This window comes from Kribbella sp. CA-245084 (assembly GCF_050942355.1).
Classification (GTDB): domain Bacteria; phylum Actinomycetota; class Actinomycetes; order Propionibacteriales; family Kribbellaceae; genus Kribbella.
In genome coordinates, this window is the sequence record NZ_CP192053.1 from 6052885 (window position 1) to 6281389 (window position 228505).

A 228505-nucleotide genomic window follows, 5' to 3' on the forward strand; every position below is an offset into this window, starting at 1 on the left:
TTCTCTTTGACGCTCTCGACGATGGTGTAGATGGTCGGCACAAGTAGCAGTGTCAGCAGAGTGGAACTGATTAGCCCGCCGATGACCACGATCGCGAGTGGCCGGGAGATGAAGCCGCCTCCTCCGGTGAGACCGAGTGCCATGGGGATGAGGGCGCAGATGGTGGCGGACGCGGTCATCAGGATCGGGCGCAGCCGTCTCCTGCCACCTTCGAGTACGGCGTCGTGCACGCTCATGCCTTGTCGGCGGTACTGATTGATGAGATCCATCAGGACAATCGCGTTCGTAACGACGATGCCGATGAGCATCAGCATGCCGATCAGAGCGGGGACGCCCAGAGCAGTGTCGGTTGCGAGCAGCAACAGGAGTGCGCCGGTTGCCGCGAACGGAATGGAAACCAGCAGGATCAGGGGCTGGGCAAGGCTCCGGAACGTGGCAACCATGATCAAGAAGACGATCGCGATTGCGATCAGGAGAGCGATTCCCAGGTCACCGAACGAGCCCGACTGCTGGGCGCTGACCCCGCCGAGCGAGTAGGTCGCGCCGGCAGGAAGCTTCAGTGTTTCAAGGCGTGACTGCATGTCGCTGGTGACCGCGCCGACATTCTGGCTGGTGGCCGTGGCGTTCACGGTCACCGTGCGGGCGCCGTCGATCCGCTTGATTTGCACAGGACCGTCGACCCGGGTTACCTGGGCCACGGTGCCCAGCCGAACCGGGCCGGCAGGAGTCGGTAGCTGCAGTGCACGGATCTGGTCCAGGTCGGTCGGCGCTGGTGCCCCGTTGAGAACGATGACAGCGCGTTGCTGGCCGTCGACGGTGATCTGGCCTGCTCGGCTGCCTTGGAATGCCTGTGCGACGATTTGGCCGACCATGGCGTCGGTCAGCCCGTAGCGGCTCGCAGCTTCGCGGTTCAGGGTGGCCTGGATGCGTGGTGCGCTCTCGCTGAGGTCGCTGGTCACGTCTGCCGTGCCAGGGACGCTCGCGACCGCCCGGCGTACCTGATCGGCCGCGGCGGCGAGCGTTTGCTGGTCGCCGGCCTGCACGTTCACTTCCAGGCTGCTGGTATTGAACCCCCCGCCTCCGCCACCCGCCCCGACGGTGATCGTGCCGGCATCGGTGATTCCTTTGACACGTTCGCGGACCGCGGACTCCGCCGCGGTGGAGTCGGAGCCGTCTTTCAGCGTGATCGAGAACTCCGCGGTGGTCGCCTCGCCAGAAGCGCCACCGAAGCCGGCGAAGGCGCCACCGGATGATCCGATGGTGACTTGATACGACTCGACATCACTGACGGCGCCGAGCACTGTCTCGACCTTCTTGGCCGCTGCGTCGGTAGCCGACAAGCTGGTACCCGGGGGCAGCTCCTGGTGCACGCTCAGCGTGTTCTGCCCGGAGCTGTCGAGAAAGTTGGTTTCCAGCTTCGGCACCAATCCGAGTGTCCCGAGGAAGATGAGCACGGCCAGTGCAACGGTCAGTTTGCGTCGCCGGGTGACGAACCGCAGAGCTGGGAGATATACGCGTTGCAGGATGCTCCGCTGTTCTTTCTCGACGGCGACGCGATGCTGTTCGTCTGCATCGGCATCCACTGCGGTCGGTTTGAGGAACCAGTAGGCGAGAACGGGGATGACGGTCAGCGCCACGAGCCACGAGGCCAGCAAGGCCACGGCGACAGTGAGCGCGAACGAGGAAAACAGCTGCCCGACCAATCCCCCGACAAGGGCGATGGGCAGGAAGACGGCGACCGTTGTGAGAGTGGAGGCGGTGACTGCGCCTGCCACCTCCCGTACGCCATCGAGCACGGCGCGGTGTTTGTCCTCCCCGTAGCTGAGGTGTCGCTTGATGTTTTCCAGTACCACGATGGAGTCGTCGACGACCCGGCCGATGGCGATGGTCAGCGCACCGAGAGTCAGGATGTTCAGCGACTCGTCGCCCGCCCACAACGCGATCAATGCCACGAGGACCGACAGCGGGATGGATACCGCGGTAACCAGCGTCGAGCGGACCGACATCAAGAAGATCAGGATCACCAGGACCGCGAACGCGAGGCCGAGCAGTCCCTCGGTGGTCAGTCCGTCGACGGACTGCTCGATGAACGGAGCTTGGTCGAACACGACGGTGAGCGCGCCGCCGGCGCCGAGCGCAGTGGTCATCCCGGGCAGCTTGTCCTTGATCGCGTGCGAGACGTCGACAGCGGTTCCATTCGGTGCGAGCGTCACCGATACGCCGAGGCTGTCCTTGCCGTTCGTCCGGGTGATCGAGGTGGCTGGGGCCGGCACCTGCGTCACAGTCGCGACCGCGTCGAGCCGGACGGGGGCGCCCGAAGGCGACGTCAGAAAGAGGCCCTTCAGCTGATCCAGCGAGGTGATCGGACCGCCGACCTGGACGCTCAGAGTCTGGTTGCCGTCGGTGATGGACCCCGCGGGAATCGAGACCCCGTTAGCGCTCAAGGCGGTTGAGATTGCTGACGGCGTGAGACGCGCCGCCGCGAGTTTCGCGGGATCGGGCTTGATGGTGACATTCTCGTCGCGGGCTCCGGTCACGGCTGCGTCGCGCACCCCGTCGATACTCTTGAGCTCCGGCACCACGCTGCTTTCGAGGCGCTGCACAAGCTGACGCTGGTCGCCGTCCGCGCTCGCGGCGAGGATCACCGCCGGCAGTGCGTCGATGCTGCCCACGACGACCTCCGGCTCCACGTCGGCAGGCAACTGGGGGCGGACGCGGTTCAGTCCCTGCTGGATCTCGTTGACCGCGCCGTCGACGTCCGTGCCGTACTCGAACTGGATCTGCACCGAGGCAGACCCTTCGCGCGAAGTCGACGTCATGGTGGACAGCCCGCCGGTGCCCTGGATCACGCCCTCCAGCGGTTTCGTCACCTGTTCTTCAACGAGGTCGGGTGATGCTCCCGGATAGGAGGCGACGACAGTGGCCGCAGGAAACTCCAGGGAGGGAAAGAGCTCCTGTTTGAGGGAGGGGACTGCGATGGCGCCGAACACGATGACCACCAGCGCCGCGAGGGCGACCAGTGATCGGTTGGCGAGGCTCATCCTGGCCAGCCAGGTCATGGGTGACTCCGTGTCAGATAGGTAGCACGACACAAACAGTTTGCATCATGCGAACTATCTCCCCGGAGCCGGGGTGTTAACGTCCCTTGAGGGCCGGTGCGAGAGCATCGTCACGCACGCTCAGACAAGGAGATCGGGTGCAGCAGGACAAGGCGCAGCTGATCGATGAACTGGTCGAGTTCCAGCGCGGTTTCTCCCGGTTCACAGACAGCGGGCGGACACCCCCGGTACTCCGGTTGAACCTGACCATGCAACAGCTGAAGATTCTTTCGCTGCTGAACGCGCAGGACAGCCGCTCCAGCCAGGAACTCACCGCCGCACTCGGGGTGAGCCCGGCGACCACGAGTGGGATCATCGACCGCCTCGTCGCGCAGGGCATGGTGCGTCGGCGCGAAGACCCCGACGATCGGCGCGTCCGCCGGATCGAGCTCTCCGAACAGGGCCGCAAGTTGATGGACGATCTGGTGGAATCGAGCAGTGCCTACTTCCGGCAACTGCTGAGCGGGCTCGAGGTCGAGGAGCTTCGCGCGCTGGGGAAGATCCTGCGGAAGATGAGGCATCTGGCCCAGTCCATGGGTCCATCGACGCCCTGTGTCCAAGACCCCACCGGGAACGCCGCCGACTGAGCGCCCTGATGTGCAGGTCGCGCCGAAGAGGCTTACTCTTTCCGGGGCGACGGGTGCTGTAGGCGCAGCAAGGCGCGGTACATAGCCTGAGGGCTCGGCGCGGGTGGTAAGGCGGCGGCGCCCGGTGCGGCGAAGGCTTGGATCAGGTAGGCGACGAGCCGGCGCCACGCGTCTGGCGCGGCGCCGGTCGTGCAGCTGACCACGCCTGCGTTGGCCATCAGCATCATCACGAGGTCCTCCGGACTGAAGTCCGCGCGCAGCCGTCCGGCCGCTTTCGCGCGGTCTATCAGTTCGACGTAGTCGTGGTAGGCGCGGGCACGGTCGGCCTCGAGTCGTTTCGCCAGCGGGAAGGTCATGGTGAGCACGTTGGCGAACGCGCGGTCTTCGGCCTGCATGGCGCAGACCTGCTCGACGTAGCGGCAGAAACCGACCCACGGGTCAGGCTCGGCCAACGCTTCGGCGGCTGCGTCGGCGTAGCCGGCCATCTTGGCCTCGAAGGCGCCGGCGATCAGGTCGGCGCGGCTGGGAAATCGCCGGTAGAGCGTGGCGACCCCAACACCGGCATGACGCGCGACCTCCTCGATCGGAACATCCAGACCCCGTTCGGCGAACACCTCCCGCGCGGCCACGAGCAGGCGCTGCCGATTGCGTTCGGCGTCGGCACGCAATGCCTTTCCGCAGTCATCGCTCATGGTTCCATCCTAGGCAGGTATGTGGAGGAAGTCCTCCACATACCTGCTACGCTCGAGCTAAATGGACGAAGTCCTCCGTTTCATGTTGAGAGGTGTCGCTATGCGGGCTGTCGTGATCGATGATTTCGGGGCTCTGGCGGCTTTGGCTGACCTGCCGAAGCCGCAGCCGGAGACCGGGGAGGTGCTCGTCCGGGTCAGTGCGTCGTCAATCAACGGGTTTGACGTCGCGGTCGCCGGGAGCATGCTCCAAGGGATGATGGACCACCGTTTCCCGGTCGTGCTCGGCAAGGATTTCGCCGGTGTGGTCGAGGCAGTCGGCGACCAGGCATCGCGGTTCACCGTCGGCGACGAGGTCTTCGGTGTGGTGATGAAGCCTTACCTGGGCGACGGTGGCTTCGGTGAGTACCTCTGCGTTGAGGAGAACAACTGCGTCACCCGGCCGCCCGCGGGTCTGAGCGCGGCAACCGCGGGTGCACTCGGGCTGGCCGCGACGGCGGCGTTCAACGCGGTCGCGGCAGTCGCCCCGACCAAAGGCGAGACCGTGCTCGTTGCCGGGGCGACCGGCGGCGTCGGTGCTTACGCCGTGCAGATGCTGGCCGCGAGTGGTGCAGAGATCATCGCGACCGCCAAGCCGGGCGCCGAGACCGACTTCGTCCGCGATCTCGGCGCGGCACAGACCGTCGACTACACCGGCGACGTGGCCGCGCAGGTACGCCGGCTCGCCCCGGACGGTGTCAATGCCGTCTTGCACTTCGCCGGTGATGGGTCGGGGCTGGTGCCGCTGCTGGCCACCGGTGGCCGACTGGCCTCGACGCTCGGCTTCGGCCCTGACGCTGCGGCCCGCGCCGACATCGCGGTGACCGCGGTGATGGCCAACCCCGACGTCGAGACACTTGACCAGCTCGCTGCCGACACAGTCGCCGGCCGGCTGCGGGTGCCGGTCACCCGCTCCTACTCGCTGGCCGAGGTGCCGCAGGCGCTGACCGATTTCGCCGCCGGCAGCATCGGCAAGCTGGCCGTCACCTTCGACTGACCGTCTGACCCAAAGGAATCAGGTAACAGCATGTCCACCATCGCCATCGTCGGCGCAGGTCCCGGGTTGGGGCTGTCCATCGCCAAAACCTTCGGCCGCAACGGCTTCCAGGTCGCGCTCGTCTCGCGATCCCAGGAGAAGCTCGACCGGCTCACCTCCGAACTGAAGACGCTCGACATCGACGCCGCCGGCTTCGCCGCCGATCTGATGGATCGTCCGTCGCTCGTCGATGCCCTCGGCCGCATCAAGGACCGGTACGGCGACATCGACGTACTGGAGTACTCCCCCGCGCCGCACGACCCCGTCCCCGGTGTCACGATGGTCGACCCGCTGCAGGTCACCGTCGAGAACATGCAGCCACAGATCGACTTCTACCTCCACGGCGCCATCACGGCCGTACAGCAGGTGCTGCCCGCGATGATCGAACGCGGCTCGGGGACCCTGCTGTTCACCACCGGCGCGTCCTCGACTGGCCCGGTGCCGATGATGGGCAACGTCGGCCCCGCAGGCGCGGCCCTGCGGAACTGGGCACTCAACCTGAACCAGGTGCTCGCCGACAAGGGCGTGTACGTCGCTCATGTGCCGCTGTCGGTCTGGATCGGCCGCGGCGGCCCAGAATCCCAGCCGGACACGATCGCCCACCTCTACTGGGACCTCTACACCGAGCGCGACGAAGCCGAACACCTGTACTCAGTGCCCATGGCCACCTGACTCGCCGCGCTTGGCCCGTCGTCAACCGCGCGCCGGGCGGGGCGACGTTCCGAAGACGGCGATGTTCTCGTACAGCCCGGTCAGGTCCAGCGATTCAGCCGGACCCGGCCGGGCGCCGTTCTGTCCGGTCTGGTTGACGAGGCGATGGAGGCCTTCCATCTTCTCGTCGAGTTCGGTGGCCACCTCAGCCGCCTGGGTCAGCTCGGTCTGCAAGTTGGACGGCACCTCACCGCGGTACTTGTAGTAGATCTTGTGTTCCAGGCTGGCCCAGAAGTCCATCGCGATGGTACGGATCTGGATCTCGACCGGGAGCTTGTCGGTGCGCGTCGATCTGAACACCGGGATCGAGACGATGAGGTGGAGGCTGCGGTAACCGTTCGGCTTGGGCTGGGCGATGTAGTCGCGCTCCTCCAGGACCGTGATGTCCTCCTGGCTGACCAGCATGTCCCGGATCTTGGCGATGTCGGAGATGAAGCTGCAGATCACCCGGACGCCGGCGACGTCGAGCACGTTGTCGCGGATGCTGCCCAGATTCATCGCGTAGTTCTTACGCTGCACCTTCTCCAGCACGCTCTCCGGCGACTTCAGCCGCGAGTTGATGTGTTCGATCGGGTTGTACTCGTTCGCATTGTTGAAGTCCTCGCGCAGGATGTTGATCTTGGTGACAATCTCGTCCACCGCGAACTTGTAACCCAGCATGAAATCGGTGAACTGCCCACGCAGAACCCGAATGTCCTCGATGCTGACCGTTGGTGCTAGGCCGGGTAGTTCGCCGCCCGGTGCCTGCGAGCCCTCCCAGGATCTCATCCGCGGCTCACCGGCTCGTCGCCGTTGACTACCGCCAGGGCGACACGCAGTGCAGCGGCGCCCCGGTCGGCGCGGTCGGTCTCGACGACGTCCTCTGTGCCGGCGAGAGGGAACGCGCCGACGTGCAAGGCGAGCAGGGCGACCTGTGCACGGATCTCATCCTCGACGGCGGCATCCGGTTCGATCAGCAGGGCCCTGAGCCGGTGGAATCGCTCTCGCATCCCTGCGCCGGCGGCCAGATCCTTGATCGAGGTCTGGCTCTCCTGAAGAAAGCGGACGAGCCGCGGAGCCTCCTCGAATGTATCGGTCAGCATTTCGCTGTATCGCTCGAGCACCTCGCGCCGCCGCTCAGGCCCGGATGGCTGTGCCTGCCCGCACTCGATGATGCGGTCGACGCCCGCAATCAGCTCGTCGAGCAGGCTCGACAGGATGTCTTCCTTGGTCCGGTAGTGGTAGTAGACGGCGGCCTTCGTGACGCCGAGCCGTTCGGCGATCTCCCGCAAGGACGTCTGGCCGTAGCCACGCTCGGCGAACAACTCCAGCGCCACCGCCCGGATCTGCTGCCGGGTATCGGTACGCCGCTCATCGATGTGACTGACCATGAACCCACCTTACTTGCCAGCTGGCTAGTTGAAGATGCTAGCCTGTCGGCAAGTAAGTTTGCTTCTCGAATCGGTCGGCAGCGTTGGAGCGGGAGACGAGATGGACAAAGTGAGCGATCCAGCGGCGATCGAAGCGCCGCCGGCGAGCGCGCCCAGCAAGCGTGAGATCTACACCGTGATGAGCGGTCTGATGATCGCGATGTTGCTGGCGATGCTGGACAACCTGATCGTCGGTACGGCGATGCCGACGATCGTCGGCGAACTGGGCGGACTGGAGCACCTGTCCTGGGTGGTGACGGCCTACGCACTCACGACCGCCGTGACGACGCCGGTGTGGGCCAAGCTGGGCGATCTCTACGGCCGCAAGGGCGTGTTCATGGCCTCGATCGCCGTGTTCCTGCTGGGTTCGGCGCTGGCCGGCCTCTCACAGAACATGGTGGGACTGATCGGCTTCCGGGGCATTCAGGGAATCGGCGCGGGTGGCCTGATGGTCGGCGCGATGGCGATCATCGGCGATCTGGTGCCGCCTCGGGACCGCGGCCGCTACCAGGGGCTGATGGCCGCGGTGATGCCGCTGGCCTTCATCGGCGGCCCGCTGCTCGGCGGTTTCCTCACCGACAACCTGAGCTGGCGCTGGGCGTTCTACATCAACCTTCCGCTGGGGGCGCTGGCCCTGGTCGTCATCTGGTTCACGATGCACCTGCCGCGGTACCGGCGAGACGCCAAGGTCGACTGGCTGGGCGCAGGTCTGTTGGCCGTCGCGATCGCCGGGCTGACACTGCTGACGACCTGGGGCGGCAGCCAATATGCGTGGGGATCGTGGCAGATCATCGGTCTGGGCGTGCTCGCCGTGGTCGCGACCATCGCGTTCCTTCAGGTCGAGCGTCGCGTGGCCGAACCCATTCTCTCCCTGGGCCTGTTCCGCAGCCGCAACTTCACCGCTGCAACACTGATGACCTTCCTGACCGGGTTCGGGATGTTCGGTGCGGTGACCTATCTGCCGCAGTTCCAGCAATTCGTCCAAGGCGCGTCGGCGACCGGCAGTGGACTGCTCCTGCTGCCGCTGATGGCCGGCATGCTGGTGACCTCGGTGATCGGCGGCCAGTTCGTGTCACGCACCGGTCGCTACAAGGTTCCGATGGTCGTGGGCGCACTGCTGATGGCCGGTGGCCTGGGGCTGCTCTCGACAATGGGGTTGGGCACCACCCGGGTGACGACGTCGGCCTTCATGGTCCTGCTCGGAATCGGCATGGGTCTGATGATGCAGAACACGATGCTCGTGATGCAGAACAGCGTGGCCCAACGTGACCTCGGTGCCGCCAGTGGCGTCAACAACCTCTTCCGCACAATCGGCGGATCGCTCGGAGTCGCACTGCTCGGCGTCCTCTACACCCGCAACGTACAAGACGTGCTCGCCGAGCGACTCGGCGGCGATCAAGGCGCACAACTCACCCACGGCCAACTGACCCCGGCGATGCTCGGCGGCCTACCCGCCAACGTCCGCAACGCCTTCCAGGCAGCGGTCGCCGAAGGCATCACCAGCGCCTACCTCTGGGCCGCAGCCGTCGCCGTACTCGCCGTCGTCGCCGCACTGTTCATCCGCGAGGTCGCCCTCCGAGGCAGCATCACCGCACCGCCGGCGACAGCAGACGACTCGAACGCACAGCCATCAACCGAGCCCGGACGGAGTTGAACAGACGTGACTCTAGAACAGATTCCGATCATGACGATCGACGGCAAGGTGACAAACCTTGCTGAGTACGGCGGGACGGTCAAGCTCATCGTGAACGTGGCGTCACGGTGCGGTCTGGCCCCGCAGTACGAGAAGCTCGAACAGCTCCAGCGGACCTACGGCGACCGGGGATTCACCGTGCTCGGGTTCCCCAGTAACCAGTTCTTGCAGGAACTGCGCACAGAGGCCGCCATCAAGGAGTACTGCTCCACCACCTGGGGCGTGACCTTTCCCATGTTCGAGCGGATCAAGGTCAACGGGAAGTCCCGGCATCCCCTCTATGCCGAGCTGACCAAGACTCCCGACGCCGCCGGCAAAGCCGGGCGGGTGACGTGGAACTTCGAGAAGTTCCTGCTGACCCCACAAGGGCAGGTGCACCGCTTCCGCCCCAAAGTCCAGCCCGACGCACCCGAGATCCTCCAACTGATCGAGGCATCACTCCCGGCGAGCTGACCATTCGGCACCTGCGGTCCACGGTCGGTGCGCCGTGGACCGCAGGGGTGCTCCGATTGGGCTGGTCAGTGGTCGTAGGAGGCGCCATAGCGGATCCAGCTGGTGCCGCTTTGCGGTGCGTGGTTGATGTCGTTGTAGACATCGGTGTAGGACTTGACATCGACGCCGAGGTTGTAGTCGGCGCTGCCCTCCTTGTTGGTCAGCGTGACTGTTCCGTCGAGGTAGTAGAACTCGTTCTGCCAGATCATCGGTGTTCCGGCCGGCAGGGTGTCGTAGCCCGTGGACGGTCTGCCCATCCAGGTCTGGCCGGGTTCGGTCGTCGCGCTGGACGGCACCAGGTCGTCCATTCGATGACCGCCACCGGAGGCGACGTGGATGAGTGTTCCGGTCTGACCGGTCCAGGTCGGCATGACCAATTGACCGACCCGGTTGAAGTAGGCAACTTCCCAGCGGACTTGGAAGTATCCCTTGCCGCTGAGGGTGACCGACTGATTGGAGTAGAACAGCAGCCACTTCCCGCCGATACAGCCTGAGCACGGCGCGGACCAGTTTCCTCCGACTGCTGCGACCGGAGCACCGGCTGGTCGCTCGCGCAGTGCGACGGCGGCTTGTGCTGGTACTGCGAAGAGCCAGGCTGCTACAGCAGCCAGGCAGATGAAGGCGGACAGTCTCCTCATACGTCCGATGGCCATGGTGGTTCACTCCTTAGGAGTTAGGTGTGGTTCGGGGGTTCTTCGTGGCCTCCTAACAACGCTTGGGGTTGCTGGACGGCGAGTGCCGCCCAGGGGCGAAGGGTGCGGCCGTCGGGCCTGAACGTCTTTACTGCTACGACGCAGGTTGGTCGAATTGCAGCAGTTGGACCTCGGCGACGTTGGTGTTGCCACCGTGCTCGTCGAGGACCCGCAGCATCGGCACCGACTCGTGCTTCGGCAGCGTGAAGGTGTACCACTGCTGGTCGCTGGTCACGCCAGAGATAGTCAGGAACGTCTGCCAAGTGGCGCCGCCGTCGGTCGACCCCTGCAGGACCGTCCCGTTGGCCCGGTTCGCGTAGGTGCTGCGGGCGTGGACCCGGACGGCGTCGAACGAGAGTGAGGAGCCATCCGTCGGCACGACCGTCACCCAGCCGTTCGAGGTGGTGGTGTCGGTGGAGGTGGTGATGTCTCCGTCGAACATCCGCCACCCGTTGGCGGCCGTGGTGCCCGTGCCAGGCCACGCCGGAGTGGACGCGTCGACCCATGCCTGGGAGATGCCGGCGACCTTCACATGGGTGTTCCACAGCTGCAACGAGGATCCGTCGGTGGTCTGGAAGACCGTCGCGCCGATCCGGCCGTCGGTGGTCGTGTATTCGGCCGTGAACTGCAGGGCGCGGCCGTAGTCCACGTTCTCCGGCAGCACCGCCGTGGCGTGCCAGTGTTCGTTGTCGGTGTTGGTGACCGTCGCGGAGACACCCTCGATGCTGGCGTTCAGCGTGGCCAGCGGTTGCGTGGACGCCAGGTCGAGCGCCACTGTGTCACCGTTCACGGCCTGGCCGGCGACAGGGTTGTTCGATGAGAGGTGCACCGACGAGACGGCCTGGACCGTCTCGGCCCGGGTTCCGTGGATGCGAAATTCGCTGAAGGACGAGAGTCCTGGATACGCGGGGTCGTTCGGCACCCCTGGATCGTCGACCTGCACCTTGAAGAACCGGAACGACTGACCCTGCACCTCGGACCGGACCGGGATGGTCTCGATGGCGAAGTTCGAGGAAGTCGTGTCCGTCGTCTCCCGTGAGGTGAGCAGCGTCCACGTCTGGCCGTCGTTGGAGCCATAAACATTGGCGCCTTGGGAGCGGTTCGGGAAGTTGTAGCGGGCCTGGAGGCCGAAGGCCGTGGCCGAGACCCGGTAGCCGATGCCGAAGTCGATGGAGAAGGGTGCTCTGAGGTCTCCGGAGGTGGTGTTGTAGTCGCCATCGACCATGCTAGAGAGGCTGAGCGGGCTGAGGCTGGAGGTCACCAGGGACGGGTAGGCCAGACTGCCGTCGTCTGCCAGCACGGGGTTGAGAAGTTGCAGTGCGCGGATGGAAGCCTGAAGGGTGGCCAGTGAGGCGATGAAATCCGCGTCGCTCGCGGTGGGGATGGAGGCTTCCACCTGGTCAGCCACCTTGGTGAATGCTGCCAATGACGCAGTTGTGTACGTCTGCTTGCTGTCGTATCCGGTCAGCGCCTGCTGGTAGGCGCCCTGCCGGTCGCGCTCGGCGTGGACGGTGACTTCGAGTACCGTGTCGATGGTGCCATCGTCGGCGACGACGACGAACCGGTGGGTTCCGGACTGCTTCTTGGTCGGTGTCCAGGTGAAGGCACCGGTGGCCGGGTCGAGTTGTGCCCCGGCGGGCAGTCCCTCGGCGGTATAGCTGACGGTGTCCGCAGTGTTGGCGTCGGTTGCCGCGAAGGATGCGGTCAAGGGTTCATTGGCGACGCCGATGACGTCTGCGGTTTGCCCCTGCGGGAAGGCCGGCGGCGTGAATTGCTGGCCCACGGACGTGTTGACGTAGTCGACGTCGGCCGTCGCGCCCTTGGGGCCGGTCACCGTGTAGTACCCGATGTTGTCGCCCATGCGGTTTGGTTGCACGGCAGCGTTCGAGACGTCGTAGGTGACGTAGCGCCAGGCGCCGTGGGTGTTGGGCAGCGTCATGGTGTGGAAGGCCTGCGTGTGCTGGTCCTTGGCCACCGCCAGCCGTACGGACGAGGCATTCGTGCGGATCATCAGTCCGACCGGGCTGTACTTGGACTGGTCGGCATAGGCCAGGTCGTGCACGACGAGAGTGGTGCCCTTGGCGGAGGCGTGCATCTCGGCGTACGTCCTGCCTCCAGAGGTCCTCATGACCGTGCCGGACCCGAGGGTCACGCCACGTTGCTCGACCTGCACGTTGCCGTCTGCCGCGGTGGGAGGCGCCTGCCCTGCAAGCTGGTGCGGGAAGGACAGCCAGTACTCAGGTCCCGTGTCGACGGTGCTCCAGAAATTGTTCAGCGTCGTGCCCGTGTAGAACAGCGGGCCGGGCGCCTGTTCATGGGCCTTCGCCAGATATGGCGCCTCGGCCTCGACGTTCACGTGCTCGACGTACTTGTAGGTGTTGTAGATCTCGTTGATTTCGGTCAGGTAGAACATCCGGCCGCGGTAGGCCGGTGAGATGGCTCCCGGGCCTCCGCTGGTGTCGATCCAGGGCGTGTCATAACCGAGCATGTACTTCGCGAACGCGTTGGCGCCGGCCAGCAGCCGGTTGTCGCGGAAGCGGTACGGGTCGACCGCATTGGCCGCAGTGGACACCGTGCCGTGAACGGGATCCACTTTCGTGCCCTGCATGCTCACGATCCGGGCGAGCCCGGCCAGGCAGTCGACGTCGCCGCCGGAATGCGCCTGATCCCGGCCCATCTCCTGGTGCTGGACGAAGGAGTACCCGTACGGATTGAGGGGGTCGTTCTTCGAGATGAGCGGGAAGATCGCCGCGAGCGCGCCGTTCTGCTCCGGCTTGGTGGTGGTCGCGTTCACGGTGAACCACTCGACGCCCTCGTTGTACCGTGCGCGGTTGTCGGTGAAGATGTAGCCGGCCAGAGCACCGATCAGCGGATACGTGTGCTGGTTGTAGTAGTTGGTGTTCTTGTAGAGGAACACCTTGGTCATCGGGTCGATGAGATTCGTGGTGAGTTTGGCGGTGTCGGAGTCGTGCCAAGCGAGGTCGTAGTCGGTGTACCCGGCGTCGTAGCTGGTGTAGCGGAGGAGCTCGGCAGCCGACAGTAGCCGGTAGAGCGGGACACCGGAGTGGATCTGGGCGTCCGCGTAGTACGCGTACCGGGCCGGATCCATGTTGCTCCAGATCCGGATGATCTTCATCGCGTTGGCGCGGTAGATATTGTCGCCGGTCATGACGTAGTCAATGGCCTGGGCGTACGCACCCGCCGAGTCCGCAATGAGCTTCGACTCCGTCCCCTGCGACGTGAAGGACGGGTCCGACGGCTGGTCCAGCATCGGACTGGCGTTCCGCGACACCAGCGTCCTCGACGCGTACGCCGACGCGTTCATCGCGTCGAAGGAGCTCTTCCACGGTTCGACCCCTGCCCGCACCTCCTTCCTGGCGTTCACGAGATTGGCTGCCGTGACGCCGATCCCGGGGTGGATGAAGCCCGCGCTGCTGGTCGTGCCGTTGATGGCGACAAGTGTGTCGGTCATCAGCCCGCTGTCGCCACCTGGAGACGTTGCGGCGGAATCGGAGGCCTCGGCGGACGCGTTCGGCAGGGTGAGGAACGGGACGAGCATGGCTAGCAGGGCGGTGACAACTCCAGCCACCCTGCTTCTGTTTGGAGGCATGACTGTGCATCTCCTTGCGGTAGTGAGGCTTGGACAGCGGGTACGGCGCGTCAGTCGGAGCGCCGCTATTTGAAACTTCCCAGCGTGATTCCGGAGCGCCAGTAGCGCTGCAGGGAGATCATCAGGATCACCATCGGCAGCAGCGAGATGATCGAACCGACGACGACCATCCCGGTCAGGTCGGTGGAGCTGTCCGTCTTGACCCTGAGCCACGAGTAGAGGCCGAGCATGACGGTCCATCGGCTTTGGCTGCGCAAGAAGATCAGCGGTCCGAAGAAGTTGTTCCAGCTGGCGACGAAGCCCAGCAGGAAGATGGTGGCAGCTCCGGTCGACATCAGTCGGCAGCCGATCCGGAAGAAGATGCGGTACTCCCCCGCACCGTCGATCCGCGCGGCCTCGAGCAACTCGGGTGGGACGGCGCCTTCGGCGTACACCTTCGCGAGGTAGACGGAGAAGGAGTTGAAGCAGCCTGGCACGATGATCGCCCACGGAGTGTCTATCAGGTGGAGATCGCTGTAGAGGAGGAAGGAAGGAATGGTGAGCAGCGCGCCGGGCACGAGGAAGGAACCGATGATGCAGCCCATGAGGACGCCCCGGCCACGGAACTGGTACATCGCGAGCCCGTATCCGCAGGCGACGCAGATCATCGTCATGCCGGTGGTGCTGACCAGACCGTAGACGACGGTATTGCCCATCCAGCGCAGGAAGACGCCGTCCTGATAGGTGAACAGCTGGTGCAGGTTGTCGCCGAGGCTGAAGTGTGCGAACCACAGGCCGCTGGTGGTGTAAAGGTCACTCTGGTCCTTGGTGGCCGCGACGATCAGCCACCACACCGGGGCGAGGGCGTAGACGGTGAAAAAGGTTAGACCGGTCAGCAGTAGGACCTTCGTACGGCGACCGTGCCGGACGGCTCCGGGTCCGGTTTCCCGGCGGGGCGTCCGCGCCCGGACGTGGTCGCGCGGCTCGGCGGCGGTGGGCGGCGGTTGGAGTGTCGACGTCATACCGGGGCCCTGTTGGAGACCTTGTAGAAGACGGCCGAGACTGTGCCGACCACAGCTGCGAGGATGATGGACAGGGCGGCGGCGTAGTTGAACTCGCCCTGCTGGAAAGCCCAGTCGTAGATCGCCATGATCGGTGTGAAGCCGCGGGTCACGGTCTCCGGTGTCATGGTCCGGAACAGCATCGGGTCGCTGAAGATCTGCAGCGTGCCGATGATGCTGAGCACGGTGATCAGGACCAATGACCGACGGACCAGTGGGATCTTGATCGACCGGGCGATCCGCCATTCGGAGGCGCCGTCCACCCTGGCGCTGTCGAAGATCTCGCGAGGCACCGCCTGCAGTGCCGAGTAGACGATGAGCATGTTGAAGCCGATGCCGCTCCAGGCCAGCAGGTTTCCGATGGAGATCCAGATCATGCTGCCGCTGTAGAAGTCAGCGTTGATCCCGAAGAGGTGGAAGAAGGGGGTCAGTGGGCCCACGACCGGGCTGTAGAGGTAGATCCAGATCAGTACGGCGACGATGCCGGGAATCATGTAGGGAATGAGCAACGGCACCCGGAATCGTCCGGCCAGGCGACTCGAGAGCGTGTCCAGCAGCAGCGCCATCGCCAGGCTGAGCAGCATGATCGTCGGGATGGCGACCGCCGCGAAGAGGGCGACTCGCAGCATCGCGGCCCAGAACGCGGTGTCCTGGAAACCCCGGGTGAAGTTGGCAACGCCGCTGAACTTGGTCGTCGGCGCGCCGAGCCCGAGCCCTGAACTCTCCTTGCTGTAGAGGCTCTCGCGCAATGCGAGCACGATGGGAGCCAGAGTGAACAGGGCGAACCCGAGGAAGAAGGGGACGGTGAAGGACGCTCCCTTGAGCGCCATGACCTGCTTCCACGGCAGCCTCGGCGTCGCCGCATGCACGAGGGTGGTGACGGACGCCATGGCGTCAGCCCTCCACGTTGATGTGCTTGCTCTTCAGGTCGGCCACCGTCCACTCCTGCATGTGCTCCAGCGCCGCCTGCATGGTGGTCTTCTTGCTGACCACCTTCGCCCACTGGTCCTGGAGTTCGGCGAACATGCCGGTGTAGTCAGGACCTGCCACCCAGGTGTCCGTGCCACTCTTCGCGGCCTTCAGGATCACGCCGCTGGCCTCGGCTTTGTAGGTGCCGAAGAGCTTGTTCGGCAGTACTGAGTCGACCCACGGGGAAGGGTCCGGGATTGCGCCCGGCCAGGTGTACTGTCCGGTGTCCTGCTGATAGGAGGCGTTGATGGCGTCCTTGGAGGTGTTCAGCCAGACACCGGCCTCAACGGCCTCCTTCACATGCGCGCAGCCCTTGGGGACGATCAGGCCGCTGCCAGGGGCGTGCATAGGAGTGACGAACTGCGTGGCGCCGGTGAACTGCGGCAGATCAACCGCTTCCCAGTCGCCCAGCGACTTCTTGTACTGCAGTTCATAGGAAGCCAACTGCCAGGTCGAAGTGGGCAGCGAGACCATCTTGCCGGAGTCGAAGTAGCTGATCAGCGCGGGCTTGTCGGTGTAGGTCTGATGGGCCACGAGGTCGTCGTCGATGAGCTGCCGGACGACGGCGGCCGCCTTCAGGGACTCGGGCGACAGGAAATCGACCTTCCACTTGTCTCCGTCGATCCGGTACCAGGTGCCGCCGGCCTGCTGGACCAGGTTGATCAGCGTGCTCGGGTCTTCGCCGGCGAGGTTCATCACATAGATGCCGTGCTGCTTGAACACCTTGCCGGCCGCGATCATCTCGTCCCAGGTCTTGGGAACCGTGACTCCATACTTGTCGTACGCCTTGCGGTTGATGATCATGAACGCCGGCGTCGAGCCGCCGGGCACAGCGTAGTACTTGCCGCCGGCCTGCGCAGCGGGGAGCGCCGACTGGGCGAACAGGCCTTGCTTGATGTACGGATCCAGATCCGCGCTGATGTCGTCGACCAGTGCCTCGGCAGCGAGTGACGGCGCCTCACCGAAGTTCTGCACGAGGCAGGGAACGTTCTGCTGGGCGGCAACCGCGTTGCGCAGATTCTGTTGTGTGCCGGGATTGTCGGCCTGCTTGACGAACTTGAGTTGGACGTCGGTGTGGGTCGCGTTGAACTTCGTGACCACCGGGTCGACGGTTTTGGCTTCCCCCCAGCCCCAGAGCTCGACGGTGACCGGACCGCTCGCCTTGGCCGCCTTCGTGCCGTCCGAGCAACTACTGAGGACCGAGATCGACAGCAGCACAGCGGTCACGGAGGCCAGTGCGGCCTGTCTGCGGTTCATGGGACCCCTCCTTGGGGTGAGTAGTAGAAACGCTGTCCTCACAAGCGGGAACCTGGCCACCCGCCGTCGCGTCGGTCGTGACCAGCAGCACGCTCCACGGTGGAAGCTCCAGGCTGAGATCGAGTCGCCCGTCCGGATCGGTGCGGCACGTCCATCGCCGGGTTGCCATCGCTGCGATCCGTAACTCGTTCAATTGGGAGCGATCCGGTCGCGGGGGTGCACCGAGCCTGCGCCACGCCTCAAGTGCGTTGCCACTCACCGCATCGAGGAGATCGAGCTGCACTTCCACGCCCGCGGGCAGGTCAGTGACCTGCAACCGGAACGGTCGGGGAGTTCCCAGCGCGGCGGTGCGATCAGCTGTCTCGCGCCCGTCGAAGGAGGCCGGGACACTGCGTTGCTCCGCGCTCGGGTAGTGATAGGCAAGGACAGCGATACCTCCGCCCTCATGACGTGTCGCGATTGCGCCTGGCGTCCGAGCGACCTCCTCCGGCCCGAGCGCGTTCAGCATGCGGAAGGCATGGAACGTCGGTTTCACGACCCCGCTCAGGGTCACCATCCCGAAACCGCCGTGGAAGAGTTCTTCGCCGGCCCCCTCCTCCTCGAAGACATCGGTGAAGGTCCAGTAGGCGAGCGAGTCGACCTGGCCTGCCCCCTCGAGCACCGACCGTACGACGAACGTTGCCGCGGGCAACTGATCGTGCGCGTGATCCCGCGATGACGACGAACTGCTCCATTCGGTGAGATGGATCTCCGCGGCAGGAAAGGCACAGTCGTCGATCAATGCACGCAATCGCTGCAGATCACGAGGCGTCGCGTCCACGCCCCTGGTCTGCTGGGCCCCTTGCCCGTGTCGGTCCAATGCCCAGTCGGTCGGATACGGATGGCAGGAGACGAAGTCCACCGGCAACCCGTGCTCCTGCGCGTAACGCAGGAAGTCTTCGATCCAGACCGGCTGGAAGTCCATGGTGTCGAGCGAGGCCGCGCCGGCGATGGTGTGCTGGCTGATGTCCTCGGTCTCGCCTGCGAACCGGCGGTCCGGGACGAAGTTGGAGGTCGACGGTCCACCGATCCGGAGCAGCGGATCGACCTCCTTCACCGCTCGTGCAGTCGCGGCGTACAACGCGAAGTACTCGCTCTTCGTACCGCGGAAGAACGGCGCGAGATTCGGCTCGTTCCAGACCTCGAACAACCATTGGCGAACCTCTGCCGTGCCGTAGCGAGCGATCCAGTGCCGGCAGATCTCCGAAACAAGATCTGCCCAGCGCTCCAGATCGACCGGTGGCGATCCGTGCCCGCCCCACCAGAAGACTGTCTCCTTTTCCCGGGCCAGATCGCGTGGACTGAACCCGAACTCGACAAAAGGACGAACACCGCTGTCGAGCAACGCGTCGAATACGGAGTCGACATATTGGAATGTGTAGACCGGCGATCCGTCGGGTGCCGTGCGATAGACGAACATGTCGTCGTGGAACAGTCCATGAAAGCGCACATATTCGAATCCGCAGTGTTGGCGCACGAGTCGGAGATGCTGTTGCCAGTCGGCGCGTAACGCCTCGGCCGCCCTGCCCGCCCCGACGACCCGACGCCAGTACGGGTCCAGAACCCGCCCTGCCGCCCGCGCCTCAACCGTCAAGACAAGAGGCAATGCGTCATTGTTCGCGTGCTCATTCGACTGCTGTGTGAGTTCCTCTTGCGAGGCCCCAATCGTCATTCCGCGTCCTTCCACCGTCCGGCTCCGCACACACCCTCGTGAATGTGGATCGGCGACCAGCGCCGTGCGTAATAGTGGGTTTTCAGCGCCGAAACCTCAATGCAACAAGACCCGGATCCAGTAGCGAAAAGTTTCCGTCGTCACGAGGTCCGCCCGGGGTGTGCTCCGAGGCGGCGACGCGGGTGACGGGCCTATACTTCGACGGTGCCGAACGATCGGATCACCCACCCGACGTTGGCGGCGGTCGCCCGCCGGGCAGGGGTCTCGGTGCCAACTGTTTCGAAGGTGTTGCGGGCCCGGCCGGGTGTGTCGGCCGAGACGCGGGAGCGGGTCGGCACGGTCCTCGATCAACTCGGCTACCCACGGGGTGCGACGGGTGGACATCAGTCGAGCCTGCTGGGTGCAGCGCTGGTCGACGTCGTCGTGACGGAGATCGGCACGGGCTGGGCCTCACGATGGCTCACCGCACTTGATGAGGCCTGCAGGCCGCATGCGCTCTCGATGGTGGTCACGTCACTCGTCGGCCGCGCTCATCGGCTGTACCCGGAGCAGCAATGGCTCGCTCAGTTGGCACGGCGGGGCACGACGGGTGTGATCGGGGTGATGACCGAGTTCACCACGACCCAACTCGACTATTTCAGGGCCAACGGGCTGCCATGCGTGGTCATCGACGCACACCAGCAACCCACCGGCGTGGTCGGCTTGCGCGTCTCCAACTACGAGGCGGAACGCCGTGCGACCCAGCACCTGATCGATCTCGGCCATACGAAGATCGCACTCATCCTCGGATTGGCAACCTCAATCGAGTCAGATCAACGCCACGCGGGCTACCGGCACGCATTAGAGGAGGCGCAGCTCGCCTACGACCCGCTCCTGGTCGGCCATGGAAACTTCACCGGATCGGGTGGGTTGCAGGCCACTGCCGCTCTGATCAACTCCGGTGTCGAGTTCACGGCGATCGTCTACGCCTCGGACCGGATGGCCGTCGCCGGTATGGGCCTCCTGGCGCACCAGGGCTACCACATCCCTGACGACGTCTCCGTGATCGGCTTCGACGGCACGATCGAGTGTGAGCTGGCCAGTCCACCCCTGACGACACTCAGTCAGCCGGTCGAGGCGATGGCCCGGGCCGCGGTCAGCCACCTGACAGAGAGTCCGGAGGATGCCCCGGGGACGATCGAACTCATGGGCGAACTGCTGATCCGATCATCCACAGCACCTCCGCCGCCGGCACCCGTGCAACCCACCACGGGCCGGACGAGCTAGGTCCACCGACCTGGTCCAGCAGGCCACGCAGGCAATCACGATATGCCGCGGGTTGGTACGAACGCTTCTGAGTCGGTGCTGAGCTGTGCTAGATTCGAGCAGTTATTGGACACGCGTAGAAGCAAAGCTTCGCCAGTCGTTCGACAACGCCACCACGCGTAGCGGTGCGACGCTTTCCCGACCACAAGGAGCTGTATCCGCGTGAGTACCACCGCACTTGACGACATCCGCACTCTGATCATCATCGGCTCCGGCCCGGCGGGCTACACCGCAGCGGTCTACGCCGCCCGCGCGAACCTCGCCCCGCTGCTCTTCGAGGGTGCGGTCACTGCTGGCGGTGCGCTCATGAACACCACCGAAGTCGAGAACTTCCCCGGCTTCACGGAAGGAATCATGGGCCCGGAGTTGATGGGCAACCTGCGTGCGCAGGCCGAGCGATTCGGTGCCGAGATCATCACCGACGACGTCGAGTCGGTCTCGCTCGACGGCGAGGTCAAGGCGGTGGTCGACGCGGAGGGCAACATTTACCGCGCCCACACCGTCATCCTCGCGATGGGCTCTGCTTACCGTGAGCTGGGCCTGCCCGACGAGAAGCGGCTGTCCGGCCACGGCGTCTCGTGGTGTGCGACCTGTGACGGGTTCTTCTTCCGGGACCAGGACATCGCAGTGGTCGGCGGTGGGGACTCGGCGGTCGAGGAGGCCACCTTCCTCACCAAGTTCGCCCGGTCGGTGACGATCGTGCACCGCCGCGACGAGCTGCGCGCCTCGAAGATCATGGCGCAGCGGGCGATGGACAACCCCAAGATTTCGTTTGCCTGGAACTCCGAGGTCACCGAGATCCACGGCGATGCGAAGCTGACCGGCATCACGCTGCGCGACACGCGAACCGGCGACCTGAGCGAACTGCCGGTGACAGGGTTGTTCGTCGCGATCGGCCATGATCCGCGCAGCGAGTTGGTCAAGGCGGTCGTCGACCTCGACGACGAGGGATACGTCTTGGTCGCGGGGCGCACGACCCGCACCAACCTCCCCGGCGTCTTCGCCTCCGGCGACCTCGTTGACCACACCTACCGCCAGGCCATTACCGCGGCCGGCTCCGGCTGCGCCGCAGCGCTGGATGCCGAGCGCTTCCTCGCCAACGGCGGGCACGCCGGTGCCATCGATCCGGATGCCGCCCTCGTCGCCGAATCTCCCCTCACCCGCTGACTGCCACCACCGTAAGGAGCCCCAGATGGGAGCCATCAACGAGACCTCGGACGCCACTTTCGAGGCTGACGTGCTACAGAACGACAAGCCGGTCCTGGTGGACTTCTGGGCACCCTGGTGCGGCCCGTGTCTCGCCATCGCCCCAGTGCTCGAGGAGCTCGCCGTCGCGCATTCCGACACGATCGAAATCGTCAAGCTCAACGCCGACGAGAACTCCCAGGTGATCAGCCGCTACGGCATCACCGGACTCCCGACCCTCAATGTTTACATCGGCGGCGAGGTCGTCAAGACGCTGGTCGGCGCCATGTCGAAGCCCAAGCTCATGCACGAGCTGGCCGACTACCTCGACTGACCCTTCCCACATGGGGGCGTGCTCGATCTATTCATTCTCTCCAGGAGGAGACAGCCGTGGCCTACCTCTTCAGTTCCCGTGACCTCGCCACTGGGGCGGTCCGATGAAGCGGGCGGTCATGGTCATGTTCGACTCGCTCAACCGACGGATGCTCCCGCCGTACGGCGCCGAGCAGGTACATGCACCGAACTTCAGCAGACTGGCCGGCCACACGGCCACGTTCGACAACTGTTACGCAGGGAGTATGCCGTGCATGCCGGCCCGGCGAGAGCTGCACACCGGGCGGTACAACTTCCTGCACCGATCATGGGGACCGCTCGAACCGTTCGACGACTCGATGCCGGAACTCCTGCGGCAGAACGGCGTCTACACCCACCTGACCACCGATCACCAGCACTACTGGGAGGACGGCGGCGCGACCTACCACAACCGCTACTCGACGTACGAGTTCTTCCGCGGTCAGGAAGGCGATCGCTGGAAGGGACAGGTCCGCGACCCCGAGCCGCCCCCGAACCTGAACGGCAACCACTCGGCCAGCCGGCAGGACCTCGGCAACCACACCGCCAGCCGGCAGGACTGGATCAACCGGCAGTACATCACCGACGAGTCGCAGCACAGCCAGACGCTGACCTTCGACGCCGGCGTCGAGTTCATCCAGACGAACCGCGCGGAGGACAACTGGTTCGTGCAGATCGAGGCGTTCGACCCGCACGAGCCGTTCTTCAGTCCCGATCACTATCGACGGGCGCAGGGGGTGGATGTCGATGCGCCGCTGTTCGACTGGCCGTCGTACCGGCGGGTGACCGAGACGCCGGACGAGGTGGATCGGGCACGTCGTGAGTACCTCGCATTGCTGGCGATGTGCGATCGGTCGCTAGGCCGGGTCCTCGACCTGTTCGACGAGCACGGTTTGTGGGACGACACGATGCTGATCGTGTGCACGGACCATGGCTTCTTGCTCGGCGAACGCGATTGGTGGGGCAAGAGCGTACAGCCGTGGTTCGACGAGACGATCCATACACCGTTGTTCCTCTGGGATCCACGGCAACGCGTGGCCGGCGAGCGGCGAGATGCCTTGGTGCAGACGATCGACATCGCCCCGACGTTGCTGGAGTACTTCGAAGTCCCCGCTCCTGTTGACGTACAAGGTCTCAGCCTGAGCAATGTCCTGACTGGCGATCGGCTGCGCGAAGGCGCATTGTTCGGCGTACATGGCGGGCATGTGAATGTGACCGACGGCCGCTATGTCTACATGCGGGCCTGCGCCGACCAGACCAACAAGCCATTATTCGACTACACCTTGATGCCGACGCACATGCGGGGCCGATTCGAGCCCGAAGAACTCCGCAACGCTGAGCTGATCGACGGCTTTACTTTCACCAAGGGCACGCCCGTACTGCGGGTTCCGGCGCGCCCGATGGGGCATCCGTGGTGGCACGGGACTCTGCTCTTCGACCTGGCGAACGACCCGCACCAACAAAGTCCCCTGCTGGACGACGAACTCGAGCTGCAGCTGGCCAACCTCATGGTCGACCTGATGCGCGCCAACGATGCCCCGCCAGAGCAGTTCCAGCGGCTCGGCCTGCCGGCCGACGGTCCGGTCAAGCCCGACCAGTTGCTGATACGTCCTCAATGGGACCGAGCACAGCAGGCGTTACAACCCGCGACGCGCAGGGCCCATCTCCCGGTGGATGCACCGATCACCAGGCTGACGCTCACCGAAGTGCTGGCGGAGGAGCGGTATCGGCAGGCACTGCCTGACCACCTTGTTGCGGGGTTGGCCGACATGCAGCGGCTCAACCCGATCACGACTCTGCACGAGGTGCTCGCCGGACACCCCGGCGTCACCGCCGAAAGGATGCTCGAGATCAACGCCGCTCTCTCCGACAGCATCGCCTGACATTCCCCGGGGTTCCTGGAATCGGCTGTGCTCGATGATCACGGTCCGCTGTGCCAGATCCTTAACCTGGCCTGCTGATGATCCGTGGCGTCTGCGCCGGCAGTTCGGGGTGTCGTGGGGACATGGCGTCGTCACCGCTTGATCCCTTGATCTTCTTCGGGTTCCGCTCAACTCGAAGGCAAATGGCGGTGGCCGCGTGTCCACTGTGGCGCATGTCGCTGGTTCGTCCGTGACGGACACCCCACCCAAACTGGGTGATCACGCTCGCGATCTGGCGAGGTTCCGACAGCACTTCTATGCGTCATTGACCGCGCGGGCAGATGCGTTGTTCGAGTTGAGTGATGCCGTGCTGTGCGCCTGCGGCCCGGTGACGTCGCTGGTCGAGCTGCCCCTCATCGCCGAGCGTCACCCGCGGGCACGGCGACGCGCTCGCCTGCGACGGTCGAGCCGAGTGTGCTGCGGCGGAGCCTCACTACCGGCCTCCGCCCGAGACGCCGAGCCCAGGACGCGATCGCCGAGATCACTACCTCGCCTCACCGACTCGGCCCTGTCCGCGCCGGACGAGCACTTCGCGCGCAAGTGGGAAGCGCTCGGCCCGGACTGGACACGCGCCAAGCACCGCCGCGACGGCGGGCCGATCATGAAACTCGTCCGTTACGCCGACGACTTCGTGATCATGGTGGGCGGCCGACGCGAGCAGGCCGACGCGCTCTGGGACGAGGTGGCTGCGGTCCTCGCGCCGATGGGCCTGCGCCCGTCGGTGGCCAAGACCAGGGTCTGCCACATCGACGAGGGGTTCGACTTCCTGGGCTGGCACATCCAGCGCCAGGCCTGGCGGAGCCGAAGCGGGAAGCGGGCGGTCTACACCTAGCCGTCTAAGACGGCGCGCGGGCCTCAATCGTCGGAAAAATCCGAGACCTGACCCGTCGCAAGAATCATCGAACACGCGCAGACCTGCTGCGCCGGCTCAACCCGGTGCTGCGGGGCTGGTGCGCCTACTTCCGGCACTGCGTGTCCTCGCGGACACTCGGCTATATCGATCACTTCGCCTTCGGGCGGATCGTCGGCTGGCTCCGCAAACGACACGTCGGACTGAACATCCACACCCGGGTCCAGCGCTTCCTGCCCGATTGGCAGATCCGCGTCCGGAGATCGAGCTGTTCCGGCCAGCGACCACGGCGATCGTCCGTTATCGCTACCGGGGCACTCGCATCCCCGCACCATGGCGAACGCACCGATCTAGATCGCCGTTCCAGTGGCATCAGCACCTAGAGAGCCGGATGCGGTGGAAGTCGCACATCCAGTTCAGAGGGCGGGCCGCGGAAACCCACCAGCCGAAAGGCTGGCAGGGCGCCGCGGTCCGACCCCTACACCTACGTGCCAACGTGGTCGGGGATGGTCTACGTCGCCTTCGTGATCGACGCCTACTTGCACCGAACGACTGGCCGGCGCCGGTGCGCACCGGCGGTCGGATCAGTCGGCGACACCTACGACCACGCCATGGCCGAGCCGACGATCGGCTGTTCAAGACCGAGCTCATCAAGCCGCGGGGGCCGTGGCGGACCGTCGAGCAGGTCGCGATCGATCGCGGTGTGCGGTTGACGCTTGAGTTCGGCCGGCCGGTCGCCCATATCGCGGCGCCGGCAGGGTCGTGCGTAAGAAAGTCTGCCATGCCGAGATTCAGCCGATCGACGTCCGCCAACCACTCGCGCACGATGCCACCCGGTCGTCCTCTACGGCCGCAGCAGCGCTCGCTCAGAACAACGGCGGAGGCGTGTCGCCCAGGCCAGCTTCGACGTGCGCAACACAGCCGACAGCCGACCCGCCTGGCACGCCGCGAAACTGCCCCGCGACCCGGCGGCGGGAGACGTGACGAATAGGCGAGCCGCTACTGCTAGGCAGAGCGGGCGAGCCCGCCCGCTACTCCTTCCACTTGCTACTGCTTCCACTTGATGGAGCAGCCGACTGGGTCCGTCTCCGGTCGCGCTGGCTCGTCTCCCGCCAACACCGCGTCGAGCGCCTCACGCAGCCAGGCGGCGTTCTGCGAGGGGTCGTCGTAATCGGCGTCGGGCGCGCCGCGGTAGCGCACACGCAGCTCCGCGTCGAGGACGAAGACGTCGGGAGTTGTCTTCGCACCGAATGCGCGCGCAACCTCCTGCGTCCCGTCGTACAGATACGGCATCGGCCAATCCTCCGCAGCGACCCGCTCTTGCATGGCCTCGTAAGAGTCGCGCGGGTAGGCCTCGGCGTCGCTGGAACTGATCGCGAGCAGCCGCACGCCGCGGTCGGCGTAGTCACGCGCGACGTCCACGATCCGCTCGTGCCAGGCGAGCGCGTACGGACAGTGGTTGCAGGTGAACACGACCACCGTCACCAGCGCCGCGGAACCGTCCGCATTCGACCAGGTGGTGCCACTCGTGTCCGACAGCTCGAACTTCGGGGCCACATCTTTGACTGCCAGTGTCATTTCGTCTCCTCGGTACGCGCGGCCGCACGCCGCAGCGCCTCGCGTAGGTCTTCGGGATCGGGGGTCGGCGAGACTCTGCCGTCGCGGCGGCGGTACACGCGACAGGCCATCCGGGCCGGCGGCTCATCCACCGCCGGCGGCACTAGGTCAACGTCGTCGATCAGGATCGTCGGCGTGCCGACGAAGTGGGTGCGCCGAGCCTCGTCGTCGGTCCGGATCTCGCGCCTGCGCACCTTCGCAGCACCGAGTCCTGTCTCCTCCAGGGCCTTCCGCAACTCGCTCGCCGCCCGCTCGGTCGACGGGCAACCCTCCGCCCACAACAGATGGATCTCAGGAATGTGCGCGCACGCCGGCGCCTGCTTCTCCGAATCCGCGGATTCGGCATCCCAAGCGTCCGCCGCTTGTCTTGCCAGGTTGTCGTTCAGCTCTGCCGGGCCTGTCGGCTCTGCCTTGGACGGGGTACGCGCTCGGGGAACGGTCATCGTGGTCGCTGCCTCTCTAGCGAGTGGACGGGGCGTTGCCGAGTTTTCTTCTACGCTTGTAGTATCAACCCTTGCAACCGTAGCGATGCGCCCCCAGCCTTGTCCAGAGTTTTCTTCGACGCATGACCAAAAAACTTGCGTCGGCATCGGCACAGTGGCAGTCTCATGGCTGTGTTGATCGATACGAGAGTGTCCGAGGCAGCAGATCGCAGCGAGTTGCGTGACCTCGTGTACGCGTATGCGCAGTACGCAGACTCGCGTGACGCGGACCGGTTTGTGGAACTGTTCCTGCCTGACGGCGAACTGCGTTCAGCAGCGCTGGCAGTGAGAGCTGGGCGCGCCGCCATTAGAGCAGGTGTGACCTTTCTCCAAGATCCACCGCCGTTCGCCGCCACGTATCACCTCGTCGCGAACCATCGATGCGAGGTCGATGGTGACGCTGCGGTCGGAACCACTTACTGCATCGCCCATCATCTCTACGGCTTTGGCCCCAGGGAACTGCACGTTGCACACCTGATTTATGCGGACGAGTACCAGCGCACACGCAGCGGCTGGCGTTTCGCGTCCCGAACCATCACGCAGGTGTGGACCGAGATTCGCGATGCCGGGCAAACCTCGGCCAAGACGTTCCTTAAGGACCTCCGAGGCGCCGAAAACTGACAGAACACCGCGCTCCTGGGCGTATTCGACTCCATGCCCCGGCCCAAGACGCCCTACGCACCTTCCTACACAATCGCGCCCAGACGATCGCCGACTGCTACCGAAGCCCCTCGTGAACGAGCAGCTGGCCGCACACGCGAGATCTCGCCAACGAGTTCACCGCTCGGGATCGCGGGGCGGTACCGAGGCCAGTAGCACAGGCCCGGGCCAAGGATCGAGCGATGTCGAAACTCACCGACATTCGACGCCGACCCGACCAACATAGCCATGCATGCGGATCCCACGCCGCCACCCGCCACCTCGCCGCCTCGAGATCTACACGCCATCCTGTCCCTGAGTTTCAGCAGCCCACTATGCACGTCGCGGCTGTAGCCATCTAGGCCGACAAGACGCCTGCCCGGACCGGGGAGGCGCGGGGTCGGCGGCTGGCGGAAACCCTGGAGCGCTATGTGCCAGGGTCGACCATCCATGAGGCAATCGCTCAGCCCTCGCAGGAGTTGGGGTACGCAGCTGCTGCCGCTCCGCGAACGTGTCCAGAGCGGTTGAGCGGAAAGGGTCACCCCAGTGCGCTGGCCGGCCCAGTGGTTAGCGAGAGGGCATGGGCGTCATCTCCGGAATCGTGACGTGGGCCTCAGCGACGGGGGACCATGGCTAGCTGCTGGCGGCAACGGCGGCATCTGTGTCGCCCGCGGTGCGGCGACGCGGCTGCGAGAATGAGATCCTCAAGAGCGCTTCTGCGTCTGTCGCTCAGGGTGGAGCTCGACCGTCAACTCAAGTGATCGTGGCTTATATCGACACCTACTGGAACCCCTTCGGCGTCCAGCCGAACTGCGCCACGCGGTCCGAGCACGAAAGTACCGATCGCTCCGACCGGCTATTACGCCCCAGGGCTGGCCTGATCCCGCCGGCGGCGTTGCACGGGACGCCCTGGTCACGCGGCGGTGACGCAACTGGAGGTCTGAGGCGTGTACGGGCCCGGAATCCGTGGTCCGCCGCCACCCGGCCGGCCTGGAGGTCGGGCGTCACCAGGCCGGCCGTCCTTCTGAATAACCCTCATTCTTCAGATTGCTATGAATCACGGCAAGGATTGTTACACCTTCTGGGTTGCTAGCTCCATCGACGTTTCTGCATGCACCAACTTCTTCTCGTAAACCTTGAAGAAGGGATACCAGACAGCCATCAGTACCGGAATGAGCAGAAATGGGAAAATGAATGTTTGCCAGGACATTGCTTCAAGGAATGTCTTGAATCCAATCGGGATATTGCCGACGGACATCACATAGCGGGGGATCAAGAACCCGGATGCATACCCGAGCCACATAAGTAGTCCGACGATCAGGGTGCCGCCAACGAAGGGCACCGCCAAGATGGGATTATAGGAGACCGGCGCCCCCAAAATGGCCACTTCATTATGCTGGAACAGTGAAGGCACAATACTGGCTCGGCCTATCGCCACCAAACGCTTGCTCTTGCTCCTCAGGCACAGGATCGAAAAGCCAAGCGTATTTCCTGTTCCGCCGATCATTGCGTCGGCGTTGATCAGCATGATTGGTGAGAACACAGGCGGCATGCCCTTCGTCACCAACGTTGCATTCGCGGTTACAACCATCAGCGTAAGTGGATAGGTAATTGGATACAACACCTGACTTCCGTTGATTCCAAAGATCCAGAAGAAGCTCCTCAAGAACAGCATCAAGAATACACCTTGGATCGTATTTATCGACGATAGCGGTGCAGCCAACAGTTTCATCACTGCTTCCGGCAGCAGCAGCCCGAACTGCGTTTGCGTGAAGAGGCTGATGCCACCAAAAATGAGGACATTGAGCAGCATCGGGATAAGGGAACTGAACGCATCCCGCACCGGAGCTGAGACTACATCAGGCAGCCTGATATAGATCTTTCTGTCCATGCAGAATTTGGCAATGTCCACACTCAACAGGCCAATAAGAATCGCCGTGAATAACCCCGACGCTCCCAAACTCTCGGAGGACAGGGCTGACAAGTCGGTTCCATCCGCCAGCTTGTACGTTGTCATCGGAGCACAGACCAGCAAGAATGTGATGACAGAGATGATTCCGGAGGACAGCTCTGGCAGCTTGAATCTCTTGGCTAGCTCGTAGGCAATGGAAAATGCTGCTACCAATGCCAGCAATCCAATTGTCATGTTGTATGCAGTGGTCAACGTGTCCGCCTGCTTGCGGGAGAAGCCGTACCATCCCTCGAAGAGCGACCAGAACCCGCCAGAATCCAGCAACGTCTGATTCACCGGAGGGGTCTTGATAATCATGAAGATGGAGCCGACCAGCATCACTGCGATCGTAGCGCACATTCCGGCTTGAATTGCATTGATATGCTTGTTGTTTGCAATCGCATCAGCAGCAGGAGCTGCTCTTCTTGTCATTCTTTGGATAAAGTCTTCGCTAACCTCGGCCTCACTCATGCGTATCTCCCTGTTGGTAGATCATCATTTGCTAATCAATCGAATACGTGAGTAGCTCCGTCACCTGGCGGTCTCTGTCCAGAATTCGCAGGTTGAAGCCCCATGGCCGCGAGCTCAACTCCTTCCAAATATGCGGGATCTGCTGCGAGCACTTCACGAAAATTTCATTTCGTCCCTTGCTCAGCCGGACTCGAAAATTGGTCACGCGCGTATAGGTTTCGTCAGCGAGAGCGACGATGTCCCCATTAATCCAGACCTTCAGCCGATCATCGGCCATCAGCTGAACGTAACCGTCAATCGCCTCACTGGCGGTCACGACACAGGACGCATATGCAGTCTTATGACACAGTTCGTAGATATCTTCCGCCCCGATTGTCGGTCCGGTGGTCGGGAGCGGTACTGCAAACGGCTTCCGGAGGTTGACAAAGCCGGAATACCACAAGCTCTCATAGCGTTGGATCTCGACGCCAGCCTCTACTGTCTCCGGAGCGAGTCGCAACGCCTCCTCTGGGAGAAACACCTGGTGAAAACCGTCAATTCCCGCCCGATACGGTCCGGCAATCTTCCACCACGTCGCCCATCCGTTTCCGAGTGGTATCCGGAGGTTCGCAGGACTCGTGACCATCAGGGAACCGTTAGCCGAATGTGCCGCGCGAGGGTCAAACCGGAGCGGAATTTCCACTGATGTATCCGTCCGCCTGATCAGCTTCTCGCGATCCAGAATCCAACCGCTTGGTTCCGCAAATTCCAGCCCGGCGATGTCTGAATTCTCCAGGTTCCGCAAGGTAACGCTGCATCCGATCGGACTTGGCTCGAGATCTGCGAGGATCTGCTTGCGTGGAACCGGGCCGGTCGTCTGCTCCTCACCGGCGATTCCGACCGGCAGAGAGATTGTGGTCTCCTGGTCGTTGCCAACTTCACCTAGTACGAGAACAACTGCATTTTCACCATCAGGCTCAGCAGCAACAACCTCACCGTTCAGTAGCATTCCGGCGTCAACTGACAGCCCATGGAGAAATACTCGCAGACGGCGCGATCTACCCATCTGCTCGTAGCCGCCACAGCGCTTACCAATCTCCAGCGTACGACTGTCCTCACGATATTCGATGGTTGTCACTGCGAATTCGCCAGCTTCGTAGCCAAAGGTATGACCGTCGTCCTCGTACAGTTCGAACCGGCAGTCCTGACCGGGATATACGTGGATCTCAGTCTCCGCCGGCAAATCTCGAGTCCGGACCTCGGCGCCTGTGCGTGGAATAATCGAACCGCCGCGGACGAATACCGGAATTTTGTTTAACGGCGCATCTACAGTGTGATACTGCCCTCCGGTCAACGAGGCTCCGGTCTCAAGCTCGTACCACAGCCCTGCCGGCAGGTATACCTCCCGCTCCCGTTGCCCCTTTCGAGTGACCGGAGCAACCAGCAGGCTGTCACCGAACATGAACTGCCGATCATTCTCAACTGCCTCGACATCCTCTGGGTAAAGCAAAGCCATCGCCCGCATGATGGAGCATCCAGTCTCCGAAGCGATGCGGGCGTAGGTATAGATGTAAGGCATCAAGCTGTACCTGAGGCGGATCAGCGAGGTGATAATCGGCTGGTAGTACTCACTGAAGTTCCACGGCTCGTTGTCCCGCGATCCGTGCACACGCATAATCGGGCAGAACGTTCCCCATTGCAGCCAGCGGATAAACAACTCCGGGTCGTAGTAATCACCGCTGTCCTGACAGCCGCCTATGTCGGTGCACCACCAGGTCTGACCGGACAGACAGACCTGCTGTCCAATGACGACGTGCCGGTCCAGCACCTCGAACGTAGAATCGACATCGCCCGACCAGTTGCACACGCCGTACCGTTGGATTCCCGCGTAGAGCGAGCGTTGAACCATGAACAGACGTTCTTCGGAGTGGGATCGCTGCCCGTCGTACAGGGTTTTGGCCCAATTGAGGCCGTAAATGTTCTGCATCTTTTCCCTGCTGCCGGCATAGTGCGGGCTGCTGCCTTCAGGGTGATTTTCAAGCTCCGCCATGTCGGTCCAGTAACCACGGACGCCGGCGTCGTACAGCTTGCTGATCTTGTCCCACCACAGCTGCTTGCCCTGCGGATGAGAGAAATCGAACGCATGGGTGTAGCGCTCCGTCAGGATGAAATTGTATTTCTCGGGCGTGGCCCAATTGATGAGGCTTCCTGCTGCCGCAAATTCCTGATAGTTCAGTGACTCCTCATCAATATAGGGATGCTGCCCGGCGATCAGCTTGATCCCGAGCGCGTCCAGCACCCTGGCAGTCCCCCTGAGGTCGGGCCAACAAGAGGAATCAAACCGGAGATCGCCGAGCTTCTCATAGATCGTGATATCCAGCATCATTGCGGAACAGGGGATGTCCTGCTGCACGAACTGCTGGGCGCTGTACAGCAGTTCGTCCTGATTGATGTAGCCAAATTTGCTCTGTATATATCCCAGTGCCCACCGCGGCAGAATCGGCGGTGCGCCGGTCAGCAGGCGGTATCCGCCAATAACGTCCTCATACCGCGGTCCACAGATCAGGTAGAGGTCGAGCTCGTCATGATCGGTCAGGATCAAGGATTCGTCCGGTGAAACAGCCGGAGGTTCACGGTCTGCCCAGGGAGCCCTTGGTTTGACCCGAAAGGTCTTCGGGGTTGGCACATTGCCACCGACGAAGAAGCGGGTCGCCCATGAGGAGTTCATCAGTAGGCCGTACCCACGGCTGGAATACAGGAAGGGAACGCCCAAGCTGCCACAGCTTTCATGACCGTCCGTCTGGTTCCAGATCTCCCGTAACTTCCCCCGGATATTCAGGCTGCTGTTGTCGCCCTGACCTAGGCCGTAAATACGTTCCCCGTCCACCAGGTCGTACCGAAATGCCAGCCCGTGATCTTCTCTGCTGCCGAGCGAACCGCCCGTGGTGGCGAAGAGTAATTCTCCCTCCTTGTCGTGCACCTGCAGGCGCAGCGGGTCAAGGTCAACGGTCGCCCGGATGCCGGCACGTTCGATGGTGACGGCGGAGTCGCCGGGATCACATGCATCCCATTCAGGCGTGCCGTAGTTGATGACAACAAGCGTCTCAGTCTCGTCGAAGTTCCCCGACACATTACTGCGGATCCGCAACACACCGCTTTCGGGGAAGTTGAGGAGCGTATATATCTCCCCATTCGTGAGGAGCACGCTGCTGTCCGTAATTTGATAAGTCGGCATAGCCAAGACTTTCCTCGTTGATAGAGCGAATCCGTGGGTCGGACACTCGACGGGCCAGGTAGGCACGTCGGCGCTCGCGATTGGGCAACGCCCGGCGAAGGCGGCGTGTTCGGTCGTCAAGCCCTCGTGGTCGGTGCCTGGGCAGGGCTGACCGCCAACCGGACACCTGGTCCGCGGATTCCCCGCCTGGCGGCATCCGACCGCGTCCGCCCGTGGGGTATCCGGCTTGGAGGTACGGCACCAGAAGTGCGGCCCTCAGTGGATTCGACGCGGTACCTCGGTGCCAGCCGTCAGAGCCGAGCGAGGAATTGTTGTGTTCGGGCTTCAGCGGGATGGGACAGGATGCCGGCCGGATCGCCCTGCTCGACGATCCCTCCTTCGTCCATGAAGATGAGGCGATCGGCGACTTCGCGCGCGAACTCCATCTCGTGGGTAACGACAATCATGGTCATGCCGGCTGTAGCCAGATCACGCATGACTGTCAGCACGTCGCCGACGATCTCTGGGTCGAGGGCTGACGTGGGCTCGTCGAAGAGCATGAGCTTCGGGCGCATGGCGAGCGCTCTGGCAATGGCTACGCGCTGTTGTTGCCCGCCGGACAGTTGTCGTGGGTACTGATGTCCCTTCTCCGCCAATCCCACCTGGTCGAGGAGCTCGTGAGCCCGTTGCGTGGCAGACGCGCGCGACTCCTTGAGCACCAGCATCGGCGCCTCGATGAGGTTCTCCAGGACGGTCTTGTGAAGGAAGAGGTTGAACTGCTGGAACACCATGCCCATTGATGCTCGCTGACGAGCTAGGTCCTTGGCGGCCCGTTCGACTACTTTGCCGTGGTCCTCGCGGTAGCCGATCAGTTCGTCTTCGAGGTAGATGCGACCGGCGTCGAGGGTCTCGAGGTGGTTGATGCAGCGGAGCAGAGTGCTCTTTCCTGAGCCCGACGGCCCAATGATGCAGAGCACCTCGCCGAGCATCACGTCCAGGGACACGCCACGCAGAATCTGGACATTGCCGTACCACTTGTGGACGTCCTCGACGCGTAGTAGGGGCTGCTTGTTCATCGCAGGGATCCCGTCTTCTCGGCGACTGCGCTCGCTGCGTGAGTCGCGTACCAGCGTCGGACCTTCTGGAGCGGGGTGAGAGGCAGGGCCCTTAGCGCGCCCTTTGCGTAGTGCCGTTCGAGGTAATACTGGCCGATCGACAGCACCGTGGTGAGGATCAGGTACCAGATGCAGGCGACCATCAGCAGGGGGATCGTCTGGAACGTCTGTGCGTAGATGATTTGCACGGAATACAACAGCTCCGGCGTGGATATCACGCTGACCAGTGACGTCCCCTTGAGCATCCCGATGGCTTGGTTACCGGTGGGAGGGATGATGATCCGGACGGCCTGGGGCAGCACGATCCGTCGCATGGCCTGCCCCTTCGTCATGCCCAGCACGAGCGATGCCTCCATCTGACCGCCCTCGACCGAGGCGATGCCCGCCCGGACGATCTCGGACATGTAGGCACCCTCGTTGAGACCAAGCGCGAGAAGTGCAGCCGCTAGTGGAGTAACGATATGGTTGACGTCCCAGGAGACGAAGCTTGGGCCGAACGGTATCCCCAAGGAGAGGCGGGGGATGAATGACGACAGGTTGTACCAGAAGATGATCTGCACCAGCAGAGGCGTGCCGCGGAACAGCCAGACGAACGCCGATGCGCTCATCTTCAGGACCACGCTGGGCGACATGCGCATGAGCGCAAGCATGATCCCTAGAATCACTCCGATGACCATGGCGGCGATCGTCAGCTCGATCGTCTTGATCAGCCCGTCGATGACTTGCCGGCTCGTGAAGTAGTGAGCCACGACGTCCCAGTGCAGCGTCGGTGACGTCACGAGCAGGTGGAGGAACATCGCGCCCAGGACCACCGCGATAACGGCCACCACCACCCGTCCGGCAGTGCGTGCAGGGTGGGCGTTGGAGACCCAGGAACCTACACCTCCGGACGCCTTGCCGTCGCGCAGAGGCGATGATCCCGTTGACGCCTTGACATTGGACATGGCCATGGTTCCCTTGCCTAGCTGATAGACGGATTGATCACAGCTGCAGAGACCGCGTTCTCGGACAAGCCCCACTTCTTCAGGATCTCCGCGTACGTACCGTCCGCGATCAGCTTGTCGACCGCTGCCTTGACCGGCTTGGCCAAGCCACTGTCCTTGTTCAGACCGATGCCCTCGATGATCGGCTGGTAGTCCAGGGGCTGGCGTTCGAACTGGTCGCCGGTCTGCGAGATGAGGTACTGCAGCGCGTCGGCGTTGCTGGCGAATACCTGCACGCGGCCGTTGCTCACAGCCAGTTGCGCCGCAGCGTTGTTGGGGAAGGACTGCACCGTCGGCGCCGGCTTGCCTGCTGCCTCACACTTCGGGTCGACCGACTCAACGCTCTTGATGAAGGCGCTGCCCTCGATGGCGGCAACGGTGAGCCCGCAGATATCCGTTGCCGTCTTGATGCTGACAGTGCTCCCGCGCTTGCTGGCAAAGCCCGTGCCAACCTTGAAGACCCCGACGATGTCAATCTGCTGCAGCCGTTCCGGGGTCACGATGAGCGGACCGAAGCTGCCATCGAAGCGGCCGTTCTGGATGCCGGGAATGAAGGTGGAGAAGTCACCGGAGACCGTGGTGCTCATCTTGACACCCAGTACATCGGCGATCGCATTGCTCAGGTCCATCGCCCACCCGATCTCCTTGCCGTCCTTCTGGAAGGTTGCCGGCGGCGAGTTGTTGAAGACGATGTTCTTGATCTCGTCAGCGCTCTTGACGGCGGAGGGAAGCTGATCGGCGATGCTCTGGTCAAACTTCGCGCTCTGGACGCCGGCGCCGCTGGATGCGCCGCTGTCAGCAGCGCTGTCGTTCCCGGACGAGCTGCACGCCGCCGCGGCCAGCGCGATGGTACTCACGGCTGCCAGCATGCCGACGGATCGTCGGCAGGTGAGACGCCATCGATTCGTGCGTCTCGTCTGCCGTGTGGGGAGTGAGCGAGTGGACATGGTCTGCGCCTTTCCGGGTAGTGAGTGGACCGGGGCGTTGTCCGGGATGTGTGGAGCCTCCCTCGAGGGAGCGAGGCTGCTGGGTTGGCCAGTCCCGAACTGTCGCTTCGTGCGCAGGACGAGCTGACCGGTTTCAATCTCAGGTTCTCGATGGCTTTGGTGCTCGTGTTCCGCGATGCGGCCAGTCGCCGCCCTGGGCGGTCGAGAGCACTTCATCGGATTCAGTCGGTTGGGCACCGACGTCGTCTCGCACCGGGGTAGGCCCGGCGACAATGTGGTTGCGTAGAGTCCCGAGTCCCTCGACTTCGACTTCGACTGTGTCGCCGGGGTAGACGGTTCGAGAGTTGGCGGGAGTGCCGGACAGCAGCACGTCTCCTGGGAAAAGCGTGATCGTGCGGGCGATGTCGGCGACGAGGTAGTGCATGTTCCACTCCATCTCGTCGGTATTGGCGTCCTGCTTGATCTGACCGTTGACCGTCAGCCGGATGCGCTTGTTACGGAAGTCCCAGTCCTCGACCAGTCCGGGTCCGAGCGGGCAGAGGGTGTCCGAACCCTTGACGCGAAGCATCGAGCCCGCGTCGGTGTCCCGGAAGTCGTGCAGACCGTAGTCGTTGGCCACCGTGTAGCCGCGGATGTACCGCCCTGCATCTGCCGGCGAGACATTGCGGCAGGTTCGGCCGATGACGATCGCGATCTCGCCTTCGTAATTCAGCCACTTGCACCCCTCAGGACGCACGACTGCGCCGTTGTGGCTGTTCAACGACGATGTCGGTTTGTGGAAGTACGTCGGCGCTGCGGGCAGGCTGATGCCAAATTCGTCGACGCGGCTGCGATAGTTCAAGTGGACAGCAATGATCTTGGAGGGGACCACCGGCGGCAGGTGGTGTGCGTCGCTGATGGCGACCACGCGGCCGTCGCCGGCGACGAGGTCGTCCCCGGAGCGGACCACGTCTACCTGGGCGCCGTCCAGGAGGATCCGGCGGAACTCGGTCATGACCTGGTCACCTCGACGTCGCGCATCGACGGCTGCTCGGCGGAGAGTGGCCCAAGGTGGGTGCGCCGGGGCTGGGGAAACCCGTCGGCCGGTCGATCGAACCACAGATGGACCTGACCCGTGCCGATGGAATTCTCGTACTCGCCGAACTGCCGTGACGGGGCTGTGCAATCGCCTTCGCCAAGCGCCCCGATCATCATGAGGTAGTGCCCGAACCGCGCCTCGGGCCTGAAGCGGTAGAACTCCGGCATCGACTCGACGACTTTGGCGTGGTCTCCCTTGGCGAACCAGTTCAGTCGGTCCACGTCGGCTTGGTGAGCCGCCGGGGTGAAGATGTGCTCTACGCCGGCTGCCTCGTGGTCGCGCAGCTGGCGCAGCGGCCAGAACGTGTGACTCATCGCGCCGGAGGCAACCAGCAACACCTTGCGGTCGGACTCGGCGATGGCATCGCCGAGGGCCCGACCGAGCCGCAGATTATCCTCGGTGTCGGCGGTCTGGCAGACCCCGATGGAGATCCATCGCTTCTCGGGTAATCCCCGCCCGAGGTACTCCCACAGGTTGGTGGTGGCGTAGAAGATCGGCAGGTGGTCGTCCTCGATCGCGGTGATCCAGGTCCCGTGTTGATCTGCCTTGGAGGCGATCAGGTGGGCCAGATCGGGGTCGCCAACGAAGTCGTACGGTCGCTGCTTCATGCCGCGAGGGAGTTCCTCCGAGGTAAACAGTCCCGACCGCCGCTGTTGGGCGGTGACCACGAATTCCACTGTGGTCGCCCAGTGGGAGTCGAGCACGATCACGGTGTCGTAGTCCGCCGTGTCGAAGACCTCGTGGCGCAACTGTTGAAGGCCTGCCGGCAAGGTGGAGTCCTCACCGTGGTTCAGCTCGCGCCGGATCTTTTCCGGAAGGACGATCGTCGGGACGTGCGCGAGTAGACCCGCGCCCATGACTTCACCCATTACTTGCTCCCTTCTGCTCGGTGTTCCAACCGGTCGGCGAGAAGACGGTGTTCTTGATGTCGGAGTAGTAGTCGAAGGACCAAACACCGCCCTCGCGACCGATTCCCGAATGCCCGTTGCCCCCGAACGGTGCGCCGAGGTCGCGGACGAAGAAGCAATTGACCCAGACAGTTCCGGCGTTGAGCGCCGCCGATACGCGTTCCGCACGCTCGGGTGTGCCAGAGACGAGAGTGGCCGCCAGTCCGAACCGGGTCTCGTTGGCCATCTCGATCGCCTCCTGCTCGGTGCCGAAGGTCTGCACAGTCAGGACCGGCCCAAACACCTCTTCAATCACGATTTCGCTGTTGGGCGATACGTCGGTGAGGATTGTTGGGCGGAAGTAGAGGCCACCCAGGTCCGAGTTGGGGCCACCGCCGAGCAGCACCGTCGCGCCCTCGTCACGAGCGCGTTCGACGAATCCGCTGACGCGCTGGAAGTGCTGTCGAGACACCAGCGCAGACACGTCGGTGTTCTCGTCGCGCGGATCGCCTTGCCGAAGCTGGCGCGCCCGATCGACGACCGCGTCGATGAATCGGTGATAGAGCGTGTCCTGGACCAAAATGCGGAAGGCGCCGAGGCAGACCTGGCCTGCGTTGTCGAACTGCTCGACCGCCAGGGAGACCGCGAGCTCGAAGTCTGCGTCGTCGAAGATGACCAACGGGGACTTTCCGCCGAGTTCCAGGGAGAGGGGAACGATGTTCGGTGCGGCTGCAGCCGCGACCTTGCCAGCTGTTGGTACGGATCCGGTGAACGAGAGCCGGCGGATTCCATGGTGTCCTGCCAGTGCCGCTCCCGCCTCGGAGCCGAGGCCTTGGACGATATTCAGCACCCCGGGTGGCAGGCCGGCATCGGAAGTGATGTCAGCGAGCAGGGAGGCAGTGAGTGGAGCCCATTCCGGTGGCTTGAACACCACTGTGTTCCCCGACGCCAGAGCTGGCCCTATCCGCCAGGTCGCAAGCATCAGCGGCGCGTTCCAGGGAGTAATGACCGCTGTGACGCCGGATGGGTTGTAGGTGATTCGCTCGCGATGGCCGCGGACTTCTCGATCCGGGTGCGCCAGCGTTCGCAGCTGCTCGGCGAAGTAGCGGAAGTTCTGACCCACCCTCGGCATCACGCCGCGGCGATGCGAACGCAGCAGCGAGCCATTGTCGCGGGTCTCGACCCGCGACAGTTCCTCGGCGCGGGCATCGATCCCGTCTGCTACCCGCTCCAGCACCTGGGCTCGTTCGGCGGCGGACATGGCCTTCCATGTCGGGAAGGCCCGTTGCGCCGCGGCGACGGCGGCGTCGACCTCCGCCGAGCCGCCCGCCGAAATGTGACCCAGCACGGTCTCGTCGATAGGCGACAGGTCGGTGAAGGTCGTCCGCGAGGCCACGCGCTGTCCGTCGATCCAGTGCCTCGTGTCGACGAGCACGCCCTCGACCTCAACGGCGTCCTGGCCCAGTGTGGCGGCGGTGCTCATGGGGCCGTCACCTTGGCTCCGGCGAGGTTGTCGTGGAGCAGCTCTCCCCCATCCCAAACCACGCCCACCTGGCGGTAGTAGGCGCCGATGAGTTCCTGTGGCTGAAGCATCGTCAGCTCCTCCGTCGGTGAGTCGAAGAGGGTGAAAGTGTCGACACGGGCTTGCCACGGGGTTCCGCCTTCAGCCGATGCGGCGCCGGTCGAGATGATCTCGTCCAGTCGGTACGCCGCAGACTCGTCGATGGCGTTGACCTGCCGATGGTGCGCCATCTTGTGGCTGTTCACGAAGCCGTTTGTGGCCGACGGTCCGGTCAACGTGATACGGGCTTCGGCGAGTCTTCGATCTGCCGCCGCGAGCGAGGCGCCGAACCGGGCACCTACTTCGAGGCGAGGCGCCGGCCCGTAAGGGTGCGGCCGGGTCTGGTGGATCGAGCCGAGCTTCTTCGGATAGCCCTGGTGGATACCCCGGGCCACGGCGAAGTCGGTGTCGACCCAGATGAACACGCAGCGGCTGAACACCTGGCCCTTGAACTGGCAGCGAACCACGACGAAGGCTTCCTTGTACTGCCCGAGAACCGGGTCCAACAGCTGGGCCCCGTCGGCAGCCGTTGACTGCCAGTCCGCCCAGATGAAGGCAACGGCACCGGGGTCGTCGTCGGCTAGTTGCAGCGGGTCCGGCAGCAGATCCGCAACGCGTCGTGGATCGGTGCGGTATTCGATCGTGAGCAGGTCGCCGGAGTAGTGCCATGGCGGTGGCGGGAGCAGCGACGCTCGTCCGGTCGCCGTCTTCGGGTGATAGAAACCCTGGACTTTGGCCACGAGAACTCCTTTGCTGGCGCGGATCTGGGCGGCGTTGCCGCGGCCACTGCCGCTGTCGTGATCAGAGGTGGTACGCGTACTCGGTGAACTCCCAGTCAGTGACGAACCGGGAGAAACGCTCGAGCTCGTTGCGCTTGTAGGTCAGGAAGTTGTTCACGAACTTGGCACCCAACATGTCCCGGATCTCGGTGTCGGCCTCCAGCGCGCCGAGTGACGCTGCCAGGTCGGCCGGCAGCTTCTCGGCTTTGGTGGGGTCGTATCCATAGCCCCGAAGTGGACCCGGTGGGGTCAGGGCATCCCGGATACCGACGTACGCAGCGCTGAGCAGCCCGGCGATGGCCAGGTACGGATTCGCTGTGGCGTCTCCGAGCCGAAGCTCTAGCCTGGTCGCCCTTCCACGCTCGGGTGGAACGCGAACCATGGCGCTGCGGTTGTCCAGACCCCAGTCGACGAGCCACGGGGCGATGGTGTCCGGGCCGAATCGCTTGTAGGAGTTGATCGTGGGGTTGCTGACCGCGGTCAGCGCAGGGGCGTGGGCCAGGATTCCTGCGAGCGCGGACAGCGCCGTTTTGGACAACCCGTGCTCGGAGCCCGGCCCTCCGTCAAAGGCAGGTTCACCATCCTCGGACCAGGCCGAGAAGTGCAGGTGGAACCCTGATCCGCCCTCATCGTTGAACGGCTTGGCCATGAACGTGGCCAACTTGTCCTCCCGGCGGGCAAGCTCCTTGATGGCTGACTTGAAGCGGAACGCCCGATCGGCGGCATCGAGGGCGTCGGAGTGCCACAGGTTCAGTTCGAACTGACCGGAGGAGTACTCGTGATTGCCAGAGACTGCTTCGATGCCGTAGTCGCCCAGCAGACGCAGGGTCCGGAGGAGGAAGTTGTCCGGGTCGCCCTTCAACCCGGATACGTACACGTTGCCCGCCGCTTCGCCGTAGCGCCGCCATCCGGTCGGGGATGCGGGGTCGCGTTCGAGGACGTAGAACTCCAACTCGGGTCCCACCACCGGGCGGAGACCTAGCTCTGCGAAACGCTCGATGACTCGACGGAGCACCTGCCGAGGGCTGTCGCTGGCCGGCGATCCGTCCGGCTCGTAAAGGTCGGCGATGGAGTGCGCGACGCCCGGCTCCCATGGCACAGCCTGCAGCGTCGCGAGATCTGCCACGGCGACGACGTCGGGCAATCCGTCACCCCGCCCGCCGTCGATGTCGACGGTGTCCCCTTGCGGGGTCGTACCGAAGACCGATCGGCAAAACGCCAAACCACTTCCCAGGGTGCGCGGCAACTGGCTGACCAGTACATCGCGGCCACGCTCTGTGCCGAGGATGTCTGCGTAGCCAACCCGCACCACGTCGGTCCCCGCAGCGGCTAGCTGCGCAGCGGCGTCGCTCAAGGGACCATCCATGTCGACCTTCATGGACGTACCGCGGATGTGATCGGCACGCGGAGTGCAGCCACAGGGGAGCAGTTCACGCGATCCACCCGCCATCGATGAGTAGCGCAGCGCCGCTGGTGTAACTGGACTCGGAACTGGCCAGGAACAAGACGGACTTGGCAACCTCTTCATATGTCCCCTCGCGGCCGAGGGGTACGAGTTCGCCGGCCTTTACGCGACGAGCCGCTTTCTGTTCTTCGCTCATAGTGGCGCGGCGGTCGCTGGGAATCGCCTCGAGGAATCCCGGACAAATGGCGTTGGTGCGGATGCCTTGGCCGGTGAAGTCTCGGGCCAGCGACCGGGTGAGGGCAATGGTGGCGGCTTTGGAGATGCCATAGGCCCCTGCTCGTGCCGAAGCCCGCATCCCGGCCGATGACGCGGTGTTGACGATCGCACCGCCCCCGCCGGAGATCATTGCGGGGATAGCCTCCTTCGCGAACAGGTACGCGGACTTGACGTTGACATTGACGATCGCGTCCCACACCTCCTCGGTCGTCTCCACCAAGGTGGTCGCTTCCAGCGGGTCGATTCCAGCGTTGTTGAACAGGACGTCGAGACGGCCGAACTGCGACAGCGCGGTCCGCACGGCCTCCTGTGCGGTGGCTGCCCTCGACACGTCGCCAACCACGGGAACCACGTTCGCACCGGTGCCTGACAGTTCGGCCACGACGGTGCGCAGCGACTGCTCGGCCCGGTCCACCAGGACGAGGCTCGCGCCCTCGTTCGCGAATTGCCGGGCAGCGGCCAGACCCAGGCCGGATGCGGTACCGGTCGCGATCACGACGCGGTCGGCGAAACGAGTACTGCTCACGATGTCTTCTCCCTCATCGGTTGGGTAGTGCTCCGCATGTGGCTGTCGGAGGCTGTGTGCGACTCCTGGGGTGTTTCGTTGCCGACGTCGGGCGGTTCAGTGACGCTGATCCCAAGGCGCTCGCCGACGAGTAGACCGACCGTCAAAGCCGGACCCAGCGAAGCTCCGGATCCGGCGTAGCCGGGACCCATGAGCGCGGCGGCTGCCTCGCCGCAGGCAAAGAGGCCGGGGACGGACTTGTTGTCGACGTCCAGAACCGCGCCGGCCGGATCAGTCACCAGGCCACCTTTGGTGCCGTTCAGGCCCAGAGAGATCTCGATGGCGAAGTAGGGGGCCGTATCCAGGGTTCCCAGGCAGGGGTTGGGGCGGTGGGTGCCGTCTCCGTTGTAGGCGTCGTGGGCGTCTCCGCCTCGACCGAAGTCCGGATCCTCGCCGCGTAGCGCATGGTCTGCCATCGCAGCGACCGCGCCGATCAGGCCGGCCGGGTCGATCCCGACCTGCTCGGCAAGCGAACCGAGGTCCGGCGCCGATGCGAACCAGCCCGGTGCTGGCATGTCGGGCGCAACGCCCGCGACCGCGTACCGACTCTTGAACGCCGCGTCGAACACCAGCCATGCGCATTCGTTCGGGTACCGGTGCGTCGTCGGGTCAAAACGCAGAAATGCCTTGCCCAGATCGTTGTAGGAGCTCGCCTCGTCGACAAACCGGGCGCCGCTGGCGTTGACCAGTACGGAGCCTGGGTAGGCGAGCTCGCGCACGAGGTTGCGATGGACCGCCGGCACACCGTTCGGATCGGCAGGGACGGTAGTGGCTGCCGTCCACCAGGCCTCGCTCATCCCGGCCAGGTGAGCTCCGTGAGGGAGTGCCAGCCGGAAAGCATCTCCGAAGCTTCCGGCGACTGCGGTGGGCAGCATCTGGACCGGTGGAAGAAAGTCGCCTCGCAACGCGCTGTTCTCCGCGAATCCCCCGCTGGCGAGCACTACGGAGCCGGCCTCGAAGGCGTCCACTGATCCGTCGGAGACGCGAGCAACGACGCTGAACGTGTCATTCTCGGTCCGGGTGAGTGAGATGACGCGATGTCCGGCCAGGAGTGCAACTCCTCGCGCCAGCGCGGCGGCGACCAGCCCGGCCACCAGCCCGGCGCCCTGTGTCCGGATGTCACTGTTCCGCCGCGCCAACAACTCCTGGGGGTCCAGGCCGCGACGCGACTCGGTGCTGGTGAGGGGCCCGCGGGTCGATGACGTGCGCACCTGTCCGCGCAACTCACCCAAGGCTGCAGTGGAGACTGGCAGCGGTTCCAGGCTGCGGCCGGCCCGGGCCCCGGGCCAGTGGGGATGGTAATCGTGCCGGGAGATGGCCTGCAGCGGCATCCCCAGATCCTCGAGGTATTGGGCCAGTCGCGGTCCGTTGTCGAGGAACGCGCTCAGGTGCGCCTCACTGGCGGTGCCGAGGGTGTTTTGGCGCAAGTAGCACAGAGCATCCGCCCGGGAGTCGGGATAGCCGGCCCGGTGCATGACGGGGTTGTCGGGGATCCAGATCTGACCGCCGGAGAGAGCGGTGACGCCGCCGAACAGATCCGCGGCCTCGAGCAACATGACCTTGGCCCCACGGTCGGCCGCCGCACAGGCCGCGACAAGTCCCGCTCCGCCAGAGCCGACCACCACAACGTCGCACTGCCTGACCTTCGCGCTCATCTGCTCGCCTTCTGGAAGTAGTGGATGGGGCTTGACTGTCAGCCGGCGGCCGTGGCCAGCTCGTCGATCGCGGCATGCAGGAAGCCGATCCATTGCTCGCTCTCCGGCTTCATCAGCACACTGCGCAGGATCCGACCGTGATCCACATCGGCCGCAATGCGGTGGCCACGGGCAGCGAGGGCGTCCGCGGTCACGCTGTACGTCGCCACGAACACCGCTTCGTCCTTGGGCCTGGTCATGCCCGCGTCGAGCACGTGGGCTGACACACGATCAACCTCGGACAAGCTCGCGCGACGCGGCAGGTAGGTCACGATGTCCAGCTCCGGCGGCTGATAGAGGGCGAGGGTTGGCGAGTCGCCCAGCACCTGGGCCCAAGCCAGTGCGGCTCGCCGGCCCGGTCGCAGGACACGCCCCAGACCATCCGGCGTGAACGGCATCACCTGCGAAGTGAGCCAAAGCGCGGCCGCGGCCGCGCCCGACCGTGAGCACTCCAGGGAGATTTCGCCCAGGTGCAGTTCGTCGGAGGTGAAGTACGTGTACGGCGAGTCGTGGGTGTAGAAGCGAATGACCTGCGGGTCCTTGAAGAGCACCGCCCCGCAGCCGTAGGGCTGCAGCCCGTGCTTGTGCGGGTCGACAACCACCGAGTCGCAATCGGCGATCGCACGGAAGGGCGCCGCCTGAACCCCGTCGGGTGAGTCATCTGCGATGAGGCGGAAGAACCCCCCGTAGGCGGCATCGACGTGGATGCGAGCGCCGTACTCCCGGCACAACGGCACCGCCTCGTGAACCGGGTCCACGGCCCCCAGTCCGGTAGTGCCGGCAGTCAGCACGACCGTCCCGACGGTTCCGCTGCGCAGCAGCTCCTCGAGCGCCGCCAGATCCATCCGGCCGACCGCGTCGGCAGCCACAGCGTGCCCCTCGATACCGAGCACGTGGCACATGCGACCGTGTGTGTAGTGGGCGTCCGCACTGAAGGCGATCCCCTTGCCGGGATGGGATTCCCGGGCCACGAACAGAGCCTCGAGGTTCGCGATGGTCCCGCTGCTGGTCAGGTGACCCAGGAAGTCGGTTCCGTACCCGAACATCGCTGCGAGGTCGGCGACCACTTCCTTCTCCATCTTTGCCGTGGCCGGCCCGCCGTCGAGGGCGTGGTTGTTCGGGTTGATCAGCATCGTGGCGAGGTACCCGATCACCGACACGGGGTGCGGCGGCTTGAGCATCTGGCCGGCGTAGCGGGGATGGAAGAAGGGATAGTTCTCCTCCAGCCGACCGATCAGTGCGTGCAAGGCGTCGTTGAGCTCGTCCGCATCGACACTTGTCGCCGGGTGCGGCTCATAGGCACCGAACTGCGACATCCACCGCGAGATCCCGGCGACAACGAGAGCCAGATTGTCGTTCAGCTCGGCCGGGGCCGTCGGCTCTGCCGCAGACGGGGTACGCGCTCCGTGGACCGTCATCGTGATCGCTGCCTCTCTAGTGAGTGAGCGGGGTCGCTGCCGATTTTTCTTCTACGCTTGTAGTATCAATTCCGGAAACCGTAGCGCCACCCCCCAGCCTTGTCCAGAGTTTTCTTCGACGCATGACCAAAAACTCGCGATACACTCGGTCGGCAGGGCGCGCCCGTCGCGGCAGCAATGCCCCGCGCCGGCCCGGGTGGGAGCTGCGGTCCATAGCGTTAGGACCTTGCCGGATAGCCAAAGCACAAGCAGAAGAGGAGGCGGCACCGTGCCGAAACTTGTCGACCACGAGCAGCGCCGGGCCGAGATCGTCGATGCCACCCTGCGTCTCGTGGCACGGGACGGGTTGGGGGGCGCCACCATGCGTGCGATCGCCAAGGAACTCGGCGTGGCCAACGGGGCGGTCGGCCACTACTTCACAAATCAGGACGCGTTGCTGGCCGCCACCTACGAGGAGGTCTTCGCCCGAACCAATGCGCGCGCCGCCGAACGCGCTGCGGGTCGGCGCGGTCTCGACGCACTGCTTGCGACGCTGCGCGACCTGCTGCCGATGGAGGCGATGACCGTCGACGAGGCACGCATCGTCGTGTGCTTTTGGGGACGCATCACCACCGACGAACGCCTGCGCACGCTGCTGCCCAAGGAGCACGAAGCCTGGACCCGCAGTGTCCAGGAGATGCTCGAGCAAGCGATCGAAGACGGCGACCTGAGGGCAGAGGCGAAACCGGCCCCGCTTGCAGAGCTGCTCGTGACAACGGTGCATGCAATGCAGGTGCGAGTGGTGACTCTTCCTGACCGCACGCCTCCGTCGATGCAGCGTCTACTGGTCGAGCAGATCCTGGAGGCGTGGACCGATCCCGGACAGTCGCTTCGCGACAGATGGCCCGCCGACGTGGCTGCCCTTCACGACCCGGAGACCATGTCGCTCAATCGCTCGTTGCTTCACAGCTGAGCGCGCGCCTGCACTGCAGAAGGGGCCGTCAACTCGCCGGCTGCAGCGCGCGGCGGCTGGCTGCCACCAGTTGGGCAAAAATAGCCATCTGCGCTGGGTCAGTTGCCGCAGTGTCTTCTGGGTGCCACTGCACTCCGAGGAACCATGGCGCATCGGCTGCGACCATCTGGACGGCCTCCACGGTGCCGTCGGCTGACCGGGCGACCGCTCCCAGCCCATCACCCAACCGGTCCAGCGCCTGATGGTGATAGCAGCTGATCGAGAGCGTGCGGGCGCCGAGAGCGTCGGCCAGGGAGCACTCCGGTTCGAGGGCGAGCTTCGACACCACACGTCGGTGTGGGGTGTCCATGTGGGCAACCAAGGTGCCGCCCAGCGCGACGTTCACGATTTGCAGTCCCCGACAGATCGCGAGCACCGGTCGCCCGGTATGTAGCGCCCAACGTGCCAAGGCGAGATCGAAGCCGTCTTGCTCGGGATCCATGTCGTAGTGCTCGTCATGCTCGACGCCGCCGTACAGCGCCGGAGTGATGTCTCCGCCGCCGGGCAGAAGCACCCCGTCGGCGAAGTCGAAGCGATCGGCGACCTGTGCCTCGTCGACCATGCCGTCCCGTGCGTGAGGGTGCACCGTCACCGGCTCGCCTCCGGCGGCGAACACTGCGGTCGCCAACGCGCGGGCGGTGACCTCGGCGCGGAATCTGAGGGCTGAGGCGGACTCGGAGAAGCGAGCAGGGACGACGATCAGCGGTCGATCCCTCACAGCGCCAGCCAGGTGGTCTTCAGCTCCGTGTACTTCTCCAGCGCGTGAACAGACTTGTCGCGACCGTTGCCGCTCTGCTTGTAACCGCCGAAGGGAACGGTCATGTCGCCCTCCTCGTAACAGTTCACCCACACCGTCCCGGCCTGGAGTTGACGGGAGACCCTGTGGGCGGCGCCGACGTCGCGCGTCCACACGGCGGCCGCAAGGCCGTAGACCGAGTCATTGGCCATGCGCACGGCCTCGGCCTCGTCCTCGAAGGTGAGAACCGAGAGGACAGGGCCGAACACTTCATCGCGAGCGATGGCCATCTCAGGCTCGACCAGGTCCAGGACGGTGGGCTGAGAATAGAACCCGTCTTCGGAGCCGGGTGGCCTGCCTCCCCCGGTTCGCAACCGAGCACCTTCATCGACCGCGCGTGCGGTGTGTGCCTCGACCCGCTCCCGGTGAGCTGCGCTGACAAGGGGGCCGATCTGGGTCGCGGGATCCAGGGGATCACCGATGTGCATGGCCTCTGCGACCCGGACGACGCCATCTACGACCTCGTCTCGCACCGCACGGTGCACAAGGAGGCGCGAGGGTGCGGTGCACATCTCGCCCTGGTTGAAGAAGATGTTTCCAGCGGTGCCGGCGACTGCTGCCGGTAGGTCGGCGTCCGGCAGCACGATGCTCGGCGACTTTCCACCCAGCTCGAGCCAGACCCGTTTGAGGTTGGAGTCGGCGGAGTAGCGCAGGAACTCTCTGCCCACCTCCGTCGAACCGGTGAAGGCCACCGCGTCGACACCGGGATGCAGCGCCAGGGCGCGCGGCGTCGCCGAGCCTTGCCCCGTAACGATATTGAGCACGCCGTCCGGCACACCTGCCTCCAGCGCGAGCTCGGCGACCCGCAACGCCGACAGCGGTGACAGCTCCGACGGTCGCACGACGACGGTGCAGCCGACCGCCAGGGCGGGAGCCACCTTCCAGGCCAGCAGAGTCATGGGGAAGTTCCACGGCACGACTACGCCAACTACGCCGACCGGTTCGCGCGTGACGAGCGCGAGCGCCTCCCGGCCGACCTCGGGCACTTCGCCAGAAAGCTTGTCCGCCCATTCGGCGTACCACCGGTAGCAGGCGACGGTCGTCCGCATCTCGATCGAATACGCGTACTCGATCGGCTTACCCATCTCGAGCGAGACCAGCAAGGCCAGCTCGTCGCGGTGAGCCTCGACGACGTCCGCGAATCGGTGCAACACCAGCTTGCGCTCGGCCGGGGACATTCGGGACCAGGGTGAGTCGACGAAGGCAAGCCGGGCCGCCGCGACCGCCGCGTCGACGTCAACGGCGCTGCCGTCCGGTACGGCCGTCAGGGGACGCCCGTCCCGAGGCGACAGGACCTCCATCACACGTCCGTCCGCGGCGGTCACACAGCGACCATCGATCACCATCCGCCCAGGCGGGACCAACCGTTTCGCTCGGGCGCGCCACATCTCAGCTGTCTCTCCGGCTGCCATTTGTGGCCCTTCACTGGTAGCTGATCAGCATCACTTATTTTCTACGAATGTCCAATTTAGAGGTCGGCGGAAGCCTCGTCAAGCACCCCAGCGCAGCTCGGTGTATGAACGCTCGCAGTGACAATGACGAACGGCATCGGGAGCGGCGTCAGAGAGGTTGAGCACTCTCCAGTGAGAGACCGACGTACGTCGTCTCCAGGTATTCGTGGATACCCTCGAAGCCGCCCTCGCGGCCGAACCCCGAGGCCTTGACGCCGCCGAACGGCGCAGCCGGGTTGGACACGATCCCCGTATTCACCCCCACCATGCCGAACTCCAGCGCCTCGCTGATCCGCAGGGTGCGAGCGAGGTCCCGGGTATAGAGGTAGGCGGCCAGGCCGTACTCGGTGTCGTTGGCACGTGCGATCGCCTCGGTCTCGGTGCCGAACGTCGTGACCGGAGCGACCGGGCCGAAGATCTCGTCGCGCAGCAGCGGCGCGTCGCCGGGCACATCGATCAGGACGGTAGGAGCGTAGAAGTATCCGGCCTTGCCGACCACCTTGCCCCCACAGAGCAGCCGGGCACCCCGCCCGATCGCGTCCTCAACCAGTGCCGCGATATTGGTCTGCGCGGCAGCATCGATCAATGGGCCTACGGCAACGCCTTCGGCGGAGCCCCGGCCGACCGGCATACTCGACATCCGCTCGGACAACTGATCCGCGAAGGCGTCCGCGACAGACTCGTGCACGAGGAACCGGTTGGCCGCCGTGCAGGCCTGGCCCATGTTCCGCATCTTGGCCAGCAGCGCACCCTCGACCGCCGCGTCCAGATCAGCGTCCTCGAAGACGATGAACGGCGCGTTCCCGCCGAGCTCCATCGAGACCCGCAGAAGCTGGGTGGCCGACTGCTCCACGAGAAGTCGGCCCACCGGCGTGGACCCGGTGAAGGTGAGCTTGCGTGCGCGGGGGTCGCGGACGAGTGACTCCATCACCTCGCCGACACGGGTCGTCGTCAGAACATTGAGAACCCCGCGGGGCAGGCCAACCTCGCGCATCAGGTCTGCGAAGGCAAGCATTGTCAACGGTGTCTGCCTCGCCGGCTTGACGACCATGGTGCAGCCGGCGGCGACAGCGGGGCCGATCTTTCGGGTTCCCATCGCGAGCGGGAAGTTCCAGGGCGTGACCATCAGGGTCGGTCCGACGGGACGCTTCATGGTCAGCAGCCGGTTGTCGCCGCTGGGCGCCGCCATCCACCGGCCTGAGATGCGAACCGCCTCCTCGGCGAACCACCTGAGGAACTCGGCGGCATAGGCTACTTCGCCACGGGCCTCAGCGAGCGGCTTGCCCATCTCGAGGCTCATGAGCGTGGCAAAATGCTCAGTACGTTCGGTGAGCAGCTCGTAGGCCGCGCGGAGGAGTTCACTGCGTGAGCGCGGTGAGGTCGCTGCCCAGGCACCCTGGGCTGCGGCCGCAGCACCCAAGGCTGCGCCACCGTCGGCTACTGTCGCATCGGCCACCGTGGCGATGATTTCGCCAGTCGCGGGGTCGTCGACATCGAAGCGGGCGCCGTCTGCGGCGTCTCGCCACTGCCCGTCGATGAAGAGGCTGGCCGGTACCGACTGAACGGCCTCGATCTCGGATGTGTTGAGGGGCATGCGTGTCTCCTCGGAGTGGCGTGGCAGGGACTCAGGCGTTGGCGACGAAGGCCTGCTCGAGGATGTCGAGGCCCTCGCCCAGCAGCTCGTCGGAGATTGTCAGCGGCGGCAGGAAGCGCAGCACGTTGCCGAACGTGCCAGCGGTGAGGGTGACCAAACCTTGACTGTGGCAATGCCTGTTGACGGCAGCGGTGAGCTCCGGAGCCGGTGTCGTGTCCCCTCCCCCCAGCACGAGCTCGACGGCCACCATTGCGCCGCGGCCGCGGATCTCGCCGATAACGTCGAACTTCTCCGCGAGCCGGTGCAACCGCGCCTTGAAGAGCCCCTCGATCTCGCGGGCTCGGCCGCAGAGGTCGTCTGCCTCCATCGTCTCGATAGCGGCGAGTGCGGCCACGCACGCCACCGGGTTCCCACCGTAGGTCCCTCCCAGGCTGCCCGGGCTTACGACATCCATCACCTCGGCGCGTCCGGTCACCGCTGCGAGCGGAAGGCCGCCGGCCATGCCCTTCGCCGTGGTGATGAGGTCGGGCACCACGCCCTCGTGGTCACACGCGAACCAGTCTCCAGTGCGGCAGAAGCCGGTCTGGATCTCGTCAGCGATGAGCAGGATCCCGTGCTCGCGGCACCACTCGGCGACCTGACGAAGCCACCCCGCCGGCGGAACGATGAAGCCGCCCTCGCCCTGGATCGGCTCGATGATGACGGCCGCGACGTTCTGCTCGCCAACCTGAGCGCGGACCTGCGACGCGAACGCCTCGAACGCCTCCCCGGCAACGCGCTCCCGGTCACCGATCCAGCGGTAGGGGTAGGCCATCGGTGCGCGGTAGACCTCGCCGGCGAACGGTCCGAAGCCTTGCTTGTAGGGCATGTTCTTCGCGGTCAGCGCCATCGTGAGGTTGGTCCGGCCGTGGTAGGCATGGTCGAACGCGACGACGGCCGCGCGCCCCGTGAAGGCGCGGGCGAGCTTCACCGCGTTCTCAACCGCCTCGGCCCCGGAGTTGAACAGCGCCGATCGCTTCTCGTGGTCGCCGGGCGTGAGCAGCGCGAGCTTCTCACAGACTGCCACGTACTCCTCGTACGGCGTCACCATGAAGCAGGTGTGCGTGAAGTCCTCGACCTGGCGCTTCACCGCTTGGACGACGCGGGGGGCAGACGCGCCGACCGTCGTCACGGCGATCCCAGATCCGAAGTCGATGAGCTGGTTGCCGTCGACGTCGACGAGGATTCCACCGTCTGCCCGCTCAACGTAGACCGGCAGGCCGGTTCCCACCCCCGCAGAGACCGCAGCCAGCTTCCGCGCCTGCAACTCCTGTGAGCGCGGGCCCGGAATCACCGTGGCGAGGTGGCGGCGCTGCTCGACGCTCGTGGCCATGTCGGATCTCCTTCTCGGACGGGCAGATCAGGCGGTGTGCCAGTTGCTCACAGCCGAGCCTCGGCGAACGCGTACCATGCTGTCCAATACCTGTCCTGCACGTCATCCATGCCTGGGAGGCATGGCATGGAACTACGCACCCTGCGCTACTTCGCCGCCGTCGCAGCGGCGGGCTCGGTCACCGCGGCCGCCGCCGCGATACACATCACGCAACCGTCGCTATCGCGCCAAATGCGTCAGCTCGAACGCGACCTGGGCATCACCCTGTTTGCGCGTGAGGACGGCCGCCTGCGGCTCAGTGCTGCCGGCCGCGAGTTCCTGCCGGTGGCACAGACCCTCGTGGCCCAGGCCGACGCCGCGCTCGACACCGCCGCCGGCATCGCGGCTGGGAAGCTGCAGCGAATCACCATCGCCGCGCCGGGCACGACCTTGACGGACGTCGTCGCACCGTTCCTGGCGACGCTGGCCGAGGGAGATCCCATGCCCGCCGTCTGGGAGGAAGTACCGTCCTCGGTCTACGACGCGCTCTGGCGCGGCGCCGACGTCGCGGTGGGCACGACTCCCCCACCTCAGCAGCTCGCCGGCATGGCACTGGCCGACCTCCCGGTGTTCGCGTACGTTCCTGGCAACCATCCATGGACTCTTAGGCGCCGGGTTCCGTTGGAGGAACTGGTCGAGCAGCCGCTGCTGGTGCAGAGCCGAGACTTCCACCCCCGCCGTGCCCTCGACCAGGCCGTCGACCTCGCCAGACACGGCTACCGCTCCGTCCATGAGTTCGCGACTGCCGAGGTGGCCCAGGCCGTGGCGGCCTCGGGACGCGGCGTCGCCGTCGTCTCCGACGACCCGCGTTTCGGCCTCCACGGACTCGCAATCGACGGCCCAGCCGGCGCGGTGCACATCAGCCTCTACGCCGCGTGGGATCCGGCTCACCACGGCGCCGCCACCATCGCGAGTCTCGCGCAGCGGCTCCGAGACTTCTGCATCACCCGCTACGGAGCGCAGGTAACCCCACCGCCGCGTCGAGCCACCCAGCACCCCACCGCCAAAACTGCACAGCACACCCGAAAGCCTTGAAACGCGTCCTCAACAGCAGCCGGGTTTCGTTCCCATTGACGAGCAAGAGCGGGGCCGTGCAGTGCGCACGACCCCGCTCGTTTCCTGATTCAGTTGCCGGCCGGTTTCAAGCCTCCGATCGCTTGCCGAATGTCCTCCGCGATGGCATCCACCGCTACCTGGTTCGTCGTCGAGTCGATGCTTGCGACTTCTGCCAGCGCAGCCTGCAGTGCTGCCCAGGAGTCGGCGCTGTACTTCGTCTCGTCCAGCGAAGCTGCCTGCTTGACGAGCACATCCACGAGGGAACGGTCGACGACGGTCTTGTAGTACTCGACCTCCGCGACGCTTGACCACGAGCCGTTCACGCCCGCATACCGGAGGAATTTGTAGGCGGTTTGGGTCGCCGGGACGATGTCGTACCACTTGGCATCGGTGACACCGGTGAAGGTCCCGACTTCTGACCAGGTGGAGCCGTCATTCGAGCCGAGGATCGTCGCATTGTTCATGCGCGCGATGGTGTCGGGGCGTGCCGCTTGCGGGTACGCCCGTACCTTCGAGACGAGCACCGGCGCTGGAAACTCGGCGGTGATCCAACTGTTGTCCGGAGACGCTAGCGTGATCGAGGTGCCGGTCGACCCATCGAAGATGAGCTTTCCGACTTCGTTGATCGGGCGCCCCCCGTTTCCGAACTCCGGATGGGAGGTCGTTATCGTCGCATCACCCAACGTATCGAGCTTGACTTCATCCGACCGGGGCGCGAGCTGGCCGATCGCCGCGTACAGCTCCATGCGGAGCTGAGCGATATCTGCGTCCGGCTTCGAGGTTGCCGCTTCGATCCGGGCCAGTTCCTGCTGCAGAACGTAGAAGCTACCGCGGTCGTAATCGTCGGACTTCAGCGCCTTGGCGCGGACGATGATCTGGTCGAGGCTCTCACCAAATACCGGGCCCGAGCTCGGACCCACCTGTGTCGACCCGTCGACGAATCGCGACACCACCTTGTAGTACGCCTCAGCGGCCTGCATCGTGTCGGTCAGCGAGAGTGCGAAGCGGTTGTTCATGACCTTCGTCCAGCCTTGAGCGGAACGAGGATCAGTCTTCGCCACTTTGTCGTCCTCGGTGCGGTACACATCGAACGCGATCGCGGCAGTTGGCTTGTTCCATTGGACAGTCGCTTTGTCTGCGGACTGCGCGACGGTCGGCGTGACTGTACCCGCCGCGAGCGGCGTGATCGACACCTTCGTGAAGGTGCCGGCCTTCTGCGCGGTGACGCCGTAGTTCGCCGTATCGAGCATCGGGATCGCAGCAGACGCGACCCTCGTCCACGACTGACCGTCCTTCGATACGAGCGCCACGAACGACTGCGAATCCGCGTGGTGGATCAGTTGCACGTACGGGTAGTTCTTCACCGAATATCCATCGACGCTCTCGGTGAGCGGGCTGCGGGTGTAACCGCCGCCGGCATTGTCTCCCGGCTTGCCCGTTCCGATGTCCGCGCGAGTGTCGATAGATCGGGTAGCGAAAACAATCTGCCCGTTGGCGCCGGCTCCGAGATAGACGTAACGTCCCACCGGGTCAGTGCTGTCGCGGACGATGATGCCACCGTCATTCGAACCCAGCTGCGACAGATTCGCCGAGACTACGGCGTCACCCTGCACGAGGCGGGTCGTCATGTACGTCGAGTCAGGCTTGAACCGGTCCGGCAGCACGCTGTCGTCGCCGGCACCGAATCCGGTCCCGTTCGCGTCCTTGAGCGTTACGGTGCTGCCCGTGACGATGGCGCGACCGGATGATGCCGAGCCGATCAGATCGTCGCGCCACCCGCTGGAAGCCAGGGAACTCGTCCGTGATGCAGTCACCACCGCTTTCGAAGGCGATGACGAGTCCGAGGATCCCACCTGGTTGGTGGCGATCACCGAGTAGTACGACGTTCCGCGTGGTGCCGTCCTGTCCAGGAACGATGTTCCCCGCACGGATTGCGCGATGATCTGACCTTTGTCGTTCGGCTTGCTGGACCGGGTCACGATGTAGGAAGTCGCTCCGGCTGCATTTCGCCAGGTGAGCCCTACCGCGCCGTTGCCCGGCGTTGTCGCGACGACATCGACCCTGTTCGGGACGGATGGCTCGACGACGTCGGTGCCGAGGTTCAGGACGACCGCGGAGTACGCGGGGATACTGATCGAACCGTGGCTCACCTTCACCTGCTTGCCCGATACAAGATCGGCAACAGTGGATCCTGAGAAACCATCCGGCAGTTTCACTGTGTAGGCCCGCGCGTTCTTGTAGGCGGATCGTGTCGTGTTGACAGCGACGAAGTACTTCCCATAACGCGTGGTCGCAAGGTTGGGGTATCCGGAGTACGGGTTGTCTTCGTTCCAGTTGTCACGCGAAATCGTGCCTACCCCTGGCTGGTACGCGACCGGGGCGAGCTCGCCGGCGAGGCCGAACGGCCGGTCGTCGGCCGATTCATAGCGATCGAAGATCGCGGGGTCTTCCTTGGACGGCGCGCGCAACACGTAGCTCTGCGAGTCCAGAATGCCCTCCGTAGCTACCTGGGCGAACTGCTCGTAGTCTCCGTACTGAAGGTCCACATGTCCGACTCCGGTGAAACCACGGTTGCGTTCAGCCAGCGACCCGTAGAAATGCGTATCGCCATCGCGTCCGGAGACCAGGAGGTTGTCGATGTCCACCCAGGCGAACTGGGTGTTCTTGTAGGTGGTCCGATCGATGCCGAGCTTGGCGAGCTCCGCATCGGAGTACTGGGCCAGGTTCGTGTGAGGGAGCACAACGCCGGCGGCGACCTGCCCGAAGCGGGTGTAGCCGGCACGATTTGCAGTGATATACGAATACTCTTCGCCGAGTCGGAAGTCGTACTTGTTCTGCGTCAGCACCCATTGGTTGAAGGTGTTGAAGTACTGGTTGTCGACCAGCTGCTGCTGAGCGAAGCCGACAGCTTCCCGCGCGTAGCCCCAGTAGATCTTCCACTCCGGTCCCCCGTACAGCTCCGAGTTGTCGGCCATGTACTGCTCGAGGCCGGCGAACTTCAAAGCCACACCCTTCTGCGCCTCGGTGCCGTAGGCGACGCGACCTGGGTAGGCCGTGGTCCTGTCGTCGACCACGTTCTGCTCGAACATTGCCCGATCGCCATTCGCGTCCTCGCCGGGGTAGCGAGCTTCTCCACGCGCGTGAATGCTCTTCAGAGAGAGTTTGAGCAGCTGGGCATTCAGTTCCTCGTCGCCCGTGTGCCCGATCGTCTCCCAGAAGTAGTTCGCAATGTCGTTCGCCGCCTCACCGTAACCACCCACGTAGCCGTTCTCGCGGGTGAGTCCGGCCGCGGTGATTCCGGTGTAGTCAGTGCCATAGGGCTTCCGGCGGATCACGTTCCCCACCCTGTCGACCTTGCTCTTCGCCAGTCCCTTCATCACGACCTGGAGCGTGTCCGGGGTGTACGCGACGTTCTGGTCGTGCTGGAAGAGGCTGTGGTAAATGTCGAGGTCCTCGCCGTTGGGTCCGGACAGGACCTCCTCTCCGAGGAACGGCCTGACGCCGGTCGCCTCGAGCAGGATGTCCTGCGATCGGGCCTTTCCGGGGTAGAACTTCGAGCCGATGACTCTCAGCCCCTCGCTCGCGCGCCAGGCGCCTTCGTAGGTGTAGAGCATCTGGTTATAAATGTAGGAGAGCCGCGAACGCGAGAAGTCGTAGCTGGCCTTGAGGATGCGCTCCCAGGCCTGCCCGCGGGTCAGCTGACCGCCGTCCCAACCGACGCCTGCGATCGAGTTGTCGCCGTCGATGGTTCCTGTGGTGAAGGGCTGGGCGAGGAACTCCTTGAAGGCCTTCTCGCCGTAGATCTTGTCGTTCGAGATGTAGTTCTCAACGACGTAGAGCACCTCACCGAGGATCGAGTAGTACCCGCCCCAGTCGCTTTGGTGACCTCCGCTACCGAGGCTGCGGACGTTGCCGTAGTAGTCCTTGGTGTAGTTGTCGATCGACTTGAAGATCCGGTCGAGCGCGGCGCGCTTGTCGGCGTCGGTCTTCGCCGGCGACCAACTCGCGGCGAGAGACTGGGCGTAAAATCGCAACTCCTCGTTATAGCGTTCGATCGCCATCTTGCCACCGGCGGAGGCATCGGACTTTGCCGACAGGTCGTTGAAGAGCTTGACCTGACTGGCGACGTAACTGTCGATGTAGCCCTGCGCCTGCTGGTCGGTCACGGCAGGCGCAACCTCAGTCGACGGCTGGTAGGAGGTCCGATCCGATGCGTCCAGTGTCACGGTCGGCGACGTGTGGGTGAAGGCAGAGTAGATCGGCCGGGACGGCTGGTCCGCCGGCGCCGATGGATCGAGACCGCTGTACGTGCGCAGTGTCACCAGCACCGCGGATTGGCCTTGCGTCGAGGACAGGGGAAGCATGGCGGTGTTGAACAGGAACCGGTTCTTCAGCCCGCCAAGGGTTCCGATGTTGATCGACTCGTAGTCGCCGTTCTGGCGATACTCGACCTGCTCGTTGTTGATGAACACGACGGTCTTGTAGGCAGAGCTGTCCTCGCCCCACAGTTTGATCGACAGATAATTCTGCAGCGACGGGTCGACCTTCAGCAGGAACGTGAGGTCGCCGTCGTAGTTCTTTCGCGGCGTCAGCGGATTGCTCACTCGCGCGGATTGTCCGTTCGCGCCCGCTACGACGGATGTGTCAGGAGCGGTCAGGTTGTGAGCGGCTTCGGAGCTCGAATCACCGAAGTCGATGACATCCAGGACAGCGCTTGCTTGCGCGCCTGCGGCCCGGGCGACAGGCGGCACGAGGGGACCGAGCAGGGTGGCAGCGATGGCCAGCACGGCGGCCATCGACCACCAGGTGCGCCCAAGTCCCGTTCTTCTTAGTCTGTTTGGCGGCAGGCTCGGTACCGGGCCGAGTGGCTCGCTCGTGGTTCTCGATCGAATCATCGTGTTGTGCGCCTTTGCTGTGAGGGACGGCTCTCATCACGCTTAGGAGAGCGCTTGCCTGGGCAAGCTAGTTCTCACGGTTGACGCCGTCAAGGGTCAAGGCGCGTTACTCGTTCTGTCGAAATTCTTAGGCGCGCGCGGGGGTACTCTCGCGCACGACGGGGTAGCCGCTGAGGACAATCAGCTGTCGGGATGCCTTCGGCCGAGTCGCGAGTGTCAACGCCGCCTCGCCGACCTCGTCCCACGGCAAGTGGAGCGTCGTCAGTGCCGGATGCACATCACGCAGCATGGCGAGGTCATCGAAGCCCGAAATCGCGACAGCCTCAGGGATCGGCACGCCTGCCTCCCGGAACCGGGCCATCGCACCGATCGCGATCGCGTCGCTCGAGGCCAGGATGCAGTCAGTTCCGCTGGACCGGCGCAGGTATTCGCCGGCGGCGGCGTACCCGCCATCCCGCCCGAAGTCGCTGTGGAAGATCCATTCCGCTGACGGTGCGAGTTGATGCTCGGCAAGCTCGGCCGACATCCCGTGAGTGCGGTCCCGAGCGGTCAGTGCATCGCGCGGGCCGGCGAAGATCGCGAATCGGCGGTAGCCGAGCTCCATGGCACGACGGGCGATCTGCCGACCTCCAGCCACGTTGTCGATGGCGACAGTGTCGAAGGGGAGGCCCTCTTGGCTGATCGTCACCACCCGTCCGCCCTCTCGCTCGAATGCTTCGAGCTCAGCTACCAGACGATCGAAGTCTCGGTTCGAGACTGTCCGACTGCCGGCGATGATGATCGCCTGGGGTCGTTGTCCGCGGAGCGTTGAGACGATACGTGTCGCTTGGGCAGGGTTGTCGTTGAACGAGGCGAAGGTGACGAGCGCATCGACCCGCTCGGCTGCCCGGAAGACCCCGACGGCAATGGGCGAGAAGTAGTCGTCGGAGACCGCGTTGACGAGGAAAGCAATCGTCTCCGTGCGGCCGCGGGCTGTCGCTTGGGCGGCGGCATTGGCGATGTAGCCGAGCTGGGACGCGGCCGCGGCGACTCTACGGCGGGTCGGTTCCAAGACGACGCGTGAGCTTCCGTTCATCACCCGCGAGGCCGTAGAACGAGACACTCCCGCGGCGCGGGCCACGTCGTCCAGAGTGGCGGATCGCTGCGGCTCATCGATGCTCACGGTCTGGACTTCTCCTCACAGCGGGTTCCGCGCATAATAGCCGGTACGCTAGAAAGGAAAGCGCTTGCCTGCACGGTGGCACCGAACGTGCATCGCCTGGGCACGCGCGTTCCGGAACTGCACCATAATCGCAAGGGAGCACCATGCGCCGCCTCGGCTTTCACGGGACACGTCCGTCCGAGCGATGGGACACCGGGCTGATGGTGGGAACGGGAAGCATCGGAGCCTCCCTGTTCGAGTATGGCGATGGACACGCTGTGGCCCTCTCACATGAGCGGTTCTTCGTTCAGACCGGCCCGACAGTGCATCCGCCGATCCTTTCGACGGGCCTCGTCGAGGCGCGTTCCGAACTGGCAAGCGCTCCGCTCGACGATGCCGCCGCCGCGCGCATCGAATCAAGCATCTCCGCGGCGTGGGCACAAGCCGGCCACGACGGTTCGATGGTCAACACGGATCCGCTGCTGCCGATCGGATGGCTTGTCTGGTTGCCGGCAGGCAGCTCACTGCGGCGCACCTACGTACGGTCGGCAGACTGGCCGGCAAACTCCGCTCGGGTCGAATGGACCGACGACGAGGCGGTCCACACGGTGTCGATCCTTGCTGATCGCGAGCGACAGAAGGTCGAAGTCGACATTCGATCTGACGCACCGCTGTCCGGCACACTTGACCTGCGCGTGGCAGAAGACCCTCGACCCGGTGAGAACCTGAACGTCGCAGCCACAGACCGGGGAACGAGTACCCGGTCGCTCGCTACCGCATCCGATGGGCTGATCGAGTTGGACACCGCGTCGCGATTCAGACCGGACACCGGCGTGTATTCAGGACATGTCAGCGCGGTCGTCCGCCACGACGGCGGAAGCGTCGTTCCTGAGGGGAATCTGCTCCGGATCCTGGACGTCCGCGCACTTTCCGTCGACATATCTGTCACCGTTCAGACCGTCGACGGGGAGATCATCGGGGGCAGGGCAGCTGGTCGTCACAAGGAACTGGTCGAGCTGTCGACCCTCGATCTGGGATCGGGCGACGACAGGCCCGTCGAGGAGATCCTCGAGGATGCCGACAGCGACCAGAACCTCGTGGACCGCGCACGCATTGAGCTTGCCTATGCGGCCGGACGCAACGCGATCATCGCGTCAACCGGCGCCCTTCCGCCGACTCTTCAAGGCGTGTGGTCAGGGTCGTGGGCCCCAGCATGGTCTTCGGACTACACGATGAACGGCAACGTACAGAATGGGAGCATCGCCTCCGTCGCTGCCACCGGAGCGCCGGAACTCTTGCGCGCGTTCTTCGATTCCGTGGCCGAGCATGCAGCGGACTACGAAGAGAACGCACAGAGCCTGTTCAACGCACCTGGGTATCTCCTCCCTGCTCGCTACTCGACCCACGGTCTCGCGAATCACTTCAACAGCGCCTACCCCCACCAGTACTGGATGGGATCGGGCGGGTGGGTGTTGCGCTTCGCATGGGACTACTTCTCTCTGACGGCGGACGAGGACTTCCTCTCAGCATGGGCGTGGCCCTTCGCGCAGAAAGTCATGGAGTTCTACCAGGCCGTCGCACCGAAAGGTCGGGATGGGTCTCGGCACCTTGCGCCGGCCTACTCGCCCGAGAACTGGCCCGGCAACCAAGCCAGCGCGATAGCCGCGGATGCAACGGGCGACGTCGCGATGATCCGCGACGCAGCGATCCTCGGCGCTCGAATCGCTCGAATCCTCGGCCACCGCGGCGTCGCTGAGAGCTGGGAGCGCTTCGCGGCCGAATTGCCTGCGTATCGCGTCACACCGGAAGGGCTTCTCGCTGAGTGGATCGATCCTAGATTCGACGATCGCACGGGACACCGGCACTCCACCCACCTCTATGAGCTCTGGTACGAGCCGGAGCGTCTTCTCGATGATCCCCGTCTCGTAGAGGCTGCGCGCAAGGCGATTCGTGCGCGCATCGACTGGCGCGCGCACGACCCTACGGCCCCTCCCGGTCATATGGAGATGGCCTTCGGCTTGGTGCAACTTGGAGTCGCGGCAGCCGCGATCGGCGATGCTGACTCTGCACTCCAGTGCGTGCAATGGCTTGTGCGCCTTCACTGGAGGTCGAACATGATGCCCACGCACGACGCCGGGGTGATCTTCAACGTCGACGCGGGCGGCGGGCTGCCTGCAGTCGTTGTCGCCATGCTGATCAGATCGAACGGACACACGGTCACCTTGCTGCCCGCGCTGCCGGCAGCATGGCCCACGGGAGAGATCACCGGACTGAGACTGCGGGGCGGGTTGCGCGTCGAGCGGCTCGCTTGGTCGCCCGACGCCATCGAGCTGGATGTCGCCGCAGTTCCCGATTCGGCGGCGACGCGACTCTCGGACCGCATAGCCGTTCGATTGCCTTGGAATGCTGTTGCCGCCGGCGACGATCTGTCCAAAGCCACTTACGAAGTTGCCCTGGGCAATGGCCTGCGGCAGCTTCGGTTCCGGCGGAGCGTGACGAGTGCTACTTCTTCTCGACCGGCACAGGGCCCGTCGATGACCGCACGATGAGCTCGGTCGGCAACGTAATCGTCCCCGTCGACTCCTCAAGGTCAAGTGCGACCAAGCCAGCGCGCCTGCCGAGCTCGCGGAAGGGGGCTCGCACCGTCGTCAGGGGCGGCTCAAGATCCGCTACGAGCGGCATGTCGTCGAATCCGACAACGGACATGTCGGCTGGAACGCGGATGCCGCGATCGCGAAGACTTCGCAGCACCCCGACGGCCATGTTGTCCGTCTCGCACATCACAGCCGTTGCGTCGCCGCCCCCATCGAGGTATTCGGCCATGGCGTGCGCTGCCGACTCCGCCGAACCCGAGCAAGTCAGGGTGCGGGCCTCATCCTCGGCCCGATAGTCCTTCAACGCCAGCACATAGCCCTCCAAGCGCAGCGAATGCGTGGAGAACCCTGGCTGGGCGCCGACATACAGAATGCGTCGGTGTCCCAGCTCAAGGAGATGACGGACAGCGGTTCGCACTCCGCCGGTGTGGTCGTAGTTCACGCTCGGCGCACTGGGCACGATCGACTGGGCGGGCCCACCGACGATCACGAGTTTGCCTCCGACCGCCTCAACGTCTCGGGCATACTCTCGGACCCGCTCTGCGTACGCGGCGTCAGTGGGCATAGAACCGACGAGCAGGATTGCGGTTGCGCGCTGTTCGCGCAGCGTGTCAATGAGCTCGCGTTCCCGATCCGCCTCGCCGTGCGTTGTGCAGAGGACGAAGAAATCGCCGTTCGCCGTTGCAACACCCTCGGCGGCGGCCGCGAGTTCCGCGAATGTCGGTCCGACCATCTCTTGAACCAGAAACGCAACGAACCGTCGGCCGTGCCCCATCATCGAGCGGGCCAGGCCGTTCACGACATAGCCGAGTTCGGCGGCAGCGGCGAGCACAGCCTCGCGCGCGTGCGGGTTCACGCGGTCGTTGCCGGCGAAGACCCGTGAGACAGTCGCAGGCGAGACACCAGCTCGCTGGGCGACATCTCGAAGGTTGGCGCCGACCCGAGCAGGACCACGAGATCCGGCGGCTCGGGTCGGCGGAACGATGGGCTCAGGCATGTGCTGATGGTAAGTGAGAGTCGTCAGTGAGCCGCGGAGCTCCGATGTTGCCGGCCTCCGCGGAGCGAAGCGACCCGCTCCAATCCTCGGTGGCGTGGGCCAGCATGCAGGTTGCATCACACTTGCTCATGAAACTAGTATCACACGACTGGTCAGCCTGGTCGCGGCCGAGGGGGTTGAAGTGCGCGATCTGCACGGACTCGAAATTCGCAGGGTCTGAGCCCCGCCCTGCACATCTCCGAAAGGCGGAGTAGATGACGACACCGATCGAGCTGGCGGTCGACGCCGACGCGCCTGGCATGCCGCTTGCCCACTACTGGAGCAAGGTCGTCGGCGCCGGCCGGGCGAACGAAGGGCTTCGAGCGGACTGGCAGGAACAGCTCCGCGCCGCAGTGGCCGAGTGCGGATTCGAGTTCATTCGCTTTCACGGGCTCTTCCACGACGACATGTTCGTGTATCGGGAAGTCGATGGAGAGCCTCGGTTCAACTTCCAGTACCTCGACGCTCTGTTCGACCGCCTCCTGGACATCGGGGTGCGCCCCTTCATCGAGTTCGGCTTCAGCCCGGGCGTTCTGGCCCGAACCACGAAGACCGCCTTCTGGTGGGGTGCAAACGGTGCGCCACCCACGAACCTCGACAAGTGGGCGGCACTCGTCGAGCACACCGTTCGCCACTGGATCCACCGGTACGGGATCGATGAAGTGCGCGCCTGGTACTTCGAAGTCTGGAACGAGCCGAACCTCAAACCGTTCTTCGAAGGCACCAGGAGTGAGTATTTCGCGCTCTACGAGCGAACAGTGCGGGTCGTGAAGGCGATCGACAAGAATCTCCGCGTCGGCGGACCCGCTACCAGTAACTTCGTTCCCGACACACGCTTCGACGGTGAGACCGAAGACCTCTCGGTGCACACAGTCGCCGGCCCGGACGAACTCGCAGCGCTTGACTGGAAACCCGTCTGGATCACCGAGTTCCTCGACTTCTGCTCAGCGAACCAGCTGCCCGTCGACTTCGTGTCCGCCCACCCGTACCCGACCGACTGGGCGCTGGACGAACACGGCCAGGGACAGAAGCTCACCCGAGATCTGGAGGCGACCCCGAAGGACCTCAGGACGCTAGCGGCCCTCGTACGGTCGAGCGCCTACCCGGACGCCGAGATTCATCTCACCGAATGGAGCTCGTCGTCCTCTTCGCGCGACAACACCCATGACAGCGTTCCCGCGGCGACGTTCATCGTGCGGACGCTGCTGACGGCCGCCGGGCTCGTCGATTCGCTTGCCTACTGGACCTTCACCGATGTCTTCGAGGAGGAGGGCGCCGGTGACGAGCTCTTCCACGGCGGATTCGGGATGGTCACCTTGCCGGGAATCGTCAAACCCGCCTACCACGCCTTCCGTTTCCTCAACGCGCTCGGCGGCGAGCTGATCGGTCAGAGCGAGGGCGTCTGGGCAACCCGTGACAGCGCGACAGGACTGCTGACCGTGCTCGCCGCGCACTATCCGCCGGAGGAGATACGCTCGGTCCCCGCCTCGTTCGGAGGCCGCGACGGCGTCGATGCGCTCCTGCGCACCGGAACCACACGCGAGTTCAAGCTGACCTTCGCCGGGCTGCGCGCGAACAGCACCGTCGAGGTGGAAGTCCTCGACCCCTCCAACGGCAGCGCCGTGGACGCATGGCAGCGCCTAGGAGCGCCGGCCGAACCGACTCGACAGGAGCTCGAGGTCGTCGCACACGGTGCTCGAGCGACGTCGCGACGGATGGCCGCTGCGGACGCGCACGGTGGCGCAGTTGTCGAATTCGACCTGGAGCCGTGGAGTGTCGTGAAGGTGCGCGCGGCAAGCTGAGGCGCCGGCGATCGTGTCGGCGCGTGCCGCCTGTGGGTGTCCGCGTGCATCCCCGCTCACACCCGGTCAGCCTTTCAAGCCGCCCGCGAATCCCTTGATGATGTACCGCTGAAGAACGAAGTAGATCACCAAGATCGGCAGCACGCCGATGATGAGCCCGGCGAACACGAGTTGCCACCGCGACACGAACTGACCGAGGAACTGGTAGAGGGCCACAGGGATCGTCTGCTGGTCCGATCCGGACAAGTACAACAGAGGTGTGAAGAAATCGTTCCAGATGCCGATCGCATTCAGGATGATGACGGTTCCGGTGATCGGACGGGCCAGTGGGAAGACGACCGAGAAGAACACTCGCAGCGGCCGCGCACCGTCGATGGTTGCGGCTTCCTCGTACTCGAGCGGCATCGACCTCAGGAACGATGTATAGAGAAACACCGAGAACGGAACCATCAGTCCGGAGTAATAGACGACGAGGGCCCAGATCGTGTTCAGCATTCCCAGGTCGCGGAATGTCGTGTACAGCGGGAACGTCGCAAGCTGAAGCGGCAGAAGTAGTCCGGCCATGAAGAGCCCGAACGTGAGCTTGGACCAGGTGGCGGTCTTCCTGGCGAGCACATATCCGGCGGTCGCCGAGATCACGACGATGACGACGACCGAGATTGTGGTCAACGTCGCCGTATAGAGAATCGCCGGCCCTAGTCCAGCCTGGTTCCACGCGTTCGTGAAGTTCTCGAAGGTGGGGTTGAACGCAGGGACGAGTGGGTTTGCGAGATCTCCCTCCGGCTTGAAGGCGAGGTTGACCATGATGTAGATCGGGATCAGGAAGACGAGGCCGCACAGGATCATCACAGCTTCGCGGATGCCGGTCTTCCACGTGTAACGGTTCATCGGTTCTCCTGCTGTGCGAGGAGTCGGTACTGGATGGCGGAGACGATGGCGACACCGATCGTCAGGATGACTGCCAGGGCGATGCCGTAGGAGAACTGGCCATAGGAAAACGCGTTCTTGTAAATCGTCGACGCGATGGTGGCCGTTGAATTGCCCGGTCCGCCGTCGGTGAGAACAAGGATCTGATCGAACGTCTTGAGCCCGCCGATGATCGAGAGCATGAGGTTGACCGTGATCGCCGGAGCAAGGAGCGGGCGAACGATGCTGACGAACCGGCGCCAGACGCCGGCTCCGTCGACAGCTGCCGCCTCGTAGATCTCTTCGGGGATACCCTGCAGTCCCGCGAGGAAGATCACCATCGAATAGCCCGAGAACTGCCAGACGGTGCTGAAGATGACAGCCCCCTGTGCCGTCGTGGCGTCGCCCAGCCAGTCGTGCTGCAAGTTGCCGAGACCGACCGACGCAAGCGTTGTGTTCAACGGTCCGTCGGGAGCGAAGATGAACTTCCACACGAAGGCGGTGACGACCGAGGTGAGTACAGCCGGCGCGAAGAAGACGACTCGGAGCACGTTGCGTGACTTGATCAACGTATTGGCGCCGAGCGCCAGCGCAAGGCCGATGCCGTTCTGCAGGATCGTGATCGCGATCGCGAAGAGCAGGGTGTTGCCGATGCTCGAGAAGGCGGCCGGATCGGTGAAGATCTTCGCATAGTTGTCCAGGCCGACGAAGTTGATGACCGGTCGAACGCCGTTCCAATCGGTGAAGCTGTAGACGAAGCCGCGCGCCGACGGAACGATCGTTACGAACAGGTAGAAGACGAGTGCGGGCAGCAGGAACCACCACGACACCTTCAGTCCCGAGCGCGTCCGGACCTTCCGCTGTGGACTCGGTGCGTTCGCGGGTGGACTCACCTCATCGATGATCGCGGAGCCTCGCGCCTCGGAAATGCTCATGGTGTGTCTCTGCTTCTTCCTGGTCGTTGCCACGCGAGGGCCGGCTGAGCAGCCGACCCTCGCCTACTGAGGAGGTCGGAGCCGGCTGTCAGCTCTTGCCTTCGTCGTATGCACCCTGGAGCTGCGTGAGGAAGTCCTTCGTCGACAGCTTTCCGGCGAACACGTTCTGGAGTCCGGAGAGGAACAGTCCCTGGACCTTGGCGTTCGGCCATGCCAGGTTCGGGATGCCGCTGATTCGGTCTTCCTTCGGATACTGGAACATCGAGGAGTCGTCGACCTGCGGGTTCACTGGAGGCTCGCTGCCATCGAGCAGCACCGGGGTGGCGCCGACCTTGCCGGCGTACAGCTTGGTCTCGTTGGGCTGGACGATGAACTCGATGAACTTCTCGGCGAGAGTGGCGTTCTTGGCCTTCGCGTTGATAGCGAAGTTCGCGCCATAGCTGTACGGCACCCAGGTGTCCTTGGCGTTGTCCGTGGCGGGCACTGCCGAGTAGGACAGCTTCGCGTCAGGAACCGATGTCAAGATCGCAGGAACAACACTGACGGGCATGACCATGCCCGCGGCAGTACCCTTCGCGACCTGCTGGACGGCACCGTCGTAGCTGGTGCCGAGCGGCGACTTGCTGTAGCAGCCGTGGTCGAGCAGCTCCTTGGAGGTGTCGATCACCTTGGTCCAGTTCGAATCCTGGAAGGTGACCTTCTTGTCGGCCTGCTGCTTGTCAAAGTCGGGGTCCGCCGAGTACACGAGGGTGGACGCCAGGGTGTAGGGGACCATCTGGCCGACCCACGAGTCCTGCATGCCCATCGCGAGGGCGACCTTGCCCTTTGCCTTGGCAGCGTCACAGACGCTGAGGAGCTCGGGAAGCGTGGTCGGGCTCTTCGCGCCGATGGCAGCGAGTGTGTCCTCGTTCCACACGGCCCCGATCCCACCAGTGGTCAGGGCGACGCTGTAGACCTTGTCGTTGTAGAGGTTGCCGGACTTCTTCGGCTGCTTTGCTGCGTACGGCTCGTTCGACAGGTCCTTGACGTAGCCGTTCGCGGCCATGTCGAGGATGGATGCGGCGCCCCCACTTCCTCCGTTCACCCACAAAACGTCAGCAGCGGTGCCGGCCGACAGCTGGGTACCGAGCGTGGTCGCCGGGTCCTTGGCGTACGTCACGTCCACGGTGACACCGGGATTGGCCGTCTTGAAGTCGGCGACGACTGCCTCGATACCAGTCCGCTCCGAGGAGTTCCCGGCGATGGTCAGAGATTTGGACTCAGAGTCGGAGCCGGAGCCGCCTGAACAGGCGGACAGGGCCGCTGCGGCGACAAGTCCCACCGCAACCGCGCCGGCGTAGCGGGTAGTGAACTTCATTGTTTCTCCTTCGGACTGTTGGCCCTCGCCGATTCACGCCGATGGCATCGCCTGCAGGACCTTCGCGGCCCGACCCGGTTCCCACACATCCAGCAGTCGGCAAAACGGATACCCCACATCGCAAACGGCCAGATCGGCGACTAGGGGCTGCGGCGCTGAGGCGCATCGTCACAGATCGGCTCTCAGGAAAGACGAAGTGAGTTGCCGCCGCGGCCATCATCGTTGCTCGCATAGCGCCTCTGTCGTTGTCCCTGAGATCGTGATTTGCGCTGTGATACTAGTTTCACATGTGCGGTTTGGCAATAACCTGAACAAGGCCTGCAACTAGTTCCAAGCTCGGATGCCAGCGGAAGTGCATGCCTCCGACGTTGACTGCCTTCACCTGCAGTGCGCCGGGTGCACGCAGGTTCGCGCCCACAGCCGGTGCGGCTGCGGGCCCGAACGTCTTCACTGCTACGAGGGAGTTGGTCGAACTGCAGGACCGTCGCGTTCGCCCTGCCTGCGTAACCAGCCCGCCCGTGCATCCGCACAGCATCGAACGACAATGAGGAACCGTCGGTCGGCACGACCGTCAAACCAGCCGTTCGACGTGGTGGTGTCGGTAGCGATGTCGCCGTCGAACAGTTCGCTGCTCTCGAACACCGTCGCGACTACATGTCCGTCGACGGTCGTGTAGTCGGCCGTGAACCGCAGGGCGCGGCCATAGGCGACATTCTCCGGCAGCACCGCCGAGGCGTGCCAGTGCTCGTTGTCGGTGCTGATAACCGTCGCAAAGACCCCCTCGATGGTGACGTTCAGCATCGCCAAGGGTTGCGTGGACGTCAGATCGACCGCCACCGTGTCACCGTCGACAGCCTGGCCCGCAACAGGATCGTTCGATGAAAGATGCACCAACGACACGGCCCCGACTGCCTCCGCCCGGGTCTCCGACGACCCGCGTTTCGGGCTGCACAGACTCGCAATCGACGGCCCGGTCGGCGCGGTGCACATCACCCTCTACACCGCGCGGGATCCGGCTCACCAATTGACAAGCAAGCGCGAGGTGGACAACCTCTGACGAGGCCAGGCAATATTGCATTTGTCGGCAAACTTGCACCACTCTGCACGTTTGCCGTATGTTGATCCTATGAACACCGCTGTTGGTCTCCGTGAGCGCAAGAAGGCGGCCACTCGTACCGCCCTCGGCGCGGCGGCGATGCACCTGGCGGTCGAAGTGGGGGTGGAGCACGTGACCGCGGAGGCTATCGCCGTCGCCGCCAACGTCTCGACGCGCACCTTTCACAACTACTTCGCCAGCAAGGAGGAAGCGATCCTGTCGGCGTTCCGGGAGCAGTTCCGCAGCCTCACGGACCAGATCCGGACCATGCCTGCGGACGTGCCGATCTGGGACGTGCTGGAAGGCATCGCCGTGTCGATGATGAGCGGCGCCCCTGCTGACGTCGGCGAGAGACTGGCTCAGGTCAAGGTGATCGAAAGCCCGGCCCTCGTCGCGTTCCAGCTCGGCCTCTTCGACGAGCTGGAGCGGATGTCGGCCGAGGCGATCGCGGAGCGCACCGGCACCGATGTGGCCACCGATCTGTATCCACATCTGCTGGCCGCCGCTGGGGCCGCGGCGATGAAAGCGTCCATGACCCTGTGGGAGCGCCAGCAGACCGGGTCCGGTCCGGCTGCCCTGATCGCAGCGGCCTTCGCCCAGATCCGTGCGGGCATCCCAGCTCCGACCGAGTAGTACCCCGAACCCAGCGCAGTACCTCTGCCAGCCCGGCCTCGAGCCGGCCGGTCGATGCCTGCTGCCCTGAAACCTGACTTCCTGGAGCATTCTGATGGCTGACTTCCTCTACCGGCTCGGCCGGTTCTCCTTCCGCCGGCGTGGCTTGATCGCCTCCTTGTGGGTGGCAGTCCTGGTGCTGTTCGGCGTCGGCGCGGCCACCCTGTCCGGCCCGACATCGAACTCCTTCTCCATCCCCGGAACCCCGGCACAGAAGGCGATCGACCTACTCCAGGAGCGGTTCCCCCAGACCTCGGCCAACGGCGCGACCGCCCGGGTCGTGTTCGCCGCACCGGACGGGCAGTCCCTCGCCGATCCGACGTACAAGGCCGCCGTCCAACGGGTCGTCGGCACCCTCAAGGCCGCACCCCAGGTCGCCGGAGTCACCGACCCCTTCGTTGCCGGTGGCATCAACCCCGCCGGAACCGTCGGGTATGCCCAAGTCACCTACACCGTAACGGCGATCGACCTCACCACGGACGCCCGAGACGCGTTGAGCGCCGCGGTCGAGCCCGGACGGGCCGCCGGACTGACGGTGGAGATGGGCGGCGACGCCGTCCAGGCACCGGCAGAGCAGGGGCTCACCGAGGTCATCGGCGTCGCCGTCGCCGCAGTCGTCCTGCTCATCACCTTCGGATCGCTCATCGCGGCCGGCCTGCCGTTGCTCACCGCCATCCTCGGCATCGCGGTCGGCCTGGCCGGTATCACCGCAGCCACCGGCTTCGTCGACCTCAGCTCGGCGACCTCGACCCTGGCCCTGATGCTCGGCCTCGCGGTAGCCATCGACTACGCCCTGTTCATCGTCTCCCGCTACCGCCACGAACTCGCCGAGGGCAGAGACGGCGAGGAGGCTGCCGGTCGCGCGATCGGCACGGCTGGTTCCGCGGTGGTGTTCGCCGGCCTGACGGTCGTCATCGCCCTCACAGCACTCTCGGTGGTCGGCATCCCGATCCTCACCCAGATGGGCCTGGCCGCAGCATTCACCGTCGTCATCGCCGTACTCATCGCACTCACCCTGCTCCCCGCGCTGCTTGGCTTCGCCGGACGCCGGATCATGGGCGGACGCCGCCTCGGCAAGCGGGCAGCCAACGCCGACAGCAGCACGACAACAGCCGGCCTCCGCTGGGTCCGGTTCGTCACCCGACGCCCGGTCGCCGTCCTGCTGGCAGCCACCACCGCCCTCGTTGTGCTCGCCATCCCGGCCCTGGACCTTCGCCTCGGCCTGCCCGACGACAGCGTCGCCGCGCCGCAAACCACCCAACGCAAGGCCTACGACATGCTCAGCAAGGGCTTCGGCCCCGGCTTCAACGGCCCGCTCCTCGTCGTCGTCGACGCCGCAAAGAGCTCCGACCCACAAGCCGCAGCGAAACAGCTCACCGGCATGATTCACGGCCTGGACAACGTCGCCGCCGTCACGCCCCCGATGTTCAACCGGGCCGGCAACACCGCACTGCTCCAGGTCGTCCCGGCGACCGCACCGAGCAGTTCCGCGACCGAGAACCTCGTCACCGACATCCGCGCCCAGGACAGCCCACTACAGACCAAGACCGGCGCACACCTCGGCGTCACCGGACAGACAGCCATCAACATCGACATGTCCGCCAAAATGGGAGACGCGCTGCTGCCCTACCTCGCCGTGGTCGTCGGCCTCGCGTTCATCCTGCTGATGCTGGTGTTCCGCTCCGTCCTCGTGCCACTAAAGGCGACAGTCGGCTTCCTGCTGTCCGTCGCCGCGACCTTCGGAGCAGTCGTCGCGGTCTTCCAATGGGGCTGGCTGTCCGGCCTGTTCGGCGTCGAGCAAACCGCACCCATCGTCAGCATGCTGCCGATCTTCCTGATCGGCGTCGTCTTCGGCCTCGCGATGGACTACGAAATCTTCCTCGTCACCCGGATGCGCGAAGAACACGTCCACGGCGCCGCCCCCACCGACGCCGTCACCACCGGCTTCGGCCACGGCGCCCGCGTCGTGACCGCCGCCGCCACCATCATGATCAGCGTCTTCGCCGGCTTCATCCTGTCCCCCGAGTCCTTCATCAAGTCCATCGGACTCGCCCTGGCCGCCGCCATCTTGTTCGACGCCTTCATCGTCCGGATGACCATCGTGCCCGCCGTCATGACCCTTCTCGGCCGCCACGCCTGGTGGCTGCCCCGCTGGCTCGACAGAATCCTGCCAACAGTCGACATCGAAGGCGAGAAGCTGCGCAACCGCCTCGACACCGAACCCGCCGAACCACCCACACCCGCGCTCATCCGCTGACGACCTACAGAGCAACCAACCGCGTCCGTCGGGGACATATCGCCCCGACGGACGCGATCGCCCCTGCGCCAGGAGCTGGGCATTACCGGCGGCCCAGTGGCCAAAGAGCTACGCCGGCGGTTCGCCTAGCTAGCCCGGCTCCCCGCCGTCTTGTGAACTCGCGCAGATCCCGTCGTCGGGTCCATCGTCGGGCCGGACCTATCTGACCTCCCGGAATCACCTCACGCGTATCAATCAGTTCGCGGCACGAGAGGGTAGGGCTTCGGCTGGCTCACCATCAGTTCGGGAAGCAGAGCTACTCGCGCACCTGATTGCGCACCTTAATCAGCGCGAGAGGGATGGTGCCCGATGAGAACCTACGCGCAACAAGCAGTCGTCGACATCAAGCAACTACGCCCGTCCGTCCTCGACCGACACGAACTCCCTCAGGCTGCACGGCAGCTCAAAGGCGCGAACCCGGTCGAAATGCAGAGCCAGATCGAGCATGTACCCGGTGCTCAACTTCTGCTCCTGGTCATCGCCGCTGACAACCACGACCGCGGTGTCACTCATGCTGAACTTGCGCAACATTCGTGCCTGCGCGCTCGACAACCCGGTGCCACAGACCGGAACACCCGCCCATTGACCGCCCAGCTCCCCCACCGCGATCGCATCAACCGGACCATCAACGATCACTGGAGCCGCGCCGGCACGCAGAAGCTCCAACTGCTCCTCGATACCCACTAGGACGTTCGACGGCCGATGGATCGCCGTGTCCGGGGTCAACGAACGCGCCCGCCCGTCCGGCCCGATCCCCATGAACCCCACCGGCGACAACTTGTCGTTCCGAGCGATGAGCATGGGCTGATCTCGGTAGCGATCAGTCGCATCCCCGTCGGAGGTCCACGTCATCAACCCAGCCCGCACCATCGTCGCGTGGCTGAACCCCTCCGACCGCAGATGATCAACAAGATTCGACCAAGTGTCCGCGGCGACGTCGCCTCATGGCCACCTGCCAGTCCGCCAAGCGGGAAGTCCGCGACAGCTCGTCGTCGGTTCCCTCGGCAAGCGCGTCGCCGGGCCACCGAGGCTGCCGAGCTCGGAGACGCCCGGCTCGCACAGTGGCTCGAGCTCTCCAATCACGTTGACGAGATGCTCGTACAAGAGCCCACTGCGCGCCCTCGACCTCATCCGCCCGGCGGCCAAGGCAGCGATCGCGGCGCGAGCACCCATCCCCGCGATGATCGCCACCTCTGCACGAGCAGCCTCGACCGCTTCGACGTCATCCATGACGACCCAGGTACTCCCGTTCTGCGCCGCCAAAAGATCCGCACCAGCACCCAGCGCCGACGCGAGCAAGAACAGCGGCCCCTCCCCACGACCCGACCAATAGCTTGAATGACGTGCAACATCTCAACATCCAGACTGCAATCGGCATCAAGGAGGAGTCCCACGAGACGTCCCTCAGGTTGCGGCACGCTGAGGTGCGGCCAGAGGCGCGGCCTGGTTAAGAGACGACGCGAGGTCAGCGGAGACTCGCTCGCTTGGTAGCGGAGGTGTCGACTGACCTTCTTCCCTGGCAGACCGTAGCCCAGGGTCCGCCACCCGTAGAGCGCCCGCTTGGGCACGTTGAGATAGGCGGCGACCTGGTCGACGTCCCACAGAGGATCAGAATCAAGCGCCGACATCAGATCCCCAGCACGCTCTCGCATTCCGCCGTCGGCATGGCCTTCACGATCCGCCTTCACCAACCGTCACAGCTCGCGGATCGGTAGGCCGAATGTGCCCCGACCGTGCGACCGGTTGCGGCCTCGATCCTCGCCTGTAGTTCACGTGCTCGCCGCAGGGCGGCGACCGTCTCGCTGGCTCCCATCGCGTCGTCAACTCCTCAACGGTCACAGCGCCGGGCCGTCAATGTCCGGCGGGAGAAAGAGCGAGTCGAACGTCCTCGCTGGCACGCGCGGCAGCGGCGTTCGATCGGCCGTCATGTACTTGTCCGTCGAACTGATGAGCGGTCTGGATGCGTTGACGACTCGCACGTCGGTCGCCTTGATCACGCTTCCAGGATCATCCGCATCCACCTGAGCAGCTGATGAATCGCCGCTTGTCGTTGCCCCGTGTGCCGTTGGTGCTCGCCCCGACGCCTGCGGGCCATTCCCGCCCAGCCGCATGCCCGCGCATCGGTGGACAAATCCAGGTGGCGCCGTCTCTTGACAGGGGTGGTAGCACATGTCACCGTCAACGCAGGCTATATGCGATTGCACACAGGTAAAACGCATATAGCAACTACTGACTAAGACGCCCGAACCGGACAACCCGTACGCTCGCGTCTTCGCCGTCCAGTAGGTGTGACGACACGGATTGGGGCCGAACGATGAAGCTCGACGTCGTGGTGCTGGGATTACTTGGGCAGCGTCCCTTCAGCGGATACGAACTCGGTCGGTGGATGGAGCGTGAAGGTCGTTTCATCCGCAACCAGGTCCACCTGAGCCAGGTGTACCGACTTCTGGCCAAGCTCACCGATGAAGGTCTGATCGAGTTCACGGTCGTCGAGGCTTCCGGGCGCCCGGACTCCAAGGTCTACCGGCTCACCCCAGCCGGAGAGAAGACGCTCCGGGACTGGGCGGCCGGCCCGTACATCCCTTCCACCCGGCATCAGGACCCGGAATTCGGTATCCGGTTCATGCTCGGGGGCGCGGTCGACCCTGAATCGCTCGTCGGCGTCGTCCGCACTGAGCTTGAGGCGCGCCGCGAGCAAGTCCGCACCGGCCGGACGCGGGATCGACGGATCGGGCCCACCGATCCGATCGAGGGAGTCAATCCAGAGCTGTTCACATGGTTGAACGACCGTGGTCACGAGGTCGGCGCCCGATCCATCGACGTGTGGATCGAATGGCTCACCGAGATCCTCGCCGAGCTCGAGTTCGGTGAGACCTTCCAGGATCTCAAACGGTCACCGGGAAGCGCTGACCTGTAGCACTCGTACCCGACGCAGCCGATCGCCAGAGGCTGCCGGCTCTCCCAGGCGGCGCAAGCATCGAACCCGCCGGGCGTTTTCGCATCCTCCAATCAACCGCAAACTCACGCCGCGACCGCGCGCATCGCCGCTGCGGCATGCGCCGAAAGTGGGAATCGTCATGAAGTCTTTCACCTCGCTACACCTGCCCTGCCGGTACCGCACGCTGACGACCGCCGTTGTCGTCGCCGGCCTTCTGTTGAGCCAGGCAGCGTGCTCGGGCTCAGACTCGGGCTCGTCAACTCAAGGGGGGTCACTGATTGTCGGAGTCAATGCCGCGGTGACCAGGCTGAACCCGCAGCCGTTCGGTACCGAGACCGCGGCCTGGGTCCGCTCCGTTTACGAGCCGCTGGTCACCCTGCAGGACGGGAAGTTCGTCAACACTCTCGCCAAATCCACCGACCTGGCCGCGGACGGCAAGTCCCTGACGATCACCTTGCAACCCAACGTCACCTACTCCGATGGGACTCCCTTCAACGCCGCCGCGGTGCTTTGGAACATCAACTGGATGAAGAAACCGACAACCGGAGCCCAAGGGATCGCTCAGTGGGCCCAGGTGACTGCGTCCAAGGTCGACGACCTCACGGTCAAGCTCACCTTCCCCCGGCCGATGCCCTCCATCTACGGTCTCCTCGATGGCGCCGTGATGGTCAAGCCCGACGCGCCCGACAAGGGCATCGGCACCGGCCCGTTCATGGTCTCCAAGTTGACCGCAGGCACCTCGATCGCGCTGGTCGCCAACCCAAAGTACTGGGACAAGGCCAACGCCGCACGGCTGTCTTCGCTGACCTTCCAGAACTACCCTGACCCCTCGACTGCGGCGGTCGCACTGCAGTCGAACACGATCGGCATGACGAACCCGGCTGTGCAGCAGATCGCCGGACTGAAGGCGGCCGGAATGCAGAGTGTCAACCTGGCCGTGGGCGGCAACCAGGACATTCTGATCAACACGACCAAGAAGCCGCTGGACGACCCCCGAGTACGCCGAGCGCTGAGCCTGGCCTTTGACCGCGCCGGATTCACCAGCTCAATTCTTGGCGGCCTGGTCAAGCCGGCCTACTCGATCTTCCCGCCATCCTCACCTGCCTACAGCGACTCCGGGAACAGCGGAAAGCTGGACCTGGACACCGCCAGGAGCCTGCTTGCCCAGGCAGGCGTCAACAACCTCTCGATCAGCATCGACGCGCCAGCCGTGCTACCCGTTACCCAGTTCCTGCCGGTCTACAAACAAGACCTGGCCAAGGTCGGGGTCACACTGACGATTCATCAGATCGACACGGCCTCATGGTCGAAGGAAGCGTCCACCGGAAGCTTCCCCGAACTGTTGGCCCACGCCTACAACTTCGGAAACAGCGATCCAGCGCTGTTGTTCACCGCATTCCCGTTCCGCCCAGTCGGCAACGCCTCCCGCTACGACAACAAGGACTACCAGAGCATTGTGTCGGCGGCTGCCGTTGACCTGGATCCGAACGCCCGCATCTCCAAGTACCAGGCGATCGACCAGTTCGTCCAGCAGCAGGCGTTCATGTTCCCGGTCGCCCCGATTCCCTCGGTCCTCATGTACAGCCCGAAGTACACCGCGCCGAAGGCGCTCGGCGACGGGCTGATCACCTACAACAGTGTCTCCGCGAAGTGACCAGCTTCGGACCGCAGGCGAGCGAAGGTCGAGGACAGCTGATGATTCAGGACGCGGCGCTGCCGGCGCCCGGTTTCCCCACTGGCTCCGGTCCGCACGACCGGCCGATGGTGGAGGTCTCCGGCCTGTCTGTGGACATCAAGACCGAGAGCGGAACCTTCACCGCCATCAAGGACGTCGATCTGCACATCCAGCGCAACGAAGTGCTGGGCTTGGTCGGCGAGTCGGGCTCAGGCAAGAGCATCACCGCGAGCGCCCTGATGCGGATGCTGCCGACGGCCGCCTCGGTCACCGGCGGCAGCATCCGCTTCGACGAGCACGACATGCTGACGGTGTCGGAGCGGCACCTGTGCAGCATCCGCGGCTCCCGGATCGGAATGATCTTCCAGGACCCGCTCACCTCCCTCAACCCGGTGGTCACCATCGGAGCGCAACTTGTCGAGGCGATCCGCCTGCACGACAAGAGCGTCGGGAAGCAGCAGGCACTCGGCCGAAGTGAGGAGCTGCTCAAGACGGTCGGCATCCCTGCCGCCGGCCAGCGCTTGAGGTCCTACCCGCACGAACTCTCCGGAGGGATGCGCCAGCGGGTGATGATCGCCATGGCCATCAGCAACGACCCGGACCTGCTCATTGCTGACGAGCCCACCACGGCGCTGGACGTGACGACCCAGGCTCAGGTCCTGGATGCCTTGGCTCTGGCCAGGGAGACCACCCACTCGGCGTTGTTGTTGATCACCCACGATCTCGGGGTGATCGCCGATCACGCGGACCGAGTGGCGGTGATGTACAACGGCAGGATCGTCGAGACTGGAGACACGGCCGAGGTTCTCGGCTCCCCGCAGCACCCGTACACAGTAGGCCTGATGCGCTGCCGGCCGAGCCTGTCGGCTCGGATCAAGCTGGTGCCGATCCCTGGTTCGCCGCCCCGGCCCAACGAGGCCGACGTCGGCTGCGCGTTCGCCGCACGATGCGGCCGCTCGCAGGGCCGTAGCGAGTGCCGAACCACCGTCCCGCTGCTGAGCCATCGTCCCTCTCCTGCCGGCGAGCAGGTACCGGTCGATCATCTGGCGGCGTGCCATTTCGCGGACGAACTTCCACCGCCGCTGGAGGTAGTCCACGCGGCCGATCGGCCCGACACCAGCACGGTCGAACCCACACTGGTCGTTCGCGAACTGAGCAAGAACTTCCCGTTGCGCCGCAAAGGGTTGCGGAAACAACCAGGCGCAGTCCACGCCGCCAGCGGGGTCTCGCTAGACCTGACTCCTGGCCGCACCACAGCTCTGGTTGGCGAGTCGGGGTCCGGCAAGTCGACCACGGCTCGAGCCATACTGCGCCTGATCGAACCCACGACGGCGAGCATCGAATTCGCCGGTCAGGACGTCATGCGGTTCGGCCCAGGCCGGCTCAGGGACTTCCGCACCGACGCGACCATCGTCTTCCAGGATCCTTACTCTTCGTTGAATCCCCGCAAGACCATCCACGAAGCTATTGCGGAGCCGATGCGGATCCATGGCCTGCTCGGCAGAGGAGAGAAGGCCAAAGTTGGTGAGCTGCTCCAGGCCGTTGGGCTGCACCCGGAGTACGCCGCACGGTTTCCTCACGAGTTCTCCGGGGGACAGCGGCAACGCATCTGCATCGCCCGAGCCATTGGTGTCGAGCCGAAGGTGCTGGTCCTGGACGAGCCGGTCTCGGCACTCGACGTCTCGGTGCAGGCGCAGATTCTGACGCTGCTCGACACACTGCAGCGGGAACGGGCCATGGCCTACTTGCTCATCACTCATGATCTGGCCGTCGTACGCAACATCGCCGACGACGTGGCCATCATGTACCTGGGCAACATCGTGGAATACGGACCGGCGGACCAGATCTTCAACAGACCCGCACACCCCTACTCCAAGGTGCTCATGCAGGCCGTCCCCGGATGGCAGCCAGGCGCGAATGAGACCAGGGTGAGTTTGCAGGGCGACCCGCCCGACCCGGCGAATCCCCCGCCCGGATGCCCCTTCCATGACCGGTGCTTCAAAGCCCAGGACCTCTGCCGGCTGGAAAAGCCACCGCTGCAACTCTCCCCGGTCCCCTCGGACCGACGAAACTTCGCCTGCCATTTCCCCGAAGGGCTCTGACATGCGGTACGTACTGAAGCGTCTGCTGCAGGCGGTCCTGGTCATGTGGGGCGTGACAACCGTGCTCTTCATCATGTTGCACTCCGTGCCCGGAGGGCCCGAGACAGCGCTGGCAGGCCCCGACGCCACCCCTGAGATTCTCGCTGCGATCCGCCAGCAGTACGGCCTCAACGACTCGTTGATCGCTCAGTACGTCCACTGGCTCGGCCACATCCTCACCGGAAACCTCGGCAGCTCGGTGATCTACAACCTCCCCGTCGGCAAGCTGATTTCCCAGGCCCTGCAGCCCACCCTGCAGATCGTCATAGGGTCAATGATCATCGCCATCATCGCCGGCGTCTCCGTCGGGACTCTGGCCGCTGTCAAGGCCCGGAAGACCGCCGACGTCTTCATCGGCTACGCCACCGCAGGACTGCTGGGCATCCCGCACTTCTGGCTCGGCATCCTGCTGCTGATCCTCTTCTCGGTCAAACTGAAGTGGATCCCCACCGGCGGCTACGCCAGCATCCTCGACAACCCGGGGGCAGCCGTCGAGTCGATGATCCTGCCGGTCTTGGTTCTCGGTATCACCATCGGTGCCGTCATCGCCCGGTTCGTACGAGCCTCGCTGCTCGAGCAACTCGGCGCCGACTACGTGCGCACCGCCCGCGCCAAAGGTGCACCACGATGGGCTGTCATCGTCAAACATGCACTACGCAATGCCCTGATCCCAACCATGACCGTTGTCGGCATCCAGTTCGGCGTCCTACTCGGCGGCACCGTCATCATCGAGCAGGTCTTCGCACGCCCGGGCATGGGCCAGCTGGTCACCTCGGCCGTCGGCAACCGCGACTACAACGTGGTCCAAGGCGTGGTTCTGGTTCTGGTTGGCGCCTTTACCCTCATCAACCTGCTGGTCGACATGGCCTACGGCCTGGTCGACCCTCGGATTAGGCGGTAGCCATGTCCAACCCGATCCCCTCAGCGACACCGCCCCACCAGGACAAGCGGCCCCGCGCCCCGATCCAGGCCACCAAGTCTCCGATGCGGCGGGCGGCCCGTCGCTTCATCCGACAGCCCGCCGGACTGGTCGGCTCCGCCCTGCTGGGTCTCTACATCCTGGCCGCCATCTTCGCCCCACTGATCAGCCCCAAGGATCCCCTGGCCACCAACCCGTCCATCGCCCTGCATCCGCTCGGCGGCGGGTACCTGCTCGGGTCGGACCCCCTGGGCCGCGACGTCTTGTCCCGGATCATCTACGGCACCCGCCCCGCGCTGACCGTCGGCATCAGTGCTGTCCTGGTCGGGTTGGTCCTCGGCTGTCTGTCCGGCATGCTCGCCGGCTACCTCAAGGGCAGGGTGGGCGGCATCATCATGAGATTCTGGGACGGGGTGTTCGCCGTCCCAGCAATCCTGCTCGGCCTGACCCTGGCTGCCGCGTTCGGCAGCAGCGTTGCCATTGCCTCCATCGCTGTCGGCCTCGCATCGGCACCGGGCCTGGCCCGGGTCGCCTATGCAGCCGTCCTGGCCGAGCTCGAACGTGGCTACATCGAAGCCGCTCACGCCCAAGGACTGCGACCCGCCCGGATCTTCCTCAGACACCTGCTGCCGAACGCGCTGAGCCCGATGGTGGTCCAGCTTGCCCTTACCTTCAGCCTCGCGGTGCTGCTGGAATCGGCCTTCAGCTTCCTCGGCATCGGCCTCCAGCCGCCAGCACCATCCTGGGGTGCCATGCTGGCGGACAGCCGCAGCTACCTGTCGACCGGATGGTGGTACGGCGTCTTCCCGGGCCTGGCCATCACCGGGCTGGTCCTCGCTCTGAACTTCTGCGCGGACGCCGCCCGGGACGCGCTTGATCCTAGGACACCCTGACCGCCAGACCTCGTCGTCCCGGACCTGCGTCAGCCCCGGGACGAGCTCGATCACCACAGTCAGCGCGACGCGACGCAACCCCGTCGCACACGCAAGGAGTCTCGATGCGCGCCATCTACGTCCTGTTCGACACTCTGAACCGGCATTTCCTGCCGCCCTATGGCAACAACTGGGTCCACGCCCCGAACTTCGCCCGGCTGGCCCAGCGAACGGCCACCTTCGACACCTGCTACGGCGGCAGCATGCCCTGCATGCCGGCCCGCCGCGAGTTGCACACCGGCCGCTACAACTTCCTGCACCGCAGCTGGGGACCGCTGGAACCCCACGACGAGTCGATGCCGGAACTGCTCAAGCAGAGCGGCGTACACACCCATCTCGCTACTGACCACCAGCACTATTTCGAAGACGGCGGCGCGACTTACCACACGCGCTTCAACACCTGGGAGTTCTTCCGTGGCCAAGAAGGCGACAACTGGAAGGGGCACGTTGCCGAGCCCGACTACCCCGACGAGTTCGTCCCGATGCACAAGGCCGAGCACTGGAAACAGGATTGGGTCAACCGAGGCTACCTGGAGCAGGAAGAGAACCATCCTCAGACCCGGACCTTCGACGCCGGGCTGCACTTCATTTCAACCAACGTCAACCAGGACCGGTGGATGGTCCAGATCGAAGGTTTCGACCCGCACGAGCCCTTCTTCACCTACAAGCAGTACAAGGACCTCTACCCTGACGCCTACGACGGGCCTCACTTCGACTGGCCCAACTATTCCCAAGTGACCGAACGGCCCGAGGCCGTGGAGCACATCAGGTACCAGTACGCCGCGCTGCTGAGCATGTGCGACAACTCGCTGGGCCGGGTTCTGGACCTGATGGACGCCCACAACATGTGGGAGGACACGATGCTCATCGTCGGTACCGACCACGGGTTCTTCCTTGGCGAGAAGGGCTGGTGGGCCAAGAACGTCCAACCCTGGTACGAGGAAGTCATCCACCTTCCACTGTTCATCTGGGACCCACGAAGCCGGCAGCAAGGGGTACGCCGGTCAAGCCTGGTACAGACCATCGACATCGCCCCCACGCTGCTCGATTTCTTCGGACTCACCCCACCAGCCACCATGACCGGCCGAGCCCTTGGCGACACGATCGCTCACGACACCCCGGTCCACGATGCCGGGCTGTTCGGTATCCACGGCGGTCATGTGAGCGTCACCGACGGCCGGTACGTCTACATGCGGGCCAGCGCGACACCGGCCAACGGCCCATTACACGACTACACCCTGATGCCCACCCATATGGTGGGACGGTTCCGCACCGCGGAACTCGCGCGGGCCGAGCTGATGCGCGACCCCGCGATCTACGAGGGCTATCCCGTGCTCAAGGTCCCGGTCAACGCCAGGCTGAACACGCACGGATTCGGTTCCCTGTTGTTCGACCTACAGACTGACCCCCACCAGGACCGGCCCTTGGAGGACGACGAACTCGAGCAGAGGATGGCCCAGCTTCTGGTGGACACCATGCGCCGGCACGGCGCACCACCCGAGCAGTATCAGCGGCTGGGTCTGCCTGCGACCGGCGACGTCGCTCCGGAGCATCTGCTGATCCGCCGCCAATCCGGGCTGGCCGCCGAGGTCTCCCAACGCATCCCGGACCGGGACGAACTGCCGGCCGGACGGCTCAGCGCACTGACCCCACTGCGTCAACTCATTGCCGACACCGTCGGCCAGAGCATCGTCGACCAATACCTACCCGGCCTGGACACGACACCCATGTTCGGTTTCCTGGCCGGGATGTCGCCCTATGACCTGTCCGCTTTTGCCCCCGGCGTACTGAGTGCCAAGAACCTCTCAGCCATGGCTGACCAGCTGGCCGAAGTCTCCTGACAGACCAGGCCAACAAGTCAATACAGCCGCATGCCGTCCGGATTGGGATGCAGCGTGTCAATTTCAAACCCAGGATCGAGCCGCGGAGGCCCTCATGCTTCGTCCACAGGACACCATCACCCGAGAGCGTAGGTCGCTCAACGGCCTGTGGGCCTTTCGGCTGGACCCGCAGCGGATCGGCGTCCAGGAGCGCTGGTTCGCCGGCCGGCTCGACCAGGCCCGCGAGATGGCCGTCCCTGCGAGTTTCAACGATGTTGCCGCTGACCCGGCCGTACGCGACTACTGCGGCGACGTCTGGTACCAGACGCACGCCCGCATCCCCCGCGGCTGGGACGGTCAGCGCATCCTTCTGCACCTGGAGTCTGCCACCCATCGCGCTCGAGTATGGGTCGAGGACGTTGAGGTCGCCCAGCACGAAGGCGGCTACACACCGTTCGAGGCCGAGGTGGGTCTGCATGTAGCGCCCGGCCGGCAGATCCGGATCACGGTCCTGGTCGACAACACGCTCACGTTCCAGTCCATCCCACCCGGCATCATCGAGGACACCCCGGTTGGTAAGCGGCAGCGCTACTGGCACGACTTCTTCAACTACGCCGGCCTGCACCGCACCGTCTGGCTGCACTCGACTCCAACGTCGTACGTCGACGACATCACGGCGGTCACTGATCTGTCCGGCTCCACCGGTACCGTGACCTACGACGTCGTCGCCCACGCAGATCCGGGCCAGGAGGTAGCCGTCATCCTGCGGGATGCGGACGGTCAAGAGGTGGCTCGCGCTACAGGCGCCACGGGACGGCTCATCGTCCCCGAGGTGCACCCATGGGGCCCAGGCGACGGGTACCTCTACGACCTGGAGGTCACTCTGGTTGCGGACGATGAGACGGTCGACAGCTACCACCAGAGCCTCGGCATCCGCACCGTCCGCATCGACGGGGCCCGGTTCCTGATTAACGACCAGCCGTTCTACTTCACCGGTTTCGGCAAGCACGAAGACATCGCCGTGATCGGCAAGGGCCACAACGACGCCCATCTGGTGCACGATTTCGCCCTCCTGGACTGGATCGGTGCCAACTCCTTCCGAACCTCTCACTATCCCTACTCCGAGGACGTCCTTGACTACGCTGACCGTCACGGCATCGTCGTTATCGACGAGACCGCAGCCGTCGGCTTGAACATGGCCATCGGAGGAGGGGTCTTCGGCGGCCAGGGGTACCAGACCTACTCACCCGACACCGTCAACGCGGCGACTCAGCAGGTACACGCCCAAGCGATCCGGGAACTCATCACGCGAGACAAGAACCATCCCAGCGTCGCCATTTGGAGCATCGCCAACGAGCCGGAGTCCGACACCGCCGGCGCAGAGGACTACTTCCGTCCGCTGTTCGAGGTCGCGCGGGACGCCGACCCGACCCGCCCGGTCGGATTCGTCAACGTCATGCTCGCCCCGCACGGCCGATGCCGCGTCTCCGCATTCGCCGACGTGCTCATGCTCAACCGCTACTACGGGTGGTACGTGAACACCGGCGACCTGGCGGCAGCCGAACTCGCATGGACGCAGGAACTCCAGTCCTGGGCCGGCGACGGAAAGCCCATCATCATCACCGAGTACGGTGCCGACACCCTGGCCGGCCTCCACGCGATCGGCGACGAGCCCTGGACCGAGGAATACCAGGTCGCCTATCTGGAGATGAACCACCGGGTATTCGATCGGATCGACGCCGTCGTCGGTGAGCAGGTGTGGAACTTCGCTGACTTCGCCACGACGTCAGGCATCATGCGTGTCGGCGGCAACAAGAAGGGGGTCTTCACCCGAGACCGTAGGCCTAAGGCCGCCGCCTTCGCCCTGCGCCGACGGTGGCGCACACAGACCCAAGATGACCTCTGACCGGTGAGTTCCGGTGCGGCATATCCGGCCCAACGCTCGCACGCTCAGAAACACCAGGGCCTCCCCACACCTGTCGGAGATACCTAGCACGGACACGCACTCGCTACCCACGACGTTGGTGAGCGAGACCCCAGCCGACAGCCACTCACTCCAATCGGCGAGCAGGGCGACGGCCGCGCCCAGAGGTATGCGGTGGTGGTGCCGTCGGCCACTGTTTCCCGGAAGGCGTCGCGGACGTTGGCCGGGAGGCGATCCGCCGACCGTGCGGAACAGGTTGTTGACGCCACTGGCCGCACCGAGGTCACGCCGCCTTCGCCTGCCTGGCCGGAGCAAACCCGATATCCGCATCCCCTGCAAACACGATCCGACACCGGTTCAACAGGGGCGGCGATCGGCGCCTCAACCGCGCTCTGCACGTGGCAACCATCACCCGCATAACCAACCTGCCTGGGGCGGCCCAACGGGAAGATCTTCAGGTACAGCGGCACCCTCAACCTCCGCACGTTCCTGCCGATCCCGGGCACCCTCGACAACTTCTCCACGGCCCTGCACGAGCCACAGTTCGTCAAGCAGGTGCTCAACACGCTGCTGCTCGCGCTCGTCCAATCCAGTCTTACGGTCGTGCTTGCACTGCTGGCTGCGTTCCCACTCGCGCGTATGACGTTCCGCGGCCGGGGTGTGGTGTTCTACCTCCTGATCGCGACGATGTTCATCCCCTTCGAGGCGCTGGCGGTTCCGCTGTTCCTGATCGTCAAGGAGCTCGGCCAGCTCAATTCCTTCTGGGGTCTTCTCCTGCCGTGGGTGGCCGGTCCGGTCGCGACCTTCATCCTCAGGCAGGCGATGGCCGACATCCCGAGATCTCTCGACGAGGCCGTGATGGTCGACGGCGGTGGCATGCCGAGGATTCTGCGGCACGCGATCATCCCCAACGTCTGGCCGGCCATGGTGACCGTCTGGCTGACCACCTTCATCTACGTCTGGGACTCGTTCCTCTGGCCGCTGATCATCATGAGCGACCCACGCCGGCAGCTGGCTCAGGTCGGCATCGTCAACCTCATCAATCCCAACGAGATCGACTACGGCACGCTGTTCGCGATGTCGCTCATCGCTGCAGGTCCGGTGGTCGTGATCTTCCTGCTGCTCCAGCGCTTCTACCAGCAAGGCGTCACCGCCAGCGGCCTGAAGTAGCCGAGCGACAATACCTTCCAGGAGAAACCGATGCTTCTGATCATGGGCAACGCCGCACACACCGACTTGATCGCCCGGGCCGATCGCCGGCCGGCGCCCCACGAGGTCGGCTTGCTGGACGACGGGCCGCTGGCCGACCGCGGTCTGCTCACCGACGGCGGCTGGCTGCCCGGCGGATCGGCGCCGACCGTCGCACTGGTAGCAGCGGAGTCCGGCGCAGCAGTGCGGCTTTTGGCACCCGTTGCCCCGCACGAACGGACGCGTCACCGGAATCTCCCAGCTGCACCGGGCCGGTATCGACCTGTCCGCCTGTCCTGAGGTCGACGTCGTGAACCGATGCCTCCTGGTCGACTCCCCCGACGGCCGTCTGTGCTGGTCGAGTTCCGCGGCCGAGGTCGATCCACCGGACAGCGAGACCCTTCTGGAAGACGTCGACCTGGTCATCGTCTGTCCACAGTGGGGTCCCTGGCTCGAGCCGACGCTCAAGGCAGCGCTCGAGGCCGGCGTACCCATCGCGCTGGTCGGGGCCATCCCGCCCGCCGCGGCCCGTTTCCCGTGGACGTATGTGATCGTCGATCGGCGTCAGTACGACGACCGCCCGCTGTCCGCGCATCTGATCGCCGCCCTACGCACCTGGGTCGAAACCCACCTGGACCAACTCACCGCCTAGCACTTCGCAAACTCCACCACAGAACAACAGGGCACCTCTTTACACACCTCAATGGACAGAATCAACGGACAACAATGACAACCCGTACGACCACGCAGAGACCAGAATCCCCTACCTTCAAGGAATGTCACTCAACAACCACGAACTACGATCAGCTCGGGCCGGAAATCAGCGGATTCGGAGTTCGAGTTCCTTGGCGGGTCGCCCCGTAGGTGCAGAGTCTCTGCGCGCCGATTGTGTGACCTTCCTGGGTGATGCGCGCCATTGCCTATGGCTTCTTGGGTCAGTCTGACCGGCGCCGAAAGCTTCGGGCTCTCATGCGTTGACCAGATCGATGCTGTCCATCGACTGGGAGGCCGACACGTGGCGTTTGCGAAAGATTTGTGGACAAAGGCTGTCAAGCAGCCTGACGGGACGATCAAGCGGGAGCGCAACAGCCGCTGGGGGCGAGGCAAGAGGTGGCTTGCCGTGTGGCACGACCCGAACGGGGAGGAGAAGTCGCAGGCCTTCGACACCAAGGTCATGGCGGTACGACATGCGAACGCGATCGAGACAGACAGCGCTCGCGGCCAGTACGTCGATCCGAAAGCCGGCCAAGTTCGCTTCGCTGATCTCGCCGCGCGCTGGCTGGCGTCGCGGATCGTGGATCCGAACACGGCGATCAAGTACGAGTCCTCGCTGCGGCTCCATGTCAACCCGGTGTTCGGGCGCCGTCAGTTGGGCAGCATCAAACCGTCCGAGATCGCGACCTGGGTCGCCGACCTAGAGTCACGCTTCGGCCCCGGAACAGCACGCAACGCGTTCATTGTGCTGAACGGCCCGCTCGAACTCGCGGTCGACGACGAGGCGATCAAGCGCAACCCAGCCACTGCCGGATCAGTACGGATACCGATCCCACGCGTCAAGAAGGTCGCCGTCTGGGCCGACGAGGTCGTGCTCCGGATCGTCGAGGAGCACCCTGCGAGCTATCGTCCGATCCCGATCGTCGGCGCGGCGGCTGGACTGCGTCAGGGAGAGCTCTTCGGACTCGCGGAGGAGGACATCGACTTCGACGAGGAGGTCATCCACGTTCGCCGGCAGGTGAAGAAACTCGGCAAACACCTCATCTTCGCGCTGCCGAAGAACGACAAGGAGCGAACGGTGCCGATGTCCGAAGGAGCTGCCGAGGTCCTGCGAGCACACATCGGTGAAACCGAGCCACGGCCGCACACTCTGCCGTGGGAGCGCGTAGACGGGCCACCGCTGACAGTCAAGCTCCTCTTTCGGTGGCGAGACGACCTCGAGATCCACGCGCGCGGGTACGACGAGTACGTGTGGAAGCCTGCGCTCGCCCATGCCGGTGTGATCCCGATGCCGACCCGGAACGCCCGGCACGACCTCAAGTACGTCACGAATCGTGATGTCGGCATGCATGCCTTGCGCCACTACTACGCGAGCGTCTCCCTAGCTGACGGGGTCAACATCAAGGAGCTTGCCGAGTACCTCGGTCACACGGACCCTGGATTCACGCTACGCCTCTACACACACCTCCTGCCCTCGTCCCACGAGCGCTCCCGGAAAGCGATCGACAACAGGCTCAGCCCACTCTTCTCGATCGCAGCCGACGGAACAGACACGGAACTGGGCCTGCCTGGGCTGTAGCCAACGTCTCCGGGCTGGCGCCCGAGAACCTCGAAGCCAGGGCTCTGACCTGCGCAAACTCGTCCCAAGGCCGCATGTCCGGTCCATCAGGAAGTTCAAGTGGCGAAGTTGACGACGTTCTTGGCCAGCTTGCCACTCGGCTTCCCCGCACCCGCCATGGGTCGAGCGTACTGACCTCAGCCGGTCAGAGCGTATGCAGTTTGTCGAAGGGCGACATGACGCGCAGCAGCCTGCCGCCGCCGAGGTCGACCACCACAGCATGAGTGCCCTCGACCGCGCTGATGCGGCCGATGCCCTCCCTGTCGTGGGATACCCGGTCACCAGCCTCGAACGTCTTGACCGGGGCGGTGGTCCGGGGGGTGAAAGGACTCGTGGACAGGTGACGACGCGTCGTCGCGCGAGAAGGCTCCATCAGATCTCCAGTATGCGCTCAACTTCGTCACATCGCCCACTCCGCGCCAGAACTTGACGGTACGGGGCCACCGCTTCCAGATGTACGGACAAACGCATTTCGGCATCCCGGGTCGCGTCGGCATGCGGCGGTTCGCCCGGTCAGGCACCATGGACGCCGTGACCACCCCCAACCCGCGCCGTCCGATCCTGCCGGGCAACAAGTTGTTCGAGTCGCTGCCCGGTGCAGCGGATCCGGCGACCGTCACCGAGGCCGCGCACCGGACCGCCGAGCTGCTGGTCCGCGGCGTGCGCAAGTCCGAGGACGCCGAGGTGCACGCCCGGGTGGTCAAGCTCGCCGACGAGTACGGTCTCGATGAGCTGGCCGAGCTGTGGTCCGACTCCCCCGCCGACTCGTTGCCCGGTGCACTCTGGCGCCTCTACGTACTGCGCTCGTGGGTGCACTCGAACGCCGAAGAGGTGTCCCGCGAGTTCGCCACCGGCCGCGAGTACGCCGAGGTGCACGCCGCCGTCGCGGGCGTCGCCGAACCACCCGGTCCGGCCGAGGTCCGCGACATGGTCGACGCCGTACTGCGGGGTGTCGCGACCGGCGATTTCGCCACCACGCTGGACCGCGCGGCCGCCTTCGCGCGGATCGTCGCGACCGGGCGGGCGCACCTCGCGGACGACGGCCACGACCGGGTGCTGTCCGCGTCGAAACTGGTCGAGACCGCAGATCAGTTGCAGACCGCGGCACGCGCCGAACGCGCCGGACATTTGTGGTAGTTGCGTCCGGCGCGTTCGGATGTTATACGGTCTCGCGGCCCGAGATCCCAACAGGACAAGGGGTTTGGGCACCGGTTACACTGTTCGAGGTGTCGGGCCGGTGCAAGCCCCGGGTCCCAAATTAAGCCGCTACGAGCGGCCACGCGCCGTGAGGCGCTTCCCGGTCCGGCACCCTCTAACTCACCACCGGATAGAAGTGGTTGAGCGTCTGCGTCACCGACTTCCCGTGGGTGTCGGTCAGCTCGACCTTGAGCGTGACGAACGACGTCGCCTTCAGGTTGTTGACCAGCGCAATCGCCTTCGTGCCGAGGTTGATGGTCGGGACAGTGGTCCACGTCGCGCCGTCGTCGTACGACGCAGTAACCCGGGCCGACGCGAAGCGGCCGGCGCTGTACCACTGGCCCGATTCCGCGGTGATCGTGACCGGGAACGCCGGCACCCGCGGTGCACGGTCGTGCAGGTCGACGGGCAGGTCGTAGTCGGGGAACAGCAGCGGCAGCGGCTTACCCGCGTCCGTCGAGGAACTGCGCCACTGCCACCGCGTCTCGACCGTTGACGGTGACTCCCATTTGTAGTCGCCGCGCTGCCAGCGGATCAGGTTGTACTTCAGCTCGAGATCGGTCGCCGCGGCCGGCACGTCCCACACACCTTGGCCGTAGTACCCGTACTCCCCCAGCGAGACCCCGTTCGCAAACAGCTCGGTTCCGCCGAGGTCGAGGAAGCCCTGTGACGAGAAGTGACCCGGTTGCGTGTCCGCCCAGCTGGCGAAGTTGCTCCAGATCGTATTGCCGTCACGTGCGGCCGGTGCGTACTTCTGCCCGGTCGTCTGATCGGTCACCAGCCCCGGTCGCAGCCCGGCCTTGTACCAGCTCTCGCTGTGCCGGCTTCCCGCCTTGTACGCCGTCGCTGTCGACGTCATCAGCGTTGCGAACGGCCACGCCATCGAGTCCGCGTGCCCGACCATCTGCGACACCTTGGTGTCCTTGTCGGCCGTGACGAGGTGCTGTACGCGCGTCGGGGCTGCGACCGATCCGCGATCGCCGGTCGGGATCAGGTTGATGCTCCACGGTCGCCACACGTCGACGTACTCGGAGTAGGTGTAGTCCTTGCCTGGTGTGTAGTACGTCGCGTCGATCGTTGCCAGGTCGCGGTCGCGGACCCGATGCGTCGGCTTGCCCTTCACCTGCTGCTCATGCGTGAACGCCAGGCTGTAGAGGTACGGCGACTTCGCGCCGGCCGGCGATGCGTACTGCCAGCCTTCGACGACCTCGAACGTCCCGCGGCGTGCCTTTGACGTCGTACCGAGGTAGATCGACTTCACCGTGGTGCCGTAGCTGCGGCTCGACGACAGGATCCAGTTGTCGATGACCCGCCCGTAGGTCAGGCTGCCGGCCTTGCGCTGCGTCGGCCTGTCGGTTGTCACGGTCGCCTCAGCGGCGGTGCGGGCGTCGTACGTGATCGTGGTGTTCTTCGTGAGTGTGAGCTCGGGATCGCCGAGGAAAGCGTACGAGTCGACGAACCCGTCGGTGCCGTCGTGCGCGATCGTGGCGGCCAACGAGTAGGTGCCTGCTCGCAGGTGCAACGTCTGGTCCGCGCCGGCGAAACCGACCCGCTGTGCGGCGATGCTGTCGAGATCGAAGACGTCCAGCGAGGAGATCGACGTGGCCGGCTTCCCGTCGCGGTCGATCAGCTTGAACGTGACGTCGACGTACTGCGGTTCGAGGTAGAACCCGAGCGGGGTCACGACGGTCTCGCCGCTGTTGCTCTTGGCAACCACGCGGGCGCTGATCGCACCGTACAGCCCGTAGTCGATCGCCTGGGACGGATCGATGGTGACCGGTAGGTCGGCGGTGGCGCCCGCAGGGATCGTGAGCGACTTGCCGAAGGTGATCAGGGACGAGGGCAACGGTTTCCCGTTGTTGCCGCGGGCATCGGCCGTGACAGTCAACGTGACGGGATCTGTTCCGTCGTTGCGGTAGGTGAGCTGCTTGGTGACCTTCTGGCCGGAGGTGTGCGGCCAGGCAAACGTGCCGAGATCGGTGGTGGCCGGACCAGTGACCTGTTGCGTCACTGCCTGTGCGACGTTGAGCTCGCCGGCGCCTTGCTCGTAGATGCCGACCTTACTCTCCGCGCGCACCGAGTTCTGCAGGACTGCCTTCAGTTGCTGACCGGTCCAGGTCGGGTGCTCTTGCTTGAGGATCGCCGCCGCACCGGCAACATGCGGCGTGGCCATCGACGTACCGCTCATGTCGATGTACGCCGAGTCGCCACGCCCGCCTGCCCGTGCGGCCGTGATGTCCACGCCGGGCGCTGCGATGTCGGGCTTGACGGCATGATTCGCGAGTACCGGGCCGCGGCTGGAGAAGTCCGCGGTGGTCTGCGTCAGGTCGGTCGCTGCCACGGTCATCGCAGAAGCGGCACAGCCCGGGCTGGTGATCGCCTCGGCCGGCCCGCCAAGGTTGCCTGCAGCAACGACGAACAGTACGCCGGACTCGGCGCTGATCCGGTCGACGGCGGCCGCCATCGGGTCGGTGCAGTCGACCGGCTCCGACGTACCGATGCTCATGCTGATCACGTCGGCGCCTTCGGCAACGGCCCATTCCATGCCGGCGATGATCCAGGAGAGGTCACCGCTGCCAGAGTCGTTCAAGACCTTGCCGGACAGCAGTTGTGCGCCTGGTGCGACGCCCTTGTTGCGGCCGTTCGAGGCGACACCGCGACCGGCGACTGTGGAAGACGTGTGGGTGCCGTGACCGTCGTGGTCGGCTACATCCGGGCTGTCGGTGAAGTTCTTCTGCTCCTTGACCGCGCCGACCAGGTCCGGGTGTTCTGCGTCGACACCTGAGTCCAGCACGGCGACCGTCGTACCGGTGCCGTCGTACCCAGCTGCCCAGGCCTGCGGGGCTCCGACGTACGGAACGCTCTGGTCGAGGGTCTTGTGAACCTTCAGGTCGAGCCAGAGCTTCTGGACATCCCGTCCGGTCGACAGAGCCTGCCAGGTGTCGTGCGCTCGAGTCTTGTCGGTCTTGTACGCCGCTGCACTCACAGACGGCAGCGCCCGGGTGCGGGTGGAGCCTGCGGGCACAGCCTGCTGGGTGGCGCGGGTCGGCTTATAGGTCGCTATGACAGGGATCTGGTCAGTGGACGAGTCGTCGTAGCCCTGCCGGATCAGACCGCTCACGTTGAACAGCGACTGGTCCACCTTGCCGCTGTTGACGAGCCGGGCGGCGCTATCGGGTACGACGTACAGGTCCTTGCCGACTGTCCTTGTCTCGTAGCCGGAGTCTGCTGTGTTGACAGGGAAGAAGCGCACGTTGCTGCGGCCGGAGCCGGCCGGAGACACCTGCACTTTGTCGCCGGTGATCAGCGTGACGGACTTGGTGCCGTCGACCTGGACCGGGAGGGAAGGCTTGGGCGGCGCTGCTGCCGCGGGAGTGACTGGGAGGACGAGAAGGGCGGAGAGAGCCACGCCTAGGAAGGCTTTGCGCATGGGGACGAGTTCATCGTAAAACCGCCAGCGAAGGATGGGCAGGTGATGGCAAGATTGCGACAATGCGGTTACCCGCCAGGCTCTGACTCCCACTCCCCCGCCCACCGGGAGGCATCGTGCTCGACGTGCTCGGACTGGATGACTCCGAAGAACTCACGTACCGCGCCCTCGTCGAGGTGCCGTCGTACGACGCTGCCGAGCTCGCCGCCCGACTCGGCTGCCACCCCATCGAGGCCGCCCGCTCGCTGACCGCGTTGGAGACGCTCGGCCTGGCTGCGAGGTCCAGTGGCAGCTCGGACCGGTACGTCGCCTCGCCGCCGTCGGTCGCTCTGTCTGCGCTGGCGGTGCAACGCGAGGAGGAGCTGCGAAGAGCGCAGCGCGAGATCGAGTCGCTGGCAGAGGTCTACCGCGGTACGGACACCGAGCGGTCGGTCAGCGATGTGGTGGACGTGGTGCGCGGAGCCAATGCGGTCGGGCAGCGATTCGCACAGCTGCAGATGTCAGCGCGGGAGGAGGTGCTCGGCTTCGTCAAGGCAGAGATCGCCGTCGTTCCACCGGAGGACAACAAGGAGGAGGACGCCGCGGTCACCCGAGGAGTGCGGTACCGCGTGCTGATCGAGCGGAGCGCGTTCAACCGCCCCGGGTTCTTCGCTGCTGCATCTGATTCGCTGAACGCCGGCGAGGAGGTCCGCGTCGTACAAGAGCTCCCGATGCGGCTGCTGATCGTGGACCGGCGGATTGCCTTGGTGCCGTTGCTGTCTGGGGCCGGCAGCAGCATCGGTGCGCTTATCGTGCACAGCAGCGGCATGCTCGACGCACTGCTCGCTCTGTTCGACCGTGTGTGGCGTGACGGGCTCCCGCTCGTACTGGGCACGAATGGCATGGTGGAAGGCCCCACGGACGGACTGCCCGACCTGGATGCGCGCATCCTCGGATTACTCCTCGCAGGCCTCACCGACCAGGCAGTAGCCAACCAGCTCAACCTGTCGATGCGTACGGTGCAGCGCCGCGTACGAGCGCTCATGGACCTCGTCTCCGCAGACACCCGCCTCCAGCTCGGGTTTCACGCCGCCCGCCGCGGCTGGATCTGACCGTTCAGGGTCGATCCGGGGAAAACCCCCTGTCGGGAAAGGCCCTACCGCAGTCAGACTCGGAGTAACTAACCGGACAGGCTGGGGGCCGCTGGATCGCCGAGGGGGCGATGGTCGGCATGGTGGGGACCACAACCGAGGTCGTAGAGGCGCACGCGCTCGTCCGCGTCTATGGAGAAGGCGACACCGCAGTTCAGGCGCTGCGTGGCGTCGATGTGCAGATCGAGCCCGGGCAGCTCACCGCGGTGATGGGGCCGTCCGGTTCGGGCAAGTCGACGCTGATGCACATCCTGGCCGGGCTGGACCGCCCGACGTCGGGCTCGGTGCTGATCGACGGCACCGAGATCACGACGCTCGGCGACGACGCGCTCACGAAATTGCGACGCCAGCACATCGGCTTCATCTTCCAGTTCTTCAACCTGCTGCCGATGCTGAGCGCCCGCGACAACATCCTGCTGCCGCTGACGATCGCCGGTACGAAGCCGGACCAGCAGTTCTTCGACGACCTGGTCCAGCGCGTCGGTCTGACCGACCGCCTCACGCATCGGCCGGCCGAGCTGTCCGGCGGTCAGCAGCAGCGGGTCGCGATCGCGCGGGCGCTGGTGTCGCGGCCGACCGTGGTGTTCGCGGACGAGCCGACCGGCAACCTCGACTCCCGGACCAGCGGCGAGATCCTCACGCTGATGCGGTCCTCGGTCGAGGAGTACGGCCAGACGCTGGTGATGGTGACCCATGACGCCAAGGCGGCCGCGATGGCCGACCGCGTGCTGTACCTCGCCGACGGCGAGATCGTGAAGGAGACCGGCCGGTCCAGCCAGCACGAGATCCTCCAGATCATCGACACGCTGGACCTGCAGTGATCCGCTTCGCGATCCAGGGAGTGCTGGCTCGCAAACTCCGTACGGCGCTGACCGCGATCGGCGTCGTGCTCGGGGTCGCGCTGATGTCCGGCACCTACGTGCTGACCGACTCGATCACGTCTGCCTTCGACTCGATCTTCACCCAGAACTACAAGAACACCGACGCCGCGATCACCGGCAAGTCGGCGTTCGACGCGGCCGAGGACGGCACCGCGACCGCGCCCGCGTTCCCGGCCGGCCTGCTGCAGACGGTCCGGGACCTGCCCGAGGTCGGCGCGGCCGGCGGTTCGGTCAACGGCGAGGCGCAGCTGATCGGCAAGGACGGCAAGGCGATCGTCTTCGGCGGCGCGCCGAACCTCGGGTTCAGCGTCGACCCGGCGCTGCCGCAGTTCAACTCGCTCGCCCTCGTCGCGGGGTCGTGGCCTGCCCCGGACCAGGTCGTGATCGACACGCAGACCGCGCAGAAGAAGGGATTCCGGGCCGGCGACGAGATCGGCGTACAGGCCCGCGGATCGGTCGAGCGGATGCGGATCTCCGGGCTGGTCGAGTTCGGCGCCGTCTCGTCGATCGGCGGCGCGACGCTGGCCGGGTTCGACCTGGGCACCGCGCAACGCATCTTCGACAAACCGGGCAAGCTCGACCAGATCCTGATCGCCGCGAAGTCCGGTACCGGCACGCAGCAGCTGATCGACGCCGTCAACCGGATCCTGCCCGCCGGCACCCAGGTCCGCAGCGCCGAGGACCAGGCCGCCGAGGACGCCGCCGGTACGACGGAGTTCCTGAACTTCCTGCAGACGTTCCTGCTTGTGTTCGCCGCGATCGCGTTGTTCGTCGGCTCGTTCGTGATCGCGAACTCGTTGTCGATCACCATCGCCCAACGGACCCGCGAGTTCGCGACGCTGCGCACCCTCGGCGCGTCCCGCCGGCAGATCCTCGGCACGGTCGTGCTCGAGGCACTCGTCACCGGCATCGTGTCCGCCGTCATCGGGCTGTTCCTCGGGCTCGCAATCGCGACCGGGCTGTTCAAGCTGTTCGACGCGATCGGCTTCACGCTGCCGAACAACGGCCTGGTGTTCCGGACGCGGACCATCGTCGTCGCGCTGGTGGTCGGCGTACTCGTCACGGTCCTCGCCAGCCTGCGGCCGGCCTGGCGGGCTACCCGGGTGCCGCCGATCGCGGCTGTCCGCGAAGGCGCGACCCTCGTGCCCGGAAGGTTCAACCGCTTCCGCCCGGTCGGGGCCGCGTTGCTCGCCGCTGCCGGTGTCGCGATGGTTCTCGTCGGCCTGTTTGCCGACGGGCTGAAGACGAGCACCTTGCTGTCTCTGCTCGGCGCGGGTGTGCTGCTGCTGTTCGTCGGCATCGCCGCGTTCTCCTCCCGGCTCGTTCGTCCGCTGGCAGCCTTCGCGGATCCGGTCGCGCGGTGGGCGGTCGTCGTACTCACAGCTCTCGCCTGGCCATTCGTCCTCGTCCCGGTGTGGGCGGTACGTCGGCTGTTCGGCCGGCACGCGGAGTTCCCGCGTGTGCTCCCGGACCGGCCGGCAGTCGCGATCGGTGGGCAGAACAGCCGGCGCGATCCCCATCGGACTGCTTCGACGGCGGCTGCGCTGATGATCGGCCTGGCGTTGGTCACGCTGGTCGCCACGCTCGGCGCCGGGCTGATCAAGCCGTTCGAGGACGCGGTCGACCGGATCTCCAGCTCCGACTACGCGATCACCGCGCAGAACAACTTCAGCCCGTTGCCGCCGGCTGTCGCCGCCACGGTTGCCAAGGTGCCGTCGGTCGAGGCGGTGACCAGTGTCCGCGGCGGGCAGGCCCTGGCCTTCGACAAGACCATTCCGATCACCGCGATCGACCAGACTGCCTCGCAATTGCTGCAGTTCGACTGGCAGGCGGGCTCGCAGGCTTCGCTGACCGAGCTTGAGCCCGACGGCGCGATCGTCGACTCCGACTTCGCGAAGGAGCACGCACTGAGCGAGGGCTCGACCATCACCCTGCAGACGGTGACCGGCAAGATGCTGCAGTTCCAGGTCCGCGGCATCTTCAAGCCGCCCGCGGGCGGATCGCCGTTCGGGAACGTGACGATCGCGACGACGACCTTCGACGCCACGACTCCCCAGCCGCAGAACATCTACACGTTCCTGAACATCCGGGGCGGGGTGACGGCGGAGAACACGGCCGCCTTGAACGCCGCGCTCAGTTCGTTCCCGAACGCGAAGGCGATGACGATCGAGCAGTTCAAGAAGTCCCAGACCGACAGCATCAAGAGCCTGCTGAACGTCCTCTACGTGCTGCTGGCGCTGTCGGTCCTGGTCAGCCTGTTCGGCATCGTCAACACGCTGGTCCTGACCGTCTTCGAGCGGACCCGCGAGCTCGGCATGCTCCGCGCGATCGGCCTGACCCGCGGCCAGGTGAAGCGGATGATCCGACAGGAGAGCGTGATCACGGCCCTGATCGGCGCGGTGATCGGAATCCTCGTCGGCCTCCTGCTCGCTTGGCTCCTGGCCGCCCGGCTCGACGAGATCTCGTTCACCGTCCCCGTCTCCCAACTTGTGATCTTCGCCGTGGTCTCCGTAGTAGTCGGAATCTTCGCCGCAATCTGGCCGGCCCGCCGCGCCGCCAAACTAAACCCCCTCGAAGCCCTCCAGTACGAATAACCCTCTGCACTGCTAGCTTCGCGGGCTGTGAAGCGAATCGCCGCCCTCGCAGTACTCCTGATCCTCGCCGGATGTTCCACCGTCCAGTCAAGAGACATCCGGACCAGTGGGATGACTGCCACGCTGGTCGTCACGCTGCCCGAGTCGCGTGATGACGCCGACGTGAGTGCCTCGTTTCGCGTTGGCACGTTGACGTTTGTCGAGCTGGGTGACGGCGAGTCGATCAAGGCGAGCGGTGGGGGCAAGGACGTCGACCTGAAGCACCAAAGGTCGGCTGGCGTCACCGACTACACCGGGCAGCTGGACGGCGTGGTCGATCCGGGTACCGAGATCACCTTCAACCTCAAGCGCGGCAGTGGTGACGACGCGGCACCACAGTCCAGGGTCAAGCTGCCCGAGCGGGTGCGGTTGACCAGTCCGCTCGCCGGTACGACGTACTCGCGCCGCTCCGCAGTACCGGTGCGTTTCGACAGTGATCCGTCGCAGCTGCCGTCTGTGCTCACGTGGACCGGACAGTGCATCCAGCCGGGCAGCCTGCAACTGGAGCCCGGCCGTACGTCGGTGTCCATCCCCACCGGGTCGATCAAACCGCTCGCGACCACACCGACACCGGGGACCACGACGACTTGTCCCGTGGACATCACCCTCACCCGGCGCACCGAAGGCACGCTGGACAAGGCCTTCAAGGACGGCGCGATCACCGCGGAGAGCCAGTCCGTACGGCGGATCAGTTCCGCTCCGTAGGTCCGGCGGTCCAGGGGCGGTCGGAGCGCGTCGGGCACTCCGCACCCTAGGGGTGTGCCGCGAAAGTCAGGCCGACCAGCGGATCAGCCAGGTCGCCGGCGGCCAGCCGGTCGGCTGGTTCGCCGAGTCGTGGAGAAGGGTCCGGGGTCGGTACGTCGAGTCGTGGACAGTGGCTGCAAAATATCGCCAGCACCCACGACTCGACGAACCCGACGCCGGATTGGGTTGGTGTCTGGGCAGGCTCGGCGCCGGCGTGGGCCGGCGCTTTGTGGAAAGAAGTTTGCGCTCAGTGCCAGTTATGTTCCGAGAAGACGGCCCGCAGGCGAACCTCCGGCCGGTCACCGAAGCCAGTCACCACTCTAAATTTCTTGTTTTCTTGTTTTTCAGGATTTCGCGGGTTTCGGTGTCGGCTTTACCTCTGTGAGGGCGGTGAAGTCTCTGCCCTCGCGGAACGCCTTGCGCTGTTTGACTGCGCCGTTGCCGTCTGTGAGCGCACGGTGCAGTCCGTCGTCGACCAGATTCAGTGCGTCGAGCTCTTGCAGCGCTGGTTCGACGTGGTCCCGCAGTCTGTGCAGGATCTCGGCCATTGGCAGCGGTTCGGCGGTGCGGACGTCGAGACCGTTGGCGGTGAGTCCGTCGCGGGCAGCCAGCCAGTACGCCGCGCGCAGTACCTCAGGCTCGAGCTTCGGCCCCTGGCCGCCGTCCTCCAGCGCCGTCATCACCAATGCACGGATCAGCGTGGCCAGCAGGACGGTTTCGTCAACGGTCAGTGGTACGTCGCTGACCCGCACCTCCACCGTCGGCAGATGCGACGAGGGACGGATGTCCCAATAGACCATCCGCTCGTCGATGAGCGTGCCTGCGGCCAGATGCATGCTCACCAGCGCGTCGAAGTGTTCCAACGACTCCAGGTACGGCGGCGGCCCTGCGCACGGCCACCGAGTCGTCATCAGCCACCGCCAGCTCGCGAAGCCGGTGTCACGGCCCAGATAGATCGGGGAGTTCGCAGTGAGAGCCAGGAGCGCGGGAAGCCACGGCCGCACGTGGTTACTGGCTCTGACGGCAGCCTGCTTGTCCGGTACCTCGACGTGGACGTGGCACCCGCAGACGCCCTGCTCACGCGCCAGCAACCCCCATCGCTGCTCCAGCTCCTGGTAGCGCTCCTTCCTGGTGATCGGCTGCGCTGCGTCACCCTGTGGAGGCACTGCGATCGCCAGCAGCCGTGCGCCTTCATCTGCCGCGGCCTGGGCGAGTTTGACCCGCATATCCGACAGGTGCCCCCGCAGCTCAGCCGCAGTTGTGCACACCGGTGAGTTGATCTCCACCATGGCGCGCGTCAGCTCCAGCTCGACATCTGGCAGGTCAGCCACGACTGCCTTGCTGCGTGGCAGCGGATTGCCGGTGGCGGAAACCAGCAGGAGCTCTTCTTCTACTCCGAACGACGGAACCCTCACGCCGGCCAGGTACCCATGGCCTAAGCTCTGCGGCGTGAGTCTGCCTGTTGTTACCGCGACCCGGTACGTGCTGCCGTTGCGTGAGGGCGGGTCGTTGCCTGGTGTTGTCGAGGGCAACGATCTCGGTACCTACGTGATCAAGTTCCACGGCGCCGGCCAGGGCCCGAAGGCGCTGGTAGCCGAGGTCATCGTCGGCGAGCTGTTCCGCCGCCTCGGTCTGCGGGTGCCGGAGCTGAAGCTGATCCAGCTCGACCCCGCGATCGGCAAGTCCGAGCCGGACTTCGAGATCCAGGAGCTGCTGATCCGCAGCGCCGGCCTGAACCTGGCCGTCGACTTCCTGCCGGGCTCCTTCGGGTACGACGGCTCGGCCGGCAACCCCGGTGATGAGGCGATGGCGCGCATCCTGTGGCTGGATGCGTTCGTGGCGAACGTGGACCGGTCGTGGCGCAACACGAACCTGCTCGTGTGGCACAAGAACCTCTGGCTGATCGACCACGGCGCCGCGCTGTACTTCCACCACTCGTGGATGTCCGCGGAGAAGTTCGCTTCGTTGCCGTACGACGCCTCGGACCACGTCTTCTCCGTCGCGGTGCCTGGGGTGGCGAAGGTGGACGCCGAGTTGGCCGCGGCGATCACGCCGTCGCTTCTCGAGGAGGTCATCGGGCTGGTGCCGGACGAGTGGATCGCCGACGGCGATCGGGAGCGGTACCTGGGGCATCTGCTGGCTCGGCTCGACCATCGGTCGGCATGGGTGCCGGGAGGTGCTCGATGAGTCCCTTCGACTACGTCATCCTGCGGGCTGCGCCGAGGATCCAGCGGGGTGAGTTCATCAATGTGGGCGCGGTGCTCTACTGCCGGGCGCTGGACTACCTGGGTGCCGGATGGGATGTGAAGCCGGAACGCCTGATGGCCCTGGACCCGAACGTCGACGTTGACGTCGTCTGTGCGTCGCTGGATCAGATCCGCGCTGTCTGCGCTGGAGAGCCTGCTGGTGGGCCTGCTGCGGGCACCACGATCAGTGAGCGGTTCCGGTGGCTGGCTGCGCCTCGCAGTACCGTCGTACATCCCGGTCCGATCCACAGCGGGATCACTGAGGATCCCGCTGCGGACCTCGAGCGTCTGCTGGACGCCTTCGTGCGTTAGGCCAGCGCTTCGGACACGACGTCGCGAGCCTGTTCGAAGACCTGCTCGAGGTGTTCGGCGCCCTTGAAGGACTCGCCGTAGATCTTGTAAAGGTCCTCGGTGCCGGACGGGCGCGCGGCGAACCACGCCGACTCGGTGGTGACCTTCAGCCCGCCGATCGCGGCTCCGTTGCCCGGTGCCTTCGTCAGCCGGTCCACGATCGGCTCACCGGCCAGCTCGGTCGCTGTGACCGCATCTGCGGACAGGGCAGACAGTTTGGCCTTCTGCTCACGAGTGGCCGGCGCGTCCACCCGTGAGTACGCCGACGCGCCGAACCGCTCCACCAGCTTGGCGTGGGCCTGTGACGGTGTCTCCCCTGTCACAGCGGTGATCTCACTCGCCAGCAACGCCAGCAGGATGCCGTCCTTGTCCGTCGTCCACACGGTGCCGTCGAAGCGCAGGAAGCTCGCTCCAGCCGACTCCTCACCACCGAAGCCGACCGACCCGTCTACCAGCCCAGGGACGAACCACTTGAAGCCGACAGGCACTTCCCACAGCCGACGACCCAGGTCCGCGACCACGCGATCGATCAGCGACGACGACACCAGCGTCTTGCCGACGGCGACCTCCGCACCCCACTGGCGGTTGCTGAACAGGTAGGAGATCGCGACGGCCAGGTAGTGGTTCGGATTCATCAGTCCGGCGTCCGGCGTGACGATGCCGTGCCGGTCCGCGTCCGCGTCGTTCCCGGTCGCCACGTCGTACTTGTCCCGCTGCGCGACCAGCGAGGCCATCGCGTACGGCGAGGAGCAGTCCATCCGGATCTTGCCGTCGTGGTCCAGCGTCATGAACGACCAGGCCGGGTCGATCCGCGGGTTCACCACGGTCAGGTCGAGACCGTGCCGCTCGGCGATCGCGGACCAGTAGTCGACACTCGCACCGCCCAGCGGGTCGGCGCCGATCTTCACGCCGACGTCGCGGACCGCGGCCAGGTTGACCACCGACGGCAGGTCGTCGACGTAGTGCCCGACGAAGTCGTAGTCGCCCGCGTGCTGTCGAGCCTGCTCGAACGGCGTACGGCGTACCTCGCGGTTGCCGCCGGCGATCAGCTGGTTGGCGCGGTCGGCGATCCACTTGGTCGCGTCGGAGTCGGCCGGACCGCCGTGCGGCGGGTTGTACTTGATCCCGCCGTCACGCGGCGGGTTGTGCGACGGCGTGATGACGATGCCGTCCGCGTCTGCTCCGGCGCCGCGGTTGAGCCGCAGGATCGCATGCGAGACCGCGGGGGTCGGCGTGAGCCGGTCCGCGCTGTCCACGAGCGTCTGTACGCCGTTGCCGGCCAGCACCTCGAGCACCGTGCGCCAGGCCGGCTCCGACAGGCCGTGACTGTCCCGCCCGACGAGCAGCGGCCCCGTCGTACCCTGACCGGCCCGGTACTCGCAGACGGCCTGGGTGATCGCCAGGATGTGCGCCTCGTTGAAGGCGCCGTCAAGGCTCGAGCCGCGATGCCCCGACGTACCGAAGACGACCTTCTGGGCCGGATTGTCCACGTCCGGCGTGATGTCGTCGTACGCCGCCAGCATGGCATCGACGTCGACGAGGTCCTCGGGCTGAGCGGGCTGGCCTGCGCGTGGGTGCATGACCACATGCAACCACAAGAGCGTCACTGACCGTACGGCGTGAGCAACTGGTCCACAGGCGCATAGTCGTCGGTGAGCACCGGTGCGTTCCCGGCGAACGCAGCCGGGTTGTCCTGGAGCTCCATCCCGGGCTCAAGTCGCTCGCTGATCGCAGGTACGTCGAGGGGCCGGTCGGACGCGATCAGGACGAGGTTCCCGCCGCTCCCGCTCGTGCGCACGATCAGCCCGACGTACGGGAAGACGGCCTGCAGCGTCCTGAACTCAGCCCTCGCGAAGCGGGCCGGACCGTGGTCGATGACGTTGATCAGGTAGACCCCGTCCGGCCGCAGCACACGGCGTACGTCGGTGATCAGCTCGCGGGTCGTGAGGTGCCACGGGACGGACTGCCCGCTGAACGCGTCCATGAGGACCAGGTCCCGGCTGTCCGTCGCCTCGTCCCGTACGCCGAGCCGGCCGTCCTTCACGGTGACGGCCAGGTCCGGTCCGGTCTGTACGCCGAGCTCCTTCTTGTCGAGCTCGACCACTGCCGGGTCGATCTCGTACACCTGATGCTTGCTGCCCGGCCGGGTCGCTGTCAGGTACCGCGGCATCGTCAGCCCGCCGCCGCCTACGTGCAGCACGTCCAGTGGCCGTTGCTCGGGCCAGCTGCCGTTGATCGCCGCTGCGAAGTTCTTGATGTACTCGAACTCCAGATAGGTCGGGTCGTCCAGGTCGACGTACGAGTGCCGGAGCTGGTCCAAGTACAGCGTCCGACCGCCCTCACGACCGGGGTCCGCCACCACACGGGCGCAGTGGTACGCCGTCTCGACCTCACACGGACGTGGTGCCACCACGGTCAGCGTGGCGCCTATGACCGCCAGGGCAACCGGCTTCAGAGCTGCCTGCACCCCGCGCAGCAGGAACGTCAGTGCGGCACCGACAACTACCAGTGCGGCGCCCAGCGTCAGGATGATCGTGCTGATCGGGACGGTGGCGACGAACACGAATCCGGTGAGCACAGTGCCGACGATGCCGCCGACTGTCGCGTACGCGGACAGTCTGCCGACGACAGTGCCGGTCTGCTCCAGAGTGGACAGCCGCAGCTTGGTCACCATCGGTGTGACGGCCGCGAGCAGCGAGGCAGGCGCGAAGAGCGTGACGGCGAGTACGAGGAACACCATGTCGTTTGCCAGCGCCTGACCGGTCCACCGCACCACTGGGAGGATCAGCATCACCAGTGCGCCACCGAACAGGATCAGCGGGCCCAGTGTCCGCTGCGGCGGCACGACGTCCGCGAACTTGCCGCCGAGAGCCGCACCGGTCGCGATCGCAGCCAGTGCGACTCCGATGACCGCAGTGTTCGTCTCCAGCGTCAGCCCGATGTACGGCGCGACCAGCCGGAGCGACACGAGCTCGAGCACCATCACGGCGGCGGAGCTCCCGAACGCCAGTGCAATCGCCAGCTTCTGACCGACAGGCCTCGCTTCGCCCTTGCCCATCGCGTCACCCTATCGGTGCAATGTAGACGTGATGGACGCAACGAGAAGTGCCGAGCTGTACCACGCAGGGCGCGAACGGATGGCAGACGCAGTCCGCGACCTGAGCCTGGAGGACCTGGATCGCCAGGTGCCCGCCTGCCCGCAGTGGAGCGTGCACAGTCTGGTGTCGCACCTGACCGGCGTGGCGGCCGACTTCGTGGTCGGCAACGTCATCGGTGCACCACGTCCGCCGTGGACCGCAGTACAGGTCGAGATGCGTCGCAACCTGCCGCTGGCGGAGGTACTGGACGAGTGGACGACCGTCGGACCGCTACTGGAGAAGCTGATCGTCGAGGGCACCACGTCGCATCCGCTGGTCTGCAACCCGTACGTCGACGCCGCGGTCCACGAAGCCGACCTGCACGGAGCTATCGGCAGCGGACGGCCGCCCGCTGAGCTTTGGCTGGCCGCACTGGACTGGATGCTCGACGAGCCGGGCCCGCTGACCGTCACCACTCCGGACGGCACCTACTCGGTCAACTCCGACGGTCCGATCGCTGTGGCCAACACCAGCTCGTATGAGCTCTTCCGGGCCGTCTTCGGTAGACGGAGCACCACACAGATCACGGACTGGGAGTGGGACGCACCAGAGCACGCTGCCAGCTGGAGCAAGGAGATCGCCAGTCTCCCGCAGACGTCAGTGCCCTTGAACGACTAGACCTCGTCCAGCCGGGTGATCAGGGTCTTCGGTGCGATCTGGCGGAAGGCGTTCTCGACCAGGTCCTCGAAGTGCTCCCAGTCGACGTCTACGTCCAGGTAGACCCCGAGCCAGCCCCGGTGACCGACGTACGGCGGCCGGTAGAAGTGCTCCGGGTCCTCGACGACCAGCGCCTCCTGCACACCGGGTGGCGCTGCCATCCACACGCCGAGCCGGTCGTCGTGGTGATGGTCGGCGTACATGACGAACACCTTCTTGTCGCGCACGAACCAGGTCGGCTCACCGTGACTCGGCCGCTCGGTCGCCTCAGGCATCGCCAAGCACAGGCGGCGTACGCGTTCGAGAACGTCCATCGCCCTAGTGTCGCGGACCTGGGGTCACTACGCCTGCCTCATAGGCGTAGACGACCGCCTGCGCACGGTCTCGCAGGTCCAGCTTGGTCAGGATGTTGCTGACATGCGTCTTCACCGTCTGCTCGGCCAGCACCAGTTCGTCGGCGATCTGCCGGTTGGACAGTCCGCGAGCAACCAGCCGCAGTACGTCGGTCTCCCGCGGCGTCAGATGCACCGGAGTGATCGGTACGACGGGCTGTGCCCGGGCGAAGTCCTCCACGAGCCGACGGGTGACGGACGGGGCGAGCAGCGCATCACCGGCGGCCACGACGCGTACTGCGGCGGCCAGTTCGTCCGGGGTGGAGTGCTTCAGCAGGAACCCGCTGGCACCGGCGCGGAGTGCGGCGTACACGTAGTCGTCGAGGTCGAACGTCGTCAGCATCACGACCCGCGGCGGCTCGCCCGGCGTCGAGCCGGCCAGGATGCGTCGGGTTGCGGCGAGGCCGTCGAGGACCGGCATCCGTACGTCCATCAGGATCACGTCCGGTTTCAGCTCGGCGGCGAGATCGACCGCTTGGGCGCCGTCGCCAGCTTGTCCGACAACCTGAAGATCTGGCTGCGCGTCGAGCAGCGCGCTGAACCCGGCCCGCACCATCTCCTGGTCGTCAACCACCATGACCGTGATCGCCACTCGCCACCTCCTGCCCGACGTTCCCGATCGGAATGATCGCCTGCACCAGATAACCGCCCTCAGGGGTCGGTGCAGCGCTCACCGTCCCATCTACGAGTGCCGCCCGCTCACGCATCCCCGTCAGCCCGTGACCACTACCCGGAGCCGGTGTAGGACTGCCCGGCGGCTTCGTGTTGTGCACGGTGACCTCTAGCTCGCCACCGGTCCGTATAACCGACACTTCCACTGCTGCATGCGGTGCATGCCGTACTGCGTTGCTCAGCGCCTCCTGCACAACCCGGTACGCCGTCAGCTCCACGGTCTGGTCAAAGCCGGTTGGCACCTCACCTGTCAGCCGCACGTCCGCACCAGCGCGGCATGTGCTCTCGACGAGGTCAGCCAGCTCCACCAGCCCGGGCTGCGGCCCCAGCTCCCCCATCGGCGGTTGCTCGACCGGCTCGCGCAGCAAACGCAGTACTCGACGCATCTCCGTCAGAGAGACACGTGCCGCGTTGGCGATCTCGGTGAACTCCTCACGGACGCTCTCCGGTACGTCGGCCAGCCGGTGCGGCGCGCTGTCCGCACGTACGACCACGACGGACAGATGGTGCGCGACGACGTCATGCAGCTCGCGAGCGATCCGGGCCCGCTCCTGCAGACGCTCCCGCTCGGCGCGCTCGGCCTTGGTGATGGTCTCCTGCTCGGCCAGCCGCCTGTTCGTCTGACCGCGGGTGTGGATCAGGTCGCCCACCACGATCGCCACTGCCGAGAGGATCGCCATGGTGATCAGACCGCGCCAGCTGCCGCGGTCCGGCGCCAGTTCGACGGCGACCACACCTACCGCCTGCGTCGCCACCCACCAACCGACCTGCTCGCGCCGGCCGAGTCCACGGGCGCCCGCGATCGCGACGACGAACGAGTGCCCGAACGCTGCCGTCGTACCCCAGGGCCACGGTTCACTCGAGCTGACCGGCGTCGTCACCGCCGCGGTGATGGCTGTCGTGATGAGCGAGACCAGCATCGCCGCCCGGGGCCGCAGCCACGCCAGGCCTAAGGCCAGCGCCCGCGCGAGAGCGAGTGCCAGCACTGCGCCGAGCTGTACCTCGTAGTGCTGCCCGAGATCCATGACCGTCAGGACGAGCAGTGCCGCGACCCCGAGCGCCGCAGCCCACGCCCACCGCCCGCGCGGCCATTTGTTCACGGGTGGACCCTACTCACAGTTGCTCGATCCATGACCAGAAGAACGCCAGTCCCCCGGCCGCCAGCACGATAGTTGCCGGAAGCACCCACTTGCGGGCCGCCAGTCCGTACAGCGGCCGGACCAGCTGGGCCTGCAGCGCGGCAATCCCCCGCAGCGCGAACAGGAACGCGACGATGCACGGTACGGCGATGAGCCCGTGCGCCGTCCACGCACCGGCCCGCGTCGGCCCGCCCCACGTACCGGGCTCGATCGGGCCATGGTCGACGAAACCCCAGAACGGCCCGCGCACCACAGCCATGACCACCAGCAGCATCAGGAACCAACTCATCAGCCCGAGCACCGCGCTGATGAGCCCGTACCCGAACACGACACCGACCGTGGGTTCGCCGGCCCGGTCTGTGCCGACCAGACCGCGCCAGCCGAGCCGGTACGCCGCCAGCCTGCGCCAGCGTCGCCCGGCTGCCTGCGGTTCCCCGAGCATCGCGTCCGCCAGCGTCTGCGCACTGACCGGCGCCAGCACCGCGTCGTACGCCAGCGACCTCGCTAGTGACCGAGCCATTGACCGGGCCAGCCGTCGCACCCTGCCGTCCGTCGGTTGTGCGTCCGCCGTGTGGGGGCTGAGTGTGTCCGTCATCGTGTCTCCTCGAGTCTCAGGTCCTGAGATAGAGGCTAGAAATCGGACGCTCCCGGCACATCCAGCCAGGGAGCCAACCGGCGACCAGTACCCCGGTAGGGGTCGGCTGTGATCTAGGTCACAGTGACCACGATGCGTGTCCCGACGTTACACGGTCAGTGCCGGACGGCGTATACGGCTCGCTGGGCTGCCCGACGGCACGAGCGGCGAGGCCGCGCCCAACAGGAGGTACTGGACACCATGCGCATGCGGAACCTGGCGGTGGCCGCCACGCTGATCCCGGTTTTGCTCGTTCCCGGCTGCGGCACCGACGCCGGCGTCGCGAACGCGGCACCTGCCGCCCAGAAGGCGGCTCGCCCGAGTCTCACCGACGAGGCGGCCGCGGCGGCGGGCTCCGACGACCCGGTGGTCAACGCGTACTACGCGTATCGGATCGCGCTCGACGCGATGATGCGCAGCGGCGGCGGCAAGACGACACAACTGCAGCAGGTGATGACGCCGAAGATGTACCAGGCGATCAGCGCCCAGGCGAAGTACTTCCGGACGAAGAAGCTGCACAACACCGGCGCCACGAAGGTCCTCTGGGCGCAGCGGACCATCGCGTCCAACGGCGTCCTCGTCAGCGCCTGCTACGACACCTCCGCGGCTCGCACGGTGAACTCCCGCGGCCACTCCGTCCTCCCGAACACCACCCCGACCCGCTGGCTGGACCAGATGCGCGTCCTCCCCCAGCAGTCCGGCTGGATCGTCGACGGCGGCACCACCACCCCGAACGCCTGCTGATTCGTCCCAGTGCGATCACGATCGCGCGCCATCGGATTCCGCTTGCCGCAGTCGGGAACACTCATCACCAAGTGCCGGCTGGGTATGTCTGGGGTCCACCGATGATCGACACGAGTTTCCGCCGTTGGCTGCCGACGTGGTGCGGCGGCCGTCGTACGCCGGAGTCCTTCCGGCGGACGAACTCCCGCGTCAGTCGTCTCGCCGTCCAGTACGACGTCGAGGTCGACGCGGCGCTGCAACGCCTGTGGCCGAAGGCGCGGATCTATCACGATCGCGAATTCACCCGGGACCGCGCGGACTTCCTGCTCGTGGTGCGCGGCCGCGGCGTGATGATCGAGACCAAGGTGAAGAGCGACCCCGGGCTGTTCCACGGCTCCACGCTCCCGCCGCTGCTGGATCGCCTGCAGCGCGACGGCCGGCGTCTCGTCGTACTGCTCAATCAAGGCGACCCGACGCCTGCGCGCGACCTGGTCAGCACCAAGCTCGGTGACAAGGGCCGCATCGTCGTGTGGTCGGGGCCGCACCACGACACCGAACTCCGCGACGCCGTCGAGTCGTTGCTGCACCAGACGAGTCGCCACGCCTGAACGCAAGTGTGGATGCCGCCGAGCGGCGACACCCACTGCCAACGCGCTGAAAGGGATCAGGCGTTCTTGATCGCGGAGACCTCGAGCTCCAGCGTGACCTTCTCGCTGACCAGTACGCCGCCGCCCTCGAGCGCCGCGTTCCAGCTGACGCCGAAGTCCTTGCGGTTGATGACGACCGAGCCCTCGAGGCCGACGCGCTGATTGCCGAACGGGTCGGTCGCCGCGCCGGTGTACTCGAACGTCACGTCGACCGACTTGCTGACGCCGCGGATCGTCAGGTCACCCGACACCACGAACTCACCGTCGCCGCTCGGCTTGACCGCGGTCGAGGTGAAGGTGATCTCCGGGTGCTCGTCCATCGCGAGGAAGTCGTTGCTGCGCAGGTGCTCGTCGCGCTGCCCGTTGCGGGTGTTGATGCTCTTGGCCTGGATCGTCACCGTGCCGGACGAGTTCGCCGGGTTCTCGCCGTCGATGTGGAACGAGCCCTCGAACTCGTCGAACGCACCGCGGACCTTCGTCACCATTGCGTGCCGGGCACTGAACCCGATCCGGGTGTGCGCCGCGTCGAGCGTGTAGTCGCCGGACAGTGCGGCGTACTCGTTGGACATCGCGGATTCCTCCAGAGGATTAGTTGAACTTTACACAGTACAGATTTCACCTTTGACGCTCAGAAGTCCACCCCCCACCCGGCGTGTTCACCTCGTGGACCTGCCGGGATCGGAGAATGGACGCGATCGAGGAGAGAGTGGGGTTCGGTGGAGCGGAAGGTGTTCTGCGCGTCGGCGCCGAACGACGTCTATCGCGCGGTGAGTACGGCGCTGGGTCGGGAGCGGTTCTGGGCCACGTCGGCGCCGGAATCGGGCGGGGTCATCTCGTTCGCGCTCGGCGACGGACGCACCGGCGAGTGCCGGATCGAGGAGGCCGTCCAGGACGAGCTCTACCGATTGCGGTACTTCGGCCGCACGCTCACGTTCACGCTCGCCGCGGGCGAGACGGGCGGAACCGCGCTCACTTTGAGCTCGGACGGTCCGGCAGACGACGCCGAGGTGGTCTCGCTGCTGCTGCGGCTGAAGGCATCGGTCGACTTCGGCGTCGACCTCCGCAACCACGACGACACCCGGACTGCGTCGTACGCCGACAGCTGACTGTTGCCCACAGCAACTGAGTTAATCGGTTGCGACGGGCCGATGGCACCGGGTCTCATAGGTGGCCGGAGAAACTGGAGGACCGTCGTGGAATCGCTCAGCGGCGACGAGATCAGGCGCTCGTTCGTCAATTCGACCAAGAGCCAGGTGAAGGCGATCGCGCTGCCGTCGCGGTTCACCGAGCTGCCCTGGGAGTCTCTGGACTTCCTCGGCTGGCGCGACGCCAAGGCTCCGAACCGGGGCTATCTGGTGGTCCAGCGCGACGGCGGGGTGACCGGGATCGCGGTCAGCACCCAGACCTCCGGAGCCGCGCGCCGATTCGCCGGACTCTGCGACCTGTGCAACACCGCGCACCACGTCAGCGACGTCGCGTTGTTCGCCGCTCGCCGGGCCGGTTCGGCCGGCCGCGAGGGCAACACCGTCGGCATGTACATGTGCGCCGATCTCGCCTGCTCGCTGTACATCCGCGGCCTGCGCGACCTCGACCTGCCCCAGGGCGAGACCGCTACTCCGGAGGTCCGCGCGGAGCGACTCACAACCCGTCTGGAGACTTTCGTCCGACGCGTGCTCAGCTGAGGTCCCGGGACACTACGCTGGTCCCACCATCGGCCCGCAGAGGACAAGGGAGAGCGAGTCGCGATGACCGAGTTCCGCATCACGCACGAGATCCACCAGACACACCCGGACATCCGCGAGAAGCTCACCTCCACGACCATCGAGGCGATCAACGAGTCCAGCGCCCGCTCCGCCGAGGACGCGGCCCGGGTGCTGCGGCACAAGCTCGCCGAGATCGGCGTCCAGATGAGCGAACCAGCGTGCCTGTCCGCGATCGAACGCATCCGCTCCGGCAAACAACTCCGCTTCGAGATCGAACCCCTCCCGGACGAGGACGACCTCGCGTAGTCGCCGGATAGGGTGCCGGGTGTGCACCTAGACGAACTTGGCCGGCGGATCTACGCGACAGCTCACCTGACCGGGGAGTTCGTCCTACGGTCCGGACAGACGACGACGGAGTACTTCGACAAGTACCGGTTCGAGGCCGATCCGGTCCTGCTGGACGAAGTGACCGCGGCGATGGTCCCGCTGATCCCGGAGGGCACCGAGGTCCTGGCCGGACTGGAGATGGGCGGCATACCGGTCGTGACCGCACTGGGCCGCCACACCGGGCTACCGTGCGCGTTCGTCCGCAAGGAAGCGAAACCGTACGGCACCTGCCGCCTGGCCGAAGGCGCCGACATCGAGGGACGCCGCGTCACGATCGTCGAGGACGTCGTCACCACCGGTGGCCAGATCGTTTTGTCGACCAACGATCTCCGCGCTCTCGGCGCGACGATCACCGACGCACTCTGCGTCATCAACCGCAACCTCACGACGCCGACTCCACTCACCGACGCCGGGCTGACCCTCCACGCCCTCCTGAACCCGGAGCACCTGACCGCCTGACCCTCACCCGGCCTTGCGCTCGTCCTTCTGTTCAACCTTGCGCTCGTCGGCTGGAATCAGCCGGCGGAAGTCGTCCACCAAGATGATCGGGACGTTGAACTCGCGAGCCGTGCGAGCCTTCACCGACAAGCTGTCGATGTCCGCAGCCACCACGAACGTCGTCTCAGGCCGGACTGCCTCCTGCGGAACGAACCCCGCCGCCACCGCGCGATCCCACCACACCTCGCGTGGCTCGACCATGTCGCCGGTGAACACCATCGTGCTCCCCGGCGGAAACCCGCGCGCCCCAGGACGATCCGGTACGACGTACCGCCCGGCGCTCGCCCGGACCAGCGCCTCGTCGACGTCGGTCGCGCGACGCCCGAGCATGACGGCAACCCGGTCGACATCGTTGCGCTGATCGGGCGTGATCGTCCCGTCTCCCCAGGACGCCGTCGCGAGCGCAGCCACATACCAGCGATGAAGACTGTCGACCTGCGGACGGGTCAGCCCCAGCTCCGTTGCCACCTGCACCAACTGATCCGCGTCCGCCGCCGTGATCTCTCCGTTGGCGAGGATCGTGTCGAGCAGCACGAGGTACGAGTCGGCCTGCGGCGGCTCGGGCACCCGTGGCAGCTGGTCGACGAGTCGGCTCATCCAGCCATGACGTCCGCCGGCGTGCACCGGACGAACGGTCGGCGCGACACCGGTCCCCGGCAACGCCGGCCACGGCAAGCGGCGTACCTCTTCGTAAGCCCACTGCCAGGGCGGCGGTGACGGGAAAGCCTTCAAGTATTGGGAAAACAGCTCAGCGGTCGCTCGCGTGTCGGCCATCGCCGAGTGCCAGCCTTCGATCGAGATGCCCGCGGCCGCGCAGCAGGCACCGAGCGTCCGCTTCGCACCCGGATAGAGATAGCCGGCGAGCGCCATCGTGCACATCGACCGCTCGGTGATCAGCGGCACCGTGACACCGAGGCGCGCGAACTCGGCGCGCAGGAATCCGAGATCGAACTCGACGTTGTGCCCGACAACCATCCGCCCGGCGAGCAGCTGGCCCAACTGCCCAGCGATATCCCCGAACTCCGGAGCCGCCAGCACGTCGGCGGTCAGAATCCCGTGGATGTGCTGCGGGCCCAAGTCTCGCTGGGGATTGAGCAACGTCACCCACTCGTGCTCGACCTGCCCGCGGGCGTCCAGCAGCACGACCGCGATCTCGATGACCCGATGCCGATGGCTCGGCAGCAGGCCGGTCGTCTCAGTGTCGATGACCGCATACATCCGGGCCTCCTCCGGCTGGCTCTGCTCCGACTGTGCTCCGGCTCGATGACCGACTGGAACAACCCAATCACACGCCGCCGACAGTTTCCGTCGGGTCAGGCATCGGCGGAATGTCGACCTCGATCTCTTCGCCCAGCCGCGCCCCGTGCGCCAACTCGAGTTCGTCGCCGCTCCAGAACCGGCCCGGGTCGTACCAGTTCAGCTTCCGCCCGCTCAGCAACCCCATCTCCTCATACGTCACCGCGACCACCTCGGCGCAGTACGCCGACTCCAGCTCGAGCTCGCGCGACCCGCGCCGGAACGCCGGCACGCGACCGCGCACCCACCTCGACGCGAGGCGGGCCGTCGACGGGAACGGCGTACCGTCCAACCGCGCCACCGTCCGCAGTACGGCGTCCTCCATCTCCCGCGTGACGGGATGGTCGAGCTGCCGCAGCCAGGCCTGCTGGCCGTACTTGCGCGCCCACACCAGCACCGCGTCGCGCAGATTGTGCAGCTGGGCGCCGCGCTGGTGCTGCCCGGTCCACATGTCCGGCAGCGAACGGCCGAGCTCCGCGTGCCACATCAGCGGCGGGAGATCCTCGACGACGACCGCCATCCCGACATGGTTGACCGGGCTGTTCGTGGTCAGTTGGATAGCGCGATCCGCGGCGCTGTCCCCGCGGAACAGCCAAATGTCACCTGTTCGTGTCAGTTCCGTAGCGTCATCCAGTGAAATCCGGCTGGTCACGTCGCTAGGTTAGTCGTCATGAAGGTATGGAAGGTGGTAGGACTTGCGGGGCTCGTCGGCGTGGCCGCAACGGGCGTAGTCATCGCGCGGGGCGAGCGGAAGCGCCGCGCCTACACCCCGGAAGAGGTGCGGGACCGCCTCAAGACCCGGGTCAAGGAAGCAGCGAACGCCTGACTCCTCAGCACGATCGGCCGGGCAGGCCGGACACGCCGTAACTCGGTGGTACGGCGTTGATCTCGCCTGCCCGGCCGAATTCGTTGCAGCACGCAACCTCTAAAGGTTGTGGAGGGCAACGTCCTCCAGCCGGCCGGCGCTGATCGTCGCGGTCTGGTACGTGCAATACGGCTGCTTGCGCCGATCGGTCGGCGATCCCGGGTTCAACAGCCGCAATCCGCCCGGGCTCGTCGTGTCCCACGGGATGTGACTGTGCCCGAACACGAGCAGCTCAACCCCCGGGTACGCCGCTTCGCAGCGCGCCTCACGCCCTTTGGCCGAGCCGGTCTCATGCACCACGGCGACCGACAGCCCGTCGAGGGTCACACGCGCGACCTCAGGCAGCCGCGCTCGCAACTCCGGACCGTCGTTGTTGCCCCAGCACCCGATGAGTCGGGTCGCACGAGCCTCCAACTCGTCCAGCAATCCGACGCTCACCCAATCGCCCGCATGGATGACCACGTCGGCACGCTCGACCGCCTCCCAGACCGGCTCCGGCAGCTTCTTCGCCCGAACCGGCAGGTGAGTGTCCGAGATCAGCACCAGGCGCATGCGCCTACTGTCTACGCCTTCAGTGCCTCGATCAACTCCTTCTCCTTCGCCGGGCTGAGTCCGGCGCGTCGCTCCCGGTCCAGGCCGAGCTCCCGCTCCCAGGCGAGCGCATCCGCCAGGAACTCCCGCCGCGGCCGATGGGTCAGCCCGGCTGCGGCCGCCGCCGCACCACTCCGCGACGACCAGCCCTCATACCCAGGCTCGGTCAGCCACATCGCCAGCGACTCCGGCCCCATGTATTGCTCGACCTTCTGCTCCTCCAACCACTCCCGCGGCGCCAGCACGACCGGCCCGGTGTGGCCGCCGACCTCACGCGCCAACTCGATCCACTCGCCGAACGGCACCAGCGGGCCGCGTGTGTCGAACGTCCCTGTCCGGCCCTCCGTCGCGTTGTCCAGCAGCCAGCCGGCCAGATCCCGCACGTCGATGACCGAGGTCGCCAGCTCGGGCGTGTCCGGCACGAGCATGGGCTCCTCCGGCGCACGCGCCGCCCGCGCGACCCACGTCCCCGATCGGTCGCTCCTGTCCCCCGGCCCGCCGATCAACCCGGCGCGGGCGATCACGAGCCGATCCCCCACCACCTCCCGCGACGCGAGCTCAGACGCGACCTTCGCCTCGCCGTACAGCTCCCGCTCCACCACATCCAGCTCGGTCGGCTCCCGCAGTACGGCGGTCTCGTCCGCGCCGGGCGTGTCGTACTTCGCGTAGGCGTTGACCGACGACACATACGTCCAGTGCTTCGCCCGCGGGCCGAAGGCGGCCAGTGCACCCCGCACGAACCCTGGCTGCCACGACACCTCGAACACGGCATCCCAGTCGCGCGGCGGCACAGCGTCGTACGCCTCCGGGCTGCTGCGATCCACAGCGATCAACCTGGCACCGTCCGCGATCGCTCCGCTCTCGCCGCGCGCCACGCACGTCACCGAATGGCCGCGCGCGACCGCTTGCGCAGCGATCTCGCGACCGAGCCACGCCGTCCCACCGAGGATCAGAATCTCCATGCAGGCAAGCCAATCAGGCCCGACCGACAAAACCCAGACACCTCTGCCGAGGGCAGAAACGGCGCGTGATCGCCCTACCCGCGTCAGGTCACCGTAAGACGTCGGGCCTTGCCAGGCAGACGATCCAGGGCGCACGCTCGAAACAGACACCCAGGGGTGAGTGTCAAAGACACAGGGGGAAGAGATGGCTGGTTTCGTTCAGATCATCGAGTACCGGACATCGAAGCCGGACGAGATCAAGGCGCTGATGGACGACTACAGCGCCAAACGCGAAGCCGGGGGCGACGGGCCCATGCCGGTCCGCGGCATCACCTGCGCCGACCGGGACGAGTCCGGACGGTACTTCGCGATCGTCGAATTCGCGTCCTACGAGGACGCGATGGCGAACTCCGGGCGGGCCGACACCACCGAGTTCTCGACGCGGATGATGGAGCTCTGCGACGGGCCCGGCGCGTTCTACAACCTCGACCTCGTGGAGGAGATGAAGTACCCCTGACCGGTCCCGGCCCAGGCGTATCGCGAGTCCGCCTGGGCCGGTACCGCGTCCGGGTACGGCGTACGCCACCTCGCCGAGGCGTACGCCGTACCTGGGCCACGACCGGTGCCGGGAGGGGAGACGGCACCGATGCGCGCTGTGGGCAGCTCGGGTCCGCGGCGCCGGATCCGTTCTGCGGATAGCTGATTGGTCAGCGAAAGACTCGGTACGACGTCCAGGCGGACGGCGGCGCTGCGCCGTGCCTGCGGCTGAACGCGCCCTCGGGGCCGAAGCCTCGGTCGGTGCCGAGATCACTGCCGAGATCGCCGTCCGTGTGGAGCGGGTCAGGGTCCTGCGGCTCGGGAGCCGAGTGCAGGTCCGGCCAGGGCCGGGGTGGTAGGGATTCGCGGGACGGCAGCCTGAGGTCGGGGTCGAGACCCGGTTCCGGGTCGAGCCACTCGATCTCGGTGGCGCCGCCGTGACCGTGGATGGCGATGACGGAGTCGATGCCGTCCCACACGGTCGTGGTCGGATAGTCGCCGTACCAGCGCAGCGCGACGGCTCCGTCGGTGAACTGCACACCCTCCGCGACGGGCCCGGTGCCGCTGACACCGGAGACGTCCTGATGACGGATCAACCGAAAACGACGGGAACTCATTTCGGGGCAACCTCCCAGAGCCGCTCCCCCGGTAACTTCCGCTCCGGACCGGGATCCTGGTCCGGAACCGGCTCACTGGTCACCCGCAAGCCGGCGAACCTGCGCGACATGGCCGCGGCGTACCGCTCGGCCAGCTCGGCCTCGGCCCGGTAGTCGGCAACCACATGGTCCCCGAACCAGACCCGCACCCGCCGCCGCTCCACCCGGACCGCCCCCGGGTGAGGATCACCATCGTCAGCCATCTCAATACACCCGACACCGAGTCGAGCCGTGTCCCATCAGCGACCTCGCAACAAAACCCTTCACGTCAATCACTTCCACTTCCCTGTGGGGATGGGTTCACAGGAAGTGACGAACCTCCGAGCCGTTCATGACGCGACTCCAGAGAAAAATCTCACACCCCGTAAAGACCGGCGGACGATGTACTCCGTCAGAAGACCCCAGGGGCGCCGGATCCGGCGAGGCCCCCTCAGCCGATGCGCTGCCGGATCTCGTCGGCGCTCAGCTCCGGCGTCAACTCGACGACATGCATCGAAGCAGGCTCGATCAGGTGGATCCCTGGCCGGCCGGGAAGGACAACCCGGACGAACCACTCCGCAAACTCAGCCGCAGCCTCAGCGTCCGCCGGCTCCAGGCTCACCGCCTGCCCGGTCCCGCTCAACGCGACCCCCAACTCCCGCGGCCCAGGCCCCAGCGGAATCAACGCCTCCAGCCCCATGGTCGATCCCGCGACTGCCCCCACCTCAACCCGCGCCTGCGGCCACCGCGCGCGCAACGCAACCGCGAACTGCTCCGCGTCAACAGTCCAATCCGGCTCTGCAAGCGCCGCGACGACGTACTCCATCAGGCGACCCAGGGGCGCCAGGTGTCGAGGTCTGGGTCGTCGAGGGTTGTGCCGGGTTCGAAGGTGTGGGTTCCGCGGCCGGGCAGGTATGCCGCGACGAGGAGCTCCACGTTGTGCGACAGGATGGCCGGAACGTCGCCCAGTGCACCGACCAGCAACTCGAACGCGAGGCGTGCTTCCTCGGCCTGTGCAGGCTTGCGGTTGCGGGCCTGGACGTCGACAACCACCGGATAGCGATCCATCGCCTGTACCTCGTCGGGCTCCGGCTGGAAGACGTTCGGCCCGACGTAGAAACCGATGATCTCGTCGAACGTCCGCGCCCGTCCCTTGTACTGCAACTCCCCGGTCTCGACCCGCAGGTCACCGTTGAACTCCAGCCCCAGCACCTCCGCCACCCGCCCGGCGGCGTCCTCCAAAGACCCCTCCCATGCCAGAAAAATCTCATCGCTGTCCGCCATCAGTTCTCCCTCGCATAGCTGACCAACCGACCGTCACCAAGAATTACGTGCACTATGCTCGCCACCTTCGAGCCCGGCTGCCCGCAGGCCCGCCGGAACGCTCGTTCCGCATCTTCCTCCGACAGCCCGATGCGGCGACCATCGATGACCACCTCGCCATCGGTCCCGGACTGCCCGCTTCCGCGGTTCATGTTCCGCTTGATCGCGCTGTTCTTCAGACTTGTCGGCGTCTTGAATTCGACGACGACGCCTCGGCTCGACGCGGACCTGCGCACCATGACGTCAGGATTCTTCTGGTGCTGCCGACTGTGGTCGGCGGGTCTGACATCGATGCGCCAGCCCTCCTCGGCGAGGCGTTCGGCGATGACCAGCTCGTGGGGCTCGAAGGTGTCCTCCGGGCCGTGGACGCCCGGCTCGAAGTCGACGTCCAGCGGACGGACGTCGAACGCCGGGTCGAAGTCGGGTTCAGGTAGGTCGGGGAGGTTGATGTCGACGACTATCGGTTGGGGGCGGCCTTCCTCGGCGTAGTCGAAGGTGGCTGTTACTTCGGCGGTGGTGATGGTGAGGGTGGCGTGTTGCCATTGCTGGGCGGCGGAGGCTGCCATTGAAGCCAGGAGGGCCTTCACCGGCTCGGTGAGGTCTACTTCGATTTCGAAGTCTTCAAGGAGGTGGTCGTTGCGTTTCTGGTCTTCTTTTTCGTTGCGTTCTTCGAATTCGAGTTCGCCGGTTTCGAGGACGGTGATTTCTACCTCGAGGGGGTCCAGCTGGTCGTCCTCGTCGTCCTTCTCGTGGGTCTTGCGGTATTTTTCGAAAGCCTTGCGGGCGACGGTGATCAGTGGGGGTTCGTTGTCTTCGGCAACTTCTAGGTCTTCGTAGGTGAAGGTCAGGCGTTTGGTCCGGCCCAGGGAGTCGAGGTCGCCGGAGCCGCCGGTGAGCTTGTTGCGGTCGGCGGAGTCTGACGACGGGCGATTCGTCGACGGGCCCGCCGTACCGACCAGGCCTTCGGCCCAGCCGCGGGCTTTGGGAGGCGCCATCGACAGGTAGTGGGCGGCGGCCTCGCAGGCTCGGGCGGCGGCGTCCAGTTGTTGGGCCGCGACGGTTGCTTGGCCGCGGGATGCAATCAGCGCGAGTTGGGCGTTCTCACGGCAGCGTACGGCGGTGCGTTGCAGCTGCTCGACGACGCGTGGGATCTCGTCGAAGCAGCTGACGAGACCCCGAGCGACCTTCTGCAGCTCGGAAGGCAACGGAGTCAGATCTGGTCGGCGTAGTTCTTGCAGCCGGCGGACGCGATCTCGAGGGCCTCGGCGGCCTGCTCGACCGCCTTGCTCGCGGCCTCGAGGATCTCGGTGATGTCGCGATCGATACCGGTCGCGGTGCCCGCGATCAAGCTCTCCACCAGCTGGCTGTGCTGGGTGAAGCGGAGCTTGAACCCGGCCAGGCCGCCGGCCGCCTGCTTGGCCTCCATCGAGACCTGGTGCAGCTGTTCCTTGAGCCGCAGTACGTCGGACACCTCAACCCACTCCCAAACCTAGTTGCGCTTCTTCGGCAGCACGATCGCCGTACCCGCCACCACGACCGGCACCCCGATCCCGATCCACCACGGCAGGCCGGCCGCCATCAGCACGAAGATCGCGACCGCACCGCCCCAGCCCCACCAGCGCGCGCCGGGCAGCCGTGGCAGCCCGAGCACCCGCGACGCGGCCAGCATCGTGACAGCGGCGATCGCCGCGGCCTCGACCCCGGCCAGGAAAGACCTGCTGAACACCCACACCAGCACGAACCCGACCAGCGCCAGGACCGCGCTGATGGTACGCCGCTTGCGCTGCTCCTGGAGCGCCCGGGCCGTCGACCGCAGCTCCTCCAACTCGTCGACCGATTCGGCGAGCTGTTTGGTGATGCGCTCGGCAACGGTCTCGAGGTCGTTCAGCGCCCGGATCTCGGGCAGCGTGTGGTTCGCTCGCTTCCCCTCAGCCGGCAGACCGGCGCGCTGTAGACTCGCGGCCGCCTTCTCGGCGAGCGCGTTCAGCCGGGTCTGCAGCTTCAGCCCGCGCTCGGCCATCGCATCGGCCTCCGCCGCCGCAGTGGCCTCAGCCTTGGACTTGTGTGCCGTCAACCGATCCTGCGCCTGCTGCGCGTCCGCCCGCGCCATCGCCACCGTGCGCAACGCCCGCACGTACTCGGACCACTGCTGCTCCACGGTCCTCATCTCAGAAGACACCTCATCGACCCACCAACTCGACCGTGCGATCCACCTCGTCCGCCCGCAGCGCGGCGAACGGTACGACGACCTGTGCCTCAGGATGCAGCCCGTCCCACAACAGCCCTCGATGCGGCTCCGACGCCCACCGCACCAGCGGCCCCGCCACAGCCCGTACGCCGTCCTGCGGGTGCCGTAGGAAGAGATGAGTCGCCACGTTGGCCCGCCCATACCCCAGCTGCTCGGTGCAGACATGCATCCGGTTCCACCACCCGTACGTGATCAGGCCCTGCGCCGGTCCGTCCCGCACGATGTCCTGCAGCGCGTTCGCCGGGCTCTCGAAGTACCCCTCGGCATGCAGCTGCATCCGCGGTACGCCGTGGAACCCGAACCCGAGCAGGTACGTCCCGCCGGCTTGCCCCGTCCGCATCGCCTCCCGCAACGCGAACAGCCGCGGCGCGATGTCGTCGTGCTTGTCCACGGTCTCGACCTCACAGCCGAGCTCCCGCAGTACCTGCACCAATGCGTCCTTGCCCTCAGCAACAGCCGGCGCCGAGTTCGTCCCGTCCACGAACACGAACCGCGGCGGATCCACCGCGGCCGCTGCCGTCGACACCGCCAACCCGGTCAGCACCCCGAGCGCATCCGCGGGCCCATCCCCCAGCACGAGTACGCCGGCGCCGGGCTCGGGCCGCACCTCGACGGAAACCGGCTCCTCGGTCACCGCGATCGGCAACCCCGTCCACGGCCGTCCGAACTCGGGCTTCACCGCCGCGGCCGTCTCCGTCAGGTGCGCGGGCTCAGCAAGATGGAACACCCGCGGCGGACGCGCCTCCGAACCCGCGCGCGACCACAGCTCGCGGCGCAGCGAATCCAGCACGGGTTTGTCCGCGAAGCTCACGAGCACATGCTGGTTGTCGTCCGGCGACCCGAAGTTCGCGTTCAGCACGGCCTCGCCGCGGAACTGCAGCTCCGCCGCTGCCGTGTTGCCACTCCGCAAAATCGCCTGCGAGTCGGCCGGCGTCGTCTTCAGCGCGATCCGATAAGGGACCTGCCCGAAGATCGAGTCCCGCCGCGTCGACAGCCGCTTCACTCCCTCGATCGTCTGCGTTGCCAGTACGACGTGAACGCCGTACGCACGCCCCAGCCGGACCAACCGCTCCAGCAACTTCGCGGCCTCGTCAGCCAGCTCGTCATCGTCCTCGAGCAGCACCTGGAACTCGTCGAGTACGACGAGGATGCGCGGCGGCCGATCCGGACCCGGCGCGAGCTCCGCGATGTCGGCGACGTTCCCGTGCGACTTGAAGATCTCACTGCGCCGCGCCAGCTCGTCCGACAGATGACGCAGTACGGCGAGACCGAACGCGCGATCGCTGTGCACACCGAGCACCCGCACCTGGGGCAACCAGTGCGGCCGATCCGGACCCGGTCCGAGCGCAGAGAACTCGACGCCGTGCTTGAAGTCGAGCAGGTACATCTCCAGGTCCGCCGGTGCGTACCGCGCCGCGAGCCCGTGGATCAGCACGAGGAGCAGGTTCGACTTGCCCTGGCCGACCGCGCCGCCGACGAGCACGTGCGGGAGGGCCGGGTTGCCGCTGCGCAACCGCACCAGCGCCGGCGTGCGGTCGTCGTACCCGATCACGGCGCCGATCTCGTCCTTGACCGGCTGCCACCAGGTGGAACGGTCCGTCAGAGTCCGCTCGAAATCGATGGTCGGGAGGACGGCGATGTCGGCCTGCTCGGCGATCACGTCACAGATGCCGGCGGCAACGGTCGCGTCGAACGGCGGGTCCAGCCTGGCCGGCGGCAACTGCGCGACCTCGACCCGGTCATTGCTGATGACAACGGGATTGAGGAGCTCGAGCAACTGTTTCGAGTCGACGTCCAGCTCCGCCGCTGTCGACGCGTCGTAGTGGACGAGGAAGCAGATCCCCCGCTTGCCGGCGGTCGCGGCCAGCCGGAGCAGGTCGCGCTGGGCGAGCGTGTCGATGCCGGACGGATAGTCGAAGAGGATGACGAGCCGGTACGGATCGGTGACCTGGCCCGTCTCCTTGAGCAGCTCCTCGAACCGCTCGTGCCCGAGCTGCGCCTGCCTGCTGGCCCGCAGCGAGGAGACGTCCACCAGCCCGGACAGCACGGTGTGCAAGTGCTCCGCGGTGTGCGTTGCCCTCGGCACCAATTGCGGGTACTTCGTGGTCAGGTGACCGAGCAGCCCCATCATCCCGGTCAGCCGCGGATCGAACGCGTCGACGCGCAGCCGGAACGGTTCGGCCGCCGCGATCAGCCGCAACGCGATGCTCTGCAGGAGGCGGCGCGCGTTCTCGTTCCGGTCCGCGGTGACCTTCCAGCCGTTCGTCTGCAGCAGCGGCGCGACCACCGGCGTACCGGCGTCCAGCTCACCGACCCGCACGTACGACGGGACGCCGGCGCCGACGAGCTGACGCGAACGCCAGCGTGCGTCGTTCGGCGGGATCGATCCCAGGCCTGGCGCGAGCCGGTCCGCGAGCAACCGCGCCTTCGGCTCGGCCTCGGACAATGCCTCCGCGGTCTTCGCATCGACCAACCCACGCGACTCGCGCCGCGCGATAGCGGTCTGCTCCTGTAACTGACGATGCAGCCGGACGGCGCGCTGATGCTCGCCTTGGGTCAACCGCCGCGCGTTCTCCAGCAGCTGTGCCAGCGCATGCTGCAGACCACGGATCCGCGCTTCCAGGAGCTCCGGTGCTGCGTCTGAACTGCGCGCTCCGCGCGAAGCCGATCCGGGCATACCTCCCCCGTCAGGCTTCTCCGTCACGAGCACCGCCCTTTCACCCTTGCCCCGCGACCGTACTGATTGCCTGGGATAACCATGTCACACCTGTAGTCCCATCCGTCACTCCAGGCATCAGCAGTCTCACCCAGTAATCCGGCCGCTAGTCCGGTGCGACGATCTCGAGCTCGTAGCCGTCGGTGTTGTGGAGGAAGGCGGCGTAATGCTGCGGGCCGCCGGCGTACGGATGGCGGTCGGCGAACATCAGCGTCCAGCCGTGCTCAGCGGCCTCGTCGACGACGGTGTCGACCTCGGCCCGGCCGGCGGCGTTCAGCGCGAGGTGGTTCATCCCGGGCCGCAACCGGTCGTGCTCGGCGGCCGACATGGCGGGACTCTGCTCGACCACGACGTACGAGCCGTCGGAGGCGATCCAGGTCATGCCGCCGGGCCAGCCGTCACCGTCCTTCCAGCCCAGCCGGTTGAGGACCCAGCCCCAGCTTGCGACGGCCCTGGACAGGTCCGGGACCCATATCTCGACGTGATGCACCGCGGCGACCATCGCAGCATTATCTGTGCTCGGCAGAATGGTTCGACACCGCCATCGAGATCGCCCCGGAGACGAGCAGCCAGACGAGGGCAGCGACCAGCCAGGGCCACCACGGACGGGCCTGGGCGGCCTCCGCGACCGCCTTGCCGAACAGGCCGCCGCCGGGCGCGAAGACAAACACGAGCAACACCCGCGCGATCGTCGTCTCCCTGGTCATTTCTTCATTGTGAGAGGCAGCCGCCGACCCTGCAGAAACCTTGGCGTTTCGCGCCCCTTCACCTTTCTGTCTGTGGCAGGGTCTACCGTCTCCGTTGACAGTCGAGGGGAGGTCATGGTGAGCACCACCCGGATCGAAAGCACGGCGTACGGCGCCGCGGCGCTGGAGTGCCTGCAAGCCGTTGTCGCGCGGCTCAAGGCCGACGATCCGATGACCCCGGTCACCCTCCTGCTGCCCAACAACCTGTCCGGCGTCATCGCTCGACGGCATCTCGCCGTTTCCGGTATCGCCGGCCTGTATCTGGCGACGCTCGAGCGGTTGGCCGAGCAGATCGCCGCCGGCACGCTGTCACCCCGTCGGCCCGCCACCCGTCCGATCGTCGCCGCCACCTGGCGGACGGCGCTCGCGAAGGCGCCCGGCATCTTCCAGGACGTCGCCGAGCACCCGTCCACGATCCAAGCGCTTGCATCTGCCCATCGCGAGCTTCGCGACCTCACCGATCCCGCGCTCGACAACGTCGCGGACGCGTCCGCGCTCGGCCCGGATCTGGTCCGCCTGCATCGCCACGTCACGGACGAACTGGCCTCGGATTGGTACGACGAGACCGACCTGCTCCGCGCCGCCGCAGCCCGGATCGCCTCCGCACCGGAGGTCGTCCGTGAGCTCGGCGCGCTGGTCCTCTATCTTCCGCAGGAGCTGACGCAGTCCGAGGCTGCCTTCGTCGCAGCGCTTGGAGACGCGGCGGCGGATCTCACGGTGATCGTTGGTCTGACCGACGTACGCCGTGCCGACCGCGCCGTCCGGCGGTCGCTCGAGCGGATCGGGATCGACCTGCCGCGGTCGATCTCGAAGAACTATCCGGTTGCGACCGAGATCCTCAACGCGTCCGACGCCGACGACGAGGTGCGCTGCGTCGTGCGCGATGTCGTGTCGGCGTTGGAACACACGCCCGCGCATCGGATCGCTGTGCTGTACTCCGCGGCTTCGCCGTACGCGCGTCTGCTGCACGAGCATCTCGGCGCCGCGAAGATCGAGGTCAACGGTCCGGGGACGCGACCGGTGCATGAGCGGGCGATCGCGCGGACGCTGCTCGAAGTACTGGCGCTGGTCGATCAGGATCTGCCGCGTGCCGATGTGTTCCGAGCGCTGGCGAATGCGCCGACGCGCGACTTCGGCGGCGAGCGGATCCCGGTGCCGCAGTGGGAGCGGATGTCTCGCGCGGCCGGGGTGGTGCGCGGGGACGACTGGGACACGCGGCTCGCGCGGTATGCGCAGTCCGAGCGGCGGACTGCTGATCAGGAAGAGGCCGCCGAGGATCCACGGCCGGCTGCGGTGCGGCGTGCGCAATACAACGCGACGACGGCTGAGCGGTTGCATGCGTTTGCTTCGACATTGCGACGGCGGTTGGGTGCGCTGGCGGAGTTGGAGACGTGGGCCGAGCTGTCGGAGGGGGTACTGCAGCTCTTCCACGATCTGCTGGGTGATTACTCGAGTTGGCGTGTCGAGGAGGAGAACAAGAACGAGGAGCTGTACGCCGCCGCTGCAGTTGAGAGCTCGTTGACGGGGCTGTCGACGTTGGACGAGCTTGGGACGCCGGCGAGCCTGGCGGTGCTGCGCGACGTACTGGATCTGGAGCTGCAGCAGTCGCTGCCTCGGGTCGGGACGTTCGGGACGGGCGTGCTGGTCGCGCCGCTGTCGGCGAGCGTCGGGTTGTCAGCGGACATCGTGTATGTCGTCGGGCTGTCGGAGGACTTGTATCCCGGGCGGGTGCATGAGGATGCGCTGCTCCCCCATCGGGTGCGCGAGGCGGCCGCGCCGGAGTTGGCGTCGTTCCGGGATCGCTTGGACGCGAAGCAACGCCATCTGCTGGTTGCCTTCTCGGCGGGTGCGCGAGTCGTGGCGGCGTTCCCACGTGGCGATCTGAGGCGATCTTCACGTCGGCTGCCGACACGTTGGTTGCTCGGGTCGCTGCGGGAGCTGACGGGCGATCATGCGCTGCCGGCGACCCAGTGGGACAGGCACGGCGAGATGCTGCAAACATCCGCGTCGTACGCCGGATCGTTGACTATGGCAACGATGCCGGCGACGGAGCAGGAGTGGCAGACCCGCGCCGCCGCGGCCGGGTTGTGGGTGCAGGACGGTGTGCTCGTGCGGGCTCGGGAGCTGTTGCGCGGGCGGGGCTCAAATGCGTTCACGCGCTTCGACGGGGACCTGTCTGGTGTCTCGGGGCTGCCGGAGTACGCGGTCGAGGATCGGATCGCGTCGCCGACGTCGCTCGAGTCCTATGCGACCTGCCCGCATGCGTACTTCGTCGAGCGGTTGCTCCAGGTGGAGCCGCTCGAAGCGCCCGAGGACCTGCTGGTGATCTCACCGGTCCAGATCGGGAACCTGATCCACAACAGCCTCGATGCGTTCGTCACGCGATTGGCCGGCTCGCTCCCGGCGTACGGCGAGGCGTGGACGGCGGACCAACGCGCGCTCCTGCTGGCGATCGGGGCTGATCTGGCCGAGCAGTTCGAGGCCGAAGGGCTGACCGGGCATCCGCGCTTGTGGCAACGCGAGCGGCTCCGGATCCTCGGCGACCTCATGGTCCTGTTGACCGACGACGATCGGTGGCGTGCGGACCGATCCGCGTCGGTCGTGGCGAGTGAGCTCAGGTTCGGGTTCGACGGCGAGCCGCCGGTGGAGATTCCGGTGCCGTCCGGTCGGGTGCTGTTGCGTGGGTCGGCCGACAAGGTTGACCTCGGCGAGGACGGCACGATCTATGTGACAGACGTGAAGACGGGCGGCTTCTCGCGATACGAAGGCATCGAGTCGGACCCGGTCGCGGGTGGGACCAAGCTGCAGCTTCCGGTGTACGCCTACGCGGCCCGGGCCCGGTTGGGCGAGCCAGCCACTCCGGTCGAGGCGTCGTACTGGTTCGTGCGGCGCGGCGGCAAACGGACCCCTGTTCCATTGACCCCCGAGGTCGAGGAGCGGTACGTCGACACCCTCGACGTGATCGTGTCGTCGATCGCGGCCGGGTACTTCCCGCCGAAGGCGCCCGAGGTGCCGGACTTCCTGTGGGTGCAATGCCCGTACTGCAACCCGGACGGCATCGGTCACAGCGAGGTCCGCGCGCGCTGGGACCGGAAGCGTCACGACCCAGTCCTGGAGCGGCTGGTCCGGCTCATCGACCCGACTGCGTTGGAGGCCGGCGATGAGTGAACAGTTGCTTGACGGGGCCGCACGCGACCGGATCCGTTCCGACACTGAGACCACGCTCTTCGTCGAGGCGGGGGCCGGGTCGGGTAAGACGCATGCGTTGGTGGATCGCGTGACCACGTTGGTGTTGCGCGACGGCGTACCGCTGCGGACGATCGCTGCCGTCACCTTCACCGAGAAGGCCGGCGCGGAGCTGCGGGATCGGCTGCGGGTCGAGTTCGAGCGGGCGCGGAAGGGCGATGCTCGTGAGCTGGCCGACGGGGCTTTGGACGATCTGGACTCCGCCTCGATCGGGACGCTGCATGCTTTTGCGCAGCAGATCCTGCTCGCGCATCCGATCGAAGCCGGCTTGCCCCCGTTGATCGACGTACTCGATGAGGTCGGGTCGTCGGTCGCGTTCGAGGAACGCTGGGCGGAGTTGCAGCAGCAGCTGCTTGATGACGATTCCATCGCTGAGCCGTTGTTGCTGGCTATGGCCGTCGGGGTTGAGCTGAAGCATCTTCGGTCGCTCGCGCGGCTGTTCGGCAACGACTGGGACTTGATCGCCGAACGTGTGCTGGTCGATCCGCCTGAGCTGGTGGCGATGCCGGATCTGACCGGGCTGATCGCCGCGGCCGCGCAGATCGGCGGGGCGGTTGACTCCTGCCTGGATCCTGAGGACCGGCTGCTGCCCAAGCTGGTGCAGATTCGCGAGCTCGGTCTGATGCTCGATGCCGCCACTGACCAGGAGACGCAGCTTGCGATTCTGCAGACGCTGCGCGGTTTGAAGGTCGGGCGAATCGGGCGCAAGGAGAACTGGCCGGATGTCGCCAAGGTGCGCGGGGACTGCACCGAGGTGGTCGAGGTCGCCGGTTCGCTCGTCGAGCTGCTGCTTGATGCTTGCCTCCGGCACCTTTCTCACTGGATCGCGGAGCGGGTGCTGGAGTCGGCCGAACTTCGACGCGCCGAGGGACGGCTGGAGTTCCACGACCTGCTGGTGCTGGCTCGTGATCTGCTGCGGCGGGACGCGGCTGTTCGCGGGGATCTGCAGGAGCGGTTCGAGCGGCTGCTGCTGGACGAGTTCCAGGACACCGACCCGATCCAGATCGAGCTCGCGGTCCGCATCGCCGGCGGTGTCGAGGCCGACGCCGAGGACTGGCGCGACGTCGAGGTGCCCGACGGCCGGTTGTTCGTGGTCGGCGATCCGAAGCAGTCCATCTACCGGTTCCGCCGCGCCAACATCGCGACGTACCTGACCGCCCAGGACCTCCTCGGCGAGACCGTCGCCCTCACTACCAACTTCCGCACGGTGCCCCCGATCCTGAACTGGATAAACACGGTCTTCGCCACGCTGATCCAGCCGCAGGAAGCCGCCCAGCCTTCATACCAATCCCTGTCCCCTCACCGCACCAACCCGACCGCGCCACCTCACCCGGGCACCACCTCCCCCGGCCGCCCGTCCACCGGTCCGGGGGCTTCGTCATCGGTCCGTCCAGGTTCGCGCGCGCATCCGCGCGCAGCTGATCACTCCGCCGAGCCCGCCCCGGTCAATGGCGACCAGCTCTCCATGTTCGACGACGCCGACGCCACGCTCTTCGACGAGGACTCGTCGGACAGCGAGCAACTCGCTGACGTCGCGACTGTGCTGCCGTTCCGCCGGCGCGGCGACTCCGTGGCCGCCAACGTGCCCGGGGACCTGCCGCCGGACTTGTCACCGGAAGAGGACGACCCGTCCGCCGGCCCCGCCGTCACCATCCTCGGCCCGGAGCCGCACGACGACCTCCCCCGCGCCCAAGCCTCCGTCCTCCGCGAACGTGAAGCCACCGACGTCGCGTCCGTCGTCGAGCAGGCCCTCCGCGAGGGCTGGCTGGTGTACGACGACCGCGCCGAAAGCTGGCGACCCGCAGAGGCCGGCGACATCGCCGTACTCGTCCCGGCCCGCACCTCGCTCCCGTTCCTGGAAGACGCTCTCGACCGCGCCGACATCCCGTACCGCGCAGAGGCCAGCTCCCTGGTCTACCAAACGGCCGAGGTCCGCAACCTGCTGGCCTGCGCCCGCGCGCTCGGCGACCCGAGCGACCAACTCGCCCTCGTCACCACACTGCGCTCGCCGCTGTTCGGCTGCGGCGACGACGATCTCTACACCTGGAAACGCTCCGGCGGCTCGTTCACGCTGACCGCCCCGGTCCCCGACCAGCTCCTGACCCACCCGGTCGGCGACGCGATGGAGTGGCTCCGCCGCACGCACTACGCCGCCCGCTGGCTCACCCCCAGCGAGGTCCTCGCCAAGATCGTTGCCGACCGCCGCATGCTGGAGGTCGCCGCGATCGGCCCGCGCGCCCGCGACGCGTGGCGCCGCATCCGGTTCGTCGTCGACCAGGCCCGCGCGTGGTCCGAGGTCGAGCACGGCGGCCTGCGTTCGTATCTCGCCTGGGCTGCCCACCAGGGCGAAGAAACCTCCCGCGTCGCCGAAGCCGTGCTCCCCGAGACCGACGCCGACGCGGTCCGCGTGATGACGATCCACGCCGCGAAGGGTCTCGAGTTCCCGATCGTCATCCTCTCCGGCATGACCGCCGCCCCGAACCGTCAACGCGGCGTCCAGGTCCTCTGGCCACCGGACGGCGGGTACGCCGTGAAGCTCAAGTCGTCCGTGCAGACCGAGGACTTCGACCTCGTGCAGCCGGTCGACGAGCAGATGGACGACTACGAACGCCGCCGCCTGCTGTACGTCGCCGCGACGCGCGCCCGCGACCACCTGATCGTCTCGCTGCATCGCTCGGGCAACCGCCGCCACTCCAGCAACGCCGAGCTGCTCGCATCCGCCGGCGGCGTCGAGGCACCGCATTCCACCTTGTTCACCGGCCCACCGGTCCCCGACCGCGAACCATCCGGCAGCCCCGACGTCACCCCGCCAATCTCGCGAACAGAGTGGGAGACGCGAGCCTCCGCCGCCCAGGCCGCAAGCCGCGCCCGGTCCGCCCAGAGCGCGTCCGGTCTGGAAGGCACCGGCCCAGAGGTCGCGCTCGACGACATTGACCCCGGCACCGCGAAGGCCGCACGCGACCTTGAGCTCCCACCGTGGACCAAAGGACGCTACGGCACAGCGATCGGCCGCGCAGTCCACGCCGTACTCCAAGTCGTCGACCTCTCCACCGGCGCCGGCCTCGAATCCGCTGTCTCCACGCAATGCTTGGCTGAGGGCGTGCTCGAGTACGCCGATGTCGTGACCGCGCTCGTGCGATCCGCGCTGGCGTCCGACGTGGTCAAGCGCGCCGCCGCCCGCGAGCACTGGCGCGAGTCCTACGTCGGCACCGTCCAGCCCGACGGCACTGTGCTCGAAGGTTTCGTCGACCTCATCTACCGCGAGGACGACGGCCGTCTCACAATCGTCGACTACAAGACGGACGCCATCCCCGCGGCGGCCCTGGACAGCCGAGTCGCCTATTACGCTCCACAGCTCCAGGCGTACTCGGCGATCCTGCCCAACACCGGACCGCCGATCCTGCTGTTCCTCAACCCCAGCGGGGCAATCGAGCGACAGGTGCCTTAGGCAACGAGGCGGACGGCCAGCACCACAATCAGCGCGGTCGATGCCAGCGCGGTCACCAACTTCCCGAGGTGACCAGTCAGCAGACGCCCCAACAACGCTCCGCCGCCGGCAAGCAGCAGCTGCCAACTCGCCGACGCCGCAAACGCCGCGACGACGAACACAACCCGCTCACCGAGGCCCACGACACCGGATCCACCCAGCACGAGAGCGGCGAAGTAGATCACCGTCCACGGGTTCAGCATCGTCATCCCGAGCATCCCGAAGTACGCCGTCCGCACGCCGACCGGGGTCTCCTGCTCGATCACAGCCAGCCGCTGGACGCGATACCGCCGTACCGCCTTGGCCGCGCCCATCACCGCGAGCCCGATCAGTACGACAACAGACGCCCACCGCAACGGTCCGACGACAGGCACCAGCAACGGCGCCAACGCCGTACCAGCGACTGCCGCCACCGCGGCGTACACGCCATCAGCCGACGCGACCCCGAGCGCCGCAAACGCCCCGATGCGCAACGAACTCCGCGCAGTCAACGCCACCAGGTAGGTCCCGACAGGCCCGACCGGCATAGCAACCCCATACCCAGCCAGCAGCCCCGCGACCACCACCCCGATCACAACTGACCGAGCGTCGACCCCAATCCACGACCACCCTGCTGCTGAACCCGAGCCGCCACGGCCGCAGGTTCATCCAGCAACAGTCCAAAGAGCGTAGTCATGCGTTCATGATGGGCAGCCCGGTCCACCAGCTCAACCCAATTACCACTTGCCTTCGACAACCAGCTGCCGACGGCGGCGGAGATCAGACGCCGCCCACCCCGGTGCGCTGACGGGAGATGCCGATCACGTCGATGTCGCCCCGGCCTTTGGGGGGCATGACGAGAACCACCTGCAGTTGCTCGAAGTCCAGCAAGGATGTGCTGTACCAACGCCCCTTGGCGGCCAGCGCCAACTGTGGTCCGGGCGGCCAGTGCGCCTGCGTGCCCGGCTCGACGGGGTATCTCCAGGTCATCGAGATGGTCGCAAACACCATGATCCTGCCGGCGAGCGACGTTTGCAGCGCGACGGCGGGACCGTACCCGAACGCCCAGGTGCCCGGCCGCTTGTCCGGCGTCATGGTGGCCGCCTGCGACACCAACTCGTCCTGGTACTCGTCGGCGCTTCCGGTGAGACGGAACCCCTCGAACAGCAGACTCTGGGTCTGGGTACTCAGGTCCCGCGCGAGTTGTTGCACGGCCGCGGCCGGTGCCATTGCCAGTCTGCCGAGCTCAGCTCTGGTCGGCGTTCGCAGATTGCCACCGGTCGGCATCGGCGGCCATGTCATGTACTGGGAAACGGTCTCCCCGCCGAGGTTCGCCAGGTAGGTCCAGACCCACGGCGCGCCGGCAGCCGTGCGCTGCGCGAGGCCGGCGATCCGCGCGTCGGTCTTGCCCTTCACGTCGGCGGCCACGACGAGCCGCTGCGGCCACGTCCCGGACGGCGTGACGGAGCCGGTCGCGTTCACGAGGGACAGCGAGGGGATCTTCCGCTTCAGGATGCGGTTGATCTTGTGGTCGGCGAGTTCCTGCTCCAGCAACGGTCCGGCGGCGACCGTCCGGATCAGGGTGTCGTCGTACTTGGCGGCGGCACGGTTCCGGATCGCGACGAACCGGGTCAAGGCACTCTGCAACTCCGCAGCGGGGATCCCGGGCGTCGGGCTCGGCGTGGGCCGGGGAGAGGCCGACGTCGTGGCGGCAGTCGGCGACGTCGCCATCGGACGGTCCTCGGCGCCGTCCGAGCAGCTCGAAAGAGCGGCGACAGCGAGCAGCAGGCCGAGAAGGCGTCGTGCGTTCATGTCCGGGACCGTAGACGGCTCACGTCCAGAACCGGTCTACAAAAGATCCAGGCCGACTCCGTTCAGTCGCCGTCGTGTCACCGAGAGCGTGCGGCACCGAGTCGGAACAGCGTGAATGGTTACAGGTTGTGGATAACGGGAAGTGGGAGTGGCGTGCGGGGGGCCGTGGAGTCGCTACGATCTGCGGAAACAGTGTGTGAGGAACGTTCGAATGATGGTCCGCCCGCTGGCGGGTCTGCCACCAAAAGTGTGAGGGTGTGGCTCATGAACATCGGTACCCGGAAGATCGTCGTCGACGAGGCGATCGCGCAGTTGCGGCTGTACGCCGAGACGAACGGCGCCGTGCTGCAGTACTACGACGGGCTGCCGGGGATGACCACCGTCGGTGGCTCCGACCCGAACCAGGTCACCTTCGAGGATCTCGGCCGGACGATGGTGATCGGCAGCGATCTGCGCGTGCTCGACATCCCGTGGCTGCTCGAGGTCGAGGCCGAGAAGGAGTTCGCCGCGATCCCGGTGGACGCGCGGCTGGAGGACGCGGAGCGGGGCAGTGACCTGTTCGTGGCGGCGATGGCGCTGGACGACAAGTTCACCGGCCATCGTGGGTTCGGGCACGCCAAGAAGTCGAAGCTGCTGCACCTCAAGCGGCCGTACCTCTTCCCCGTGACCGACAGCTTCATCCGGATGACGTACGGAACGGCGTCGGCCGGGTCGGAGTTCCTGTCCGCCGTACGCGACGACCTGGTCAACCCGGCCAACGTCCGCGACTTCAAGCTGCTCCAGGTCCGCCTGATCGCGGAGCCGGCGACAAGCGCAGCCCGCCTGCTCGGCGAGGTGCCGACGCTCCGCCTGCTCGACATCCTCGCCTCGCTGCTGGGTGAAGCGAAGTAGCTAGAACACCCCGAGCCGCGCGATTGGCTCGACCAGTTCGCGCTCCTCATAGGACAGATGCGAGAGGAGCGTGTCGTCGAGCAGGTCCACGGCGGCACGCAATCCGTCGATGCTGCCTGATCCGTCAACCAGTGCGACGAGAGCCTTGTCGACACCCTCGAGTACGTCGTGGATGATCTTGTGCTCCTCCTGCAACCGGTCGACGACCGGTACCAGCTCCGGGTCGGCGCGACGCAGGTGCGGGAAGAGTGAAGCGTCCTCGATCGAGTGGTGCGTGGTGACGAGACGGCAGTAGGACTCGCAGTACGTGCCGAGAGTCCAGTTGTTCTGCCGCATGGTCATCGTGTTGATCGCCGAACGCGCCGCACCGACGCCCAGCGTGCCCGCGGCAACCTGCTCGACCAGATCGCGTACCTGCTCGAGCTCAGCCCGCAGATGGTCGTGTACGTCGATCAGGTGCTGACCGGACTGCAGCTGGTACGGCGTGTAGGTCCGCGACGGGTCGTGCGAGGGACCGGTCGGCCGAACCGACTCGTCCAGCAGCTGTACGGCGCTGCGCTTCACAGCCGGTGCCGGCGTTGGGACGACGCTGAATCCGCCTGCGCGGACAGGAGATGCGGGAACAGGCGTAGCGCTCGCGGACCAAGCGGCGCCAGCGGTCTCGGCCGGCAGCCGACGAGCAGCATCGACCGCCTCGCGGACGCCGGCCGCCACCTCAGCGAACCGCCGGATGTCGTCAGGATCGTCGGACGCGAGGATGTAGGTGCTCATCCCCTCCCCCACCGCCAGCTCAGCCAGCTGGTCGATCCACAGCTCCTCCGGCCCCTGCAGGAACCCGCCGTTCCCGTTGAAGCGACCGGAGATGTTGTACAGCCGCCGTACCTCAGCAGGATCACGCCCGGCCTCCAGCGCCGCCTCGTCGATCAGCTTGTTCATCGCCGCCAGCTGATCCGGACCGGCGTACCCGCTGCTCGGCAGCCACCCGTCCGCGAGCCGACCGGTGAGCGCAAGCATCCGAGGCTTGTACGCACCCAGCCAGATCGACACGTCATGCGCCGGCTCCGGACCGCGCTTCGCGCCGGCCACCGTGTAGTGCTTTCCGGCCAGCCGGATACCACCGCCGGTAGGCGTCCAGATCTCGCGCATGATCGCGATGGCCTCCTCCAGCGCGGTGATGCTCTGCCCGGTCGTCAGCTGCGGCCCGCCGTTCGCCGCGACCGCGTCCAAGAACCCACCGGCCCCCAGCCCGAGCTCCACTCGCCCACCGGTGATCAGGTCGAGCGTCGCCACGCTGCGCGCGAGAACGACCGGGTGCCGGAGCGGGAGGTTGGCGACGTTGGTGGTCACCTTGATGCGCTGCGTCTGCGCCGCCACCACCGACAGCAGGGTCCACGCGTCCATCAGGCGCGGCTGGTACGGGTGGTCCTGGAAGCTCACCAGGTCGAGGCCGACCTGCTCGGTCAGCTGGGCCAGCGCGATCACGCGATCCGGGTTGTCGACCGCGGGGGTCAGGAACGTGCCGAAGACCAGCTCGTGGCCGTAGTCCATGGTTCACCTTCACCTGTCGAAGTTGGCTCGGGAGCAAAACTACTTCGGCAGACCAATAATCTCAACCACAGAACATCTACTGGCGGACGAGCAGCTCGAACGCTTGGGTCGGGCTCAAGGTGGCGCCGCGCGCGTACGCCGCCTCGTACGCCGCCTCGCCCAGGACAGCGGCCGCGGCGACAGCCCGGTCGAGATCCTCGGTCTCGGTGGCGGCCATCAGGTAGTTCTCCGACGCCCGCGTGGCAGCCGCAGACCCCAGCAGGACAGCTGCCAGGGTCTTGTCCGGATGACAGGCAGCAAGCCCCTCCAGCGCCCAGCACATGCCCCGCAGCGAGTCGAAGTCCACGGACACCTGGAAGGCCTCTGTATGCAGCGCCAGCGCGTCCTCCGGCCGGCCCTGGAGCTCTCTGACGAACCCCAGCTCCTCCAAAACGATCGACAGATAGAGGACCGACTCTTTCTGCAGCCGCGCGGCGTCGATCAACGCCTGCAACCGCTCCGACGCCTCGTCCAAAGCTCCGGTACGACGTGCCGCGAAGCCGAGCACGAGCTCCGCCAGGGCCTGCGTCGAGCGCTGCCCTTGCTCGGTGGCCAGCCGCAACGCACGCTCGCCGTACGTGCGCGCCGACTCGTAATGGCCCTGCCGGATCGACGTCCAGCCGAGCATGCCCAACGCGCTGGCGACCTCCGGCCAGAGTCCGAGCTCCTCCGCGGCCTGGACGCCCTCTAGATGGAGCCGCTGCGCCTCGTCGAAGTCGCCGACGAGTTCCGAGTACGCGCCGAACCAACCTGTCGCCTGCAGCACGCCCCACCGGTCCCCCAGCGAACGGAAGATCCTGATGCTCTCGCACGCGCTGTCATAGAGAGCCGGCAGATCCGCTCGCACCTGCGCATGCTTCGCACGCGCAGCCAGCACGGCCGCGACACCCCACTGGTCCTCGTCGGCCTCGAACCTCTTCAGCGCCCGGTCCAGCATCGCCTCGCACGTCGGAAGGTCTCCGGCGTCGCTGGCAGCATTGGCGATCCACCACAGCCCCATCGCGTCTGCGGCATCCACCCAGCGGTCCCGCTCGGCTGGAGCGTCAGGCTGACCAAGCAGGTACATGTACCCGGCCCGCCACGCGCCAGCCCGAGCAGAGCCTGGGACGGCGTCCAGAGACCGCATGGCCTCGAGATGACGCCCACGCAGGAACCAGTACCAGGCCAGTGCATCGACAAGCCGTTCAGCCAGGTCCAGCTGCCCAGTGGCCACAGCTCGATCCAGTGCGGTCCGGAAGTTGGCGGAGTCATCGTCCAGCAGTTGCAGCCATCTACTCTGCTCACCACCGAACAGTCCAGGCCGTGCAGCCTCAGCCAGCGACACGTAGTACGACAAGTGCCGCTGATGGGCGGACTCCAGCTCGCCAGCCTCTCGGAGCTTGTCGACGCAGTACGCCGCGACAGACTCGAGCAGCCGGAAGCGCGTCCCCTCGACCGGTACGACGAGCGACCGGTCGACCAACCGCACCAGCACATCCAGTACGTCGTCCTCGCCGCACACCGCCGCCGCAGCTTCCGCACTACAGCCGTCGGCATGTACTGCGAGGCGTCGCAAGACTGACTGCTCTTCCGGCGCCAGCAGCTCCCAGCTCCAGTCGATCATCGCGTGCAGAGTCTGCTGTCGCGGCGCAGCGCCCCGATGACCCGTCGCCAGCAACCGGAACCGGTCGTCCAGCCGCGCAACGAGTCCACGCACGCCCAACGCGCGCACCCGTGTTGCAGCGAGCTCCAACGCCAACGGGATGCCGTCCAGCCGCCGGCAGAGCACTGCAACGTCAGCCACGGTCTCGTCGGTCAGCGCGAAGCCACGTGACGCTGCAGCAGCACGCGTCGCGAACAGCTGCACCGCACTGCACTCACTTGCCTCCTCGGGGCGGAGCGAAGGCAGCGGCACCTCCAGCGGTGGAACGCTCCACACGACCTCACCGGCCAGTCCGAGCGGCTCACGGCTTGTTGCGAGCACACGCAGTCCCGGAGCAGTCGCAAGCAGCCGGTCCGTCAACGCAGCAACGTCGTCGATCACCTGCTCGCAGTTGTCCAGGACCAGCAGTCGTGACCCCATCACTGCGGCCAGTCGGTCGACTGCGGACGAGCCACCGGTGTCGCGGAGGTCCAGGGCGGTCTGCACCGCGTCTGTGAGCGAGTTGGCGACCGACAACGCATCCGGTGTGATGGCAGCCAACTCGACGAGCACAACGCCGTCAGCGAACCGGTCTGCCGTCGCGGCGGCCGCGGCGAGAGCTAGGCGGGTCTTGCCCACTCCCCCAGGCCCCGTGAGGGTTACCAGCCGCGAACTCGCCAGACTGGCGTCAACCTCAGCCAGAGCATCATCGCGACCGATCAGCTCGCTCAGCGCGGCCGGCAGGTTGTTGCGGGCATGGGGCAGGTCCTGAGTGAGGATCGACTGCTGCAGGGCGACCAGCTCAGGGCTGGGGTCCAGACCGAGCTCATCGAGCAGCAGGTCGCGCAGCTGTGCATAGCTGTCCAGCGCCTCACTCTGACGGCCGGCGCGGTACAGCGCCTTCATGTGCGCGGCCCGCAAGCCCTCGCGCAGTGGATGCTCCTTGACGAGCGCTGCGAGATCGACAACGGGCAAGTCTGCCCGTTCGAGCACAGTCAGGCGGAGATCCGTCAGCCGAGCCACAGCGGTCTCGACGAAGGCATTGTCTGCAAAGTCGGCGTACGCCGGACCGCGCCACAACGCCAGTGCCTCGTCGAGCGAACCTGCGTCCACCAGCTCACCGAAACGCAGCGAGTCGCAGTTGGCACTTGAAACGGACACCGAATAGCCGGCCGGGCCGGACTGCACCAGCGAGCGGCTGCCTGGCTCAGCGTCCTCAAAAGCTCGACGTAGCTGGGACACCTTGGCGGACAGGGTCCCGGCCGGATTGCCAGGCACCTGAGAGCCCCACAGGTCGTCGATGAGCCGGTCCGCGGGCACTGGGCGACCCTCGTGGACCAGCAGGTCGGCCAGGAGCGCGCGTACCTTCAGGCCCTGGACGACCACGGGTTCCCCCGCGTCTGTCCACGCCGTCACCGGTCCCAGCACCCCGAAACGCATGAGGGCACCCTATTCCGGCCTCCGGCGCAAAAACCGGAAAGAAACCGTAAACGCCTTCCGGCAGAGTCTGTGTCAGACGGAAGCAGACCGGGAGGAGGCAGACAGATGCGACTGGCAGTGATCATCGGCAGCACCCGGCGTGGCCGGTTCGGACCGACCGTGGCGCACTGGCTGGCACAGCAAGCGGCCAAGCAGTTCGAGGTCGATCTCCTCGACCTCGCCACCGCGGACCTCCCGACGACCCTGCCGGACACCGACGACGAGACGCCGGCACAGGTCGCCGTACTGGCTCCGAGGCTGGCTGCGGCGGATGCGTTCGCCGTCGTCACCCCGGAGATCAACTGCAGCTTCCCGGCATCGCTGAAGACCGCACTGGACTGGTACTACGAGGAATGGCACGCCAAGCCGGTCGCGATCGTCAGTTACGGCCGGGAGAGCGGGGGCTGCTACGCCATTGCTCAGCTGCGCCAGGTCTTCACCGAGCTCCAAGCCGTCACGATTCGCAACACCGTCGCACTGCCCTGCTATTGGGAGCAGTTCACCGCCGACGGCGGCTGGCCCAAGCCGTCCGCCGGCTACGAGGCGCAAGCCAAACTCATGCTCGACCAGCTCGTCTGGTGGGCCGAAACACTCCAGGACGCCCGTACGAAGCGTCCGTACAAACACTGAAGGGAAAGACCCATGAGGAAGCTGATCGAAACCACGTTCATCACGCTGAACGGCGTCATCGACGAACCGCAGCGCTGGAGCCCGCCGTACTGGGACGACGAGCACGCCGCGTACTCGCAGGGCCTGATGGAAGGCGTCGACGCACAGGTGCTCGGCCGCGTCACGTACGAAGGCTTCGCGGACGCGTGGATGCAGCGCGGCGGCGACCCGTTCACGGACCACTTCAACGCGATGCCGAAGTACGTCGCCACCCGCACGCTGACCGAGTGGAAGTGGAACGCACAACCGCTCGAGGGTGACGCGGCCGAGGCTGTCCGCCGGCTCAAGGAGGAGGAGGGCGGCAACCTGATCAAGTACGGCACCGGGTCGTTCTCGAAGACGCTGCTGGAGAACAAGCTCGTCGACGAGTACCACTTCTGGATCTTCCCGGTGGTGGCCGACGGCGTGAACATGTTCCGCGGCGACAACGTCGACCTCACCCACCTCGAACTGCTCGGTACGACGACGTTCAAGTCCGGCATCGTCGTCCACAAGCTCGGCCCCAAGGCCTGAGCCGGCGTTCCCTTCCGGCCCGCACACCTAGACAAAGGTGTGCGGGCCGGACGCTTGTGTGCGTAGGGCGTGGGTACCGGACGGTCCACGGGGGAATGTGAAGGCGGCGCTGGGGACCGTCTGCCCGGGGGTCTCTGCGATCGCTGCGCCCTGCGCGGTCGCGGGCCCGTTCAGCCAATCGCACTGGAGTTCTGATGGGTACCGTCCTGACCATCGTGATCATCGTCGTCGTGGTACTCGCGGCGGCCGCGCTGTTGTTCATGTACCAGCGCAGACGTTCCGGCGAACTGCAGCAGCGGTTCGGCCCGGAGTACGAACGCACGCTCGAGCAGTCGGGTGACCGGCGCGGCGCGGAACGCGAACTGCGCAGCCGGGAACGGCGCGTGTCGAAGCTCGACATCGCGCCGCTGAGCCGAGGATCCGCGGCCGCCTACGAGGCGGAGTGGGCCGAGATACGACAGAGCTTCGTGGATCGCCCCGCCGGTGCGGTCGCCGATGCTGATCGGCTGGTACTGCGGATGATGCGCGAGTCCGGCTACCCGGTGGACGAGTTCGACCAGCGGGTCAACGACATCTCGGTCGAGCACCCGGAGGTCGCGGCGCACTACCGCGACGCGCATCGGGTCGCCGTCGCCGACTCCCGTGGGGAGGCCGGCACCGAGGACCTGCGCCAGGCGGTCACCGCCTACGGCCAACTGGTCGACGCATTGCTGCACGACAGCACAGATCGCCACACCCGCCCGACGACCGCCGAGGAGCAAGCATGACCATGTCAGACGACCGCCGCTACGACACCGATCTCGATTCCGCGGCCAACGACCCCGCCCTGGACGACCGCCGGATGCCCGACGATCGCATGGCCGACGACCGCCGGATGCCCGAGGACCGCATGGCCGACGACCGTGTCGCCGATGACCGCATGGCCGATGAGCGCGTTGCGGACCGGACCGACAACGGTATGACCGCCACGCCGGCGGCCGATGAGCCGTTGGTGGCCGAGGAAGCCGTCGTGGACTACCGGGCTCGCTGGGAGGTCATCCAGCAAGGGTTCGTTGACGACCCGCGCAAGGCCGTCACCGAGGCCGACTCGCTGGTCGACGACGTGCTGAAGAACCTGGCGGACAGCTTCGACCGCCAGCACCAGGGCCTTGAGCAGCAGTGGTCCGGCGGCGAGCCGTCGACCGAAGACCTGCGTTCGGCGCTCCAGCGCTACCGCGCCTTCTTCCAGCGCCTCCTGACCCTCTGACAACGCTGGGGGTGCGGCCGGTACGGGGTACCGGCCGCACCCCCGTTAGTTGCCTAAGGCGCGATGTTCTGGTTGAGGTGGAACACGTTGGCCGGGTCGTACTTGCGTTTGACCTCGACCAGCCGGTCGTAGTTCTGCCGGTAGTTGTCCCGGATCCGGCTCTGGTCGTCCTCGGCCATGAAGTTGATGTACCCGCCGGCCTCGGAGTGCGGCGCCACGTCGTCGTAGTACGAACGCACCCATTCGATCCCGGCGTCGTTCTGTGCCGGGTCCGGCCACATGCCGGCGATCACCGTGGCGAAGTTCGCGTCGCGATAGGCGAACGCGGTCGCGTCTGGCGTGACTCGGTGGCAGGCGCCGTTGATCGGATAGATGTGGACGGTCGAGTTCACCGACGGAAGACCGGGCGCGTGCCGCAGGTGCGCCTGGATCGCCTCGTCGGTCAGCTCGGTGACGAAGTTCGCCTTCCAGTAGTGCTGCAGACCGGCCGGCACCAAAGCGTCGAACGCGCCGTTCAGCGCCGGGTACGGCATCGGTCCGACCATCTCGGCCATCACCGGCGCGAACTCGCGGAACTTCGAGATCTGCGCCTCGCCCTCGTCGAGGTCGCCGGCCCAGCAGCCGACGATCGCGGCGAACGGCTCGCCATGCCGGTTCTCCGGGATGAACGGCAGCGGCGGCGCGATCTGGAACGCCGGGAACCCGCCCAACTGCTCGGGCGCGTCCTTGATCAGCTCCCGGAATCCCGTCAGTACGGCGGCCGCGTCGGACAGCTCGAAGAACATCGGGCCGCCGTAGATCATCGACACCGGCGCCAGCCGGAACTCCAGCGCGGTCACGACGCCGAAGTTGCCGCCACCACCACGCAGCGCCCAGAACAGGTCGTCGTTCTCCTTCTCGCTCGCGATCAGGAACTTCCCGTCCGCGGTCACCACGTCGGCCGAGATCAGGTTGTCGCAGGACAACCCGAGCCCGCGGGCCAGATACCCGATCCCGCCGCCGAGCGTCAGTCCGCCGACGCCGGTCGTCGAGATGATGCCGCCGGTCGTGGCCAGCCCGAACGCGTGCGTGGCCGCATTGAAGTCGCCCCACGTCGCGCCGCCGCCGGCCCGCGCGGTCCGGGTCACCGGATCGACGCGCACGTTGCGCATCTCGCCCAGGTCGATCACGACACCGTCGTCGACCGTGCCGAAGCCCGGCACACTGTGTCCGCCGCCGCGGACCGCGAGCTCGAGCCCTTGAGCCCGGGCGTAGTCGATGGCCGCCATCACGTCGCCGGCGTTCTCACACCGGACGACCGCCTGCGGCCGCTTGTCGTGCATCCAGTTGTTGACGCGGCGCGCCGCGTCGTACCCCTCGTCACCTTCGGTGAAGACCTGTCCTCTGGTGCCTTCCCGCAGGTCCTCTATCGCACTCATGTCCGCTCCCCGAACTGTCGCCTGTCGCAGATCGGCGCACGCGTCCACCACACACACGCACACCGCGCAGACCGGTCGTCGCCGTCGAGAGCAGCGCGAATATCTCTCCCCAGAGAGCGTCTGAACCCCCGACGGGCACCGCGGCCCTCCCCCAGACCCCGCCCGTTCACCACGACCTTCCCAAGCCGGACGGGTTTCGTCAATCCCATGTCAAGGCGGGCGGGTCGGCTCCGACCAGGAGACAAACCATCAGCTGGAGGACATCATGCGGAAGATCATGTACTACGTGCACCAGTCGCTCGACGGCTTCATCGAGGGCCCGAACGGCGAGTTCGACTGGGCGCAGCTCGGTCCGGAGCTCGGCGACTACTCGATGGGCCTGACAGAGCGCGCCGATCTCTTCCTGTACGGGCGAACGGTCTGGACCATGATGTCGTCGTACTGGCCGAACGCCGAGTCGATGAACCCGGACGAGCACGCGATCCAGTTCGCACCGGTCTGGCGCAGTACTCCGAAGGTCGTCCTGTCGACGACCTTGGAGAGCGCCGACTGGGACACCCGGATCATCCGGTCGCCTGAGGAGATCAGGGCGATCAAGGATGAGCCGGGTAAGGACATCCTGCTCACCGGCAGCGCGAGCGTGGCGGCGGCGCTGACCGAGCTAGGGCTGCTCGACGAGTACCACGTGATCGTGCACCCGGTGATCCTCGGCGGCGGCAAGCCTGTCTACCAGCCCACCGATCGCCGCAACCTCCGCCTGGCGGAGACCCGCTCGTTCGACAACCGGACCGTCCTGCTCCGTCACGACCTCGTCTGAGGCAGCGTGCTGAGAAGACGTCCTTCGGCTTGCTCGAGGTGGTGGGCCATGTGGTCGGCGGCAGCGGCCGGGTCGCCGGCGGCGATGGCTTCCAGTACGGCGGCGTGCTCCGAGGCGACCGTCGACGGGTCAACCTTCCGGTGGGCCTTGTACTGGCCCATCGACAGGTGGACCTCGCCGATGATCAGCTCGTGCATCCGAGACAAGCGCCGGCTCCCGACCCCGGCGACGAGGGCGGTGTGGAACGTGATGTCCGCGTCGACCTGGTTCTCGAACACGCGGTCGCGGGCGGCGTACTCGATCGCGACCTGGGCCCGCGCCGCGTCGGCCGGCACCTCGCCGGTCGCGGCGAGTGCGGACACCGCGGCCTTCTCGATCGTGATCCGGCTGAAGAACAGGTCCCGGATCTCGGCCTCGTCGAGCACCGGGACGACCGCGGTCTTGTGCGCCGTACGCCGCAGCAGCCCGAGCCCGGTCAGCCGCTCGAGCGCTGCCTTGGCGGTCGGCCGGGCCACGTTGTACTCCGTGGCCAGCCGGACCTCCGTCAGCTTCTCCCCCTGCGGGATCTCACCGTTCACGATGCGCTTGCGGATCGACTCGTAGAGTGCGTCCGTCAGCGACGACGGCCCGAGCTCCAGATGCGCGTCGGTACTCACGACACCCCTTAGTAACCGTGGATCTTGTCGACTACATTGTGCAACGGCTCGCCCGCGACGAACCGGCGGATGTTCTCGGCAACGATCTCCCGCGAGCGGCGAAGATTGCCGTCGCTGGTGGCGCCGTTGTGCGGCGTGACGATGACGTTCGGCAGCGACCAGAACGGGCTCTCGGCCGGCAATGGCTCCACGCCGTGCGCATCCAGACCGGCGCCCGCGATCTGCCCCGTCCGCAAGGCTTCCAGCAGCGCGTCGTCGTCCGCGATCCCGCCGCGCGAGATGCAGATGAAGTACGCCGACGACTTCATCCGCGCGAACGCGTCCCGGTCGAACACCCCGGCGGTCGTCGGCGTCCGCGGCACCGTCACGACCACGAAGTCGGACTCCGCCAGCAGTTGGTCCAGATCGCACAGCTCGTCGACATACGGCGACGGCTGGTCCGGGCGCCGTCGTACGCCGAGCGTCCGCATGTGGAACGCCTTCGCCTTCTGCGCCAGATCGATGCCCGAGTTACCGAGGCCGTAGATGCCCACGGTCCGGCCGGCGAGTTCGGCGTGCCGGTAGTGGTCCCAGCGGTGCTCGGCCTGCGCGCGCATCCACCGCGGTACGTCGCGGCTCAGCATGAGCATCAGCAGCATCGAGTGCTCGGCGAGCGGGATCCCGCCGTTCCCGGCGCTCGACGTCAGCACGACCGACGACGCCCGCATCTCAGGCGTGAGATCGGAGTCCACGCCGGCCGACGGGCTGTGCACCCAGCGAAGCCTCGGCGTCTTCGCGAGCACATCCGGCGAGACGTGGCCGACAATCGCCTCCAGCTCTCCGAAGACGTCCGCCGCATCGTCGAGCGAGTCGACGAACCGCACTCGGGTGCCCCCGGTCGCTTCGACGTACGCCGGTGATTCTTTGCCAACGACAACGATCATGGATGGTCCCATCGCAAGGTCCGGTACAGCGCGGAGTGGTCCAGCTCGCCGTCGCCGTCCGCGACCGCGGCGTTCATCAACTGTTGCGTCATCGCAGTATTCGGCAGGGCGAGGTCGAGCTCGGCCGCGGCCTGGATCGCCAGGCCGAGATCCTTGCGGTGCAGGCGGATCCGGAACCCGGGCTCGAAGGTCTCCTTGACCATCCGCTCGCCGTGCACCTCGAGGATCCGCGAACTCGCGAACCCGCCCATCAGCGCCTCGCGGACGACGGCCGGATCCGCGCCCGCCCGCTCGGCGAACAACAACCCCTCGGCGACCGCTTCGATGGTCAGCCCAACGATGATCTGGTTCGCGACCTTCGCGGTCTGCCCCGCGCCGGGCCCGCCGATCAACGTGATGTTCTTCCCGAGTATGTCGAAGATCGGCCGCGCCCGCTCGAACACCTCGGTCCGCCCGCCGACCATGATCGTCAGCGTCCCGTCCCGCGCGCCGAGCTCGCCGCCCGACACCGGCGCGTCGAGGTACTCACAGCCGAGCTTCTCGATCAGCTGCGCGAACCCGATCGTCGCGGTCGGCGAGATCGAGCTCATGTCGATCACCAGCGAACCCGCCTGCAGCCCCTCGGCCACCCCGGCCGGCGCGAACAGGACCGACTCGACATCCGGCGTGTCCGGCACCATCAGGATCACGACCTCGGACCGCTCGGCCACCTCCTTCGCCGAACTGCCCACGTACGCGTCGACCTCGGTCCGCCCGCGGTACACCGAGAGCTCGTGGCCCGCGGCAATCAAATTGTCGACCATCGGACGACCCATCACGCCGAGGCCGATGAACCCGATCCTCATTCCTCACTCCAATCCACGTGCACGACTTCGAGCAGTCCTGCCGTCGGAATCACGACCTCGACCCGGCCGTCGACCACGTTCGGCTCGACGTCCGTCCCGGCCACCAGCAGCCGCACCTTCACCCGATCCGTGGGTACGGCGATCGACACGGTCTGCGGCGGCAACGGCAAGGTCTCCCGGATCGGTCCGCGCATCGCCATCGGATTCGTCAGGTTGACCAGGGCAACGGCCGCGCCGGCATCACCCTTGTAGACGGCAACATCGACCAACCCCGCGCCCTCGACACTCACGTCCGGCGTCTTCCCGAGCGCCCACGAGACGGCGTTCCCGATCAGCCGTCCGTGGTCGGACTGCAGCGCCTCCCAGAACAGCGCGCCGAGATTGAACGGGAAGTACACCGTCCGGCCGCCGGCAGCGTTCTCCGTGCAAACCACCGCGGGCTTGTCCGGTGCCTCCCGCTGATAGACCTCCTCCATCGGCAGATCCGGGAAGTCCGGGATGAACCGGAACGGCGCCACCGCGCCCGACTCGACGCCGATGATGTGGGTCCCGCCAATGATTCGCTTCGTACCCTCGAACCCGGCGTTCAGCGGATGCGCATCCATCAGCGCGATGTAGTTGTTCTGCACCGGCCGGCTCTTGTCGGTCAGCCGCACAGCGAGTACGTCGCCAAGCCCGAAGTCGGGGCGAGCCGCCCCGCGCTCGTCGTACAACGAGCTCTGGTACGCCGCCACGAGCGACCCGCCGCCCTCGACGTACGAGCGCAAGATCGCGCACTGCTCGTCGCTCAACTGCTCAGCGTTCGCGAGTACGACGACCTTGAACGCACGCAGTCGCTCCAGCGTCATGACCTGGTCGGCGACGAACTCGAACGGGATCCGCGCCTCGACCAGCGCCTGGTAGAAGCCATCCTCGTGGTCGTTGTCTCCGGCCCTCACTTGCCCGATCCGGCTCGCGTCCAGCAACGCGACCTCGGCGGTGATCTGCAGGTCACGCAGGACTGGTTCGACCGTCGCGTGCAGGTTGAACGCCTCGACAACCGGCTGGACCCAGCGCTGGTCCTGGATGGTCCCGTTGAACTTCGTGAACCACGGCAGGGCACCTTGTGCAAACCCGTCGACAATCCAGGTCTTCGTCTCCTCAGCCGGCGCGACCGAATCCTTCCAGCGGTACTTGTGCTCCGGCCCGACCGACGTGATCAGCTGCACCGGCCGGTCCGGGTACACCCCGCGGTTGCGCTTGCCGGCCCGCCCGGCAACCCACGGCGCCTCGATCCCGTGCCGGCCCTGTTTGTCGACGATGAACAGTGGTGAGACTGGTTCGACCAGATCGCGGGCGAGGTCGCGGGCCGCGAGCGCGCCCAGGTTAGGCACGAACCGGGCGTGCGGCCGGAGATCGCGGACCGCCTGATCCCAGATCCCGACCAGCTCGCCCAGTCGCCGATGCCGCCACGCGACGTACTCCGGCCAGTTGTCGCCATGCTCCTCGAGCGGCAACTCGAGACCGCACTCGTCCCGGAACGACTTGCGCGCGCCCTCGCTGTACGAGATCCCGAGGTACCCCTCCCACCGGTTCGCGAAGACCGCGTCCACCTCGTACTCGCGGACGATCTCGCGGATCACCTCGGTGAGGAACTCCCGGTGGTACGGCGTGAACGCGCACGTCAGCCAGACGCCCGGGTACGCCCAATGCTCGATCGGGTTTCCGGCCCGGTCGCGGGCCAGCCACTCGGGGTGCGCCTCGGCCGCGTCGGCGTGGATCGCGTGCGGGTCGACGCGGGCCATCACGGTCATGCCGAGGCTGCGGGCGCCTTCGACGAGCGTGCCGAACGGGTCGGTGTCAGCGAGGTACTTGCTGCGGTGGTGGTACTCGAGCTGCGTCGGGTAGTAGGCGATGTACCCGCCGGCGCTGATGCAGGTCGCGTTCGACTTGCTGTCGCGCATCAGGCGCAGCCAGAAGTCCGCGTCGAAGTGGGCCGGATCGTCCTCGGCCAGCGTGATCTGGGCCCAGCGGGTCGCGGTCCGAGGCCAGTTATCCATAGGATGAAATTGTTAGACAAGAATGCACGACTGGCAAGAGCCGGTGTTAGCCTCCGAGACATGGAGTACCGCGGGCACGAGCTGAGCGCGAACGTGTCGATGCTGTTCACCGAGCTGCCTTATGCGGAGCGGTTCACCGCGGCCGCAGCGGCCGGCTTTCGGGTCGTGGAGTCGTGGTGGCCGTTCGCGGTAGCGGATCCGTCGGCGGCCGAGATCTCCGACTTCGTGCGAATGGTTTCAGCCAGCGGCATCTCGCTGGGGGCTCTGAACTTCTACGGCGGGGACATCGCGGGCGGCGAGCGTGGGGTCGCGTCGCATCCGGATCGGCAGGAGCAGCTCGCGGCCAACGTTTCGGCGATGGTCGGTATCGCCGAGCGGACCGGATGCCGGCTGTTCAACTTGCTCTACGGGCAGCTCGACGACCGCTGGTCGGCGGATGAGCAGGCCAAGACGGCATCGGACGCGATCCGTTCTGCGGCCGCGGCAGTCGGGGCTCTGGGTGGGACGGTGCTGATCGAGCCGCTCACCGAGGGACTGAACGGCCGCTATCCCTTGCTCACCGCGGACGATGTACTTCGTTTGATTGCTGGATTGCAGGATGTCGACAATCTGTCGATGCTCTTCGACACCTTCCACCTCGGCAGCAACGGCGTCGACCTACTCGCCACGGCGGCATCGGCGCCGGTCGCTCACGTCCAGCTCGCTGACAGCCCGGGGCGCGGCGAACCCGGATCCGGATCACTGCCGATCGCCGCGACGCTCGATGCGTTGAAGGCGGCCGGCTATCAGGGCGTCGCGGCCTGCGAGTACAAGCCGACGACGGACACGCTCACCAGCCTGGCGTGGCTCGACTAGCGGCCTCGGTCAGGGCATCCACAACCGCTGCTACAGCAGGCGTTCTGGTACGTCGGGTCAGCAGGAAGACCGCTCGCCCGACAGCACCTTCGGCCGGCAGTCGTACGGCGACACCCGGTGCACCCTGGCCGATCACCAGATCCGGCAGGAGCGCGCCGGCACCCGTCGTACGGACGAGTTCGAGCAGGATCAGGAAGTCGTCGGAGCTGTAGCGCAGATCGGGCTCGAACCCGCCGAGCTCGCGGCATACGCGGACGTGCATCTCGCGATGACCGGTCCCTGGCTGACAAGCCGCCCACGGCAGGTCGGCGAGCTCGGCAATCGGGACCCGATCAGCCGCGGCCGACGGATGGTCCTCCGGGAGCACGACGCGGATGTGTTCGCGGAGCAGGTGTTCACGCAAGAGATCGGTGTGTACGGCGCGCGGCTGGCCGTCGTACTCGTCGCCGACCATCACGTCCAATTGCTGCAACCGGAGCGCGGGCGCGGCTTGTTCGACCTCTAGCTCGGCTGCCTCGATGCGGATGTCCGGGTGTGCGGCGGCGAGACTGCGGATCGCCGGCGCGACGACGCGGATGAAGGCGGACTGGAACGCACCGATCCGAACGACCCCGGCGACTCGCCCAGCGGCGACTGCGGCCAACTCGGCCTCGGCCGCCTCGACGCCGTCGAGCAGCGTGGTCGCGTGCCGGACCAGGACCTGGCCCGCGGCGGTGAGCCTGACGTTGCGGCCGACCCGTTCGAGCAACGGCGTACCGGCTTCGCGCTCGAGGACGGCCAGCTGTTGGGAGATCGCGCTGGGCGAGTACCCGAGCGCTCGGGCCGCGCCGTGGACGGTGCCGCGACCGTGGACCTCGCGCAGTAGACGCAGCCGGTGCAGATCCATCATTCGTTCAGCTTAGCTTCACAATGCTGTCCGTGAAGCCGCGATGGACGTGAACGGTCTACTGGTCTGACCATCGATGGTGTGGGACGCCTCTTCTGCCTTCTTTCCGCCGCCACCTTCGGAGTCATGGCCGTGTTCGGCAAGCTCGCGTACGACGCGGGCGTGTCGGTCGATGCGCTGTTGCTGGTCCGCTTCGGCCTCGCCGGCGGGCTACTGCTGATCGTCGCGCTCGCCCGCGGTTCACTGCGCAATCTGCCGCGACGGGCTGTGCTGACCGGGCTCGGCATGGGTGTGTTCGGCTACGCGGCGCAGTCCGGTCTGTACTTCTCCGCACTCGCGCGACTGGATGCGTCGCTGGTCGCGTTGATCCTGTACCTGTATCCGATCCTGGTGATGGTTGCGGCGCTCGCACTGCGGCGGGAGCGGGCGTCGCGCCGGCGAGTTTGGGCGCTGGCGACCGCGCTGGTCGGGATCGGGTTGGTGCTGAGCGGGGCGCTCTCCGGGCAGTTCGACGTGCTGGGTGTGCTGCTGGCGTTGGGGGCACCAATCGTTTACACCGGGTACATCCTCGTGGGCGATTCGCTGACGGCCGACGTACCGCCGCTGGCGTTGACTGCGCTGGTGTGCACAGGGGCCTTCGGCACCTTTCTTGTTCTTGGGCTCTTCCGGGGCGTCGATCTCGACTTCGCGCCTATCGGCTGGCTGTGGCTGGCAGCGGTGGCGTTGATCAGTACGGTCGCAGCGATCCTGTTGTTCTTCGCGGGGATGGCGCGGGTCGGTCCGTCGGTTGCGTCGATCCTGTCGATCTTCGAGCCGGTGGTGACGGTGGGCGCGGCGGCTGTGGTGTTCGGGGAACAGCTCAGTGCTACCCAGTGGATCGGCGGGGCGCTGGTGCTGTCCGCCGTACTGATCGTGCAGTGGCGGCCGCACCTGAGCCAGCAATCGTTGCCGGAACTTTCGCGGAGTTCGCCGGAGGCGACGGCAGACTTGACGGTATGAGCCGGATGGCGTGGGCGGGAGTCGTCGCGCTCGTGACGACGGCCGCGATCGGTTGCACCACCGATGAGGCGGTACCCCCTGCGCCGCCTGCGACCGCGACCTCCCCGACGCCCACCACGTCATCCGTCTCAACTCCCCCAACTACGCCGTCCCCTCGTGCCACTCCCGCGGACCCTGTTTCGTTGCAGGCGTTGATGACGAAGAAGTACAACGGCGGGGCTCTCAAACTGGAGCGCGTGCTCGCGCGCAACCCGGCGTACACCCGCTATCACGTCAGCTATCGCAGCGGATTGTTGACAATCTCCGGAATCATGAACGTCCCGTCGACACCAGGACCGCACCCGGCGCTCGTCCTGAACCACGGCTACATCGATCCAGCCGTCTACACCAACGGCCGCGGGCTGATGCGCGAACAGGACTACCTCGCACGCCGCGGGTACGTCGTACTGCACACCGACTACCGCAACCACGCACAGTCCTCGAAGGACCCGAACGCCGAGCTCACCCTGCGCCTCGGCTACACCGAGGACGCCATCAACGCAGTCCTCGCGCTGAAGACCTCGCAGTACGTCGATCCCGCGCGGATCGGGATGCTCGGCCGATCGATGGGCGGAGGCGTCACGTACAACACGCTCGTCGCCCAGCCAGGGTTGGTGAAAGCCGCGGTCGTGTTCGCGCCGGTCAGCTCGGATGCCGCCGACAACTTCAACCGCTGGACCCGACCGGATCGCCCGCTCGCCGCCCAACTCCTGCGCCGGTACGGCGAACCGTCACGCAATGCGGCCTTCTGGCGGAACCTGTCCGCGGTCAACTTCTTCGACCGCGTGACCGAACCCGTGCTGATCCATCACGGCGAGTCCGACTCGACCTGCCCGATCGCCTGGTCACGCGAGAGCCTCTCCGTGCTGAAGGCGGCCGGGAAGAACGCGACGCTCTACACCTATCCAGGTGAGGAGCACGCGTTCGGCCCGGCCTGGCCGACCTCGATGGCGAGGACGGTCACCTTCTTCAAACAGCACGGGGTTTGATCGCGCTGACGGCGTACATCGTCAACGACATGTGAAACGCGCCGCGATCGGCTGCCTCGCCGAGAGTCTGCGCGAACGCTTCGGCCTCTTCAGGCGTGATCACACCGGCCTGCAACGAGGTCAGGTGCATCATGCCGACGAATCCTTGCCGTGCGCCCTCTTGCGGCTCGAGCCACGTTGCGGCCGTTTCGCCGGTGATCTCGAGACCTGCGTCCGCGAGGAGACCGCGCAGTTGGCGGCCGGAATACGGGTTCGCGGATTCGCGGAGGAAGTAGCCGACCATCCGCTGCAGTACGTCGGGATCCGCCGGGTGGATGATCGCCGTACCCCAGTCGGTGTCGATGAGCACGATCCGGCCGCCTGGCCGCAGTACTCGCGCCATCTCCTTCACGACCGCGGCGGCGTCGTCGACGTGTTGGAGGACTCGCTCCGAGCGCAGTGCGTCGACCGACTCGTCCTCGAAGGGCAGCGCCTCGGCGTGACCATCGACGTACTCGACGTCCGCGCCGGCTGCCCGCCGTACCGCTTCGGCTCGCAGACCGGGACTCGGCTCCACACCGACTGCCTTGGCGCCCAGCTTGTGGAGCGCGACCACGTCCTCGCCGGTACCCGAGCCGACGTCGACCGCCGTCTCCCCCGCGGTCGGCGCGAGCTGGTCGAGTGCCCACGATTTCAAGGTGCGTACGGCGGGCCGGCCCGCCATCTGGTCCAGGATGAACGCCTGGCGATCGACGTTCTGGTCGGCCACGTGCGCGGCCTTGAAACTGCCGCGCTCGGTGACGAACCCCGCCCCGCCCGGCACTTCGGTATCGGTCATGCTGATCTCCCCCTTCAGTACGCCGAGCGTAGTGCCGGCCGGGGCCGGTCTCATGGGAGCGGCTGCCACTCGTCGTCGCGCATTCGGAGAATCACCCACGCCACCGCGGCGAACCCGACTGCCTCCAGACCCCAGCCGATCAGGTCGAGGGTGTGGCTGCTGACGATGACCGCGGCCACGAAGTGGATCGGCTGCGAGACCAGCACCGCGATCGCGGCCCAGCGCGGACCGACGTGGGAGCGCCACAGCGCGATGCCGAGCAGGATCGTGCCGAGGACGTGACCGATCACGAAGACGAAGCCGGCCATGTTCATCGAGCCGTGCGTGACGTCGGCGGCCTTCGCGATCGACGCCGGGTCGAGCCCCGCGGTACCCGCCGACCAGGTGAACACGTCGCTCGACGCGGTCCACGGCAGCGACAGGTACCCCGCGACCATCAGGACCACCGCGACCGCGGTCAGCCACGGCGTACTGCGCCGCGTCAGCCGGCCGACGACGTACACGCCGGGCACCAGCGTCAGGAACGCGATGTAGCCGAGCCACAGCACGAACGAACTGCGATCGAGATTGTCGACAATCTTATTGACGATTGTCGGAACGTCGTCAGTTGTGTTGTAGGGCAGGAAGTACCGCAGCAACGCCACCGCCGCCGGGCCGATCGGAAGGATCAGGGCCGCCGTCCATCGCCACAGCGGGCGGATGTCTGAGCCCCTCGTAGGCGTCATTGTTTGCGTCATCGCGCACCTGCCAACTCACGCCGCGGGAGCAGCACCGCAACCACGCCGACGATCGTCGCTCCGACTCCGACACCGGCCGCGACAACCGCTGCGCCGGGTACGTCGGAGGCGAAGAAGGCCGGCACCGCCAGCAGCGCGGACGCGATCCGCAGGGTGATCAGCGGAGCGAGCGCCCACCGCTTCCCGCGCCAGGCGAGTCCCACCAGCACCAGGCTGAGCAGCCCGATCACGGCGGAACCGATGGCGATGCTCATCGGCGGGTGATCCCCGTCCGTCGTCAACGGCGTGGCCAGATCCGCCACGCCGAGCAGTCCGAGCAGAACCAACCCGAACTTGTTCATCTCATTACCCCCTCATCAGTGTTTCCGATTGCCCAACCGTCGCTCGCCGGATGGGGGTCGGGCCTGGGCGTGCGCTCCCTCGGGCTCAGGCGGTTCCCCGCGCCGACCGGGATTCCGATCCCGAGACGCCGGGAACCCTTTGGGCGCACACTTCGGGTATGACCACCACCGCAGCGAGCCGACGGGGCCTTGTCGGCCTGCTCGCCGGCTTCGTGGTCGCCGAGGTCGCGGTCGCCGTCGGCTATCTCCTCGCGATCGGCTGGGGCTGGCACGAGATGGTCGACTCGTTCATGGTGACCAACGGTTTGATGGCGCTGACGTTCGGTCTCTGCGGCGCCGTCATCGCGTGGCACCGGCCGTCCAACCCGATCGGCTGGCTCTTCCTCGCCGACGGGATCGGCCACGCGACGACGCCGCTGGCCGGCGCGCTCGCCGAGTTCATCGGTGCCCAGGGCGGATCACTGTCCGCCCAGCGGGTCTTCGTCACGATCTCTTCGGCCGCCTGGCCATGGTCGATCGGTCTGTTCCTTCCATTGGCCCTGTTGCTCTTCCCGACCGGCCACCTGCTCTCGCCACGGTGGCGCTGGGCGGCCATCGGCATCATCGCCACCGCACCGCTGTTCGTCCTGGAGATGGTCGGCAGCGGCGACCCGATCGCGCCCGATCTCCCGCGGGGCTATCTCGCGATCCCGTCGTATGACGATCTGCAGCCAGTGTGGACCTTGACCGAGCTGCGCAACCTGCTCGCGATCCTGCTGGCCATCGTCTGCCTAGCGGTCAGGTACCGGCGCGCGGATGAAACGGGCCGACGGCAACTCCTGTGGTTGCTGCTGGCATCGGTGATCGCGATCCTGTTCGTCACGCCGTGGGCCTTCGTCACGGGTACGCCGATCCTCGTGCTGCTGGCGATTCCGCTCATCCCGATCTCGGTGGCGGTCGCGATCGTTCGCTACCAGCTGCTCGACATCCGGTTGGTGATCTCGCGTGCGCTGACCTGGGGTCTGCTGTCGTTGGTTGCTATTGGCATCTACGCGGTACTGGTCGCGCTGCTCGACTCGCTGATCGCGTCGCAGGTCGGTCGGTCTGCCGCGGTTACGGTCTTTGTCGCATTGATCATTGCGCCGGTTCTTCCCCGATTGCAGCAGCTTGTCGATCGAGCGCTGTACGGCGATCGGCACGACCCGGCACGCGTCGCGTCACGCGTCGGCGAGCAGCTCTCCGCCGGGCTCCCCGGTGTCGTCGCCGCGATCCGCTCCGCGCTACGTCTCCCGTACGCCGCGTTGACAGTCGACGGCGAGGTGATCGCCGTCGACGGCACGCTTGGAGCCGTCGTACCGCTGGAACTCTCGTACGGCGGGGAGGTCGTCGGCTCGCTGGACATCGGTGTGCGGTCGGGCGAGTCCGGGCTGTCCTCCGCGGACCGCAGCGTGCTCGCACTCGTCGCCGTACCACTCGCCGTTGCTGTGCACGCGACCCGCTTGTCCGCCGAGCTCCAGTCCTCCCGCGAGAAGCTAATCTCCGCCCGCGAAGAAGAACGCCGCCGCCTCCGCCGAGACCTCCACGACGGCCTAGGCCCCACCCTCACCGGCATAGCCTTCTCAGCAGACGCCGTCGCAAACCTCATCACCCCCGCCCCGCCCCCATCCCCTCCCCCCAACGGCACGCAGCGCTCAGCCGACCCACCAGCACCTCCTCCCCCGAACGGCACGCAGGTCTCCACCGCTGACACGCCGCCACCCCCTTCTCCCAATGGCACGCAAGGCTCGACCGCTGACGCGCCGCCACCTCCCTCTCCCAACGGCACGCAGGCCTCCACCGCTGACGCGCCGCCACCTCCCTCTCCCAACGGGACGCGGGGCTCCACCGCTGACGCGCACCCATCTCCTCCCCCCAACGGCACGCAGGCCTCCACCGCTGACGCGCCGCCACCCCCTTCTCCCAACGGGACGCGGGGCTCCGCCGCTGACGCGCACCCACCTCCTCCCCCCAACGACACGCCGGGCTCCACCGCTGACGCGCCGCCACCTCCCTCTCCCAACGGGACGCGGGGCTCCGCCGACGCACCGCCGCCCTCCCCCGACACCTCGCGGGCTGTTGAGCTTCTCACCCGTTTGCGTGCTGACACCCGGACTGCGATCGGCGATATCCGCCGTCTCGTGGACGACCTGCGGCCTCCCGCATTGGACGAGCTCGGCCTCGTCGGAGCATTGCGGCAGCGGGCTGACCAGCTGTCATTCCGGGCCGACGGGGCCACGATCCACGTCGCGGTCTCGGCCAACGGTCTGCCGACGTTGCCGGCCGCGCTCGAGGTCGCGGCGTACCGCATCGCGACCGAAGCACTCACGAACGTCGTCCGGCACTCACGCGCGACATCCGCAGTACTCGCGCTCCGCTGCGGCAGCGACCTCGAGATCGAGGTGACCGACGACGGCCCACCGAACGGCGCCTGGCGCCCCGGCGTCGGCCTGCAAGCAATGCGCGAACGCGCCGCCGAACTCGGCGGCACCTTCAACGCCGGCCCAACCCCAACCGGCGGCCTGGTCCGCGCCAGCTTCCCCCTCGCCACGACAGCAGCTACCACGGAAGCTACGACGCCGGCTAGGACAACTGCCGCGCCGACCGTCCCGCCGACAGCCACAACGACCGCCACAACGACCGCCCCGCTGGAGCCGCGATGACCATCCGTGTGGTGCTGGCAGACGACCATCCGGTGGTCCGAGCCGGCCTCGCAGCCCTCCTGACTTCGCTCCCCGGCATCGAGGTCGTCGGCGTCGCGTCCACCGGCCGCGAGGCGGTCCGCGAGGTCATCACCAGCCGCCCCGACGTCGCCGTACTCGACCTCCAGATGCCCGACCTCGACGGCTTCGCCGCCACCCGCGAGCTCGCCCGATCAGCGCCGGACACCGCCGTACTCGTCCTCACCATGTTCGAGGACGACGACTCGGTCTTCGCCGCCATGCGCGCCGGCGCCCGCGGCTACCTCGTCAAAGGCGCCGAACAAGAAGAAATAGCCCGCGCCATCCGCGCCGTAGCCGCCGGCGAAGCCATCTTCGGCCCCGGCGTCGCCCGCCGCGTCCTCACCTTCTTCTCCGCCCCACCACCCGCCGACGACCCGTTCCCCGACCTCACCACCCGAGAACGCCAGATCCTCGACCTGATAGCCGCCGGCCTATCCAACCCAGCCATCGCCGACCGCCTCAACCTCGCGTCCAAGACGGTCGCCAACAACGTCTCCACCATCTTCACCAAACTAGGCATAGCCGACCGCTCCACCGCCATCATCCAAGCCCGGAACGCCGGCCTTGGCGAACCTAACGACAGGAGGTAGTCGCCGACGCGGCCCTCATCCACGTTTGACCCGTCCGGCGAATCCGTGAGTTTGCCGACTACCTCCTGTCGTTAGAAGAACCAATCGCGTTGAGGTAGCGGTTGCCGATGGTTTGGAGGTGGGTGAGGAGTTCGGGTGGGCCGTCGACGTGGAAGTCGAGGCCGAGCATGCCGATGTAGACGGCGACGATTTCGAGGGAGTCGGCGCCGGTGACAAGGACGCAGGTGTTGTCGTCGATGGATTCGACGATGCCTACGGCTGCGTGGATTCTCGAGAGGACTTCCTGGGCGGGGGCGTCGACGGTGATGCGGGCGTGGACCTTCCAGCCGGTGGTTGCGACGTCGCGCAGTACGAAGTCGGTGTAGTCCTCGTCGGGGATCGGGCGGGCCTGGTACTTGCGACCCGTTGCCATCCGCAACGTTATCCAGTCGACGCGGTACGTCCGCCATGCCGACTGCTCGTCCCGCGCAACGAGGTACCAGTAGCGCTGCCAGCTCACCAGGCGATAAGGCTCGACGAGGATCGGCAAGTCCTGTACGACGCCGGAGCCCGCGCCACGGGTCGGGCTTCCCGCAGCGACGGCGTACTCGAAGCGCAGGTAGTGCTCGTCGCGGATGCAGGCGGCGATCGTCGCGAGTACGGCGGGATCGATCTCGGGATCCGCCACGTTCGAACCGGTGTTGTCGGGCCCCTTCTCCATCGCCCGATGGATCGCGTTGACCTGGCGCTGGAGCCGGTGCGGGAGGACCTGCTCGAGCTTGGTCAGCGCGCGCGTACTGCTCTCCGCCATCCCCATCACGCCGGCGCCGGTACGCAGACCGACCGCGACAGCGACTGCCTCCTCGTCGTCGAGCAGCAGCGGAGGAAGCTTCGCGCCGACGCCGAGCTGATAGTGACCGGACGGGCCGCGGGTCGCGTCGACCGGGTATCCGAGCTCGCGGAGCCGGTCGATGTCGTTGCGGATCGTCCGCGTCGTCACCTCGAGCCGCTCGGACAGCTCAGTGCCGGTCCACGCCGGCCGCGTCTGCAACAGAGCGAGCAGGCTGAGAAGGCGCTGCGAAGTCTCCAGCAAATCAGTCTCCCAATTAGGAATCTAATGTTCCTATACGGATTCTACGGTAAACCCATGAGCACAAACGAGAGCATCCAGTCCTTCACCGTCAAGATCGACCAGGCCGACCTGGACGACCTGCAGGCCCGCCTCGCGCGGACCCGGCTCCCCGAGGCCGCTCCCGGCGACGACTGGGACCTCGGCACCCCGAACCACTACCTCCGCGAGATGGTCGACCGCTGGCAGAACAAGTTCGACTGGCGCGAGCAGGAAGCGCGGATGAACGAGTTCCCGCATTACCTCACCGAGATCGACGGCCAGACCGTCCACTTCATCCACGTGCCGTCCGCGGTGGAGGGCGCGACGCCGCTGCTCCTGCTGCACACCTACCCCGGTTCGTTCGTCGACTTCCTCGACATGATCGGCCCGCTGACCGACCCCGCGGCGTACGGCGGATCGGACGCGGACGCGTTCTCGGTCGTCGTACCGTCGATGCCGGGCTTCGCCTTCAGCACGCCGCTGGTCGACCGGGGCTGGACGATGGCGCGGGTGGCGCGCACGTACGACACGCTGATGCGGCGGCTGGGCTACGAGTCGTACGGCGCGCACGGGTCCGACGGCGGTGCGATGATCTCGCGTGAGCTCGGCGTACTGAACCCGGAAGGTTTCCTCGGGCTGCACGTCCTGCAACTGTTCTCGTTCCCGTCGGGTGACCCGGCCGAGTTCGAGAAGTTCACGCCGGAGGATTACGCGGCGCTCGAGCACCTGAAGTGGTTCCAGTCGGTCGGCGGGTACAACGCGATCAACTCGACCCGTCCGCAGACCGTTGCCGTCGGCATCTCCGACTCCCCCGTCGGCCAGCTGGCCTGGAACGAACTCTTCAACAACTTCGGCAACGGCACCAGCCTGGTCAGCCGCGACCAGATCCTGACCGAGGTCTCGCTGTACTGGTTCACGAATAGCTCGGCCGCGGCCGGCCGCTACCACTACGAGGAAGCTAACTCCGGCGCCGAGCCGCAGCTCAACCACGCGCCGACCGGCGTCGCCGTCTTCGCGGACGACTTCAAGACGATCCGGCCGCTGGCGGAGCGCGACAACACCAACATCGTGCACTGGTCGAACTTCGAGAAGGGCGGCCACTTCGCCCAACTCGAGTGCCCGAACGACGTGACCGCCGACCTGCGGAAGTTCTTCGGCAGCCTGTGAAATCCCACGGACCGGCTCGCTGTCTGCGAGCCGGTCCGTTCAGCTTTTCAGCTCGATCTTGCCGACGACCTTCGGCCCGACGGTATCGAGTACGAGAATGCCGTCCTCGAAGAAGTTGCTGATGTAAATCCGCTGGCCATCCTCGCTGACGGCCAGCTCGACCGCCGCACCCAGGTCGTCGGTGAGTGACCCGACCACCTGGTGGTTGCTCAGGTCAACGATCCCGACCATGTCCTTGGCGCCGTCGGTCCCGAGGACATAGAGCTTCTTGCCGTCCGACGCTCCGGTCCGTGACCCGTTCGGCAAGTTCTGCGGCGTCGGGCGAGTCGTGTCCACATTCGTGTTGATGACCGCGTACGTCGTACTGCCGACCGCGTACAGCATTCCGTCCGGTCCTCGCGCGAGGTCCTGCGGTTCGGAGTCGAGCTTGATCGGGGTGCGCGCCGCCTGACGGGTCTTCGTGTCGATCACCGCGACACTGTCCGACCCGCCGGCGACGTACAGCCGCTGGCCCTTGTCGTCGACCGCGATGTCCGCCGGGTTCGGTCCGCTGGCGAGTGGACCGCCGACCGTCTGCATCGTCTCGGTGTCGACCTCGGTGATCGTCTGGGACTTCCTGCTGAGCGTGTAGAGACGGTGCGCAGTCGCGCTCAGCGTCAACTCGGTGGAGTCGGGCGCGACGGGGATCTGACCGACGACCTTCCATGCTGCCACGTCGATCACCGAGATCGTGCCGGAGCCGGTGTTCGACACGTACAGCTTCGCGCCGTCGGGCGAGAGGGCGAGCCGACTGGGTTCGACGCCGACTCGGAGCGCGTCGCCGACTTGCTTGCGGGTCGTCGTACTGAGCTTGACGATCCGGCCGTTGCCGATGTCGGCGGCGTACAGGAACTGGTCGTCGGGACTGACGGCGAGCCCGATCGCGGTCGGGGACTTGGCGGCCGGCGGTACGACGGCGATCGCGACACCACCGAGTACGGCGGGCGCGAGCAAGGTTGCTGCCATGAACCAGCGTCTTGTGGGGAGGTTGGCGCTGGTCGGGCGGATGACGGCGACGATGCCGAGGATCAACCAGACGGCGAGCAAGACATACGCGAGTGTGCTGTTGGGGTCGTGAAATAGGCCGATCCAGACGGCGAACCCGCCGAGCACCCAGCCGGCGAGGAACGACCTGCTGAAGTTGAGCAGAGGACCTGCGATCGCCAGCTCAGCACCGAGAATGCCGAGGACGGCTGGGCTCAGGCGCTGGGTAGTGCCCGGGTTGAGGAGGTGCGGCCCGCTGCGGTACTGGTCGACCACGATGAGGAGAACGAGGATCGCCGCGACGGCGCCGATGAGCACGAGCCGGAGCTGAGGATGAGGCTCCGCCGGTCGCCATCTGACGAAGCTGAGGACGCCCGCCGCGAGCCAGGCGACGTGGGCGGCCGCGCCGAGGTATGCGGGACCGTTGTGAAGGCCGGCTGGAATGAGATTCGTCAGCCAACTTGTCAGCAGAGCAGCACTCATCAGGCCCGGGACCAACAGACCCGCGACGAACGCGGTTCCCGCCTCGCGAAGCCTCAGCTGTACTAGCACCGCAATGCCGAGGACAACGGCGACGGCGATCGTGTACCAGGTTGGGTCCAACACCGCCGCCACGATCGCGAGCGCCGCGGCCGCTGTCGTTAGGGAGAAGACCAGCCAGTCCACCGGCGGTCGATACAGGCGGTCGCGCCACCGCCGTACGGCCGCCTTCGCCGCACCACCAAACGTCGGCCCGGCAACAGGCCGTCGTACCTTCGGCTCCGACCTGACAACCGGCTGCGGCCTGGGCGGCGGCGCATCGAGATACGCCTGCGCGGTCGCCGAGATCGCGCGACTGTCGTCGTCGGTCAACTCCTCGAGCTTGGCCCGCGCCGTCTGCCGAACATGCTCATTACTTGCCTGCAGCAACTGCCTGAGCTCCTGGAGTGCTTCCTGCCGAAGCGGTTGGAGCCCGCTCACAAGACCTGCTGTGATCCGCGCTGGCAGCGTCCATCCGACGTTGGCCGCGAGGACGGTCCGGCCCTCGACGTCCGCGAACTGCTTGGGCCGCTGGCTCGGCTGCTCGGCGACAACCGCGTCGTACACGTAGCGATACAGCTCGTCCGCGGTGATGTCGCCGTCCGCATCCAGGTCGGCCGCACCACTGCGCAGCCCTTCCACCACATGGCGCGTGAACACGGACTGCGCCGCCTCGCCGTGGATCTCGCTGCCTTCGAACGCATATTGCCTCGAGTCCGTGGCTGTCAGCACGATTCGTCCCCGACCACCGAGTTCGGCCTTGGTGTGGATCGCTGCGTCGGACTTCGCGAACCGCTCGACGGTGTACGCGCCGGCGTAGCAACAGTCCAGGATCAGGATCTTCTGCCGAGCCGAGCTGTCCTCGACGGCTTCGTCGATCATGTGCGCCGGCAGCGCGCTGAACCGCAACCGCTCGCGTTTGGTGTTCTTCATCGCCAGGTAGAGCCGGCCGTTGTCGTCCTTCAGACCGTGGCCGCTGAAGTACAGCAGGGTCAGGTCGTCACGCTCGGCCGACGCGTAGAACTCGCCGATCGCCTCGCCCACGCGACTCGTCGACTCGTTGATCAGCACCTGCACCTCGAACCCGGCGATCGCGGGATCCTCGAGTACGTCGGCCAACGCCTGCGCGTCCTGCGCCGGCGTGGTGAGTCGGCGCAAACCGGCGTCCTCGTACTCGTACGTCGCCACCAGCAACGCCCGTCGACGCCCCACGGTTCAGCTCGCTTCGTGCTTGCGGAGGAACGCCTCGATCAACCGTGCCTTCTCCTCGGTCGTCGCCGCGTCCACCACGATCGAGTCTGCCCCGATCGTCAACGTCACGCGCTGCTGCGGACTCCGCCGTACCAGCCAGTCCTTGAGAATCGTGACCAGCACCGACACCATCCCGCCGGCACCGCCCAACGCGATCGCAACCTGACCGGCGACGGCGGCATCGCCTTTGCTGCCCTCAGGCGCGGCCGTCCGTACGTCGCGGGTGTCAAAGTCACCCAACTCCCGCCGCAACTGCCGTATCCCCCGGTCGGCAAACTCCGGATCGTCGTCGACCAACCCGACCTGCACCCAAACCCCCACAGAACCCCTCCCAGGATCGCGACTCATGATCGCGGGTCAGGGCGTGGTTCCGCAACGTTCGGTAGCCATTTGCCGACGCAACGCAGAGAGCCCGCGCCGCCGCAACGCAGGGAGCCGCCGGCGCAACGCAGGGAGCCCGCCCGCCGCAACGCAGGAGGCCGCCGACGCACGCAGGGAGGCCCGGGGTGCTCGCGCACCCCGGGCTCCTTTGGGCTCTACCCTTCTGGAGGGACGTCGGGGCAGAGCTTCCTTCTCCGGGTTCGCCTCAGGCGCGGTCGTGCTGCCACCAGGTCCGGTGCAGCCTCGCGCCGTACCGCCATCGATCCGCGCCGTGAACTGTCCGGTGCGCAAGGCGTTCCCGAATCCTGCACCGGCCCACCGACCGGCGCCGCAACGACGACCTCATCGTCTTCCCCCTCGGAGTTCCCCACCCCGGCCCGCACTTCGTACCGGGCAGTCTCCTCCCGACGGGTCGCGCGTCTTCCCCCCGCGCAACACGTACGCCGCACGCCCATCAGCGCGCGCCGCACCAGCCCCCCTCCGGCCGCGTCGCCAGAATCCCACTGCCGACGCTACGCCCACGCCCGCCGCCGAACAACGCCCGGCCCAGCGTTCAAACGTGTGACTAGCTGTGCCGCTTCAAGAACGCCTCGAGCAACTCCGCCCGCTCGTCGAACGTCGGCCTCTCCATCTCAATCGAGTCGTCCCCCAACGTCACCACGATCTTCCCCGGACTCTTCCGCCGCTGGATCCAGTCCCGCAGTACGGCGACCAACGTCGGCACCGCGCCACCCGCGCCCACCAACGCGACCGCGATCGCAATAGACCCATCGTCCTGCCGCAACACATCCGATTCCTCGACAACCTCCTGCGTAGGCAGCCCCTCCCCGTCCAACTCCCTCCGCAACTGCCGAACCGCCTTCACACACCGCCCCTCATCCATCCCCGCATCCCCCACCACCCGAACCTCAACCCACCGCGGCTCACCCATCCACCACCACTCCCATCAGTTGCCCCAGGCCCCCTGTGGATAACTCCCCCGCCACCCGGCCCGCCACTCCTATCCTGCTAAGAACCTCACCGAAAGGCCCCCCATGAACCCCAACGAATCCGAGCCCATCTGCCTGATCACCCCTTCGACCGCCGCCGAACTCCTCCCCCACATGCTCACCCGCTTCCACCTCGGCTACCAAGACCCCCTCATCTTCGGCACCACCAAACCAGAAGCCGTCCTAATCCCCTACGAACTCTGGCAATCCCTCAACCCCAACTCCTGTGGATAACTCCAAACGCGACCGGCGGCCAACTCTTAGTCTGATGACGGTGCACGACCAACGGGAAGGACTACTCATGGAGCCCGACGAAACGCAGTACCTACTCCCGGACGGGAGCACCGTCTGGGTGCTGTCGACCTCGGTAGCATCGAAGAACCTCTCGAAGCTTCTCGCCATGTTCCGATCCGGCGCCGCCGAGCCCTTGATCTTCGGCGACGCCGGCCAGCCAGAGGGCGTCGTGATCCCGTTCGAGGTCTGGCGCGCCCTCGTCGAGACCGCCACCGACGAGGAAGGCTTCGACTCCAGCTACTCGATCGAACGCCACCGCCTCAAGAACCCAGGCGGCCCTTCAGTCCCGATCGAGGAAGTCGCCGCCGAGTTCGGCTGGGATCTCGACGAGCCGATCGACGACTCCGAGTTCCGCAAACCGAAATGACGCAGTACCGGCTCCTAGTCCACCGCGACGTACTGCAGGAGCTACGCACGCTGGAGCGAGCCGCCGCAACCCAACAACCAGGCGGCCTACGCGACCGCGAGCACCGAGCTCTCAGGGCCGGTCTGCGCGCCATCGCACACGGCGAAGAAGGAGCCTTCGACGGCAAACGTCTCGGATTCACCACCCACGACCTCACCGACTGCGCTGAGATCAAACTCCCAGTCATCCCCGAGTCGCGCCGAAACCACGAGCTCGGCCCCTCACACCGATTGATCTACCGCGAGTTCGAACCAGAAGACAACGGACCGCCGTACCGCGAGGTCATCTGCTTCGCCCACCGCGGAGGCAACCGCCCTTTCGACGTCGCTGCCAAGCGGTTGGACCGTGCAGTAGGTGTCCGACGCCAAACCCTCAACACCTACGGCGCATCGTCCAACATCGCCCCGATCCGCCAACCCCTCCCACCCGACCTCCGCCAAGCCCTAGCCGCCGCTGCCGACATAGCCCCAGCCCGAGACGCAGTCAAAGCCCGACCGTCCCAGCCCACGGGAACACGACACTCAACAAGGCCGAGCGCTACCGCTAGCCACCGCCGCGACATGCCGCGAAGCGATAGCGTCTAACGAGGATCCGGCGGGGAGGAACAATGGGCCGAAAGTTCGTCGTACTTCGAGAAGACGGCGCCGAGGTCGTTCTCGAGGAGGTAGTGGCACCGGACGAACAGCGCCTCCACGACCGCTTCCGGAGGTCGCCCGGCCTGCTGCCGATCGAAGACATGAACCTCGACGGCCCGCTACTGGTCGTCGGCAGGAAGTCAGCCTCGCGTCCGGTCGCATCGACCTCGTCGGCCTGACGAGAAGTGGCGACGTCCTCCTCGCCGAGTTCAAGACCGGCCCCCAGAACCCGGTATTCCGCCACGTACTCGCCCAACTTATCGACTACGGCAGCGATCTGTGGGGACAGTCCCTCGACGAGTTCGACAACACCGTCGTACGCCGCGATCTCACCAGCCAATAATGCATCGATCCCCTGATGCACGACGCACGCTCACTCGAAGATGCAAGGCGCGCGATCTGGCCGACGATGCAGGACTCGGAGATCGACCCGTTCCAGACCCGCCTGAGCGAAGTACTCACCATAGGCGACTTCCACTTCGTCGGCGTGGCCCAGCGCTTCACCCAGTCGATGGAGAACACCGGCCGCTACCTGAACCAGTCGATGAAGCAAGGCAAGTTCTACCTCGTCGAGATGATCAGGTATCGGTCTCCCGCTGGCCCCGATACCCAGACCATCAGCGCATACGGTGGCCAGATGATCGCCCGACCTGAAGGTCCGAAGACTGATCCGGCCGCGCGGACGACGAGGCCCGGTTCCTGGACACCATCGGCGATGCCGAGTACCGCAGAGCATCCGGACCTCCGCGCCTGTGCCGGACTCAACATCCCCGTCGTGGAAGAGTTCAACCGGCGCGGACGTCCGGTGGGACCTTCGCACCGAGTCACCTATCGAGAATTCGAAGGCCCGACCGAGTCGTCCCTTCCGGTCCGGCAGGTCATCGCCTTCTCACCCCGGAAGAACGGCGAGATCTTCGACGTCACCGCCAACCGACCAGGCCGCTCCAAGGCGTCGCCCTCGACGAACTCGACCATCTCCCAATAGTCCGCCCCGCAAGAGGACCCCGACAAAGACCTCGACCGCCCATCGGACCGCCACGCATGGCGCTACCCGCTGAGCCGACCCAATCCCTGAAAGCCCTAGACGGCATCGCGCCTCCCACCAGCGCCCCACCGACAACGACAAACCACCCACCTGCCGCCAAACGCCCTCCGCAGACCGAGGCCCCTCCACGAGCAGGTGAAGCAGATTCGGACCGCAGCCGGCTCTCTCATCGGCTGATGTCTGAAATGTCAGTTGCTGGTTTTAGCGCTACCCGCCGCGCGACGGATGCCAGCTCGGAAGATGTACCGCGTCGCGCGGATACGCGCGCTGATCGTCCTCAAGCAGATCCGGCTCCCCGTCGCCGTCGAATGGAGGATTGTCGTAGTCGAACTCCGCCTCGATGCCACCGCCCGGCCTCACACTGAACACCGCGTTGTACCAGGTCCCCTTGTCCTGCTCGTACATCGCGTCACGCAGATCGTCACACGCCATCTGCGCCTCGACGTCGATGCTGAGGCCCGCATCGACCGAGCCGTCCAACATCTCAACCGCGAGCTGCGTCTCCATAGTCGCCGCCACCGCCGACACCGTCAGAACAGCCTTCGCCCACCCCGCAGGCGCCACCTTCACCATGGCCGACCCAATGGTCTCGATACTCGCTTGATCAGGAATCGACATGTGTGGTTCCTCTACTAGGTCGCGGCGCGTTTCGAATGGTCTGCTGTGTAACTACGCCGTCGATCGAGGATTTGACGGCAATCAAGTCGGGACGATTCTTGTCAGTGCGGTACACAAGGTCAATCTGGACCTCCACCTTCGATCCGGCCTCCAGCGCCACCCGCCAAGCGTTCTCGGCCTTCTTGTATGCGCTGAGGTTGACGCTGTTGCCGGCCATCGGGGTCAGGTTCATCTTGCCGATCGGCCCACGGAAGATCCTGGCAAAGATGTGCCCAGCGTGGTCCCCAGGCAGCTTGTCATCGAGGTTGCGCTGCGACGTCGTATCCCGCGGATGCTTCAGATCGACAACATCCAGCACCGCCCTGGCTCGAACGACTCGGCCATCGCCATCCGTCTCATACACGAACCGTCCATCGACCTTGACTGTGCTCCGAGGCGGCGGCTGGTTGAGAAGTTCTCTGTGCTCCGGCTCTGTCGTGGACAGCTCGATGACCGTCGCGTCCGGCTTGCCAGGACCGGGACCACGCGGGATGTCGCGCTGCCCAACGCCCGCTGACGGTTCGATGCCACGTACGCCAGCGACCATCTGATCCGCCCATCCTCGCGCCTTCGGTGGCGCCGCAGCTGCCAGATGCGCGGCACGCTCGCACGCATCGGCGGCCGCGGCGAGTTGGTACGCCGCCTGTCGCGCCGCTGGATTACCGGAAGCGAAGTCAGCGAGGTACGAAGCGTTCTCCCGGCACTGTGCCGCCACCCGCTGGAGGTAGCCGATCATCGAGGGGAGCCGGTCCAGGCATTCGACCAGCCCCTGCGCAACTCGCTGCAGGTCAGACGGCATTCGGCCTAGATCTGGTTGGCATAGCTTGCGCATCCTGCCGCGGCGATCTGCAGAGCCTGGACCGCATCCCCGACCGCCTTGCTGGCGGCGTCGAGCAGCTCGCAGATATCTCGATCCGTCCTCGTGGCTGACCCTGCGATCAGCGCCTGCACCTGCGCACTACTCTGACCGAAGTTGTTCTGAAAACCACCGAGACTGCCCGCGGCTCGATTGGCGTCCACGGCCATGTGGTGCAACTGCTCTTTCAACTGTTGGACGACGGACATGAGGCTTCCTCACAGAGGTGGAACGCGGGGCCGACGCGGGCGGCAGGGAACCAGCACGCCGACCCCGCTGCTTGGCTGGGCTTCGTGACGGGCTCACCGGCAGCAATGCCGCATTACCCATGACTTCATGCTGGCCGTAACCGCGGCGGCGCGAAATTGAGTCAACCCGTGGACTCGTCCCACACCCCGGGACCGCACCGCTACGCTCTGTTGGTGAGATCCCATATCGCAGGAGGGTTGTGACTCGTCGAAAGGTGTTCGACCCAGGCAGCGTGCCCTTTTCGTTTTGGCGGAAGACTGACGTTGAGGTTGCTCTGGCTCGGCGCGACGTCGCCGAGCTGTTCCGCAGCTACCTGACCGACTTCACGGAGTGCACCCAGACTCAGTTAGCGCTCCTGACCGAACACGACCGCTCAGACGTGTCCAACTGGGTACGCGGCTCGCGCCACGGCCAGGTCTCAGATATCAATGTGCTCACGCGCATCGCCGAGGGACTACAGATGCCTGACGAGGCACGGATCCTGATGGGTCTTGCACCTGCGGACGCGCTCGTATCGTCCATCCGCGACGAACGCGAGCTGACGAAACGGCCGTCGTCAGTCGCTGAGGCAACGCGCGTACGAGTCGACGGCTCGGACTCGTCGAGCCCGCGGATCGCCATCTGCGGAAGCAGGTCACCCGGCACGAACTCACGAGTCATCGATGCTGCAGTCCGGTCGCTGGCCCGCCTCGTGATGGTACGGCGCCTGCTCGTCAACCACGGGCCGATCGGTGTGGGCATCGAGGTGATCACCCACATCGCGGACCACTACCAACCGCCGGGATTGCGTGGTGCCGTGGCCATCTTTGGACGACGGAATGTCATCTTCGACGCCAGCTACATCGTCATCATCGGTGGCGGGGCGGGAACCCAGGCAGAGGCCGACATCGCACTGTCGATGGGAAAGAGAATCCTGCCTCTCGGGGCCAGCGACGGCTCAGCAGCGGCGATCTACCGCCAAGTGCTCCGCACGCCCGAGCTATCAGACTGGATGACCGATTGCACTCGCGAGACACTCGCGACCTGCGCCAAGGCCGACGACGGTACCGATCCGACTGCCGTCGAACGGATGACGGATGATTTCGTGTACATGCTCGACGACCTCGTCGACACCGATGAAGGAGACCACGCGTGACTGAGCGCCCCTACGTACTGCTATCGGCGGCGGCCTCTATCGACGGCTACATCGACGACAACACGAGCGAGCGCCTATTGCTCTCCAATGACGAGGACTTCGACCGAGTTGACGAGGTGCGCGCAAGCGTAGACGCAATCCTCGTCGGGGCGAACACGATTCGCCGAGACGACCCTCGCTTGCTTGTCCGCTCCGATGACCGCCGCAAGCGCCGCCTCGACGCCGGCCTGACGGAGTCGCCGATCAAAGTCACCTTGAGTGCCACCGGGGATCTCGATCCGACGTCGAAGTTCTTCAGCACCGGCGATGTCGCCAAGATCGTCTACGTTCCAACATCCGCCATCTCGGAAGCGACCGACGCCGTAGGCGACGTCAGTACGGTGGTGGACGCGGGTCCGACGGTTGATCCCGGCTTCATCCTTGAGGACCTTGCCGGCCGCGGCGTCAAACGGCTCATGGTCGAGGGCGGTGGCACCATCCACACCCAGTTCCTTTCCGCCGGCCTCGCCGACGAGATCCAGCTCGTCGTCGCCCCTTTCTTCGTCGGCGACAGCACCGCTCCACGCTTCGTTGGCGACGCATCCTTCCCCCAAAGCCCCGCCAACCGCATGGCCCTGGTTGACGTCCAGCAAATCGGCGACGTCGTACTCCTCCGCTACCTGCCCAAGGCGGCTGAGCATGCCTGACCTCGACGATCGCCACTGGCTCCGGCAGGCCATCGAACTGTCTCGCTCTTGCCCACCCTCCTCCAGTGCATTCTGCGTAGGCGCCATCATCGTGAGCCCCGGAGGCGAGATCCTCGCCACTGGCTACTCCCGCGAGACTGACCCCCACGACCACGCCGAGGAAGTCGCCCTCGCCAAGCTCCCGGTCGACGACCCCCGCCTCCGCGAAGCCACCATCTACACCAGCCTCGAACCGTGCAGCAAACGAGCCTCCCGCCCCCGAACCTGCACCGAGCTCATCCTGAACGCCGGCATCCCGCGAGTGGTCCTGGCTTGGCGAGAACCCACAATCTTCGTCAACTGCGAGGGCGTCGAACTCCTGACAGCCGCCGGCGTCGAGGTCATCGAGTTCCCCGACCTCGCCAAGGAAGTCGAAGAAATCAACGCCCACGTCCTGGGATGAAACCGGCCAGATGCGCGACGAGACGTGGGCAGGCCCACGCGACACAATCGGGGCGGCCTCAAACTCGCAGGCTTCTCTCCCTTCGGTGACTGTCGCTTCGGTCTCGATCAGCAACAACTCTTCCTCGTGCGCACCCGGGTTGCGAAACGCAGCCACGACACCATGCGAAAGCTTCCACTGTCCTTCACGCAGGTTCCTCAACGTCTTGATGTCGAATCCTGCGTCTAGATAGGGAGGTGCGACATCGATCAGCGGGACATCCTCGGCGTCCTTGACCTTGAACGCCTCGTTGACGATGGCAGAGGTTTCGCGCCGTCAAGGCTGGTGGCCTTTCGTCTTTCGTTGATGAACCGTTTGAGTGCCTCGGCGAGCGCCGCATGAAAGAGCCCGGACTCGTGGTAGCGCTCCGACAACCGTTTGATGGCGGGGTGTAGATGCCGCCCTCATGAATTCGTTGTGCTCCTCGTTGTATTGATCGTGGGGCACCGGCTTGATGATCTCGCCGGAGCCGTTGAGCAGCAGGTAACCGATCTCGTCGGGGTTGAGGTCCACGTTCACGTAATGCGGATCGCGTCCGCACGTGGTGCAGACACGTGTCAGATCGATCATGTTGCACTCGAGTTCTGTTGCCGACGTTGGCTGAACGTCCGTCACGCCCACGCGACGACGGCGGCCAGGGCGACGGACACAGGTCGAGGAAGCGGCACCAAGTAGGCCGCAGGCCACCGAGGGCCGAAGAGACCACCAGGCAATGTCCAGCCGAACCGTGTCGGTGAAACCTGGAACGCCTGAGAAGCGATCGGTTAACAGGCTAACGGCAGAACGTGTCACCTGTGCAAGACACGCTCGATGTGGTCAAACGCCGGTGGCTGTCGGTGGGTTCTGGCAAGCTCCTCTTGAAGGGGTGATTGTTGGATGGAGTCGGGGATTTACGACGCGCTCGTCACGAATGGGCTGCTCGAGGCAATCGTTGCTGGTGAGGCGGGTGGGCAGATTGCTGTACTTCATGATGTCGACGAGGCTGATCAACCTGAGGTCCTCGCCCGGCATGTGAGTGACGCCGTACTGCGGGTGCTTGGTAGCACTCGTGATGAGGGGAAGCGTGTTGCGCTAGTCAACGACTTGCTACAGCGTCTGGCGGAGCACGCTGACGGGCTGCCCGACGGCGCGATACGCCAACTGCATGCCGTACGTCCAACCGCTCGCCCCGGCATCACGACGTACGGCGATGCGCGTCCAAGCACTCCGCTCTCCGACGCGGCCCTGCTCACCAACTCTCATGGTGAACCGTCATTGGGACCTGAGCTGCGCGCCGAGATCGATACGTCCGATGAGGTTGATCTCATCTGCGCGTTCGTGAAGTGGTACGGCCTCCGCCTGCTCGAGCCCGAGCTGCGTCGGCTGCGACTTCGCGATGCCCCGTTCCGCGTCATCACGACCACTTACCTTGGCGCGACCGATCGGCCCGCCCTCGACCGGCTCGTCAACGACTTCGGCGCCGAGGTGAAGATCCAGTACGACGTACTGCGCACCCGCCTGCACGCGAAGGCGTGGCTGTTTCGACGGAACACTGGCTTCGACACGGCGTACGTCGGATCGTCCAATCTCTCGCGAGCCGCTCTGCTCGATGGCGTCGAGTGGAATGTTCGGCTCTCGCGGATTGGCACGCCCGGTCTGCTGACGAAGTTCGGCGCGACGTTCGATACCTACTGGAATGACTCGACCTTCGAATCCTACGATCCGGCGCGCGACCGTGACCGCCTCGACGATGCGCTCGCAGAGGCCGGCAACCGGAAGACTTCGGACCGCGTCACGATCTCACTCGCAGGCCTCGAAGTACGTCCGCGGCCGTATCAAGCTGAGATGCTCGAGGAAATCGAGGTCGAGCGTGAAGTCCACGACAGACATCGCAATCTTGTCGTAGCAGCGACCGGTACGGGCAAAACGGTCATCGCCGCGCTCGACTACCGACGCCTGCGCGACGCCGCCCTTCAGCGTGGTGAGCCTGCGCCCTCGCTCCTGTTCGTCGCCCACCGACGAGAGATCCTCCAGCAGTCGCTCCGCACGTACCGCGAAGTGCTGGCGGATGCCAGCTTCGGCGAGGAGTACCACTCAGGCACGCGTCCCGAGCGATGGCGACACGTGTTCGCCTCAGTGCAGGCCCTACACGCGTACGACGTCATGACTATGCCGGCGGACGCGTTCGAGATCCTCGTCGTCGACGAGTTTCATCACGCAGCCGCACCTACCTATAAACACCTGCTCAATCACCTCCAGCCTCGAGAGCTACTCGGCCTGACCGCGACGCCAGAGCGCACCGACGGCTTCGACCTGCTCAGCTACTTCGGCGGCAGAACAGCAGTCGAGCTGCGACTCTGGGAAGCTCTCTCAGCCGACCTCCTCTGCCCGTTCCACTACTTCGGCATCGCCGACGGCACACAGCTGACAGATCTGCAGTGGAAGCGCGGCCGATACGACGAACAGGAGCTCGAGAAGCTGTACACCGGCAACGACAGCCGCGCAGCCATCGTCCTGCGCGAAGTCCGGGACAAGCTCTCCGACGTGCACTCGATGAGAGCGCTCGGCTTCTGTGTTTCGATCGCTCACGCCGACTACATGGCTAAGGTCTTCAACGACGCCGGCATCCCGGCACGTTCTGTCTCCGGGCTGACTCCGAGCGCTGAGCGCGATCAGGCTCTGCGGGATCTCAAGGACCGCCGCGTCAACGCGCTGTTCGCTGCCGACCTCTTCAACGAAGGGCTCGATCTTCCCGAGGTCAACACCGTCCTCTTTCTCCGTCCGACCGAAAGCCCAACTGTCTTTCTTCAGCAGCTGGGCCGCGGTCTGCGGCAGGCAGACGGCAAGCCCGTCCTCACAGCGCTCGACTTCGTCGGACACCAACGCAAGGAGTTTCGCTTCGACCTGCGCTTCCGAGCGCTCACTGGCAACACCCGCCGAGGCCTAGAGCGACAGGTCGAACAAGGCTTCCCGCTCCTACCGTCCGGCTGTGAGATTGTCCTCGACAAAGTCGCGCAGGAAGTGGTCCTTTCCAACCTCCGGGGGCAGGTGACCGGACGCTGGCAGGACATGGTGAAGGAACTCAAGGCGCAGGGCGAGCAGACCCTGCCGACCTTCCTCGACGAATCGGGCGCCGACCTGAGCGACGTACTGCGGACCGGCCGAAGCTGGACCGCTCTACGGCGTGACGCCGGACTGCCAACCCGCCAGGGATCCGCCCACGAGTCAAGCCTCCTGCGACGCGTACGCGCTCTTGCCCACGTGGACGATCCCGAGCGTCTTCAAACCTATCGACGTCTCCTCCAGGACGACGGCCCGACGTACGACGAACTGCCGCCGACCCACCGCACCTACGCCCGCATGCTGTTTTTCTCACTCTGGCCGAACGGCGGGGGCTTCTCGTCGTACGCCGACGGCCTCAACGCACTCCGTCAAGAGCAGGCCGTCCGCGACGAACTGCTCGAGGTCACTGAGTTCGCGATGGATCACGCGCGCCACCTCACGCACCGTCTCGCCAACCGACTCAGCGATCTCCCGCTCCGCGTGCATGCGCAGTATCAACGCGAGGAAATCCTCGCCGCTCTCGACTACGCCAACCTTCAGCGGCGGCCCAGCACGTTCCAATCCGGCGTCGTCTACTCACAAGAACGAAACGTCGACGCCTTCCTCGTCACCCTCACCAAGTCGGAAGCGGACTACTCCCCCACGACGATGTACCGGGACTACGCGATCAGCCCGACCCTCTTCCACTGGGAGTCCCAGAGCAACACCTCCGTCGACTCCCCCACAGGTCAGCGCTACCTCAACCACCGCGACCAAGACACAAACATCCTGATCTTCGCCCGCCAACACAAACTCACCGACCTAGGTACCGCCCCCTACCTCTTCCTAGGCCCAGCCACCTACACCACCCACACCGGCAGCCGCCCCATCGCGATCACCTGGCACCTAACTCACCCCATGCCCACGGAGGTCTTCCAGGCAGCATCGGTGGTCGCGTAGTGAGCCTGCGGATCAACCCGACGGCTATGTGAGGCTCGGCGAGCTACCACGCTCGCGCAATCGCGCCCCAATCCACTGTCGCCACCATCTCCTGACCGGCCAGCGATGACGTGCGGCTGGATCCGGCGTCAATCTGCCGATGATTCCAGGGCAGTTCGACGGCTCGTGTTCGGCTGCTGCCCAGCATCGGCGTACGAGGACGAATCCGTCAGAGTTGGCGTTCGCGAGAGTCGTTGACGCCTCCAACCCCTTCACAATCGCCGCGTGCCAGACCGCCCAGGTTCTCGCGTCGAACCATCCCAGGCGCGCGATCTCAAACTCGTCCTCACACAACCTCAGGTACCGCTGGTCGTGGAGATCGATCTGATCAGGTGCACATCGCTCGGCGTGCCGTCGTTGGTCGTCAATCTCCCAGAACCTCTGGACGTACAGGTTTGCGAGCTCATGCCTGCGAGCACGGCGTGCCTGGAAGAGTTGATACGCGGCGATCACCACACCTACTGAGGTGATCAGATCGGTCGCGGTCGCGATGCTAATGATGTCTCCTCCTCGCACTGTGTGACGTCCGATCTATCGGCACCCTGCGCGCGCCGTTACATCGACTACCAGCCAACGCACCGTCCCACACGCGAGTCGCACGCGTGGGGTGGATCCCTCAGCGGGTTAGGTCTGCGGTGAATTGGTAGGCGTCGCCTCTGTAGTGGTTGGTGCCGGAGAGGAGGGGGGTGGTTTCTTGGGTGTAGGCGATTTCGGTGGCGACGAGGATGGCGGCGGATGGGGGGAGGTTGAGGAGGGTGGCGAGGGTTTCGGTGGCGTTTTGGGCTTGGACTGTGTAGCGGGAGTAGGCGAACTCGATGTTGTGGGATGAGAAGAGTTGGTAGAGGGACGCATCGGTCAGATCGGTGTCACGTAGCCAGGGGGCGACGGCGACGGGGATGACCAGGTCTTCGACGGTGACGGGGCGGCCGTCCATGCCGCGGAGGCGGCGGATGGCTGTTACGGGGGCGGTGGGGGCCAGGTGGAGGCGGTGGGCCTCGTCGAGGGTGGCGGGGCGTTCTCGGTGGTCGAGGATTTCTGAGGTGGGGCGGAAGCCGAGTTCGTGGGCCATCTCGGTGAAGGACTGGAGCCGGCTGGGGGGTTCGCGCAGTACGAGGTCGCGGACGTACCAGCCGCGTTGGGGTGATGGGGCGATGAGGCCGTCGTCGGAGGCCGCCTGGAAGCCGGCGCGGACGGTCATCCGGCTCAGCCCGGTCTCCAGGGCGAACTGACGTTCGCTCGGCAGGCGACTGCCGCTCGGGTACTTCCCGCGGACGATCCCCTCGCGGATCCGTTTCTTGACACGCTCAACAGCGGGCTCACTCACGGCCATTACTATACCAGTTTCACCATCCCCCTCAGGCACAATTCGAAACTGGTTCACACTGGCATAACTGGTTTCAGCGTCGTAGGGTGGCGGGAAGTCACAGACGAAGGAGTCACGATGGTCAGCAGGCGGAACGTGTTGAAGTCGGGGGCCGCGCTCGGGCTGTTCACGCTGGCCGGTTGCGCACCGCAAGGCACCAAGGCGAGCAGCGCACCGACCACACCCGCCAAGTCGATTGACGTCGCCAAGGCCGGCGCGGTGACGCTGACCATGCTCGACTTCTGGGGCGGTGACGCCGCCAGCTGGGTGGCCGGCGCGGTGAAGGGGTTCCAGGCGAAGTACCCGAACGTCACGATCAAGCGCACGTCGGTCGACTGGGGTCAGCTCACGCAGACGGCCAATCTGCGGTTGAAGGAGAAGAACCCGCCGGACATCATCACGGTCAACAACGGCTGGCAGTCCCTCGGGACGTTGTCCAAGGCGGGCCTGGTGCTCAACCTGGACGGGTATTCGAAGTCGTTCGGCTGGGACAAGTTCCCGAGCACGATCCTGCGGCAGACGCAGTTCACAACCGACGGCGCGGAGATGGGCAGCGGGTCGTTGTTCGCGACGCCGGTCGCCAGCTCATCGCTGATCGGCCTCTACTACAACAAGACGGTTCTCGACAAAGCTGGTATCACGCCGCCGACCGATCTCGCGTCGTTCGAGGACGCGTGCACGAAGGCCAAGGCCGCGGGCGTCATCCCGATCGGCTACGGGTCGCAGGACAAGGGTTCGTCGACGGCGATTCTCCTTGCCCTGCAAGACCTTTTCGGCGATCAGAAGAAGATCAACGACTTCGTCTACTCAACCGGCGAGGTGAAGGCCACAGACATCGGAATGTCCGAGGCGGCCGAGCGGCTCAAGTCGTACCAGGACAAGAACTGGCTCACGCCGAATCATGCCGGCATCCAGTACGCCGACGCGATCGACGCGTTCCTCAAAGGCAAATCCGCGTTCCGCTTCGAATACACCGGAACCCTTGCTTTCAAGGGAAATCAGAAGCAGGAGTACGGCTACGTCCAACTCCCGCAGGCGACCGGCGGGAAGGTCGTCGGTACGGGCGCCTCGACGGCCGTCGCGCTCGGATCAAAGTGTGCGCACCCGGATGTCGCCGCCGCCTTCCTCGACTTCCTCGCCGGCCCGCAAACCGCGCAGTACGTCGTCGAGGCCGGACTTCTCCCCTTGCTGAACGACGTCAAGGCGCCGCCGGACAACCCGGAATTCGGTACCGAGATCGCTGGTCAGCGGTCGCTCGACAAGGACAACGGATACGTCCCGTACTTCGACTGGTCGACGCCTTCGATGCTCGACACGCTCGGCGGCCAGGTGCAATTGCTGCTCGCCGGCCGGAGCACACCGGATGATCTGGTCAAGGCGGTGCAGGCCGACTACGACAAGTTCCAGGCCGCACGATGAGTGTTCTGGCGATCGGTCGCACGAAAGCGAGAACCCGAACCGTCTCGCGGCAAACCCGCAAACGGCGCTGGATCGGTCTGCTCTTCCTCTCCCCCGCACTCCTGCTGTACGGCGTGATCGTGCTCGTGCCGCTCCTCCAAACGGTCAACTACTCGTTCTACAAATGGGACGGTGTCAGCGAACCGACGTGGGTCGGACTGCGCAACTACCTGGAATTCGGCAGAGATCCACGGATGTACGCCGCCTTCGGCCACGTCCTCGTGCTGATCCTGATGTTCGGCCTGATCCCCCTCGGGCTCGGACTGATCAGCGCGGCGCTGTTGAGCAGAGCGAAGATCCGAGGTGAAGGCATTTATCGCTGGTTCCTCTTTCTCCCGCAGGTGTTGACGAGCGTCGTCGTCGCGATCATCTGGAAGCGCATCTACGCACCGGACGGCCCATTGAACAGCCTCTTGCGCGGCGTCGGCCTCGGCCACCTGACACGCAACTGGCTCGGTGATTTCACCTGGGCGCTGCCGTCGCTCGGCATGATCGGTGTCTGGGGCGGTTTCGGGTTCACCATGGTGCTGTTCCTGGCCGGCATTCTCGCGATTCCGGATGAGCTGTACGAGGCCGCGCGGTTGGATGGTTCGACGCGATGGCAGGAGTTCTGGCTCATCACGCTGCCCAGCCTGCGCGGGCAAATGGCCATCGCCCTCACCTTGACGATCACCGGTGCGCTCAGGACCTTCGACATGGTCTACATCACCACGCAGGGAGGTCCCGGAACGGCCACGACTACACCCGCGCTTCTCCTTTACCAGTTGGCATTCGTCAATCCTGATGTCGGTAGGGCATCCGCAACTGGCGTCGTACTGGCCGTTCTGTGTCTCGCGATCGCGGTCGCCATCACGAGGATCATGGAGAACAAAGACCGATGATCTCCAGATTCGAACGCGTCTCGAATTACGTCATCGTCATCGCACTGACGGTCGGAGTGCTGTTCCCGGTCGCGTGGTTCGTCCTGACCTCGCTGAGCCCCAACACGTCGGGAGCGCTGGACTTCTCGAACATTGCCTGGAGCAACTTCACGGCTGCCTGGCATGACGGGAACCTCGCCCACTCGATGTATGCGTCGCTGGTCATCACGGTGTCAGCGGTGATCGGTCAGACCATCCTCGCGATTCTTTCCGGGTACGCGTTCGGCGTCCTCGGAGTGGTCGGCGAACGCTTCCTCTTCCCGGTCATCCTGCTCGGAATGATGGTTTCGACCGAAGTGATCGTCATCCCGCTGTACTACGAGTTCCAGCGCATCGGGCTGACCAACTCGTGGCTCGGACTCGTCATCATTCAACTCGGAATGGGCGTGCCGTTCGGGACCTACTGGATGCGGGCGACCTTCCGGGCACTCCCCCGCTCGGTGATGGATTCCGCCGCTGTCGATGGTGCGGGAGTGTGGAACATGCTGTGGCGCATTCTCGTCCCGATGGCGCGTCCCGCAGTACTCACGCTGGTTCTGCTTTCGTTCATGTGGACCTGGAACGACTTCTTCCTTTCCCTTATTTTCTTGGGAGATCCGGACAAGCAGACCGCGACCGTTGCCCTGGGCGCCTTCCAGGGACGCCATGTACTGCAGGTCAATCTGATGGCGGCCGGCTCGCTGATCGTGTCGCTGCCGGTCGTGGCTCTGTACCTGTTCTTCCAGCGCGAGTTCATCAGCGGCGTCATGGCCGGCGCGGTCAAGGAGTGACGTGACGACGCCAATCACCGTGGTACCCGACGCCTCCCAACTCGGCGAGGCCGTAGCGCAACGGATTCTGGATCAACTGACCACAGGCAGGGCCATCATCGGCTTTCCCGCCGGTCGCAGTGCAACTCCAGTGGCAGCTGCATTGAAGCAATCCGGGGCCCGTCTGGACGGCCTTCAGATCGTGATGATGGACGAATACGTCACCAGGCACGGAAGCAGTTGGCGACTACTGGACCCGCACACACCCCACAGCTGCATCGGCTGGGCCCAACGGAACCTGCTCGGCCCCCTAGGCCTTGGTCCGACCAGTCTCCTCACCCCGGATCCCAACGAGCCCGAAGCCTTCAAACAGGAGATCCTCGACCGCGGCGGCATCGACCTGTTCCTCCTGGCCAGCGGTCAAGGAGACGGACACGTCGCCCTCAACGGACCGGGTACGCCGCGGCACGCGCCCACGCGGGTCGTCGAGCTGCCCGAGTCGACCCGCCGCGACAACATGTCCACCTTCCCCCATCTGCAGTCCCCCGCCGACGTTCCGACGTACGGCGTCACTATCGGTACTGCGGAACTCGTCGAGCTCTCGCACTCCGCGGTGATGCTGCTCTGGGGTCAGAACAAGGCGCACGCCTTCGATCGCATCATTCAAGCCGACAGCTACGACCCGTTGTGGCCGGCAACCATCGTGCACGACTGCCGCAACGCCCTCATCTACGCGGATGAAGAAGCCGCACAAAAGTCAGAACGAGAAGGAGTCTCCTAGACATGGCTCGAATCAAGATGGCCTACATCGGCGGCGGATCCTCCCGGGCCGCCGGCACCATGGCGTCGTTCTTGTGGCACGGGCCGGAGTTCGCGGGCTCGGAAGTGGTGCTGATCGACAAGGATCCGGAGCGGCTCGAGATCGTCCGCCGGATCGCCGAGAAGCTCGCGGCACAGGGCGGCAACGACATCACGGTCACCGCGACGACGGACCAGCGTACTGGTCTGACCGACGTCGACGCCGTACTGACGAGCTTCCGTCCCGGCAACTTCGACGCGCGGGCACTCGACGAACGCATTCCGATCAAGCACGGTGTGATCGGGCAGGAGACGCAGGGGCCTGGCGGATTCTTCATGGCGCTGCGCTCAATCAACGACATGCGCGGCATCACCGACGACCTGCAGGCGGTCGCTCCGAACGCGGTGATCTTCAACTACACCAACCCGGTCAACATCGTCTCGCAGGCGGTCGCGAGCTACACCTCGGTCCCGATCTACTCGATGTGCGAGGGGCCGCTCGTGTTCCCGCCCGTCGTACTGCGGGCGGCCGGGCTCGACCCCGAACGGGCCAAGGTCACGATGGCCGGCGTGAACCACAACTGCTGGAGCTACGAGCATCTGTACGACGGCAAGGACGTCATGCCCCTGCTCGAGGCGGCGTGGGAAGAACGCAAGGACGACCCGACGCTCGACGACAACTCGAAGCGTGCGCTGCATCTGGCCGTGGTCATGCAGTCGATCCCGTCGGACTACTTCAATTACTACTACTTCCGGAACGAGGTGTTCCGGGCGCAGCAGGCCGCGCCGCGGACCCGTTCGGAAGTGATCATGAACGAGGTTCCTGGGTACTGGGAGCACTACCGCGAGCAGGCCGAGTCCAGCCACCCCGAGCTCGATCCGGCCCGGTCACGCGGCGGCATCCACGAACTGGAGTTGGCCATCGACGTGATGAGTGCCTACTACAACGACACCGGCGCGCGGCTGCCCGTCAACCTTCCGAACGCCGACGGCGCGCTGCCCGGTTTCGACCCTGAAACCGTCGTCGAGGTGTACTGCAACGTGAACCGCAAGGGTTGCCACATCGAGCCGCAGCAGCCTCTGCCCCTTGCGGTGCGGGGTATCACGCGCCAGCTCGCCGATTACCAGATGCTCGCGGCGAAGGCTGCCTGGGAGGGCAATCGGGCCGACGCGATCCGTGCGCTCGTCGCGAATCCGCTGGTGCCCGATCTGGCGATCGCCGAACCGCTGTACGACGAGATGGCCGCCGCGCACTCGGCGTACCTGCCGGAGAGACTTCTGCGGTGAAGGACGTCTTCCTCGCTGTCGATGCCGGAAACACCAAGACCTGGGCTGGTCTGACCAGTGCCGATGGTGACCTGATCGCCCTTGCTCGTGGCGGTGTCGGCGACATTTACGCGCCGGCGGGGCCTGAGGCGGCGAGATCGGTCGTGCTCAGCCTTGTCGACGAGGTGCTGGCGTCGGCGGGCCTGCACCAGTCCGACGTGAAGCATGCGGCGTTCCGGTTGGCGGGAGTGGACTGGCCGGTCGACGAGCAGTTCTGGAGCGCGACGCTGGAGCCGCGCTTCGGCAGTCTCAGCATCAAGAACGACGGGTTCGCGCTCATTCGGTGCGGCCGGCTGGACGGGCAGGGCATCTCCGTCGTGCTCGGCACCGGTGCGGCGCTCGCGGGCCGCGGTCCGGAGAAGGAGTGGGCGCTGTCGTGGTGGCTGCAGCACCCGCTCGGCGCGGCCGGGCTGGTGAGCGAGGCGTTGCGGGCGGTGTACCTCGCTGAGCTCGGGATGGGCGAGGCGACGAAGCTTTCCGCCGTACTGCCGCCGTTGTTCGGGGCGTCCACGCCGGACGAGATGCTCGAGCTCACCACTGCGCGTGGCAACCAGTTCAACTTCGCGGCACAGGCAGCGCATGCTCCGGCGGTCCTGGCGCTCATCGACGACGACCCGGTTGTGGCCGGGTTGGTCGATACGCAGGCTGAACGGCTGGCGCAGTACGTCGGCAGTCTCGCGCGGACGTGTGGACTGGGTGGACCGGGTGGACTGGTCAGACCAGTGACCGTAGTTGTCGGAGGCGGATTGGTACCGGAACCGGAGGCGCCGATGTTCGCCGCGCTCCGTCGTACCTGCGACTCCCGAGAGGTCGAGCTTCGGCACGCCCAGGCGCCAGCGCTCGTGGGAGCCCTGCTCGATGCGATCGCCGAGGGTGGCGCGACGCCGACCGAAACGGTGCGCGCCAGACTGACTCAGAAGCTCAGCTGATCGGACTGTCCTGATTATTTTGTTGGAAGAGTTGAGCCGGGCGAGCAAGGGTGGTGGATATGGATTTCACTCATCTTGGGCGTACTGGGTTGTCGGTTAGTCGGATCGTGCTGGGGACGATGAACTTCGGTCCCCACACCGAGGTGGGGGACGCGCACGCGATCATGGACGCGGCGCATGACAAGGGCATCAATTTCTTCGACACCGCGAACGGGTACGGGCGGGCCATCTACCCGGGGCGGACCGAGGAGATCATCGGCGAGTGGTTCGCCAAGGACCCGTCGAACCGGCACAAGACCGTGCTGGCGACCAAGGTGTACGGCGACATGGGCGACGGCTGGCCGAACGAGGGCAAGCTGTCCGCGCTCAACATCCGGCGCGCGCTGGACGCGTCGCTGAAGCGGCTGCAGACGGACTACATCGACCTGTACCAGTTCCACCACGTCGACCGCGCGACGCCGTGGGACGAGATCTGGCAGGCGATCGAGGTCGCCATCCAGCAGGGCAAGATCCTGTACGCCGGGTCGAGCAACTTCGCCGGCTGGCACATCGCGCAGGCGCAGGAGGCTGCGGCGCGCCGCAACTACATCGGCCTGGTCAGCGAGCAGTCGATCTACAACCTCCTCGTCCGCGACGTCGAGCGCGAGGTCCTGCCGGCCGCGCAGCACTACGGCCTCGGCGTGATCCCGTGGTCGCCGCTGCAGGGCGGTCTGCTCGGCGGCGTCGTACGCAAGGAGAACGAGGGCGTACGCCGGCTCGAGGGTCGGGCCAAGGAGACGCTGGAGCGTCTGCGCCCGCAGATCGAGCAGTACGAGGCCCTCGCGGACGAGCTGGGCCACGAGCCCGGTGAGCTCGCCCTCGCCTGGCTCCTCCACCAGCCCGCCGTCACCGGCCCGATCGTCGGCCCGCGCACGATGGAACAGCTCAACTCCGCCGTACGCGCAGTAGACGTCAAACTCGACGACAAGGCCCTCGCCCGCCTCGACGAAATCTTCCCCGGCTACAAGACCTCCCCCGAGGACTACGCCTGGTAAGACCGCTCCAAACAGCCGGCCGCTTTCACAAAGGCGGCCGGCTGTTCTATGCGTGGACCGCGGTTGTCGGGAGCATGCCGATGAGGGCGTCGGCGGCTAGGGAGGCGGCGGGGCCGGTGGGGACGGCTACTGAGACTTGCCAGTCGGAGGCGGTGCCGGGGGCCAGGGGGACGGTGACGTGGTCGCCGCGTTTGGCGGCGATGCGTTCGGGGACGAGGGCGACGCCGAGGTCGTAGGCGACGAGTGCCAGGAGGGTGTGTACGTCGTTGACCTCGATCGTCACCGGATGAGCGACCCCGGCAGTGGTGAACGCCCGGTCCGAGATCGCGCGGGCGCCCCAGGTGGGGTCGAAGTCGACGAACGACTCGCCGATCAGGTCGTCCAGCGTGACCCGAGACGCCTTCGCGAGGCGGTGGTCGGGCGCGCAGACGAGCACCATCGACTCGCGGGACAGCGGTCGCAGGTCGAGCCCGTCGACCGGGTCGCCGGCGGTGGCGACGAACGCGACGTCGAGCCGGCCGGAGGCGAGTTCGTCGAGCATCGGTGTGGAGCCGGCCTGGCGGACCTCGATCTCGACGGACGGGTACGCCGACCGGAACTTCGCGAGCAGCGCCGGTACGTCGACCACCCCGAGGCACTGCTCCAGCCCTACGGTCAGGTGCCCGCGTAGCAATCCCTGGACCGCGGCGACCGCGTCCTTGGCGGCTTCGGCGGCGGCGAGGGTACGGCGGCCCTCGCACAGCAGCGCGCGCCCCGCCTCGGTGAGCTCCACGCTCCGGGTGTTCCGGACGAACAGCGACGCCCGGAGCTCACGCTCGAGCGCGCGGATCGAGGCGGACAGCCCCGACTGCGAGATCGACATCGCCTCGGCGGCCCGCGTGAAGTGTTTCTGCTCAGCCACCGCCACGAAGTGTTCCAAGTGCCTCAGCTCCATGACTAAGAACTGTAGTCGATCGAAAGAAATCGATTCACCTGTCCCACCTCTCAGGCGTCCGCGCGCTGGATGCCGTCCGGGGATCGGTAGGGTGGGCGGCATGGCGGATGAGGAGTTTCGGGTTGAGGTTGTGCTCAGTGATGAGGGGCACGGGTTGACGTTCTGGGATCGGTTGCGGGCGTTGGATCTGGACGACGACGCGCGGAAGCGGCTCGGGAGTCAGGTGACGGTGACCCGGGACGGGAACCGGATGCTGATGTACACGCATACGCTCGAGGACGCCCAGGAGGCTGAGCGGACCGCCAAGGATCTGGTCGCCCACGACCGCCTCGAGGCGACGTACACGGTGACGCGGTGGAATCCGGCCGAGCAGGACTGGGCCGACCCGAGCGTTCCGGTCGGCCCGCACGACGCGGCCAGCGACGAGGCGAAGAACGCCGGCATGGAGGTACCGGACCCGCGGTACGTCGTGGTCCAGGCGTACAAGCCGGAGTTCCTGCGGGATCTCGGTCTCTAGCACCTACCCAGCCGCGTAGCCGGAGCGTTCGCAGAACGCGCCGGCTGCCAACTGGTGCGCGAGTGCCTCGGACGACGGCAACGCGACCCGCTGCGGGCGATGCCGGACGGCTCGCCGGCGTACAGCAGCGGGCCGGCAACAGGCGTGCCCAGCACTCGCCGCCGACGTGCCCGATGGCCTCGGACTCCGCGAGCGCAGGCTCGCTGATTCGAGGCGGTTGAGGAACCTGGTCGTACTTCGGACCGAGGAGGGCCTCGGCCCGGGCGTGAGCTCCTGGCCCGGGAAGAGCGAGAGCAGCCGGAAGCCGCGTTGTACAGCGGGATCGAGCAGGTCGTACGACGTTTGGAACGCCGAGCTGACCGCGGAGACCGCGCTCTGGCTGGCCAGCGGTCTGGTCGTGCTCGACTTCGTCGACCTGTCGTCGTCGATGGCGAGCGCGCCCGTACGACGCATGCGTGAGACGAGCGCCGCGACCAAACCGCGTGAGGCAACGGCGTCGGCGATCCGCAGTGCGAGCGGAAGGCCGACGCACAGGTCCACCAGTTCACCGACGTCGTTGGTTGCCTGAAGCATCTAGTGGATGAGCGCGGCGAGGGCGTCCAGCGGGTTCCGGCTTGTGAGGAGGACGGCGCTGGTCGGCGTACCGGGGAGGAGGGCCGGACCTGCGCCGCGGACGTAGCAGCAGGAGCGCAAGCTGCGGACACAAACGCGGCGCCGGCGTGGGGACCGCATTTCCGTCGACGGCGATCTCGGGCGGATCGAGGGTGCGGAACTACGGCGACCTAGTCTGGCAGTTATGGATGTCGTGCTGGGGCCTGTGAGGGAAGACGATGTGGCGTTGCTCCAACGGTTTGCGGTCGAGCCGGGGTTGATCGGGCTGGACTGGAACGGGTTCCGCGATGCGCAGGGTCCGGTCCGAAGGTTTGCCGAGGATGGGTTCCTTGGTGAGGAGGACGGGCGGCTGATGGTCCGGACCGGTGCGGAACCAGGTGCGGAGACGGCGGGGCTGGTGAGTTGGCGGTCGGGGTCGTTCGACGGGAGGACGAAGTACTGGGAGATCGGGATCGCGCTGCTGCCGGAGTATCGCGGGCGTGGGATCGGGTGGCGGGCGCAGGCGATGCTGACGGCGTACCTGTTCGAGCACACGCCGGTGCAGCGGATCCAGGCCGCGACGCATCCGGAGAATCTGGCCGAGCAGAAGTCGTTGGAGAAGGCGGGTTTCCGGCTCGAAGGCGTGATCCGCGGGTGTGAGTTCCGGGCCGGGCGGCTGCGGGACGGGTACCTGTACAGCCGATTGCGGGACGACCCGGCACCGGAGCTCGGCAACGGTTCGGTGACGGCGAGCGGATTGAACCCTCTGGCGCACTAGTCTCGGCGGGTCGCTGCACGCTTACTCGGCGTGCTTCTGCGACATTGAAAAAAGCTGAGGGATAAGGGGTCGCCCGTGTCGCGTCGTCGTGGTCTGGTTGCCGGTGCCATCGGTGCCGTGGTGCTGTCGTTCGTGCTTGCCGGCTGCTCGGACGTAGCCGCCAGCGAGACGACTCCTTCGCCATCGGCGACGACCGCTTCCTCGAGTGCAACCCCGACGGCGACTGCGAAGCCCACGGCCAAGCCGACGGTGAAACCAACGCCGAAGCCCAGGGTGAAGCAGAAGCCGGCGTACTACGCGCTCCGCGTGGAGCGGCAACTGGACAAGCTCGGGTACCCGGTCGGCGATATCGACGGTGACATCACCGCGCGCGCCAAGCAGGCGTTGTGCGCGTGGCGCGAGACGAACGGGCTTCCGGTGAGCCGCGCCGGGCTGACGCTGAACGACGCTTACTCGGTGCTCAACGCAACCAAGCGCCCCACGCCGACCCGCTCCCCCGGCATCTACGTCAACAAGACCTGCCAGATCCTGTACCAGATCGTCGGGAAGACCTATAAGCGGATCGTCTGGATCTCGACCGGCCAGCCCGGCTACGACACCCCGAACCGCACCGGCACGGTCTGGCGCAAGTGGGCCGGCGCGCACGAGAGCAGCCTGTACGAGGACGCGTACATGTACGACTCCTTGTACTTCCTCAAGGACCGCCCTGGCATCGCCCTGCACGGCTCCCGGGTCAACTCCCTGATCAAGCCGTACCCCGCCAGCCACCGCTGCGTCCGCGTCATGCGCCCCGAGATCCACGAGATCTACGCCGACACCCCCATCGGTACCAAGGTCCAGATCTACGGCGAGTACTAGCCGAGAATTCGGTCCTCGATACAAGACGGACCGCTCAGGCTTTGTCGCGTCACACGAGACGGACCGGGCCTCGCGCTGGCACAGTCTTCTGTATGTCCCTCCCCCTTCAGGACGAGCAAGACCTGGCCTCGGTCACCGCGCTCGCGGCCACCGCGGTCGATCCCGGCGGCGTGCTGCGCATGAAGCTCGTGCCCCACGACCGCATCGCGCAGGCAGAGTCGTCCGGGCTGGGCGCGGCGCCGAGCTGGCACGTCTTCTGCATCGACAACGGGATCGCGTTCACCCCCGACCTCGGCGTACTCGGCGATCAGCGGCTGCGACCTGATCTGCGCGCCGCGCGGGTGCTGGGCGACGGCCTGGCCTGGGCTCCGGCGGAGTTCTACGAGCAGTCGGGCGCGCTCTCTGCGTTGTGCACGCGTGGCCGGTTGCGCGAGACGGTCCGTGATCTGGCAACGCTCGGAGTCAGCGCGACGGTCGGCTGCGAGGTCGAGTTCGTGCTCACCGCCGCCGATGGGTCTGCGCTGGGCGAGCGGCCGTGGAACTGTTACGGGGTCACCGCGGCCTTGGATCGGGAAGAGTTCCTGCTCGGCCTGCTCGACGACTTCCGGGCTGCGCGCCTCGAGGTCGAGCAGTGCCACGCGGAGTACGGCGACAGCCAGTACGAGATCTCCTTTGCCCCCGCCGATCCGCTGGCCGCAGCCGACGCCACTGTGCTCGCCCGGATCGTGATCGGCCGTGCGGCGCGGCGCGCGGGGCTGGCTGCGTCGTTCTCGCCGGTACCGTTCGCGGGCGGCAGCGGCAACGGCGCCCACGTGCACGTTTCGCTCGACCGTGACGGCGTACCGCTGTTGTCCGGCGGGCACGGGCCGCACGGGCTGACCGCCGAGGGCGGCGCGGCGATCGGCGGCATCGTCGCCGGGCTGTCCGACGTGATCGGTGTACTGGCCGGGTCGGTGCTGTCCGGCGGACGGTTGCTGCCCGATCACTGGTCCGGCGCCTTTCCCTGCTGGGGCCTGGAGAACCGCGAAGCGGCGGTCCGGTTGTGCGCGGTCGCGGCGGGCAACGCGAACATCGAGGTCAAATGCGTCGACCCGGCAACCAATCCCTATCTCGCCGTCGCGACGGTGCTCGGCCTGATCGCGGACGGACTGCGGCGCGAGGCGCCGTTACCCGCCGAGGTGACGACACATCCGGCTGACGCCGGGCACCCGACGCTGCCGGCCGACCAGTCCACCGCCCTCGACGCTCTCCAGGATTCGGCGCTGGCCCGTCGGATCCTTGGCCCGGACCTGCTGTCCGCGCTGCTCGCGGTACGGCGCCACGAGGTCGCCGTCTTCGCCGGCCAGGAGCCGTCCGCAGTAGCCGACCGGTTGCGGTTCTCATGGTCCGCATGAGCCGCGAAGGAACCGCCACGGAATCACTGCTGGCCCGGGAAGACGCTGCCATCGGCGACTGCCTGAAGATCCGCTTCTACCCGTTGGTCGTGGAACGGGCCGAGGGTGTGACGCTGACCGATGCCGACGGCAACGAGTACCTCGACTTCATCGCCGCCGGAGGGGTGGTGCAGACCGGCTACCGGCATCCCCGCGTGCGCGAGGCGATCGTCGGCGAGCTGGACACGTCGTGGTCCACGATGCACTGTTGCTATCCCGGCCGCCGGGCAGTGGAACTCGCCGAACGCCTGTGCTCTTTACTGCCAGGGGATTTCCGGAAGAAGGCCTGGTTCGGCACCACCGGGTCGGATGCCAACGACTGTCTCGCCAAACTGCTGCCCGTGGCGACGGGCCGGCCGCGGTTGATCTCGTTCACCGGCGCGTACCACGGCCAGACACTGGGCTCCGCCAGCTTGTCCGGGCATTCAGCGCAAGCCCGGGTCCTCGGCACCGGCAACGTCACCAAGATCCCGTACCCCGATCCGTACCGCCCGATGGATGCCAGCAGCTCCGCGTCGGCGTCCGAGCAGGTTCTGACGTACCTGAGCGAGCGCGTACTGACCAGCATCTCGCCTGCCGCCGACACCGCCGCGATCGTGCTCGAACCGATCCAGTCCGACGGCGGGGACATCGTGCCGCCCGACGATTTCCTCCCCGGCCTGCGTCAGCTCTGTGACCGGCACGGCATCTGGCTGGTCTTCGACGAGGTGAAGACCGGCCTCGGTCGCACCGGCGCGATGTTCGGCTTCCAGCACAGCGGCGTCGTACCCGATGCGGTGTCACTGGGCAAACCGCTCGGCGGCGGGCTGCCGCTGTCGGCCGTCGTCGGCCGGGCCGAGCTGTTCGATCACGACGTACCGAACCTGTTCACACTCGGCGGTTCCCCGGCACCGGCGGCCGGCGGCCTTGCGGTGCTGGACGTCCTCGCCGACGAGAACCTGATCGTCAATGCGAAGGTGCGCGGCGAGCAACTCCTGGAAGGCTTGCGGGAGCTGCAATCCCGGCACCGCTTGATCGGCGACGTACGAGGACGCGGGCTGCTACTGGGTGCCGAGCTGGTCGCCGACCGCAAGACACGCGAGCCCGCGGCGACTGATGCCGCTCGGCTGGTCTATCGCTGCTTCGAACTGGGGCTGATCGTCATGTACACAGGGCTGCACAGCAACGTCATCGAACTCACGCCGCCGCTGATACTCACCGAGGAGGACGCGCTGCGCGGGCTGGACATCCTCGACCGGGGGCTGACCGATATCGAGTCAGGCACCTTCGACGACACGAAGCTGGCCGGTTATGCCGGCTGGTGACCTCGCGGAGTTCGTGACCGGACTGCCGCTGATCGACCATCACTGCCACGGCGTGCGGACCGGCACGACGACGGACGCCGAGTTCGAACTGCTGGCCACCGAATCGGACTGGCCCGCCCCGCCCGGTACCTCGGTGTTCGACAACCCGTTCGGCATCGCCGTACGGGCGCTGTGCGCGCCGCTGCTCGACCTGCCGCAACACTGCACGGCCGAGGACTATCTGAGGCGACGCGGCGAACTGGGCGACCAGGAGGTCAGCGCTCGTCTGCTGGCCGCGAGCGGCACGGACAGATACCTGCTCGACACGGGTTTTCGTGCCTCCACCATCATGTCGCCGCCCGCGATGGCGCAGTTGACCGGCGCCGTCACTCAGGAGATCGTGCGGTTGGAGGCGCTGGCCGAATCGATCGCGCCAGACTCGACAGCGGCCGGTTTCGCCAGTGCCTTCGAGGACGCGCTGGAACTGGCGCTCGAGCATGCCGTCGGCGTCAAGTCGATCATCGCCTACCGGTACGGGCTCGACTTCGACCCGGCCCCGCCGACGAACGCAGAGGTGACGGCGGCCGCCGGCCGATGGCTGGCAGGAATCCAGGCAGGTGGCCCGGTCCGGCTCACCGATCCTGTGCTGCTGCGGCATCTCCTGTGGCGCGCGGTCGGGTTCGGCAAGCCCATCCAGCTGCACGTCGGCTTCGGCGATGCGGACATCGTGCTGCACCGCTGCGATCCCTCCTACCTCACCGAGTTCGCGCACGCGACCCGCGAGACCGGCGCGCAGCTGATGCTGCTGCACTGCTACCCCTACATCCGGGAGGCCGGGATTCTCGCTCAGCTGTTCCCACACGTGTGGCTGGACACGTCGTCCGCGGTCTCCCACACCGGCCCGTCCAGCGAGACGCTGGTGCGGCAGTCGCTGGAGATCGCGCCGATGCACAAGGTGCTCTACGCCTCGGACGCGTTCGGCCTGCCCGAGCTGTACCTGTGCGGCGCTCAACTCTGGCGCCGCGCCGTCGGCCGGGTCCTCGGTGAGTGGCTGGCCGAGGGTTTCGCCGGCGAAACCGACGCCCGTCGTTATGCCGAGCTGCTGGGACGCGGCAACGCGATCCGCGCGTACGGTCTGGAGTAGCCATGGATCTGGAACAAGCACTTGCCGCGCAACTGGGCGCGGCCGTCGAACTGCGGCACCGGCTGCACGCCGATCCCCGCCCCAGCGGCAAGGAACACGACACGGCCGAGCTGCTGATGGCTGAGCTGGGCGTCGTGGACGCGCCCGATATCGCCGGTGGCCGGATCGTCCGCGTCGGCGATCCGGACGGACCTGCGATCGCGGTGCGCGCCGAACTCGACGCGCTGCCTGTTGCCGAGAGCAACGACGTACCGTGGGCGTCACGCAACGGTTCGGCGCATCTGTGCGGGCACGACGTACACATGGCGGCGCTGGTGGCGGTGGTGCGGGCGCTGCGCGTCGTCGGGCCACCGGTTCCGCTGGTCGCCGTGTTCCAGCCACGCGAGGAGACCGTGCCTTGCGGTGCAAAGGATCTGGCCGGGTCCGCTGAGCTGTCGACCCACGACATTCGCGCTTTCCTCGGCGTACACCTGCAACCGCGCCTTGCCGAGGGCCGGTTCTCCGCGGCGCCGGGGCCCGTCAACGCGTCCGCCGACGAGTTCTTCGTGACCGTCACCGGTACGCCGGGCCACGCGGCGTACCCGCACCTGACCCGCGACCCGGTGCTGGCCGCGGCTGCGACGGTGATGGCGTTGCAGACCGTGGTTTCGCGACGCCTCGACCCGACGCATCCCGCCGTACTCTCGGTCACCACGATCTCGGGCGGCGACTCGCCGAACGTGGTGACCGGGGAGGTCACGTTCTCCGGCACGATCCGCGCGTTCCACCAGTCCGACCGCGACGAAATGGTGCGGCTGCTCACCGAGGTCAGCTCGTCGACGGCCGCGGCGTACGGGTGTTCCGCGCGGGTGCGGGTCGGCTTCGGGGAGCCGGTGCTGACCAACGACGCGGACCTCGCGGCCGCTGCGACGAAGGAATTGGTGGCCGCAGGATTCGAATCAGCGCCACCCTACCTGTCGTGCGGCGCGGACGACTTCTCCTTCTACGGCACCCGATATCCGTCGCTGATGGTCTTCCTCGGCGTCGGTTCAGGCGGTCCGGGCCTGCACCATCCCGGCTTCCTGCCCGCGGACGAGATGGTCGCGAAAGTAGCCAAGGCAATGCTCGCCGGCTACCTCGCGGCGACGAGGATGCCTGCGGTCTAGCCTCTGATCTGCGGCTGCCACATTTCGTAATTTCCGCATTCCGCGGTGATCTCGGCCGTTTCCTGAGCTGCGGCGAGAAAGTCGTCGACCATTCGCGAACTACGCGATTCCGCCACCGCGAGGAAGACCTGTTCAGGCGCCAGTTCCGGGATTGGTACATAGCTGATGTCGGGGCGTGAGTAGAACACGGTCTCCGACCGTCCGACGAACGAGATGCCCCGGCCTGCCGCGACGTGCTCGAGCTTTTCCTCCACCCCGCGCGCCCGGAGTCCGGAGTCGGTGTGCGGGCGTCTGGTGGGCTGCGTGCTCGGGTCGGCATGCCAGACCACCGGCTCACCGTTCAGGTCTGATTCGGCGACCTCCTCCTTGCCGGCCAACCGGTGGTCGCTGGGCAGCGCCACCATGAGCGGCTCGGTGTAGAGCGGAGTCAGGCGCAGCCCGGTCTCATCGACGGGCAGCCGCACATAGCCGACGTCGACGCGGCCTTCCAGCAGCATCAGGGCCTGGTCGTCCCATTCCATCCGCTGCACGTCCACGACCACATCCGGGTTCCGGGCCTCGAAGACCCGCGCCGCCGGGATGACCGGGATGCCGGTCCGGAAGCCGATCACCAGCCGCTGGCTCCCGCGGCCGGCCACGGACACCCTGCGCTGGACCGCGCGCACCGAGGCGAGCAGCGGACCGGCGTCGTCCAGCAGCTGGCGACCCGCGTCGGTCAGCTCCACGCCGTGGCTGTCCCTGGCGAACAGCGGGGCACCGAGATCCTTTTCCAGAGCACGGATCTGCCGGCTGAGCACCGGTTGCGCGATATGCAACTCCTCGGCGGCGCGGCCGAAGTGCAGCCTATCCGCGACAGCGACGAAGTAGCGCAGCTTGCGCAGGTCCAGATCCATGGAGCCTCCCGGTCCGGCAATGCTCTCAAGGTATCACCACGGCTGAAAGAGGTCTTGGACACGCACTCCGGCCGGTGGCATTGTCAATGGGGCACGAGCGAATTCAATCAAGGGATTCCGCACCGGCTTCTTGCCGGGAATAGGCGGGAATGCCGTGCTGTCCAGCTTCAGAAGGCAGGAACACCATGAGCAGCGTCAGTTTTATCGGCCTAGGCGGAATGGCCCGCGCAATAGCGGCTCGCGCACTAGCGGCCGGCAATTCGGTCGAGCTCGTCGGCCGCGACGCGGCCAAGGCCACGGACCTGGCCGGCGAGCTCGGCGGCGGGGCCACGGTGGGGACGTTCGGCACCGTCCCCGCAGGCGACGTCGTCGTCCTCGCCGTGCCGTACTCCAGCGCCGTCGCGGTCGTCACCCAGTACGGCGATGCGCTGGCCGGCAAGGTCATCATCGACATCTCCAACACCTTCGACGCCGACGCAACCGGACTCGTCACGCCTGACGGCACCTCCGGAGCGCAGGAGATCGCCAAGGCCGCACCGGCGAGCGCGCATGTCGTGAAGGCGTTCAACACCGTCTTCGGCCACGTCCTGGCCAAGGGCCGTCCGTTGGACGTGCTCTTCGCCGGAGACGACGCGCGGGCCAAGACCGACGTGTCGACGTTCATCGAGAGCCTCGGGCTGCGTCCGCTCGACGTCGGCGGCCTGGAGATGGCCCGCTGGCTGGAAGGTGTCGGGCCGCTGCTGATGGGCCTGGCCCGCCACGGCGCGGGGACCTTCGACATCGCCCTCGGCGTCGACGTTCTCGGCTGAGCGCAACCCATCACTCACCTACCCACACAAGGACACAGCGTGCGCGTCTTCGTCGCCGGCGGGACCGGCCATTCCGGTTCATACATCATTCCCGAGCTCCTCGCCGCCGGGCACGAGGTCACTGCCCTGGCTCGGTCGGACACCGCCGCGGAGGCGCTGTCCGCTCTCGGCGCGAAGGTACGTCTCGGCGACCTCCAGGATCTCGACGGGCTGAAGGAGGCGTCCGCGGACGCCGACGGCGTCATCCACGTCGCACACCGGCAGGACCTGCTGCCCTCCGGCGGGATCGCCTCCGTGGCCGCCGCGGAGGTCCCGATCATGCACGCGTACGGCGAGGCGCTGGCGGGCACCGGGAAGCCGCTCGTCGCGGCAGGGAGCATCGGCTCGCCGGGGAATCTGGGCCGGCCGGCGACCGAGGACGACCCGGCCCTTCCTGTCGGCAACGAGCACCGGGCCACTCTGCGGGCTCGTAACGTCGTGGAGACCGCCGTTGTCGGCCTCGCTGAGCGGGGAGTGCGGGCATCGGTCGTGCGGCTTGCCAACATCGCACACAGCACGACCGATCGTTCCGGCTTCCTCGTACAGCTGATCGCGCTCGCGAAGGAGAACGGCTTCGCCGGCTACCCCGGAGACGGCGCGAACCTGTGGAACGCCGTACACGCCCGCGACAGCGCCTCCTTGTTCCGGCTGGCGCTGGAGAAGGGGCCGGCCGGCAAGTACTGGCACGCGGTCGGAGACGGGGGCATCCCGCTCCGCGCGATCGCCGACACCATCGGCAGTCGTCTGGGCCTGCCCGTCGTGAGCGTGCCCGTCGACGAGCTGGTGCTACCTGGGTACTTCGGGGCCCTCGCGAACATCGTCACGCAGACCTACCCGGCCTCGAACCTCATCACTCGCCGAACCCTCGGCTGGGAACCGATCCAGCCCGGCCTGCTCGCCGATCTGGACAACGGCCACTACTTCCCCGCCAGCTGACGGCTGTTCCGGGTCTACATCAATTCAAGGGAGTAATCGTGGGAAAGCTCGATGGCAAGGTAGCTGTGATCACCGGCGGATCAACCGGTATGGCGCTGGCCGGCGCCGAGTTGTTCGTGGCCGAAGGAGCTCATGTCTTCATCATGGGCCGGCGGAAGGACGCGCTGGACGACGCCGTACGGCAGATCGGCCGCAACGTGACCGCGGTGCAGGGCGATGCGGCCGACCTCGACGACCTTGACCGTTTGTACGAAACGGTCAAGAACGAGAAGGGCTCGATCGACGTCCTGTGGGCCAGCGCAGGGATGGGCGAGCCAGGCAAGCTCGGTGAGATCACCGAGGAGCAGTTCCATGCCGCGTTCTGGCTGAACGCGCGCGGGACGCTGTTCACGGTGCAGAAGGCCCTGCCGTTGATGAACGACGACGGCTCGATCTTCATGACAGGGTCGAACGCCTCACTCGGGGCCTTCCCCGGCTGGAGTCTGTACGCCGGGAGCAAGGCCGTGCAGCAGGCCTGGGCCCGCGTGTGGCTCAACGAACTGAAGGACAGGCGGATCCGGGTAAACGTCTTGACCCCCGGCCAGGTCGCGACAGCAAAGCAGGAAGAACTGTTCGACGAGGCAACGAAGTCGGCCTTCGAGTCCCTGATCCCACGAGGAAAGATGGGCCGCCCCGAGGAGATCGCTGCAGTCGCCCTCTTCCTCGCCTCCAACGACTCCAGCTACGTAAACGGCCTAGAACTAGTCGCCGACGGCGGCACCACAGCGATCTGAATCGAGGACCAGGAAGAGTAGGCACCATCATGAGCAGCGTCAGTATCATCGGCTCGGGGAACATGGCCAGCACCATCGGCACCCTGGCAATCGCGGGCGGCCATACCGTCGAGGTGATCGGCCGAGACCCGGCCAAGTCCGCGGCCCTGGCCAAATCGCTCGGCGGCGGCGCCACGGCAGGGACATTCGGGGCCGCCCCGACCGGCGACATCGTCATCCTCGCGGTCCTGTTCGACAGCGCCGTGCCTGCGGTCCGCGCGTTCGGAGACGCGTTGGCCGGCAAGATCATCGTCGACATCACCAACCCGTTCGATGCCACCGGCACCGGGCTGGCCGTCCCGCACGACACCTCCATCGCGCAAAGGGTGGCCGAGGCCGCGCCCGCGAGCGCCCATGTCGTGAAGGCGTTCAACACCCTGTTCCGCCACGTGCTGGCCCAAGGCGGCCCAGTGGACGTGTTCATGGCCGGCGACGATGCGCAGTCCAAGGCGAGCGTGTCAGCGTTCATCGAAAGCCTCGGACTCCGCGCCCGGGACACCGGCGACCTGCGCATGGCCCACTGGCTAGAGGGAGCGGGCGTGTTGACAATGGGCTTGGCCCGCCACGGCGTAGGAAACTTCGACTTCTCCCTCGGCATCAACAACCTCGGCTGAGCGGCCGCCAACGCTGGTGGTTAGTGGCGGCGTTCTATGTGGGGTTTGAGGGTGCCGTCGTAGGGGTTCGGGGGTAGGCCTTGGAGGAGGTCTGGTAGGTGGAAGGTTTGGAAGAGGGAGAGGTCGAAGAAGGCGACTGCGTGGATTATTGCGGTGGCGGTGAGGGTTAGGACCTGGATCTGGAAGGCGCGGTGGATGTTGTCGCGTGGGTCTCGCATGTAGACGGCGAACGCGGGGAGGCCGTTCGCTGTCAGGGGGACGAGGTACTGGTCGCCGGGGCGTTCGGCCGGGCAGTGGGTGGAGATGAGGCGGCCGATGTCGCGGGCGCCGCGGAACCAGGAGGTGAACGGCGGCATCTCCCAGATCGCGTCGTCGGTGAAGAGCGTGACGATCGCGGGTACGTCGTACTGCTCGAACGCCGCGCGATACCGGCTCAGCAGAGCTTCGTCCGGGACGACGGTCGGCGCCGCGACGACCGGTACGGGACGTACGTCGCCCAGCAGCGTCGTGACGCGGGCGGTGGGCCAGCCCTCGATGTCGTGGAGGATCGTGGCGGCGCGCGAGAGCGGGGCAACGCGTTGGAGGGCGGCGATCAGGCCGAGGTCGATCGGGCGGCCGTCCATCAGGTGCTCGGGGATGGGCTCGAGCCAGAGGATCTCCGAGCTTTCCGAGAGTGCGCCCTCCGGATGCGCACTGGGAGCGGCCAGGTCGGACGGGAGCGGACGCGTCCCGGCGCGGGCGAGACAGGCGAGAGTGGCATCCCCGTAGGTGGATACGCCGCCGGCGATTTCGACGGCGTCCGTGATGGACCCGAGCATGCGGTAGCAGTGCGCGATCAACCCGGAGTCGTCCATACCTACTCCATCTGCGGTCAGTTCGGGGTGTGCTTCTGTTCGATGGCGTCGAGCAGCCAGGACAGGCCTGGCTCGAAGCTGTCGGACTGGGCGGCGAACCCCTCGCGCAGCAGCGGGGCGATGTGGGGGTGGTCGCCGCTTTCGGCTCGTTCGGTCAGGTAGGTGTTGACGGTCGTGGTCCACTCCCCGGCGGCGTTCGGATCCGTCGGTACTGCGCGGCGCTGGGCGGAGATGCGGGTGACGTAGCCGACGGTGTAGTCGTTGACAGCCGTCGCGATGCTCCACGCCTCGTCCGTGGTGACCGACAGCGGCGCCAGCGCGCGGATCCACTCGTCGAGGACGCGGAGCGTGTTCGGTCCGAGCTGGATGCGGTCGACCAGCAATTCGATCGACCAAGGGTGCGCCAATCCCTGGTCCCTGGTACGCCGGGCGATCGCCTCGAGCGCACTGCGCCAATCCTCAGGCAGATCCGCACCGAGCACGCTCTCCCCGGCGAGCTGGTCGAACATCAGGTCGAGCAGGTCGTCCTTGCTCGACACGTGACCGTACAGACTCATCGGCCTGACGCTCAGTCCCGCCGCAACGCTGCGGATCGAGACGGCGTCGAGCCCGTCCCGGTCGGCGATCGCGATCGCTGCCTGCACGATGGAGTCCCGGGTGAGCGTCCGCCGCCGCGGCTGGCGATCGTTCCGCGCCCAGACCGGTCCCGCAGGCTGGGTTTTGTCGTCAGGTGACGAGGGGAGCGCCATGTTCGGCATCGTACGACCCCGGTACGGCGACATCGAGCCGCCCGGTCACGGAGTCGGCGGCGGTACCGGGTACCCGCCCGCGAACGCATCGAACTCGGCAGCATCCTCCGCGGCGTCCGACTGCTTCTTCTCGCCGACGAAGAACAGCACCCCGACCACGACCAAGCACACCGCGATCCCCGCAAACACCCACTGCCGCGAGATCCCCGCGCGCAGGTCGATCGTGCGAGCCGTCGCGACCGCCAGGATCCACAGCAACGACAACGGCATCAGCCGCGTCCAGCCGAAGTGCATGAACTGGTCGTACCGCAGCCGCGGCAACGACCCTCGCAGCCAGATGAACACGAAGATGAAGCACATCACCTTGCCCATGAACCACAGGACCGGCCAGTAGCCGCTGTCGGCGCCGTCCCAGAAGCTGATCGGCCAGGGCGCATGCCAGCCGCCGAGGAACAGCGTGGTCGCCAGCGCCGACACCGTCGCCATGTTCACGTACTCCGCGAGGAAGAACAGCATGAACTTCGCCCCGGAGTACTCGGTGTGGAATCCGCCGACCAACTCCCCCTCGGCCTCGGGCAGGTCGAACGGCGCGCGGTTGGTCTCGCCGACCATCGAGATCACATAGACCACGAACGACGGCGCCAGGATCAGCCCGTACCAGATCCGGTCCTGCGCCGCGACGATCTGCGCGGTCGACATCGATCCGGCGTACAGGAAGACGGCGACGAACGAGAGCCCCATCGAGACCTCGTACGAGATCATCTGGGCACTCGAGCGCAGCCCGCCGAGCAGCGAGTACGTCGACCCGGACGACCAGCCGCCCAGCACGATCCCGTAGATGCCGACCGATGCCATCGCGAGCACGAAGATCACGCCCACCGGCAGATCGGTCAGCTGCAACGGCGTGCGGATATCGCTCCACGGCAGCCGAACCGTCGGCCCGAACGGGATCACCGACCAGGTCAGGAACGCCGGAACCACGACGATCAGCGGCGCGCACAGGAAGATCACCTTGTCGGCCGTCTTCGGGATCAGGTCCTCTTTCAGGATCAGCTTCATACCGTCGGCCAGTGACTGCAGCAGGCCGAACGGACCGTTGACGCTGGGACCGATCCGCTGCTGCATCCGCGCGACCACGCGGCGCTCGGCCCAGATGTTGAAGAGCGTCAGCAGCATCAGGATCACGAAGATCAGGACCGCCTTGAGCAGCATCAGCCACCAGGCGTCGTGGCCGTACTGCGTCGGCCCGGGCATGAGAGATCACCTCATCAACTCGACTCTTAACAGATACGGTGTATCAGTTAAGGGTGTCGAGTCGCAAGCCGATCAGCTCGTCGGCCACTCCCGCTGCTGGTGGTCCTCGAGGTGAGCCGCCAAGGCCAGCGCGGTCAGGTCCTGGTGGTGAGGCACGGCCAGCTGAGCACCGATGGGCAGGCCCGACGAGGACCAGCCGGCGTTGACGGTGGTAGCTGGGTGGTGAGACATGTTGTACGGGACGGTGAAGGCGATGTGTTCGAACGGCTTGGAGGGGTCGTCGGTCGGATACGCGAGCTCGGCCGGGAACGCGGTGATCGGCGCGACCGGCGACAGGATCACGTCGTACGCCGCGAAGACCCGCCCGACCGCGGCCGCCATCGCACCCATCTGGCTGTAGCCGTGGAAGACGTCGATTCCGGACAGATCGCCCGCCGTCGACACCCACTCCCGGATCTGCGGGAGGACCTTCGCGCGCCGCTCCTCCGGCAGCGCCGCGATGTCTGAGGCCGAACGAATCCGCCAGAAGCGATCCAGCCCGTCGAGCATCTCGCGGGTGATGATCGGATCGATCGGCTCGACCCGAGCACCGGCCTTCTCGAGCTGACTCGCGGTCGACGAGACCGCCGCCGCGACCTCGGGATCGACGGGCAGGCCAAGGCCTGCGTCCAGCAACAGAGCGACCCGGAGACCCTCGACGGCGATCTCATAGCGGTCCGAGGCAGCCGGCAGTGACGTGTAGTCCCGCGGGTCGTACCCCGAGATCACCGACAGCGCCAGCGCCGCGTCGGCCGCCGTACGGGTGAGTGGCCCGATCGCCCTTCCAGGGTAGGGATTCCCGACCGCGACCCGCCCGTGCGTGGGCTTGATCCCGACCAGCCCGCACCACCCCGCCGGCAACCTGATCGAGCCGCCGATGTCGGTCCCGAGGTGGATCGGACCGTAGCCGGCCGCCGCAGCGGCCGCCGCGCCCGCACTCGACCCACCGGCAGTCTTGCTGACATCCCACGGATTACGCGTCAGATGATGGAACGTCGACACCCCCGACGAGAGCATCCCGTACTCCGGCATCGTGGTCTTGCTGAAGATCACCGCCCCGGCGTCCCGCAGCCGCGCTGCAGCCGGCGCATCCTCCACGGCTGGGACCAGCTCTGTCGCCGCGGTCCCCTGCGGCACAGGCGTACCCCGGGTCGCGATGTTCTCCTTCACCGTGACCGGTACGCCGTCCAGCGCGCCCGCCGTACCGTCTCGCCAACGGCGCTCCGACTCCTGAGCCGCCGCCCGCGCACCACCCGGATCCAGCGCATAGAGCGCAGAGATCCGAGGCTCGAGCTGTTCCACCCGAGCCAGCACGTCCTCGATCACCTCGACGGGTGACAGCAAGCCATCGCGGTACTTTGCCAGCAGTTCAACGGCCGTCAGATCGGCGAGATTCATGCACACCCCTCAGTTCGGTGGGTCGAAGCGGCCGTCGACCGCGGTCCAGCCGCCGTCGACCGCGAGTACGCTCCCGGTCACGAAGCTCGCGGCATCGGACGCGAGGTAGACCACCGCGCCCGCCAGCTCGCTCGGTTGGGCCCAACGACCGAGCGCGCCTTTCTGCGCGTAGGCGTCGTACCAGCCCGGATCGGCCTTGATCTGCGCGGTGAGCGGGGTCTCGACGACGCCGGGTGCGATCGCGTTCGCCCGTACGCCGGACGGTCCGAGCTCGGCCGCTGCCGTACGCAACAACTGCACGAGCCCGGCCTTTGTTGCCGCATACACCGATTGCCCCGGCTCGACAGTCGTCCCGCGGATCGAGCTGAACCCGATGATGCTGCCGCTCCCCCGCTCCGCCATCCCCCGCCCGAACGCACGGATCAGGTCGAACGAGGCCCGCAGGTTCAGCGACACGACCCGGTCGAACTCTTCGCCGCTGTAGTCGAGGATCCGCTTCCGCACATTGGTCGCCGCCGTGAACACCAGCACGTCGACGGGATCCAGCTCACCAACCGCCCGCGCGATCGCCGCGTCGTCCAGCACATCCAGCTCGTACGCCCTGAGCGCGGTGCCCGCCGTCTCGCGAGCCGCCGCGATATCCCGATCCGCGCACGTGACCCGCGCTCCGTGCGCAGCCAACGCCAGCGCGCTCTCGCGTCCGATCCCACTCCCCGCGCCGATCACCAGCGCGTGCTTGCCATCAAGCCGGAACAGATTCGCGTACTCCATGCGGGCCACCTCTCACGGGCGCGGGCGGATGATCGCCATGCGGGTTGTGGTCAGTTCCTCGATCGCGAAGCGTGGTCCCTCGCGACCGGTACCGGAGTCCTTCACACCGCCGTACGGCATGACGTCGGAGCGGAACCCGGGTACGTCGTTGATCACCACTCCGCCGACCTCGAGCCGGTCGATCGCGGCGAACGCGGTGTCCAGCGACGACGTGAAAACGCTCGCGTGCAGGCCGTACCGCGTCTCGTTCACGGCCCGCAGCGCGCTGTCGATATCGGGCACGGACCGCACCGCGATGACCGGCCCGAAGATCTCCTCGTCCCACGCCGGCAGACCGCTGGGTACGTCGGTCAGCACGATCGGCCCGAGTACGTCGCCCGGCGCCTCGTACGCGATCGACCCGCCCGCGTGGACAGCATCGCCGACCCACTCGCGGACCCGATCGGTGGACGCGGGGTTGATCAGCGCGGACACCCGCGTCTCCGGATCGCGCGGGTCCCCGACGACGACGGTCGGGAGGCGAGCGCCGAGTTTGTCCAGCAATGCTTGGCGAACGGACTCGACCGCGATCACGCGTTGGACCGATATGCACGCCTGACCGGACGCGTAGTACCCACCGCGTACGATCGCGTCGGCGGCCGCGTCGAGATCGGCATCCTCGGCAACGACCAGCGCCGAGTTGGAGCCGAGCTCGAGCAGAACTTTGGTCGGAGCTGCATCACGCGCGATGCGGTGACCGACCGCGGCGGATCCCGTGAACGAGACGGCGCCAACGCGACCGTCGGTGGTGAGGGTCGCGCCGACGTCAGCCCCGCCGGTCACGAGCTGCACCGCACTCTCCGGCGCTCCCGCGTCGGCGAGAGCGGAGCGCATCAGGTGGACCAGCCACAGGGTGGCGAGCGGCGTCTGCGGCGCGGGCTTCACGATGATCGGGCAGCCGGCCGCGAACGCAGGCGCGAGCTTGTGTGCCGCGAGCAACAACGGGTAATTGAACCCGGTGATCCCGACGACCACACCGATCGGCTTCCGCACCCAGAAGCCCTGCAGCCCTTCACCGCTCGGCAGCAGATCGAGCGGCACCGTCTCGCCGTGCAGCCGAGCGACCTCCTCGGCCGACGTCTCCAATGTCAGCAGGGTCCGATCGATCTCCACCCGGCAGTCGACCAGCGGCTTGCCGGTCTCGAGCACCAGCAGGTCTATGAACTCGTTGCGCGCAGCAAGGACCGCGGAATGCACGCTCTGCAAGACTTTCCGGCGCAGGTACGACGGAAGCCGGCCTACCGTCTCGCAGACCGACAGAGCGTTGTCGAGCGCCGCCCTCGCGAGCTCGACGTCGCCGACCGGCGCGTCCGCGACCGTCGAACCGTCGTACGGGAAGATCACCGGAGCCGTGGCCGGCGCCTCGATCCAGGCCTCACCGATCGGCAGGCCGGCTGGGAACTTCACGCTGGATCTCCCTTCGCGAGCAGGTCTGACGTAGTCGCCCCGGAGAGGGCGCGCTGAAGCGTGGGGATGGCGGAGACCAGGCGCTGCGTGTACGGGTGCTGCGGGGCGGCGTACACGTCGCCGGTGTAACCGGTCTCGACGATCTGGCCGGCGTTCATGACGGCCACGCGGTCGCAGACGTGCTTGATGACGGACAGATCGTGCGAGACGAACACGAGCGTCAGGTTGAGCTCGTCGACCAGGTCGGAGATCAGGTTGAGGACCTGAGCGCGGACCGATACGTCGAGGGCGCTGACCGGCTCGTCCGCGATCAGGATGCGCGGACGGGGCGCGAGCGCACGCGCGATCGAGATGCGCTGACGCTGGCCGCCGGAGAACTGATGCGGGTACCGGTCGCCGGCGTCCGCGGACAGGCCGACCGCCTCCAGTAGCTCGCGAACGCGTTCGCCCGAGGCGGGATGACCTTGGACGACGAGCGGCTCGGCGATGATGTCGCGGACACGCATCCGCGGGTCGAGCGAACTCATCGGGTCCTGGAAGACGAGCTGGAGGTTCTCGCGGAGGAAGCGCAGCCGACGGTCGGACAACCGGGTGATATCGGTGCCTTCGACAATCACGTTGCCGGAGGTCGCGCGGTCGAGGGCCGCAATGATGCGCAGCAGCGTGGACTTGCCGCAGCCGGACTCGCCGACGATGCCGAATCGCTCGCCCTGCTTGACCTCCAGGCTCACGCCACGCAACGCATGGACCACTGGAGCCGGCTGGAACAACGAGGTTCGCGGCCGCGGGTAGTCACGGACGAGATCGACGACCTGGATCGCGGTCGGCGTCTCGAGCTCGTGCGTCGTCGGGATGTGTTCAGGCATCGGTCACCCCCGCTGGGTGATGGCAGGCGAAGCCCTCCGCCTCGTCGCCCGACCACGGCGGAGACTCTTCGCACAAGGCAGTTGCGTGGGCGCAGCGGGTACGGAAGACGCAGCCGGACGGGAACTTGCCCGCGGGTGGCACGTTGCCAGGGATCGTGGTGAGTCGACGGGACGTCGTGTCGAGGTCGGACGCCGCGAGCAGGCCCTCGGTGTAGCGGTGGCGGGGACGCGTGAACACGTCGACGACTGGCCCGGATTCGACGACGCGTCCGCCGTACATCACCAGAACGCGTTCGCAGACGGTCGCGACGACGGCCAGGTCGTGGGTGATGAAGAGGAGTGCGGACGACCGGTCCATGACGCCGCGCACGATCAGGTCGAGGACGAGGGCCTGGACGGTGACGTCGAGCGCGGTGGTCGGCTCGTCGCAGATCAGGAGGGACGGATCGTTGGCCAAGGCAAGCGCCAGGACGACCCGTTGACGTTGGCCGCCGGAGAGTTGGTGCGGGTACGCACGCAGGGTGTCGGTCGGGAGTTGCACGCGTTCGAGGAGCTCGGCCGCGGCCTCACGGGCTGCGGATTTGGGCCTGGTCTGATGGATCAGCATCGCTTCGGCGATCTGGTCACCGATCCGCATGGTCGGGTTGAGCGCGGTCATCGGCTCCTGGAAGACCATCGCGATGTCGCGGCCGCGGACCTGCGACATGCGGCGTTCGTCGGCGCCGATCAGCTCGTGGTCGACACCGTCGAGGCGGACCGAGCCGCCGGCGTACACGTCCTCGGGAAGCAGGCCGAGCACGCTCAATGCCGTCAACGACTTGCCCGACCCCGACTCCCCGATCAGCCCGACGCGCTCCCCCGCGCCGACCGTCAGGTCGACGTCGGACACCAGCGCCGTGTCGCGAACTGTCACGGACAACCCGCGAACCGTCAGCACATCGCTCATCGGCGGTCCTCCAGTTTCGGGTCGAAGCGATCGCGGAGGCCGTCGCCGAGGAGGTTGAAGCCGAGGACGGCGATGGCGATCGCGATGCCGGGGAAGATCGCCAGCCGCGGGGCGCTGAACAGGAACTCCTGGCTCTCCTGCAGCATCCGGCCCCACGACGGTGTCGGCGGTGGCGTGCCGTATCCGAGGAACGACAGCGCCGCCTCCGCGAGTACCGCGATCGCGAACGACACGGACGCTTGTACGGTGATCAGGCTGGTCACGTTCGGCAGCACGTGCCGGATCGCGATCGGCCCGGGTCGCCGTCCAGCCGCACGGGCCGCGAGTACGTACTCCGTCCGCATCACCTGCAACGCGCCGCTGCGGATCACGCGCGCGAAGCTCGGCACCGAAGCGATGCCGATGGCAACCATCGCCGTGAGTGTGCTCGCTCCGAAGACCGCGCCGAACATGATTGCCAGCAGCAACGCCGGGAACGCGAGCAGCAGGTCGTTGGCGCGCATGATGGCCTCGCTCGGCCACCGCCGTACCATCGCCGCCACGATCCCGAGCGGTACGCCGATGACCGCGGCGACGCCGACCGCGACCACGCCGACGAACAGCGTCGTCCGCGAGCCGACCATGATCTGGCTGAGCACGTCGCGCCCGAACTTGTCGGTCCCGAACCAATGCGACCACGACGGCTCCAGCAACCGGGACGCGGGCGTGACGAGCGTGGCGTCGTACGGGGTCCAGACGAAGGAGATCAGCGCCATCAGGACGATGACGCCGACGATCACGCCGCCGACGATGAGGCTCGGGTTCAGTCGCTTCATGACGCCGTCCTCAGGCGCGGGTCGAGGGCGACGTACAGGAGGTCGACGATGAAGTTGACCAGGAGTACGGCCAGGACGAGGACCATGACTACGTCCTGGACCAGGAGGAGGTCGCGGTTCGAGACGCCGTCGAGGAGGAGGCTTCCTAGGCCGGGAATGACGAAGACTCGTTCGACGACGACTGCGCCGATGAGAAGCGTCGCGAGCTGGAGGCCCAGGACTGTCACGACGGGGACGGCGGCGTTGCGGAGGCCGTGCCGCCACAACGCCTGGAACGGCCTGAGTCCCTTCGCCCGTGCGGTCCGCAGGTAGTCCTCACGCAAGACGTCGAGGACTGCACTGCGGACGTAGCGGGTGAGGACGGCGCCTTGGACCAGGCCTAGCGCGAGGGCCGGGAGGATCAGCTGCTTGAGAAACATCCCGGGGTCTTGTGCGGGCGGCGTCCAGCCGTTGGCCGGTAGCCAGCCGAGCTTGACCGCGAACACGACGATCAGCAGGATCCCGGCGAGGAACGCCGGTACGGCGACGCCGACCTGGGAGACCGCGGAGAGGGCGAGGCCGGACAGCTTGCGATGCCGCGCGGCCATCACCGTCCCGGCCGGCACAGCGACCACCAGCGCGATGATCATGCCGGCGACGACCAGCCACAGCGTCACCTGCAGTCGGTCGAACACCTGCGGCCCGATCGCCACCTTCGACACGTACGACGTACCGAGGTCGCCGTGGAGCAGTCCGCCCAGCCAGTCGAAGTACTGCGTCGGCAGCGGGCGGTCGAGGCCGAACTGCTGCCGTAGTTCGGCCACCGCTTGATCGGATGCGTTCACGCCGAGCGCGACCCGGGCGGGGTCGCCCGGCAGCACCGCCATGAACGCGAACACCAGCACCGAGCTCACCGCAAGACTGATCAAGAACACACCGGTGCGCTCGATCAGGCGGAGAATCATCGGGCGAGCTTGGAGAGATCGAAGTTCTCGGTGATGGCGTTGGTCGGCAGGCCCTTGATGAACTTGTCGGCGACGATCAGGTTCGGCAGCAGGAACAGCCAGTCGGCCGCGGCCTGCTCGGACAGCCGGCGCGCAGCCTTCTTCATGTTGTCGACCTGGGCGGCCTCGTCACCGGAGTCCGCCGCGGCGAGATAGCCCTGCAAGGTCGGATCGTCGTACCGCGTGTAGTACTTCGCGTTGAAGACCGCGCCCAGGTCGCGGGGCTCGACGTGCGCGATGATCGACATGTCGTAGTCGGCGTTCTTGAAGACCGTGGTCAGCCAGGCCGCCGGGAACTCGAGCTGGTCGATCTGCACCTTCAGCCCGGCCTGCTCCAGCATGCTCTTCACGACCTGGCCGCAGGACGTTGCGTACGGCAACGTCGGCAGCCGCAGCCGGAGGGTCTTGCCGGCCGCACCGGATGCCTGCAGCAACGACTTCGCCTTGGCCAGGTCGAACGGCGCGACGCCGGTGAGGTCCTCGTACCACGGGTCGGTCGGCGGGACCATGCTGCCGATCAGCTTGCCGCGACCGGCCCAGCATGTGTCGAGGAGGGCCTTGTGGTCGATCGCCATCCGGATCGCCTGACGGGTCCGGAGGTCCTTGAACACCGGCCGCGAGTTGTTGAACGAGAGCAGCACCTCGCCGTTCGTCGTCCCTTCGATCACCTGGTACTTGTCGTTGCTGGTGAACTGGCTCAATGCCTCCGGCGCCTGGACCGTGCCGATCACGTTGATCGTGCTGGTCAGCAGCGCGTTGTTGAGCGCGGTCGCGTCCTTGAAGTACTTCAGCGTGATCTGCTGGAAGAACGGCTTGCTGCCCCAGTAGTCGTCGTTGCGGACCATGACGATCGAGTCGCCGCGATTCCACTTCGAGAACTTGAACGGGCCGGTGCCGACCGGGTCGGTCGCCAGCGCGCTGACGCCGCTCTCGGAGAACATCGCGCCGATCCGGGTGGTCATCCGGAACAGCCAGTCGTTGCTCGGCTTGGCCAGCGTGACCTGCAACTGGGTCGGGGACAGCGCCTTCGCGGACGTGACGACGTCCATCGCGGCCTTCAGCGAGATCGTCCATGCCGTCTTCACCCGGTTGATGCTGAACACCGCGTCGCTCGCGGTGAACTGCTTGCCGTTGGTGAACTTCGCGTTGTCGACCAGGTCGAAGGTGTAGGTCTTGCGGTCCGGCGACACCGTCCACGACTTCGCCAGCGACGGCACGATCTTGCCGGAGTCGTCCTGCTTGACCAGCGTCTCGTACACGTTGCCGAGCAGCGCCTGCGGGATCGCGGCGCCGTCGGTGGTGGTGAAGTCCAGGCTGGCCGGCTCGGCGACCAGGCCGATCGACAGCTTCTGGTCCCCGCCGGGCGAGCTGCCGGACCCGCCGCCCGACGTACTCGAACCTGCTGAGCAGGCGGTCAGGGCCAGCACCGCCGCGGAGGCGACGAACGCGACCGCCCGAATGCGAAACGACGACTTCACGCCAACTCCTTCAGAGGCAGTACTACTGCGGCTACTGGTCCGACCAGTGGACTAGGTATCACTGGGCCACTAGATTTGTCCCTGCTCAAGTGCCTGTCAAGCGACTAGGGGGTGCGCCGGATGACAACTGGACCGAAGTTCAGCCCGGTACAGCCCGTGCGCGCGTACGAACGGATCGTCGAACAGGTCGAGGACGCGCTGGCCAGCGGCGACCTGGTCCCGGGGCAACGGCTGCCGAGCGAGCGCGAGCTGGTCGCGCAGTTCGCCGTCAGCCGGTCGACCGTCCGCGAAGCGCTGCGGGTCCTGGAGAGCAACGGCGTGGTCCGCTCCCGCCCCGGCGACCCGAACGGTCCGGAGATCCTGCCGTTCTCGCAGTCCGCGCTCCGCAAGCAGATGGTCCGCCTGGCCCGCGTCGACGAACTGACCCTGAGCGAGCTGATCGGGTTCCGGATGATCATGGACGGCGCCGCGATCCAGGTCGCCTCCAGATTGCGTACGCCGGAAGAGCTCGACGAGCTGGAGGAGACGCTCGTCGCGATGCGCGCCGCGATCGACGTCGACTTCGACGCGTTCAGCCAGGCCGATCTCGCCTTCCACGAGCTGATCGCGCGGATCAGCCGCAACTCGTTGATCCAGACCTGCAACGAGGTCGTCCGCGGCGTCGTACTCAGCCTGATCTCCGACAAGATCGCCCACGCGCCGAACAGCCGCGCCCTGATGCTCGAGTCGCTGCACCACCACGCCGACGTCGTCGACGCGATCCGCACCGGCAACGGCCACGCCGCCGCACGGCTCGCCCGCCAGAACATGTACGACTACTACGGCGGGTACGTGCCCGACTCCGAGCAGGAAACGTTGCGTGCGCTCGTAGAGGACTGAGCGCATCCCATGGCATTCTGACGGGACCGGTTCATGGGTGGGGGGCACCGCGTGAGCAAACCTGCGATTCTGACTGTCGACGACGACCCGATGGTTTCGGCGGCAATCTCCCGTGACCTGCGCCGCAGGTACGGCGACGACTACCTGGTCGTGCGCGCGACCTCGGGCGACCAAGCACTGGCGGCGCTGACGAAGCTGGCCCTGCGCAACCAGCCGATCGCGCTGATCGCCACCGACCAGCGGATGCCCGGCATGACCGGTATCGAGCTGCTCGAACGCGCCCGCGTGCACGCACCGAGCGCGAAGTACCTGCTGCTCACCGCGTACGCCGACACCGAGGTCGCCATCCGGGCGATCAACGACATCGGCCTCGACTACTACCTGCTGAAGCCGTGGGATCCGCCCGAGGATCAACTGTTCCCGGTCGTCGACGACCTGCTCGGCGACTGGCAACACGCCAACCCCGACCACGTCTCGGATATCCGTGTCGTCGGCAACCGCTGGTCGGACCGGTCGCACGACATCAAGACGTTCCTGGCCCGCAACCACGTCCCGTACCGCTGGTTCGACATCGAGCGCGACCCGGAAGCCGAACGCCTGAAGGATCTGGCCGATGCCTCCGACAACGATCTCCCGCTGGTCCTGATCCCGGAGAGTGACACCCTTCGCTCCCCCACCACCCTCGACCTCGCGTCGGCGCTCGGTCTGCGCACGAGAGCCGAGCAACCGCTGTACGACGTCTGCATCGTCGGCGGCGGACCCGCAGGCCTCGCCGCCGGCGTGTACGCCGCGTCCGAGGGCCTGAGCACCGTGATCGTCGAACGCGAAGCACCCGGCGGACAGGCAGGCCTCAGCGCCGCCATCGAGAACTACCTCGGCTTCCCGCGTGGGCTCACCGGCTCGGACCTCGCGCAGCGGGCGGTCGCGCAAGCATCCCGTTTCGGCGCGGAGATGGTGCTCGCGCGGTCGGTGGTCGGACTCGAGTCGCGCGGCCCCGTGCACGCCGTACTGCTCGAAGGATCCGGTGAGATCGAGGCACGCGCGCTGATCGTCGCGACCGGCGTCTCGTACCGCAGCCTCGACGTCGACGGCCTCGCCGACCTCACCGGCCGCGGCGTGTACTACGGCGCGACCGCCAGCGAGGCCAGCCAGGTCCAGGACGACGAGGTGTACATCGTCGGCGCAGCGAACTCCGCCGGTCAGGCGGCTCTCAACCTCTCGCGCTACGCCAAGCGGGTCGTGCTCCTCGTCCGCGGCGAGTCGCTCGAGAGCTCGATGTCGCGGTACCTGATCGACAAGATCAGCAACGCGCCGAACATCGAAGTACGGTGCCGGACCGAGGTGGTCGGCTGCCGCGGGGATGGTCACCTCGAGGGTCTGACCTTGGCCGACCGCAACTCCGGTCGCGTCGACGAGGTGCTGGCCAGTTGGTTGTTCATCTTCGTCGGAGCGATCCCGCGGACCGATTGGCTCGGCGATTCCGTCGTCCGCGATGAGAAGGGCTTCGTGGTGACCGGGCCGGACGTGGTCGCCTTCGATCGGTGGACGTTGCCGAGACCCCCGTACGCGTTGGAGACCAGCGTGCCCGGGGTGTTCGCCGCGGGCGACGTACGGCTGGACTCGATGAAACGGGTGGCCTCGGCGGTCGGCGAAGGCGCCATGTCGATCTATCTCGTCCACCGCTACCTTGCGACCGTCTGATGCGCGCCGAGGATCTGCGGGACGTCCCGCTCTTCGCCGGGCTCACCGACGCGCAGCTCGACGAACTGATCGACGGCAGCACCGAGGTCGCGATCGAGCTCGGCGCCGATCTGTTCCACGAAGGCGAGCCCGCGGACTTCTGGTGGGTGCTGGTCGACGGCGTGATCGCGCTGCACCGCAAGATCGGTCGCGAGGACACGGTGATGGGCAAGATGGACGTCCCGGGACGCTGGGCCGGCGGGTTCCGCGCCTGGGACGAGCACGGCGTCTACCTCGCCAGCGGCCGCGGCCTCGCCGAGGGTCGGGTACTGCGGGTGCCGACCGACGTACTGCGGGAGCGGATCGACGTGTGGTTCCCGCTCGCCGGGCATCTGATCAGGGGTGTGTACGGGACCGCGCGGGCGATCGAGTCGACGGCCCGGCAGCGGGAGTCGCTGATCACGCTCGGCACGCTGGCGGCCGGGTTGGCGCACGAGATCAACAACCCCGCTGCGGCCGCGACCCGCTCGGTCAGCGCGCTCGACACCGCCTGCGTCACGCTGCTGTCAGCGCTCCGCCGGCTGGCGGAGGGCGACGTGACGGCCGTGCAGTTTGGTGCGCTCGACGAACTGCGGCTCGAGCTCGCCTCGGGTACGGCGGCACCGGATCCGGTCGACCTGGCCGATGACGAGAACACGATCTCGGACTGGCTCGGCGATCACGGCGTCACCCAGGACTGGCTCATCGCACCGCCGTTGGCCGCCGCGGGCGCGGGCGTCGAATGGTGCGAGCGCGCGGGCGACGTACTCGGAGATTCGCTGGAGCCCGGTCTCGAATGGGTCGCCAGCACGCTCTCCGCCGCGACGTTGCTCGGTGAGGTGAAGGAGTCGACGCGGCGGATCACCGAGCTGGTGGCGGCGGTTCGCTCGTACTCGCAGATGGACCGCGGTTCGATCCAGACCATCGACGTGACCGAGGGCATCGAGAGCACGCTGGTGATGCTCGGGCACAAGCTGCGCGACGGCGTCGAGGTGATCCGCGAGTACGGCGCCGACGTACCGCGGATCGACGCTTTCGCGGGCGAGCTCAACCAGGTGTGGACGAACCTGATCGACAACGCGGTCGACGCGATGGACGGCGCCGGCACGTTGCGGATCACGACGCGGATCGACGGCGACCGGATCGTGGTCGAGTTCACCGACACCGGTCGCGGCATGCCGGCGGAGGTCGCGGCGCGGGCGTTCGAGCCGTTCTACACGACCAAGGACGTCGGCAAGGGCACTGGTCTAGGCCTCGATATCGCTCAGCGGATCGTCGCCGAACATCACGGCGGCACGATCACCATCACTTCGCAGCCCGGTCGGACCACGCTCCAGGTGCGTTTGCCGCGGCAACCCAGCCCGGCTGGTTGATTCGTACCGAACGACAGGAGTGGTGGCGGTGCGCGCCATGACGCCGAGGAGCCCGCCCGCTCCGGCGTGAACTACGTCCTGTCGTTCGGTACGGGTCCTCCTCAGGTGTCGTGCTCGAGAATCCGGACCCGCGGCACCTTCAGCAGCTTGCGGGCCTTGGCAGACCAGTCGGAGCAGACGAACCGGGCCGCGGTCTCCGGCCAGGCGACCACCACGACCTCCTGGCTCCCGGTGGTCTTCACCATCTGCATCAGCGCCAGCATGATCTCGCCGTGGGTGATGGAGACGTGGACCTGGTACCCGCTCGCGGCCCGGAGGCGGCGCGAACTGTGTTCGATCACCGACGCGAGGTCGACGGCCGGGTCCGCGAGGGTGGCCACCGGTGTTCGGCTCGGAACGGCCGCCGGACCGACCCGCGCCGACGGACCGATCGCCGAGCCGATCACGGCCGCGCCGCCGGTCGTACCGGCCACGTCCGCGAACGTCGAACCCAGCAACGCCATCGGCCCGCCGAATCCGCTGTCCGGATGGCTGGAGACCAGCAGGTGGTAATCAATGGCTTCTTCGTGTCGTGCGTACAGGGCGGCAACGCGGCGCGCGTCGCCCTCGCTCATCTCCCGCTCGATGAGCACCACCACGTCGTACGTCATTCGTGGCTCCCTTCGCGTCAATTCCGTTGTACTCCTGCACCGGAGCGCGCCAAAGCGACACCCCCGCCTCCGTCACGGAACTGTCAAATATTTCTCAGGCCCTTGCCAGACTCGCCCGAGCGCAGGGGCCGCGTCTCAGCCGGATCTCCAGCCGCGCGCAGGCTGCGGGTCTCAGACCGGGCGTAGGGTCGCGCGGGCGCGAGTGTCCGGAGCCAGGACGGCGAGCAGGTGCGGCGCGTCGATCAGGGACACGCTCGCGTGGTCGAGCAGGCGCGGGTGCAGCGCATACACCTCGGCACCAGATCGCGGCGTGACATCACCGGCAAGGACCGCGACGAAATCCGCCCGGTCGGCGGCGTCCTCGTCCCACCGCCGGTCAGGCTCCAACCGAGCCGTCACCCGCCGCGCGAACGCCGCGAGCTCCTCGGACGGCTCCCGCTGGTACCCGACGACCGATCCGTCGGCGCACCGGACCGCGATCTCGTCGGCCCGCGCGGCCGCGTGCCAGCAGCAGACCTCCCACAGGCTGACCCGATCGCCCGACCCGTGCACCTCCTCCAGCGTCGCAGCCATCAGCCCGAGCCGACCGCCGTACCTCGCGACGTTGTGACCGAATCCGGCCGCGCCGAGGTTCACGTCGTACCAGCGCAGCTCCTTGGTGTGCAGGTCGACGCCGAACGGCATCAGGATCTTCGCCGGCCCGGACAGGTCGAACCGCTCCTCGACCGCGGCCGGGTCGAACAGGCAGTTCGGTTGCCGCATCACCCCAACGAACCCGCGCTCCAACTGATCGAACGGTACGTCGTTGTAGCTGAACACGACCGGCAGCACGTAACGCCCGTCGACCCGGCGTACGGCGCGCAGATCGATATCCACAAACTCGGTCGACCCATGTGGCGCTGGCGCCGACGTCAGGTCGCCGGAGTGCACCAACGCGTCCTGGTCGAACCGCAGCCGCGTGTAATCGCATAGCCCGACGAACGCCCACTCCTCGTCGAACACCGCCACGGACAGATCGAGGTCGATCCGCCGACCGGCCGGCTCGACCCAGTGCAGGAACAGCCGCAGCAGCTCGTCCTGCGGGATCGGCACCGCACTCCCCCGGGTCATCCGCAGCAGACTCGACGACGCGCTCCGCTCCGAACCGGGCGCGGCCAACCGGGTCAGCTCCTCGTCGAGGAACGCCCGTCGCCACCGCGGCAGATCCGTTGCCCGACGCAACATTTCGCCGGTGAGCGCGCTGGACAGCTCCATGGCCAGCTCACTCGGCAACGGCCCGCGCTCGTCCACAGACGTCCAGATCCGGGCCGTCCCCCCGCGCGGGAAGAACAGCCGCAGATCGCCCGGCGGAGTCCGGACCTGACCGAGCGCGGCTGTGATCACCACTGGCGAGACGTCCGACACCGCGGTCGTCAGCGCCTCGACGAGAACCGCGTGCTGGTCGGGCGGAAGCACGCGTGCCAGGTGCACCAAGCGGCGCACCAACTCGCCTGGACGCTCGCGCAGCAGATCGAGCGCCTGCTCGGGCCGGCCTTGCGTGAAGGCGCCCTCGACCCGCGCGGCGAACGTGCTCATCACGAGTCGCCCGTCCTCGACGCGAATCAACGGGTGCTGCGCCGCCTCACTCGCCACCGCCCGCCCGGCGGCGGTCGCGAGGTCCAGATCGGTACGACGAAGGATCGCGAACGCGAGCGCCGCCATCGGGAAGCGGGTCGCGAACTCGAACGGGTGCAGGTTCTCCGCGATCCGCTTCCAGGCCCGCTCGTGGCGCAGCAGGTCCTCGGTCAGCGTCAGCACCGGCAGCCGGTCCAGCCGTTGCAGCACCAGCCGTCGAGTTGCCCGCGGCAACGACTTCCGTCGGGCCGGCGGCGTCCGCAGCCCGGGGTCGGCATCCATCAGCGCATAGATCAGCCGCAGTACGTCGGTCGCCGTGCCGGTGCGATCGATCAGCTCCGGATCGTCGGCGAGGAAGCGCGCGATGACGAGCGCCTGGGTCTCGCGGACCGGAATCTCATCCGGCAGCCACGACGGATCGGCGCCGTCGAGCAGCACTAGCAGGTCAGCCCGATCCGCTGCCGAGAGCGGCGCGCGCCGTGCGAGCAGGGACTCAACTGTCTCGCGGGCCGAGTCATCCGTTGCGAGCGAGAGCAGGCGAAGCCGCTCCGAACGGACGTGCGCCGGCTGCTCCTCGTCGAACGACGGCTTGAGGAACGGGTCCTTGCGATCGATCCGTCGCAGGCAGAGCGGGCACGCGCTGAAGTCCGACCCGTCCCAGCACGTCCGGCAGACCAGATGAGCACACGGCGAGACCGGCTGCACTGCCTTGGTATCGCCGCAGAGCACGCAGGGCTGGTCGGGCTCCTGGAGGAGACGAGCGAAGACCCTGTTGATGTAGAAGGTCTCGGTGTTGCCCGGCACGCTCTCCGGGAAGCCACGGAACAGCGGTGTGTGGTGGGTGTCGCGTCCGGACTCCGCATCGAGCAGGTCGAGCAGTGCGCTGCCGAAGCCGGCAAGTGCGGGAGCCGACAGCGAGGCGCAGTGCCGGTAGAGGCCGACGGACAGCAGGAAGCCCCGCTGGATCAGGTCGGCCTGGAGCGCGGACAGTCCGGTCTGGATCGTGAGCGGACGGCGGAGCCATTGCCAGGCTGTACGGCGAACCGCCGGGGTCAGCGTGGTGACGTCGACGAGCCGGCGGCGGCGCAGCAGGACCTGCGCTGTGTCTTCCGGCATGGCGTCTCCCCGCTGGCGTCCTCTGATGCTGCGTCCTGTGATGACGGCGCCAGGGGCGGAGAGTGGACGCGCTACTTGGCCTGGTAGAGGAGAAGGAAGCACGTCCAGGAGCCGCCCCTGGCACTGAGAACGCTACCGGGCCCCACCGACAGTTTCGGGCTCGCATCGGCCAACACCGGCCCCACAAAGAAGAGCTCCGGTAGCAGGGTCGGGGCCGCCCCGCCCAGACCCCGCTACCGGAGATCTACAGAGTAGAACGTTCACCCAAATACTGCGCTACCGGGTCCCCCAATCTGACCCCGAACTGGCACAGATGCGCCGCAAGTAAACCCTTGAGGTGCGAGCAGACACGACGTTGATCACCCTCGGGAGGTGCCGGGCCACGGAATGTGGCTAACGTCGTTGGTATGTCGGTTGTGGCGGTCGAGCGGGCGCGCTGGCGTGACGTCTTCGGGCACGCCGAGTTCCGGGCGTTGTTCCTGGCCGGGGTGCTGTCGGTGGCGGGCGATCAGCTCGCGCGGGTGGCGTTGTCGGTGCTGGTCTTCGACCGGACCTCGTCGGCCGGGCTGACTGCGTTGACCTATGCATTGACCTACGTGCCGGACTTGTTGTTCGGGCCGCTGCTGGCGGGGTTCGCCGACCGGTACCCGCGACGTACGGTGATGATCGTCACGGATATCGCACGGTCGATTCTCGTTGCAGGTATGGCGATTCAGGCGCTTCCGCTACTCGTGGTGATCCTGCTGCTGGTCGCGCTGCAGGCGTTCGGTTCGCCGTTCAACGCGGCCCGCGGGGCGACGCTGCCTGCCGTTCTCCCGGGTGACCACTACGTCCTGGGCAAGGCCGCGAACGACATGGTCGTCCAGTTCAGCCAGGTCCTCGGCTTCGGCTTCGGCGGTGCCGTCGTGGTCGCCGTAGGAACGTCAGGCGGCCTCCTCCTCGACGCCGCCACCTTTGTCCTGTCGGCCCTCCTGATCACCTTCGGAGTACATCGACGACCCGCTCCGACAAGTGGCACAGATGCGCCATCAGCAAGCTATCTGAAGGACCTGACCGCCGGCATCGCGTTGGTCGCCCGTACGCCGAAACTCCGCACCCTCGTCCTCCTGGCCACCATCGCCGGCTTCTACGTCACCGTGGAGGGCCTAGCAGTCCCCTATGCCCACGAGATCGGCTACGGCACCACGACTGCGGGAGTCTTGCTCGCCGCGAGTCCGGCCGGCTGTGTGCTCGGGATGTGGCTGATCACGCTCTGGTCGCCGGAGCGGCGGATGAAGCTGCTTGGACCACTGGCGGTCGCGGCGTGTGTTCCGCTGGCCTTCTGTGCGCTCCAGCCAGGCCCTGTGGTGACGTTCTGTCTCTGGGCGCTGTCCGGCGCCGCATCGGCGTACCACCTGCCGACCAGCGCCGCGTTCGTCCAGGCCGTGCCCGATCACCAGCGCGGCAAGGCCTTCGGCGTCGCGGGTACGGCGCTGAAGGGCAGCCAGGGCCTCGGAATTCTGCTCGTGGGGTTGCTGGCAGGACCATTCGGCGCATCCGGCGCACTCGCCGTGATGGGCGTCACAGGGGCATTGCTGGCGGCCGCGGCGGGCGGCGCCTGGGCGCGCGCCCGCCGCATCGACGACCATTCCGGAGAATTGCGGGCGGGATAAATTCCGGGCCGTCCGGTTATCTCGTGAGTGAGTTCTCCGGAATGTAAGACGGAGGTAAAGATTTACCTTTCGTCACCAATCGTTACCGCCATTGGCGGTCTGCGGCACGAACCAGTCGTTACCGCCGCGGAGCCAATCGTTGCCGCCACCGGTGAACCAGTCGTTCCCGCCGGTGAACCAGTCGTTCCCCCCATGGAACCAGTCGTTGCCGCCGGTGAACCAGTCGTTGCCGGTGCCGTTACCGCGCGTCGTCTTCTGCATGATTCTCGACCCTTCTGGAGTGCCCAACTGGTGGAATGACCCGGCCACGGGCGTGACGTGACGTGAACGGGTCGTTACGATGAACGCATAACCGCTCAGATCGACTGTGTGTGAGGCTCATATGATTCTGATCGGTCGGAGCAGTTGGGGGCCACCCCGGCAATGGAAGCTCTGGTCGTTGCCGAGGACCGCTTTGGCTTATGTGCTCGCGATTGATGTGATTGCGGTCACGATTACCACACTGGCGGTTCGCAGCACGTTGGTCGGGCCGAACTCCGGCATCCGGCACTCGGAGTGGGTCGCCTTCGTCGTCCTTGCTGTCGCTTCGACCCTGCACCTGGAGTGTGCCCGCGGAATCGAGCGCCGACGCGAAACTGCGGCCAACACTTCACCCCACACGAATCTGAAGTGCCTGTGGATCTTTGCGGCCCTGCTGCTGCTCCCGCTGTCGCTGGTGATCCCGCTGGTCGTGCTGGCTTACCTCTACTCCTGGTTCCGGGTGTACGGGCGGACCGTTGCGCACCGCAAGGTCTTCTCGACGGCGACGTACATCCTCGCCAGCGCCGCCGCAGCCGCCGTACTGCGCGCCGGCGGCCTGCTGACCGAGCCGCGGGTGCCGACCGGCCTCTGGTCGCTGCTGGTGGTGATTGCCGCAGCCGGGACCTGGTGGCTGGTGAACTACGCGCTGGTGATCGGCGCCATCCTGCTCGCGTCTCCGGAGGCCACTGCGCGTGAGGCGCTCGGTGAGCTGTCAGATCAGCTGGTCGTGTGCGCCGGGCTGGGGCTCGGCGTGGCGATCGCTGCGGTCCAGTCGTCGTACCCATGGGTCGTCCCTGTACTCATGGTGACGGTGATGGCGCTGCACCGGGATCTGCTGCTTCCGCAGTACCAGCGGGCCGCTGGGACCGACTCGAAGACCGGCCTGGCGACCTCGTCGTACTGGGCGAGCGCAGTGCCCGCTGAGCTGGCCCGCGCGGACACTCTGCGCAGCACGGTCGGTCTGCTGATGCTGGACCTCGACAGGTTCAAGGAGATCAACGACACCTACGGCCACCCAGCCGGTGACGAGGCGCTTCGTGCAGTCGGCGAGGCGATCCGGGCCGAGGTCCGGCACGGCGATCTGGTCGCACGGGTCGGCGGAGACGAGCTGGCGGTCCTGCTGCCCGGCGCGTCCGAGATCGAGCTGATGGAGATCGCGGAGCGGATCAGAGAGCGGCTGGTGACCCTCGCAGTATCGGTCGGTACGACGAACGGCGGCACCGCGGCGATCACCGGCGTACCGGCGTCCTTCGGTGCGGCGATCTATCCGCATGTCGCGAACACCATGGACCAGCTGATCCTCGCCGCCGACGACGCACTGCTGACGGCCAAGCGGGCCGGGCGGAACCAGATCGTCGCCGCCCTCCCGAACCCGCCGGCCGTCACCGAGCACGTCGACCACACTGAGCAGTCAGGACGCTCTGACTCGGACCAGCACGTCAGCGACTGACTCTGATCAGCGCCTTGCCGCGGAGGGTGCGGTTCTCCAAGGCTTGGTGGGCAGCGGATACCTGGTCGAGGTCGTACAGCTGGTCGATGACAGGTGTTAGGTCGCCGGCGGCTGCGCGGGCTATGACGTCGGCGCCGGTGATTGTGGTGGTGGTTGAGTCGGCGCGGAGGTCCATGATGCCCTTCAGGGTTACTCCGCGGCGGGCGGCTTCGGCTGGGTCGATGGGGGCGAAGTTGCCGCTGGGGGCGCCGTGGGCGGAGAACCAGCCGCCGTCCTTCACCACGCTGAAGGCGGCCGCGCCCAGTTCGCCGCCCGCGCCTTCGAAGACGATGTCGGCGCCGCGGTTATTGGTTGCCTCAAGCACCAACTTCTCCCAGGACGGCTTGCTGTAGTCGATCAGTACGTCGGCGCCCTGGGCTCGGCTCAGTCGGAGCTTCTCCTCGCCGCGGGCGGCTGCGATCACGTGTGCACCGGTCTTGTGGGCGAGCTGGATCAGGAGCAGGCCCATCCCGCCGGCCGAGGCGGTGATCAGTACGTCCCGGCCGGCCATCGACGGCGCGAGTTCCTCGAGCATGAGCGCGGTGAACCCGTCGCCGTACACCGCGACCGCGGTCCGCAGGTCGAGCTCGGGCGGTACATCGACCAGGTCGGTCGTGGTCAGGGCGAGCTCGGCGTGCGCACCGAAGCCGTCCGCTCGGCCGACGACGGTCTTGCCGATCCAGTCCGTCGGTACGTCGGGACCGACCGCGCGGACCCGTCCGCCGAGGGTGCCTCCCGGGACGTACGGCGGCTCGACATCGAAGAACTTGCCGTGCCCGCCGCGGCGGATCGCGGTCTCGACGAAGATGACGTCCGCGAACTCCACCTCGACGAGCACCTGGCCTGCTCCGGGCTCGGGGTCCGGCAGGTCGCGGGTCTCGATCACGTCCGGGCCGCCGAACTCGGTCACTACTGCTGCACGCATATCTGCACTCTCTCCGGTTGTCTTCGGGGTTCCGAGACTGCAACCTCAACGTTGGTTCAGGTCAAGCTCAGGAGTTGTCGGTGGTCCGGCGTACTGTGCTGGGCATGCTCGACGCCGTCTTCGTCCCGGCCGACCCGCCGCGCGCGGGCCGGCTGGCGCTGTACGGCGACCTGGCCGCGGCGGGCGAGCAGTCTGACGGCACGGTCGACCTCGTGCTGCCGCGTGGCTCGACGGTCCGGCGTACGACGGTGCCTGCTCGGCTCTTGTCCATGCCCGAGTTGCTCGCCCGCCTGACTGGCCCCGATGTCGATTCGGACAGTTGTGCCGCGAGTTGGGCTGCGTGGCGGGCGGCTGGGCTGGCGGGACTGGTGCTGATCGGGCGGGGGCGGCTGGTGCCGGATCACAGCCCGGACGGGTACGGCGCGTGGCGCGTCGCTCCACTCGATCCGATCGACCGCGCCTGGCTGCGGAACCTCGGCGCCGCCATGCCGGCGTACGGTCATGCCCTGCCGATCGAAGGCACCCGGCCGGTCCGGCTGGTCGACCCCGAGCAACTCGTCCGCGCGTTCTGGGACGCGCTCGCCGACAGCATCGTCCGTACGCCGGCAGCTGCCGTCGCGACCCGCCCCGGCGCCGCACCGTTCGCCGCCACCGATCCGACCACGCTGATCGGACCATCGAGCTGGCTCGACGAGACTGCGCTCGCCGAAGAGGCCGGCGCTCGCCTCGTGCTCCGGATCGAACCACCTGAGCTGCCTCAGGAATCGTTCCGCGGCGTCCTGCAACTGCGCAGCGGGCTCGATCCGAGCCTGCTGGTCGATGTTGCGGACATGTGGAACGCGCCGGCCGCCGTACTAACAGCCCTCGGTGAGCGCGCCGAGACCGACCTTCTCCTCGCCCTCCGCCGCGGTGCACGAGTCTGGCCTCCGCTGGGCGCCGCGCTGCGCGATGCAGCGCCGGAAGAGGTTGGCATCGACGATGTGGCGCTGGACGAGCTCGCCGAAGGAAGCAGCGAGTTGGAGGGCGCAGGTATCGAGGTCCTCTGGCCGACCGACCTGTTCGCCGGCGAGCTGGCCGTCCGCGGCTCCGTCGCCACACCTACTCCTGGCGCGATCACCGGCCCTGACTTCAGCCTGAACGATCTGGTCGCGTTCCGCTGGCGACCGACGCTCGACGGCCAGGACCTGACCGAGGCCGAGGTCGGCGCGCTCGCGGAAGCGAAACGGCCGATGGTCCGCATGCGCGGCCGCTGGATCCGCGTCGATCAGGACGTCGTGCGGCGACTCCGCAACGGCTCCACGCGCAAGCTCACGGGTGCCGAGGCACTCGGTGCGGCGCTGACCGGGACGATCGATGTTGACGGTGAGCTCGTTCCTTTCGACGCGGACGGTTCGCTGGCTGCGATGCTCGCCCGGCTGCGGACGGCGGAGGAGCCGGCTCCGTTCACCGATCCGGTCGGCCTGCACGCGACCCTCCGCGATTACCAGCGTCGCGGCGTCGCGTGGATGGCGCAGCTCGCCAACCTCGGCCTCGGCGGTTGCCTCGCCGACGACATGGGCCTGGGCAAGACGATCCAGGTGATCGCGCTTCACCTCCAACTGGAGCGGCGCGGCCCGACGCTGGTCGTCTGCCCGTCGACCCTGCTCGGCACGTGGGAGCGCGAGTTCGAGCGGTTCGCGCCCGACGTACCGACGCGGCGCTACCACGGTGCCGGCCGGACGCTCAGCGATATCGCGCCCGACGAGGTGGTGCTCACGACGTACGGCGTGGTGCGTCAGGACCATCGTGTCCTCGGCGAGGTGCCGTGGGGCCTGGTCGTTGCCGACGAGGCGCAGCACGCCAAGAATCCGTTGTCACGCACGGCTCGCGCGTTGCGAACGTTGCCCTCAGCAACCAGGATCGCGTTGACCGGTACGCCCGTGGAGAACAGGCTGTCCGAGCTGTGGTCGATCCTCGACTGGTCGGCACCGGGACTGCTCGGGACGCTCGACCGGTTCCGCCACGACGTCGCCGTGCCCGTGGAGCGGTTCCACGACGAGGAGGCGACCGTGCGGCTCGCTCGGGTGACGCGTCCGTTCCTGCTGCGGAGGCGTAAGAGCGATCCGGGGATTGCTCCGGAGCTTCCGCAGAAGTCGGAGCGTGACGTCGTCGTGCCGCTGACGGTCGAGCAGGCCACGCTCTACCAGGCGGTGGCGAAGGAGACGCTCGCCAAGATCGAGGAAGCCGAAGGCATTGCGCGGCGTGGGCTCGTGCTCAGTCTGCTCACGCAGTTGAAGCAGGTGTGCAACCACCCGGCACAGTTCCTGCACGAGCCCGGTCCGCTGGAGCGACGCTCGGGCAAGCTCGCCGCGCTGGACGAGCTGCTCGACGTGATCCTGGCCGAGGGCGAGTCGGTGCTGATCTTCAGTCAGTACGTCGAGATGTGCCGGCTGATCGAAGCGCATCTGGCGGCGCGGCAGATCAAGTCGTTGTTCTTGCACGGCGGGATCGGGGTGCGGAAGCGCGAGCAGCTGGTCGCGGATTTCCAGTCCGGAGCAGCGCAAGTGTTCTTGCTGTCGTTGAAGGCCGGCGGGGTCGGGCTGACGCTGACGCAGGCCACGCACGTCGTGCATTACGACCGCTGGTGGAACCCGGCGGTCGAGGATCAGGCGACCGACCGCGCGTACCGGATCGGCCAGGACCGCCCGGTGCAGGTCCATCGCCTTGTCACCGAGAACACGCTCGAAGACCGCATCTCGACAGTGATCAACGCGAAGCGCGACCTCGCGGATGCTGTGGTCGGCTCGGGTGAGGCGTGGCTGAGCGAGCTGTCGGATTCCGAACTCACCGAGCTGGTCGAGCTGTCGACGACCCCGGCCAAGTCCGGCTCGGCGAGTGCGTACAACCCTTCTGCCGTTGGGAAATCCGGTGGCTGACGAGGATCGGGTGCCGTGGCAGGGGTGGCGGCGGAAGGGTGAGGACGCCGGGCTGCCTGCAGCGAAGGGGCCGGGGAGTCGACGGCCGTTCGGGGCGACGTGGTGGGGTCGCGCGTGGTTGGAGGCGTTGGAGCAGCGGGCTCGGCTTGATCCGGGGCGGTTGTCCCGTGGACGGTCGTACGCGCGGCGCGGAAGTGTCGTCGAGCTGACGGTGAGCCCGGGTGAGGTCGAGGCAATAGTGCAGGGCAGCCGCGTCACGCCGTACCAGGTGACCGTGCGGATCCGCGCGTTCTCGAGCGCCGAGTGGGATTCGGTGCTGGAGGTGGTGTCGGCGCAGATCGGTCGGGTCGCGGCGCTGCTGGATGGTGAGTTGCCGCCCGAGGTTATCGACGACGTACGCGATGCGGGGCTCGAGCTGCTGCCCGGAGCCGGCGAGGTCCTCACGCACTGCACCTGCCCCGACTTTGCCGTTCCCTGCAAGCATTCTGCGGCCGTCTGCTACCTGATCGCGGACGCGCTGGACGACGATCCGTTCGCGCTGCTTCTTCTGCGCGGTCGGCGTAAGGACGAACTCCTAGCGGCCCTCCGCACCCGCCGCGGCTCACCTGCCGCGCCAGTCGTCGCACCCCGCACTCCCCCGCCGGCCGGCATCCCCGCGATAGCTGCGTTCGCGAGCCCATCAAATGTTCCCGTGCCGGCACCACCTCGACCGCTCGGTGCGCCCGGAGTGCCCGCCGCGGTGCGGGTGCTGGATCCACCACGCTCGTCCGGCGTCGACGTACGGGATTTGGTCGCCCTGGCCACCGACGCTGCCCAACGCGCGTGGGAGCTGGCGTCCGGCGACGGAGACGGCGGCCTCAACCTCACCTTCGAGCAAGACCTGGCCCGCAGAGCAGCCAAAGCCCTCGGTACGCCGGATCTCGCTGACCTCGCGCACCGCGCCGGCATCTCGTCCCGCCGGCTCACCAGCTGGGCCGTCGCCTGGCGAGATGCCGGGCCCGGCGGCCTGACCGTCACCCTCGACGACCCGGTCGCCGTCGCCCCGGACGCCCTGACCGAAGCCCTCGAGGCCCTCCCCGACGCCACCATCGAAGCCAACCGAGTCACCTCAGGCAAACTCCAACTCCGCCTGGGCCCTGACAACCTCTGGTACCGCTTCAACCAGCAATTCAACGACTGGACTCTCACCGGCCCTCCGTCCCCGGACCCCAAGGACCTCCTCTAAGCTCCGACCGACGCACGTCCTGGGGAGGGTGCACCATCATGCGCCGAATCACAGCCGGTGTAGCTGTCCTACTGCTCGGCCTGGTCGCCTGCGACAGCCACACCACACAGGAGGTCGTGCCTACTCCGACACCTGCCGGAAACCTGTGTGAGCGGCTTGCCCCGCATCTCACCGGCTGGAAGGCCGCGGCGGCAGCGTCGCGCCTCACCGCGCCGCTCGCGGACAACTGCTCGTTGGTCGACACGACACAGGAGCTCCATCGGGTCTGGGTCGCTCTGTCCGCGATCCCGGTCACCGACGCGCAGTTCGCTCAGTCCCGCAAGAGCGACATTGAGTGGGTCACAGGAATGCAGTACGCGGCCAAGGTCGTCGACGGCGAGCTGGGCCCGGGGTCATGGGCCGTCAACCCGGCGGCCGCCGCTCCCTGGCTCGTCTTTCGCGCCGACAACCGTCCGGTCGAGCTACGCATGGTGAACGACGGCTCAGGCACGTTGGACGAACTCCGCTCCATCGCGGAGACGATCGTCGGGCTGCCCGGCGGCCTTCCCGCAGCGCCGACGATGATCGCGCAGCCGGAGTGCGCACGCGGCACTGCGGCAGCCGAGCGACTGCTCGGCGAGAAGGCGATGCTGCGCCGAGACACCCTGACCGACGGCTACTTGTGGTGCCAGTGGGGCTCGGCGACCCGCACGGTTGCGGTCCGATCCGGTGGCCTGGGCTCGGATCCGGCGCTCGACTTCGGCTACGTGAAAGGCGGGTTCACGTCGCATCGGGTGAACGTCGGCGCCGAGGGCTGGCAGCAGGCAGACGGTCAATTGGCGTTCCGCACCGCCAAAAACGCTTACATCGAACTGATGGCAACCCCTGACAGGACCCTGCACCCAGACCTGCTCGTCGCCCTCGCCCAAGCGATCGCACCCGCATACGAGTGAATCAGCGGGCGGCCACGAACGCTTCGGTCAGCCGGGTGATCAGGTCGTACGGGATGGGCTTGCTGAGGGGGAACTTGAGGGTGCCTTTGCCGGAGCGGTAGGGCTCGATGGCCGCCGCCAGATCGTCGTCGAGGGGTGGGATCGGGTAGACCGCGACGTGGGCTTTCCAGCCGCTGAAGTAGATCAGCGGCTTCCCGTCCAGGGTGATCGTCGGGATCTGGTAGCTGATCTTCTCGCCCGCCTCGGGCACGACGGCGTGGACAGTACGGCGTACCCGCTCCAGGATCTCGCGGACGTCGGGCGGGAACGACGCGATGTACCCGTCCACCGTCTCCGCCATGGCCGACAACTTACCCGCGGCGGCGCAAGGTGGTGTGCTCTTCGAGGGCCGGGACGAGGTTTTCGGCGATCTTCACGTGGCCCGCGACCGTGGGGTGGACCTGGTCGGTGCAGTCGTCTTCGGTGATCCAGCCGGTGGAGTCGACGGAGACGAGGTTGGGGTCGTCGAGGGACTTCACCGCGGCCTGGATCGTGTCGGCGTGCTTCCCGTTGAACGGCGTCAGCGACACGATCGTCGACTCCGGGTACGCCGCGCGCACCCGCCGTACATAATCCGCATACTCCTCGACGTCAAGCGTCGGATCGTTCACGCCGAGGTTGATCACGACCACGTCGGACGGCTCGACGCGCTCCGCCGGCGAGCCTGCGAAGTTCCAGCCGAACGAGTCCACGCCGGCCGGCACCTCGCCGTTCCCCGGCTTGCTGATCCCCTGGCTGCCGAACCCGACCTGGTACGACGTCGCGCCGAACGCCCGAGCGGTCAGATATGCGTACGACGTCGTACCGTCCGCGCCCTCGGACTCCGGGTGCACGCTCAGCGACCGCACCCCCTGCGTGATCGAGTCGCCGTAGAACTCGATCCGCGGACCGCCGGGCCGACCGCTCAACCGGAGCCGCGTGTTCACGTCGAGCACAAGACCGGCGAACACGACCGCGCACTCGAACGGCGGATTCCACCGGTTCGCGTGCTCGTTCACGTCCTTGACCACGACCTCGACCTGGTGCCGACCGTCCGGCGCCGACAGCTCGACGACCGGTCCCTCGATCACGTGCAATTCCGGTTCGCCGTCATCGAGCGTGATCCACAGGTGCGGCGCGACCGTGAGCCCGTCGGTGTCGAACAGCAACTGCAGCCGCTCGCCCGCGTACGAGAACGAGATCCGCGAACCGGAGTTCACGGTGATCGCCACACCGGGCTGGTGTCCCCACTGTCCTTCCAGGACGATGCGCGGATCGGACGGGGCGACGACCTCGCCAGGCTCGAACGGCACAGCACACTCCTCGGTCTCGGTTGCTGTGCCATTCTGCCTGGCCGTCCGGTCGATGAGGTCACCATCCCGCCTTCCGGGCCCGCGCCTCGAACAGCAGGATGCCCGCCGACAGCGCGACGTTCAGCGAGTCCGCCTGCCCGAGCATCGGGATCGACACCGCGTCGAACCCCTCGTCATGCCACTCCCGCGACAGCCCCGACCCCTCCGAACCGACCACGAACGCCGTCGGCCCGTCGTACCGCGGAACGCGATACGTCCCCGTTGCCGCCGGGTCGGCGAGGTGGACGCGGAAGCGATGGCTCCGCAACCACGCCGCGGCGGACGGGATGTCGTCGAACTCCAGGATCGGCGTCGAGAGGACGGTGCCGCGGCTCGCGGAGTACACGGACGGATGCGTCGGCCGGGCTCGCTTGCTCGTCAGAACCAGACAGTCGGCGTTGGCGGCGTCCGCCGTACGGATCAGGGTGCCGAGGTTTCCGGCGTACTCGACGCCGTCCGCGACCAGCACCAGCGACTCGTTGGTGAACTCGAACGTGTGCGGCCGCCATTCCGGGAGCCGCGCGATCGAGATCAGGCCGTCGGACCGGGTCTTGCGGGAGAGGCGGGCGAGCAACTTCTCCGAGATGCGGTACACCTCGGTGGCGCGCTCCGCGATCCGGTGGACCTCGGTCGTGGCGATCTCTGTCGTGGCGATCTCTGGGCACCAGAAGAACGCGTCGATGGTGGCGGTCGTGGTGAGGAGGCGGTCGTGTTCCCAACTGCCTTCGACCATGATCCGGCCGGGTGAACCGTCCTTCCGCAGGGTCAGCAGGTCACGGACACGGGGGTGTTGCGCGCCGATGGAACGCGCGTTGTGCACAGTCATGTGCAAGCTCCGAATGGAGAGAATCAGCAAGCGCGCCGGGGACCCTGCGACAGGGTCCGCACCGGCGGGGCGACGCCCGTGGGGCGCCGTGGTACTGACGCGGCCTGTCGACCGCGTCAACCAAGGATTCTCATCACATCTCGGATGGTAAGCAGCCTGGCTGCGGGCGTCATCCGGTTTTCCACAGCACCACCCGCGATCCGGTTTATCCACAGGCTCCTGGCGGGTGAGTTTTGGTCTGTCGGTGCGGGTGGTTAGAGTCCTTTTCTCTGGTAGCCCAGCTGCTATCACACGGGAGGGAGTGCGGGGATGGACGCGACACTGCTCGACGCCGAGGCCGAGGCGGCCGTGCTGCGCGTCTACCGTCAGGTCTTCGCCGTGCTGGCCCGCGAGGCCGGCGCGATGATCGTCGACCCCGACCTGCTCGACGTCGACCAAGCCATCCTGGACGCCTTCGCCGAGGCCGGCAGCGACGGTCTGACGGTCGAGCAGGCCACGCTCGCCTGCCGGGCGTATCCGCACGACCTGATCGTCCGCCGCTTCGAAGTGCTCCGGCAGTACGGCGCGATCACCAAACTCGTCGACCGTCCCAACGAGCTGCGTCACCGCGCCGCGTTCGCGCCGTACGTGATGCTGATGTTCTTGCGCCGGATGTCCGTCCAGGGCGGTCAGGCCGAGCTGCACCAACTGCTCACCCTCGAGGCGCACAGCGTCAGCGACCCGCAGGCGACCGCGGACGAGGGCAAGGCGTCAATCGGTCGGATGACCAAAGTCTTCCGACTCCTCGGGAACGAGCTGGCCATCCTGGTCTCGACGAGCACCACGGCACAGCTCCGCGAGAACGCCCAGCTCGCGTGGGGCAACGAGCGCCTGATCGAGCAGGCTGAGAAGGTCCACCGCATCGTGCTCGAGCGCTGGCCCGAGCTGCATCGGGACTGCACTTCGCTCCGCATGGCCCTCGCCGCGTATGCCGACGCCGTACAACTCGCCGCCGGCCGCCTGGTCGAGCGAGCCGGGACGACGCGGGCGCTCGGGCTCTTGCCGATGGAGACCTGGCTGACGTTCACGCGCAGCAGTGAGCCTGATGCGCTGGCCGCAGTGCTGGATGGCCTCCTCTTTGATGCTGCCGCGCCGGACTTCTCGCCGCAGACGATGGTCGAGGCAGTCGAGACAGGACGCCGGTCCGGCAGCGCCCGGATGGCGCCGCCGCGTCCGACCGCGGATGCCGACGCGCCTGAGTCCGCGGCCGCGACGGATCGCGAGGACCTGCGGGCGGAGGCCGAGCGGGTGCTGGCCGGACGGCCCGAAGTGGACATCGTGGAGGTCATCGACGAGGCAGGCGACTGGATCACTGCGCGACGCGTGCTGGCCGAGTTGACCGCGGCGCACTTGCACGACGAGCTCGACTACGAGCTGGTCTGGTCTGACGGCATGCGGATCGACCCGACTGCGGGGACGCCGTGGGCGACCGAAGGTGTGTTCCGCCGGGTGGCGCGATGAGCACCGAAGCCGTTGAGCGCCGGCTCTACAACGCGCTGTGGTGGGCGAAGGTGCAGTCGGCCGGCCCGCTCGAGGTCGACCCTGACACGCCTGCCGTCGCCGGCCTCACCCGTGCGGCATCACCGGATGGATCGACCGTCTGGCTCGTGCCCACCCTTCCTTCAGGCGCAGGCCACAGCGTCCTCGAGGAGCTTGGCGCTCCCCCGGTCGCCGTCGAGCAGCCGAACGAGACCGCACGCCTGCTCGCGATCTGCGTCACCTGCTGCTGGACGGACCGCAGCGCACCAGCTTGGCCAGGCGTCACCGGCACGCTCGCCCAGATCAGATCCGTGTACGCCGGGATGCGCGGCCGGCCCGAGCAGTCGAGCGACCTGACGCTGATCATCGGCAGCCTGCGCCGCCTGCACGCGACGCACTGGATTCGTTGGGACGAGAAGACCGCCGAGGTCCGGCTCGGTCCGCGTGTCATCACCTGGACCGCGGCCGACCTCTCGACCCTCCGCGACCTGTGCCGTCATCTCCCCGAGCCACCGCCTGCTGAGCTGTCCACCCGGCATGAGCCGGACGAGCGCCAGGAGGTGTTGGATGACTGAGCCGCACGCCCTGCTCGACTCATTGCTCCAGGACCTCAGCGACCGCGCACGGGACGAAGTGCTCGCCGCCTTCAGCGCAGTGCAGTACGCCGCGCATCCGGTCGCCGAAGTACAGCTGGCCGGCCTCCGCGACGTGACACTGCGCCGCCAGGTGCAGCGGATGCTCAAGCTCATCGGCCGTACGCTCGTCCACGTCGACGGCACGCATTGGACCGCCGGGTACGACGACGACATCGCAGCGAGCCTGGTCGCCCAGGGCTGGCAGCCGTTGTCGGTCATCGATCGCGCAGTGCTTGTGCTGGTGCTCGTCCATTCCGTCGCGATTCCCCGCAGCGAAGGCATCCTGACTGGCGACAGCTGGAAGTCCGCGCGACCCACGACGGTCGACGAGTTGCGGACGACGAGGATCAGCGGCGAAGAGCGACGCCTGTCCCTGCAGCGATTGCGCGCGGCTGGATTGATCCAGCTCTCGGGCGATCACTCGGGCGGGCCGTCGTACATCCCAGGTCCGCAGCTCCAGCGCCTGACGCCGGCAGCACGCCGACGATTGCAGGACCAACTGATCCTCGCCGCCGCCCCGGCCAGCCCGATCGCCGAAGCCATCCGCGCCCGCAACGGCAGCCCCGTAGTAGTAGGAGATGAGTCATGAGCGCCGTAGCCGAGGACGGGCCGTTCGACATCCTTGGGTCCAAGGTGCTGCTCGGGGTGCAGGTCGTCGACCTGTCGCGCCTGTCGACGCACCCGATCCCGATGATCGGCCGCGGCCTGATCACGGTCGCCGGCCAAGGCCCGACCGACTCCAACGGCGCCGGCAAGTCGTCGTGGATCGCCGCGCTGAGTCTCCTGCACGCCGACGACCAGTGGCGCCTCACGAGCGGTGCTCCGGGCGCGGCCGAGTTGCTGTTCACAGCGGAAGCGGCCGGCCAGGAAGGCAACTGGTCGAACGTCGACCGCGGCTACATCGTCGGCGTCTTCTCCGATCCCGAACTGACCGACCTCGACGAGGTCGAGGCAGCCGCGATCACCGTCTGGATCCGCATCAACCGCAAAGCGTCGTACATCGATCTCCGGTGGAAGCAAGGCCTGCACATCCCGTACGGCGCGACCGAGGCCGAGCGTGCCGCCGGCGCCGACGCGCTCTGGGCGGCCCTCCCGCACTCCAATGGCCGCACCGACTTCCACGCCAACAAGCTGTCCCAGGTCCTGTACGGCGGCCAGGTCCGCTGCGTCTCGTTCTTGTCGACGTCGGTGCGCTCCAGCCCGACCGCGAACCTGCTCGCGGAGCCGCTCAACGAGCTCGGCCCGGCGCGGATCTTCAACGCGATCGCGACCCTCACAGGCCTCGACCACGAGCTCGAGCAGGAGCAGGCACACCGCTCCGCCGAGCACACCCAGCGCGAGGCGACCAAGCAAGCGACCGCCGACCTGCAGCGGTGGGAGCAGGAGATGGCGACCGTCGAGGCCGGCATCCTGCAGCGCGCCGCGGCGCGGGAAGCGCTCGCGGCAGCCAAGGAATCGTGGCAGGCGCGCAACGCCCGGCACCTGATCGACGGTGACGCCCGCAACCGCGAGATCCTCCAGGAGCTCGGCATCCTCGACGAACGTGTTGCTGAGCAGGAAGCCCGGAAGGAATCTGTCGACACGGAGATAGATGCCTTTGGCAACGAAGAGGGCATGCTCCGGGATGTCCAGCTGACCCGTCAGGAGCGGGACAAGCTCGACGCCCGCGACCGCGAGCTCGACCTCGCCCAGCGTTCGGTGCGCGAGCAGCTGGAGCGGCTGGGCCAGGAGCATCGGCGGCTTCTTGAAGCGGGTCGCTCGGCGGACGGCCGTGACCTTGCCGCGGCCGGCGAGGAGCAGGCCGAGGCACGCGAGGTGCTGGAGGAGCACATCGGTCGCGACCATGCCGCGCGGGTGGCCGTCGAGCACACAGAGGCTGAGCTTCGTGAGGCCGAGAGCGGCCAGACCGTGTCCGCGACCCAGCAGCAGGTGCTGGAGACCGCAGGCCTCGAGTGCGGCGCTCTGACCGACATCACCGAGCTGCCGGAGTCCGATCGGGCCGAGTGGGAGCCGCGGCTCGCGCCGTACCGCGAGGCCGTGGTCATCGACGCCGGTGACGCCACCGTCGCGACGACCGCGCTGGCCGACGCCGGGTACCCCGGATTCCTGCTGGTGCTGGCGAATCGCCCGGGTGCGCCGAAGTCGCGTCGTGGGCCGAAGTCGGCGGACAAGCGGTTCACACTGGACGGATTCTTCGCCGCCCTGAGCGAGCGCGCGACCAAGGAGAACATCGACGAAGCCGCCGGTGTCGTCTCGGTCGGCCAGTTCGACGAGCCGATCACCGGCCGGACCGCGCGGATCCAGGCGGCCGGGCGACGCGTTGAGGCATCCAAAGCGGCCCGCGCGGTCGCGTCGGCCGCGCTGGAGCAGGCGCGATCCCGGGTCGAGCAGGCAGAGCGCCGGACCGCGGCCGCCCAGGCGCTGGCCGACGCGGACGCGGTCCAGGAGCAGATCCTGCAGCTCCGCGAGTCCATCGACCGGCACGAAACCGATCGGGACTCGCTCGCGCCACAACTCCAAGCAGCAAAGGAATCCGCGGAGGCGGCGGCCGGCCAGCAGTTGGTGCGCGACGAGCGCCTGAAGAATCTCGAGTCGACC

201 protein-coding genes and 3 pseudogenes (2 of these 204 running past the window's edge) are annotated in these 228505 nt (G+C 66.5%); 99 read left to right on the top strand and 105 right to left on the bottom strand.

Annotated elements, in window-relative coordinates; translation table 11 throughout:
* Positions 1–3059, bottom strand: the 5' portion of a protein-coding gene (locus ACQPYH_RS28800) for an efflux RND transporter permease subunit (RefSeq protein WP_432877476.1). It extends 79 nt beyond the left edge of the window; only the first 3059 of its 3138 coding nucleotides appear in the window; the start codon lies at positions 3057–3059; its stop codon lies off the left edge, out of view.
* Positions 3060–3196: 137 nt separating this feature from the next.
* On the opposite strand from ACQPYH_RS28800, the gene ACQPYH_RS28805 reads away from it, so the two are divergent.
* The gene (locus ACQPYH_RS28805; protein ID WP_432877479.1) at positions 3197–3685 is read left to right on the top strand and encodes a MarR family winged helix-turn-helix transcriptional regulator; all 489 of its coding nucleotides are present in this window, start codon (positions 3197–3199) and stop codon (positions 3683–3685) included.
* Positions 3686–3717: 32 nt separating this feature from the next.
* On the opposite strand, the gene ACQPYH_RS28810 is transcribed toward ACQPYH_RS28805, so the two are convergent.
* A complete protein-coding gene (locus ACQPYH_RS28810) occupies positions 3718–4377 on the bottom strand; it encodes a TetR/AcrR family transcriptional regulator (RefSeq protein ID WP_432877482.1) in 660 nt (219 codons plus the stop codon).
* 100 nt (positions 4378–4477) lie between these two features.
* Here ACQPYH_RS28810 and ACQPYH_RS28815 point away from each other — a divergent pair, with 100 nt between their 5' ends.
* Complete coding sequence (locus ACQPYH_RS28815; RefSeq protein ID WP_432877484.1) at positions 4478–5410, top strand: NADP-dependent oxidoreductase; 933 nt, start codon at positions 4478–4480, stop codon at positions 5408–5410.
* A gap of 30 nt (positions 5411–5440) precedes the next feature.
* Positions 5441–6121, top strand: a complete 681-nt coding sequence (locus ACQPYH_RS28820; RefSeq protein ID WP_432877486.1) for an SDR family NAD(P)-dependent oxidoreductase — start codon at positions 5441–5443, stop codon at positions 6119–6121.
* 21 nt (positions 6122–6142) lie between these two features.
* On the opposite strand, the gene ACQPYH_RS28825 is transcribed toward ACQPYH_RS28820, so the two are convergent.
* Together ACQPYH_RS28825 and ACQPYH_RS28830 are read right to left on the bottom strand one after the other, a co-directional pair.
* Positions 6143–6928, bottom strand: coding sequence for a GTP pyrophosphokinase (locus tag ACQPYH_RS28825; RefSeq protein ID WP_432877489.1), 786 nt, complete (start codon positions 6926–6928; stop codon positions 6143–6145).
* Positions 6925–7530: a TetR/AcrR family transcriptional regulator gene (locus tag ACQPYH_RS28830; protein ID WP_432877491.1), complete on the bottom strand. Its 606-nt coding sequence runs from the start codon at positions 7528–7530 to the stop codon at positions 6925–6927. The genes ACQPYH_RS28825 and ACQPYH_RS28830 overlap by 4 nt, the downstream gene beginning before the upstream one ends.
* Before the next feature lie 100 nt (positions 7531–7630).
* Here ACQPYH_RS28830 and ACQPYH_RS28835 point away from each other — a divergent pair, with 100 nt between their 5' ends.
* Both ACQPYH_RS28835 and ACQPYH_RS28840 read left to right on the top strand, forming a co-directional pair.
* Positions 7631–9223 carry an MDR family MFS transporter gene (locus tag ACQPYH_RS28835; protein ID WP_432877493.1) on the top strand — a complete coding sequence of 531 codons (1593 nt, stop codon included), beginning with the start codon at positions 7631–7633 and terminating at the stop codon, positions 9221–9223.
* A gap of 30 nt (positions 9224–9253) precedes the next feature.
* The gene (locus ACQPYH_RS28840) at positions 9254–9715 is read left to right on the top strand and encodes a glutathione peroxidase (RefSeq protein ID WP_432877496.1); all 462 of its coding nucleotides are present in this window, start codon (positions 9254–9256) and stop codon (positions 9713–9715) included.
* A gap of 65 nt (positions 9716–9780) precedes the next feature.
* Here ACQPYH_RS28840 and ACQPYH_RS28845 read toward each other — a convergent pair whose 3' ends face one another.
* The 6 genes from ACQPYH_RS28845 to ACQPYH_RS28870 form a co-directional block, all read right to left on the bottom strand.
* Positions 9781–10407, bottom strand: coding sequence for a hypothetical protein (locus tag ACQPYH_RS28845; protein ID WP_432877498.1), 627 nt, complete (start codon positions 10405–10407; stop codon positions 9781–9783).
* Between the two features lie 133 nt (positions 10408–10540).
* Complete coding sequence (locus ACQPYH_RS28850; RefSeq protein WP_432877500.1) at positions 10541–14056, bottom strand: putative Ig domain-containing protein; 3516 nt, start codon at positions 14054–14056, stop codon at positions 10541–10543.
* 65 nt (positions 14057–14121) lie between these two features.
* Complete coding sequence (locus tag ACQPYH_RS28855) at positions 14122–15057, bottom strand: carbohydrate ABC transporter permease (RefSeq protein ID WP_432877503.1); 936 nt, start codon at positions 15055–15057, stop codon at positions 14122–14124.
* Positions 15054–15986, bottom strand: coding sequence for a carbohydrate ABC transporter permease (locus ACQPYH_RS28860; RefSeq protein WP_432877506.1), 933 nt, complete (start codon positions 15984–15986; stop codon positions 15054–15056). Before ACQPYH_RS28860 ends, ACQPYH_RS28855 begins: the two co-directional genes overlap by 4 nt.
* Positions 15987–15990: 4 nt before the next feature.
* Positions 15991–17322, bottom strand: coding sequence for an ABC transporter substrate-binding protein (locus ACQPYH_RS28865; RefSeq protein ID WP_432877508.1), 1332 nt, complete (start codon positions 17320–17322; stop codon positions 15991–15993).
* Complete coding sequence (locus ACQPYH_RS28870) at positions 17255–19063, bottom strand: GH39 family glycosyl hydrolase (RefSeq protein ID WP_432877510.1); 1809 nt, start codon at positions 19061–19063, stop codon at positions 17255–17257. Before ACQPYH_RS28870 ends, ACQPYH_RS28865 begins: the two co-directional genes overlap by 68 nt.
* 174 nt (positions 19064–19237) lie before the next feature.
* On the opposite strand from ACQPYH_RS28870, the gene ACQPYH_RS28875 reads away from it, so the two are divergent.
* From ACQPYH_RS28875 to ACQPYH_RS28905, 7 genes and pseudogenes are all read left to right on the top strand, one after another.
* A complete protein-coding gene (locus ACQPYH_RS28875) occupies positions 19238–20299 on the top strand; it encodes a LacI family DNA-binding transcriptional regulator (protein WP_432877513.1) in 1062 nt (353 codons plus the stop codon).
* A 201-nt stretch (positions 20300–20500) separates the two neighbouring features.
* Positions 20501–21505 carry a thioredoxin-disulfide reductase gene (trxB, locus tag ACQPYH_RS28880; protein ID WP_432877516.1) on the top strand — a complete coding sequence of 335 codons (1005 nt, stop codon included), beginning with the start codon at positions 20501–20503 and terminating at the stop codon, positions 21503–21505.
* Positions 21506–21530: 25 nt separating this feature from the next.
* Complete coding sequence (gene trxA, locus ACQPYH_RS28885) at positions 21531–21857, top strand: thioredoxin (protein WP_432877518.1); 327 nt, start codon at positions 21531–21533, stop codon at positions 21855–21857.
* Positions 21858–21960: 103 nt separating this feature from the next.
* Entirely contained in the window at positions 21961–23757 is a 1797-nt protein-coding gene (locus tag ACQPYH_RS28890) for a sulfatase (RefSeq protein ID WP_432877521.1), read from the top strand.
* A 304-nt stretch (positions 23758–24061) separates the two neighbouring features.
* The gene (locus tag ACQPYH_RS28895; RefSeq protein WP_432877523.1) at positions 24062–24628 is read left to right on the top strand and encodes a reverse transcriptase domain-containing protein; all 567 of its coding nucleotides are present in this window, start codon (positions 24062–24064) and stop codon (positions 24626–24628) included.
* Between the two features lie 83 nt (positions 24629–24711).
* Positions 24712–25029: a group II intron maturase-specific domain-containing protein gene (locus ACQPYH_RS28900; RefSeq protein ID WP_432894515.1), complete on the top strand. Its 318-nt coding sequence runs from the start codon at positions 24712–24714 to the stop codon at positions 25027–25029.
* A 96-nt stretch (positions 25030–25125) separates the two neighbouring features.
* Positions 25126–25334 (top strand): annotated as a pseudogene (locus ACQPYH_RS28905) (hypothetical protein); the annotation flags it as partial.
* A gap of 359 nt (positions 25335–25693) precedes the next feature.
* Here ACQPYH_RS28905 and ACQPYH_RS28910 read toward each other — a convergent pair.
* The gene (locus tag ACQPYH_RS28910; RefSeq protein WP_432877525.1) at positions 25694–26224 is read right to left on the bottom strand and encodes a thioredoxin family protein; all 531 of its coding nucleotides are present in this window, start codon (positions 26222–26224) and stop codon (positions 25694–25696) included.
* A complete protein-coding gene (locus ACQPYH_RS28915; protein WP_432877527.1) occupies positions 26221–26706 on the bottom strand; it encodes a DF family (seleno)protein in 486 nt (161 codons plus the stop codon). Before ACQPYH_RS28915 ends, ACQPYH_RS28910 begins: the two co-directional genes overlap by 4 nt.
* A 165-nt stretch (positions 26707–26871) precedes the next feature.
* On the opposite strand from ACQPYH_RS28915, the gene ACQPYH_RS28920 reads away from it, so the two are divergent.
* Positions 26872–27366 (top strand): nuclear transport factor 2 family protein, encoded by a 495-nt coding sequence (locus tag ACQPYH_RS28920; RefSeq protein ID WP_432877530.1) that lies wholly within the window; start codon positions 26872–26874, stop codon positions 27364–27366.
* 712 nt (positions 27367–28078) lie between these two features.
* Positions 28079–28250: pseudogene (locus tag ACQPYH_RS28925) on the top strand (IS3 family transposase); the annotation flags it as partial.
* A gap of 206 nt (positions 28251–28456) precedes the next feature.
* Here the strand turns inward: ACQPYH_RS28925 and ACQPYH_RS28930 are convergent.
* From ACQPYH_RS28930 to ACQPYH_RS28990, 13 genes are all read right to left on the bottom strand, one after another.
* Positions 28457–29806 carry a PTS sugar transporter subunit IIC gene (locus ACQPYH_RS28930; RefSeq protein ID WP_432877532.1) on the bottom strand — a complete coding sequence of 450 codons (1350 nt, stop codon included), beginning with the start codon at positions 29804–29806 and terminating at the stop codon, positions 28457–28459.
* A gap of 31 nt (positions 29807–29837) precedes the next feature.
* Complete coding sequence (locus ACQPYH_RS28935; protein WP_432877535.1) at positions 29838–33020, bottom strand: TIM-barrel domain-containing protein; 3183 nt, start codon at positions 33018–33020, stop codon at positions 29838–29840.
* Between the two features lie 290 nt (positions 33021–33310).
* On the bottom strand, positions 33311–34075 hold the full coding sequence (locus ACQPYH_RS28940) for an amino acid ABC transporter ATP-binding protein (RefSeq protein WP_432877538.1): 765 nt from the start codon (positions 34073–34075) through the stop codon (positions 33311–33313).
* Positions 34072–35058 (bottom strand): amino acid ABC transporter permease, encoded by a 987-nt coding sequence (locus ACQPYH_RS28945; protein ID WP_432877540.1) that lies wholly within the window; start codon positions 35056–35058, stop codon positions 34072–34074. The genes ACQPYH_RS28940 and ACQPYH_RS28945 overlap by 4 nt, the downstream gene beginning before the upstream one ends.
* Positions 35059–35075: 17 nt before the next feature.
* The gene (locus tag ACQPYH_RS28950) at positions 35076–35954 is read right to left on the bottom strand and encodes an ABC transporter substrate-binding protein (RefSeq protein WP_432877543.1); all 879 of its coding nucleotides are present in this window, start codon (positions 35952–35954) and stop codon (positions 35076–35078) included.
* A 229-nt stretch (positions 35955–36183) separates the two neighbouring features.
* The gene (locus ACQPYH_RS28955; protein ID WP_432877546.1) at positions 36184–37038 is read right to left on the bottom strand and encodes a fumarylacetoacetate hydrolase family protein; all 855 of its coding nucleotides are present in this window, start codon (positions 37036–37038) and stop codon (positions 36184–36186) included.
* Positions 37035–37991: a catechol 1,2-dioxygenase gene (locus ACQPYH_RS28960; protein WP_432877548.1), complete on the bottom strand. Its 957-nt coding sequence runs from the start codon at positions 37989–37991 to the stop codon at positions 37035–37037. The genes ACQPYH_RS28955 and ACQPYH_RS28960 overlap by 4 nt, the downstream gene beginning before the upstream one ends.
* Positions 37984–39492: an aldehyde dehydrogenase gene (locus ACQPYH_RS28965; protein ID WP_432877551.1), complete on the bottom strand. Its 1509-nt coding sequence runs from the start codon at positions 39490–39492 to the stop codon at positions 37984–37986. The genes ACQPYH_RS28960 and ACQPYH_RS28965 overlap by 8 nt, the downstream gene beginning before the upstream one ends.
* Entirely contained in the window at positions 39489–40310 is an 822-nt protein-coding gene (locus ACQPYH_RS28970; RefSeq protein ID WP_432877553.1) for an acetoacetate decarboxylase family protein, read from the bottom strand. The genes ACQPYH_RS28965 and ACQPYH_RS28970 overlap by 4 nt, the downstream gene beginning before the upstream one ends.
* Positions 40311–40371: 61 nt before the next feature.
* Positions 40372–41715, bottom strand: coding sequence for a glutamine synthetase family protein (locus ACQPYH_RS28975; protein ID WP_432877556.1), 1344 nt, complete (start codon positions 41713–41715; stop codon positions 40372–40374).
* A 64-nt stretch (positions 41716–41779) separates the two neighbouring features.
* Positions 41780–42526, bottom strand: coding sequence for an SDR family NAD(P)-dependent oxidoreductase (locus ACQPYH_RS28980; protein ID WP_432877558.1), 747 nt, complete (start codon positions 42524–42526; stop codon positions 41780–41782).
* Positions 42527–42552: 26 nt separating this feature from the next.
* Positions 42553–44250 carry an FAD-dependent oxidoreductase gene (locus ACQPYH_RS28985; protein WP_432877561.1) on the bottom strand — a complete coding sequence of 566 codons (1698 nt, stop codon included), beginning with the start codon at positions 44248–44250 and terminating at the stop codon, positions 42553–42555.
* Between the two features lie 38 nt (positions 44251–44288).
* Positions 44289–45707: a pyridoxal phosphate-dependent decarboxylase family protein gene (locus ACQPYH_RS28990; protein WP_432877562.1), complete on the bottom strand. Its 1419-nt coding sequence runs from the start codon at positions 45705–45707 to the stop codon at positions 44289–44291.
* A gap of 268 nt (positions 45708–45975) precedes the next feature.
* Between ACQPYH_RS28990 and ACQPYH_RS28995 the strand changes: the two genes are divergently transcribed.
* Positions 45976–46659, top strand: coding sequence for a TetR/AcrR family transcriptional regulator (locus ACQPYH_RS28995; RefSeq protein WP_432877565.1), 684 nt, complete (start codon positions 45976–45978; stop codon positions 46657–46659).
* A 28-nt stretch (positions 46660–46687) separates the two neighbouring features.
* Here ACQPYH_RS28995 and ACQPYH_RS29000 read toward each other — a convergent pair whose 3' ends face one another.
* From ACQPYH_RS29000 to gabT, 4 genes are all read right to left on the bottom strand, one after another.
* Entirely contained in the window at positions 46688–47416 is a 729-nt protein-coding gene (locus ACQPYH_RS29000; protein ID WP_432877568.1) for a gamma-glutamyl-gamma-aminobutyrate hydrolase family protein, read from the bottom strand.
* Positions 47413–48819: an aldehyde dehydrogenase gene (locus ACQPYH_RS29005; protein ID WP_432877571.1), complete on the bottom strand. Its 1407-nt coding sequence runs from the start codon at positions 48817–48819 to the stop codon at positions 47413–47415. The genes ACQPYH_RS29000 and ACQPYH_RS29005 overlap by 4 nt, the downstream gene beginning before the upstream one ends.
* Before the next feature lie 235 nt (positions 48820–49054).
* The gene (locus tag ACQPYH_RS29010) at positions 49055–50539 is read right to left on the bottom strand and encodes an NAD-dependent succinate-semialdehyde dehydrogenase (protein ID WP_432877573.1); all 1485 of its coding nucleotides are present in this window, start codon (positions 50537–50539) and stop codon (positions 49055–49057) included.
* A gap of 31 nt (positions 50540–50570) precedes the next feature.
* Positions 50571–51911 (bottom strand): 4-aminobutyrate--2-oxoglutarate transaminase, encoded by a 1341-nt coding sequence (gabT, locus tag ACQPYH_RS29015; RefSeq protein WP_432877576.1) that lies wholly within the window; start codon positions 51909–51911, stop codon positions 50571–50573.
* Positions 51912–52037: 126 nt separating this feature from the next.
* Here gabT and ACQPYH_RS29020 point away from each other — a divergent pair, with 126 nt between their 5' ends.
* Positions 52038–52985: a LysR family transcriptional regulator gene (locus ACQPYH_RS29020; protein ID WP_432877579.1), complete on the top strand. Its 948-nt coding sequence runs from the start codon at positions 52038–52040 to the stop codon at positions 52983–52985.
* 89 nt (positions 52986–53074) lie between these two features.
* Here the strand turns inward: ACQPYH_RS29020 and ACQPYH_RS29025 are convergent, their stop codons facing one another.
* Together ACQPYH_RS29025 and ACQPYH_RS29030 are read right to left on the bottom strand one after the other, a co-directional pair.
* Complete coding sequence (locus ACQPYH_RS29025; RefSeq protein WP_432877581.1) at positions 53075–57802, bottom strand: galactose-binding domain-containing protein; 4728 nt, start codon at positions 57800–57802, stop codon at positions 53075–53077.
* Between the two features lie 226 nt (positions 57803–58028).
* Complete coding sequence (locus ACQPYH_RS29030; protein WP_432877584.1) at positions 58029–59063, bottom strand: LacI family DNA-binding transcriptional regulator; 1035 nt, start codon at positions 59061–59063, stop codon at positions 58029–58031.
* A 143-nt stretch (positions 59064–59206) separates the two neighbouring features.
* On the opposite strand from ACQPYH_RS29030, the gene ACQPYH_RS29035 reads away from it, so the two are divergent.
* Positions 59207–61591: a glycosyl hydrolase family 95 catalytic domain-containing protein gene (locus ACQPYH_RS29035; protein ID WP_432877587.1), complete on the top strand. Its 2385-nt coding sequence runs from the start codon at positions 59207–59209 to the stop codon at positions 61589–61591.
* Here ACQPYH_RS29035 and ACQPYH_RS29040 read toward each other — a convergent pair.
* Entirely contained in the window at positions 61545–62633 is a 1089-nt protein-coding gene (locus ACQPYH_RS29040) for a LacI family DNA-binding transcriptional regulator (protein ID WP_432877590.1), read from the bottom strand. The two genes, ACQPYH_RS29035 and ACQPYH_RS29040, sit on opposite strands and share 47 nt — an antisense overlap.
* Positions 62634–62887: 254 nt before the next feature.
* On the opposite strand from ACQPYH_RS29040, the gene ACQPYH_RS29045 reads away from it, so the two are divergent.
* Positions 62888–64474 carry a GH39 family glycosyl hydrolase gene (locus tag ACQPYH_RS29045; protein ID WP_432877592.1) on the top strand — a complete coding sequence of 529 codons (1587 nt, stop codon included), beginning with the start codon at positions 62888–62890 and terminating at the stop codon, positions 64472–64474.
* A 66-nt stretch (positions 64475–64540) separates the two neighbouring features.
* On the opposite strand, the gene ACQPYH_RS29050 is transcribed toward ACQPYH_RS29045, so the two are convergent.
* The 4 genes from ACQPYH_RS29050 to ACQPYH_RS29065 all read right to left on the bottom strand — a co-directional run bounded on the left by ACQPYH_RS29050 (position 64541) and on the right by ACQPYH_RS29065 (position 68509).
* Positions 64541–65362 carry a carbohydrate ABC transporter permease gene (locus ACQPYH_RS29050; RefSeq protein ID WP_432877595.1) on the bottom strand — a complete coding sequence of 274 codons (822 nt, stop codon included), beginning with the start codon at positions 65360–65362 and terminating at the stop codon, positions 64541–64543.
* Complete coding sequence (locus ACQPYH_RS29055; protein WP_432877597.1) at positions 65359–66315, bottom strand: carbohydrate ABC transporter permease; 957 nt, start codon at positions 66313–66315, stop codon at positions 65359–65361. Before ACQPYH_RS29055 ends, ACQPYH_RS29050 begins: the two co-directional genes overlap by 4 nt.
* 88 nt (positions 66316–66403) lie before the next feature.
* Positions 66404–67672 carry an ABC transporter substrate-binding protein gene (locus tag ACQPYH_RS29060; RefSeq protein ID WP_432877599.1) on the bottom strand — a complete coding sequence of 423 codons (1269 nt, stop codon included), beginning with the start codon at positions 67670–67672 and terminating at the stop codon, positions 66404–66406.
* A gap of 453 nt (positions 67673–68125) precedes the next feature.
* The gene (locus ACQPYH_RS29065; protein WP_432877602.1) at positions 68126–68509 is read right to left on the bottom strand and encodes a hypothetical protein; all 384 of its coding nucleotides are present in this window, start codon (positions 68507–68509) and stop codon (positions 68126–68128) included.
* 289 nt (positions 68510–68798) lie between these two features.
* On the opposite strand from ACQPYH_RS29065, the gene ACQPYH_RS29070 reads away from it, so the two are divergent.
* Both ACQPYH_RS29070 and ACQPYH_RS29075 read left to right on the top strand, forming a co-directional pair.
* Complete coding sequence (locus ACQPYH_RS29070; RefSeq protein ID WP_432877605.1) at positions 68799–69401, top strand: TetR/AcrR family transcriptional regulator; 603 nt, start codon at positions 68799–68801, stop codon at positions 69399–69401.
* Between the two features lie 94 nt (positions 69402–69495).
* The gene (locus tag ACQPYH_RS29075) at positions 69496–71697 is read left to right on the top strand and encodes an MMPL family transporter (protein WP_432877607.1); all 2202 of its coding nucleotides are present in this window, start codon (positions 69496–69498) and stop codon (positions 71695–71697) included.
* A gap of 390 nt (positions 71698–72087) precedes the next feature.
* On the opposite strand, the gene ACQPYH_RS29080 is transcribed toward ACQPYH_RS29075, so the two are convergent.
* The gene (locus ACQPYH_RS29080) at positions 72088–72537 is read right to left on the bottom strand and encodes a hypothetical protein (RefSeq protein ID WP_432877609.1); all 450 of its coding nucleotides are present in this window, start codon (positions 72535–72537) and stop codon (positions 72088–72090) included.
* A 1034-nt stretch (positions 72538–73571) separates the two neighbouring features.
* Positions 73572–73733 (bottom strand): hypothetical protein, encoded by a 162-nt coding sequence (locus tag ACQPYH_RS29085; protein WP_432877611.1) that lies wholly within the window; start codon positions 73731–73733, stop codon positions 73572–73574.
* Positions 73734–74050: 317 nt separating this feature from the next.
* On the opposite strand from ACQPYH_RS29085, the gene ACQPYH_RS29090 reads away from it, so the two are divergent.
* The 12 genes and pseudogenes from ACQPYH_RS29090 to ACQPYH_RS29145 all read left to right on the top strand — a co-directional run bounded on the left by ACQPYH_RS29090 (position 74051) and on the right by ACQPYH_RS29145 (position 87566).
* A complete protein-coding gene (locus ACQPYH_RS29090) occupies positions 74051–74653 on the top strand; it encodes a PadR family transcriptional regulator (protein WP_432877614.1) in 603 nt (200 codons plus the stop codon).
* Positions 74654–74972: 319 nt separating this feature from the next.
* On the top strand, positions 74973–76328 hold the full coding sequence (locus tag ACQPYH_RS29095; protein ID WP_432877617.1) for an ABC transporter substrate-binding protein: 1356 nt from the start codon (positions 74973–74975) through the stop codon (positions 76326–76328).
* Positions 76329–76369: 41 nt separating this feature from the next.
* Positions 76370–78451, top strand: coding sequence for an ABC transporter ATP-binding protein (locus ACQPYH_RS29100; RefSeq protein WP_432877620.1), 2082 nt, complete (start codon positions 76370–76372; stop codon positions 78449–78451).
* Position 78452: 1 nt separating this feature from the next.
* Positions 78453–79391, top strand: a complete 939-nt coding sequence (locus ACQPYH_RS29105) for an ABC transporter permease (RefSeq protein WP_432877623.1) — start codon at positions 78453–78455, stop codon at positions 79389–79391.
* 2 nt (positions 79392–79393) lie between these two features.
* The gene (locus ACQPYH_RS29110) at positions 79394–80302 is read left to right on the top strand and encodes an ABC transporter permease (protein WP_432877625.1); all 909 of its coding nucleotides are present in this window, start codon (positions 79394–79396) and stop codon (positions 80300–80302) included.
* 104 nt (positions 80303–80406) lie between these two features.
* The gene (locus ACQPYH_RS29115; protein WP_432877628.1) at positions 80407–82182 is read left to right on the top strand and encodes a sulfatase; all 1776 of its coding nucleotides are present in this window, start codon (positions 80407–80409) and stop codon (positions 82180–82182) included.
* 94 nt (positions 82183–82276) lie between these two features.
* Positions 82277–84067, top strand: coding sequence for a beta-glucuronidase (gene uidA / locus ACQPYH_RS29120; RefSeq protein WP_432877630.1), 1791 nt, complete (start codon positions 82277–82279; stop codon positions 84065–84067).
* 296 nt (positions 84068–84363) lie between these two features.
* Positions 84364–84516 (top strand): annotated as a pseudogene (locus tag ACQPYH_RS29125) (transposase); the annotation flags it as partial.
* A gap of 172 nt (positions 84517–84688) precedes the next feature.
* Entirely contained in the window at positions 84689–85255 is a 567-nt protein-coding gene (locus tag ACQPYH_RS29130) for a carbohydrate ABC transporter permease (RefSeq protein ID WP_432877633.1), read from the top strand.
* A gap of 30 nt (positions 85256–85285) precedes the next feature.
* Positions 85286–85573, top strand: coding sequence for a hypothetical protein (locus ACQPYH_RS29135; protein WP_432877635.1), 288 nt, complete (start codon positions 85286–85288; stop codon positions 85571–85573).
* A gap of 10 nt (positions 85574–85583) precedes the next feature.
* Positions 85584–85925: a hypothetical protein gene (locus tag ACQPYH_RS29140; protein WP_432877638.1), complete on the top strand. Its 342-nt coding sequence runs from the start codon at positions 85584–85586 to the stop codon at positions 85923–85925.
* Between the two features lie 468 nt (positions 85926–86393).
* Positions 86394–87566 carry a tyrosine-type recombinase/integrase gene (locus ACQPYH_RS29145; RefSeq protein WP_432877640.1) on the top strand — a complete coding sequence of 391 codons (1173 nt, stop codon included), beginning with the start codon at positions 86394–86396 and terminating at the stop codon, positions 87564–87566.
* Between the two features lie 184 nt (positions 87567–87750).
* Here the strand turns inward: ACQPYH_RS29145 and ACQPYH_RS29150 are convergent, their stop codons facing one another.
* On the bottom strand, positions 87751–87978 hold the full coding sequence (locus tag ACQPYH_RS29150) for a hypothetical protein (protein ID WP_130450165.1): 228 nt from the start codon (positions 87976–87978) through the stop codon (positions 87751–87753).
* A gap of 80 nt (positions 87979–88058) precedes the next feature.
* Here ACQPYH_RS29150 and ACQPYH_RS29155 point away from each other — a divergent pair, with 80 nt between their 5' ends.
* On the top strand, positions 88059–88742 hold the full coding sequence (locus ACQPYH_RS29155; protein ID WP_432877643.1) for a hypothetical protein: 684 nt from the start codon (positions 88059–88061) through the stop codon (positions 88740–88742).
* Between the two features lie 175 nt (positions 88743–88917).
* Here the strand turns inward: ACQPYH_RS29155 and ACQPYH_RS29160 are convergent, their stop codons facing one another.
* The gene (locus ACQPYH_RS29160) at positions 88918–92232 is read right to left on the bottom strand and encodes a S8 family serine peptidase (RefSeq protein WP_432877646.1); all 3315 of its coding nucleotides are present in this window, start codon (positions 92230–92232) and stop codon (positions 88918–88920) included.
* Between the two features lie 116 nt (positions 92233–92348).
* Between ACQPYH_RS29160 and ACQPYH_RS29165 the strand changes: the two genes are divergently transcribed.
* From ACQPYH_RS29165 to ACQPYH_RS29180, 4 genes are all read left to right on the top strand, one after another.
* A complete protein-coding gene (locus ACQPYH_RS29165) occupies positions 92349–93323 on the top strand; it encodes a helix-turn-helix domain-containing protein (RefSeq protein ID WP_432877649.1) in 975 nt (324 codons plus the stop codon).
* A gap of 119 nt (positions 93324–93442) precedes the next feature.
* The gene (locus ACQPYH_RS29170; protein WP_432877652.1) at positions 93443–94183 is read left to right on the top strand and encodes an ABC transporter ATP-binding protein; all 741 of its coding nucleotides are present in this window, start codon (positions 93443–93445) and stop codon (positions 94181–94183) included.
* Positions 94180–96837: an ABC transporter permease gene (locus ACQPYH_RS29175; protein ID WP_432877655.1), complete on the top strand. Its 2658-nt coding sequence runs from the start codon at positions 94180–94182 to the stop codon at positions 96835–96837. The genes ACQPYH_RS29170 and ACQPYH_RS29175 overlap by 4 nt, the downstream gene beginning before the upstream one ends.
* Before the next feature lie 27 nt (positions 96838–96864).
* Positions 96865–97581 (top strand): hypothetical protein, encoded by a 717-nt coding sequence (locus ACQPYH_RS29180; protein ID WP_432877657.1) that lies wholly within the window; start codon positions 96865–96867, stop codon positions 97579–97581.
* A gap of 383 nt (positions 97582–97964) precedes the next feature.
* Here ACQPYH_RS29180 and ACQPYH_RS29185 read toward each other — a convergent pair whose 3' ends face one another.
* Entirely contained in the window at positions 97965–99035 is a 1071-nt protein-coding gene (locus tag ACQPYH_RS29185; protein WP_432877659.1) for a carboxylate-amine ligase, read from the bottom strand.
* A gap of 34 nt (positions 99036–99069) precedes the next feature.
* On the opposite strand from ACQPYH_RS29185, the gene ACQPYH_RS29190 reads away from it, so the two are divergent.
* Complete coding sequence (locus ACQPYH_RS29190) at positions 99070–99807, top strand: HipA family kinase (protein ID WP_432877662.1); 738 nt, start codon at positions 99070–99072, stop codon at positions 99805–99807.
* Positions 99804–100178, top strand: a complete 375-nt coding sequence (locus tag ACQPYH_RS29195; protein ID WP_130450185.1) for a DUF3037 domain-containing protein — start codon at positions 99804–99806, stop codon at positions 100176–100178. Before ACQPYH_RS29190 ends, ACQPYH_RS29195 begins: the two co-directional genes overlap by 4 nt.
* Here the strand turns inward: ACQPYH_RS29195 and pgm are convergent.
* Positions 100175–101797 (bottom strand): phosphoglucomutase (alpha-D-glucose-1,6-bisphosphate-dependent), encoded by a 1623-nt coding sequence (pgm, locus tag ACQPYH_RS29200; RefSeq protein ID WP_432877664.1) that lies wholly within the window; start codon positions 101795–101797, stop codon positions 100175–100177. The two genes, ACQPYH_RS29195 and pgm, sit on opposite strands and share 4 nt — an antisense overlap.
* A 23-nt stretch (positions 101798–101820) precedes the next feature.
* A complete protein-coding gene (locus tag ACQPYH_RS29205; RefSeq protein ID WP_432877667.1) occupies positions 101821–103275 on the bottom strand; it encodes a fused MFS/spermidine synthase in 1455 nt (484 codons plus the stop codon).
* Positions 103276–103306: 31 nt separating this feature from the next.
* Here ACQPYH_RS29205 and ACQPYH_RS29210 point away from each other — a divergent pair, with 31 nt between their 5' ends.
* Positions 103307–103972, top strand: a complete 666-nt coding sequence (locus tag ACQPYH_RS29210) for a maleylpyruvate isomerase N-terminal domain-containing protein (RefSeq protein ID WP_432877669.1) — start codon at positions 103307–103309, stop codon at positions 103970–103972.
* On the opposite strand, the gene ACQPYH_RS29215 is transcribed toward ACQPYH_RS29210, so the two are convergent.
* From ACQPYH_RS29215 to ACQPYH_RS29230, 4 genes are read right to left on the bottom strand one after another with little or no spacing between them, the layout of a single operon-like run.
* A complete protein-coding gene (locus tag ACQPYH_RS29215) occupies positions 103969–104325 on the bottom strand; it encodes an MmcQ/YjbR family DNA-binding protein (protein WP_432877672.1) in 357 nt (118 codons plus the stop codon). The two genes, ACQPYH_RS29210 and ACQPYH_RS29215, sit on opposite strands and share 4 nt — an antisense overlap.
* Positions 104326–104329: 4 nt before the next feature.
* Positions 104330–104980, bottom strand: a complete 651-nt coding sequence (locus tag ACQPYH_RS29220; protein WP_432894518.1) for a response regulator — start codon at positions 104978–104980, stop codon at positions 104330–104332.
* A complete protein-coding gene (locus tag ACQPYH_RS29225) occupies positions 104970–106175 on the bottom strand; it encodes a sensor histidine kinase (protein ID WP_432877675.1) in 1206 nt (401 codons plus the stop codon). Before ACQPYH_RS29225 ends, ACQPYH_RS29220 begins: the two co-directional genes overlap by 11 nt.
* A 13-nt stretch (positions 106176–106188) precedes the next feature.
* Complete coding sequence (locus ACQPYH_RS29230) at positions 106189–106809, bottom strand: hypothetical protein (RefSeq protein ID WP_432877677.1); 621 nt, start codon at positions 106807–106809, stop codon at positions 106189–106191.
* Between the two features lie 240 nt (positions 106810–107049).
* Here ACQPYH_RS29230 and ACQPYH_RS29235 point away from each other — a divergent pair, with 240 nt between their 5' ends.
* On the top strand, positions 107050–107592 hold the full coding sequence (locus tag ACQPYH_RS29235) for a hypothetical protein (RefSeq protein WP_432877680.1): 543 nt from the start codon (positions 107050–107052) through the stop codon (positions 107590–107592).
* A 101-nt stretch (positions 107593–107693) separates the two neighbouring features.
* Positions 107694–108179 carry a hypothetical protein gene (locus ACQPYH_RS29240; protein ID WP_432877682.1) on the top strand — a complete coding sequence of 162 codons (486 nt, stop codon included), beginning with the start codon at positions 107694–107696 and terminating at the stop codon, positions 108177–108179.
* A gap of 56 nt (positions 108180–108235) precedes the next feature.
* Here the strand turns inward: ACQPYH_RS29240 and ACQPYH_RS29245 are convergent, their stop codons facing one another.
* Positions 108236–108787, bottom strand: coding sequence for a YceI family protein (locus ACQPYH_RS29245; protein WP_432877684.1), 552 nt, complete (start codon positions 108785–108787; stop codon positions 108236–108238).
* A 147-nt stretch (positions 108788–108934) separates the two neighbouring features.
* Between ACQPYH_RS29245 and ACQPYH_RS29250 the strand changes: the two genes are divergently transcribed.
* The 4 genes from ACQPYH_RS29250 (at position 108935) to ACQPYH_RS29265 (ending at position 110767) form a co-directional block, all read left to right on the top strand.
* Complete coding sequence (locus tag ACQPYH_RS29250) at positions 108935–109324, top strand: hypothetical protein (RefSeq protein ID WP_432877687.1); 390 nt, start codon at positions 108935–108937, stop codon at positions 109322–109324.
* A gap of 87 nt (positions 109325–109411) precedes the next feature.
* On the top strand, positions 109412–109900 hold the full coding sequence (locus ACQPYH_RS29255; protein ID WP_432877690.1) for an FBP domain-containing protein: 489 nt from the start codon (positions 109412–109414) through the stop codon (positions 109898–109900).
* Between the two features lie 63 nt (positions 109901–109963).
* Positions 109964–110227, top strand: a complete 264-nt coding sequence (locus ACQPYH_RS29260; protein WP_130450209.1) for a hypothetical protein — start codon at positions 109964–109966, stop codon at positions 110225–110227.
* A gap of 21 nt (positions 110228–110248) precedes the next feature.
* On the top strand, positions 110249–110767 hold the full coding sequence (locus ACQPYH_RS29265) for an orotate phosphoribosyltransferase (RefSeq protein WP_432877693.1): 519 nt from the start codon (positions 110249–110251) through the stop codon (positions 110765–110767).
* Positions 110768–110770: 3 nt separating this feature from the next.
* Here ACQPYH_RS29265 and ACQPYH_RS29270 read toward each other — a convergent pair whose 3' ends face one another.
* Entirely contained in the window at positions 110771–112024 is a 1254-nt protein-coding gene (locus tag ACQPYH_RS29270; RefSeq protein WP_432877696.1) for an exonuclease domain-containing protein, read from the bottom strand.
* 67 nt (positions 112025–112091) lie between these two features.
* Entirely contained in the window at positions 112092–112622 is a 531-nt protein-coding gene (locus ACQPYH_RS29275) for a hypothetical protein (RefSeq protein ID WP_432877698.1), read from the bottom strand.
* Positions 112623–112772: 150 nt separating this feature from the next.
* Between ACQPYH_RS29275 and ACQPYH_RS29280 the strand changes: the two genes are divergently transcribed.
* Entirely contained in the window at positions 112773–112928 is a 156-nt protein-coding gene (locus ACQPYH_RS29280; RefSeq protein ID WP_165546543.1) for a hypothetical protein, read from the top strand.
* 99 nt (positions 112929–113027) lie between these two features.
* Here ACQPYH_RS29280 and ACQPYH_RS29285 read toward each other — a convergent pair whose 3' ends face one another.
* Complete coding sequence (locus tag ACQPYH_RS29285; RefSeq protein ID WP_432877702.1) at positions 113028–113519, bottom strand: metallophosphoesterase family protein; 492 nt, start codon at positions 113517–113519, stop codon at positions 113028–113030.
* A gap of 11 nt (positions 113520–113530) precedes the next feature.
* Positions 113531–114520: an oxidoreductase gene (locus ACQPYH_RS29290; RefSeq protein ID WP_432877705.1), complete on the bottom strand. Its 990-nt coding sequence runs from the start codon at positions 114518–114520 to the stop codon at positions 113531–113533.
* A gap of 184 nt (positions 114521–114704) precedes the next feature.
* Here ACQPYH_RS29290 and ACQPYH_RS29295 point away from each other — a divergent pair, with 184 nt between their 5' ends.
* Positions 114705–115016: a hypothetical protein gene (locus tag ACQPYH_RS29295; protein ID WP_432877707.1), complete on the top strand. Its 312-nt coding sequence runs from the start codon at positions 114705–114707 to the stop codon at positions 115014–115016.
* A 190-nt stretch (positions 115017–115206) separates the two neighbouring features.
* Here ACQPYH_RS29295 and ACQPYH_RS29300 read toward each other — a convergent pair whose 3' ends face one another.
* The 10 genes from ACQPYH_RS29300 to ACQPYH_RS29345 form a co-directional block, all read right to left on the bottom strand.
* Entirely contained in the window at positions 115207–115653 is a 447-nt protein-coding gene (locus tag ACQPYH_RS29300) for a hypothetical protein (RefSeq protein WP_432877709.1), read from the bottom strand.
* Positions 115650–115895 carry a hypothetical protein gene (locus ACQPYH_RS29305; RefSeq protein ID WP_432877712.1) on the bottom strand — a complete coding sequence of 82 codons (246 nt, stop codon included), beginning with the start codon at positions 115893–115895 and terminating at the stop codon, positions 115650–115652. The genes ACQPYH_RS29300 and ACQPYH_RS29305 overlap by 4 nt, the downstream gene beginning before the upstream one ends.
* A 227-nt stretch (positions 115896–116122) precedes the next feature.
* Complete coding sequence (locus ACQPYH_RS29310; protein ID WP_432877714.1) at positions 116123–116497, bottom strand: hypothetical protein; 375 nt, start codon at positions 116495–116497, stop codon at positions 116123–116125.
* Positions 116497–116955, bottom strand: a complete 459-nt coding sequence (locus ACQPYH_RS29315; protein WP_432877716.1) for a hypothetical protein — start codon at positions 116953–116955, stop codon at positions 116497–116499. Before ACQPYH_RS29315 ends, ACQPYH_RS29310 begins: the two co-directional genes overlap by 1 nt.
* The gene (locus tag ACQPYH_RS29320; RefSeq protein ID WP_432877719.1) at positions 116955–118199 is read right to left on the bottom strand and encodes a hypothetical protein; all 1245 of its coding nucleotides are present in this window, start codon (positions 118197–118199) and stop codon (positions 116955–116957) included. Before ACQPYH_RS29320 ends, ACQPYH_RS29315 begins: the two co-directional genes overlap by 1 nt.
* 5 nt (positions 118200–118204) lie before the next feature.
* On the bottom strand, positions 118205–118465 hold the full coding sequence (locus ACQPYH_RS29325; RefSeq protein WP_130388988.1) for a hypothetical protein: 261 nt from the start codon (positions 118463–118465) through the stop codon (positions 118205–118207).
* A gap of 18 nt (positions 118466–118483) precedes the next feature.
* Positions 118484–119161: a hypothetical protein gene (locus ACQPYH_RS29330; protein ID WP_432877721.1), complete on the bottom strand. Its 678-nt coding sequence runs from the start codon at positions 119159–119161 to the stop codon at positions 118484–118486.
* 13 nt (positions 119162–119174) lie between these two features.
* Complete coding sequence (locus tag ACQPYH_RS29335; protein WP_432877724.1) at positions 119175–121946, bottom strand: FtsK/SpoIIIE domain-containing protein; 2772 nt, start codon at positions 121944–121946, stop codon at positions 119175–119177.
* 118 nt (positions 121947–122064) lie between these two features.
* Positions 122065–122460, bottom strand: coding sequence for a VOC family protein (locus ACQPYH_RS29340; protein ID WP_432877727.1), 396 nt, complete (start codon positions 122458–122460; stop codon positions 122065–122067).
* Positions 122461–122467: 7 nt separating this feature from the next.
* Positions 122468–122665 (bottom strand): hypothetical protein, encoded by a 198-nt coding sequence (locus tag ACQPYH_RS29345; protein ID WP_130439007.1) that lies wholly within the window; start codon positions 122663–122665, stop codon positions 122468–122470.
* Positions 122666–122779: 114 nt separating this feature from the next.
* Between ACQPYH_RS29345 and ACQPYH_RS29350 the strand changes: the two genes are divergently transcribed.
* Both ACQPYH_RS29350 and ACQPYH_RS29355 read left to right on the top strand, forming a co-directional pair.
* On the top strand, positions 122780–125872 hold the full coding sequence (locus ACQPYH_RS29350; RefSeq protein ID WP_432877729.1) for a PD-(D/E)XK nuclease family protein: 3093 nt from the start codon (positions 122780–122782) through the stop codon (positions 125870–125872).
* Positions 125865–129398 (top strand): UvrD-helicase domain-containing protein, encoded by a 3534-nt coding sequence (locus tag ACQPYH_RS29355; RefSeq protein ID WP_432877732.1) that lies wholly within the window; start codon positions 125865–125867, stop codon positions 129396–129398. The genes ACQPYH_RS29350 and ACQPYH_RS29355 overlap by 8 nt, the downstream gene beginning before the upstream one ends.
* Here ACQPYH_RS29355 and ACQPYH_RS29360 read toward each other — a convergent pair.
* Both ACQPYH_RS29360 and ACQPYH_RS29365 read right to left on the bottom strand, forming a co-directional pair.
* The gene (locus ACQPYH_RS29360; protein WP_432877735.1) at positions 129395–129964 is read right to left on the bottom strand and encodes a LysE family transporter; all 570 of its coding nucleotides are present in this window, start codon (positions 129962–129964) and stop codon (positions 129395–129397) included. The two genes, ACQPYH_RS29355 and ACQPYH_RS29360, sit on opposite strands and share 4 nt — an antisense overlap.
* A gap of 232 nt (positions 129965–130196) precedes the next feature.
* Complete coding sequence (locus ACQPYH_RS29365) at positions 130197–131228, bottom strand: hypothetical protein (RefSeq protein ID WP_432877737.1); 1032 nt, start codon at positions 131226–131228, stop codon at positions 130197–130199.
* Between the two features lie 264 nt (positions 131229–131492).
* Between ACQPYH_RS29365 and ACQPYH_RS29370 the strand changes: the two genes are divergently transcribed.
* Positions 131493–132119 (top strand): DUF6308 family protein, encoded by a 627-nt coding sequence (locus ACQPYH_RS29370; protein WP_432877740.1) that lies wholly within the window; start codon positions 131493–131495, stop codon positions 132117–132119.
* Here ACQPYH_RS29370 and ACQPYH_RS29375 read toward each other — a convergent pair whose 3' ends face one another.
* A complete protein-coding gene (locus ACQPYH_RS29375) occupies positions 132120–133667 on the bottom strand; it encodes an LLM class flavin-dependent oxidoreductase (protein WP_432877742.1) in 1548 nt (515 codons plus the stop codon). It abuts the gene before it with no gap.
* Positions 133668–133743: 76 nt separating this feature from the next.
* Entirely contained in the window at positions 133744–136767 is a 3024-nt protein-coding gene (locus ACQPYH_RS29380) for a BTAD domain-containing putative transcriptional regulator (RefSeq protein WP_432877745.1), read from the bottom strand.
* Positions 136768–136872: 105 nt separating this feature from the next.
* On the opposite strand from ACQPYH_RS29380, the gene ACQPYH_RS29385 reads away from it, so the two are divergent.
* The 4 genes from ACQPYH_RS29385 (at position 136873) to ACQPYH_RS29400 (ending at position 139234) form a co-directional block, all read left to right on the top strand.
* Entirely contained in the window at positions 136873–137436 is a 564-nt protein-coding gene (locus ACQPYH_RS29385; protein ID WP_432877747.1) for an NADPH-dependent FMN reductase, read from the top strand.
* A gap of 12 nt (positions 137437–137448) precedes the next feature.
* Positions 137449–137988, top strand: a complete 540-nt coding sequence (locus ACQPYH_RS29390; RefSeq protein WP_432877750.1) for a dihydrofolate reductase family protein — start codon at positions 137449–137451, stop codon at positions 137986–137988.
* Positions 137989–138182: 194 nt separating this feature from the next.
* On the top strand, positions 138183–138755 hold the full coding sequence (locus tag ACQPYH_RS29395) for a hypothetical protein (protein WP_432877753.1): 573 nt from the start codon (positions 138183–138185) through the stop codon (positions 138753–138755).
* Entirely contained in the window at positions 138752–139234 is a 483-nt protein-coding gene (locus tag ACQPYH_RS29400; protein WP_432877755.1) for a hypothetical protein, read from the top strand. The genes ACQPYH_RS29395 and ACQPYH_RS29400 overlap by 4 nt, the downstream gene beginning before the upstream one ends.
* 53 nt (positions 139235–139287) lie before the next feature.
* Here ACQPYH_RS29400 and ACQPYH_RS29405 read toward each other — a convergent pair whose 3' ends face one another.
* Positions 139288–140652 (bottom strand): FAD-binding oxidoreductase, encoded by a 1365-nt coding sequence (locus ACQPYH_RS29405; protein ID WP_432877758.1) that lies wholly within the window; start codon positions 140650–140652, stop codon positions 139288–139290.
* A 265-nt stretch (positions 140653–140917) separates the two neighbouring features.
* Here ACQPYH_RS29405 and ACQPYH_RS29410 point away from each other — a divergent pair, with 265 nt between their 5' ends.
* A complete protein-coding gene (locus ACQPYH_RS29410; RefSeq protein WP_432877760.1) occupies positions 140918–141469 on the top strand; it encodes a dihydrofolate reductase family protein in 552 nt (183 codons plus the stop codon).
* On the opposite strand, the gene ACQPYH_RS29415 is transcribed toward ACQPYH_RS29410, so the two are convergent.
* From ACQPYH_RS29415 to ACQPYH_RS29430, 4 genes are read right to left on the bottom strand one after another with little or no spacing between them, the layout of a single operon-like run.
* Entirely contained in the window at positions 141454–142125 is a 672-nt protein-coding gene (locus tag ACQPYH_RS29415) for a GntR family transcriptional regulator (protein ID WP_432877763.1), read from the bottom strand. The two genes, ACQPYH_RS29410 and ACQPYH_RS29415, sit on opposite strands and share 16 nt — an antisense overlap.
* A gap of 8 nt (positions 142126–142133) precedes the next feature.
* Complete coding sequence (locus ACQPYH_RS29420) at positions 142134–143048, bottom strand: D-2-hydroxyacid dehydrogenase (protein WP_432877766.1); 915 nt, start codon at positions 143046–143048, stop codon at positions 142134–142136.
* Positions 143045–143893 carry a 2-hydroxy-3-oxopropionate reductase gene (locus ACQPYH_RS29425; RefSeq protein ID WP_432877769.1) on the bottom strand — a complete coding sequence of 283 codons (849 nt, stop codon included), beginning with the start codon at positions 143891–143893 and terminating at the stop codon, positions 143045–143047. The genes ACQPYH_RS29420 and ACQPYH_RS29425 overlap by 4 nt, the downstream gene beginning before the upstream one ends.
* The gene (locus ACQPYH_RS29430; protein ID WP_432877771.1) at positions 143890–145932 is read right to left on the bottom strand and encodes an alpha-amylase family protein; all 2043 of its coding nucleotides are present in this window, start codon (positions 145930–145932) and stop codon (positions 143890–143892) included. The genes ACQPYH_RS29425 and ACQPYH_RS29430 overlap by 4 nt, the downstream gene beginning before the upstream one ends.
* Before the next feature lie 60 nt (positions 145933–145992).
* On the opposite strand from ACQPYH_RS29430, the gene ACQPYH_RS29435 reads away from it, so the two are divergent.
* Entirely contained in the window at positions 145993–146787 is a 795-nt protein-coding gene (locus ACQPYH_RS29435; RefSeq protein WP_432877773.1) for a hydroxypyruvate isomerase family protein, read from the top strand.
* Here the strand turns inward: ACQPYH_RS29435 and ACQPYH_RS29440 are convergent.
* Entirely contained in the window at positions 146762–147676 is a 915-nt protein-coding gene (locus ACQPYH_RS29440; protein WP_432877775.1) for a LysR family transcriptional regulator, read from the bottom strand. The two genes, ACQPYH_RS29435 and ACQPYH_RS29440, sit on opposite strands and share 26 nt — an antisense overlap.
* A gap of 123 nt (positions 147677–147799) precedes the next feature.
* On the opposite strand from ACQPYH_RS29440, the gene ACQPYH_RS29445 reads away from it, so the two are divergent.
* Together ACQPYH_RS29445 and ACQPYH_RS29450 are read left to right on the top strand one after the other, a co-directional pair.
* On the top strand, positions 147800–148672 hold the full coding sequence (locus tag ACQPYH_RS29445; RefSeq protein WP_432877777.1) for a DMT family transporter: 873 nt from the start codon (positions 147800–147802) through the stop codon (positions 148670–148672).
* 194 nt (positions 148673–148866) lie between these two features.
* Positions 148867–149700: an alpha/beta hydrolase family protein gene (locus ACQPYH_RS29450; protein WP_432877780.1), complete on the top strand. Its 834-nt coding sequence runs from the start codon at positions 148867–148869 to the stop codon at positions 149698–149700.
* Here ACQPYH_RS29450 and ACQPYH_RS29455 read toward each other — a convergent pair.
* Genes ACQPYH_RS29455 through ACQPYH_RS29465 form a run of 3 tightly spaced genes read right to left on the bottom strand, consistent with a single transcriptional unit; the run spans position 149681 to position 151595 of the window.
* Complete coding sequence (locus ACQPYH_RS29455; protein WP_432877783.1) at positions 149681–150517, bottom strand: methyltransferase domain-containing protein; 837 nt, start codon at positions 150515–150517, stop codon at positions 149681–149683. The two genes, ACQPYH_RS29450 and ACQPYH_RS29455, sit on opposite strands and share 20 nt — an antisense overlap.
* A gap of 50 nt (positions 150518–150567) precedes the next feature.
* Positions 150568–151242 carry a hypothetical protein gene (locus ACQPYH_RS29460; RefSeq protein ID WP_432877785.1) on the bottom strand — a complete coding sequence of 225 codons (675 nt, stop codon included), beginning with the start codon at positions 151240–151242 and terminating at the stop codon, positions 150568–150570.
* An 8-nt stretch (positions 151243–151250) separates the two neighbouring features.
* Complete coding sequence (locus ACQPYH_RS29465) at positions 151251–151595, bottom strand: hypothetical protein (protein ID WP_432877787.1); 345 nt, start codon at positions 151593–151595, stop codon at positions 151251–151253.
* 158 nt (positions 151596–151753) lie between these two features.
* Between ACQPYH_RS29465 and ACQPYH_RS29470 the strand changes: the two genes are divergently transcribed.
* Entirely contained in the window at positions 151754–154273 is a 2520-nt protein-coding gene (locus ACQPYH_RS29470; RefSeq protein WP_432877789.1) for a histidine kinase, read from the top strand.
* Positions 154270–154923 carry a response regulator gene (locus ACQPYH_RS29475; protein ID WP_432877791.1) on the top strand — a complete coding sequence of 218 codons (654 nt, stop codon included), beginning with the start codon at positions 154270–154272 and terminating at the stop codon, positions 154921–154923. The genes ACQPYH_RS29470 and ACQPYH_RS29475 overlap by 4 nt, the downstream gene beginning before the upstream one ends.
* Positions 154924–154981: 58 nt before the next feature.
* On the opposite strand, the gene ACQPYH_RS29480 is transcribed toward ACQPYH_RS29475, so the two are convergent.
* Positions 154982–155995 (bottom strand): helix-turn-helix transcriptional regulator, encoded by a 1014-nt coding sequence (locus ACQPYH_RS29480; protein ID WP_432877793.1) that lies wholly within the window; start codon positions 155993–155995, stop codon positions 154982–154984.
* Positions 155996–156049: 54 nt separating this feature from the next.
* Between ACQPYH_RS29480 and ACQPYH_RS29485 the strand changes: the two genes are divergently transcribed.
* Positions 156050–157180, top strand: coding sequence for an epoxide hydrolase family protein (locus tag ACQPYH_RS29485; RefSeq protein WP_432877796.1), 1131 nt, complete (start codon positions 156050–156052; stop codon positions 157178–157180).
* A 39-nt stretch (positions 157181–157219) separates the two neighbouring features.
* On the opposite strand, the gene ACQPYH_RS29490 is transcribed toward ACQPYH_RS29485, so the two are convergent.
* From ACQPYH_RS29490 to ACQPYH_RS29500, 3 genes are all read right to left on the bottom strand, one after another.
* Entirely contained in the window at positions 157220–159934 is a 2715-nt protein-coding gene (locus ACQPYH_RS29490) for a caspase, EACC1-associated type (protein WP_432877799.1), read from the bottom strand.
* A 3-nt stretch (positions 159935–159937) separates the two neighbouring features.
* Positions 159938–160294 carry an effector-associated constant component EACC1 gene (locus ACQPYH_RS29495; protein ID WP_432877801.1) on the bottom strand — a complete coding sequence of 119 codons (357 nt, stop codon included), beginning with the start codon at positions 160292–160294 and terminating at the stop codon, positions 159938–159940.
* A 625-nt stretch (positions 160295–160919) separates the two neighbouring features.
* Entirely contained in the window at positions 160920–161237 is a 318-nt protein-coding gene (locus ACQPYH_RS29500) for an effector-associated constant component EACC1 (RefSeq protein ID WP_432877804.1), read from the bottom strand.
* A 407-nt stretch (positions 161238–161644) separates the two neighbouring features.
* Between ACQPYH_RS29500 and ACQPYH_RS29505 the strand changes: the two genes are divergently transcribed.
* From ACQPYH_RS29505 to ACQPYH_RS29515, 3 genes are all read left to right on the top strand, one after another.
* Positions 161645–162004, top strand: coding sequence for a hypothetical protein (locus ACQPYH_RS29505; RefSeq protein WP_432877806.1), 360 nt, complete (start codon positions 161645–161647; stop codon positions 162002–162004).
* 646 nt (positions 162005–162650) lie between these two features.
* Positions 162651–162857, top strand: a complete 207-nt coding sequence (locus tag ACQPYH_RS29510; RefSeq protein WP_432877809.1) for a hypothetical protein — start codon at positions 162651–162653, stop codon at positions 162855–162857.
* Positions 162858–163036: 179 nt separating this feature from the next.
* A complete protein-coding gene (locus ACQPYH_RS29515; RefSeq protein WP_432877811.1) occupies positions 163037–163663 on the top strand; it encodes a hypothetical protein in 627 nt (208 codons plus the stop codon).
* A gap of 267 nt (positions 163664–163930) precedes the next feature.
* On the opposite strand, the gene ACQPYH_RS29520 is transcribed toward ACQPYH_RS29515, so the two are convergent.
* The 3 genes from ACQPYH_RS29520 to ACQPYH_RS29530 are packed head-to-tail and all read right to left on the bottom strand — an operon-like array spanning position 163931 to position 165445.
* The gene (locus tag ACQPYH_RS29520; protein WP_432877814.1) at positions 163931–164341 is read right to left on the bottom strand and encodes a hypothetical protein; all 411 of its coding nucleotides are present in this window, start codon (positions 164339–164341) and stop codon (positions 163931–163933) included.
* Complete coding sequence (locus ACQPYH_RS29525) at positions 164328–165179, bottom strand: DNA/RNA non-specific endonuclease (protein WP_432877817.1); 852 nt, start codon at positions 165177–165179, stop codon at positions 164328–164330. The genes ACQPYH_RS29520 and ACQPYH_RS29525 overlap by 14 nt, the downstream gene beginning before the upstream one ends.
* Before the next feature lie 5 nt (positions 165180–165184).
* Positions 165185–165445: a hypothetical protein gene (locus ACQPYH_RS29530; protein WP_432877820.1), complete on the bottom strand. Its 261-nt coding sequence runs from the start codon at positions 165443–165445 to the stop codon at positions 165185–165187.
* A gap of 239 nt (positions 165446–165684) precedes the next feature.
* On the opposite strand from ACQPYH_RS29530, the gene ACQPYH_RS29535 reads away from it, so the two are divergent.
* From ACQPYH_RS29535 to ACQPYH_RS29545, 3 genes are read left to right on the top strand one after another with little or no spacing between them, the layout of a single operon-like run.
* Entirely contained in the window at positions 165685–166620 is a 936-nt protein-coding gene (locus ACQPYH_RS29535) for a hypothetical protein (RefSeq protein ID WP_432877822.1), read from the top strand.
* Positions 166617–167306, top strand: coding sequence for a RibD family protein (locus tag ACQPYH_RS29540; RefSeq protein ID WP_432877825.1), 690 nt, complete (start codon positions 166617–166619; stop codon positions 167304–167306). Before ACQPYH_RS29535 ends, ACQPYH_RS29540 begins: the two co-directional genes overlap by 4 nt.
* On the top strand, positions 167299–167748 hold the full coding sequence (locus tag ACQPYH_RS29545) for a deaminase (protein WP_432877828.1): 450 nt from the start codon (positions 167299–167301) through the stop codon (positions 167746–167748). The genes ACQPYH_RS29540 and ACQPYH_RS29545 overlap by 8 nt, the downstream gene beginning before the upstream one ends.
* Before the next feature lie 315 nt (positions 167749–168063).
* Here ACQPYH_RS29545 and ACQPYH_RS29550 read toward each other — a convergent pair whose 3' ends face one another.
* Positions 168064–168357: a hypothetical protein gene (locus ACQPYH_RS29550; RefSeq protein WP_432877830.1), complete on the bottom strand. Its 294-nt coding sequence runs from the start codon at positions 168355–168357 to the stop codon at positions 168064–168066.
* A 306-nt stretch (positions 168358–168663) separates the two neighbouring features.
* Here ACQPYH_RS29550 and ACQPYH_RS29555 point away from each other — a divergent pair, with 306 nt between their 5' ends.
* Positions 168664–171768, top strand: a complete 3105-nt coding sequence (locus tag ACQPYH_RS29555; RefSeq protein ID WP_432877833.1) for a DUF3427 domain-containing protein — start codon at positions 168664–168666, stop codon at positions 171766–171768.
* A gap of 655 nt (positions 171769–172423) precedes the next feature.
* Here the strand turns inward: ACQPYH_RS29555 and ACQPYH_RS29560 are convergent.
* The gene (locus ACQPYH_RS29560; RefSeq protein WP_432877836.1) at positions 172424–173131 is read right to left on the bottom strand and encodes a GntR family transcriptional regulator; all 708 of its coding nucleotides are present in this window, start codon (positions 173129–173131) and stop codon (positions 172424–172426) included.
* A gap of 117 nt (positions 173132–173248) precedes the next feature.
* On the opposite strand from ACQPYH_RS29560, the gene ACQPYH_RS29565 reads away from it, so the two are divergent.
* Genes ACQPYH_RS29565 through ACQPYH_RS29595 form a run of 7 tightly spaced genes read left to right on the top strand, consistent with a single transcriptional unit; the run spans position 173249 to position 180384 of the window.
* Positions 173249–174589 carry an ABC transporter substrate-binding protein gene (locus ACQPYH_RS29565; RefSeq protein WP_432877839.1) on the top strand — a complete coding sequence of 447 codons (1341 nt, stop codon included), beginning with the start codon at positions 173249–173251 and terminating at the stop codon, positions 174587–174589.
* A complete protein-coding gene (locus ACQPYH_RS29570; RefSeq protein ID WP_432877841.1) occupies positions 174586–175509 on the top strand; it encodes a carbohydrate ABC transporter permease in 924 nt (307 codons plus the stop codon). Before ACQPYH_RS29565 ends, ACQPYH_RS29570 begins: the two co-directional genes overlap by 4 nt.
* A complete protein-coding gene (locus tag ACQPYH_RS29575) occupies positions 175506–176318 on the top strand; it encodes a carbohydrate ABC transporter permease (RefSeq protein WP_432877844.1) in 813 nt (270 codons plus the stop codon). The genes ACQPYH_RS29570 and ACQPYH_RS29575 overlap by 4 nt, the downstream gene beginning before the upstream one ends.
* Before the next feature lies 1 nt (position 176319).
* On the top strand, positions 176320–177078 hold the full coding sequence (locus ACQPYH_RS29580; protein ID WP_432877847.1) for a 6-phosphogluconolactonase: 759 nt from the start codon (positions 176320–176322) through the stop codon (positions 177076–177078).
* Between the two features lie 2 nt (positions 177079–177080).
* A complete protein-coding gene (locus ACQPYH_RS29585; RefSeq protein ID WP_432877850.1) occupies positions 177081–178382 on the top strand; it encodes a glycoside hydrolase in 1302 nt (433 codons plus the stop codon).
* Positions 178379–179350, top strand: a complete 972-nt coding sequence (locus ACQPYH_RS29590) for a hypothetical protein (protein WP_432877852.1) — start codon at positions 178379–178381, stop codon at positions 179348–179350. Before ACQPYH_RS29585 ends, ACQPYH_RS29590 begins: the two co-directional genes overlap by 4 nt.
* Before the next feature lie 59 nt (positions 179351–179409).
* Positions 179410–180384, top strand: coding sequence for an aldo/keto reductase (locus ACQPYH_RS29595; protein WP_432877854.1), 975 nt, complete (start codon positions 179410–179412; stop codon positions 180382–180384).
* 46 nt (positions 180385–180430) lie between these two features.
* Here ACQPYH_RS29595 and ACQPYH_RS29600 read toward each other — a convergent pair whose 3' ends face one another.
* The gene (locus tag ACQPYH_RS29600; protein WP_130439096.1) at positions 180431–181318 is read right to left on the bottom strand and encodes a LysR family transcriptional regulator; all 888 of its coding nucleotides are present in this window, start codon (positions 181316–181318) and stop codon (positions 180431–180433) included.
* Between the two features lie 100 nt (positions 181319–181418).
* Between ACQPYH_RS29600 and ACQPYH_RS29605 the strand changes: the two genes are divergently transcribed.
* Positions 181419–181835 carry a hypothetical protein gene (locus ACQPYH_RS29605; RefSeq protein WP_432877857.1) on the top strand — a complete coding sequence of 139 codons (417 nt, stop codon included), beginning with the start codon at positions 181419–181421 and terminating at the stop codon, positions 181833–181835.
* Between the two features lie 3 nt (positions 181836–181838).
* Here ACQPYH_RS29605 and ACQPYH_RS29610 read toward each other — a convergent pair whose 3' ends face one another.
* Positions 181839–182408 carry a hypothetical protein gene (locus ACQPYH_RS29610; protein ID WP_432877860.1) on the bottom strand — a complete coding sequence of 190 codons (570 nt, stop codon included), beginning with the start codon at positions 182406–182408 and terminating at the stop codon, positions 181839–181841.
* A 223-nt stretch (positions 182409–182631) separates the two neighbouring features.
* Between ACQPYH_RS29610 and ACQPYH_RS29615 the strand changes: the two genes are divergently transcribed.
* From ACQPYH_RS29615 to ACQPYH_RS29640, 6 genes are all read left to right on the top strand, one after another.
* Positions 182632–183204 (top strand): GNAT family N-acetyltransferase, encoded by a 573-nt coding sequence (locus ACQPYH_RS29615; protein WP_432877863.1) that lies wholly within the window; start codon positions 182632–182634, stop codon positions 183202–183204.
* Positions 183205–183279: 75 nt separating this feature from the next.
* The gene (locus tag ACQPYH_RS29620) at positions 183280–184062 is read left to right on the top strand and encodes a L,D-transpeptidase family protein (RefSeq protein ID WP_432877865.1); all 783 of its coding nucleotides are present in this window, start codon (positions 183280–183282) and stop codon (positions 184060–184062) included.
* Between the two features lie 92 nt (positions 184063–184154).
* A complete protein-coding gene (locus tag ACQPYH_RS29625) occupies positions 184155–185456 on the top strand; it encodes a hypothetical protein (RefSeq protein ID WP_432877868.1) in 1302 nt (433 codons plus the stop codon).
* Entirely contained in the window at positions 185453–186799 is a 1347-nt protein-coding gene (locus ACQPYH_RS29630; protein ID WP_432877871.1) for an aspartate aminotransferase family protein, read from the top strand. The genes ACQPYH_RS29625 and ACQPYH_RS29630 overlap by 4 nt, the downstream gene beginning before the upstream one ends.
* Positions 186786–187922, top strand: coding sequence for an amidohydrolase family protein (locus ACQPYH_RS29635; RefSeq protein WP_432877874.1), 1137 nt, complete (start codon positions 186786–186788; stop codon positions 187920–187922). Before ACQPYH_RS29630 ends, ACQPYH_RS29635 begins: the two co-directional genes overlap by 14 nt.
* Positions 187923–187924: 2 nt before the next feature.
* Positions 187925–189067, top strand: a complete 1143-nt coding sequence (locus ACQPYH_RS29640; protein WP_432877877.1) for a M20 metallopeptidase family protein — start codon at positions 187925–187927, stop codon at positions 189065–189067.
* Here ACQPYH_RS29640 and ACQPYH_RS29645 read toward each other — a convergent pair.
* Complete coding sequence (locus ACQPYH_RS29645; protein ID WP_432877879.1) at positions 189064–189960, bottom strand: LysR family transcriptional regulator; 897 nt, start codon at positions 189958–189960, stop codon at positions 189064–189066. The two genes, ACQPYH_RS29640 and ACQPYH_RS29645, sit on opposite strands and share 4 nt — an antisense overlap.
* Before the next feature lie 185 nt (positions 189961–190145).
* On the opposite strand from ACQPYH_RS29645, the gene ACQPYH_RS29650 reads away from it, so the two are divergent.
* Genes ACQPYH_RS29650 through ACQPYH_RS29665 form a run of 4 tightly spaced genes read left to right on the top strand, consistent with a single transcriptional unit; the run spans position 190146 to position 193170 of the window.
* Positions 190146–190769, top strand: coding sequence for an NADPH-dependent F420 reductase (locus tag ACQPYH_RS29650; RefSeq protein WP_432877882.1), 624 nt, complete (start codon positions 190146–190148; stop codon positions 190767–190769).
* Between the two features lie 39 nt (positions 190770–190808).
* Positions 190809–191744, top strand: coding sequence for an SDR family oxidoreductase (locus ACQPYH_RS29655; protein ID WP_432877885.1), 936 nt, complete (start codon positions 190809–190811; stop codon positions 191742–191744).
* Between the two features lie 38 nt (positions 191745–191782).
* The gene (locus ACQPYH_RS29660; protein ID WP_432877887.1) at positions 191783–192517 is read left to right on the top strand and encodes an SDR family NAD(P)-dependent oxidoreductase; all 735 of its coding nucleotides are present in this window, start codon (positions 191783–191785) and stop codon (positions 192515–192517) included.
* 29 nt (positions 192518–192546) lie between these two features.
* On the top strand, positions 192547–193170 hold the full coding sequence (locus tag ACQPYH_RS29665; protein ID WP_432877890.1) for an NADPH-dependent F420 reductase: 624 nt from the start codon (positions 192547–192549) through the stop codon (positions 193168–193170).
* A 20-nt stretch (positions 193171–193190) separates the two neighbouring features.
* Here the strand turns inward: ACQPYH_RS29665 and ACQPYH_RS29670 are convergent, their stop codons facing one another.
* From ACQPYH_RS29670 to ACQPYH_RS29720, 11 genes are all read right to left on the bottom strand, one after another.
* On the bottom strand, positions 193191–194024 hold the full coding sequence (locus ACQPYH_RS29670; protein WP_432877892.1) for a hypothetical protein: 834 nt from the start codon (positions 194022–194024) through the stop codon (positions 193191–193193).
* Between the two features lie 17 nt (positions 194025–194041).
* The gene (locus tag ACQPYH_RS29675; protein WP_432877893.1) at positions 194042–194773 is read right to left on the bottom strand and encodes a TetR/AcrR family transcriptional regulator; all 732 of its coding nucleotides are present in this window, start codon (positions 194771–194773) and stop codon (positions 194042–194044) included.
* Positions 194774–194818: 45 nt separating this feature from the next.
* On the bottom strand, positions 194819–196027 hold the full coding sequence (nuoH, locus tag ACQPYH_RS29680) for an NADH-quinone oxidoreductase subunit NuoH (protein ID WP_432877896.1): 1209 nt from the start codon (positions 196025–196027) through the stop codon (positions 194819–194821).
* A gap of 72 nt (positions 196028–196099) precedes the next feature.
* Positions 196100–197464, bottom strand: a complete 1365-nt coding sequence (locus ACQPYH_RS29685; RefSeq protein WP_432877898.1) for an amidase — start codon at positions 197462–197464, stop codon at positions 196100–196102.
* Between the two features lie 9 nt (positions 197465–197473).
* The gene (locus ACQPYH_RS29690) at positions 197474–198235 is read right to left on the bottom strand and encodes an SDR family NAD(P)-dependent oxidoreductase (RefSeq protein ID WP_432877901.1); all 762 of its coding nucleotides are present in this window, start codon (positions 198233–198235) and stop codon (positions 197474–197476) included.
* Positions 198236–198247: 12 nt separating this feature from the next.
* Positions 198248–199681 (bottom strand): aldehyde dehydrogenase family protein, encoded by a 1434-nt coding sequence (locus ACQPYH_RS29695; RefSeq protein ID WP_432877904.1) that lies wholly within the window; start codon positions 199679–199681, stop codon positions 198248–198250.
* Positions 199678–200547, bottom strand: a complete 870-nt coding sequence (locus ACQPYH_RS29700; RefSeq protein WP_137257790.1) for an ATP-binding cassette domain-containing protein — start codon at positions 200545–200547, stop codon at positions 199678–199680. The genes ACQPYH_RS29695 and ACQPYH_RS29700 overlap by 4 nt, the downstream gene beginning before the upstream one ends.
* Positions 200540–201493 carry an ABC transporter ATP-binding protein gene (locus tag ACQPYH_RS29705; protein WP_432877907.1) on the bottom strand — a complete coding sequence of 318 codons (954 nt, stop codon included), beginning with the start codon at positions 201491–201493 and terminating at the stop codon, positions 200540–200542. The genes ACQPYH_RS29700 and ACQPYH_RS29705 overlap by 8 nt, the downstream gene beginning before the upstream one ends.
* A complete protein-coding gene (locus ACQPYH_RS29710; RefSeq protein ID WP_432877909.1) occupies positions 201490–202308 on the bottom strand; it encodes an ABC transporter permease in 819 nt (272 codons plus the stop codon). Before ACQPYH_RS29710 ends, ACQPYH_RS29705 begins: the two co-directional genes overlap by 4 nt.
* Positions 202305–203252, bottom strand: a complete 948-nt coding sequence (locus tag ACQPYH_RS29715; RefSeq protein WP_432877912.1) for an ABC transporter permease — start codon at positions 203250–203252, stop codon at positions 202305–202307. Before ACQPYH_RS29715 ends, ACQPYH_RS29710 begins: the two co-directional genes overlap by 4 nt.
* Complete coding sequence (locus ACQPYH_RS29720) at positions 203249–204769, bottom strand: ABC transporter substrate-binding protein (protein ID WP_432877914.1); 1521 nt, start codon at positions 204767–204769, stop codon at positions 203249–203251. The genes ACQPYH_RS29715 and ACQPYH_RS29720 overlap by 4 nt, the downstream gene beginning before the upstream one ends.
* 120 nt (positions 204770–204889) lie before the next feature.
* Between ACQPYH_RS29720 and ACQPYH_RS29725 the strand changes: the two genes are divergently transcribed.
* From ACQPYH_RS29725 to ACQPYH_RS29735, 3 genes are read left to right on the top strand one after another with little or no spacing between them, the layout of a single operon-like run.
* Positions 204890–205648 carry a FadR/GntR family transcriptional regulator gene (locus ACQPYH_RS29725; RefSeq protein WP_432877916.1) on the top strand — a complete coding sequence of 253 codons (759 nt, stop codon included), beginning with the start codon at positions 204890–204892 and terminating at the stop codon, positions 205646–205648.
* Between the two features lie 51 nt (positions 205649–205699).
* Entirely contained in the window at positions 205700–207349 is a 1650-nt protein-coding gene (locus ACQPYH_RS29730) for an FAD-dependent oxidoreductase (RefSeq protein WP_432877919.1), read from the top strand.
* Positions 207349–208740 (top strand): sensor histidine kinase, encoded by a 1392-nt coding sequence (locus tag ACQPYH_RS29735; protein WP_432877921.1) that lies wholly within the window; start codon positions 207349–207351, stop codon positions 208738–208740. Before ACQPYH_RS29730 ends, ACQPYH_RS29735 begins: the two co-directional genes overlap by 1 nt.
* 101 nt (positions 208741–208841) lie before the next feature.
* Here the strand turns inward: ACQPYH_RS29735 and ACQPYH_RS29740 are convergent, their stop codons facing one another.
* Complete coding sequence (locus ACQPYH_RS29740; RefSeq protein WP_432877924.1) at positions 208842–209390, bottom strand: hypothetical protein; 549 nt, start codon at positions 209388–209390, stop codon at positions 208842–208844.
* A 171-nt stretch (positions 209391–209561) separates the two neighbouring features.
* Complete coding sequence (locus ACQPYH_RS29745) at positions 209562–212120, bottom strand: MXAN_6230/SCO0854 family RING domain-containing protein (protein ID WP_432877926.1); 2559 nt, start codon at positions 212118–212120, stop codon at positions 209562–209564.
* A 407-nt stretch (positions 212121–212527) separates the two neighbouring features.
* Between ACQPYH_RS29745 and ACQPYH_RS29750 the strand changes: the two genes are divergently transcribed.
* Positions 212528–213772, top strand: coding sequence for an MFS transporter (locus ACQPYH_RS29750; protein WP_432877929.1), 1245 nt, complete (start codon positions 212528–212530; stop codon positions 213770–213772).
* A 72-nt stretch (positions 213773–213844) separates the two neighbouring features.
* Here ACQPYH_RS29750 and ACQPYH_RS29755 read toward each other — a convergent pair whose 3' ends face one another.
* Complete coding sequence (locus tag ACQPYH_RS29755) at positions 213845–214033, bottom strand: DEAD/DEAH box helicase (protein WP_432877931.1); 189 nt, start codon at positions 214031–214033, stop codon at positions 213845–213847.
* 178 nt (positions 214034–214211) lie between these two features.
* On the opposite strand from ACQPYH_RS29755, the gene ACQPYH_RS29760 reads away from it, so the two are divergent.
* Entirely contained in the window at positions 214212–215522 is a 1311-nt protein-coding gene (locus tag ACQPYH_RS29760; protein ID WP_432877934.1) for a diguanylate cyclase, read from the top strand.
* Here ACQPYH_RS29760 and ACQPYH_RS29765 read toward each other — a convergent pair.
* Positions 215512–216486 (bottom strand): zinc-binding dehydrogenase, encoded by a 975-nt coding sequence (locus ACQPYH_RS29765; protein ID WP_432877937.1) that lies wholly within the window; start codon positions 216484–216486, stop codon positions 215512–215514. The genes ACQPYH_RS29760 and ACQPYH_RS29765 overlap by 11 nt on opposite strands.
* An 80-nt stretch (positions 216487–216566) precedes the next feature.
* Here ACQPYH_RS29765 and ACQPYH_RS29770 point away from each other — a divergent pair, with 80 nt between their 5' ends.
* Genes ACQPYH_RS29770 through ACQPYH_RS29780 form a run of 3 tightly spaced genes read left to right on the top strand, consistent with a single transcriptional unit; the run spans position 216567 to position 221558 of the window.
* On the top strand, positions 216567–219401 hold the full coding sequence (locus ACQPYH_RS29770) for a DEAD/DEAH box helicase (RefSeq protein WP_432877939.1): 2835 nt from the start codon (positions 216567–216569) through the stop codon (positions 219399–219401).
* A complete protein-coding gene (locus ACQPYH_RS29775; RefSeq protein ID WP_432877942.1) occupies positions 219394–220626 on the top strand; it encodes an SWIM zinc finger family protein in 1233 nt (410 codons plus the stop codon). The genes ACQPYH_RS29770 and ACQPYH_RS29775 overlap by 8 nt, the downstream gene beginning before the upstream one ends.
* Before the next feature lie 38 nt (positions 220627–220664).
* Positions 220665–221558, top strand: a complete 894-nt coding sequence (locus tag ACQPYH_RS29780) for a hypothetical protein (RefSeq protein ID WP_432877944.1) — start codon at positions 220665–220667, stop codon at positions 221556–221558.
* Between the two features lies 1 nt (position 221559).
* Here the strand turns inward: ACQPYH_RS29780 and ACQPYH_RS29785 are convergent, their stop codons facing one another.
* The 3 genes from ACQPYH_RS29785 to ACQPYH_RS29795 are packed head-to-tail and all read right to left on the bottom strand — an operon-like array spanning position 221560 to position 223754.
* Positions 221560–221898 (bottom strand): iron chaperone, encoded by a 339-nt coding sequence (locus tag ACQPYH_RS29785; RefSeq protein WP_432877947.1) that lies wholly within the window; start codon positions 221896–221898, stop codon positions 221560–221562.
* 10 nt (positions 221899–221908) lie between these two features.
* Positions 221909–222889: an SGNH/GDSL hydrolase family protein gene (locus tag ACQPYH_RS29790; RefSeq protein WP_432877949.1), complete on the bottom strand. Its 981-nt coding sequence runs from the start codon at positions 222887–222889 to the stop codon at positions 221909–221911.
* 58 nt (positions 222890–222947) lie between these two features.
* Positions 222948–223754, bottom strand: a complete 807-nt coding sequence (locus ACQPYH_RS29795; RefSeq protein ID WP_432877952.1) for a TrmH family RNA methyltransferase — start codon at positions 223752–223754, stop codon at positions 222948–222950.
* 309 nt (positions 223755–224063) lie between these two features.
* On the opposite strand from ACQPYH_RS29795, the gene ACQPYH_RS29800 reads away from it, so the two are divergent.
* The 4 genes in view from ACQPYH_RS29800 to ACQPYH_RS29815 are tightly spaced (each overlapping or abutting the next) and all read left to right on the top strand, a layout consistent with a single transcriptional unit that may run on beyond the window.
* Positions 224064–225254: a hypothetical protein gene (locus tag ACQPYH_RS29800; RefSeq protein ID WP_432877954.1), complete on the top strand. Its 1191-nt coding sequence runs from the start codon at positions 224064–224066 to the stop codon at positions 225252–225254.
* Entirely contained in the window at positions 225251–225847 is a 597-nt protein-coding gene (locus ACQPYH_RS29805; protein WP_432877956.1) for a hypothetical protein, read from the top strand. The genes ACQPYH_RS29800 and ACQPYH_RS29805 overlap by 4 nt, the downstream gene beginning before the upstream one ends.
* Complete coding sequence (locus ACQPYH_RS29810) at positions 225840–226496, top strand: hypothetical protein (RefSeq protein ID WP_432877959.1); 657 nt, start codon at positions 225840–225842, stop codon at positions 226494–226496. Before ACQPYH_RS29805 ends, ACQPYH_RS29810 begins: the two co-directional genes overlap by 8 nt.
* Positions 226493–228505, top strand: the 5' portion of a protein-coding gene (locus ACQPYH_RS29815; RefSeq protein WP_432877961.1) for a chromosome segregation ATPase. It continues 1104 nt past the right edge of the window; only the first 2013 of its 3117 coding nucleotides appear in the window; its start codon is at positions 226493–226495; its stop codon lies beyond the right edge, outside the window. The genes ACQPYH_RS29810 and ACQPYH_RS29815 overlap by 4 nt, the downstream gene beginning before the upstream one ends.

Excerpts from the sequence above, each read along its gene's own strand:
- ACQPYH_RS29585 (WP_432877850.1), top strand. The coding sequence starts at position 177,081 with ATGGCTCGAATCAAGATGGCCTACATCGGCGGCGGATCCTCCCGGGCC.
- ACQPYH_RS28865 (WP_432877508.1), bottom strand. The coding sequence starts at position 17,322 with ATGAACCGCAGACAGGCCGCACTGGCCTCCGTGACCGCTGTGCTGCTG.
- ACQPYH_RS28975 (WP_432877556.1), bottom strand. The coding sequence starts at position 41,715 with ATGGATGGTCCCTTGAGCGACGCCGCTGCGCAGCTAGCCGCTGCGGGG.
- ACQPYH_RS29275 (WP_432877698.1), bottom strand. The coding sequence starts at position 112,622 with ATGGCGGTCGTCGTCGAGGATCTCCCGCCGCTGATGTGGCACGCGGAG.
- ACQPYH_RS29810 (WP_432877959.1), top strand. The coding sequence starts at position 225,840 with ATGACTGAGCCGCACGCCCTGCTCGACTCATTGCTCCAGGACCTCAGC.
- ACQPYH_RS29365 (WP_432877737.1), bottom strand. The coding sequence starts at position 131,228 with ATGAACGCACGACGCCTTCTCGGCCTGCTGCTCGCTGTCGCCGCTCTT.
- ACQPYH_RS29705 (WP_432877907.1), bottom strand. The coding sequence starts at position 201,493 with ATGAGCGATGTGCTGACGGTTCGCGGGTTGTCCGTGACAGTTCGCGAC.
- ACQPYH_RS29305 (WP_432877712.1), bottom strand. The coding sequence starts at position 115,895 with ATGGCTGACGATGGTGATCCTCACCCGGGGGCGGTCCGGGTGGAGCGG.
- ACQPYH_RS29160 (WP_432877646.1), bottom strand. The coding sequence starts at position 92,232 with ATGCGCAAAGCCTTCCTAGGCGTGGCTCTCTCCGCCCTTCTCGTCCTC.
- ACQPYH_RS29510 (WP_432877809.1), top strand. The coding sequence starts at position 162,651 with ATGGGCCGAAAGTTCGTCGTACTTCGAGAAGACGGCGCCGAGGTCGTT.
- ACQPYH_RS29445 (WP_432877777.1), top strand. The coding sequence starts at position 147,800 with ATGGCCGTGTTCGGCAAGCTCGCGTACGACGCGGGCGTGTCGGTCGAT.
- ACQPYH_RS29525 (WP_432877817.1), bottom strand. The coding sequence starts at position 165,179 with ATGCCGTCTGACCTGCAGCGAGTTGCGCAGGGGCTGGTCGAATGCCTG.
- ACQPYH_RS29280 (WP_165546543.1), top strand. The coding sequence starts at position 112,773 with ATGAAGGTATGGAAGGTGGTAGGACTTGCGGGGCTCGTCGGCGTGGCC.
- ACQPYH_RS29640 (WP_432877877.1), top strand. The coding sequence starts at position 187,925 with ATGGATCTGGAACAAGCACTTGCCGCGCAACTGGGCGCGGCCGTCGAA.
- ACQPYH_RS29170 (WP_432877652.1), top strand. The coding sequence starts at position 93,443 with ATGGTGGGGACCACAACCGAGGTCGTAGAGGCGCACGCGCTCGTCCGC.
- ACQPYH_RS29735 (WP_432877921.1), top strand. The coding sequence starts at position 207,349 with ATGCGCGCCGAGGATCTGCGGGACGTCCCGCTCTTCGCCGGGCTCACC.
- ACQPYH_RS29235 (WP_432877680.1), top strand. The coding sequence starts at position 107,050 with ATGCGCATGCGGAACCTGGCGGTGGCCGCCACGCTGATCCCGGTTTTG.
- ACQPYH_RS29195 (WP_130450185.1), top strand. The coding sequence starts at position 99,804 with ATGAGTCCCTTCGACTACGTCATCCTGCGGGCTGCGCCGAGGATCCAG.
- ACQPYH_RS28835 (WP_432877493.1), top strand. The coding sequence starts at position 7,631 with ATGGACAAAGTGAGCGATCCAGCGGCGATCGAAGCGCCGCCGGCGAGC.
- ACQPYH_RS29645 (WP_432877879.1), bottom strand. The coding sequence starts at position 189,960 with ATGGATCTGGACCTGCGCAAGCTGCGCTACTTCGTCGCTGTCGCGGAT.
- ACQPYH_RS29715 (WP_432877912.1), bottom strand. The coding sequence starts at position 203,252 with ATGATTCTCCGCCTGATCGAGCGCACCGGTGTGTTCTTGATCAGTCTT.
- ACQPYH_RS29505 (WP_432877806.1), top strand. The coding sequence starts at position 161,645 with ATGGAGCCCGACGAAACGCAGTACCTACTCCCGGACGGGAGCACCGTC.
- ACQPYH_RS29635 (WP_432877874.1), top strand. The coding sequence starts at position 186,786 with ATGCCGGCTGGTGACCTCGCGGAGTTCGTGACCGGACTGCCGCTGATC.
- ACQPYH_RS28940 (WP_432877538.1), bottom strand. The coding sequence starts at position 34,075 with ATGAACAAGCAGCCCCTACTACGCGTCGAGGACGTCCACAAGTGGTAC.
- ACQPYH_RS29220 (WP_432894518.1), bottom strand. The coding sequence starts at position 104,980 with ATGGTGGTTGACGACCAGGAGATGGTGCGGGCCGGGTTCAGCGCGCTG.
- ACQPYH_RS29375 (WP_432877742.1), bottom strand. The coding sequence starts at position 133,667 with ATGGACTACGGCCACGAGCTGGTCTTCGGCACGTTCCTGACCCCCGCG.
- ACQPYH_RS29330 (WP_432877721.1), bottom strand. The coding sequence starts at position 119,161 with ATGAGGACCGTGGAGCAGCAGTGGTCCGAGTACGTGCGGGCGTTGCGC.
- ACQPYH_RS29465 (WP_432877787.1), bottom strand. The coding sequence starts at position 151,595 with ATGAACAAGTTCGGGTTGGTTCTGCTCGGACTGCTCGGCGTGGCGGAT.
- ACQPYH_RS29070 (WP_432877605.1), top strand. The coding sequence starts at position 68,799 with ATGAACACCGCTGTTGGTCTCCGTGAGCGCAAGAAGGCGGCCACTCGT.
- ACQPYH_RS29205 (WP_432877667.1), bottom strand. The coding sequence starts at position 103,275 with ATGGGCAAGGGCGAAGCGAGGCCTGTCGGTCAGAAGCTGGCGATTGCA.
- nuoH (WP_432877896.1), bottom strand. The coding sequence starts at position 196,027 with ATGCCCGGGCCGACGCAGTACGGCCACGACGCCTGGTGGCTGATGCTG.
- ACQPYH_RS28915 (WP_432877527.1), bottom strand. The coding sequence starts at position 26,706 with ATGACCGTTCCCCGAGCGCGTACCCCGTCCAAGGCAGAGCCGACAGGC.
- ACQPYH_RS29665 (WP_432877890.1), top strand. The coding sequence starts at position 192,547 with ATGAGCAGCGTCAGTATCATCGGCTCGGGGAACATGGCCAGCACCATC.
- ACQPYH_RS29785 (WP_432877947.1), bottom strand. The coding sequence starts at position 221,898 with ATGGCGGAGACGGTGGACGGGTACATCGCGTCGTTCCCGCCCGACGTC.
- ACQPYH_RS29470 (WP_432877789.1), top strand. The coding sequence starts at position 151,754 with ATGACCACCACCGCAGCGAGCCGACGGGGCCTTGTCGGCCTGCTCGCC.
- ACQPYH_RS29060 (WP_432877599.1), bottom strand. The coding sequence starts at position 67,672 with ATGAAGTTCACTACCCGCTACGCCGGCGCGGTTGCGGTGGGACTTGTC.
- ACQPYH_RS29230 (WP_432877677.1), bottom strand. The coding sequence starts at position 106,809 with ATGACGGACACACTCAGCCCCCACACGGCGGACGCACAACCGACGGAC.
- ACQPYH_RS29310 (WP_432877714.1), bottom strand. The coding sequence starts at position 116,497 with ATGGAGTACGTCGTCGCGGCGCTTGCAGAGCCGGATTGGACTGTTGAC.
- trxA (WP_432877518.1), top strand. The coding sequence starts at position 21,531 with ATGGGAGCCATCAACGAGACCTCGGACGCCACTTTCGAGGCTGACGTG.
- ACQPYH_RS28965 (WP_432877551.1), bottom strand. The coding sequence starts at position 39,492 with ATGAGCACCGCCGCCACACTGGGCCAGGACGCCGTTGAGGTCGAGGGC.
- ACQPYH_RS29035 (WP_432877587.1), top strand. The coding sequence starts at position 59,207 with ATGCGCCGCCTCGGCTTTCACGGGACACGTCCGTCCGAGCGATGGGAC.
- ACQPYH_RS29600 (WP_130439096.1), bottom strand. The coding sequence starts at position 181,318 with ATGGAGCTGAGGCACTTGGAACACTTCGTGGCGGTGGCTGAGCAGAAA.
- ACQPYH_RS29690 (WP_432877901.1), bottom strand. The coding sequence starts at position 198,235 with ATGGAGTACGCGAATCTGTTCCGGCTTGATGGCAAGCACGCGCTGGTG.
- ACQPYH_RS28825 (WP_432877489.1), bottom strand. The coding sequence starts at position 6,928 with ATGAGATCCTGGGAGGGCTCGCAGGCACCGGGCGGCGAACTACCCGGC.
- ACQPYH_RS29315 (WP_432877716.1), bottom strand. The coding sequence starts at position 116,955 with ATGGCGGACAGCGATGAGATTTTTCTGGCATGGGAGGGGTCTTTGGAG.
- ACQPYH_RS29570 (WP_432877841.1), top strand. The coding sequence starts at position 174,586 with ATGAGTGTTCTGGCGATCGGTCGCACGAAAGCGAGAACCCGAACCGTC.
- ACQPYH_RS29385 (WP_432877747.1), top strand. The coding sequence starts at position 136,873 with ATGCGACTGGCAGTGATCATCGGCAGCACCCGGCGTGGCCGGTTCGGA.
- ACQPYH_RS28945 (WP_432877540.1), bottom strand. The coding sequence starts at position 35,058 with ATGTCCAATGTCAAGGCGTCAACGGGATCATCGCCTCTGCGCGACGGC.
- ACQPYH_RS29105 (WP_432877623.1), top strand. The coding sequence starts at position 78,453 with ATGCGGTACGTACTGAAGCGTCTGCTGCAGGCGGTCCTGGTCATGTGG.
- ACQPYH_RS29550 (WP_432877830.1), bottom strand. The coding sequence starts at position 168,357 with ATGATCGATCTGACACGTGTCTGCACCACGTGCGGACGCGATCCGCAT.
- ACQPYH_RS29115 (WP_432877628.1), top strand. The coding sequence starts at position 80,407 with ATGCGCGCCATCTACGTCCTGTTCGACACTCTGAACCGGCATTTCCTG.
- ACQPYH_RS29605 (WP_432877857.1), top strand. The coding sequence starts at position 181,419 with ATGGCGGATGAGGAGTTTCGGGTTGAGGTTGTGCTCAGTGATGAGGGG.
- ACQPYH_RS29440 (WP_432877775.1), bottom strand. The coding sequence starts at position 147,676 with ATGATGGATCTGCACCGGCTGCGTCTACTGCGCGAGGTCCACGGTCGC.
- ACQPYH_RS28990 (WP_432877562.1), bottom strand. The coding sequence starts at position 45,707 with ATGACGGTCCACGGAGCGCGTACCCCGTCTGCGGCAGAGCCGACGGCC.
- ACQPYH_RS28920 (WP_432877530.1), top strand. The coding sequence starts at position 26,872 with ATGGCTGTGTTGATCGATACGAGAGTGTCCGAGGCAGCAGATCGCAGC.
- ACQPYH_RS29575 (WP_432877844.1), top strand. The coding sequence starts at position 175,506 with ATGATCTCCAGATTCGAACGCGTCTCGAATTACGTCATCGTCATCGCA.
- ACQPYH_RS28955 (WP_432877546.1), bottom strand. The coding sequence starts at position 37,038 with ATGACCGAGTTCCGCCGGATCCTCCTGGACGGCGCCCAGGTAGACGTG.
- ACQPYH_RS29300 (WP_432877709.1), bottom strand. The coding sequence starts at position 115,653 with ATGAGTTCCCGTCGTTTTCGGTTGATCCGTCATCAGGACGTCTCCGGT.
- pgm (WP_432877664.1), bottom strand. The coding sequence starts at position 101,797 with ATGCACCCACGCGCAGGCCAGCCCGCTCAGCCCGAGGACCTCGTCGAC.
- ACQPYH_RS29380 (WP_432877745.1), bottom strand. The coding sequence starts at position 136,767 with ATGCGTTTCGGGGTGCTGGGACCGGTGACGGCGTGGACAGACGCGGGG.
- ACQPYH_RS29595 (WP_432877854.1), top strand. The coding sequence starts at position 179,410 with ATGGATTTCACTCATCTTGGGCGTACTGGGTTGTCGGTTAGTCGGATC.
- ACQPYH_RS29450 (WP_432877780.1), top strand. The coding sequence starts at position 148,867 with ATGACGAAGAAGTACAACGGCGGGGCTCTCAAACTGGAGCGCGTGCTC.
- ACQPYH_RS29565 (WP_432877839.1), top strand. The coding sequence starts at position 173,249 with ATGGTCAGCAGGCGGAACGTGTTGAAGTCGGGGGCCGCGCTCGGGCTG.
- ACQPYH_RS29010 (WP_432877573.1), bottom strand. The coding sequence starts at position 50,539 with ATGCCCCTCAACACATCCGAGATCGAGGCCGTTCAGTCGGTACCGGCC.
- ACQPYH_RS28830 (WP_432877491.1), bottom strand. The coding sequence starts at position 7,530 with ATGGTCAGTCACATCGATGAGCGGCGTACCGATACCCGGCAGCAGATC.
- ACQPYH_RS29240 (WP_432877682.1), top strand. The coding sequence starts at position 107,694 with ATGATCGACACGAGTTTCCGCCGTTGGCTGCCGACGTGGTGCGGCGGC.
- ACQPYH_RS29400 (WP_432877755.1), top strand. The coding sequence starts at position 138,752 with ATGACCATGTCAGACGACCGCCGCTACGACACCGATCTCGATTCCGCG.
- ACQPYH_RS29435 (WP_432877773.1), top strand. The coding sequence starts at position 145,993 with ATGGAGTACCGCGGGCACGAGCTGAGCGCGAACGTGTCGATGCTGTTC.
- ACQPYH_RS28960 (WP_432877548.1), bottom strand. The coding sequence starts at position 37,991 with ATGGGTGAAGTCATGGGCGCGGGTCTACTCGCGCACGTCCCGACGATC.
- ACQPYH_RS29725 (WP_432877916.1), top strand. The coding sequence starts at position 204,890 with ATGACAACTGGACCGAAGTTCAGCCCGGTACAGCCCGTGCGCGCGTAC.
- ACQPYH_RS29405 (WP_432877758.1), bottom strand. The coding sequence starts at position 140,652 with ATGAGTGCGATAGAGGACCTGCGGGAAGGCACCAGAGGACAGGTCTTC.
- ACQPYH_RS29685 (WP_432877898.1), bottom strand. The coding sequence starts at position 197,464 with ATGAATCTCGCCGATCTGACGGCCGTTGAACTGCTGGCAAAGTACCGC.
- ACQPYH_RS29410 (WP_432877760.1), top strand. The coding sequence starts at position 140,918 with ATGCGGAAGATCATGTACTACGTGCACCAGTCGCTCGACGGCTTCATC.
- ACQPYH_RS29670 (WP_432877892.1), bottom strand. The coding sequence starts at position 194,024 with ATGGACGACTCCGGGTTGATCGCGCACTGCTACCGCATGCTCGGGTCC.
- ACQPYH_RS29135 (WP_432877635.1), top strand. The coding sequence starts at position 85,286 with ATGCTTCTGATCATGGGCAACGCCGCACACACCGACTTGATCGCCCGG.
- ACQPYH_RS29615 (WP_432877863.1), top strand. The coding sequence starts at position 182,632 with ATGGATGTCGTGCTGGGGCCTGTGAGGGAAGACGATGTGGCGTTGCTC.
- ACQPYH_RS28810 (WP_432877482.1), bottom strand. The coding sequence starts at position 4,377 with ATGAGCGATGACTGCGGAAAGGCATTGCGTGCCGACGCCGAACGCAAT.
- ACQPYH_RS29155 (WP_432877643.1), top strand. The coding sequence starts at position 88,059 with ATGTACGGACAAACGCATTTCGGCATCCCGGGTCGCGTCGGCATGCGG.
- ACQPYH_RS29610 (WP_432877860.1), bottom strand. The coding sequence starts at position 182,408 with ATGCTTCAGGCAACCAACGACGTCGGTGAACTGGTGGACCTGTGCGTC.
- ACQPYH_RS29360 (WP_432877735.1), bottom strand. The coding sequence starts at position 129,964 with ATGCCGGTCGGGCCTGTCGGGACCTACCTGGTGGCGTTGACTGCGCGG.
- ACQPYH_RS29545 (WP_432877828.1), top strand. The coding sequence starts at position 167,299 with ATGCCTGACCTCGACGATCGCCACTGGCTCCGGCAGGCCATCGAACTG.
- ACQPYH_RS29515 (WP_432877811.1), top strand. The coding sequence starts at position 163,037 with ATGCACGACGCACGCTCACTCGAAGATGCAAGGCGCGCGATCTGGCCG.
- ACQPYH_RS29090 (WP_432877614.1), top strand. The coding sequence starts at position 74,051 with ATGAAGCTCGACGTCGTGGTGCTGGGATTACTTGGGCAGCGTCCCTTC.
- ACQPYH_RS29395 (WP_432877753.1), top strand. The coding sequence starts at position 138,183 with ATGGGTACCGTCCTGACCATCGTGATCATCGTCGTCGTGGTACTCGCG.
- ACQPYH_RS29260 (WP_130450209.1), top strand. The coding sequence starts at position 109,964 with ATGACCGAGTTCCGCATCACGCACGAGATCCACCAGACACACCCGGAC.
- ACQPYH_RS28930 (WP_432877532.1), bottom strand. The coding sequence starts at position 29,806 with ATGAGTGAGGCCGAGGTTAGCGAAGACTTTATCCAAAGAATGACAAGA.
- ACQPYH_RS29045 (WP_432877592.1), top strand. The coding sequence starts at position 62,888 with ATGACGACACCGATCGAGCTGGCGGTCGACGCCGACGCGCCTGGCATG.
- ACQPYH_RS29700 (WP_137257790.1), bottom strand. The coding sequence starts at position 200,547 with ATGCCTGAACACATCCCGACGACGCACGAGCTCGAGACGCCGACCGCG.
- ACQPYH_RS28815 (WP_432877484.1), top strand. The coding sequence starts at position 4,478 with ATGCGGGCTGTCGTGATCGATGATTTCGGGGCTCTGGCGGCTTTGGCT.
- ACQPYH_RS29765 (WP_432877937.1), bottom strand. The coding sequence starts at position 216,486 with ATGCGTGCAGCAGTAGTGACCGAGTTCGGCGGCCCGGACGTGATCGAG.
- ACQPYH_RS29425 (WP_432877769.1), bottom strand. The coding sequence starts at position 143,893 with ATGAGGATCGGGTTCATCGGCCTCGGCGTGATGGGTCGTCCGATGGTC.
- gabT (WP_432877576.1), bottom strand. The coding sequence starts at position 51,911 with ATGGCCACGAGCGTCGAGCAGCGCCGCCACCTCGCCACGGTGATTCCG.
- ACQPYH_RS28910 (WP_432877525.1), bottom strand. The coding sequence starts at position 26,224 with ATGACACTGGCAGTCAAAGATGTGGCCCCGAAGTTCGAGCTGTCGGAC.
- ACQPYH_RS29075 (WP_432877607.1), top strand. The coding sequence starts at position 69,496 with ATGGCTGACTTCCTCTACCGGCTCGGCCGGTTCTCCTTCCGCCGGCGT.
- ACQPYH_RS28890 (WP_432877521.1), top strand. The coding sequence starts at position 21,961 with ATGAAGCGGGCGGTCATGGTCATGTTCGACTCGCTCAACCGACGGATG.
- ACQPYH_RS29745 (WP_432877926.1), bottom strand. The coding sequence starts at position 212,120 with ATGCCGGAAGACACAGCGCAGGTCCTGCTGCGCCGCCGCCGGCTCGTC.
- ACQPYH_RS29355 (WP_432877732.1), top strand. The coding sequence starts at position 125,865 with ATGAGTGAACAGTTGCTTGACGGGGCCGCACGCGACCGGATCCGTTCC.
- ACQPYH_RS29270 (WP_432877696.1), bottom strand. The coding sequence starts at position 112,024 with ATGTATGCGGTCATCGACACTGAGACGACCGGCCTGCTGCCGAGCCAT.
- ACQPYH_RS29080 (WP_432877609.1), bottom strand. The coding sequence starts at position 72,537 with ATGCTCATCGCTCGGAACGACAAGTTGTCGCCGGTGGGGTTCATGGGG.
- ACQPYH_RS29750 (WP_432877929.1), top strand. The coding sequence starts at position 212,528 with ATGTCGGTTGTGGCGGTCGAGCGGGCGCGCTGGCGTGACGTCTTCGGG.
- ACQPYH_RS28935 (WP_432877535.1), bottom strand. The coding sequence starts at position 33,020 with ATGCCGACTTATCAAATTACGGACAGCAGCGTGCTCCTCACGAATGGG.
- ACQPYH_RS29675 (WP_432877893.1), bottom strand. The coding sequence starts at position 194,773 with ATGGCGCTCCCCTCGTCACCTGACGACAAAACCCAGCCTGCGGGACCG.
- ACQPYH_RS28850 (WP_432877500.1), bottom strand. The coding sequence starts at position 14,056 with ATGCCTCCAAACAGAAGCAGGGTGGCTGGAGTTGTCACCGCCCTGCTA.
- ACQPYH_RS29350 (WP_432877729.1), top strand. The coding sequence starts at position 122,780 with ATGGTGAGCACCACCCGGATCGAAAGCACGGCGTACGGCGCCGCGGCG.
- ACQPYH_RS29040 (WP_432877590.1), bottom strand. The coding sequence starts at position 62,633 with ATGCCTGAGCCCATCGTTCCGCCGACCCGAGCCGCCGGATCTCGTGGT.
- ACQPYH_RS29460 (WP_432877785.1), bottom strand. The coding sequence starts at position 151,242 with ATGACGCCTACGAGGGGCTCAGACATCCGCCCGCTGTGGCGATGGACG.
- ACQPYH_RS29020 (WP_432877579.1), top strand. The coding sequence starts at position 52,038 with ATGGAACTACGCACCCTGCGCTACTTCGCCGCCGTCGCAGCGGCGGGC.
- ACQPYH_RS29295 (WP_432877707.1), top strand. The coding sequence starts at position 114,705 with ATGGCTGGTTTCGTTCAGATCATCGAGTACCGGACATCGAAGCCGGAC.
- ACQPYH_RS29210 (WP_432877669.1), top strand. The coding sequence starts at position 103,307 with ATGGACGCAACGAGAAGTGCCGAGCTGTACCACGCAGGGCGCGAACGG.
- ACQPYH_RS29710 (WP_432877909.1), bottom strand. The coding sequence starts at position 202,308 with ATGAAGCGACTGAACCCGAGCCTCATCGTCGGCGGCGTGATCGTCGGC.
- ACQPYH_RS28820 (WP_432877486.1), top strand. The coding sequence starts at position 5,441 with ATGTCCACCATCGCCATCGTCGGCGCAGGTCCCGGGTTGGGGCTGTCC.
- ACQPYH_RS29100 (WP_432877620.1), top strand. The coding sequence starts at position 76,370 with ATGATTCAGGACGCGGCGCTGCCGGCGCCCGGTTTCCCCACTGGCTCC.
- ACQPYH_RS29740 (WP_432877924.1), bottom strand. The coding sequence starts at position 209,390 with ATGACGTACGACGTGGTGGTGCTCATCGAGCGGGAGATGAGCGAGGGC.
- ACQPYH_RS29390 (WP_432877750.1), top strand. The coding sequence starts at position 137,449 with ATGAGGAAGCTGATCGAAACCACGTTCATCACGCTGAACGGCGTCATC.
- ACQPYH_RS28985 (WP_432877561.1), bottom strand. The coding sequence starts at position 44,250 with ATGAGCGCGAAGGTCAGGCAGTGCGACGTTGTGGTGGTCGGCTCTGGC.
- ACQPYH_RS29055 (WP_432877597.1), bottom strand. The coding sequence starts at position 66,315 with ATGAGCATTTCCGAGGCGCGAGGCTCCGCGATCATCGATGAGGTGAGT.
- ACQPYH_RS29780 (WP_432877944.1), top strand. The coding sequence starts at position 220,665 with ATGCGCCGAATCACAGCCGGTGTAGCTGTCCTACTGCTCGGCCTGGTC.
- ACQPYH_RS29110 (WP_432877625.1), top strand. The coding sequence starts at position 79,394 with ATGTCCAACCCGATCCCCTCAGCGACACCGCCCCACCAGGACAAGCGG.
- ACQPYH_RS29340 (WP_432877727.1), bottom strand. The coding sequence starts at position 122,460 with ATGGTCGCCGCGGTGCATCACGTCGAGATATGGGTCCCGGACCTGTCC.
- ACQPYH_RS29025 (WP_432877581.1), bottom strand. The coding sequence starts at position 57,802 with ATGGCCGCCGTGCTGGCCATCGCTGCCACCCTGCTCGGTCCCCTCGTG.
- ACQPYH_RS29150 (WP_130450165.1), bottom strand. The coding sequence starts at position 87,978 with ATGGAGCCTTCTCGCGCGACGACGCGTCGTCACCTGTCCACGAGTCCT.
- ACQPYH_RS29475 (WP_432877791.1), top strand. The coding sequence starts at position 154,270 with ATGACCATCCGTGTGGTGCTGGCAGACGACCATCCGGTGGTCCGAGCC.
- ACQPYH_RS29290 (WP_432877705.1), bottom strand. The coding sequence starts at position 114,520 with ATGGAGATTCTGATCCTCGGTGGGACGGCGTGGCTCGGTCGCGAGATC.
- ACQPYH_RS28855 (WP_432877503.1), bottom strand. The coding sequence starts at position 15,057 with ATGACGTCGACACTCCAACCGCCGCCCACCGCCGCCGAGCCGCGCGAC.
- ACQPYH_RS29050 (WP_432877595.1), bottom strand. The coding sequence starts at position 65,362 with ATGAACCGTTACACGTGGAAGACCGGCATCCGCGAAGCTGTGATGATC.
- ACQPYH_RS29485 (WP_432877796.1), top strand. The coding sequence starts at position 156,050 with ATGAGCACAAACGAGAGCATCCAGTCCTTCACCGTCAAGATCGACCAG.
- ACQPYH_RS29285 (WP_432877702.1), bottom strand. The coding sequence starts at position 113,519 with ATGCGCCTGGTGCTGATCTCGGACACTCACCTGCCGGTTCGGGCGAAG.
- ACQPYH_RS29420 (WP_432877766.1), bottom strand. The coding sequence starts at position 143,048 with ATGATCGTTGTCGTTGGCAAAGAATCACCGGCGTACGTCGAAGCGACC.
- ACQPYH_RS28860 (WP_432877506.1), bottom strand. The coding sequence starts at position 15,986 with ATGGCGTCCGTCACCACCCTCGTGCATGCGGCGACGCCGAGGCTGCCG.
- ACQPYH_RS29455 (WP_432877783.1), bottom strand. The coding sequence starts at position 150,517 with ATGACCGATACCGAAGTGCCGGGCGGGGCGGGGTTCGTCACCGAGCGC.
- ACQPYH_RS29755 (WP_432877931.1), bottom strand. The coding sequence starts at position 214,033 with ATGCAGAAGACGACGCGCGGTAACGGCACCGGCAACGACTGGTTCACC.
- ACQPYH_RS29805 (WP_432877956.1), top strand. The coding sequence starts at position 225,251 with ATGAGCACCGAAGCCGTTGAGCGCCGGCTCTACAACGCGCTGTGGTGG.
- ACQPYH_RS28845 (WP_432877498.1), bottom strand. The coding sequence starts at position 10,407 with ATGGCCATCGGACGTATGAGGAGACTGTCCGCCTTCATCTGCCTGGCT.
- ACQPYH_RS29215 (WP_432877672.1), bottom strand. The coding sequence starts at position 104,325 with ATGGACGTTCTCGAACGCGTACGCCGCCTGTGCTTGGCGATGCCTGAG.
- ACQPYH_RS29555 (WP_432877833.1), top strand. The coding sequence starts at position 168,664 with ATGGAGTCGGGGATTTACGACGCGCTCGTCACGAATGGGCTGCTCGAG.
- ACQPYH_RS29625 (WP_432877868.1), top strand. The coding sequence starts at position 184,155 with ATGTCCCTCCCCCTTCAGGACGAGCAAGACCTGGCCTCGGTCACCGCG.
- ACQPYH_RS28840 (WP_432877496.1), top strand. The coding sequence starts at position 9,254 with ATGACGATCGACGGCAAGGTGACAAACCTTGCTGAGTACGGCGGGACG.
- ACQPYH_RS29500 (WP_432877804.1), bottom strand. The coding sequence starts at position 161,237 with ATGGATGAGGGGCGGTGTGTGAAGGCGGTTCGGCAGTTGCGGAGGGAG.
- ACQPYH_RS29800 (WP_432877954.1), top strand. The coding sequence starts at position 224,064 with ATGGACGCGACACTGCTCGACGCCGAGGCCGAGGCGGCCGTGCTGCGC.
- ACQPYH_RS29650 (WP_432877882.1), top strand. The coding sequence starts at position 190,146 with ATGAGCAGCGTCAGTTTTATCGGCCTAGGCGGAATGGCCCGCGCAATA.
- ACQPYH_RS29370 (WP_432877740.1), top strand. The coding sequence starts at position 131,493 with ATGAACATCGGTACCCGGAAGATCGTCGTCGACGAGGCGATCGCGCAG.
- ACQPYH_RS29630 (WP_432877871.1), top strand. The coding sequence starts at position 185,453 with ATGAGCCGCGAAGGAACCGCCACGGAATCACTGCTGGCCCGGGAAGAC.
- ACQPYH_RS29795 (WP_432877952.1), bottom strand. The coding sequence starts at position 223,754 with ATGACTGTGCACAACGCGCGTTCCATCGGCGCGCAACACCCCCGTGTC.
- ACQPYH_RS29520 (WP_432877814.1), bottom strand. The coding sequence starts at position 164,341 with ATGTCGATTCCTGATCAAGCGAGTATCGAGACCATTGGGTCGGCCATG.
- ACQPYH_RS29245 (WP_432877684.1), bottom strand. The coding sequence starts at position 108,787 with ATGTCCAACGAGTACGCCGCACTGTCCGGCGACTACACGCTCGACGCG.
- ACQPYH_RS29530 (WP_432877820.1), bottom strand. The coding sequence starts at position 165,445 with ATGTCCGTCGTCCAACAGTTGAAAGAGCAGTTGCACCACATGGCCGTG.
- ACQPYH_RS29430 (WP_432877771.1), bottom strand. The coding sequence starts at position 145,932 with ATGGATAACTGGCCTCGGACCGCGACCCGCTGGGCCCAGATCACGCTG.
- uidA (WP_432877630.1), top strand. The coding sequence starts at position 82,277 with ATGCTTCGTCCACAGGACACCATCACCCGAGAGCGTAGGTCGCTCAAC.
- ACQPYH_RS29345 (WP_130439007.1), bottom strand. The coding sequence starts at position 122,665 with ATGACCAGGGAGACGACGATCGCGCGGGTGTTGCTCGTGTTTGTCTTC.